The sequence below is a fragment of the Emticicia sp. TH156 genome, from assembly GCF_002855535.1.
GTDB lineage: Bacteria > Bacteroidota > Bacteroidia > Cytophagales > Spirosomataceae > Emticicia > Emticicia fluvialis.
The window spans coordinates 1-230,686 of sequence record NZ_PKRS01000008.1; the positions used below are offsets into that span (position 1 = coordinate 1).

At 42.2% G+C, this 230,686-nt stretch carries 196 protein-coding genes, 2 tRNA genes and 2 pseudogenes (1 of these 200 cut by a window edge); 118 read left to right on the forward strand and 82 right to left on the reverse strand.

Features of this window, described 5'->3' with window-relative positions; translation table 11 throughout:
- Positions 1-128: 128 nt before the first annotated feature.
- From C0V77_RS15225 to C0V77_RS15235, 3 genes are all read right to left on the reverse strand, one after another.
- Entirely contained in the window at positions 129-1,313 is a 1,185-nt protein-coding gene (locus tag C0V77_RS15225) for a glycosyltransferase family protein (RefSeq protein WP_101727212.1), read from the reverse strand.
- Positions 1,310-2,143, reverse strand: a complete 834-nt coding sequence (locus C0V77_RS15230) for a UDP-2,3-diacylglucosamine diphosphatase (RefSeq protein ID WP_101727213.1) — start codon at positions 2,141-2,143, stop codon at positions 1,310-1,312. Before C0V77_RS15230 ends, C0V77_RS15225 begins: the two co-directional genes overlap by 4 nt.
- Positions 2,144-2,301: 158 nt before the next feature.
- On the reverse strand, positions 2,302-2,490 hold the full coding sequence (locus tag C0V77_RS15235; protein ID WP_101727214.1) for a hypothetical protein: 189 nt from the start codon (positions 2,488-2,490) through the stop codon (positions 2,302-2,304).
- Positions 2,491-2,705: 215 nt separating this feature from the next.
- On the opposite strand from C0V77_RS15235, the gene C0V77_RS15240 reads away from it, so the two are divergent.
- From C0V77_RS15240 to C0V77_RS15255, 4 genes are all read left to right on the forward strand, one after another.
- The gene (locus C0V77_RS15240) at positions 2,706-3,104 is read left to right on the forward strand and encodes a hypothetical protein (protein WP_101727215.1); all 399 of its coding nucleotides are present in this window, start codon (positions 2,706-2,708) and stop codon (positions 3,102-3,104) included.
- 165 nt (positions 3,105-3,269) lie between these two features.
- On the forward strand, positions 3,270-3,965 hold the full coding sequence (locus tag C0V77_RS15245) for a response regulator transcription factor (protein ID WP_101727216.1): 696 nt from the start codon (positions 3,270-3,272) through the stop codon (positions 3,963-3,965).
- Positions 3,962-5,338: a HAMP domain-containing sensor histidine kinase gene (locus tag C0V77_RS15250; RefSeq protein ID WP_101727217.1), complete on the forward strand. Its 1,377-nt coding sequence runs from the start codon at positions 3,962-3,964 to the stop codon at positions 5,336-5,338. Before C0V77_RS15245 ends, C0V77_RS15250 begins: the two co-directional genes overlap by 4 nt.
- 110 nt (positions 5,339-5,448) lie before the next feature.
- Positions 5,449-5,931: a universal stress protein gene (locus C0V77_RS15255; protein ID WP_101727218.1), complete on the forward strand. Its 483-nt coding sequence runs from the start codon at positions 5,449-5,451 to the stop codon at positions 5,929-5,931.
- 79 nt (positions 5,932-6,010) lie between these two features.
- On the opposite strand, the gene C0V77_RS15260 is transcribed toward C0V77_RS15255, so the two are convergent.
- Positions 6,011-6,925 (reverse strand): AraC family transcriptional regulator, encoded by a 915-nt coding sequence (locus C0V77_RS15260; RefSeq protein ID WP_229236296.1) that lies wholly within the window; start codon positions 6,923-6,925, stop codon positions 6,011-6,013.
- A 178-nt stretch (positions 6,926-7,103) separates the two neighbouring features.
- Between C0V77_RS15260 and C0V77_RS15265 the strand changes: the two genes are divergently transcribed.
- Both C0V77_RS15265 and C0V77_RS15270 read left to right on the forward strand, forming a co-directional pair.
- Entirely contained in the window at positions 7,104-8,627 is a 1,524-nt protein-coding gene (locus tag C0V77_RS15265) for an aldehyde dehydrogenase family protein (RefSeq protein WP_101727220.1), read from the forward strand.
- Positions 8,628-8,682: 55 nt separating this feature from the next.
- Entirely contained in the window at positions 8,683-9,033 is a 351-nt protein-coding gene (locus C0V77_RS15270) for a DUF779 domain-containing protein (protein ID WP_101727221.1), read from the forward strand.
- 15 nt (positions 9,034-9,048) lie between these two features.
- Here the strand turns inward: C0V77_RS15270 and C0V77_RS15275 are convergent, their stop codons facing one another.
- The gene (locus C0V77_RS15275) at positions 9,049-9,558 is read right to left on the reverse strand and encodes a DinB family protein (protein ID WP_101727222.1); all 510 of its coding nucleotides are present in this window, start codon (positions 9,556-9,558) and stop codon (positions 9,049-9,051) included.
- A 601-nt stretch (positions 9,559-10,159) separates the two neighbouring features.
- On the opposite strand from C0V77_RS15275, the gene C0V77_RS15285 reads away from it, so the two are divergent.
- The 4 genes from C0V77_RS15285 (at position 10,160) to C0V77_RS23185 (ending at position 15,690) form a co-directional block, all read left to right on the forward strand.
- Positions 10,160-11,953 carry a hypothetical protein gene (locus tag C0V77_RS15285; protein ID WP_101727224.1) on the forward strand — a complete coding sequence of 598 codons (1,794 nt, stop codon included), beginning with the start codon at positions 10,160-10,162 and terminating at the stop codon, positions 11,951-11,953.
- Positions 11,954-12,001: 48 nt separating this feature from the next.
- Complete coding sequence (locus C0V77_RS15290; RefSeq protein WP_101727225.1) at positions 12,002-14,668, forward strand: hypothetical protein; 2,667 nt, start codon at positions 12,002-12,004, stop codon at positions 14,666-14,668.
- Between the two features lie 12 nt (positions 14,669-14,680).
- The gene (locus C0V77_RS15295) at positions 14,681-15,310 is read left to right on the forward strand and encodes a hypothetical protein (protein ID WP_101727226.1); all 630 of its coding nucleotides are present in this window, start codon (positions 14,681-14,683) and stop codon (positions 15,308-15,310) included.
- A 230-nt stretch (positions 15,311-15,540) separates the two neighbouring features.
- A complete protein-coding gene (locus C0V77_RS23185) occupies positions 15,541-15,690 on the forward strand; it encodes a hypothetical protein (protein WP_158237963.1) in 150 nt (49 codons plus the stop codon).
- Between the two features lie 53 nt (positions 15,691-15,743).
- Here the strand turns inward: C0V77_RS23185 and C0V77_RS15300 are convergent, their stop codons facing one another.
- Genes C0V77_RS15300 through C0V77_RS15310 form a run of 3 tightly spaced genes read right to left on the reverse strand, consistent with a single transcriptional unit; the run spans position 15,744 to position 18,667 of the window.
- On the reverse strand, positions 15,744-16,571 hold the full coding sequence (locus C0V77_RS15300) for a sulfotransferase domain-containing protein (RefSeq protein WP_101727227.1): 828 nt from the start codon (positions 16,569-16,571) through the stop codon (positions 15,744-15,746).
- A complete protein-coding gene (locus tag C0V77_RS15305) occupies positions 16,558-17,340 on the reverse strand; it encodes a sulfotransferase (RefSeq protein WP_101727228.1) in 783 nt (260 codons plus the stop codon). The genes C0V77_RS15300 and C0V77_RS15305 overlap by 14 nt, the downstream gene beginning before the upstream one ends.
- Complete coding sequence (locus C0V77_RS15310) at positions 17,324-18,667, reverse strand: glycosyltransferase (RefSeq protein ID WP_101727229.1); 1,344 nt, start codon at positions 18,665-18,667, stop codon at positions 17,324-17,326. Before C0V77_RS15310 ends, C0V77_RS15305 begins: the two co-directional genes overlap by 17 nt.
- 429 nt (positions 18,668-19,096) lie before the next feature.
- Here C0V77_RS15310 and cysC point away from each other — a divergent pair, with 429 nt between their 5' ends.
- On the forward strand, positions 19,097-19,612 hold the full coding sequence (gene cysC, locus C0V77_RS15315; RefSeq protein ID WP_101727230.1) for an adenylyl-sulfate kinase: 516 nt from the start codon (positions 19,097-19,099) through the stop codon (positions 19,610-19,612).
- A gap of 6 nt (positions 19,613-19,618) precedes the next feature.
- On the opposite strand, the gene C0V77_RS15320 is transcribed toward cysC, so the two are convergent.
- Together C0V77_RS15320 and C0V77_RS15325 are read right to left on the reverse strand one after the other, a co-directional pair.
- Complete coding sequence (locus C0V77_RS15320; protein WP_101727231.1) at positions 19,619-20,284, reverse strand: DUF4956 domain-containing protein; 666 nt, start codon at positions 20,282-20,284, stop codon at positions 19,619-19,621.
- A gap of 67 nt (positions 20,285-20,351) precedes the next feature.
- Entirely contained in the window at positions 20,352-21,086 is a 735-nt protein-coding gene (locus tag C0V77_RS15325; protein ID WP_101727232.1) for a polyphosphate polymerase domain-containing protein, read from the reverse strand.
- Between the two features lie 217 nt (positions 21,087-21,303).
- Between C0V77_RS15325 and C0V77_RS15330 the strand changes: the two genes are divergently transcribed.
- Complete coding sequence (locus C0V77_RS15330) at positions 21,304-21,978, forward strand: hypothetical protein (RefSeq protein WP_101727233.1); 675 nt, start codon at positions 21,304-21,306, stop codon at positions 21,976-21,978.
- A gap of 382 nt (positions 21,979-22,360) precedes the next feature.
- Positions 22,361-22,747 carry a hypothetical protein gene (locus tag C0V77_RS15335; RefSeq protein ID WP_101727234.1) on the forward strand — a complete coding sequence of 129 codons (387 nt, stop codon included), beginning with the start codon at positions 22,361-22,363 and terminating at the stop codon, positions 22,745-22,747.
- Between the two features lie 236 nt (positions 22,748-22,983).
- On the opposite strand, the gene C0V77_RS15340 is transcribed toward C0V77_RS15335, so the two are convergent.
- From C0V77_RS15340 to C0V77_RS15350, 3 genes are all read right to left on the reverse strand, one after another.
- Positions 22,984-23,424 (reverse strand): VOC family protein, encoded by a 441-nt coding sequence (locus tag C0V77_RS15340; RefSeq protein WP_101727235.1) that lies wholly within the window; start codon positions 23,422-23,424, stop codon positions 22,984-22,986.
- A gap of 76 nt (positions 23,425-23,500) precedes the next feature.
- Positions 23,501-23,992, reverse strand: a complete 492-nt coding sequence (locus C0V77_RS15345; RefSeq protein WP_101727236.1) for an SRPBCC domain-containing protein — start codon at positions 23,990-23,992, stop codon at positions 23,501-23,503.
- Entirely contained in the window at positions 23,989-24,309 is a 321-nt protein-coding gene (locus tag C0V77_RS15350; RefSeq protein ID WP_101727237.1) for a helix-turn-helix transcriptional regulator, read from the reverse strand. The genes C0V77_RS15345 and C0V77_RS15350 overlap by 4 nt, the downstream gene beginning before the upstream one ends.
- Before the next feature lie 603 nt (positions 24,310-24,912).
- Here C0V77_RS15350 and C0V77_RS15355 point away from each other — a divergent pair.
- The 3 genes from C0V77_RS15355 (at position 24,913) to C0V77_RS15365 (ending at position 28,967) form a co-directional block, all read left to right on the forward strand.
- Positions 24,913-25,299 (forward strand): hypothetical protein, encoded by a 387-nt coding sequence (locus C0V77_RS15355; protein ID WP_101727238.1) that lies wholly within the window; start codon positions 24,913-24,915, stop codon positions 25,297-25,299.
- Between the two features lie 613 nt (positions 25,300-25,912).
- Positions 25,913-27,250: a phosphatidylserine decarboxylase family protein gene (locus C0V77_RS15360; RefSeq protein WP_101727239.1), complete on the forward strand. Its 1,338-nt coding sequence runs from the start codon at positions 25,913-25,915 to the stop codon at positions 27,248-27,250.
- A gap of 52 nt (positions 27,251-27,302) precedes the next feature.
- The gene (locus C0V77_RS15365; protein WP_101727240.1) at positions 27,303-28,967 is read left to right on the forward strand and encodes a dipeptidase; all 1,665 of its coding nucleotides are present in this window, start codon (positions 27,303-27,305) and stop codon (positions 28,965-28,967) included.
- 310 nt (positions 28,968-29,277) lie between these two features.
- Here C0V77_RS15365 and C0V77_RS15370 read toward each other — a convergent pair.
- A tRNA-Arg gene (locus C0V77_RS15370) sits at positions 29,278-29,349 on the reverse strand.
- Positions 29,350-29,395: 46 nt separating this feature from the next.
- The gene (locus C0V77_RS15375; RefSeq protein WP_101727241.1) at positions 29,396-29,974 is read right to left on the reverse strand and encodes a thymidine kinase; all 579 of its coding nucleotides are present in this window, start codon (positions 29,972-29,974) and stop codon (positions 29,396-29,398) included.
- Between the two features lie 154 nt (positions 29,975-30,128).
- Between C0V77_RS15375 and C0V77_RS15380 the strand changes: the two genes are divergently transcribed.
- The 7 genes from C0V77_RS15380 to C0V77_RS15410 all read left to right on the forward strand — a co-directional run bounded on the left by C0V77_RS15380 (position 30,129) and on the right by C0V77_RS15410 (position 36,266).
- Positions 30,129-31,349 carry a hypothetical protein gene (locus tag C0V77_RS15380; protein ID WP_101727242.1) on the forward strand — a complete coding sequence of 407 codons (1,221 nt, stop codon included), beginning with the start codon at positions 30,129-30,131 and terminating at the stop codon, positions 31,347-31,349.
- 51 nt (positions 31,350-31,400) lie between these two features.
- A complete protein-coding gene (locus C0V77_RS15385; protein WP_143706105.1) occupies positions 31,401-32,273 on the forward strand; it encodes a hypothetical protein in 873 nt (290 codons plus the stop codon).
- A complete protein-coding gene (locus C0V77_RS15390) occupies positions 32,270-33,253 on the forward strand; it encodes a 2-hydroxyacid dehydrogenase (RefSeq protein ID WP_101727244.1) in 984 nt (327 codons plus the stop codon). Before C0V77_RS15385 ends, C0V77_RS15390 begins: the two co-directional genes overlap by 4 nt.
- A 58-nt stretch (positions 33,254-33,311) precedes the next feature.
- Positions 33,312-33,983 (forward strand): DUF2461 domain-containing protein, encoded by a 672-nt coding sequence (locus C0V77_RS15395; protein WP_101727245.1) that lies wholly within the window; start codon positions 33,312-33,314, stop codon positions 33,981-33,983.
- An 86-nt stretch (positions 33,984-34,069) separates the two neighbouring features.
- The gene (locus C0V77_RS15400) at positions 34,070-34,786 is read left to right on the forward strand and encodes a pirin family protein (RefSeq protein ID WP_101727246.1); all 717 of its coding nucleotides are present in this window, start codon (positions 34,070-34,072) and stop codon (positions 34,784-34,786) included.
- 26 nt (positions 34,787-34,812) lie between these two features.
- Entirely contained in the window at positions 34,813-35,379 is a 567-nt protein-coding gene (locus C0V77_RS15405) for an NADPH-dependent FMN reductase (protein ID WP_101727483.1), read from the forward strand.
- 32 nt (positions 35,380-35,411) lie between these two features.
- Positions 35,412-36,266 (forward strand): pirin family protein, encoded by an 855-nt coding sequence (locus C0V77_RS15410; protein WP_101727247.1) that lies wholly within the window; start codon positions 35,412-35,414, stop codon positions 36,264-36,266.
- Between the two features lie 114 nt (positions 36,267-36,380).
- Here the strand turns inward: C0V77_RS15410 and C0V77_RS15415 are convergent, their stop codons facing one another.
- Positions 36,381-36,911: a DinB family protein gene (locus C0V77_RS15415; RefSeq protein WP_229236297.1), complete on the reverse strand. Its 531-nt coding sequence runs from the start codon at positions 36,909-36,911 to the stop codon at positions 36,381-36,383.
- A gap of 41 nt (positions 36,912-36,952) precedes the next feature.
- Here C0V77_RS15415 and C0V77_RS15420 point away from each other — a divergent pair, with 41 nt between their 5' ends.
- The gene (locus C0V77_RS15420; RefSeq protein ID WP_101727248.1) at positions 36,953-37,537 is read left to right on the forward strand and encodes a methyltransferase; all 585 of its coding nucleotides are present in this window, start codon (positions 36,953-36,955) and stop codon (positions 37,535-37,537) included.
- A gap of 39 nt (positions 37,538-37,576) precedes the next feature.
- Entirely contained in the window at positions 37,577-38,098 is a 522-nt protein-coding gene (locus C0V77_RS15425) for an acyl-CoA thioesterase (RefSeq protein WP_101727249.1), read from the forward strand.
- Positions 38,099-38,117: 19 nt separating this feature from the next.
- Here C0V77_RS15425 and C0V77_RS15430 read toward each other — a convergent pair whose 3' ends face one another.
- The 4 genes from C0V77_RS15430 to C0V77_RS15445 form a co-directional block, all read right to left on the reverse strand.
- Entirely contained in the window at positions 38,118-38,918 is an 801-nt protein-coding gene (locus C0V77_RS15430) for a polysaccharide deacetylase family protein (protein WP_101727250.1), read from the reverse strand.
- Complete coding sequence (locus C0V77_RS15435) at positions 38,893-39,852, reverse strand: glycosyltransferase family 2 protein (RefSeq protein WP_101727251.1); 960 nt, start codon at positions 39,850-39,852, stop codon at positions 38,893-38,895. The genes C0V77_RS15430 and C0V77_RS15435 overlap by 26 nt, the downstream gene beginning before the upstream one ends.
- Positions 39,834-40,997, reverse strand: coding sequence for a glycosyltransferase family 87 protein (locus tag C0V77_RS15440; RefSeq protein ID WP_101727252.1), 1,164 nt, complete (start codon positions 40,995-40,997; stop codon positions 39,834-39,836). The genes C0V77_RS15435 and C0V77_RS15440 overlap by 19 nt, the downstream gene beginning before the upstream one ends.
- A 291-nt stretch (positions 40,998-41,288) precedes the next feature.
- Positions 41,289-41,651 carry an HPF/RaiA family ribosome-associated protein gene (locus C0V77_RS15445; protein ID WP_101727253.1) on the reverse strand — a complete coding sequence of 121 codons (363 nt, stop codon included), beginning with the start codon at positions 41,649-41,651 and terminating at the stop codon, positions 41,289-41,291.
- Positions 41,652-42,008: 357 nt separating this feature from the next.
- Between C0V77_RS15445 and C0V77_RS15450 the strand changes: the two genes are divergently transcribed.
- Positions 42,009-44,453, forward strand: coding sequence for a TonB-dependent receptor plug domain-containing protein (locus C0V77_RS15450; protein ID WP_101727254.1), 2,445 nt, complete (start codon positions 42,009-42,011; stop codon positions 44,451-44,453).
- A gap of 140 nt (positions 44,454-44,593) precedes the next feature.
- Positions 44,594-45,040 carry an Rrf2 family transcriptional regulator gene (locus tag C0V77_RS15455; protein WP_101727255.1) on the forward strand — a complete coding sequence of 149 codons (447 nt, stop codon included), beginning with the start codon at positions 44,594-44,596 and terminating at the stop codon, positions 45,038-45,040.
- A gap of 126 nt (positions 45,041-45,166) precedes the next feature.
- On the opposite strand, the gene C0V77_RS15460 is transcribed toward C0V77_RS15455, so the two are convergent.
- The 6 genes from C0V77_RS15460 to C0V77_RS15485 form a co-directional block, all read right to left on the reverse strand.
- Positions 45,167-46,051, reverse strand: coding sequence for a M23 family metallopeptidase (locus tag C0V77_RS15460; RefSeq protein WP_101727256.1), 885 nt, complete (start codon positions 46,049-46,051; stop codon positions 45,167-45,169).
- Between the two features lie 204 nt (positions 46,052-46,255).
- Entirely contained in the window at positions 46,256-49,366 is a 3,111-nt protein-coding gene (locus tag C0V77_RS15465; RefSeq protein WP_101727257.1) for an efflux RND transporter permease subunit, read from the reverse strand.
- Between the two features lie 66 nt (positions 49,367-49,432).
- On the reverse strand, positions 49,433-50,722 hold the full coding sequence (locus C0V77_RS15470; RefSeq protein ID WP_101727258.1) for a carbohydrate porin: 1,290 nt from the start codon (positions 50,720-50,722) through the stop codon (positions 49,433-49,435).
- 33 nt (positions 50,723-50,755) lie between these two features.
- On the reverse strand, positions 50,756-51,859 hold the full coding sequence (locus C0V77_RS15475; RefSeq protein WP_101727259.1) for an efflux RND transporter periplasmic adaptor subunit: 1,104 nt from the start codon (positions 51,857-51,859) through the stop codon (positions 50,756-50,758).
- A 34-nt stretch (positions 51,860-51,893) separates the two neighbouring features.
- Positions 51,894-53,186: a TolC family protein gene (locus C0V77_RS15480; protein WP_158237964.1), complete on the reverse strand. Its 1,293-nt coding sequence runs from the start codon at positions 53,184-53,186 to the stop codon at positions 51,894-51,896.
- A gap of 123 nt (positions 53,187-53,309) precedes the next feature.
- A complete protein-coding gene (locus tag C0V77_RS15485; protein ID WP_101727261.1) occupies positions 53,310-53,618 on the reverse strand; it encodes a hypothetical protein in 309 nt (102 codons plus the stop codon).
- Positions 53,619-53,999: 381 nt separating this feature from the next.
- Here C0V77_RS15485 and C0V77_RS15490 point away from each other — a divergent pair, with 381 nt between their 5' ends.
- The 4 genes from C0V77_RS15490 (at position 54,000) to C0V77_RS15505 (ending at position 59,379) form a co-directional block, all read left to right on the forward strand.
- Positions 54,000-55,460 (forward strand): TonB-dependent receptor, encoded by a 1,461-nt coding sequence (locus C0V77_RS15490; RefSeq protein WP_173830553.1) that lies wholly within the window; start codon positions 54,000-54,002, stop codon positions 55,458-55,460.
- Between the two features lie 69 nt (positions 55,461-55,529).
- Positions 55,530-57,095, forward strand: coding sequence for a hypothetical protein (locus tag C0V77_RS15495; protein ID WP_101727486.1), 1,566 nt, complete (start codon positions 55,530-55,532; stop codon positions 57,093-57,095).
- Positions 57,096-57,196: 101 nt separating this feature from the next.
- On the forward strand, positions 57,197-58,099 hold the full coding sequence (locus C0V77_RS15500; protein ID WP_101727262.1) for a DUF4349 domain-containing protein: 903 nt from the start codon (positions 57,197-57,199) through the stop codon (positions 58,097-58,099).
- 224 nt (positions 58,100-58,323) lie between these two features.
- Positions 58,324-59,379, forward strand: coding sequence for a 3-oxoacyl-ACP synthase III family protein (locus tag C0V77_RS15505; RefSeq protein ID WP_101727263.1), 1,056 nt, complete (start codon positions 58,324-58,326; stop codon positions 59,377-59,379).
- Positions 59,380-59,453: 74 nt separating this feature from the next.
- Here the strand turns inward: C0V77_RS15505 and C0V77_RS23520 are convergent, their stop codons facing one another.
- The gene (locus C0V77_RS23520; protein WP_101727487.1) at positions 59,454-61,457 is read right to left on the reverse strand and encodes an OmpA family protein; all 2,004 of its coding nucleotides are present in this window, start codon (positions 61,455-61,457) and stop codon (positions 59,454-59,456) included.
- Positions 61,458-61,648: 191 nt separating this feature from the next.
- Here C0V77_RS23520 and C0V77_RS15515 point away from each other — a divergent pair, with 191 nt between their 5' ends.
- Positions 61,649-62,455, forward strand: coding sequence for an MOSC domain-containing protein (locus C0V77_RS15515; RefSeq protein ID WP_101727264.1), 807 nt, complete (start codon positions 61,649-61,651; stop codon positions 62,453-62,455).
- A gap of 26 nt (positions 62,456-62,481) precedes the next feature.
- On the opposite strand, the gene C0V77_RS15520 is transcribed toward C0V77_RS15515, so the two are convergent.
- Complete coding sequence (locus C0V77_RS15520; protein WP_143706108.1) at positions 62,482-62,727, reverse strand: hypothetical protein; 246 nt, start codon at positions 62,725-62,727, stop codon at positions 62,482-62,484.
- Positions 62,728-62,827: 100 nt separating this feature from the next.
- Positions 62,828-63,058, reverse strand: coding sequence for a cytochrome b5 domain-containing protein (locus C0V77_RS15525; RefSeq protein ID WP_101727488.1), 231 nt, complete (start codon positions 63,056-63,058; stop codon positions 62,828-62,830).
- 230 nt (positions 63,059-63,288) lie between these two features.
- On the opposite strand from C0V77_RS15525, the gene C0V77_RS15530 reads away from it, so the two are divergent.
- The 5 genes from C0V77_RS15530 to C0V77_RS15550 all read left to right on the forward strand — a co-directional run bounded on the left by C0V77_RS15530 (position 63,289) and on the right by C0V77_RS15550 (position 69,461).
- Positions 63,289-63,726, forward strand: coding sequence for a hypothetical protein (locus C0V77_RS15530; protein ID WP_101727266.1), 438 nt, complete (start codon positions 63,289-63,291; stop codon positions 63,724-63,726).
- A gap of 96 nt (positions 63,727-63,822) precedes the next feature.
- On the forward strand, positions 63,823-64,845 hold the full coding sequence (thiL, locus tag C0V77_RS15535; protein ID WP_101727267.1) for a thiamine-phosphate kinase: 1,023 nt from the start codon (positions 63,823-63,825) through the stop codon (positions 64,843-64,845).
- A gap of 9 nt (positions 64,846-64,854) precedes the next feature.
- Positions 64,855-66,036, forward strand: a complete 1,182-nt coding sequence (locus C0V77_RS15540; RefSeq protein ID WP_101727268.1) for a C40 family peptidase — start codon at positions 64,855-64,857, stop codon at positions 66,034-66,036.
- Between the two features lie 87 nt (positions 66,037-66,123).
- Positions 66,124-69,132, forward strand: a complete 3,009-nt coding sequence (locus C0V77_RS15545) for a PVC-type heme-binding CxxCH protein (protein ID WP_101727269.1) — start codon at positions 66,124-66,126, stop codon at positions 69,130-69,132.
- Positions 69,133-69,182: 50 nt separating this feature from the next.
- On the forward strand, positions 69,183-69,461 hold the full coding sequence (locus C0V77_RS15550; RefSeq protein WP_101727270.1) for a SelT/SelW/SelH family protein: 279 nt from the start codon (positions 69,183-69,185) through the stop codon (positions 69,459-69,461).
- Positions 69,462-69,635: 174 nt separating this feature from the next.
- Here the strand turns inward: C0V77_RS15550 and C0V77_RS15555 are convergent, their stop codons facing one another.
- The 3 genes from C0V77_RS15555 to C0V77_RS15565 all read right to left on the reverse strand — a co-directional run bounded on the left by C0V77_RS15555 (position 69,636) and on the right by C0V77_RS15565 (position 72,622).
- A complete protein-coding gene (locus tag C0V77_RS15555; protein ID WP_101727271.1) occupies positions 69,636-70,706 on the reverse strand; it encodes an SO2930 family diheme c-type cytochrome in 1,071 nt (356 codons plus the stop codon).
- A 41-nt stretch (positions 70,707-70,747) separates the two neighbouring features.
- Positions 70,748-71,932: a parallel beta-helix domain-containing protein gene (locus tag C0V77_RS15560; protein WP_101727489.1), complete on the reverse strand. Its 1,185-nt coding sequence runs from the start codon at positions 71,930-71,932 to the stop codon at positions 70,748-70,750.
- A gap of 108 nt (positions 71,933-72,040) precedes the next feature.
- Positions 72,041-72,622: a Crp/Fnr family transcriptional regulator gene (locus tag C0V77_RS15565; protein ID WP_101727272.1), complete on the reverse strand. Its 582-nt coding sequence runs from the start codon at positions 72,620-72,622 to the stop codon at positions 72,041-72,043.
- 107 nt (positions 72,623-72,729) lie between these two features.
- Between C0V77_RS15565 and C0V77_RS15570 the strand changes: the two genes are divergently transcribed.
- Positions 72,730-73,644, forward strand: coding sequence for an alpha/beta hydrolase (locus C0V77_RS15570; protein WP_101727273.1), 915 nt, complete (start codon positions 72,730-72,732; stop codon positions 73,642-73,644).
- A gap of 37 nt (positions 73,645-73,681) precedes the next feature.
- Here the strand turns inward: C0V77_RS15570 and C0V77_RS15575 are convergent, their stop codons facing one another.
- Entirely contained in the window at positions 73,682-74,245 is a 564-nt protein-coding gene (locus C0V77_RS15575) for a hypothetical protein (RefSeq protein WP_101727274.1), read from the reverse strand.
- Between the two features lie 291 nt (positions 74,246-74,536).
- Here C0V77_RS15575 and C0V77_RS15580 point away from each other — a divergent pair, with 291 nt between their 5' ends.
- Positions 74,537-75,094 (forward strand): tetratricopeptide repeat protein, encoded by a 558-nt coding sequence (locus C0V77_RS15580; protein ID WP_101727275.1) that lies wholly within the window; start codon positions 74,537-74,539, stop codon positions 75,092-75,094.
- 66 nt (positions 75,095-75,160) lie between these two features.
- Here the strand turns inward: C0V77_RS15580 and C0V77_RS15585 are convergent, their stop codons facing one another.
- From C0V77_RS15585 to C0V77_RS15595, 3 genes are read right to left on the reverse strand one after another with little or no spacing between them, the layout of a single operon-like run.
- Complete coding sequence (locus tag C0V77_RS15585; protein ID WP_101727276.1) at positions 75,161-76,306, reverse strand: MalY/PatB family protein; 1,146 nt, start codon at positions 76,304-76,306, stop codon at positions 75,161-75,163.
- A 7-nt stretch (positions 76,307-76,313) separates the two neighbouring features.
- Entirely contained in the window at positions 76,314-77,126 is an 813-nt protein-coding gene (locus C0V77_RS15590) for a 5'-methylthioadenosine/adenosylhomocysteine nucleosidase (protein WP_101727277.1), read from the reverse strand.
- Positions 77,127-77,137: 11 nt separating this feature from the next.
- Entirely contained in the window at positions 77,138-78,445 is a 1,308-nt protein-coding gene (locus C0V77_RS15595) for an NCS2 family permease (RefSeq protein WP_101727278.1), read from the reverse strand.
- A gap of 85 nt (positions 78,446-78,530) precedes the next feature.
- On the opposite strand from C0V77_RS15595, the gene C0V77_RS15600 reads away from it, so the two are divergent.
- The 3 genes from C0V77_RS15600 to C0V77_RS15610 all read left to right on the forward strand — a co-directional run bounded on the left by C0V77_RS15600 (position 78,531) and on the right by C0V77_RS15610 (position 82,009).
- On the forward strand, positions 78,531-79,823 hold the full coding sequence (locus tag C0V77_RS15600; RefSeq protein WP_101727490.1) for a Gfo/Idh/MocA family protein: 1,293 nt from the start codon (positions 78,531-78,533) through the stop codon (positions 79,821-79,823).
- 189 nt (positions 79,824-80,012) lie between these two features.
- Positions 80,013-81,416 carry an AAA family ATPase gene (locus tag C0V77_RS15605; protein ID WP_101727279.1) on the forward strand — a complete coding sequence of 468 codons (1,404 nt, stop codon included), beginning with the start codon at positions 80,013-80,015 and terminating at the stop codon, positions 81,414-81,416.
- 107 nt (positions 81,417-81,523) lie between these two features.
- Positions 81,524-82,009, forward strand: coding sequence for a hypothetical protein (locus C0V77_RS15610; protein WP_101727280.1), 486 nt, complete (start codon positions 81,524-81,526; stop codon positions 82,007-82,009).
- 24 nt (positions 82,010-82,033) lie between these two features.
- Here the strand turns inward: C0V77_RS15610 and C0V77_RS15615 are convergent, their stop codons facing one another.
- The 4 genes from C0V77_RS15615 to C0V77_RS15630 form a co-directional block, all read right to left on the reverse strand.
- Complete coding sequence (locus tag C0V77_RS15615; protein ID WP_101727281.1) at positions 82,034-82,897, reverse strand: helix-turn-helix domain-containing protein; 864 nt, start codon at positions 82,895-82,897, stop codon at positions 82,034-82,036.
- 133 nt (positions 82,898-83,030) lie between these two features.
- Positions 83,031-83,939 (reverse strand): alpha/beta fold hydrolase, encoded by a 909-nt coding sequence (locus C0V77_RS15620; RefSeq protein ID WP_101727491.1) that lies wholly within the window; start codon positions 83,937-83,939, stop codon positions 83,031-83,033.
- 52 nt (positions 83,940-83,991) lie between these two features.
- Entirely contained in the window at positions 83,992-84,402 is a 411-nt protein-coding gene (locus tag C0V77_RS15625; RefSeq protein ID WP_101727282.1) for an OsmC family protein, read from the reverse strand.
- Positions 84,403-84,666: 264 nt separating this feature from the next.
- Complete coding sequence (locus tag C0V77_RS15630; protein ID WP_101727492.1) at positions 84,667-85,374, reverse strand: NrtR DNA-binding winged helix domain-containing protein; 708 nt, start codon at positions 85,372-85,374, stop codon at positions 84,667-84,669.
- Positions 85,375-85,495: 121 nt separating this feature from the next.
- On the opposite strand from C0V77_RS15630, the gene C0V77_RS15635 reads away from it, so the two are divergent.
- Both C0V77_RS15635 and hisB read left to right on the forward strand, forming a co-directional pair.
- Positions 85,496-86,443 carry an ABC transporter ATP-binding protein gene (locus C0V77_RS15635; RefSeq protein ID WP_101727283.1) on the forward strand — a complete coding sequence of 316 codons (948 nt, stop codon included), beginning with the start codon at positions 85,496-85,498 and terminating at the stop codon, positions 86,441-86,443.
- An 86-nt stretch (positions 86,444-86,529) separates the two neighbouring features.
- Positions 86,530-87,645 carry a bifunctional histidinol-phosphatase/imidazoleglycerol-phosphate dehydratase HisB gene (gene hisB / locus C0V77_RS15640; protein ID WP_101727284.1) on the forward strand — a complete coding sequence of 372 codons (1,116 nt, stop codon included), beginning with the start codon at positions 86,530-86,532 and terminating at the stop codon, positions 87,643-87,645.
- 146 nt (positions 87,646-87,791) lie between these two features.
- On the opposite strand, the gene ruvC is transcribed toward hisB, so the two are convergent.
- Entirely contained in the window at positions 87,792-88,352 is a 561-nt protein-coding gene (gene ruvC / locus C0V77_RS15645; RefSeq protein WP_101727285.1) for a crossover junction endodeoxyribonuclease RuvC, read from the reverse strand.
- Positions 88,353-88,354: 2 nt separating this feature from the next.
- Here ruvC and C0V77_RS15650 point away from each other — a divergent pair, with 2 nt between their 5' ends.
- The 9 genes from C0V77_RS15650 (at position 88,355) to C0V77_RS15690 (ending at position 109,815) form a co-directional block, all read left to right on the forward strand.
- Positions 88,355-89,356, forward strand: a complete 1,002-nt coding sequence (locus tag C0V77_RS15650; protein ID WP_101727286.1) for a lysylphosphatidylglycerol synthase domain-containing protein — start codon at positions 88,355-88,357, stop codon at positions 89,354-89,356.
- Positions 89,357-89,380: 24 nt separating this feature from the next.
- Positions 89,381-90,532 (forward strand): glycosyltransferase, encoded by a 1,152-nt coding sequence (locus tag C0V77_RS15655; RefSeq protein WP_229236298.1) that lies wholly within the window; start codon positions 89,381-89,383, stop codon positions 90,530-90,532.
- Positions 90,498-91,778 (forward strand): dipeptidase, encoded by a 1,281-nt coding sequence (locus tag C0V77_RS15660; RefSeq protein WP_310587036.1) that lies wholly within the window; start codon positions 90,498-90,500, stop codon positions 91,776-91,778. Before C0V77_RS15655 ends, C0V77_RS15660 begins: the two co-directional genes overlap by 35 nt.
- Before the next feature lie 781 nt (positions 91,779-92,559).
- On the forward strand, positions 92,560-95,817 hold the full coding sequence (locus C0V77_RS15665; protein WP_101727288.1) for a TonB-dependent receptor: 3,258 nt from the start codon (positions 92,560-92,562) through the stop codon (positions 95,815-95,817).
- Between the two features lie 24 nt (positions 95,818-95,841).
- Positions 95,842-97,563: a RagB/SusD family nutrient uptake outer membrane protein gene (locus tag C0V77_RS15670; protein ID WP_101727289.1), complete on the forward strand. Its 1,722-nt coding sequence runs from the start codon at positions 95,842-95,844 to the stop codon at positions 97,561-97,563.
- 1,128 nt (positions 97,564-98,691) lie between these two features.
- Positions 98,692-101,868: a TonB-dependent receptor gene (locus C0V77_RS15675; protein WP_101727290.1), complete on the forward strand. Its 3,177-nt coding sequence runs from the start codon at positions 98,692-98,694 to the stop codon at positions 101,866-101,868.
- Between the two features lie 64 nt (positions 101,869-101,932).
- Positions 101,933-103,729: a RagB/SusD family nutrient uptake outer membrane protein gene (locus C0V77_RS15680; protein WP_101727291.1), complete on the forward strand. Its 1,797-nt coding sequence runs from the start codon at positions 101,933-101,935 to the stop codon at positions 103,727-103,729.
- Between the two features lie 92 nt (positions 103,730-103,821).
- Entirely contained in the window at positions 103,822-108,147 is a 4,326-nt protein-coding gene (locus C0V77_RS15685) for an FG-GAP-like repeat-containing protein (protein WP_143706109.1), read from the forward strand.
- A 27-nt stretch (positions 108,148-108,174) separates the two neighbouring features.
- Positions 108,175-109,815, forward strand: a complete 1,641-nt coding sequence (locus C0V77_RS15690; protein ID WP_101727293.1) for a CotH kinase family protein — start codon at positions 108,175-108,177, stop codon at positions 109,813-109,815.
- A 3-nt stretch (positions 109,816-109,818) separates the two neighbouring features.
- Here the strand turns inward: C0V77_RS15690 and C0V77_RS15695 are convergent, their stop codons facing one another.
- Positions 109,819-110,292, reverse strand: coding sequence for a GNAT family N-acetyltransferase (locus C0V77_RS15695; protein WP_173830554.1), 474 nt, complete (start codon positions 110,290-110,292; stop codon positions 109,819-109,821).
- A 36-nt stretch (positions 110,293-110,328) separates the two neighbouring features.
- On the opposite strand from C0V77_RS15695, the gene C0V77_RS15700 reads away from it, so the two are divergent.
- From C0V77_RS15700 to C0V77_RS15725, 6 genes are all read left to right on the forward strand, one after another.
- Positions 110,329-111,006, forward strand: a complete 678-nt coding sequence (locus C0V77_RS15700) for a TatD family hydrolase (RefSeq protein WP_143706110.1) — start codon at positions 110,329-110,331, stop codon at positions 111,004-111,006.
- A gap of 233 nt (positions 111,007-111,239) precedes the next feature.
- The gene (locus tag C0V77_RS15705; RefSeq protein WP_101727295.1) at positions 111,240-112,037 is read left to right on the forward strand and encodes a HipA family kinase; all 798 of its coding nucleotides are present in this window, start codon (positions 111,240-111,242) and stop codon (positions 112,035-112,037) included.
- Entirely contained in the window at positions 112,015-112,398 is a 384-nt protein-coding gene (locus C0V77_RS15710) for a DUF3037 domain-containing protein (RefSeq protein ID WP_101727296.1), read from the forward strand. Before C0V77_RS15705 ends, C0V77_RS15710 begins: the two co-directional genes overlap by 23 nt.
- 139 nt (positions 112,399-112,537) lie before the next feature.
- Positions 112,538-113,911, forward strand: a complete 1,374-nt coding sequence (locus tag C0V77_RS15715) for a Gfo/Idh/MocA family protein (protein ID WP_101727297.1) — start codon at positions 112,538-112,540, stop codon at positions 113,909-113,911.
- Positions 113,912-114,064: 153 nt separating this feature from the next.
- Entirely contained in the window at positions 114,065-114,283 is a 219-nt protein-coding gene (locus C0V77_RS15720) for a DUF3820 family protein (protein ID WP_101727298.1), read from the forward strand.
- Positions 114,284-114,343: 60 nt separating this feature from the next.
- The gene (locus C0V77_RS15725; RefSeq protein WP_101727299.1) at positions 114,344-115,069 is read left to right on the forward strand and encodes an SDR family oxidoreductase; all 726 of its coding nucleotides are present in this window, start codon (positions 114,344-114,346) and stop codon (positions 115,067-115,069) included.
- 123 nt (positions 115,070-115,192) lie between these two features.
- On the opposite strand, the gene C0V77_RS15730 is transcribed toward C0V77_RS15725, so the two are convergent.
- The 3 genes from C0V77_RS15730 to C0V77_RS15740 all read right to left on the reverse strand — a co-directional run bounded on the left by C0V77_RS15730 (position 115,193) and on the right by C0V77_RS15740 (position 118,546).
- Positions 115,193-116,473 (reverse strand): amidohydrolase family protein, encoded by a 1,281-nt coding sequence (locus C0V77_RS15730; protein ID WP_101727300.1) that lies wholly within the window; start codon positions 116,471-116,473, stop codon positions 115,193-115,195.
- A 71-nt stretch (positions 116,474-116,544) separates the two neighbouring features.
- A complete protein-coding gene (locus tag C0V77_RS15735; RefSeq protein WP_101727301.1) occupies positions 116,545-117,000 on the reverse strand; it encodes a DUF4920 domain-containing protein in 456 nt (151 codons plus the stop codon).
- A gap of 169 nt (positions 117,001-117,169) precedes the next feature.
- A complete protein-coding gene (locus C0V77_RS15740) occupies positions 117,170-118,546 on the reverse strand; it encodes a HAMP domain-containing sensor histidine kinase (protein WP_101727302.1) in 1,377 nt (458 codons plus the stop codon).
- A gap of 90 nt (positions 118,547-118,636) precedes the next feature.
- On the opposite strand from C0V77_RS15740, the gene C0V77_RS15745 reads away from it, so the two are divergent.
- The 6 genes from C0V77_RS15745 (at position 118,637) to C0V77_RS15765 (ending at position 125,123) form a co-directional block, all read left to right on the forward strand.
- Positions 118,637-119,470 carry an MBL fold metallo-hydrolase gene (locus tag C0V77_RS15745; protein WP_101727303.1) on the forward strand — a complete coding sequence of 278 codons (834 nt, stop codon included), beginning with the start codon at positions 118,637-118,639 and terminating at the stop codon, positions 119,468-119,470.
- A gap of 71 nt (positions 119,471-119,541) precedes the next feature.
- A complete protein-coding gene (locus C0V77_RS15750) occupies positions 119,542-120,300 on the forward strand; it encodes a patatin-like phospholipase family protein (protein WP_101727304.1) in 759 nt (252 codons plus the stop codon).
- A gap of 101 nt (positions 120,301-120,401) precedes the next feature.
- On the forward strand, positions 120,402-122,582 hold the full coding sequence (locus tag C0V77_RS15755) for a tetratricopeptide repeat protein (protein WP_101727305.1): 2,181 nt from the start codon (positions 120,402-120,404) through the stop codon (positions 122,580-122,582).
- Positions 122,583-122,605: 23 nt separating this feature from the next.
- Complete coding sequence (locus C0V77_RS23190; RefSeq protein ID WP_158237965.1) at positions 122,606-122,755, forward strand: hypothetical protein; 150 nt, start codon at positions 122,606-122,608, stop codon at positions 122,753-122,755.
- The gene (locus C0V77_RS15760) at positions 122,752-124,473 is read left to right on the forward strand and encodes a sodium:solute symporter (RefSeq protein WP_101727306.1); all 1,722 of its coding nucleotides are present in this window, start codon (positions 122,752-122,754) and stop codon (positions 124,471-124,473) included. Before C0V77_RS23190 ends, C0V77_RS15760 begins: the two co-directional genes overlap by 4 nt.
- Entirely contained in the window at positions 124,428-125,123 is a 696-nt protein-coding gene (locus tag C0V77_RS15765; protein ID WP_101727307.1) for a response regulator transcription factor, read from the forward strand. Before C0V77_RS15760 ends, C0V77_RS15765 begins: the two co-directional genes overlap by 46 nt.
- Here C0V77_RS15765 and C0V77_RS15770 read toward each other — a convergent pair.
- Both C0V77_RS15770 and C0V77_RS15775 read right to left on the reverse strand, forming a co-directional pair.
- Positions 125,120-125,809, reverse strand: a complete 690-nt coding sequence (locus C0V77_RS15770) for a response regulator transcription factor (RefSeq protein ID WP_101727308.1) — start codon at positions 125,807-125,809, stop codon at positions 125,120-125,122. The two genes, C0V77_RS15765 and C0V77_RS15770, sit on opposite strands and share 4 nt — an antisense overlap.
- A gap of 12 nt (positions 125,810-125,821) precedes the next feature.
- Positions 125,822-127,231 carry a cell wall metabolism sensor histidine kinase WalK gene (locus tag C0V77_RS15775; protein ID WP_158237966.1) on the reverse strand — a complete coding sequence of 470 codons (1,410 nt, stop codon included), beginning with the start codon at positions 127,229-127,231 and terminating at the stop codon, positions 125,822-125,824.
- 459 nt (positions 127,232-127,690) lie between these two features.
- Between C0V77_RS15775 and C0V77_RS15780 the strand changes: the two genes are divergently transcribed.
- The 5 genes from C0V77_RS15780 to C0V77_RS15800 all read left to right on the forward strand — a co-directional run bounded on the left by C0V77_RS15780 (position 127,691) and on the right by C0V77_RS15800 (position 132,110).
- Positions 127,691-128,434, forward strand: a complete 744-nt coding sequence (locus C0V77_RS15780) for a GLPGLI family protein (RefSeq protein ID WP_101727310.1) — start codon at positions 127,691-127,693, stop codon at positions 128,432-128,434.
- A 349-nt stretch (positions 128,435-128,783) separates the two neighbouring features.
- The gene (locus tag C0V77_RS15785) at positions 128,784-130,163 is read left to right on the forward strand and encodes an HAD-IB family phosphatase (protein ID WP_101727311.1); all 1,380 of its coding nucleotides are present in this window, start codon (positions 128,784-128,786) and stop codon (positions 130,161-130,163) included.
- A gap of 128 nt (positions 130,164-130,291) precedes the next feature.
- Positions 130,292-130,642: an RNA-binding protein gene (locus C0V77_RS15790; protein ID WP_101727312.1), complete on the forward strand. Its 351-nt coding sequence runs from the start codon at positions 130,292-130,294 to the stop codon at positions 130,640-130,642.
- Positions 130,639-131,883, forward strand: a complete 1,245-nt coding sequence (locus C0V77_RS15795) for a DEAD/DEAH box helicase (protein WP_101727313.1) — start codon at positions 130,639-130,641, stop codon at positions 131,881-131,883. The genes C0V77_RS15790 and C0V77_RS15795 overlap by 4 nt, the downstream gene beginning before the upstream one ends.
- Positions 131,883-132,110 (forward strand): VF530 family DNA-binding protein, encoded by a 228-nt coding sequence (locus C0V77_RS15800; RefSeq protein WP_173830555.1) that lies wholly within the window; start codon positions 131,883-131,885, stop codon positions 132,108-132,110. Before C0V77_RS15795 ends, C0V77_RS15800 begins: the two co-directional genes overlap by 1 nt.
- A 55-nt stretch (positions 132,111-132,165) precedes the next feature.
- Here C0V77_RS15800 and C0V77_RS15805 read toward each other — a convergent pair whose 3' ends face one another.
- Complete coding sequence (locus C0V77_RS15805; RefSeq protein WP_101727315.1) at positions 132,166-134,949, reverse strand: outer membrane beta-barrel family protein; 2,784 nt, start codon at positions 134,947-134,949, stop codon at positions 132,166-132,168.
- A 225-nt stretch (positions 134,950-135,174) separates the two neighbouring features.
- On the opposite strand from C0V77_RS15805, the gene C0V77_RS15810 reads away from it, so the two are divergent.
- Entirely contained in the window at positions 135,175-135,366 is a 192-nt protein-coding gene (locus C0V77_RS15810; protein ID WP_101727316.1) for a cold-shock protein, read from the forward strand.
- A gap of 81 nt (positions 135,367-135,447) precedes the next feature.
- Here C0V77_RS15810 and C0V77_RS15815 read toward each other — a convergent pair whose 3' ends face one another.
- A complete protein-coding gene (locus C0V77_RS15815; RefSeq protein WP_101727317.1) occupies positions 135,448-137,208 on the reverse strand; it encodes an ABC transporter ATP-binding protein in 1,761 nt (586 codons plus the stop codon).
- Between the two features lie 66 nt (positions 137,209-137,274).
- Here C0V77_RS15815 and C0V77_RS15820 point away from each other — a divergent pair, with 66 nt between their 5' ends.
- The 5 genes from C0V77_RS15820 (at position 137,275) to C0V77_RS15840 (ending at position 141,479) form a co-directional block, all read left to right on the forward strand.
- Positions 137,275-137,781, forward strand: a complete 507-nt coding sequence (locus C0V77_RS15820) for a YdeI/OmpD-associated family protein (protein WP_101727318.1) — start codon at positions 137,275-137,277, stop codon at positions 137,779-137,781.
- A gap of 49 nt (positions 137,782-137,830) precedes the next feature.
- Complete coding sequence (locus tag C0V77_RS15825; protein ID WP_101727319.1) at positions 137,831-138,430, forward strand: TetR/AcrR family transcriptional regulator; 600 nt, start codon at positions 137,831-137,833, stop codon at positions 138,428-138,430.
- A 37-nt stretch (positions 138,431-138,467) separates the two neighbouring features.
- Positions 138,468-138,683: a hypothetical protein gene (locus C0V77_RS15830; RefSeq protein ID WP_101727320.1), complete on the forward strand. Its 216-nt coding sequence runs from the start codon at positions 138,468-138,470 to the stop codon at positions 138,681-138,683.
- A 7-nt stretch (positions 138,684-138,690) separates the two neighbouring features.
- A complete protein-coding gene (locus C0V77_RS15835; RefSeq protein ID WP_101727321.1) occupies positions 138,691-139,929 on the forward strand; it encodes an MFS transporter in 1,239 nt (412 codons plus the stop codon).
- 227 nt (positions 139,930-140,156) lie between these two features.
- Positions 140,157-141,479 carry an MFS transporter gene (locus tag C0V77_RS15840; RefSeq protein ID WP_101727322.1) on the forward strand — a complete coding sequence of 441 codons (1,323 nt, stop codon included), beginning with the start codon at positions 140,157-140,159 and terminating at the stop codon, positions 141,477-141,479.
- Here the strand turns inward: C0V77_RS15840 and C0V77_RS15845 are convergent.
- The 3 genes from C0V77_RS15845 to C0V77_RS15855 form a co-directional block, all read right to left on the reverse strand.
- On the reverse strand, positions 141,476-142,450 hold the full coding sequence (locus C0V77_RS15845; protein WP_101727323.1) for a glycosyltransferase family 2 protein: 975 nt from the start codon (positions 142,448-142,450) through the stop codon (positions 141,476-141,478). The two genes, C0V77_RS15840 and C0V77_RS15845, sit on opposite strands and share 4 nt — an antisense overlap.
- 132 nt (positions 142,451-142,582) lie before the next feature.
- Entirely contained in the window at positions 142,583-143,185 is a 603-nt protein-coding gene (locus tag C0V77_RS15850; protein WP_101727324.1) for a T9SS type A sorting domain-containing protein, read from the reverse strand.
- A gap of 172 nt (positions 143,186-143,357) precedes the next feature.
- Positions 143,358-144,989: an OstA-like protein gene (locus C0V77_RS15855; RefSeq protein WP_158237967.1), complete on the reverse strand. Its 1,632-nt coding sequence runs from the start codon at positions 144,987-144,989 to the stop codon at positions 143,358-143,360.
- Positions 144,990-145,062: 73 nt separating this feature from the next.
- Between C0V77_RS15855 and tilS the strand changes: the two genes are divergently transcribed.
- From tilS to C0V77_RS15895, 8 genes are all read left to right on the forward strand, one after another.
- A complete protein-coding gene (tilS, locus tag C0V77_RS15860; RefSeq protein ID WP_101727326.1) occupies positions 145,063-146,397 on the forward strand; it encodes a tRNA lysidine(34) synthetase TilS in 1,335 nt (444 codons plus the stop codon).
- Positions 146,398-146,502: 105 nt separating this feature from the next.
- Positions 146,503-147,048: an RNA polymerase sigma factor gene (locus C0V77_RS15865; protein WP_143706111.1), complete on the forward strand. Its 546-nt coding sequence runs from the start codon at positions 146,503-146,505 to the stop codon at positions 147,046-147,048.
- Positions 147,038-147,613 (forward strand): DUF1772 domain-containing protein, encoded by a 576-nt coding sequence (locus C0V77_RS15870; RefSeq protein WP_101727328.1) that lies wholly within the window; start codon positions 147,038-147,040, stop codon positions 147,611-147,613. The genes C0V77_RS15865 and C0V77_RS15870 overlap by 11 nt, the downstream gene beginning before the upstream one ends.
- Before the next feature lie 28 nt (positions 147,614-147,641).
- The gene (locus C0V77_RS15875) at positions 147,642-148,787 is read left to right on the forward strand and encodes a hypothetical protein (RefSeq protein ID WP_143706112.1); all 1,146 of its coding nucleotides are present in this window, start codon (positions 147,642-147,644) and stop codon (positions 148,785-148,787) included.
- A 21-nt stretch (positions 148,788-148,808) separates the two neighbouring features.
- Complete coding sequence (locus C0V77_RS15880; RefSeq protein WP_101727330.1) at positions 148,809-149,669, forward strand: alpha/beta hydrolase; 861 nt, start codon at positions 148,809-148,811, stop codon at positions 149,667-149,669.
- A gap of 113 nt (positions 149,670-149,782) precedes the next feature.
- Positions 149,783-150,853: a M42 family metallopeptidase gene (locus C0V77_RS15885; RefSeq protein WP_101727331.1), complete on the forward strand. Its 1,071-nt coding sequence runs from the start codon at positions 149,783-149,785 to the stop codon at positions 150,851-150,853.
- Between the two features lie 88 nt (positions 150,854-150,941).
- On the forward strand, positions 150,942-152,477 hold the full coding sequence (locus C0V77_RS15890; RefSeq protein ID WP_101727332.1) for a glycosyltransferase family 39 protein: 1,536 nt from the start codon (positions 150,942-150,944) through the stop codon (positions 152,475-152,477).
- A 76-nt stretch (positions 152,478-152,553) separates the two neighbouring features.
- On the forward strand, positions 152,554-152,880 hold the full coding sequence (locus C0V77_RS15895; RefSeq protein ID WP_101727333.1) for an iron-sulfur cluster assembly accessory protein: 327 nt from the start codon (positions 152,554-152,556) through the stop codon (positions 152,878-152,880).
- A gap of 81 nt (positions 152,881-152,961) precedes the next feature.
- Here C0V77_RS15895 and C0V77_RS15900 read toward each other — a convergent pair whose 3' ends face one another.
- From C0V77_RS15900 to C0V77_RS15910, 3 genes are all read right to left on the reverse strand, one after another.
- Positions 152,962-154,197, reverse strand: coding sequence for a pitrilysin family protein (locus tag C0V77_RS15900; RefSeq protein WP_101727334.1), 1,236 nt, complete (start codon positions 154,195-154,197; stop codon positions 152,962-152,964).
- 100 nt (positions 154,198-154,297) lie between these two features.
- Entirely contained in the window at positions 154,298-157,078 is a 2,781-nt protein-coding gene (locus C0V77_RS15905) for a CHAT domain-containing protein (protein ID WP_101727335.1), read from the reverse strand.
- A gap of 41 nt (positions 157,079-157,119) precedes the next feature.
- The gene (locus C0V77_RS15910) at positions 157,120-158,259 is read right to left on the reverse strand and encodes a hypothetical protein (RefSeq protein WP_101727336.1); all 1,140 of its coding nucleotides are present in this window, start codon (positions 158,257-158,259) and stop codon (positions 157,120-157,122) included.
- 601 nt (positions 158,260-158,860) lie between these two features.
- On the opposite strand from C0V77_RS15910, the gene C0V77_RS15920 reads away from it, so the two are divergent.
- The 3 genes from C0V77_RS15920 to ispF all read left to right on the forward strand — a co-directional run bounded on the left by C0V77_RS15920 (position 158,861) and on the right by ispF (position 160,772).
- Positions 158,861-159,466, forward strand: a complete 606-nt coding sequence (locus tag C0V77_RS15920; protein WP_101727338.1) for an RNA polymerase sigma factor — start codon at positions 158,861-158,863, stop codon at positions 159,464-159,466.
- A gap of 24 nt (positions 159,467-159,490) precedes the next feature.
- Positions 159,491-160,111 (forward strand): hypothetical protein, encoded by a 621-nt coding sequence (locus tag C0V77_RS15925; RefSeq protein ID WP_143706113.1) that lies wholly within the window; start codon positions 159,491-159,493, stop codon positions 160,109-160,111.
- A 178-nt stretch (positions 160,112-160,289) separates the two neighbouring features.
- A complete protein-coding gene (gene ispF / locus C0V77_RS15930) occupies positions 160,290-160,772 on the forward strand; it encodes a 2-C-methyl-D-erythritol 2,4-cyclodiphosphate synthase (protein ID WP_101727340.1) in 483 nt (160 codons plus the stop codon).
- Between the two features lie 94 nt (positions 160,773-160,866).
- On the opposite strand, the gene C0V77_RS15935 is transcribed toward ispF, so the two are convergent.
- On the reverse strand, positions 160,867-161,505 hold the full coding sequence (locus tag C0V77_RS15935) for a vancomycin high temperature exclusion protein (protein ID WP_101727495.1): 639 nt from the start codon (positions 161,503-161,505) through the stop codon (positions 160,867-160,869).
- A 198-nt stretch (positions 161,506-161,703) separates the two neighbouring features.
- Here C0V77_RS15935 and C0V77_RS15940 point away from each other — a divergent pair, with 198 nt between their 5' ends.
- Together C0V77_RS15940 and C0V77_RS15945 are read left to right on the forward strand one after the other, a co-directional pair.
- Positions 161,704-162,846: an amidohydrolase family protein gene (locus tag C0V77_RS15940; protein ID WP_101727341.1), complete on the forward strand. Its 1,143-nt coding sequence runs from the start codon at positions 161,704-161,706 to the stop codon at positions 162,844-162,846.
- A gap of 18 nt (positions 162,847-162,864) precedes the next feature.
- A complete protein-coding gene (locus tag C0V77_RS15945) occupies positions 162,865-164,487 on the forward strand; it encodes an amidohydrolase (protein ID WP_101727342.1) in 1,623 nt (540 codons plus the stop codon).
- 57 nt (positions 164,488-164,544) lie between these two features.
- Here C0V77_RS15945 and C0V77_RS15950 read toward each other — a convergent pair whose 3' ends face one another.
- Complete coding sequence (locus C0V77_RS15950) at positions 164,545-165,291, reverse strand: NIPSNAP family protein (protein WP_101727343.1); 747 nt, start codon at positions 165,289-165,291, stop codon at positions 164,545-164,547.
- Positions 165,292-165,422: 131 nt separating this feature from the next.
- Positions 165,423-166,013 carry a hypothetical protein gene (locus tag C0V77_RS15955; RefSeq protein ID WP_101727344.1) on the reverse strand — a complete coding sequence of 197 codons (591 nt, stop codon included), beginning with the start codon at positions 166,011-166,013 and terminating at the stop codon, positions 165,423-165,425.
- A gap of 220 nt (positions 166,014-166,233) precedes the next feature.
- Here C0V77_RS15955 and C0V77_RS15960 point away from each other — a divergent pair, with 220 nt between their 5' ends.
- The 3 genes and pseudogenes from C0V77_RS15960 to C0V77_RS23605 form a co-directional block, all read left to right on the forward strand.
- A complete protein-coding gene (locus C0V77_RS15960) occupies positions 166,234-167,418 on the forward strand; it encodes a hypothetical protein (protein WP_101727345.1) in 1,185 nt (394 codons plus the stop codon).
- Positions 167,419-167,552: 134 nt separating this feature from the next.
- Positions 167,553-168,470 (forward strand): PfkB family carbohydrate kinase, encoded by a 918-nt coding sequence (locus tag C0V77_RS15965; protein ID WP_101727346.1) that lies wholly within the window; start codon positions 167,553-167,555, stop codon positions 168,468-168,470.
- A gap of 372 nt (positions 168,471-168,842) precedes the next feature.
- Positions 168,843-168,983: pseudogene (locus tag C0V77_RS23605) on the forward strand (hypothetical protein); the annotation flags it as partial.
- Between the two features lie 54 nt (positions 168,984-169,037).
- Here the strand turns inward: C0V77_RS23605 and C0V77_RS23610 are convergent.
- Both C0V77_RS23610 and ald read right to left on the reverse strand, forming a co-directional pair.
- Positions 169,038-169,169 (reverse strand): annotated as a pseudogene (locus C0V77_RS23610) (viroplasmin family protein); the annotation flags it as partial.
- 81 nt (positions 169,170-169,250) lie between these two features.
- Entirely contained in the window at positions 169,251-170,363 is a 1,113-nt protein-coding gene (gene ald, locus C0V77_RS15975) for an alanine dehydrogenase (protein WP_101727348.1), read from the reverse strand.
- A gap of 292 nt (positions 170,364-170,655) precedes the next feature.
- Here ald and C0V77_RS15980 point away from each other — a divergent pair, with 292 nt between their 5' ends.
- From C0V77_RS15980 to C0V77_RS15995, 4 genes are all read left to right on the forward strand, one after another.
- Complete coding sequence (locus C0V77_RS15980; RefSeq protein ID WP_101727349.1) at positions 170,656-171,111, forward strand: Lrp/AsnC family transcriptional regulator; 456 nt, start codon at positions 170,656-170,658, stop codon at positions 171,109-171,111.
- A 174-nt stretch (positions 171,112-171,285) separates the two neighbouring features.
- Positions 171,286-172,578, forward strand: coding sequence for a glutamate-1-semialdehyde 2,1-aminomutase (hemL, locus tag C0V77_RS15985; protein ID WP_101727350.1), 1,293 nt, complete (start codon positions 171,286-171,288; stop codon positions 172,576-172,578).
- Between the two features lie 72 nt (positions 172,579-172,650).
- Positions 172,651-173,550, forward strand: a complete 900-nt coding sequence (locus C0V77_RS15990) for an outer membrane protein assembly factor BamD (protein WP_101727351.1) — start codon at positions 172,651-172,653, stop codon at positions 173,548-173,550.
- An 86-nt stretch (positions 173,551-173,636) separates the two neighbouring features.
- Positions 173,637-173,942, forward strand: coding sequence for a DNA-directed RNA polymerase subunit omega (locus tag C0V77_RS15995; protein ID WP_101727352.1), 306 nt, complete (start codon positions 173,637-173,639; stop codon positions 173,940-173,942).
- A 77-nt stretch (positions 173,943-174,019) separates the two neighbouring features.
- On the opposite strand, the gene C0V77_RS16000 is transcribed toward C0V77_RS15995, so the two are convergent.
- Together C0V77_RS16000 and C0V77_RS16005 are read right to left on the reverse strand one after the other, a co-directional pair.
- The gene (locus tag C0V77_RS16000; RefSeq protein ID WP_101727353.1) at positions 174,020-176,383 is read right to left on the reverse strand and encodes a BamA/TamA family outer membrane protein; all 2,364 of its coding nucleotides are present in this window, start codon (positions 176,381-176,383) and stop codon (positions 174,020-174,022) included.
- Entirely contained in the window at positions 176,380-181,317 is a 4,938-nt protein-coding gene (locus C0V77_RS16005) for a translocation/assembly module TamB domain-containing protein (RefSeq protein ID WP_101727354.1), read from the reverse strand. The genes C0V77_RS16000 and C0V77_RS16005 overlap by 4 nt, the downstream gene beginning before the upstream one ends.
- A 136-nt stretch (positions 181,318-181,453) precedes the next feature.
- On the opposite strand from C0V77_RS16005, the gene coaBC reads away from it, so the two are divergent.
- Positions 181,454-182,656, forward strand: a complete 1,203-nt coding sequence (coaBC, locus tag C0V77_RS16010) for a bifunctional phosphopantothenoylcysteine decarboxylase/phosphopantothenate--cysteine ligase CoaBC (RefSeq protein WP_101727496.1) — start codon at positions 181,454-181,456, stop codon at positions 182,654-182,656.
- Between the two features lie 15 nt (positions 182,657-182,671).
- A complete protein-coding gene (locus tag C0V77_RS16015; protein ID WP_229236299.1) occupies positions 182,672-183,577 on the forward strand; it encodes a DUF4835 family protein in 906 nt (301 codons plus the stop codon).
- 26 nt (positions 183,578-183,603) lie between these two features.
- Here C0V77_RS16015 and C0V77_RS16020 read toward each other — a convergent pair whose 3' ends face one another.
- Positions 183,604-183,894 (reverse strand): hypothetical protein, encoded by a 291-nt coding sequence (locus C0V77_RS16020; protein WP_101727355.1) that lies wholly within the window; start codon positions 183,892-183,894, stop codon positions 183,604-183,606.
- A 933-nt stretch (positions 183,895-184,827) separates the two neighbouring features.
- Positions 184,828-185,856, reverse strand: coding sequence for an exo-alpha-sialidase (locus tag C0V77_RS16025; RefSeq protein ID WP_101727356.1), 1,029 nt, complete (start codon positions 185,854-185,856; stop codon positions 184,828-184,830).
- A gap of 196 nt (positions 185,857-186,052) precedes the next feature.
- Here C0V77_RS16025 and C0V77_RS16030 point away from each other — a divergent pair, with 196 nt between their 5' ends.
- On the forward strand, positions 186,053-187,612 hold the full coding sequence (locus C0V77_RS16030) for an FMN-binding glutamate synthase family protein (RefSeq protein WP_101727357.1): 1,560 nt from the start codon (positions 186,053-186,055) through the stop codon (positions 187,610-187,612).
- Positions 187,613-187,688: 76 nt separating this feature from the next.
- Here C0V77_RS16030 and C0V77_RS16035 read toward each other — a convergent pair whose 3' ends face one another.
- Positions 187,689-188,102 (reverse strand): Dabb family protein, encoded by a 414-nt coding sequence (locus tag C0V77_RS16035; RefSeq protein WP_101727358.1) that lies wholly within the window; start codon positions 188,100-188,102, stop codon positions 187,689-187,691.
- A gap of 44 nt (positions 188,103-188,146) precedes the next feature.
- On the reverse strand, positions 188,147-189,019 hold the full coding sequence (locus C0V77_RS16040; protein WP_101727359.1) for a DUF1080 domain-containing protein: 873 nt from the start codon (positions 189,017-189,019) through the stop codon (positions 188,147-188,149).
- Between the two features lie 117 nt (positions 189,020-189,136).
- Between C0V77_RS16040 and C0V77_RS16045 the strand changes: the two genes are divergently transcribed.
- A complete protein-coding gene (locus C0V77_RS16045; RefSeq protein WP_101727360.1) occupies positions 189,137-189,976 on the forward strand; it encodes an AraC family transcriptional regulator in 840 nt (279 codons plus the stop codon).
- 88 nt (positions 189,977-190,064) lie between these two features.
- A complete protein-coding gene (locus tag C0V77_RS16050) occupies positions 190,065-191,819 on the forward strand; it encodes a DUF885 family protein (RefSeq protein WP_101727361.1) in 1,755 nt (584 codons plus the stop codon).
- A gap of 7 nt (positions 191,820-191,826) precedes the next feature.
- Here the strand turns inward: C0V77_RS16050 and C0V77_RS16055 are convergent, their stop codons facing one another.
- Together C0V77_RS16055 and hemF are read right to left on the reverse strand one after the other, a co-directional pair.
- A complete protein-coding gene (locus C0V77_RS16055; RefSeq protein WP_101727362.1) occupies positions 191,827-193,227 on the reverse strand; it encodes a chloride channel protein in 1,401 nt (466 codons plus the stop codon).
- Between the two features lie 62 nt (positions 193,228-193,289).
- Complete coding sequence (hemF, locus tag C0V77_RS16060; protein ID WP_101727363.1) at positions 193,290-194,186, reverse strand: oxygen-dependent coproporphyrinogen oxidase; 897 nt, start codon at positions 194,184-194,186, stop codon at positions 193,290-193,292.
- A gap of 78 nt (positions 194,187-194,264) precedes the next feature.
- On the opposite strand from hemF, the gene C0V77_RS16065 reads away from it, so the two are divergent.
- Together C0V77_RS16065 and hisC are read left to right on the forward strand one after the other, a co-directional pair.
- Positions 194,265-195,032 carry a 3-hydroxyacyl-CoA dehydrogenase gene (locus C0V77_RS16065; protein ID WP_101727364.1) on the forward strand — a complete coding sequence of 256 codons (768 nt, stop codon included), beginning with the start codon at positions 194,265-194,267 and terminating at the stop codon, positions 195,030-195,032.
- 44 nt (positions 195,033-195,076) lie between these two features.
- A complete protein-coding gene (gene hisC / locus C0V77_RS16070) occupies positions 195,077-196,123 on the forward strand; it encodes a histidinol-phosphate transaminase (protein ID WP_101727365.1) in 1,047 nt (348 codons plus the stop codon).
- An 84-nt stretch (positions 196,124-196,207) separates the two neighbouring features.
- Here hisC and C0V77_RS16075 read toward each other — a convergent pair whose 3' ends face one another.
- Entirely contained in the window at positions 196,208-198,088 is a 1,881-nt protein-coding gene (locus C0V77_RS16075; RefSeq protein ID WP_101727366.1) for a peptidase M61, read from the reverse strand.
- Positions 198,089-198,390: 302 nt separating this feature from the next.
- Between C0V77_RS16075 and C0V77_RS16085 the strand changes: the two genes are divergently transcribed.
- Together C0V77_RS16085 and mtgA are read left to right on the forward strand one after the other, a co-directional pair.
- The gene (locus C0V77_RS16085) at positions 198,391-199,275 is read left to right on the forward strand and encodes a PhzF family phenazine biosynthesis protein (protein ID WP_101727368.1); all 885 of its coding nucleotides are present in this window, start codon (positions 198,391-198,393) and stop codon (positions 199,273-199,275) included.
- Positions 199,276-199,338: 63 nt separating this feature from the next.
- Positions 199,339-200,118 carry a monofunctional biosynthetic peptidoglycan transglycosylase gene (mtgA, locus tag C0V77_RS16090; RefSeq protein WP_101727369.1) on the forward strand — a complete coding sequence of 260 codons (780 nt, stop codon included), beginning with the start codon at positions 199,339-199,341 and terminating at the stop codon, positions 200,116-200,118.
- 1,656 nt (positions 200,119-201,774) lie between these two features.
- Here the strand turns inward: mtgA and C0V77_RS16095 are convergent.
- Positions 201,775-202,302, reverse strand: a complete 528-nt coding sequence (locus C0V77_RS16095) for a DUF2911 domain-containing protein (protein WP_101727370.1) — start codon at positions 202,300-202,302, stop codon at positions 201,775-201,777.
- A 140-nt stretch (positions 202,303-202,442) separates the two neighbouring features.
- Here C0V77_RS16095 and C0V77_RS16100 point away from each other — a divergent pair, with 140 nt between their 5' ends.
- The 3 genes from C0V77_RS16100 to C0V77_RS16110 all read left to right on the forward strand — a co-directional run bounded on the left by C0V77_RS16100 (position 202,443) and on the right by C0V77_RS16110 (position 205,857).
- A complete protein-coding gene (locus tag C0V77_RS16100) occupies positions 202,443-203,753 on the forward strand; it encodes a hypothetical protein (RefSeq protein WP_101727371.1) in 1,311 nt (436 codons plus the stop codon).
- A gap of 26 nt (positions 203,754-203,779) precedes the next feature.
- A complete protein-coding gene (locus tag C0V77_RS16105) occupies positions 203,780-204,901 on the forward strand; it encodes a P1 family peptidase (protein ID WP_101727372.1) in 1,122 nt (373 codons plus the stop codon).
- A 248-nt stretch (positions 204,902-205,149) separates the two neighbouring features.
- Positions 205,150-205,857 (forward strand): hypothetical protein, encoded by a 708-nt coding sequence (locus C0V77_RS16110; protein WP_101727373.1) that lies wholly within the window; start codon positions 205,150-205,152, stop codon positions 205,855-205,857.
- A 39-nt stretch (positions 205,858-205,896) separates the two neighbouring features.
- Here C0V77_RS16110 and C0V77_RS16115 read toward each other — a convergent pair whose 3' ends face one another.
- The 8 genes from C0V77_RS16115 to C0V77_RS22960 all read right to left on the reverse strand — a co-directional run bounded on the left by C0V77_RS16115 (position 205,897) and on the right by C0V77_RS22960 (position 215,190).
- Positions 205,897-207,372: a VCBS repeat-containing protein gene (locus C0V77_RS16115; RefSeq protein ID WP_158237968.1), complete on the reverse strand. Its 1,476-nt coding sequence runs from the start codon at positions 207,370-207,372 to the stop codon at positions 205,897-205,899.
- A 134-nt stretch (positions 207,373-207,506) separates the two neighbouring features.
- Positions 207,507-209,225, reverse strand: a complete 1,719-nt coding sequence (locus C0V77_RS16120) for a GMC oxidoreductase (protein ID WP_101727375.1) — start codon at positions 209,223-209,225, stop codon at positions 207,507-207,509.
- Positions 209,226-209,264: 39 nt separating this feature from the next.
- Positions 209,265-209,795, reverse strand: a complete 531-nt coding sequence (locus tag C0V77_RS16125) for a gluconate 2-dehydrogenase subunit 3 family protein (RefSeq protein ID WP_101727376.1) — start codon at positions 209,793-209,795, stop codon at positions 209,265-209,267.
- 224 nt (positions 209,796-210,019) lie between these two features.
- Positions 210,020-210,898 carry an esterase family protein gene (locus C0V77_RS16130; protein WP_101727377.1) on the reverse strand — a complete coding sequence of 293 codons (879 nt, stop codon included), beginning with the start codon at positions 210,896-210,898 and terminating at the stop codon, positions 210,020-210,022.
- Positions 210,899-210,910: 12 nt separating this feature from the next.
- Positions 210,911-211,786: an esterase family protein gene (locus tag C0V77_RS16135; RefSeq protein WP_101727378.1), complete on the reverse strand. Its 876-nt coding sequence runs from the start codon at positions 211,784-211,786 to the stop codon at positions 210,911-210,913.
- A 179-nt stretch (positions 211,787-211,965) separates the two neighbouring features.
- Positions 211,966-212,895 (reverse strand): sugar phosphate isomerase/epimerase, encoded by a 930-nt coding sequence (locus tag C0V77_RS16140; RefSeq protein ID WP_101727379.1) that lies wholly within the window; start codon positions 212,893-212,895, stop codon positions 211,966-211,968.
- An 81-nt stretch (positions 212,896-212,976) separates the two neighbouring features.
- Positions 212,977-214,647, reverse strand: a complete 1,671-nt coding sequence (locus tag C0V77_RS16145) for a carboxylesterase/lipase family protein (RefSeq protein ID WP_101727498.1) — start codon at positions 214,645-214,647, stop codon at positions 212,977-212,979.
- A 294-nt stretch (positions 214,648-214,941) separates the two neighbouring features.
- Positions 214,942-215,190, reverse strand: coding sequence for a hypothetical protein (locus tag C0V77_RS22960; RefSeq protein ID WP_143706114.1), 249 nt, complete (start codon positions 215,188-215,190; stop codon positions 214,942-214,944).
- Positions 215,191-215,345: 155 nt separating this feature from the next.
- Here C0V77_RS22960 and C0V77_RS16150 point away from each other — a divergent pair, with 155 nt between their 5' ends.
- The 4 genes from C0V77_RS16150 to lptC are packed head-to-tail and all read left to right on the forward strand — an operon-like array spanning position 215,346 to position 218,814.
- Positions 215,346-216,155, forward strand: coding sequence for a ThiF family adenylyltransferase (locus C0V77_RS16150; protein ID WP_101727380.1), 810 nt, complete (start codon positions 215,346-215,348; stop codon positions 216,153-216,155).
- Positions 216,140-216,925, forward strand: a complete 786-nt coding sequence (locus C0V77_RS16155; protein ID WP_101727381.1) for a type III pantothenate kinase — start codon at positions 216,140-216,142, stop codon at positions 216,923-216,925. The genes C0V77_RS16150 and C0V77_RS16155 overlap by 16 nt, the downstream gene beginning before the upstream one ends.
- On the forward strand, positions 216,900-218,201 hold the full coding sequence (locus C0V77_RS16160; protein ID WP_101727382.1) for a hypothetical protein: 1,302 nt from the start codon (positions 216,900-216,902) through the stop codon (positions 218,199-218,201). Before C0V77_RS16155 ends, C0V77_RS16160 begins: the two co-directional genes overlap by 26 nt.
- A gap of 10 nt (positions 218,202-218,211) precedes the next feature.
- The gene (lptC, locus tag C0V77_RS16165; RefSeq protein WP_101727383.1) at positions 218,212-218,814 is read left to right on the forward strand and encodes an LPS export ABC transporter periplasmic protein LptC; all 603 of its coding nucleotides are present in this window, start codon (positions 218,212-218,214) and stop codon (positions 218,812-218,814) included.
- Here the strand turns inward: lptC and C0V77_RS16170 are convergent, their stop codons facing one another.
- From C0V77_RS16170 to recN, 4 genes are read right to left on the reverse strand one after another with little or no spacing between them, the layout of a single operon-like run.
- Positions 218,815-219,231, reverse strand: a complete 417-nt coding sequence (locus tag C0V77_RS16170; protein WP_101727384.1) for a cytochrome c — start codon at positions 219,229-219,231, stop codon at positions 218,815-218,817.
- Positions 219,232-219,235: 4 nt separating this feature from the next.
- Positions 219,236-219,841 (reverse strand): SCO family protein, encoded by a 606-nt coding sequence (locus tag C0V77_RS16175; RefSeq protein WP_101727385.1) that lies wholly within the window; start codon positions 219,839-219,841, stop codon positions 219,236-219,238.
- Between the two features lie 54 nt (positions 219,842-219,895).
- Complete coding sequence (locus C0V77_RS16180) at positions 219,896-220,288, reverse strand: hypothetical protein (protein WP_101727386.1); 393 nt, start codon at positions 220,286-220,288, stop codon at positions 219,896-219,898.
- A gap of 26 nt (positions 220,289-220,314) precedes the next feature.
- Positions 220,315-221,973: a DNA repair protein RecN gene (recN, locus tag C0V77_RS16185; RefSeq protein WP_101727387.1), complete on the reverse strand. Its 1,659-nt coding sequence runs from the start codon at positions 221,971-221,973 to the stop codon at positions 220,315-220,317.
- 433 nt (positions 221,974-222,406) lie between these two features.
- Here recN and C0V77_RS16195 point away from each other — a divergent pair, with 433 nt between their 5' ends.
- From C0V77_RS16195 to C0V77_RS16220, 6 genes are all read left to right on the forward strand, one after another.
- Positions 222,407-222,961, forward strand: a complete 555-nt coding sequence (locus C0V77_RS16195; protein ID WP_229236300.1) for a C40 family peptidase — start codon at positions 222,407-222,409, stop codon at positions 222,959-222,961.
- Positions 222,962-223,032: 71 nt separating this feature from the next.
- Positions 223,033-226,158, forward strand: a complete 3,126-nt coding sequence (locus C0V77_RS16200) for a PD40 domain-containing protein (protein WP_101727389.1) — start codon at positions 223,033-223,035, stop codon at positions 226,156-226,158.
- A 72-nt stretch (positions 226,159-226,230) separates the two neighbouring features.
- Positions 226,231-226,307 (forward strand) — tRNA-Ala (locus C0V77_RS16205).
- A 141-nt stretch (positions 226,308-226,448) separates the two neighbouring features.
- The gene (locus C0V77_RS16210) at positions 226,449-226,748 is read left to right on the forward strand and encodes a hypothetical protein (protein ID WP_101727390.1); all 300 of its coding nucleotides are present in this window, start codon (positions 226,449-226,451) and stop codon (positions 226,746-226,748) included.
- Positions 226,749-227,294: 546 nt separating this feature from the next.
- Positions 227,295-227,936 carry a DUF1080 domain-containing protein gene (locus tag C0V77_RS16215; RefSeq protein WP_101727391.1) on the forward strand — a complete coding sequence of 214 codons (642 nt, stop codon included), beginning with the start codon at positions 227,295-227,297 and terminating at the stop codon, positions 227,934-227,936.
- 112 nt (positions 227,937-228,048) lie between these two features.
- A protein-coding gene (locus tag C0V77_RS16220) for a PVC-type heme-binding CxxCH protein (protein WP_101727392.1) crosses the window boundary here: on the forward strand, positions 228,049-230,686 show its 5' portion. 269 nt of this gene lie beyond the right edge of the window; the window shows 2,638 of its 2,907 coding nt (coding positions 1-2,638); its start codon is at positions 228,049-228,051; its stop codon lies off the right edge, out of view.

Sequence of the window (230,686 nt, forward strand, 5' to 3'; positions counted from 1 at the left end):
CAAAGACTACGATACCTGAAAATAGAAAATCCAATCTTTTACAGACTGGATTTCCTAAGCATCTCATCTTTTTGATGCAATTATCAAGGATGGCCTACATAGTAGATACAAGTAAGGTAACCCACAATTTAATTTTTTGTCAAAGGAGCAAACACCGCCAGGGTCCAACGTCTGATTAGCTGTGGCAGCACATCACGGCGGCGGGTGTTACGCCATTGCATGGCTGGCTGGGGGTTCAGATTCTCTATTTCGCGTAGAAATTTGAAAGAGCCGCTGTTATACCAGAATTGAAAATCAAAGCGGATGTTCTGATGCGTGGGCAGGTAGTCAATAAAAGCTGATAAGTCGAAACTGGTGCCGGTAATGCCAGCACCTGCCCGGTGAGCATCAAGTGCATTACAGGCTTGTTCGTAGTGTTTGGGAACCGGAATCATAAGCGTAGGTTTGCCTAAGTACATGGCCTCGCAAACTGATTCAAAACCGGCAGTAGTAACTAATCCGCGGCAATTCTGCATCATTGCCAGAAATTTCCTGCCATTAATTTTATGAAAATGTAGGTTGGGTGAATAGTGGAAAGTATCTGTATAATTGGGGTTGTCCCAAAAACAGTGAATGGCTACGTCAGGGTTTTTGTCATGCCATTCCATTAATTGTTCTGCTAACGAAAATTGGGTTACGTATGCGAGCAGATAGCCCTGGTTGTCGGTGCTTAAACCTGTTATTTCTGAGCGCAGCAGAGGAGGGATAATTGTTATTTTCTGCGGCTCATGATTTGTAAACTCGGTAAACGAAAGCGCCAGTTTTTTGGTGGCTCCAAGTGCAGTAATACGGGTGTTGGTGTTTACGAGTAGCTTGTCAAGCCAGTGATTGGCGGGGTGTTTAAAATCAGGATGAAGCAGCAGATACTGGTGCGCAATACAAACCATAGGTATCTTCGGGCGAAACAAAAGTTGATGCAGGCCACCCAGCACATCATAAAAGTTGATGATTACATCAGGTGTAAGCGCATTTACCACCTTATTTATTTCTTTGAGACTTCTCAGAAAATCAGGCAGCTTAATAAAAGCATTGCTGATGGTTTTTGTAATATCAAGCGCCTTGCTTTTATTATTATAAACCAGATAAGGGCTTGAGAAAGGAAATATTTGCTTCCTGAAGTTATCGCTGAAGAAAGAGGGCACTTCTTTTCCTGTAGCTGTGCCTACTAATGCGCCGGCAACTGTATGGCCGTTACTTTCCAGTATTTCTGTGAGCGATATCGCCTGGGTTAAATGCCCGCGGCCTTCTCCCTGCACTATTAACAGAAACTTCATAATGCGGCGGCTATTCGTGGTAAAACAAATCTTTCGTCTTTAGTTGTTTCAGGCTCTTCGGCCGGGTCTTCTTCGGGTTGGCAATCGCTCACAGAGTAATATACCAGGCTCCAGTTGCCGTCAAAGTCTTCTACCAGGGCCGACATCGTTTCTACCCAGTCGCCCGAGTTAAGATACAATACGCCGCCAATATCTCTGATAGCTGGTTGATGGATATGCCCGCAAATGATACCGTCACAATTTTTAGCTTTGGCAAGCTCGGCCAGTTTCTCTTCAAAGTCAGTTACATAATTCACTGCCAGTTTCACCGCTTGTTTCACCTGCTGCGAAAGCGAATAATAAGGCAGGCCTCTCCATTCGCGATATTTATTATAGTTTTTGTTAAGCCACAGTAACAATGTGTAGCCCAGGTCGCCCAGATGCGCCAGCCATTTCATGTTAGTGGTTATGCTGTCAAAAACGTCGCCATGTGTTACGTAAAATCTTTTATCGCCCGATTTCAGGATGTAATCGCGGCGTATCTGAAACTGGCGGCCAACAACTAATGGAAGAATCTGGTCCAGGAAGTCGTCATGATTACCACGCAGATAAATAACTTTGGTATCATGTTTGTCCATTTTTTTTAGCACGACTCTAAAAAAAGCAGTGTGTTTTTTCTTCCAGTTGCCATATTTCTTCAACTGCCAGCCATCAATAATGTCGCCGTTAAGAATGAGGCGCTCACAGCGGTATTGTTTCAGAAACTCGGTTACCTCTTTAGCTTTACAACCACTTGTTCCTAAGTGGAGGTCAGAAAGCACAATTGTACGAAAATGTTTGCCCTTGTTCATATTAGCAAATTTCTGAAATGATTATAAAGTATTGATTAAGAGGATATTACCAAAATGTAAAGAAAAAAATAAAGCAGAAGAAAAATTCCTCTGCTAATCTTCAATCAATTAACCTAAACAAACTATATTACCTTATGTACAAGTATCTTTCTAAGCTATTAAGCAGCCCATTTCATTTCCTGAATTGAGTAATCATCTTCATACTCATCAAACTCATTACCTTCAAAAGCCTCTTCAAAGAACTCATCATCTGAGTCGTCATAAATGCGCTCTTCATTAAACCCACTGGTAATTTTGCTGCTATATCTCCAATGGTTCTGATTTAACAGATAGGGTATTTTCTTCATTTTTCTTTCATTTTGATACCACAAAGGTCATACAAAGATTTAAACTGAATATTGCCCTAATATTAAGAAACTGCTAACAACCCGGCCTTCCGGGTATTCCAAACGAGTTCAGATTAGACGGTAATCTTAAAAAATTCATTTTTTCTTAATAGTACGGTAAACTCCATTTAATGTAAAAGAGTGAATTTTGTTGCGTTAAGTACCCAAATACAATTATGGTTATCACTCGTCAGAATTACTTACAGAATTTTCTATCAGTGCTGGGCCTGATGCTTATTGTGCTTTACTATACCTTTAACGGTATACCAGAAGAAGGTTTTAAGGCTGAGAGTTACTCGTCTGCCAAGGTGGCCGAGTATGAAAACAGCGTAGAGCTTGAAAAAAGTGTCAGCCATCTGAGAGCAGCCATATTGATGGATGCCGATGTGGTGCAGGTAAACGGCCTGTTATATCAGCTGGAACTGGCCCTTGCCACCTTAACTACAGAGCAGGAGGCAAGCGCGCAGGCAAAATCTATCTATAACCTGTTGGCTGTAAACAATAAAAAGGGGGCTATAAGGAAAATAAACAGCCTCAGAACAATACTCGTTCAGAAAACCAAGACCCTCCGTTAAATATATCTACGTTACTCCAGGCCGGACTTTATTCTGAAAGCCCGGTTTTTTTAATGCCTTCCTTTCAGGTTTGCAGATATTAGCAAAATTCAATAATTTGTTATCTTTGCTTGATATCTACCTGCACAGTGCCGGCTGGCGGTTTTCTGTGCCTTACAACTATTTATGAAAAAAATACTTCTGATTGAAGATGAAATCAGTGTGGTCAGCTTTATCAAAAGTGGGTTGTCTGAAGACAACTATGAGGTATCGGTAGCGTTAGACGGCACTTCTGGCACTGCTATGGCACTCAATGGTACTTTTGACCTGATTATACTTGATATTATGCTGCCAGATAAAAACGGACTTGAAATTTGTAAGGAACTGCGCGCCGGTGGTTTACTGATGCCCATACTTTTTCTGACCGCGCTGGGTACTTCTGAAAACATTGCACTCGGTCTTAATACAGGCGCTGACGATTATCTGGTAAAACCCTTTAAGTTTATTGAGTTGAGCGCCAGAATAAAGGCCTTACTACGCCGGACGGCTCTTAAAAATGAGGCCTTAAACGAGCCCGTGCATAATATTTATGTAATGGCCGACCTGAAAATTAATGACGATGCCAAAACCGTAGAAAGAGGGGGCAATACCATTTCATTAACCGCTACCGAATACAGGCTGTTGCTAACGCTGGTGAAAAACCGCGGTAAGGTTTTGTCGAGATTAGATTTACTTGAAAGTGCCTGGGATATTAACTTCGACCTGGGCACAAACGTGGTTGATGTGTACATCAATTATCTGCGCAAAAAACTTGACTCAGACTATAAACAAAAGCTGATTCATACTGTCATTGGTATGGGTTATGTGTTGAAAGAAGCATGAAAACACAAACCAAAATAGCATTTTCGCTGGTATTGTTCAACAGCTTTATTTTGCTGTCGTTCAGTGTTGGTATTTACTTTTTTCTGAACGAGTATTCTTATATAGATTTTTATAAACGTTTAGAAACCCGCGCAAGCATAGGTGCCAAGTACAATCTGAAAATTGATATGGCCAATGCTGAAACCTTCAGGAAAATACGCGACCAGCACCTGGAAAAACTGGAAGCAGAAAAAGAGTATATCTTAAAAGTGAGTGCAAAAACCGACTTTGAACAACTGTCAGAAACACATCATATACCAGTTTCATTGTTAAAAAATATCATGAAAGAGGGCCGAGGGCGGCATCAGGAAGGGAACGTTTTTTACAGCGGCATAAAATTGCAGCATGAAAACGCCACTTATATTGTCATTGTATCGGCCAACAACAGGTTTGTGTCACATCATCTTCAATTCTTAAGAAATATACTACTATGGGGTATATTGTTTACAGTGGTGGTAACGGTTTACCTTTCGGTTTATTTTTCCAAGCACTTCTTTGACCCCATCAAGGAAATGATAGATAAGGTAAAACAGATTAGTACTGAAAATATACACTTGCGGCTGAAAGAGCCAGAGAATAATAATGAGATAAGCGAACTGGCCAGTACTTTCAATGACCTGCTGAACAGGATTGAAACAGCTTTTGAAACCCAGAAGAATTTTATCAGCAATGCTTCGCACGAACTGGCTACCCCACTTACCGCAATTATTGGTGAAGCCGACGTAGCGCTTATCAAAGAACGCAAACCTGAAGAATATCAGAAAGTATTGCAGAATGTGCTGCAACAGGCCGAGCGCCTGAACGAGATTACAAGGTCTTTGCTGTTTCTGGCGCAGACGGGTTATAAAGGGAAAAACGTAGCATTTGAAATTGTGCGGCTGGATGAAGTGGTGTGGGAAGTAAAGGCCCTCATAGACCGGCTGAACCCAGACAATAAGATAATGCTTGACCTGAGCCTGCTGCCCGAAGACCACAAAAAACTGAAAGTGAGCGGCAACAAGCAGTTGCTGCATCTGGCTCTGGCCAACCTGCTGAACAATGCCTGTAAATACTCACACAATAAGCCTGTTTCTGTACATATCGGCAGCAGCCAGGAGCAGGTGATGCTTTTTATTAAAGACCAGGGAATTGGCATACCGGAGTCTGACCTCCCCTTTATATATGACCCTTTCTTCCGGGCATCAAACACTCATCTTTTTGAGGGCTTTGGTATTGGTCTGCCTTTGGCACGTAACATTATTAAATTACATAACGGCACTTTGGTGCTTACTTCAAAAGCCGGCAGTGGTACCAGCGTTCAAATCAGTTTTCCGTTGGCAAGGCTGGTTAAATAATTTTCTAATCCGGCTCTAATGTCTCTAATAACATTCTAATGTGGTTCTTAAGCGGCACTAATGCTGTTTGCTGATTTTTGTATCTCAATCATCCATTAAATGACGGAGGTATGCAGAAAACTATTTTAATTCCGATTGACTTTCGCGTGGCATCGCTGAACACATTAAAATATGCACTGGAGAACAGCTCTGGCGGGCCACATCGTGTCATACTTATTTATGCCGAATATCTTCAGGACTCCATCACCGAACTTTTGTTTTACAGACCACAAACCAAGCTGGCCAGTAAAATAACACCTGAGTTTAAGGCAGCACTTGAGGTTTTAAAAAATCGTTTTGAGTTTCAGATTGTCAATCTTGAAATGAAGCTTTTTCATAACCGCAGCCGCAGAGGCCTACGCCGGTTTATTGAAAACCATGAGGTAGATGAGGTATTTATCCCGAAGTCTTATAAGTTGCAAATGCCCAAAAAGGCCTTTGACCTGGTAAGTATTATCAGACAGGGAAACTTTGAATATACCGAGATTGACTGGCCCTTAGGCGCCACTATTGCTTCGGAGCGCGACCACCTGGAGTACCTCTTTAATTACTGACTTTTAGGCGATGAAGAACTGATAATTGATTACATACAGCTTTTACCTGAGCCGGCGAAGCAATTCGTCGGCTAATTAACTAGCCTATGGCCGCCGCCTGATGCTTGTATTCGCTTGGCGAAACCTTGTATTTCTTCTTAAATATGCGATTAAAATAAGACAAACTATTGAAGCCGCTTTCAAAGTAAACATCTTTGATACGGAACTCGGGGTTTTTAAGCAGGCTTGATGCCAACTTGATTCGTTCTTCTATAATAAACTCGATGGGCGAAATACCCATTTCTTCTTTAAATACCCTGTAAAAGTTAGACTCGCTCATGCAGGCAAGTCTGCAAAGTTGCTCTACCTGAATCTGCTCGCGTATATTTTCTTTAATATAGTTTACCACATGAGCAATGCGGTTGTCTGATGCCAGCCGTGCCGCATTCTTTGAATACAACACCCTGGTTTCTGTCTGAACTATCCTGATTATTAACTCCTGAATCATCAGGTCGGCAAAAATATCTTTAGAGGGGTGCTGTTCAGTAAATATAAATACCAGACGCTGCAATATCTGTTGAATAGCAATATCGTTCGTAAAATGAAAGTTGTTGTTGGTAAACTTCCACTCCTGATTATCAATCTTGGGGCGAATTTCATTCAGATTGTTAATGATTTTGTCGAGCCTCTCCTGATCAAAAGCCATAGCCAGGCATTTAGTAGGATTCTTAAGGCTTGCTTCCGGAAAATCAATACACATGATTTCATCAGAAGGCAGAATTACCGATTCGCCCGGCAGAAAGTCAAAATCCATTTGCTGGTTCAGATGCATGATTTTTTTGCCTGAAATCATACTGGCCAGCACCGGGTCAGAAAACTTCAGGTAAACATTTTCAGCCATCTGGTGGGTCTCAAAAATGCTGAGTTCGGTATGATTCAGCGTAAAAGTAGACCTGTTTTCCACCAGTGTTTCGATCCGTCTTGTTTTCAAAAATGACTCTGAAAGTTCCATCATTTAATAGGTTGTTGAAATGTCACTATTCAAATATATAATATAATTTATCTAAATAAAACCGGCTTTGTAAGAATTAGAGAATTGTTCATCTTTTTGGTAGAAAAGGCGAATTAAATATGAATTTTGCAAGATAATTTTGCACAAGAATTATATCTTACACTATTAAACGACCAAAACTATGGCTGAATTGCTCGAAAAGGAAAGAACCCTTATCGCTATTCCTGAATTTAAAAATCAGTACGAAAATTTCATTGGCGGTAAATGGATACCACCGGTGAGAGGGGAGTATTTTGACAATGTGTCTCCGGTTGACGGAAAAGTTTTTACATCGGTTGCCAGGTCAACAGAAGAAGATATTGAAAAAGCGTTGGATGCCGCCTGGGCAGCAGCGCCATACTGGAATAACACTTCGGCTACAGTAAGAAGCAACATTCTTTTGAAAATAGCCGACATAATGGAGAAAAACATTGAAACCCTGGCCAAAGCCGAAACCTGGGACAACGGCAAGCCGATAAGAGAAACGATGGCTGCTGACTTACCACTGGCAATAGACCATTTCAGATATTTTGCCGGGGTTATCAGAGCAGAAGAAGGCTCGGTTAGTGAGCTCGATGCCAACACGGTATCAATGAATATTCTGGAGCCGCTGGGCGTAGTAGGCCAGATTATACCCTGGAATTTTCCATTACTGATGGCAGCCTGGAAACTGGCTCCGGCATTGGCAGCAGGAAACTGCGTGGTGCTGAAACCGGCAGAGCAAACGCCGGTGGGTATTCTGGTACTGATGGAGATGATTCAGGATGTGCTGCCGCCGGGTGTTATTAATGTAGTAAACGGTTTTGGTATAGAGGCCGGCAAGCCGTTGGCATCAAGCCCAAGAATCAATAAAATTGCTTTTACAGGCGAAACCACCACCGGGCAGTTGATTATGCAATACGCATCAAAGAATATCATACCGGTAACGCTCGAGCTGGGCGGTAAATCGCCGAACATATTCTTTAAAAGCATTATGGATGCCGATGATGAGTTCTTTGATAAATGCCTTGAAGGAGCCGTGATGTTTGCCTTGAATCAGGGCGAGGTATGTACCTGCCCGTCGAGAATCCTGGTAGAAGAAAGCATCTATGATGCCTTTATAGAAAGAGTGGTAGCGCGTACAAAGGCCATTAAACAAGGGCACCCTTTAGACCCAACAACCATGATGGGCGCGCAGGCATCTAACGACCAGTATGAGAAAATCCTGAACTACATTGCCATAGGCAAAGAAGAAGGGGCAGAGGTGCTAACAGGTGGCGGGTCGGCCTACAATGAAGGCCTGGAAGGGGGCTACTACATACAGCCGACAATCTTTAGAGGCAATAACAAAATGCGGGTATTTCAGGAAGAAATTTTTGGCCCGGTTGTTTGTGTAACCACCTTTAAAGACGAGGCGGAGGCACTGGCAATTGCTAATGATACTCTGTATGGTTTAGGTGCGGGTGTCTGGACACGCGACACACATCAGGCCTATAAGGTAGCGCGAACAATAAAAGCGGGCCGGGTTTGGGTTAACTGTTACCATGCGTATCCGGCTCATGCGCCTTTTGGGGGATATAAAAAATCAGGTATAGGCCGCGAAACACATAAGATGATGTTGAGCCATTATCGCCAGGTAAAAAATATGCTTATCTCTTACGACAAAAACAAACTGGGTTTCTTTTAATACAAACGGGCGGGAGGGGGGCTAAACCCCTCCTGCTTGTTTTTAAGTCAAAACTATGGAACGCTTGCAAAGAGTAGCGATAAGCCCAGAGGCTGCCGAGCTGATAGAAAAGCTAAAAGGAAACTACGGCAACCTGATTTTTCATCAAAGCGGCGGTTGCTGCGACGGCTCAGCCCCTATGTGTTTTCAAGGAGGTGAAATGTACATAGACGACAACGATGTGTTGCTGGGCTATGTGGCCGGATGCCCTTTTTATATGTCTCGCGACCAGTTTGAATACTGGAAGCACACCCACCTTACTTTAGATGTTGTGAAGGGTCGTGGAGCGAGTTTTTCGCTTGAAATTCCTCTTGGGGTCAGATTCGTAATCAAATCAAGGTTATTAACCCCTGACGAAAATCTGTAGTACCCCTGCGTTTAATTACCTGCCCAATACTTTAACTGTCACCAGTAATTGGCCAACGTGTCTGGTGGTGTGTTCAGCCGCATGTGTCAGCAAGCCTATCACGGTTGATGGCAATTTAGCGCGGCCTACTTCTCTTGTTTCAGTAAGTGTTTTTTCATCGGTTTGCTTCAATGCTGCCAGCGATTTTTCAATTTGAAGGTCAAATGCATTCAGCAGGTCTTTTACTTTGATGCGCTCATCTGCTTTCCCTTCTGCCGATAAGGCTTGTAATTGCGCAGCACTAAGCGCATTACCGCAGGCATAAGTAAAGAGCCGGTCCAGAACCCCCGTAAGATGTTGTAAATGAAACGCAGGCGCGGCTACATCCGCGGGTCTTTCCCACAAAAGATTTTCAGGGAAACCGGCCATCAGTTCCTGCACCTCTTCCTGTGCTTGTAACAGAGCATGGGCAATGGGTTGTAAAAGCGCAGGCACATCAGGTAAGGCGCCTCTGAGCCATACTTCTGGTTTCGTTAAATTATTCATTAATCTATGTATTTCTGGGTTTAAGATACTGTCTTTGCTTATTAACAATACACCAGCTCATTTAATTTAACCGTTTGCTAAGTTTTATTTTAACAGATTTGCGCTTTCTGAAAATTTACTTACTTTGCAATGGTTTAGAGTAATAAAAAGGCCACACCAAGTTTTATTGCTCTGATTCTAATGCTGTCTAATTAAAGTACCCCGAAGGTGTTTGCGCATAAATTTTAAATGTTTTGCTGACCTTTTTGTGTTCAAACCCTTTTTGTCCTCAGGCGTTTGCTCAACTGTTTTCTTAAAAAGACTTAAGTCATCTGCTTTTGAAAACCAGTAGTTTACTTTCTACGCCGAGTGCATAAATCAAATCAATTGCCTTTTTTGGCCCGGTAAAGTGGCATTCAGAAATGACGAATGTTGCTGCGCAGGCTTCTGTTTTCTGTTTGTCAATAACCTGCTGCTATCCTTGCCGTGACGGCCGTGTGTTAGTTGTGACTTATTATGTTTTTGAAACTCTTAAGCACATTATTCTTAGCATTGAGATAATTGAAAACAGCTTTTCAATCAGGCTTATTTACAGCTCAAAAAATAATTCACTTAATAAACTATGAAAAAAAACTTAGGATTATTCGATATGGCCCTGGCCTTATCTTTAGACAAGATAAACTCCCAGTTTGAGCAGTTAATGATGTTTAATGTTATTCCAACGCACTGGTGTTTTCTGACTGATAAAGAAGGAAAACAAATCATTAATGAAACAGATGCTTTCGGAACCAACATTAAACTCTGGAAAAGTGCTTTTGACTTAGAAACAGCAGCAAAGATTCAGCAGCTTAAAACGGATATTAAATTGGAGAAGGCAAAAGAAAGGCCTGATAAAGACAAGATGAACAAGTTGAGAGACAAGCTGGAAGACTTGGAAGAGGTGATGGAAAAAAGAGCCGATTACAAAATTTATGATTGTGCAATGGAGGCTAAAGTAAAATCTTTCGAGGTTGATATAGTAAATAATGATAGCACAAGGCTGTTTTTTATTGTAAACCTTGAGATGGGTACACTTTATTCGCGCGGGTATGATGAAAAATTAAAAGCGGAAACTATTGTAGAAAAAGACTTTAAACAAATGAGTTATGCCTTTAAGGTTGCTATTGGTAATAGGGTAGTAAAAGCAAAGGAAATGGCCATGAGTATTGAAGACAGGCAATTACTGGTAAAGGAAGGAATTACCGACGATGTGTTTACCATTGAGGCCCTGTTTATGGATTTTCAGAATGCCAACATAAGCGATTTTGACGAACAAAGAAGTAATGAGATAAATAAGGGTGGTTCGGCATGGTTGCAGCTAATTATGAATAATTACTTCAAGAGCCTGAAAACAGAAGAGAATCCTTATATATTGGGGTATAAACTAATTCCCAAACGAGTACTTACCGATTCGCTCTTCAAACCAACAGGTATTACCTATTCCACTACAAATAGCAGTATTGGTGGCTGCAAGTCTTTCAATTTTATGATGCAGATTGATAATCATGCTTTTCCGGCCGAGCTAACCAGGGGCAGCTTGCCGAAGAGTCTGATTGAAAACAGGGCAGATGCATCAAGGGAAACCGTCAATGGGGTATTTGCTATTGATTACAAAACCTTTGTTAAAAAATATGTTGAAGACAACCTGTGGCCGGCTATGGTTGCCAATTTTAAAAGTAATCTGAGCCGTAATCTGGAAGGGTATCATATAAACGACTGGGGCAACAGAAGAGGAGTAAAGTGCGTGGGTGGAGATACATGGTTTGATTTCAGGCTTGACCTGAGCAGTATTCAACAGGTTTCGGCTCAACAGCAGGAGGCCAGAGGTTTAGAGATAAATTTTGATGTGGTTATTGAAGGCAACAAGCATGTAGAAAAGGAAAACAAATTGATAGGCCTTATTAACCTTGGTACAACAATTGGTGTTGATATGCCTTTTTCTACCAGCGGAGCTTATGCAATTGAAGGAAAGGTTGGCAAAAAGGGAAAAGTTTCACTCATCCTTACTGCATCGGCCGACGGGAAAATCGATCTGAAATCAAAATATGAAGCCCCACAAATTGGCGCTGACGTTGAAAAACCCCAATACAAGGATGGTTGGGATAAGGCATTTGATATTTTTCTTGATTTCTTCAATCCCTTAGGTGTTCTGGGGGCGGTGATTATTGCTGCCTTAAGAGAAGGGTCTCTTAAAATAAAATTATCGAACACCATTTTCTCAAATATTGATATAAGCAATTTGTCAACATTCAATAGCCGTATTGTTTTGCCGGGCAGCAATACTTTTACCTATAAAACCATTCGGCTTCTTACCGGGAAAAAAGATGAAGATGATGCCGTTTTGTTTGACATTGCCTACACTCCAAAAGCACAATAACAACTATCGGTTAAACTCTGATTAACTACCACCTTAAGACGAAAGACAATGGAACATAAAGAAAGTTTACCACAAAAATCGGGTATCACTGTAAATTATCATTGTGAACTCATGCAGAATTATGTACCCGAAAGCATAATTGATTTCGGTAAAGGTTTACGTTGCGTTAAAGCAGACGAAGACGAAGCCTTTTTGTTTTTTATAGACAAGCGCGGCCAGCTGCAGGTTTTGGTACACTCAGATACAGCGGGCTCTGGCTGGCGAATGCATACCGTATCAGATGCGGGGTATGAGGTAACGGCTTTTGGCGTATTTGAGAACCAGTTAAAAGGTCAGTTCAGAATAGCCTATGCCCGCCGAAATGGTGGTATATCTGAGCTGCTGGTTTCTGAAAACATCAGAACTGAGACCATTAATAATGATTTATGGGAACCGGTCTATAACTGGCAGCAAAAAATAATTGAGCGCAAAGAGCGCATCATTGACCACATAACGATGGACGAGCAAGGCCTGCTCTTCAGTGCAAACTATACCAGCACCGATGCCAACTTTTATTATTTTAAGTATGCAAATCAACCGGTTGCTTATTCATTGCCCGAAAACGCCACCCTTGTGAAACAGATAACTCTGGGCAGGCTGGGTAACAGCTATGGCGTGTTTATTCTCTATTTTGTGCAGCAGAACCGCACACTGTTGTTCAGGGCTTTAGAGGCTGATAAATACGGAACGGCTGCCCAATACAGGTTTGATACCGGGGCGGAAATTGAATCGTTTGATTTGCTGCCGGACGACAACGGCAACAGTGTGCTGTATACATCTGGCAAAGGCATTTTCAGGTTCCAGAATCCGTATAGTGGAAAAGAAGAAATTGTTTCATCTGCCCATGAACTGAAGTTTCAAAAGATAGACGTTTCAAGATTTAAAAAAGACGTAGCCATCTGGGTTATTGGTAAAAAGAGTAACAAATCGGGCTTGTATTATATCAATAACCGTACTTATGACACGGCATCGGCCAATTCAATAGTGGGTAATGCCTGGACTCGCCCATTACAGATGCAGGGTGATATTGAAGAGTTTGAAAGTGTAAAAGGCCGGAACCTCATTAACCAGTTGTATTTGCTGGGGCAGTCAAAAGATAAAAAAGAAGATGGCCTGCTGCATTTCTGGCAGGATAAAGTAAGTACCCAATGGCATGAACAGTTTTTGCATATTGATAACCTGAACTTTAGCCGCGAAATAGAGTCATACACCATTGAACTAGGCTTTAAAGCCGAAAAAATGCAGCATTTGTTTGACCGGAAAGTGGCTATATCGTCTGACGAAAACATCGTTGTTTATATCAATAACCGCAGGTACTTTCTTATTGATGAAACACCTGTTACCCTGGACCTCGCCCAGAACCAGATGGTCAACATCATTTATCCGGTTAAATCCTTACAGGCAGGTAAAATAATTCTGTCGGGTGATTTTCTGGATGATACAATTGAAATTGAGCCATCGTCCGGAATCATGACTAAGATAAAAACGCAGCTTTCAACCACCGATGCGCTTCAAAAAGCCAGAACCCAAAGCGGTAAACAGCTTATTACTGGCGTAAGCGAGAAAGAGCTGGCATCAATGGCTAAAGCCATAGCCCAAATGGGCGATGCCAACGAACAAATTGCCTCCGGTGCTGCAGTGGCTTTTAGTACTCAGGCAGTCTCAAATACCCGAGGTAGCTCAGGTAACTGGTTCAGTAACGCCATTGGAGACCTGTATCATGCAGTAGAACGTGGTTTTGAAACCGTTACCAGATTTGTAGTAGAAGCCGCCGGGAAAATCTATAAGGTAATTATTGAAATAGCGGGTCAGGTTTTTGATTTTCTGGTAGATACTGCCAAAAAAGTAGTGGCATTTGTGGAGAAAGTATTTAACAGCGTGAAGTCGTTCTTTAAAGACCTGTTTGAGTATCTGGCGTTTTTGTTTAACTGGAGCGATATTATTGACACCAAGAACGCGCTTAAAGGATATACCCTCAATTTGTTTACGGGCTTTGAAGAAGGAATAGGTGCATTTGAAAAAGTAGTGGTTTCATTCATTGAAAATATCCAGAAAGACATACAGTTTGATTTGGGTATTGAAAGCATAGATGACCCCCGAAAAAAGGACAGTGATTCGGCAACAGACAGCAGAACAAACTGGGTGGGCTCTAAGAAAAGCTATCTTGAGCAGGGTAAGTCAGAAAGCATTCAGTCAATGCCCGGACAGATAAAAGATGCCTTCCTGAGTGCTTTTGACGAGATTCTGCCTACCCTGCTGAAATACAAAGACCTGCTGGTTAATTCGCTGAGCGGTGTGGCTGATAAGTTCTACGCTTTCTTTATGGGCGAGTTACCCATTCTTGACCTTCTGAAATACATCGCCCTTTCGCTGGCCAATATTGGGCTTGAACTGGCTAAAGATTTAGTGAAACTGCTATTCAAAACACTTAAGGCTACGGTAATGGCGGTAAGAGCCACATTAAGCACGGCATTGAATATTCCGTTTTTTTCTGCCTTGTATCAAACCATTGCTGGTGCAGAGTTAAGCATCCTGGACCTGATTTGTCTGTTAATTGCCATACCAACCACGGAGGCCTATAAAATTGGGGTGGGCGAGGCTCCCTTCAAAAAGCTAAACTCAAGCGAATTTATTGAGTCTGGTAAAACAGCACTTAAGTTTGATTTTTCCATCTAAAACAATACTACAATGAGCGATTTTAAAGTATTAAAAAATTATATAGCCAGCAGTGCAAGTTTAGTTAGCAGCGTGATTGAGATGCTAATTACTCCGAAAGAATTTGTGGATGAGGCAACGCAGGTAGCCGAGGAAATGGAATTTCTGGATAGTATTAAGATTCCTGAATATATCATATATGGTTGTTCGGCAGTAAGTTTGGGTGTTAACACTGCTTATTATTATGATGAATACTTTGAGCCTGTTACTACCGTAAAAAACAAAACCACCAAATGGCTCTTGTTTGGTATGATAGGGTTATGTTCGTTAGCTATGGGGATATACTTTTATAGATTGTTAAAGAAAAACTCCCAGCGTAAAAAAGCTGTAACCATTGTTTTTTCCAACTATATATCTCCTGTATTGGGTTTGGGAATGGGTATGATAAGTATTACTTTAGCCTATAAGTCTGACAAAACTAACTGGCGCCATAAAACACAAGCTATATTAGATATGGTTAATTACCTGTTGTCGTTCTGGAAGTTTTATCCCGTTAAAAAGGCTTTGATTGCCAGCCCGTATGGATTTTTTATCGTGTTGGGTATTAACGGTGGCAAAGTATTAACCAATACGGCTAAGTTTATTATTATGCCAAAGGAGTAAGGTTGTAAAGTGCAATGAAATTTAACGGCAGGTTTTAATTTTTGTTGTTTTGTATATATGTTGTGCATCTGATTTATAAGCAGTTTTTCTGAATACAAATTTCTGCTTTGCCTGAGTTTTAACAAAAATGCTGAGGACTTTTTATCTATGTCTGTAACTTTTAAAGTGTCTGTTCTCGCCAAAAACAGGGTTCAATTAATTAATCCAAATAACAACCAACTACTTTAAGAATGGAAGCTGTCAAACAAAAAAGTGATGAATTAGAAGTACAGGAAAAACCCAAAAAGGCTTGGGTTAAGCCCGAAATGAAAAAATTAGAAATTGATACTGGCTCTTATCCCTTTACCGAGGAAGTCAATGCGTATTCCCATCCCTCATGATATTTAATAAATGGCTTTATTTTTTTTGCGGTTCCGTAAGATAAAGCCCTTTTTTAAATAACATCGTATATCTCAGCTGCTTTATTGTTTATTGAGAAAATTTTCTCAATCTGATTTTCTGTTAAATTTATTTTGCCCTGATTTGGTTCTCCGGTATGAAAGAATGGAACGTGAGATAATAGTTTTTCTCTAAAACCTTGCTCATTCTCCATTTTTTTTAGGGAGTTGAAATCAGTTTTATTGATGGCCTGTCCAAATGCCTCATCAGAAAAATCGAGGCCTAAGAAATTAATCATTTCTTTAAATGCCTTATGCGGGTTCAGTTTCATTTCTTCGTACTTTACAAGATGTACAGGCAGCATTTTTTGGTTATACCAGCTGTAAAAGTGTTCATCCCAGGTTCCAATCACTCTAGGAAAGTAATTGTCCATATATATTGTTGAGCCTGATTTACAGATGTAACGGTCAATTATTTCATCAGGTCTGATGTCCAGATACCTTGAAAAAGACAGCGTTACATCTAAAGGGTTTCTCATGATATAAATAACGGCCGTTGGGTGTTGTGAATGAAAAACCGGCTGGTTGTCATGAACTGAATAAGAGAACTGGTCATGAATTTTCTGCAGATAAGGAGCTTCTCTGGTTTGAGCATAGAAATCTAAAAATTTTCTACGCAACGCTTCTAATTCAAAATCATTGAATGTCGATATGTCTCTTTGAACCAGTTTCTGCAGAAGGGTCTTATTGGCATAAATCTCATCAAAGTCAAGAGTATTGATATTGAAATCCTCTTTTTTCAAAAGGGCAGTAAAGAAACTCCTAACCCAGGTGTTGCCTGATTTGGGATAAGAAGCGAGCCACACTAATTTATATTTTGACATTTTTCCAATCGGTGCAATTCCAGTTTAAAAGTTTTTCTACTTTTTCAATTTCTTCTTTATATATGTCATTTAATAAATTAAGCGAAAAACCATCGATTTCTTCTTTATAATCAATATGGTGAACTTTTTTTTCTTCAAATTTATAGTTATCACCGTTTAAACCTAAAAAATCAAATATTCTAAGCAGGTGCTGATATTGATTATCTCTGAAATCTTCATATTTTAAGATAAGAACCTGCTGAGATGGGAAATAATCAAAAATATGCCTTATTTGTTTACTATAAAATCCACGTCTGATATAGTCATCCTCCGGCATTTGGTTAAATTTGTTTTCGAAGTTCATTCTCAAAATCTCTGCTTTTAGGTAGTTTGCGAACGTCCTATTACCCATTTCTGTATTATGGAGTCTCATGTTCCAGTGCGAATATGCCCGTTCTACAGGATTTCTCAATATCATAATGATTTTAATAGCCGGATTATACTGATGTATTAACGGAATACAGCGTTCCAGATAACAATAACGAGGAGTTATCTCTCCTCTTATGCCGGGGGTAGTCCAATCAAAGTTTTGATGGTAATTGCTATAATTTATTCTGCTTTCTTCCTCAAAGTCAATATTTAGATTGCTGAAATAATGTAACTCTTTGTATTTAGACATCAATATATCCGGATGCTTATTTAAATAATAATACAAAGCAGTGGTGCCTGCTTTCTGAACACCGATACCTATAAAATCTATTCTTTTGTTTAGGTTATATTCCGATTTCATTCAATTTATTGATTATATAATCATCAGTGTATTTTTCTTTTAATCTGTTTGCAAAAGCCGATACTGTGTTCTTGAAAGAAATATGTACCAGTAAATAGTTTATTTGTAGAGCAATACGTTCTGCAGATGCTTCCAAGTCAGATTTCAACCCTAACCTGTAAAAAACTACCCTGGCTGCATTTCCGTTCTGGTCCCATTCATTATTCAGCGGAAAAACAATCATAGGGGTTTTACTGTAGATGCTTTCAAAAATAGAGTTACTTCCACCGTGTGTTATAAATATATCAGCATATTTTAATATATGAAGCTGAGGCGCAAAGTTTAATGCCAATAAGTTTTTAACACCAATATTTGAATACTTCTGTTTTTGCAAATCCTCACCAAAACTGATAATAAAGAACAGATGGGCATTGGCTGTTGCTATTTGCATAATTTTATCAATAAAACTGGCTCTTGCGCTGTTTTCAGTCAAATGAATGTCTGTTACGGTGCCTAACGAGCAATAAACAATGCGGTTTTGTTCACTGGCTTTTGCCAATGTAAGAAACTGCAGCACTTCTTCAGTTACAAACTCTCTTCTTTCTGATGCAACGCCGGGTGATAAATGTGTTTGCCAGGGCAAAGGAGAAACATCCGGGAAGTCGAACTCAGTAGCATAGAAGAGTATTTCGGGTATATTTGTAAATGAAGTCGTAAATAATTTTTTATAGTTGATGGAGTACTTCGGAGGTATTTGTTCAGCTCTCATAATTTTTTCAAGCCGGCTTTCAAAATTTTTGCCCATATATAGACACTTTTTATAAGAGCGCTTCAGGCTTTGAGCGGTGAGTTCCCATTTCCACAAGCAGGCGCTCAAGCCATTTGGGAAGGCAAAGTAATTGCCCGGTGGAGTTTTCTTACTGTAGTACATCCCCATTTTACCTTGAAGCATAAATATTTTCAAAGATGGTTTAAGGCTGTAAAGCGCGATAAAATCTAAGGAGCAGAATTCGTCAAGAAAAACCACATCCGGGTTTAGTTCCTCTATTAGTTTCTTCAGATCTGCTTTTCTTCGGTGGTAGGCGTCTTCCAGATAATTGTTTCGCATGGTAGCCAACCATTTACTCAATCTACTTTTATTTTCAGGAGCCAAACTGTACCTGTTTACCGCAATAGTTTCCAGAAGGTATAACTTGAAATCATGCTTTATTGTAAACCTCACAAGCTGTTTGATTCCTGCATAATTTACCTTATACCCTTTATTTACTAAAGCATTGGCCATAGAGATAGTTGGGTTCAGATGGCCCCAAAGCATGGGCATAATAAAAACTGCTTTACGCTCAAACATGGTCGATATTATAGAATTACAAGGGTATTTATTGTTTTATTTCTATGCACAGTAGGGTCAGGTATGTGGGTCACATAGGCTTAATCCGATAATTTCAGGTATTACCCTGGCAATTTGCGATTAGCGCGCTTTGGCATTCAACACCGGAGCCGGCAACGAAAAAAAATATGTTACAGCAAGGAACGACGGCTGGAGTTGGTAAACATAATGGATTTACATAAATGAGTAGCTTTCAGTTTAGTAATTGTTGTTTTTCCAGGCAATACATGAAGGATTTTTGAAAGAATTCTTTAAGTAACCCTTTTGAAACAAAAATAAAGAAATCTGTTTAATAGAAAGGAATGCCTTTAGAAAATTATATAAATTTGCCAATCTTTATTATATTGTATGTAGTTAGTAATAGGGGTAAAAAACAAGTGTTTTAGAAATATGGTGTCTGAAAAAGCAGCTGTGATATGGTTAACAGGTTTAAGTGGTGCAGGAAAAACTACTATTGCCCGAGAACTGATTGAAATATTTCATAGGAATAATCTAAATCCGGTTTTACTGGATGGAGACGAGATACGTTCTGCCATTGAGCAGACGGGCTTTGATGAAGCTTCAAGAAAAGTTCATAACCTGCGCATAGGGCGGCTTGCCGCTTTATTTGAGCAGCAGGGGCACCCGGTGATAGTATCTATGATTTCTCCTTATGATGATATCAGGCAAAGTGTAAGAGCTTTATGCCAAAGGTTTGTAGAGGTATTTGTTAATACGCCATTAGAGACCTGCATTGAAAGAGACCCAAAAGGGCTATATAAAAAGGCAATCAGCAAGCAGATTGATAATTTTACCGGTATATCGGCTCCGTATGATATACCCCAGAAACCCGAGATAGAACTTGACACAACCCAAAGCAGCGTAACAGCATGTGCCTTAGCCATCTGGCAGCTTTACAAGTCTTAGGCAGGCTTAGTCATCGCTGCTGCTGCCATAAGCGGCACTTTTGTTTTCGTTCTCGTTTGAGTAGTAAAAGGCGTGCACGCGGGCCACGTCTCTCAGAAAATCAACATGGAGAATTTCAACTCTGTGTATAGGTAAACCTATTCTTTTTCTTAGGTCTTCTATCATTTCCTGGCGCCTCTCTGGCACCACCAGATCTATTTTCTCGTAGCGCACTTCTCTGAAATTCTCATGCTTGATATTCAGCCCGTGTTCAAGACCGAAAGTAACACCAACCAAAAGAATATCAGCAATGATTAATTCATAATTGCCTGCACCCAGCGGGGTCAGCGCATTGATAATGCCTACGGCCACACATACAAAGAAGTAGCCCATTTCGCGCACCGGCACGGTAACCGTTCGATAACGGATGATTGAAAAGATAGCGAATAAACCAAATGCAAAGCCCATCTTTAGCTTTGTGGCGCTTAGTAAAAAACATATCAGGAAGTTAACCACATTGAACAGGAAAAAAGTAAAGACAAAGTCTTTGTTTTTATAACGGTTGTAATAAATACCCCTAACAAGCAACAGAATCACGGTCATATTCAGCAGAAAGCGCATGCCAAATTCAAAAACAAAGCTATTGCCCAAAAACTGATTTATTGTTCGGCTGGTACCTTCAAATTCTTCCATTTATAGTTTTTTTAAAATAAGTGAACTGGTAATAGTGGGTGTTAAGGTTACTGAAACCTGCCAGGTATCAGGGCTTTAAGATTTTGTTCAGCTTTAATAACACGGGTTTAAACGAGTTACTTTTGACGTTTCCGAGTGTGGCAATTCCAACTGAGTATTTACTGAAATTAGATGAACTGATGTAACGGTATTTGAGACTCTGAACAATCGGGCTAATTACCGAGTTTTTGTCTTGCTTTACCTCCGCTACAACCAATTTCTGATACGCACTGCTGCTGCCGGCTTTACAGAAAGCCAGGTTCAGGTCGAACGTCAGTCTTTCCGTAAAATCTTTACTTACTAAAGTGATGCGGTCAAAGTATATCCAGAGTTGATGTTGTAATTGCTCAGGTGCAATGGCAAGCCTCTTACAAAGCATGTAGTCTGTGGCTTGAAGGGTCTCGTTCACACAACTGCGTTCTTCGCGGTATTTTATGGTGCGGCTATTGCCGATTTTATTTTTTACTTCAAAAAATGTAAGACCTGTGTCTGTATAGCGTCGAAACCGTACTTTCATTCGGTTGGGCTTCCCGTTATGGTGTTGGTAATAGAGTTGGTAATCGGGGGTGTCAAAATACAAAGATTCATAGCGGTGCTGCCTGTTCCGGTTAATCTCAAGTATGTTGTAATACGGCTCAATTTCTTTCAGAATTGCAGGCAGTTCACTTTCATGGAAAATGTACTTGCGGTCTATCCGGTTAAGTAGTTTTACTGCCTCCATGTCGGTTAACGAAATACCCTTAAATATTTGAAGCTCAGTCATTTTGGTGCAATTACTTAAAAAGCCTATTAAAGTACATATTTTTTTTGTAATCAAAAACAGTTATCGGCTTATGAGGTTGGATATTTGGCAGGTAGATGCAAAAATCTGGCAATAGGTTGCATTTCAAGGTCTGGTAAACTAACTTGGAGAAGATTCTTTACCTTGCCCGTGTTCCGGGCGAAACGGATAAGTTGGATACTTAACATTGCTAGCATAAATGGAACATCTGCCTTTATACATACCTTTGGTTATGGGTCTTAGTACCTTTTATTGTGTTTATTTTTTAGCAAAGGCTGCTCCGGCATATTCTGTTAGTATTTTACTTGTTGCGTTTTTATGGCTGCTTTTGCACTCTTTTCTGTCAGTAAATGGCTACTATACCCATACCCAGGTAATGCCTCCGCGTTTTTTACTGGCAGTTTTACCACCTTTATTGTTGATACTATTGGTTTTCGTTACTAAAAAGGGAAGAAGTGTGATAGACCAGCTGGACATGAAATCGTTGGTTTTGTTGCATGTGGCTCGTGTTCCGGTTGAAATGGTTTTATTCTGGTTGTTTCTTTATAAACAAGTACCTGAGATTATGACATTTGAAGGGCAGAATTTTGATGTTTTTTCGGGTATCACCGCTTTGGTTGTTTATTATTTAGCCTACGTTAAGCAGCGTATCGGCACAGGTATATTATTGATGTGGAATTTTATTTGCCTTATTTTACTGATAAACATTGTTTCTACCGCTGTTTTATCAGTGCCTTTTTCGTTCCAGCAGTTTGGGTTTGAGCAACCCAATGTGGCTGTCTTACATTTTCCGTTTGTGTGGTTGCCTGCCTGCGTTGTACCCATTGTGCTTTTTTCTCATCTGGCTATGATACGCAGGTTGATGAATGAATGATTGTTGCCCGGGCAAACGCCGTTATACACACACAAATAAATTTTTACACTAAGCCGTTATTCTCAGGTGCCTTCAGACGCTACAAATCATAGCCGCGCAGCTGTTTCTGGCAGCCAATGCCAACAATTCTTCAAAAAAACAGGGCTAAAAGGTATTTGGCGTATAGACTATTGTTTTGCGTGGCACCGAATCGCAAATCAGGTATTTTTACTTGTCGGAATCAGTATTTTTACGCTAAAAAGATTTTGAGAATTAAGTAAAATTTGCCGCGTAAAAAAAGTTCTTGTGAGCAAACTCATGTTTCTCTCAATTTCTGGTTTACAGGCGGTCTCTGAAAAGCCTTTCAAACAGAGTAAGAACAAACACCTAAATATTTAACACTATGGCACGCGTAACACTACAAGCTCTTGGAAACGAAAAGGGAAAATTTTTAAGCCACGCACACAATTCAGTATCTCTTACAGACGGAATTCATGGAGAAGGAGAAGTTTTTGTAATTCAAAAACTGCCAGGAGACCGTGTGGCCATTGCCTGCGTTGGCGCAGAGATTGGCAAATACCTTAGTCATGCCTCTGGCGAGGTTACTCTGAAAGAAGGTATAATGGGTGAGGGAGAAGAGTGGGTGATGGTAGAACACGAATTACCTAACGTTTCTTTCAACTGCGCAGGTAGCGAGAATAACAAAACGTTAAGCCATGCCAATGGTAAGGTGGGGCTTCAGGATGGTTATAAGGGAGAAGGAGAGCTGTGGTCAAAATCAAGCATTTAAAATTTTTAGTCAGGAATAAAATAGAAAGGCCTGGATGTTTCGGCATTCAGGCTTTTTCAATTTTTACATAAAGTGCGGGGCGTGGCAAATAAAAAACGCGTATGCCATTTTTAACGATTTGAAAAAACTAAACCGATTCTAATAGCGTAACCCAGCTTTATTGTATTTATAAGCGTTTAAACTTCTTTTGCAGGTTAATATTTAGTTTATATTGACCCCGGTTTTATGCAAGAAGGTTATGCCTGCGCCACATAATTTGGGTCAAATTCCACAATCCATTCAATACCATATTTGTCTCTGAACATACCCGCATAGGTTCCCCAGGGGCCTTGGTCAATAGGGCCTTCAACATCACCCCCAGCCGATAAACCGTTAAATAGCAGGTCGGCCTCTTCGCGGCTTTCAGCATTCACCACTATTTTCGACCTGTTTTCATTTTCGTTTACCCTACCCATAAACTCAGGAACATCATTGCCTATTAAAGCACTGTATTTACCTAAAGGCAAGGCAATTTGCATTATTTTTTTAGCTTCATTTTCGGCTACCTGAAATTCGTCGCTTGCTAAATCGCCGAAGCGGATTATTCTGGAAAATTCGCCGCCAAAAACTGATTTGTAAAAGGTAAAAGCTTCCTCAGCATTGCCGTTGAAGTTAATCCAGGTGTTAATTGTTCTCATAATTTTTATAGTTAAAATTTGTTTCTAATTGGTTAAATACCATCTCTTTTGCACTGCGTATATGAAAAGCAGGGGGCTACGATAAAGCCTCCAGGAGTTCTTCCAGGTTTCTGAGGGTCATGGTGAAACCAATTTTGAAGCCCTCTAGCAATTTCTCTAAACGCTCAAACGATTCATTATATATGGTTATATCAACTCTGGTAATACCGTTTTGCTCGCTAAAGTTGTAATCCCAATCAGAGCCCGGCAGTTCACGGTTTTCATCCTTATCGGCAAACGTGTTATACATCTTAAAATTGGTTATCGGGGTAATAGACGTAAATTCCTGCACAGCCCAGCGCTCCTGCCCGTCCGGGCTAACCATTGCATAAAACCGGCGTCCGCCTACCTTAAAATCCATATACTTGGTTTGCGCGCGCATGGGTGCCGGAGCCCCCCATTGGTCAAGTAGTTCAGCTTTTGTAAAGGCATCCCATACCAGTAATTGTCGTGCATTAAATTCCCGGCTGATGTAAACAGTTTTTGCAGTTTTGTCTACATTAAAATCAAATAGCAAGTCGTTGTTCATTCTTCTTTCGTTTTAATAGTTGATAATAGTTGGTCAAGCTGGTTAAATTGGGTTTCCCAGTTTTGTCTGAACTGGGCTAGCCAGTGGTCAAATTCCTGCATCTTTTTAGGATTGAAATGGTAGTAAATTTCCCGGCCGCTTTGCTCTGGTTTAACCAGGTCGCATTCGTGCAATACCTTAATGTGTTTCGAGACTGCCTGCCGGGTCATATCAAACTTTTTGGCTATAACATTAGGTGTTAGTGCCTGAATAGCCAGTAATGTCAAAATCGCTCTGCGTGTGGGGTCGGCAATGGCCTGAAATATATCTTGTTTCATTCTTGATTTTAATTGTGCAACTATCAGGTTGCAAATATATATGCAACTTTTAAGTTGCGCAAATTATTTGGCCTTTATTTGTCGGGTAAGGGTTTATAAACCTGCCAATGCAGCTATATAGGGTAGTGGGCAAACCTATGTTTTTTCATGCGTGGTTCGTATACTGATAAGCGTAGTTATATACAGGTGGTTTAATTACAGGCAGGAGCCGCTGATGCTGGCATTTGATGGGTAGAGATTTGATACCTGCGCAACCACGCTGCACTGCCTGGCCTGAATTACAGATATTTTAATATTCATTCAGGTTCATAACCCATGGTTTGGCAAAATTTAATGGGAATCTTGTTTTAGTAAGTAAATCTACTCAGAACCCACGCCAGCGCATATATCGTTTTGTACTGCGTAAATGTACCGTAATTGTAATCAGGTAGTTTTACTTTATGGAATCGGGGTTTTTACTCTATAAATAATCTAAGAAATAGTTGAACTTTGTTGTGTAATCTTAAATGTGCGATTCCAATTGGTCAATTGTCATTTTGGGTTGCAGGCGGGCACCGAAAAGCCTCAAAAAAGAGTAGGAATAACAATTAACAATTTAACACAATGGCAACAATTACGTTAGAGGCTCTTGGAGCAGAAACAGGTACATTTCTAAGCCATGCATTTGATAAAGTATGGCTTCAGAATGGTGTTCAGGGAGAAGGTGAAATGTTTATTCTACAACAATTGCCCAACCAACGCGTGGCACTTGCCTGCCTGGGCGCTGAAACCGGAAAATTTCTTAGCCATGCCTTTGGTAATGTAGGGTTACAGAATGGTATTCAGGGCGAAGGAGAAGAGTGGATCATGATAGACCATGGTTCAGGAAATGTTTCTTTCAACTGCGCTGGTGCTGAGGTAGGCAAAACATTAAGCCATGCATTTGGTAATGTTGGGCTTCAGAACGGCTACCAGGGATTGGGTGAACTATGGGCTATGGCCAACGTATAACCCTGTTAATTTGTCAGGAAACAGTAAAGAGGCTGTTTGAAAAAGTTCTATAATACCAATTTTATTTGGCCTTAGTTACTTTATTAGACAGCCTCCCTTTAACGATTAATGCAATGGTTTATCAAAGACCTGGTGTCTTTTTTTGATTTTTTGGGGTAAAGCACTTACTAAATGCCTCTGCTGCCGGGTAAAACCACAGTTGAGATAGATTGAGCTTACACCCAAGTAGGTTCCTGATTGTATATATCTATTTGCAGTTAATCAGATATATACAATCTACATTAGGTTCAAAAAGATTACAGTTGGCCATGTTAAAACAAAGTTCTTTTCTACAGGCATTATTGCATTTTAAAACGCTTCTGCTTTAGGTATGATGGTTGGTTTAGTATTCCAGATGGGGTAAAAAGTAATCAACAATCAACCATAAACTGCGGATACATAAATTAGAATTGTATCCTTTGCATTCAGTCTGTTTTTCTGTTCAGGTACTGCATTTTCCTGTTAAAAAAACGTAAAATATTACAATAGCTAGTGGAAACCAGCTACCACTTTAAAAAAGCGGGGCAAAACCGAAAAGCCAAATGAGTAGGATAACCTTTTAAACAATACTTCTATGTTACCGCAATCTTACGTTCCATTTAATATTCAAAGTGGTTGGATACCCAACCCGGACAGAGAATCATTCCGAATATTTTTTGAATCGGTTCTTAATACAAAACCAAAAAATCTGGCACCTAGTATTAAAGCGCTAAAAAAGCTGATTGAAGGCGATGAGGTGCTGACTTATCTGGCAAACAACGCTTTTCAACAAAATGATAACATTATTCAGGCGCACCAATCAACTAAGGAAGCGCCTATTCCTCGAATTCCTGATTTGGATACCCTGTTGAATGCCTTTAATACTATACTTAGCCTTGCGCCTCAATTCATTAATAATGATTTAGTTGGCCTTCCGTTTTCAGCTCTTGTAGTTGGAATTGACGCTACCCTTGGGGGCAGTACCATGTTCCGGATTCCAAAGTTCAATGAAAAAATGAAAGCTATTCTGGAAGAATGGGGAAAATTTCTTGTTACACCTGCCTCTGCTGTCGGCTTCAGTAAAGAAAATGAGCAATGGCTTTCACCTGCCGCTAAAAAGCAATATGATTTTCCGTTATGGAAAAAAGATTCTCAAACTTTGCCTTACTGGAAATCCTGGGATTCATTCTTTACGCGTGATTTCCTTGATCCTAAAAAATCCAGACCGATTGCAAGCCCAAATACCAATCAGGTAGTTATTTGTCCAAATGATGGTTCACTGTTTTGCTGGCAACCAAAAGTACAGAAAAGAGATGTGTTCTGGCTCAAAGGTATGCCGTATTCGCTGAACGACATTTTCAGTTCGCCTGATCGCCGCCAAAATGAAATTATCAGGTCTTATAAATTAGACGAGATGTTTGAAAATGGGTATGTGTTTCAGACTTACCTTAATCCATACAATTTCCACCGTTGGTGGGTGCCAGTAAATGGTAAGGTGCTTTTTGACCCCATAGTTATTCCCGGTTGCTTTTTTAGCAAATTGGTACTACCCGATTATGGAGGCGCAACAACAGCGTCTACTCCGTATCTGGCCGAAGTGAATGCGAAGGGTCTGATTGTATTTGAAACTGAAGACTATGGAAATGTTTGCTGTATACCATTGGGTATGAGTGAGGTGTCAAGTGTTGTTTTTGACAAACAACTAAAAAAGGGAGCTCATGTAACAAAGGGCCAGGAAATGGGTATGTTCCATTATGGTGGGTCGTCTTTTGTGGTCATTTATCAAAATCTACCCGACAAGCAATTGATATTTATGGACAGCGATGGGAATCCTTACCCTCAGCAGCCACCTCCGCCCGGCAGCAGCGCTGGCGCCAGCAATTATGGCACTAACATTGGCTCACAAATAGGGCAATGGTATTGTAAATGCTGAAAATATTGAAGATGGTGAGTTCTCTGATATCATAGATCAAACTGAAAAAATTATGTGTACAACAATGATTATTACCCCCGGAGCTACAGCCGACGGCTCGATGATTGTAACGCATTCTGACGACAATGAACTTTCAGATCAGCGTTTCATCTATGTTCCGGCTATGAATCATGCACCGGGTAGCTTGCGCGGTATAGTTGCCGGCATCAACGACGGGTACCCACGTCTTGTTAGTAAAGAGCGAGGCCCGGGGTATAATTTGAAAGACTGGCCGGAAACCCCGATTATAGGTCAAATACCTCAGATAGAGCATACCTACGCTTACTTTGATGGGAGTTACGGAATCATGAATGAATATAATCTGATGTTTGGCGAGTGTACAAATGGGGCCAAATTCATGCCGCCCAACCCCATAACGAAAGAACAAGCAGAAAAAAGTGGCGACCATTGTCGTTTGTTTTACAGTGCTGAGTTATCTCGTATTGCTTTGGAGCGCTGCAAATTAGCTAGAGAGGCAGTAGAATTAATGGGGGCTCTTATTGATGAGTATGGTTATTTCTCAACCGGAGAAACTTTGCTTGTAGCTGATGAAAAAGAAGCCTGGGTGTTTGAAATGTGCGCTTTACCAGATAATGAATACCATTCTGCCTGGATAGCCCAGCGTGTTCCCGATGGCACTATTTTCGTGGCTGCAAATGAATTCCGAATCAGGGAAATCAGACCAGATTCAGAAGATCAGCTATTCTCAAATCGTTTATTGCCCGGCCTCAGAAAGGTTGGTTGGGCTTCAGAAACCGGAACGGTAGATTGGTTGATTGCTATAAGTGACGGAGAATACAATCATCCTTATTATTCGCTGAGGAGGGTATGGCGCGTCTTTGACCGGGCCAATCCTGACCTTGGATTAAGCCCCTGGGTAAATGATGGTTATACTACAGACTATCCGTTTAGCATTCAGCCAAAAAAGCAATTGGAGGTAAGAGACGTATTTGCCTTATACCGTGATCATTATGAAGGTACCCAATTTGATATGACAAAAGGTATAGCAGCAGGGCCGTATGGAGACCCGACGCGTTTCTTCGGCTCGTATGACGGCACCAGTTATGATATAGGAAACCATAAACTATATGGCGCCTGGGAACGCCCCATCTCTGTATTCTATCAGGGTTATACCTATGTACTCCAAACCCGACCAGATGCCCCGCAACTTACAAAAGGTATATGCTGGTTTGGGCCAGATGTTTCTTATACTACCTGTTTTGTTCCGTTTCCGAGCAAAGTAGAACAACTACCTACTACATATCAAATCGGCGACCCTCAGCAATTTAGTCGAGATGCGGCCTGGTGGAGCTTTGATTTCGTTGCTAACTGGGCCAGGCTCAATTTTCAGAGAATGTGTCAGGTAGACATCCAGCCTTTGCAATTGAAATTGGAGAATCAGCAAGTAGAACTTCTTAAATATTGGGATGAAAAATTTCAATCAAGTGCTTCGGGTCAGGAATTAACCGAATTATGCAAAGCCAATGCAAATGAAATAGTTAAGGAATGGTGGGCGCTTGCAGATACTTTGATTGCCAAATACTCCGACGGGTATATCAACCCCAAACCAAGCCGCCCGCAAAATGAAGGTGCAATCGGGATTGGATATCCATCACCCTGGTTGGGGTTAACCAATTATCAGGCTGGCCCCACCACCTACAATATGGATATGCGGTAGTATTGCCAGGATAGATTGGAGTTGCACAAGTTGAGAACCAAAAGCCGAATTTTATACCGATAACAAGGTCACTTAGGCTGGGATTTAATTGAACCTGCACGAATGACTTGGAAGATAGGCCCAAGAAACGAGCCCTTGCAATAAGAAATGGTGGAGCGAGATTCCTTGAGTTTCTTTGAAATCAGCTACCAATCAGGCGATGTTTTATTTGTCGAAAAATGACAGATAGTTGAATAATTATAAAAATAGCCAGTAAATCTTTGATTTCGCGGGCTATTTTCGTTAAATCGGGTTTGATAGAAATAAAAAGTGTTCCCGAAGGGATTCGAACCCCCATCATCAGAACCGGAATCTGACATTCTATCCATTGAACTACGGGAACATTCAACCGGATTGCAAAAATACAAAAATCTTTCTTTATTTACTATTTAAGGATTTAAATGATAACAACGCCGGCAGCGTGCCTCATAACTGTCAGCCTCCCCCAACAGAACCTGCTGAGGTTCGGCTACTTTTCGGTATGAATAATGGGCAATATCGCCGCATACCACACAAATGGCATGTACCTTGGTTACATATTCTGCAATGGCCATCAGGTTTGGCATCGGGCCGAAGGGCACCCCTTTCGAATCCATATCTAAACCGGCTACAATCACTCTTTTGCCTTGTTCGGCCAGTAAATTCACAATATCTACAATGCCTTCATCAAAAAACTGAGCTTCGTCAAGCCCTACTACCTCACAATCGCTGGCTATTAATAGTATTTCTCCCGAAGTATTAACCGGTGTAGACCGAATGCTGGTCTGATTATGCGATACAATATCAGCATCATGATACCGGATATCAATGGCTGGTTTAAAAATTTCAACCCTTTGCCTGGCGATTTTAGCACGGTTCAACCTCCTGATCAGCTCTTCGGTTTTTCCTGAAAACATAGAGCCGCAGATTATCTCTACCCAGCCTGCTTTCTGCCCTTGTATCCTGCCTCTTTTTGGTTCAATAAACATTATTTAATTTATTTTTTCGTTCTTAGTAAAACTGGCAAAAAACTTGCAGTAATTTTACAGTTGGATAACAAAAAATAGTTTTCTGCAAAATTCCGGGCTGTTTTATACCTGGCAGCACCCTAACTATTTTAATACAAAACAAACAAATTTCAGAATGTCTAACAAATTGAATTTGTCCGCCGTCGAACGGTACAGTAAGGCTTATGCCGCACAATTGTGCAATGATTTTTTTGCTCAGAATAAAGTTATTACTGGCAAGCAGATTCTTTCATTAAGTAGTATTCAGCAGGTAAATCTGCTCACTATAAAAGCATTATATGAGAAATGGCAGGCAGACACCGAAAGAATGCGAAGCCCCTTCTTTGATTTCAATGCGCCGGAAGTAGAACAGGCATTAAAGAATTTTATGAATGTTGTTTCACAGTTTATATCTGTGAAAAGAGAACATTTTGAACCCATGCTGGCACAAGCAGTAGCCGAAACACTGGTGCTGATTCTTGAGCCGCAAACGTTTTTTAAAGAACTGATGCGCAATCTGCCCGATTTCAGATTTACTCATCAGAGTGTTTCAGGTGTGGTTAAGTATATTCAGATAAATAAAGAGATACTACCGCAATTGTTAGAAAAACTCAACGGCAGCGAGTTTGTGTTTGCTAATCAGGCCATGGCCTGGATAGATGAAATGCCTTTGCAGGTGGAAAGCCCTGAGCCTTATCTGGCGTTATTTGCCGGAAAAGTTCCTGTGCCTGCCGAACTCACTTCTTATAAAGATGAAAAAGCGCCAGACCATCAAAATACGGATGCTATCGCTTCATTTTTTGAAGCCGAATTGAACAAACCTGTTATTGAACAGAAGATTGAGACCCCGATACCTGAAGCAGCTCCTGTTTTTCAGGAGGTTGAATCTTATACTCCGCAGGCCGAGCCAGCAAGAGTTGTGGCCGCAGAAACCGCGCCCGCACCTATATTTGAGCAAAAATTGGGAGCCGTTATTTCAAAAATGAGTGATTCTTATGAAAAAACAGTAGTGAAAGATACGGAAGAGGTAAGGCTGAATGAAAAGCTGGGCACAGAAAGAAAAAGTCTTAACGACCAGGCCAAGGCTAACCGTACCATACTTGACCACCACCAGCATAACCGGATTGAGGGTATCAACGCTGCCATATCGCTCAATCAGCGGTTTTTGTTTACCAATAACCTTTTTGGTGGTAATATTCAGACATTCTCAAATGCACTTGATGAAATTGAATTATGTAAGGATTTCAGCGAAGCCAAAGAACTGATTCTTAAAAAGTATGTTCCGCGCTACCTGTGGGACATCAAAAGCGCAGAGGCCGAAGAATTTATTGATATAGTGAAGCGCAGGTTTAATTAATGCTTTGAATTGTGCTTGTAACCCTGTATTTTGCTCCAAAATTTTAACGCTTTGGCTAAAATTGGAGAAAAGTACAGGGTTTTTCTTTGTTCGCAGATAAGCCTTATTCTCATATTCCTAATCACGCTGTTCAGAACTTCTCAATGCAATGCTTCAGGCGAGCCTTTTCCTATAGGTGCCAGAAGCTGGGGCATGGCCAATGCTGTTACAGCCGTTGCCGACAAACAATCTGTTTTTAATAATCCGGCCGGGCTTGCTTTTCTTGATCACCATTTTATCAGTACAGCTTACCATAGCCGGTATAATATGACGGGGCTGCAAACATTTGCTTTAGGAGGCAATTTTTCGGCCAAATGGGCCAAAGCAGGACTTGACGTAGAGCGGTTTGGGGATAAACTTTATAACGAACAAAAATTGGGGTTGTCACTTGCCAAAAGCACCGGCAGGGTAGCGCTGGGCCTGAAAGTATCCTACCTGCAGGCAGCTATCGAAAATTTTGCTGTTAAACAAACACTTCTTACCCAGTTTGGCGTAATGGCTAAATTGAGCTCTACGGTTAATATGGGCTTTCATGCGTATAATTTAACAGGGGCAAGGCTTTTTCTTTCGCAACGAATTCCTACGGTTTTACGGTTTGGATTTTCTTACCAGCCGGGTAAACAATTGCTGTTGGTGAGCGAGGCAGAAAAAGATATTCTTTTGCCGTTGGTTTATAAAGCAGGTCTTGAATATCAACTGGTTAAAAACTTTTATATCCGTTCGGGTATTACTTCGCGTATCAATAATGTGCATTTTGGTTTTGGTTTTCAGTCAAAACAGTTTATTTTTGATTACGCCGCCAGTAATCATTCTTTATTAGGGTTTTCTCATCATTTATCGTTAGCCTATCAGCTTAAAAGTATCGAACAAAAATTATCAAAATGAAAATAGCTTTTTTTAGTACCAAGCCATACGACAAAGATTCTTTTGAGCGATACAATAGTGAGCATCAGATTGAATTTTATGAGGTGGCTTTGAACGAACATTCCGTGCGTCTGGCTGAAGGGTCAGAGGCCGTTTGTGTGTTTGTAAACGACCATCTGAATGCCACGGTTATCAGTAAACTTAAAAAACTGGGTATAAAACTGGTTGCCCTCAGATGCGCAGGCTTTAATAATGTAGATTTGCAGGCTGCTGCTCATGAGGGCGTCAGGATTGTGAGGGTGCCGGCCTATTCGCCCTATGCAGTGGCAGAACACGCATTGGCATTGGTAATGGCTCTGAACCGCAAAACCCATAAGGCATATAACCGGGTAAGAGAAGGAAACTTCTCTTTGGAAAAGCTGACCGGATTTGACTTATACCGTAAAACCGTTGGGGTAGTAGGTACGGGTAAAATTGGTGGGGTGTTTGCCCGTATTATGCTCGGGCTGGGTTGTAAAGTACTGGCCCACGACCAGCACAGGGATGCGGAGCTGATAACCGCCGGAGTAACTTATGTGCCTTTTGTTGAGCTGCTGGCAGAGGCGGATATCATTTCGTTACATTGCCCCCTGCTGGATACTACGCGCCATCTGATTAACGAGGGGTCGCTGGCAGAAATGAAAAGAGGTATGATGCTCATTAATACCAGCCGGGGCGGGTTGATAGACACCCATGCCGTGGTTGAAGCGCTGAAAAATAAAACTATTGGCTACCTGGGCATTGATGTGTATGAACAGGAAGAGAATATTTTCTTTAACGATTTGTCGGAACAGATACTGCAGGATGACACCCTGGCACGCCTCATGACCTTCCCGAATGTGATTATTACTTCGCACCAGGGGTTTCTTACAGAAGAGGCCCTTACCCAGATTGCCCTGGTTACGCTGCAAAATATAAGCGATTTTGAGCGCCAAAAGCCATTGGCAAACGAAGTGAAATAGCCGGGAACTTTTACTGGCCGGATATTGATTTTATAGCTAAACTCAATACTTAACAGATATGATTCAGTCTCAGACTATTCAGTTTTTAGCAGACTTAAAAGCGAATAACAACAAGCCCTGGTTTGATGCCAACCGTAAAACCTACGAAACAGCCAGGCAGAACTTTATTGAGGTTGTAGATTTACTCATTAAAGGTATAGGAAAGTTTGATAAAAGTATTGAGGAGACGGATTTGAAAGCTAAAGACTGCGTTTTCAGAATTAACCGTGATGTTCGGTTTTCAAAAGATAAGTCGCCCTATAAAACTAATTTCGGTGCATGGTTTACTGCAGGTGGCAAAAAGTCTGGCGGTGCAGGTTATTATCTGCATATTGATGCCAATGAGTGTTTTTTTGCCGGGGGTATCTGGATGCCCGAAAACAATGAGTTAAAAAAGATTCGTGACGAAATTGATTACAACTTTGAAGAAATTAAAGGCATTACCGAAGCCCCGGATTTTAAAAAGTATTTCCCTGCAGGCTTGGACAGAGAAGCTGCTACTGTCCGCCCGCCGAAAGGATACGATGAGTTTAACCCGGCCATTGAGTTGCTGAAACTGAAAAGCTTTACGGTTTCAGATACTTTTGAGGTATCTGAGGCGCTCAAAAAAGATTTTGTGCCGGCTATTCTGCAAGGTTTTGAGGCTATCTACCCCTTTATTGTTTTTCTGAACAGAGCCATTAAAGGATAATTTTGAGTGGTAATAAGTAATTATCATAAATTGAACTTTTTACAAATTATATATGTATATACATTAAATGTAAATGTATTAAATTTATGAAAACCATATATTATAAAGCTGATGAAAGAGGCCATGCGAACCATGGCTGGTTAGATGCCTGGCACTCATTTAGTTTTGCGGGTTTCCACGACCCGTCAAAGGTGCATTTTGGTGCGCTAAGGGTATTAAATGATGATAAAATAGCAGGCGGCCGTGGCTTTGGTATGCACCCGCACGACAACATGGAGATTGTAACCATTCCGCTTTCGGGTGAATTAGAACATGAAGACAGCATGGGTAACCTCGGTAGCATCAGCAAAGGCGAAGTGCAGGTGATGTCGGCTGGCACAGGAATTTACCATTCAGAAAGAAATAAAAATATAGATAAAGCGCTGACCCTCTTACAGATTTGGGTTTTTCCGAAGGTTAGAGACATAGAACCCAGATATGACCAGCGGGCGTTTCCGATTGAAGGCAGGGTTAATCAATTTCAGACGCTGGTTTCACCGCTTGGAAGCAATGACGGTGCGATGGGTATTAATCAGGATGCCTGGTTTTCACTTATTAATCTGGACGCCGATAAACAGGCAGATTATTCAGTTAAACTAAATAATAACGGTGTATACGCCTTCTTAATAGACGGAGAAGCCGAAATAAACGGCCAGGAGTTGGCACGCAGAGACGCCTTGGGTATAAGTGAAACCGCCGATATACGTGTCAAAGCCAAAACAAATGCTGAGATTCTTCTGATTGACGTTCCGATGTCTTTCTGATGGTCTTGCCCATAAACTTAAGAAAAATGAAAATTGAAATCATTTCAGGAAGCCCACGAAAAGAAAGTGTTACGTTTCGCGTAGCAAAGTATCTGCAGAAACATCTGAGTGGAATAACAGATGCTTCGGTGAACATTATAGACATGAAAGAACACGATTTGCCCTTTGTTCAGAAGGTATGGACATCAATGGATGCCGTTCCGGAAGAATGGAAAGAACTGGCACAACGTGTGTTTTCGGCAGATGCTTTTATTCTGGTAACACCCGAATACAACGGAGGGTATTCTCCTGCAATGAAAAATCTGTTAGACCATTTCCCGAAGCAATTACATAAACCCTTCGGCATTGTAACGGCATCACCCGGAGCAATGGGAGGCATGCGGGCCAGCCAGCAAATGATAAATCTGGTGGCAGCTTTATTCGGTGTGGCATCGCCACACATGCTGATTGTACCGGCAGTAGACAAAAAATTTGATGCAGAGGCCAATCTGACAGACCCAGCTTTCTTTAAAGCCATTGAGCTTTTTACCAACGAATACCTTTGGCTGGTAAACCGGATAGTCGCTCCAAAAGAGGTAGAACCCCATGCTTAGCCCCGGCAAAAGCCATCTAAATTATTACCAAAATGAAAGCGCGTAACGTTCAATACATCAGTTTGGGGCATGATGTTCAGGTAGGCCACATGCTGGTAAAACAACCTTTACCTGCCAGGGATATCAGGCAGGTGAGTCCATTTTTGTTATTACACCATGCTGTACCTACGTATCATAGCCCCGCTCATAGCACGCCCCGTTTGAGTCCGCATCCTCACCGTGGGTTTGAGCCAGTTACTTTTTTGGTTCAGGGAAAAATTCATCATAAAGATTCGCTGGGCAATGAAGGATTCCTGAATGCCGGTGATGTGCAGTGGATGACATCAGGCAAGGGAATTATTCATTCTGAAGGCCCATCGGCAGAGTTCTTGCAGACAGGAGGGAATTTTGAGTTAGTACAACTCTGGGTTAATCTGCCCCGCGCCCACAAAATGACACAGCCCAAGTACCAGCACCTGACCAAAGACACCATGCCGGTATTGACAGAAGTAGGCATAGAAATGCAATTGGTGGCAGGTAATTACAAAGGCAAAACCGGAGCTGCCTCTACTTTCTCGCCTATGCTGGCCATGATGGTTAATTTTGAGGCAGGTGCCAGAACTTTCTATGAAATTCCGGCTTCTTATAATGCAATTATATACGTGCTTGACGGAGAGATAAAAACCAACGAAACCACCGTTGAAAAGTTGAGTATGGTCACTTTTGACCACGAAGGAGAAGGCATAGACTTTGAGGCCATAACCAAAGGCAAGCTGTTGTTGCTGGCCGGAGAGCCCATTCAGGAGCCGCTTTCTACCTATGGCCCGTTTGTAATGAATTACCCAGCCGAACTGAAGCAGGCTATTGAAGATTATGAACTAGGGCGGATGGGTGTATTGGAAGAATAATTGGTTCTATGTATCCCCGGTATAGATTAAGTCTTACCGGGTATTTTTCTTTACAGGTCATTAAACCGCGTATTGCCGCCTAATAAACCGGAAAGGTGGCCAGAAGCCACCTTTTTATACATTATAAACATTCTCAAACTGGCTGCTTAAACCTGCATCAGGCAGAATTACTTTCAGGTGGTGTTTCAGGTGCTCCGCATAATCTTCCATTATAAAGGCCAGTGTAAAAGAATCGCTGCCCTCAATGCTGATGGTATGCTGCAAATAATCTGGGTTCACGGTTTCTATTATGTGCGCTATGTGCAGGTTATAGGCATACCAAAAGGCCACAATCTCTTGCCAGTTTCGGTTATTATATGCCTGTTGGGCTACCCATGAGTCCTGCGCGTAACTCACAAATTCCACGTGCGGTTGTGCCATTGCTCTCACAAACTTATGCTGGTTGTTGCTGGCCGAATCTATCAGATGCCCCAGAATCTCTTTTTTCGACCATTTATGCGGTTGGGGTTTTACTCCGGCTTCTTCTTCTGTAATCTCCTGAAGGGCAGGTAATACTTGTACAAGGGTTTGGCGCAGGTAATCGGCAACGGCTTTCATTTTATTGGTATATTTGTGGTAGATACTGATGTTATGATGGGCAAACATCTGCTTTGTGGATAGGGTTCCTTTTTTAAACGAACAGAACAATGCTTACTGACGAATATTGGAGCGAAAGATACAAAACCGGCCAGACAGGCTGGGATATTGGCTATGTTTCCACACCTTTGAAAACCTACTTTGACCAACTGACGGATAGATCAATAGCCGTTCTGATTCCCGGATGTGGTAACTCTTATGAGGCCGAATATTTGCTGCAACAGGGTTTTACCAATATCACACTCATTGATATTTCGGCGGTTTTAGTAGAACGTTTGCAGAGAAATTTACAATTTTACATTCAAAATGGCAGCTGTAGGGTAATCCATCAGGATTTCTTTACGCATCAGGGGCAGTATAATCTAATTATTGAGCAAACGTTTTTATCAGCATTAGACCCTTCATTACGTTCGAAATATGCTGAGCAGATGTATAATCTGCTTAAGCCGAAGGGCAGGCTGGCTGGCGTAATTTTTGATTTTCCGTTTGCTGGCGGGCCGCCGTTTGGTGGCTCAAAAGAAGAATACCTGGAGATGTTCAAGCCTTATTTTAAACCTGTAATTTTTGAGAGGTGTTACAATTCTATTGCGCCGAGGGCAGGGAACGAATTGTTCATCAAACTTGATAAACTATAAAAACCAAATCAACAAACCATATTTTTGAAAAAACAGTTTATGCAAAAAGTACGTAAAGCACAAGATTCGCTTACAGTAATGACCGAGATGGTTTTCCCGAACGACACCAATACTTTGGGAAACCTGATGGGGGGGAATTTAATGAGAATGCTGGATATTGCCGGAGCCATTGCGGCACAAAAGCACTGTAACCGGATAGTGGTAACGGCCTCGGTCGATAATGTTTCTTTTAAGGAAGCCATTCCTTTAGGCTCGGTAGTTACCCTTCAAGCCAAAGTAACCAGGGCTTTTAACTCATCATTAGAAGTAGGGATTGACGTGTGGGCTGAAAATATACCTGCCGGAACCCGGATTTATACCAATAAGGCTTTTATGACTTTTGTGGCAGTAGACCAGACCGGCCGGCCGATAGAAGTACCTGCGGTAGAACCTGAAACTGCCGAAGAAAAAGAATTATATGCAGGTGCGCTTCGCAGGCGACAGCTGAGGCTTGTGCTGGCTGGCAGAATGAAACCCGAAGAAGCACACGAACTGAAAGAGATATTTCAATTAAACGCATAGGCTGCTGCCTATGCGTTTTTTATATGGACTCGGCAAATATGCTGGTTTGTTCAAGCAACCACGACGTAGTTTTGAAAGCAAACCCTTCCTGCTTTAAAAAACTCAACAAACGGTTAAATCTTTTCTGCATTTTCAGCCCGTTGTTTCTACGCAGATAAAAAGGGTATTTCGCTCCATCAGGCATATTGGTATAATCGGTAAACTCCCACGGGTGAAAATACAAGTGTACGTACCCGTCTGCCTCGGCCACTTTTTTGCATAAATGAAAAAAATAAGACAAAGGGTAATTGTGAAACGCAATCCAGAAAAGCGGTAAACGCAAGCGCGGCGAAACCGAAGCAGGCACATGAATTAGTCCGTTTTGCTGATAAATGGTGCGCGGTATATGTCTGTAGTCATATCTGCCCGGCAGGTACGTCGGGTTATAAGATGCGTTATAACGATAACCCGCTTCAAGCAAATCTGCATCAGATACAGGCGCCATGCGAGGCATCCTGAACCCCTTAACTTCTTTTTGCGTAATGTTTTCTAACACCAGTTTAGAATTGCGCAGGTCGTCGGTTTTATGACTTGAATGATAATAATTATGTGATGCCACTTCGTGTGCCATACTTAAAGACCTGATGTTGTCTGGCTCTGCAAGGGCATAAATACCTGTGCAGTAAAATGTGGCACTTGCATTAAATCTATTCAGAATAGTAAGTAAACTTTGTAAACCCGCGCTTGAAGTAGCAATCTGCTCCTGCAGGCTCGCATTTCCGCCAAACTCAAAGGGCATATCAAACTCCTCAACATCAAAACTGAGAATAGCTGTTTTCATAAATATTGTGTTCCTGAATAATGTACAAAGGCCGTTCTTTATTCTGAATTAGTATTTTACCAATGTATAAGCCAATAATTCCTAAAATAAACAGGTTCAGGCCTCCAAAAAAGGCAATGGTCATCAGAACCGAACTCCAGCCGTCAACTGCATGGCCGCTGTAATAACTATATAATACATAGGGCAGATACAACATTGAACCAAAGGCAATAATAAAACCCAGATAAATAGCGCTGTGCAGTGGTTTTACGCTGAACGACGTAATACCAGCCAAAGCCAGTCTTATCATTTTTTTAAGGGTATATTTGCTTTCACCGGCAAAGCGTTTTTGAGGCTTATAAGGTATGTTGGTCTGGCGAAAGCCAATCCAGTGTATCATGCCTCTCAGAAAAACATCCTGCTCTTTTGATTCCCTGAGGGTTTTGGCTACCTGTCGGTCAATCAGCCGGAAGTCTGCCTGGCCTGGTTCCAAAGATAAATTGCTGATGTTATTCAAAACTTTATAAAACCACTGGCTGCTTTTCTTTTTGAACCACGATAAATCTCGGTCTTCTTCACGCAATGTATTTACTATGTTAACTCCCGTTTGTTCCCATGCGTTAATCAGCACAGGTATCATGGTGGGTGGGTGTTGCAGGTCGCTGTCCATCATAATAATGGCATCGGCGTCAATGGTATCAATTCCGGCTTTCAGAGCTACCTGCTGACCGAAATTTTTGGAGAACGACAAGTACTTAACAGAGTGGTCTTCTCTGGCCAGATTTCTGATTACACGCAGGGTGTTATCAGAGCTGCCGTCATTCACAAAGCAAAACTCAAACGTGTAGGGCAAAGTGTCTATCACGCTCTTCACGGCATCATAAAAGACAAGAATATTCTCGCCTTCGTTATATGCTGCCGTCAGAATGCAGATTTTTAGCCTTGAAATATCCATTTTTTTTCAATTGGGTAATGTTTTTCGGTTAGTAATTGGTATACGCAGGTAAACCATATCAGGCAACATGGGAATGCCTTTATTGAGTAAATTATAAACATTTGCCTGATATGATAAGGGAAAATATCTGTTGCTGATAAAGACGTGAACACCAGTGCCAGGCCGAATAGAATCCAAATTGGCCGTTTAATGGGGTGGTCCTGGGTAATAAACCAGATGGCTACACCAGATATGGCTACTATGTAAGTAGATGACTCGGAAGATGATGAAAATATCACCACGAATATCAGAATCGAGGCCAGATAGCGAAGCTGGAAAACAAGGTTGTCATACAGCTTTACACGTGCCAGCGGAGCCAGTTGTAATAAAAGACCCGGAACAATAAAGACCAGGTTTGACACCTGAAGGCCACCTACACGGCGAAACAATCCCAAGAGCGACACATCCTGCATGCTGCCTATGCCCTCTGAACCCGTCTGATTAGAAAGGTTTTTTTCTACCAGGCTGTGGTACCAGTCGACATAAGACTGCGCTACAAACCCTGGCGAACTAATGAGCATTGGCAGTACAAATAACACAGCCGCCCAGAATACAGCCGAGTAAATATATTTGAGTTTATGCTTAGAGAATAGCCAGAAAACCAGCCCTACAATACCGTAAAGTTTTACAAAGGCACCAATCATTACGAACAACACTGCCCAGAAATCCTTCTCTTCTTTAACAAAATACCAGGATAAAATAATAAGGCCTGCAATACTGGGGTTCACCTGCACATTGTGCGACGAAGTGTTCAGGTCAACCACACATATCATCAATATTATCCATAAGTCGCTTTTTCTGATGGGTAATTTAGTATAAGCAATATATAGAACCAAGGCGTGGAAGGTCGTCCAGAGGGTCAGTCCAACATAGTCAGGTAAAACAGCAAAAGGCGCAACAATCAGCCCAAAGAATGGCCCGTAGTGGTTGCTGTCATTGTATTCATTCGGATAAAGACTATAGAGGTTAGTCTGATGAATAAGATGAAAGAAAACACCCTTATAGATTGCGTAATTGTTGTACGATTCCCTAAAAAAATGAATGAGGCCATCAACCGCGGCCAAGATAAACCACAAGAGAAGTGGTATCTCTTTTTTTATTCTCATAAATAATAGAAATATGCAAAAACCAATGCAAGATAACGAAATGATTTTGAACTAATAATGTTTATTACAGAATTTGCTAGGTTTTAATTTATAATTAATTGCCGAAATCGGAATAAAACTCAAAGAAGAACAAAGAATGGCAAATTAAGGCTAACATAGCTTTGATAGCTTTTATAAGTAGCTGGTAGATTTGTTAAGCGGCTTGGCTATACGTTTTCTGGTATTAAATTATTTAGAGTAGCAAAAAAAAAGAGGGCAATTGCTTGCCCTCTTTCAGATATCACTAATTATTTAAAATTCGTCTTCGGTTACTTCTTCCTCTACCACAGCCAATTCAGGCTTTTTATGTTCAACAATGTTCTTTTTATCTTTGAATTTCTTGATTTTCGATTTCAGGGTTTCTACCACTATGTCGGTGGCTTCTTCAAAAGTATCACCTTTTTCTTCTACATAGATGGTCTGGCCGGGTACAATCAGTTTAACTTCAATTAATTTTTTATGCACTTTACTTTTTTCTCCTTTGTCGAGTTTTAAAAACACTTCGCCACTCACTACCCGGTCGTAGAAGGTATCTAATTTACTTAACTTGCTTTGAATGAAACTAACCAATCCCGGGTCAGCATCAAAATGAACTGCTTGCACATTAATCTTCATAACTCACAAATTTAAAGTTAACAATAGATAAATTGTTTAAAGTCACCCATTCGGTACCAGCGAAAAATTCGCTGAAACCTTCATGGCTTGCCTTAATCTTTCAAAGAACTTCCTTAGTACTAACGTAGGGAAAAAAACAATACAAGTCAAGAATTATCTCAATAAAATTACCTCGGCAAATTATATCTTCCTGCAATCTCAATAATGATGCGCAGGCAGCGTTTTAATGCCTAAAACATTTGGAACACACCCTAAACCTGTGTAGCTTTAAAAGCCTGAGCGTATGTTTTAAATCCGGATGGCTGTGTTTATGGCACACAGCCTGATTACCTGGTAAAGCCTCAACTTTTTTGTAAAATGAAGAGAACCATTCTGTTTTTTGCTGTTTCTACCATCTTATTTTCGTTTGTAGTTAACGACGAGCTGACTGATACCATTGTGAGTAAATTTAACCAATATGCCAGCCTTTACCCACAGGAAAAAGTATATCTGCACCTTGATAAACCTTACTACACAGCCGGTGAAACCGTCTGGCTTAAAGCCTACACCGTTGATGCCTCAACTAATCAGTTCAGCCAGAAAAGTGTACCATTGTATGTAGAGCTGATAGATAATCTGTTTGGAAAAGTGCTTGAAAGAAAAATACTGAAACTGGAAGATGGCACTGCCGCCGGAGATTTTGAACTGGCTGATTCGCTGCATAGTGGCTACTATCGTTTGCGGGCATATACCAACTGGATGCGCAATTTTGACGAAGACCTGATGTTTGTAAAAGACTTTAAGGTGCATAAAGTAGGGCAGGAGGTAACCCCCGTCAAGTATGATAGCCGTGAGATTGATTTCAGGTTTTTTCCGGAAGGCGGCCAGATTGTTGAGGGCATCAATAACCGGGTGGCATTTAAGGCAACTGATGTTACCGGAAATGGCGTAGATGTAAATGGCGTGGTATTTACGCAGGCCGGAGATACAGTAATGCGCTTTGAAAGCCAGCATCTGGGCATGGGAGAATTCGGCTTTAAAGCTGAGCCCGGAGAAACCTATCTGGCCAAAATAAGGTACCGCAATATTATGGAAAAAAAGGTGGCTTTTCCGCCAATAGAAAAAAATGGCTATGTATTGGGTGTAGAAGCTGTGGCCGATAACAACCTGATGCGTTTGTATGCCGGCCATAATTACAATAAACCTAGAGAAAGTGGCCAGATGGTGATTATCGGGCAGTCGCAGGGGGTTATTTGCTACATAGCCCGCACGCCTGTCAGTAATAAATCGGTGGCGCTTAAAGTACCAAAAGACAAGTTTCCTGAAGGAGTGGCGCAATTTACGGTTTTTGATGAAACGGGGCGGCCTCGCTGCGAGCGCCTCGTCTATGTTTTTCATGAAGACGACGTGAATGTGAGTATTATGCCCGATAAAAGTGCGTATAGCCCCAAAGAAGAAGTAAAGCTGAATATAAAGGCTACAAGTGCCGATGGCAGCCCCGTGAAAGGTAATTTTTCAGTGGTTGTTTCTGATAGCAGGCAGGTGCTTCTGCAACCCAATGAAGAGAACATCATGAATTATTTATTGTTGAGTTCTGAAGTAAGAGGAAAAGTTGAACAACCAGACTATTATTTTGAGCAAAACAAACCGGAGGTACGCAGGCACCTTGATGTGCTGCTGATGACACAGGGATGGCGCAGATTCAGGTGGGACGATATCCTGAAGCCATCTATTCCGGAACCCAGGTTTTTACATGAACAGGGTTTGAGTATTACCGGCGAAGTAACCCGGCCAAACGGAAAATTGTTTGAAAAACCCTTGACATTGACCTACATGATGTGGCTGGACAACGACAAACGCCATTTTGGAGTTGGTGAGGCCGCTACCAATGGCTCATTCCTGATTTCTGATCTGGACTACAGCGGGCAGGCCAAAATACTGGTGCAGGCAGTGGCTGGTAAATTAAACCGCAATACCAGGATTTTTATAAACAAGATGGTATCGCCCAAGGTGCAGGTGGTGGCTATTCCGTTTAATCCGATAACCTTTGATGAGTCTGACCTGGCCGATTATCTGAAAAGAACACGTGAAGCACTTGAAATTGCCCGCATACTGAAAAACCAGCGTGAGCGGCTTTTGCAGGAAGTGGTTGTGAAAGCCAAAAAACATATAGAGCGTGAAGATCGCGTGCTTTACAGCCACGCCAGCAATACACTGAAAATTACCCCCGACATGAATTCGTATGCTAACGTTCTGGATTTGCTGAGAGGAAGGGTACCGGGTGTGCAGGTATCAGGCAGCCCCATGAATCCGTCAGTTACTATCAGAGGGCTGAGCTCAATTACCGGTTCATCTGAGCCTGCGTTTTTGCTTGATGGCATGATGGTTGACAAGCAAATGATATTATCTATACCAGTTTTTGATGTTGACCGCGTAGATGTGCTGAAAGGTGCCGACGCAACAATTTATGGTTCTCGCGGTGGTAACGGTGTTATTTCTGTGTTGACCAAACGGGGTGGCTCCGACCCGGTGGGGCCTACAACCGGTATTGAGGTAGCCGAAGTAAACGGCTATGCAATACCCAAAGAGTTTTATGCGCCGCGCTATAATGAAGCCAGTCCGGAAGATTTTCAGTCAAATCCCAGGCCTGATTATCGGTCTACCATTTTCTGGGCGCCGGTTGTAAAAACAGATGAAAACGGGCAAGCCAAACTTTCATTTTTTAATACCGATGCATCTGCCCAAGTGAGCATCAGGCTTGAGGGGCTTTCTTATGATGGCGTACCCATCCGGGCAAAAGCTGGTTATTTAGTTAAAAAATAGCTAACTTGGCATAAATATGAGCCGTTACCTATTTGGGCAATATAGAATTGGCAGTTTTATTGCAAAACCAGGAAAAAATTTTACATTTGCCAGGCTCATAGCTTTAAAACCAACCAATAATACACATCAGCACTCTATAGATGATTTCAAAAAAAGCAAAATACGCATTAAAAGCCCTAAAGCTGCTTTCTGAAAGATTTGAATCAAAACAACCGGTTCTTATTGCCGAAATAGCTGAAAAAGAAAACATTCCGAAAAAATTTCTGGAAGCTATATTGCTTGAATTGCGTAATAACGGAATATTGCATAGCCAGAAGGGAAAAGGTGGGGGGTATCAGCTCCGGTTGCCTCCTGAGCAGGTAACCATAGCTAAAATAGTGCGTATAATAGATGGCCCTATTGCACCAATGCTTTGTGTGTCGTTACACTTTTATGGCAAGTGCGACGATTGCGACGATGAAGTAACGTGCCGTATCAGACCAATTATGGAGAAAGTAAGAGACGCCAATCTGGCTGTTTATGAACATACTACTTTAAAAGACCTGATGGAAGAAGCCCCGTTGCTGCCCGCGCATAATAATCCTTAAATTTTGATGCAGATGCAACCTTGCTTACCCAAAGCAGGTTCTTAAATATATGATGGGCACCCTGTTTGATAATTCTTCTTTGCTGGCAGAGAAGAATTGTTTTTTAATAGGGGTCTTTCTTGGCTCTTATCTTTTCTTCTTTTTTTTCTTACCCGAATAGCCACTTTTATGGGTCTTAATGGCAGGAGCTTTTAATTTCTTAGGATTTACTTTCAGGGCTTCAGGCTCGGCAAAGTACGCAAAAGGCTTTAAATCGGCTGCAATTCTCGCGTCAAGCAAGGTAGCCGCGTTTTTCAGCCAGCCGTAAGTATTTACAGGAAACGGATTGCCCTCTTCATCAACCCGTAAATAGGTTAAATGCAGATGTGTGTCTGAGCGTTTCATATAGGCATTGTACCCGGTACGGCCTATAATAGATATTCTTTGCCCGGCTTTTAAGGTATCGCCGGTTTTTACATAAATCTCTTTCTGATGCGCATAATACCATAAACCACCAGAAACTGTATCAAAAACCCAGATATAATTACCGCCTCTGTACTCGCTACCGGGCTGCCATTCGGTTTCAGTGCCTATCACAATACCGTCACAGACTGATAAAATACCCACGTAGTCGCCTGTGCGGTCATCTTTGCAGTCCTGATTTTTATCTTTAATAAAGATATCATGTGCGGGGTGGCTGCCTTTGGCGTTCTGGTCGAACAAATCATAGCCTTTGTCTTTATATCCATTACCAGCACGGCCGCCAACAGCGCGGTAGTCAAAGCCTTGTAAAGGAAAAATAATACTTACTGCTGACGAATCATAGGCAGCTGTCGGATACGCTTTTTTAAGGGTAAGCATGATAGACTGAAATCTTTCGCGGGCTTCTTCTGGTGTAACTTTGTATTCTCTTATATCTGCCAGCAGAGGTTTATAATCCTGAATGGCTTGTAAGTAGCTTTCATAGGTTACACCGGAGGTGTCTTTCTGTAGAATCAGAAAATTGAGACAGAAGGCAAAAATTTTAATCATACTTCTCAATGGGATGGGTGGTATTGAAATAGAATATTCTGGTAAAACCAATACCAACGCACAAATAAAGCTATTTTTTTATAACTTTTATAATGATTTTATTCTGAGACTGCCCCGGATTTGTTTTTAAATAGTCATTCGTGTTTTAATACAAAAAAAGCCGGATAGTTAGGGCTATCCGGCTTTCAGGCGGTACTGTTTCAATTAATCAAGGTCTTTGATGGTATGTAAATTATGCCTGTAAAAGAAACGGTAGATGATCGGAAAGATGAGCAACGTAAGTACCGTTGCCGATATAAGCCCGCCTATTACGACAATAGCCAGGGGTTTCTGTGTCTCTGAGCCGATTCCGGTTGAGATGGCAGCAGGCAGCAAACCTATGGCAGCCATGAGGGCTGTCATTACCACGGGCCTTACTCTGGATTTTACGCCTTCTTTGATGGCATCATCGAGCGACATTCTGGAAGCCAGGTTTTTGTTGAAAACAGAAATGAGAATAACCCCGTTTTGCACACAGATACCAAATAGCGCAATAAATCCAACCCCTGCCGATATACCAAAAATAGTACCGGTAGTATGTAGTGCCAGAATGCCGCCTATGAGTGCAAAAGGCACATTCACTAACACCAGACCTGCGTCTTTGGCATTGCCGAACATCACAAATAAAATCACAAAAATAGCCAGCAGGCATAATGGAACCACCTGCCCCAGCCGTTCGCTGGCCCGTACCTGATTTTCAAACTCACCTGTCCATTCTATACCAATATCTCTGCCGGGTTTTACTTTGGCTGCCACCAGTTGTTTGGCTTCAGCAATGGTGCTGCCCAGGTCTCGTTCCCGTACCGAAAACTTAACACCAATAAAGCGCTTATTTTTGTCGCGGTAAACTGATGCCGGCCCGGTTACGGTTTCAATAGTGGCAATCTCTTTCAGCGGTACTTTGGTGCCTCTGGTTGTTGGCACCAGCAAGCTGCTCAGGTCAGTTTCGTCTTTCCGGTATTCCTGCAGGTACCTTATCCTGATATCAAACTTCTTTTCGCCCTCATACATAATAGAGGCAGTTTTGCCGCCAATGGCCATTTCAATTACGGCCTGTGCGTCGCTGGTCTGTATTCCATAGAAGGCCATTCTTTTCATATTCAGGTTCACGCGCATTTCGGGCTGGCCTATATTCCTGATTACCCCTATGTCTTTAATTCCCGGCACATCTTTAATGGCATTCAGTACTTCATCTGCATACTTATTCAGTTCGTCAAGGTCGTTTCCAAAAATCTTTACGGCATTAGAGGCGTTCATTCCGGCTACGGCCTCTGCCACGTTATCTATTATGGGCTGTGAGTAGTTGTAATTGATACCCTGAAACTGCCGCAGGTCTTTGTCCATTTCTTCTATCAGTTCATCAGTGCTTATTTTCCGTGTCCACTCTTTTTTGGGTTTCAGGTTCACCTGCATTTGCACATAATAAAAACCAGATGGGTCGGTGCCGTCATTTGAGCGGCCTGTCTGTGAAAGAACGCCGTTTACCTCTGGGTACTGATTCAGTTTGTGGCGAAGGGTATGAACCATTTTTACGGTTTCATTGAGCGACATACTCATGGGCATTTTAGCGCCCACCCAAAGGGCACCTTCATTTAATTGTGGTAAAAACTCGGTACCCAGCAAAACTGTAGAGGCAAAGGTTACCACCATAAAAACAAAAGAAATAAATACACTCAGGCGTTTATGGGCGTAGGTCCAGTTAAACCACGAGGTAATGTATTTGTCGAAGAACCGTACCACCGGGTTGTTTTTTTCGCGTACATTCTTTCTCAATAAGATAGAACAAAGCACGGGTACCAAAGTAAGCGTAAAGATAAGCGCACCCAGCAGGGCAAAACCGAGTGTCCAGGCCAGGGGGCTGAACATCTTGCCTTCTACTTTCTGGAAACTGAAAATAGGTAAAAGAGCCGTAATGATGATTAGTTTTGAGAAGAAAACGGCTTTCCCCATTTCAGCACCGGTTTTTTTAATTAAACCCAACTTTGATAGTTTATTGAACTTTTCCATACCCACCTTATGAGACAGGTGGTCGAGCGCCACAAATATCCCCTCAACCATTACTACGGCGCCATCAATGATGATTCCGAAATCGACAGCCCCCATGGAGAGCAGGTTGGCCGACATGCCCTTTAGCCGAAGACAGAAGAAGGCAAACAGCAATGCCAGCGGAATAATAATTGAAACGATAACGGTTGTCCGCCAGTCGGCCATGAAAAGCAATACAATAACCGTAACCAGCACAATGCCTTCTGCAAGGTTGTGTAATACGGTTTCGGTACAGAACTTCATCAGGTTGTCGCGGTCATAGAACGTAACCATTTTTACATCAGGTGGCAGCACCTTCGTGTTCAGTTCTTCAATCTTGTCTTTTACACGCGCCAGTACCTCACTTGGGTTTTCACCTTTACGCATAACAATAATACCCTCAACGGCATCATCGTTATCATCAAGCCCTACCTGACCAACCCTCGGGAAATTTGATTCAGTTACCTGAGCCACATTTTTTACGTAGATAGGTGTACCATTAATGTTGTCGATAATGATGTTCTCAATGTCTTCAATCTTTGTGAGTAGCCCCAGACCCCTTACTACATAAGCCTGGCCGTTCTTTTCAATAATGTCACCACCTACGTTTATGTTACTTTTTTCAACGGCGTTGTAAACCTCAAGTGGCGTAATATCATACTTATGCAATAGCAATGGGTTTACCATTACTTCATAAATTTTTTCGCGGCCACCAAAAGCCACAATGTCTGCCACACCGGGAACAGCCCTTAGCTGGCGGTCGATTATCCAGTTCTGAATCGTTAATAAATCTCTTGAGTCCCGCGTGGGGCTCTGGAGTGTGTACCTGAAAATTTCTCCGGTAGGGCCGTACGGGGGCTGTACCTCAGGCTCTGCCCCTTCGGGCAGGCTAACAGTTCTCAGTTGGTTGTTTATCTGTTGCCGGGCAAAGAAATCGTCAACATCATCTTCAAAGATAATCTTCATTACTGAAAGCCCGAACATGGTGATACTCCGTACATTGGTTTTCCGCTGTACGGAGTTCATAGCTACCTCAATGGGTATCGTAACAAACCTTTCGATTTCTTCGGCGCTGCGGCCCTTCCATTCGGTTACGATAATTATTTGTGTGTTAGTTACATCGGGAAAGGCTTCAATGGGGGTATTGAGGTAGCTTACTACTCCGGCAATGGAGAGTACACCCACAAAGAAGAAGGTGAAAAAGCGATTCTTAAGAGAAAACGCCAGTATATTTTTAATGAATTTATTCATAAGAATGTTGCTTGTTGAGCCTGCTCAGTGTTTTATAAATCCGTTTCAGGATATATTCACCGGAAATCAGAATTCAACATGCACTCTTGCTCCTACAACATTGGCAGGGCCTCTGTCCCGGTTATAGGCAGGGTGCATAATAAACTGATAGTCGGGCGAAATCCAGAAATGGTCTTCGTGTAAATAATATCGGTAGTAAACCTCAATGATGTCTTCAGACCCATAGTTAAGTTTACCGTCACCTACCATAAAGCCAACGCCTCCGGCATTCAGATATGCCTGGTGGTCTTTAGATATTCCGTTAGATACTACAGCCAGGCCGAAAGTGTCTTCGGGGCGGTGCCATTTTGAACCCTGTAAGGCTATCCCCGCGCTTAATGAGCGGTCTATTTCAGTAAATGCCCAGGTTTCATTGTGGCCGTCGTTAAGGCTGTAGCGGGCAAAAAGACCCAGGTCGTCAGAGAATTTATGCTCAAAATTGACCCCGAATCCTGCTTTGGTCCGGCCATACATCCGTGTGGCGGTTATGTCTGGCATCTGCATCTGGGTTGCCAGAGTGTATTTACCCATATCGGCCTTGTTAATAAAGCCCAGCAGGCGTAGTCTTGAATTACCAAAGGGCTTTTCTATTTCTACCTGGTGAGACAGCGCCTGGCCGATATTTTTATCCAGCCTGGCTCCGTTTGCTTCTGCCGGTACCTGCGCCGCGGCGTAGCGAACCGAAAAAGCGGGGCTCACGTATTCAAGCATAATGCCTTGCGTATAGCCTCTTACATTAGCGGCGTAATCATAGGCTCCGTTGCTCATTAACGACCAGTTCAGAAACTGGGTGCGGGGGTCGTGGCTGTATGTGTTGCCGTCAAAGAAATCAGCCAGCGAGAATTTACCCGCCACCACCGAAAGATATTTTACCGGGCGTTGGCCACCCAGCTGATTGATACCGTTGATTACTGTTTCGGTTTCTTTACTCAATGAAATGTAGTGCCGTATGTATGCCCTGCCTATGTAGACTGTCGGTTTCGGATTTCCCACCCGGAAGGTTTCTCCGTTAGGAAAACCGGCAATACCGGTAGCTTTGCTTAATCCGCTTCCGCCTGCCAGCTCGGGGTTAAAGTATACTTCGGTATATTTGCCTAGTTTTACACCAATAAAAAATGTGGAGGTTACAGATGTCTGAGCCTCTTCTTTGGTAGAAAAACTATTGGTACCCGAGTATAACGCTTTTACACCAGGCTGATACTGCGTAACCACCGTTTGCTGAAAATGGAAATTAAAGCGTTGGTTGGCACCGGCAGGAGATTGTGAAAACGCCGGGATGCTTAAAAGCATGGCAAGGATAGATAAGTGCCGTTTCATTGTTGTCATTGAGTAAAATATTACGGTTAATTGCTAATTGTTAAGCGCATCATAAACCAGCAGTTGCTGATTTGAAATGATTTTTTCGCCAAGGGCAAGGCCTGATTCTATGTAGGCGTAGTCGCCAACGGTTTTGAATACTTTCACCTGGCGGGTTTCTATGTGCCGGCGGTCTTTAAATACCATCACCCATTGCCTGCTTTTATCAAATATTACAGCCTTGGCAGGGATGGCCGGCATGCTCTGAGTTTCTTCATGATACACCCGTACAATGGCAAACATCTGCGGTTTAAGGGTGTAGCCAGGATTCGGCAGACGTATGCGCACTTTCAGAACCCGGCTTTCGGGGTCAAGCACGTTAAAAATTTTGTCTATTTTACCTTTAATTTTCTTGTCAGGGTCTGCCAGCGTGGTTATGTCGCAGGTATATCCAATTTTAACTTTGTTAATATCAGTTTCATACACATCTGCTAACACCCACACATCAGAGAGGTCAGAGATAGTAAAGAAATTATCAATGTTTTCAATGTTGAAATCCATGCCTTCAACGGCATTTTTTTCAATCAGAAAACCAGATATCGGTGATTTTATCTGATAGGTAGCCTCTTTACCCAGGTCATAGATTTTCATGGTTTCGTGCACCCTTTTCAGCTCTGCCTCTGCTTTGTGTACTTCCTGCCGGGCATTTACCAGATTCCGTTCCGGTTCCAGGCCTGTTTTAAACAGTTCTTCTTCAACACCCAGGTTTTTTCTGGCAATTTGCAGATTAGACATGGCCATGCTGAATTGGTTATCCATTTCGGCTACCTGGCGGCTACGTATTATAGCCAGTATCTGCCCTTTCTGAACATAGTCGCCCAGCTGAACATTGAGTTTTTCAATATTGCCGTCTACGCGCGGAAACACCTTGGCTACTTTATCTTCATTGGCGGTTATCTTGCCGCTTAGCTTAACTTCAGACAGCAGTACTTTGGATGTTACTTCGTCGAAACCCAGTTTTGTCATCATGGTGTCTGTCAGCACGAAGCTCTCTCTGGCGGTTTCTTCTGGTTTTGTTTCGGTTTTGCAACTCTGTAAACCAAGAGCAGCTGTGATAAAAATGCCAGTTATGAATATTATATTTTTTGTTTTTTTCATTGTGTTAGTTTTTAACGGAAACAGAATAGCCTTTTTAGGGCATACCTATTACTTCTTTACCGACCATAAAATTGATTTCTTCTATTGCTCTTACGCGGTCGCTCTGCAGGCGGTTCATTAGCACGGCACTGCTTTTGTATGACTCGTAGAAATCAACAAATTCAAGCATTGAGATAATCTGCTTGTCAAAATTCAGTTTCACGTTGTCGAATAGTTTGTCGAAGTCAATCATAAAGGATTTGTCGTATCCTTTATAAAGCTCATCAGTTTCCAGCGCTCTGCGGTAAGCCAACTGAATGTCGCCGGTTATTTTGTCTTCCTGGCTGGTTACCATCTTTTGAACAGACTGAACCCTGTATGCTGCAGCTTTAATGTTGCCCTGATTTTTATTAAAAAAAGGCAGGTTTATCTGGAAAGTCGCGGCAAAGTAATTGGGTACACTACTACTGGCGCGGTCATACAGCAGCCCGGCTTGCAGGTCTGGTACTTTTAGAGCCTTCTGGTAAATGAGATTCTGTTCTTCGAGCCTCAGCGCCGATTGCTGCATTTTCAGGTCTGGTCTGTTCTCAAAAGCTGTTGCCAACAGATTATCAAGCGTAAGCGACCGTACATCAAGGGCATCAACCGCATTTCTGTTTGTTTGAGGCACAAAGTACACTTCGTTTCTGGTTCCGGTTATGGTACGCAGATTTACCTGTTTTTCAAGCATCTCAAGTCTGAGGTCCTTCTGCTCGGTTTCAAGTGTAAATAACAGGGCCCTTATACGTGTAATGTCCTTTATCGGAATAATACCTTTCTGCAAAAGGGTATTCATGCCGGCCAGCGTTTTTTCAAGCGAGCTGATTTCTTCCTCATATATTCTGACGATGTTCTGCAGATAATAAAGGTCGTAGAAATTACTTCTGAGTTCAAACTTCAAACCCCGCAGCACATCATAGTAGTTATCTTCGGCTATATGAGTGCTTGTTTCTGCCATGGCTGTGCGTTTGGTGCGTTTGCCTGCCAGATAAAAAAGCTGCTGTACCTGAATGGCCTGCTGCGTGGTAGGCTGGCCTTTTACGTCGTTCAGACCCAGTACAGGCAGAATGCGTCTGGTCTGATTATTATAGAGCATCTGCTCTACAGTTAAAGTCGGATTCTCCCACAAGCGGGCTTGTATGATGGCTGCACGGTTGGCTTCAATATCAAATTTATGAGCCATCAGCAATGCGTTTTTCTGCAAGAAAATTCCTTCTAAATCTTTCAGCGTGATTTTAAGGGAATCGGTGGAGGCAAAAGCCTTGATACAGAAAAGCCATAGAAAAACAATGTTTTTTATTCTTTTCACGGTAATTCGGGTATAATAATGACTAGTAAGCACAATAGACAACTGTGTCATTTGAAACTCAAATGACGGGTTGGCTGTAAAGTGCACTCAGGCGTGTGAACTCTTATAAGTGGGGGCAGGGAATCAGATGAGCCAGATACAGTTGAGCAGATAAATGTATCTGTTTTTTAAAAAATTGAGCGTTTTTTGAACGAATAGGTCTTTTAAAACATTCTCTTTTAAGAAACTATGCGCCTGAAACGTATGGTTGGTGTACCAATCCTGTTCGTCTACTACGGTACGTAAAAAACAGTAATTAGTTTGGGGGTCAACCTTAAAGAAATCGTCGGCACTCGAGGGTATCCCGTGGGTATGATGAACAGTTTTTTTGACAGGAAAATAAAGCGAAACTGTATGTCGCTGGTTGGCATAGAGTAGCCCACTCAGACTCATAAACAGTATTATGTATAAAACCCGCTTTAACATTTCTAATCAGAATTTTTATAATAGGAAGTACATTCCCGGAATCCGGAATGAAACAACTGCATGTTCATGTTTAACGAATCCTTAGATTGGTTTATTACCAAACACAAGGCGAGTTTTTTCAAATTCAAAATTAGAGTAATGAAGGCAAAGCCCTTGTCAAACTGGCGTTAAAAATTTATTAAAAAGTCTTTTTTGAGTAAATATGCTCTGTTTTAAGATCGTTTTGTGTTTAAGTGACAGCTACTTCAAATAAGATTTATACTTGGAAAAGTACAAGTTTAGGTCTACCTTTGTAGAGAAAAAATGATGGTGTGTGAGATGAATAACACGCGTAAAAAGACATCAAAAATGGAAACCATATACGAGAAAAACCTGGGTACCAAACAGAAGGCTTTGCGTATCAATCTGAATAAACAGATTTACGGTTGTTTTGCTGAAATTGGCGCCGGCCAGGATGTAGCCGCCAACTTTTTTAAGGCCGGGGGGGCATCAAAAACCATTGCCAAAACCATGTCGGCCTACGATATGACCTTCTCTGATGCCATTTATGGCGCAATGGAAAACGGCCGTTATGTATGTGAACCACGCCTGATGAGCATGCTTGACCATGAGTATGGTTTGCTTATTGAGCGGCTTAACGAAAAAAGGGGAGAAACCTCTACATTTTTTGCTTTTTCTGACACAGTTGCAGCGCTTAATTACCACAAGACCAACGAAGCCCACGGCTGGATGGGTCTCAGGTTTCAGCTTACCCCTGGTGGTGCGTATAATGATATTATTATACATGTAAAAATGCTGGACAACGACAACGTTTTACAGCATCAGGCACTGGGGGTTCTGGGGGTTAATCTGGTTTACGGGAGTTTTTATTATTACCAGGACCCTGAAACGCTTTTGTTGTCGTTAATGGATGATTTGTCTAAAGACCGCATTCAGATAGACATGATACGCTTTGAAGGGCCAGACTTTGAGCATGTCGATAACCGACTGATGAGCCTTCGTCTGGTAATGCATGGATTGTCTGATATTGCTCTTTTTGGCGCCGATGGTGAAAACCTGCAGCCTTCTGAGGTACTTTTCAGAAAACACGCGCTGGTTTTGAGAGGGCGTTTCAGGCCTTTGGTAAATGTGCATCTGGATATGCTCGACAACGGCACGAAACAGTTTATGCGTGAGCCTGACGTTGATAAAGACAAGGTTGTGGTGATGTGCGAAATTACCCTTCAGGGGCTGAAACAAAACGATGCTGAGATAGACGAGAAGGATTTTCTGGATCGCGTGGATATTCTGTGTTCGATGGGCCACATGGTAATGATATCAAACTATCAGGAATACTACAAGCTGGCTGCCTATGTATCAAAAATTACCAAACTTAAAATGGGGTTGATTATAGGTTATCCTAATCTGGAATACATTTTTGAAGAAAAGCATTATACTGATTTAGCAGGGGGTATTCTTGAATCGTTTGCCACGTTATTTAGCCGCAACCTGAAGGTTTTTGTGTATCCGACCTATCAGAACGGCAAAATTATGAGTGGCATGCGGTTTACACCACCCATGCACCTGATTGATTTGTACCGGTATCTGATAGCCAATAATAAAATTGAAGACATTCATCATTATAACGATAAGAACCTGGCCATCAATACAGACAGAACCCTGCAACTAATAAAGCAGGGAGAAGAAGGTTGGGAAGAAAACGTACCGGATGAAGTAATAAAAATGATAAAAGACCGTTGTCTGTTTGGTTTTCCTTGCGTAGTTATACCCGGCCAAAACAAACAGGATGTGGCACCAGAAGAAAAGTAATTGGTGCAGGCAGAGAAGCGATTCTCTTTCTGTATCCGGTTTTTAAAAATAACTTATCGTATGATTAAAATGAGAACTAACCTACTGATTTTTAGTTTTTTAGTACTTTTTCAGCACTTATTCGCACAAGACTCACCTAAAATTGTTTTACCTTCAGGTACCGACTGGAACCAGCTAAAAGAAGGCACTCAGGTTGCTTTTCAGCTAAAAATTGAAGGTAAAGATTGTGGAAACTTCAAGTTTTCAATTCCGCAGGGCAAGGTAGATGGGATGGAACTGGATTCGCTCGGCAGGTTTTCCTGGACACCCTCTTATGACCTGGTTGACCGCCTTACAGGCTTTAAATTTCAACAGGTTATTTTTGAGGCCAGATGTGACTCATCTAAAGATGTGGTGTCGGCCAAGGTAGAATTCAGGATACAACACACCAACCGCCCGCCGGTTGTAAAAGACCAGAACCCGTTTTATGTGCAATACAATACAACCAATATCTATAAGTTTGACCGCTACTTTGTTTACGACGAAGACAACGACCCCATAGTTATTATACCTTCGCTTGAAACCCTGCCCGAAGGCATGAAGATGTCGTCGCAGGGAGAAGTGTCCTGGACACCCTCGCTTACTCAGTTTAAACAATTGAAGAATCAACCGATTTACATTGAGTTTTATGCAGAAGACCAGCCCTCAAAGGTACAGGTGAAAGGCAGGCTGAAAGTTGAGGCAACCCAGATTGACCTGCCTCCGGAAATTGTAGTGGTGCCAAGAGAGAGTAACTTTTTCCTGAAAGAGAATCAGACTGTGAGCCTGCGCTTTTATTTGTCAGACCCGAACGGCGATGACGATATTCAGGAGTTTGATTTTCTGACTGATAACCAGAATATTACCAAAAATATGCTGGTAAAAAATACGGCTAATCAGTATGAGTTTATTTTTAAGCCCGGCTATGATTTTGTGAAAGACCCATACGACACGCTGTCGTTCACGGTTGATTTCTTTGTGATTGACAAAACCAGAAAGCGGGCTGTAAAAACCATTAAGTTTACCGTAAAAAACGCTGTTAACGAAGCTGAAGCCGATTTGAAGCTTTATAATCTGTACAGAGGAACCCTACTGAGAGGCTGGGAACTGATGGAGCAACTGAGAGAGAAAGAAGCCGAGTTGAAGAAACTATATGTAAGAGCAAAAAAAGGCAAGAAGAACAGGTCAATTGTAACGGCGTCGTTGGGTGCTACAACTAGCCTGTCGTCTTTTCTGATACCCAAAGAACAACCGGAACAGCAAAGGCTGGCGTCTACTTTAGGTGGTACTACCGTGTTAACTATTGGTACACTGGAGGCAACCGAGGTAATTGGTAAATCAATGAAAGACCTGATAGACAGGCTGAATTACGTAATTGAGAAGAAGAATGAGATTCAGACCAAGGGGGATATCTTTGCACGTGACTTCTCTTTGAAATCGTCTCGCAGAGGGCCCGATTTCATCAGAAAAGTTGATGATTTTATGAGTACCATGAACCTGAAAGGGTTGGTAGTGCTTGACCTTGATGCGTCATGGGAGCCTAAAAACAAGCCAACTGACGCCAATATCAAGAAAACATTTAAAGATTTTAATCCGGAAGAACAGACGAAACCTTGATTCTTAAATTTGTCTTAAATAATTCTTAAAAAAATCTTAAAATTTTGCAATTAGTTTAAATCGTGTACGTTTTTGAGTTATAATCAAAAACTTCAGAAATCATGCGATTTACCATTAACCATAAAGCAGCGCTATTGGGAGCAATAGGCTGCTTTTTTATGGCTTGCGCCAGCCAGGGAGACATCGATTCAAAAGCAGAAGAACCTGATTTATCAGGTGGCTCCGAAATCGCTCCAGAAAAACAAGATTCCCTGTTGCGGTCTCAATTCATCCTAAAGGTTGATTTAGATTTTAAGGTAAAAGATGTGCGGAAATCGTCAGAGCAAATTGAAGAGCTGGCTCTTAAGTATAATGGGTTCGTGAGTTACGCTCACATGCAATCAGAGGTAGAAGATAAGAAAACAATTATCATAAGTCCGGATTCTTTAATGGAAATTAGTTCGGTAAATATTACAAATAATATTACCCTCAGGATACCTAATAGGAATTTGCAGAGCCTTCTGAAAGACCTGAATGGTATGATACTTTATATAAACCACCGTACTATAGAGGCAGAAGAAGTAAGTTTAAGAATCTTATCGAGTGAGTTGGCAGCGATAAGACATGGAAAGTTTGTAGCGCGGAGCATAAAGGTTCATCAGAATCGGAAAGGTGACATAGAGACAGCAGTAGAGGCGGAAGAAACGCTGTTGGCTCATCAGATGAGTGCAGATGAGAGCAAACTAAAAAAGCTTGGAATACAAGAGCAGGTCAATTTAAGCACTATTACTATTCATCTTTACCAGCCTGCTTTTCTTGATAAAACAATGGTTGAAAACAACCAAAGAATGGATACCTACAGAACGGGTTTTTGGGTTCGTATCCAAAATTCACTAATGACAGGATGGGTTTTCCTGGAGGATGCAATAGTTCTTCTCATGAAACTCTGGGTATTTATTCTGGTAGCTGTAGGAATGATTTGGCTTCTGCGAACCAGAAAAACAGGCTATGCTGAACGCCCATAGGTAATGACTTTAAATTAGGCAGAAAATATAATTATCGGTGTAGGTTTCAGATACCTAGAAGCATATTGATGTTAGCAGCCGGGCAATGAAGCATTTGGGTAAGTGAGTATTAATATAAACAATAAAAAGCAAATCTAAAAACGGTCAAGTACTATTCTAAGAATATCTTGAACATTTGTGAGTTTTTCTTGTAATTTCGTGGCAGGATTCAAAAAGCAACAAATATGGTAAATTCGAAAATAGCAGGTATAGGATTTTATGTGCCTGAGCAGGTGGTAACAAATGCTGACCTGATGAAAGTAATGGATACTACGGATGAATGGATACAGGAGCGTTCGGGTATTAAAGAAAGAAGATACGGAAAAAAGCATGAAGAAACACCCACTACTATGGGTGCCAATGCAGCCAGAATAGCCTGCGAAAGAGCGGGCATAAAACCCGAAGAAATAGATTTTATTGTATTTGCCACGCTAAGCCCCGACTATTATTTCCCGGGTTGCGGTGTGTTGCTGCAAAGAGAGCTGGGCATTACGCATAAAGAGGTAGGGGCTATTGATATCCGCAACCAGTGTTCAGGGTTTATCTATTCGTTGTCAGTAGCCGACCAGTTCATTAAAACCGGAATGTATAAAAATGTATTGGTGGTTGGGTCTGAGATGCACTCAATGGGGTTGGATTTCACTACCCGGGGGCGAAACGTGGCCGTTCTTTTTGGTGATGGCGCCGGTGCTGTATTATTGCAACCAACTACAGAAGAAGGCAAAGGTATATTAACAACCCATTTGCATTCTGATGGCACTTATGCTGAAGAACTGGCTTTGATAAGCCCGGGTAGCCATGGTGGTTACCACCTAGGTAAAGAGAAGTTCGGTTTTCCTGACGCACTCTATGGCGAAATTTTCGTGTACGAAAACCTGATTGAGAACAAAACCTATTACCCCAATATGAATGGTCAGCTGGTGTTTAAAACAGCTGTTACCAAGTTTCCGGAGGTAATCATGGAGGCACTCAACAAAACAGGTCTAAAACCGACTGATATTGATATGCTGGTGCCGCATCAGGCCAATTTACGTATCGCACAGTTTGTTCAGAAAACCCTGCAACTGCCAGACGAAAAGGTATTTAATAATATTATGAAATACGGTAACACCACAGCGGCTTCTATTCCGATTGCCCTTTGTGAGGCCTGGGAAGCAGGCAAAGTAAAAGACGGAGACCTGGTGTGTCTGGCTGCCTTTGGCAGTGGATTTACATGGGGGTCTGCTCTGATTCGCTGGTAAAAGTTTCTGAAATGCTTATAAAACAAAAGACCCCGGACACATATTCGGGGTCTTTTGTTTTACAGGTATAAACCTTATTCAATTTCAATAATCTTAAACTCGGTTCGGCGGTTGGTCTGGTGCTCGTCTTCGGTTTTGGCGTTTCTGATAAGAAGTTCGCTTTCTCCATAACCTTTGGCTGTAATACGCGCCCTGTCTATACCTTTGGAAACGATATAATTAACCGCAGACTCGGCACGTCTTTGCGACAGGCGCAGGTTATAAATCTCGGTAGCCCGAGCATCGGTATGAGAACCTAGCTCTATCTTAATGGTAGGGTTGTCTACCAGTATCTGCACAAGTTTATTCAGTTCAAGTGCCGCATCAGGTCTTATATCCCATTTGTCCAGGTCGTAGTAAATATTCTCAACCCTGAACGTCTTGTCTAAAGTAATTTCTTCCAGATTGAGCGATGCAAAGAAAGTAGTATCCGTAATGGCTTTTGTTAATAATGACTGCGGTATGGTGCGGCCATACATTGAGAAGTCTTCTCTTTTGGCCAGGTAGTTTTTCTTGCTACCCAATATTACGTAGTCGTTGTCTTCCTGCACTGCTATGGGGCCAAACTTACCGTCTTTCTGCGTAATAATTTCTTTCAATGGCTCATCCTGTCCGGTAGTAAGAATCTTTACCGTTGCCGAGTCAAGCGGTACATTTTGGTTGTTGGCATTTTTGGTATAAATAGTACCTGCCAGGAAGTACCTCACGGTTTTTATTTCCAGAGGTTTCGAAAGGCTATCTGGTGTTGACCTCGGAATCAAAGGCGTTGCATCTGCCAGTTCGGTTTGTTTGGGGGCTTCATAGTAGTAAATATCGTCATCGCCTTTGCCTCCGGCCCGGTTTGAACTAAAGAACACATCACCGTTTTTACGCATTACCAGCCCGAAATCATCCATGTTTGAATTATACGGAAGCCCCATATTTTCAACGGTAATTTTGCCGCCTGAGCGAATAGCCACAAAAAGGTCTAATTTGCCTAGGCCGGGGTGCCCGTCAGATGCAAAGTAAAGTTTTCCATCTTCAGATACGTAAGGAAACATTTCGTCGCCTGCGGTATTAATTTCCTTGCCCATATTCACCGGATTCCCAAAACGGCCAGAGGCATCCATATTAACTCTGTAAAGATCAATACCCCCAAATCCACCGGGGCGGTTAGAGGCAAAGTAAATAGTTTTGCCGTCGCGCGAGAAAGCCGGAGAACCATCCCAACTGGCCGAGTCAGAAGCGCTCACATAACTGGGTTCTGTCCATCCGGTGCCATTTACATAGCGCGAAATGTATAAATCCATGTCCGGAGAAAAGTCTTTTCTTTTGCCGGTGTTGCCCCGGGCGTAAATCATGGTTTTACCGTCAGGCGAAAAGGCCGGGGTGCCTTCGTTGCGTTCCTCGTCAAAAATGGCATTGCTGAATTTCTCAGGTTTGCTCATTTCTTCCATGGTTCGGGCAAATCTTGATTTGTATAAACCTACATAAGGCAGGCCGTTTGAATACGTTTTGCTTTTGCGCGACGCAGTAAAAATCAGTTCATCGCCCAGCACAACCGGAGAAAACTCAGCCCCGGCAGTGTTGATTGCAGACAAATTGCTGAAAGTTATATCTGTCTGTTTTTGTTTCAGTTCGCCTATCAGCCTGAGCGAGTTTACCTCTCTGTAGGCTTTTTCGTTATAGGCTTTTATGGTGCTTTTGGCATCTATAAATTGTTGCAGCTCTTTTAGGGCCTGTTCATATTTTCCGGCTGCTTTCAGGGCAAATGCATAATGAAAGTGAGCTTCGGGTATCATCAGTTTGGCTTCAAAGGCCTTTTCGTAATACGGAATGGCCTCTACCCAGCGGTTCGACAAACGATAAGCCTCTGCAATTTTGTAGTTCAGGTTGGCTTTTTCACTTTCAGCAATATTGGTTACCTTTGACAGGTCTTTGATGGCTAGGTCGTACTGGCCTTTATCAAAACTTGCCAGGCCTCTTTTATAAGTCTGAAGTTGCGCAAAAACACTGTTCGAAAGGAGCAGAAAGGTAATGATATAGCGTATTTTTTTCATCATTTAAATGGTTGGGCTAACATACTTGCCCACAATTTTATAGATTGTAGCTCTAAGTTTGTTTTGTAGGTCAATCTTGTCAAAATTACGGAACTTTAATGCCGTAAATTTTTCTTCAATTTAGATGTTTGACCTAATAACACAAACGTTTTTGAGCCCGAAATGTTGTGTCAGTAAAAATATAAGTAAAGATGGCAAAAATATTAACCGAAATAAACATTTACCCTGTTAAATCACTGGGGGGTATTTCACTTCAGGAAGCTCAGGTGGAAGACCGCGGCCTGCAGTATGACCGCCGATGGGTGTTGGCTGATGGTGATAATGTGTTCAGAACTCAACGTGAAAACGAACAAATGGCATTGATTGATGTGGCCATTGAGGCCGACGGCCTGCGGGTAAGCCATCGGAGGTTAGCAATTGCTCCATTAAAAGTGCCTTTTACCCCGCAGACTGACGATACCCGTATGATAACCATCTGGGATGATACCGTAAAAGCCGTACGGGTAAGCAATGAAGCCGATGCCTGGTTTACAGAAGTGCTGGGTAAGGAAACATATCTGTATTATCAGCCTGATGATTCCATACGCCCTACAGACCCTAAATACTCAATTACGCATGAAGAACACACCAGCTTTGCCGACGCCTACCCGCTATTGTTAATAGGGCAGGCAAGTTTAGATTTACTGAACGGAAAGCTGAACGAGCCTATAGGAATGAATCGCTTTCGCCCTAATCTGGTTTTCAGTGGCGGAGAGCCGCACGAAGAAGATAACCTCAGGTTTTTCTCTTTAGGAAACGCCAGGCTGGCAGGTGTAAAACCATGCGCCCGCTGCGTGTTAACCACAATTAATCCTGAAACGGCAGAAAAAGGCAAGGAACCTTTAAAAACCCTGAACCAATACCGGCGCAATGGCAATAAGATTCTCTTCGGGCAGAATTTACTGGTAATTGAAAAAGGAAAGATTCGCGTTGGCGATGAAATATTACCAGAACTATAGCACAAAGGCAGGTGACCCCCACCTGCTTATTTTTTTCTTAAGCGTTTTTCAATACTCTTTGGCTTGTCGTCTTTCTTTTTAGCCTCTGCTTCCTGTTTTTCTTTTATTTTTCTAAGGCCTCTCTGGTAGGTGTAATACAAAAACCCGGCTACCGAAAACATCAGAAAAAAGTAACTGTCTTTAAGCGCTACTTTTTTATAAAGTGCCTGGTCTACAAACATGACCAAAAAAGCAAGACTCGCAAAAAGTATAATTGATTCTATGAGTTTCATATTAAACTAATGAGTGAATTAGTGAATGAGTGAATGAGCGAATGCGTGATTTTGAAAACTAATGAGTGAATGAGCGATTTTGAATGGAATAAACGCGTAATTACTGAATGAGCTTGCCTATGGCTTTAAACTTCATAAAAACGGCTTCGGTGTGCGGCGCGTCTTTTAGCTCGTCGGTCAAATCCTGGCCAGCCCAGTGTTCATAATGCTTCCCGTTCCGCCATAGTCTTGATTCCGTCACATCATAAATAACCGACTGGTAAGCTACCCATATTTCTTCTTTATCCTGCCCGTTGCGAAGCGCCAGCTGGCCTCTGGTGTATTCTTTCAAGATTAATACAATTTTTTTACAAAGTTCGTAAAGATTTATGAATGCAGACAACTTAAAACAGATTAATTCATATCCGTTAAAATTTATCTACAACCAATAGCTTAAAAATTACGTCTATTTTAATAACAAGATTTTTTTTTGGTTTATATTTAAGCCATATTTGCTGATGCTCTCAGGGCAAAATGATGTTGATTAAAAAAGGTTGAAAAACAAATTCAAAAATTTACTCTATGAAAAAAATTGCCATTCTTTTATTTGCTTGTAGTTTCTTTATTTTTTCTTGTGGTGGAGACAAAGTTGTACCTGTAAGCGAGAAAATCAAGAAAAACTGGTCTGCCAATACAGTAAAGGAAGGAAGCGCCATTGTGTATAGTAAGGGTGCTGCCAGTAACACAAGACCCGGCTACTCGGGCTTTCAGTTAAGGCTATTGTCTTCCCCAACGGTTACTTATATTGAGTTCGACGGAAACGCTTTTTCGGGGCAGTATGAAGTAGTGGGCGACACCAAGCTGGTTTTGAAAAACCTGAACCCTGCTCCGACAGGTACAAGCGGAACAATTGAGTTTACAATTGACTCAATTACCGATACCCAATTGATATTGACGCGCACGTCGGCCAGTGCAAAGACCGGTGGCACCATAAATACATATACCCTTGTAACGCAATAACAGAATTGATTTTTGAAGGAAGGTGGGCTGCGAAGTCCACCTTTTTTTATCTTTGTGAAAAAATAGTGAAAAGGTTTTGCCAAAACAGCAAATAGCATGGAAAGAACAGAGTTGAATACATTAGGAGAGTTTGGTTTGATTGACCGCATAAAAACAAAATTCAGCTTGCAAAACCCTGAGTCTGTATTAGGGATTGGTGATGACGCAGCGGTGATTGACACGGGCGATAGATACATGCTTGTTTCGACAGATATGTTGCTGGAAGGGGTGCATTTTGACCTGGCCTATGTTCCGCTTCGCCATTTAGGGTATAAATCAGTAGCAGTGAATGTGTCTGACATTGCCGCCATGAATGGCATTGCCAAACAAATAACCGTAAGTATTGGGTTGAGCAATCGTATGTCGGTAGAGGCAGTTGATGAAATTTATGAAGGTATTAAATTTGCCTGTGAGGACTATCAGGTTGATTTAGTAGGAGGCGATACCACTTCGTCACGCTCGGGCCTTGTTATTTCTGTAACCGTAACCGGTTTTGTAGATAAAGACAAGGTAGCTTACAGAAGCGGAGCAAGACCGAATGATATTTTGTGCGTAACCGGCGATTTAGGCGCTGCTTACTTTGGCTTGCAGATTCTGGAAAGAGAAAAACAGGTTTTTCTGGCTAACCCGGGTATGCAGCCAGACCTGGAAGAGAAATCGTATCTGGTTGGGAAACAACTGAAACCAGAAGCCAGAACAGACATTGTGCATGAGCTGGCCGAAGCAGGTGTAGTACCTACTTCTATGATTGATGTATCAGACGGGTTGGCCTCTGAAATTATCCACTTAAGTACACAGTCTGGCGTTGGGGCGCTTATTTTTGAAGAGAAACTACCCATTGAAGATATTACCATGCTAACAGCAACGGAGTTTAAGCTGAGCCCGGTTACGGCAGCCTTAAACGGAGGAGAAGACTACCAACTGCTGTTTACCATCAAACAGTCTGACTTTGATAAAATCAAGAATGTAACGGATATAACGCCTATTGGCTACATGACAGAAAACAAAGCCGTAGAGCTGGTACTGAACAGCGGCTCAAAAGTAGGTATCAAAGCCCAGGGATGGAATCACTTACAATAGTAATAGAATATGTATTGCAACCTGAACACACTTCGCAAACTTACATTAGTACTTATTTTTTTTGCGACGGGCTTCAATCTTATGGCGCAGGTGGCGCAAGCCCCCCTTGCGCATCCAACAGTACCGGCTATAATTGAGCAGGTAAAGAAAAAATATGCTCCTGATAAACGCGTAGCTGTTTTTCAGGTTGAGCCGGATAGTAACAAACTGAGAGGCAAGACCAATTTGCCCCTTGCCAAAAAAGAATTGCTGGGCCGGTTGAAAAATAATGGCTTCGAGCTGATTGACGAAGTAAAGCTTTTGCCTGATGTAAAAGAACTGGAAGATAAAATATATGCAATTGTAAATGTATCGGTGGCTAATATCCGCACGCAGCCTAAAGAAGCAGCCGAGCTGGCAACACAGGCCCTGCTGGGTACTACACTTAAAGTGCTTGATAAAGACCGCTACTGGTATCTGGTGCAAACGCCAGATAACTACATTGGCTGGGTAGAAGGTACTACCATTAAGCGATTCGTTAAAACAGATATAGAAGTATATGGCAGTAAACCAAAACTGATGTTTGCCAAGCCATTCGGCTTTGCGTTCACCGAGGCAGATGAAAACACCCAGACGGTTTCTGACCTTACCTGGGGCAACCTGCTAACCGTAAAAGACACCCTCGCCGATTATTATGAGGTGGCGTATCCGGATGCACGCAATGGATTTGTGCTGAAACACGAGGTAGTCTCTTATCAGGAATGGAAGAAAATAACTTCACCAAGCCCTGAGTCATTAACAAAAACTGCTTACCGCATGATGGGCCTGCCGTATCTGTGGGGTGGTACCTCATGGAAAGGTGTAGATTGCAGCGGTTATATGCGCATGGTTTTTCAGACCAATGGTATTTTGCTGCCCAGAGATGCTTCTCAGCAGGCCTTTGTAGGCGAAGAAGTAGCCTTTGAAAACCTACAGGTAGGCGACCTGCTGTTTTTTGGTGAAAAATCTACTGCCGATAAACCCGAAAGAGTAGTGCACGTAGGTATGTGGATAGGCAACAATGAGTTTATACATTCTTCGGGTATGGTGCGCATCAGTAGTTTTGATAAAGAAAGTACCCGCTATGATGCCGGTAATGCGGCGCGTTATCTGCGTGCCAGGCGTATACTGGGTCTGGGAACTGACAAAGGTATCGTTTCTCTCAAAAATTAGTCCTCGTACATTTTATTTGTCAGATTGACACCAATTCCGTACTTTTAAAGTATCTATTCAAAGCCTTTAACAATGTAATTATCTGCAATGAAAAAATCAATCATTTTTTCTATCACTGTTCTATTTTTATCAGGTGCCTTTAGGCAAGACTCAGGAAAACTTTCAGACGAAGAATATGCCAAACTGACAGAAGAAGATAAACGGAAAGTGCAATATGCACTGGATGGCGTAAAACTGGCCGACCCTGAACTGGAGGTAACACTTTTTGCCTCTGAGCCAATGATGATGAACCCCACCAACATGGATATTGACGCCAAAGGCAGGGTATGGATTTGCGAAGGCTACAATTACCGCAATCAGCTAAATCCAAAGAATCCATATAACAAAAAGGGCGACAGAATTTTGATTCTGGAAGATACAGATAAAGACGGCAAAGCCGATAAAACCACTGTGTTTTATCAGGGTGAAGAGATTAACTCTGCGTTAGGCGTATCTGTGCTGGGCAATAAAGTAATTGTGTCTTGCAGCCCTAACGTGTTTTTGTTTACCGATGAAAACGGAGACGACAAGGCAGATAAAAAGGAAGTGATTTTTACCAACCTGAAAGGGGTACAACACGACCACGCCATTCATGCCTTTACGTTCGGGCCTGATGGTAAGTTGTACTTTAATGGAGGTAATGAGATAGAAACCCTGAGTGATAAAAACGGAGTAGAGCTGAAAGACGACCTGGGCAGACCTTTTTCAAGCTACAAGCAGGGCAAGATTTTCAGATGTGATGTAGATGGCTCGAATGTGGAGATTCTTGCACACAATTTCAGAAATAATTATGAAGTTGCCATTGATTCTTACGGCAGAATGTGGCAATCTGATAACGATGATGACGGCAACAAGGGCGTGCGTATCAACTACGTAATAGACCATGGCAACTATGGCTATAAAGATGAAATGACCGGGGCAAGCTGGCAGGAACGGCGCACGAACTGGGAAAACGAAATACCTTTGCGCCACTGGCATCTGAATGACCCCGGTGTGGTGCCTAATCTGCTACAGACAGGGGCAGGTTCACCAACCGGCATGATTATCTACGAGGGCGATTTGCTACCGCAAAAGTACCGCAATCAGATGATTCATTGCGATGCCGGACCAAACATTGTTCGCTCTTACGCAGTAGAAAAAAGTGGCGCTGGATTCAAGGCCACCATCAACAATATTCTTGACGGCTCAACCCGAGACAAGTGGTTCCGCCCGTCTGATGTAACAACAGCGCCCGACGGCTCTATTTTTATTGCCGACTGGTACGACCCGGGCGTGGGCGGCCATGCCATGGGAGATAGCCTTCGCGGGCGAATTTATCGTGTAGCACCGAAAGGAAGCAAATTCTCGGTACCGGTCTTTGATTTTGAGACGCCTGAAGGCTGCGTAAAAGCTCTGCAGAATCCGAATCTGGCTGTGCGTTATCTGGCCTGGACAAAACTAAACCAATGGCAGAAAAAAGCCGAACCAGCATTGCAGACCATCTGGGCTTCTGAAAACCCACGTATGCGCGCCAGAGCTTTATGGTTGCTGGCTAACATAAAAGGCGAAGAGAAGAAATATATTAATGCAGCCCTGACAGACAAAAACGAAGATGTTCGCATGGTTGGTCTACGTTTGGCGCAGGAGCTTAAAATGACAGATTTTGCAGTACTAACCAAATTGGCGCAAGACCCTTCGCCGCAAATCAGAAGGGAAGTGGCATTGGCTATTCGTCATAGTAAAAATCCGGAGGCCGCCAATATCTGGGTATCACTGGCAAACCAATACGATGGCACCGACCGCTGGTATCTGGAGGCGCTGGGTATTGCTGCCGATAACCAATGGGATAGCTTTTTTGCCAAGTACATAGAAACCATAGGCGAACGCTGGAAATCTGATGCCAAAGCCAAAGACATAGTGTGGAGAAGCCGCTCTACCGATAATATTTACCGGCTAGCTGAATTAGCCAAAACTTCAGAAGGCGAGGCCAGACTAAGATATTTCCGTGCTTTTGATTTTCAGTCGAATCCGGAAAAAACTACAGTGCTGCTGGGTATGTTGGATGGTGGCAAGGCGCCTGCCGATGTAATGACCTTGGTTTTTAAGCATCTTGATGTTGAAAGTGCTAAAAAAGATGCGCGCTATGCTGCGCTTTTGCCTAAAGTGCTTGTTGGTATTCAATCGCCATCCGATTACCTGGATATTGTAAAACGTTACCAGTTGAAAGACCAGTCAACCCGCCTGGTGAATATGGTAATGAACGACAAGACATTGGGTGGTGAGGCAGCCAGACTACAGATTAGATTAAATGGGCTGGATGCATTTAAGAAACTGACCACCAGCAAGGATGAAAAAACAGTGCTGAAAGCGATAGATATGTTTGGCGGCGTAGATGAAAAGCCAGTTACCGATTATCTGATAACCTTATACAACAATAAAGCGAAGAGCATGGCAGTGCGAGAAAGAGCCATGTGGGCCATGACTGGCTGGAACAGTGAAGAGATTCTGTGGAATCTGGTGAAAGCCAATAAGGTGCCCGAAGATGTAATGCCGATTGCACAGAAAATACTATTGAAAACCTGGCATGGCGACATCCGCTCGGAGGCCATGAAAATGTTCGGAGCAAGTGTTGATAAGTCGGTTGGTAATATCAATGACCTCGTGAAACTGACCGGTAATGCATCAAAAGGACAGGAGGCTTTTAAAATGTATTGTACTACATGCCACCTGGGTAAGGGCGAAGGGGTTAATTTTGGCCCTGCCTTGACCGAGATTGGTAGTAAATTATCTAAAGATGCTTTGTATTCTGCAATTCTGAACCCAAGTCAGGGTATCAGTTTCGGTTTTGAGGGCTTTACGGTAAAACTGAAAAACGGCTCTGAAGTAGACGGAATGATACTGACCAGAACCGAAAACGAAGTTACAATGAAGACGCTTGGCAGCGCTAACCCTACCTCATACAAGCGTTCTGAGATTGTATCTATCAAAGAACATAAAGAGTCGCTGATGCCACAGTTTCCGTTGCAAAAACAAGAACTTGTTGACCTGGTGGAATACCTGTCGACTTTGAAAAAATAATCACTGCTCAGGTTTGCCTTCAAACCTATGCAAGGTTGAATTTAGTACTTATGAAGCCCAAAATTACACTGGAATATTGTCCGAAATGCCATTGGCTGATGCGTTCGGCATGGTTGGCACAAGAGTTACTCACTACCTTTGAAGAGGAGCTGGGCGAAGTAAGCCTACGCCCGAGCGAGGTGTCCGGTAGTTTCAAGGTTTTATTGAATGAAGAGGTAATCTTTGACCGTAAAAGAGAAGGACACTTTCCGGAAATAAAGGAGCTAAAGCAACTGGTAAGAGACCTGATTGCACCGGGGAAATCGCTGGGGCATAGCGACAGGAAGTAGCCTCAAGGTAGCCTAAATTCAAATGGCAGTAAAAATTTAAAAACAAACGGAGCAGGTTATATTACCAGGCTCCGTTTTTGTTTTCAACTTTATCAGGTACAGCAAACTAATTTCTTTCTAAAACAACTTTGCGAACAAATGTTTTTATAATGGATGAAAAGCCAGGCATAAGGCTCAGGACTTCTTCATTTGTTTAATCCATTCTTTTATCAGCTCAATGCCCTCTTTGTGGTTGGTTTTACGGCCTACCTCTGGCATCATTTCACCCGGGTCTGTTGATTCAATCCTATACAGCAGGATAGACTCTTCCGGTTTCCCCGGTACAATATCAAACTTTCTGTTTCCGGAACCTCTCCCGGCAGCTACCGGGGTTTTCATGATACCATAGGCAAGCTGGTCGGTCTCATGTATACTCAGATTAAGGCCTGAGGTTTGCGCAGGGCCCCCTAATCGGTGGCAGTGGGCACAATTGATGTCAAGCCATATTCTGGCTCTTTCGTCCAGGGCCCCGGTTTCAGGTTTATTCCAAACCGGCGCTTTGGGTACCTGTTCAAGAGCAGGCAAATGCTGCAGTACTCCTGTTTTTTGCCAGGCAATAAGCTGGTTTTCAGTTTCTTCCTTTGTTCCCCATGCTTTGTAGCTTCCATTAAGTTGCCGGGCAGAAGGCCCAATGGGCGACATCACCTCGTTTCGGTTATGGCAACCTTTGCACTGGTTCAGGTTGGGTACGCTATACTCGTGCTTTTTCTTTTTACCGTTCAGGTCAATGTAGCTTACTTCTTTGGTGTCACCCGCCACCTCCAGATAAGCCTCTGTCTGCTCGTCGTTCCATACATAAGCCAGGGCTTTCCAGCCATCGGGTTCATGTATCAGCAGGCGGGTTTCCATAATTCTTCTGCCTTTATCGGTATTTCTGAAATCGTTAGGGTAATAAAACGTTTTTATAAGGGTTGAACCAACCGGAAAATCTAACACTTCTGTGGCATTATAAGGAACTTTTGCACCTTCGGGCAGTTTTACGAATCTCAATTTCTCGGCGTAATCACTAAACAAGGGCGTATTTAAAGAGTAGGGTACAACACCTGCCACAGGTTTCTGAGCAGCCATGTTACCCTCAAAAAAATGATAATCTGATAGTTTCTCCCTGGGCATGCTTGCCTTTACCTCTTTTGTTGCAGTTTCCTGCTTCAAAGAAGTAAAAGCAAAAATGCCAAGTGCCAGGAGTAAAAAAACAATTTTGTGCATTAAAGAAAGAGAGGTCAAACGCTTAGGTCGGAAAAAAATAATTAATCAATTGAGGCCACTTTCAGACTTTCCAGCGAGCAGTTATGAACTGAGGCATCGCGTGAAACATTCTTGAAATTATGTTCCACATCAAGATTGGCAAAAGAGGTATTTTTATTGTTTTTAATACACAAAACTTTCTGATTATTTTTAGCGTCAACAATGCCATCCCACTGGATATGCGGCACATTTTTACCGAATCGTAGTTTAAAACGATACATCTGTCCGAAACGCCCTTTACTGGTAGCCTTTACATGCTGGCGCTCAAAAACATTGTCATGAATATTGATGGCCACCGGATAAGGATAATAAGTAGGGTCTTTTATGGGGTTTTCGGTAGTAAAATAACTGATAATGCCAGTACTTACCGATTTATTATCGATAATCTGATTATTGAATATTTCCACATTATTGGCAGCCAGAATCAGCACTCCTGTGCCATCAGGTACCTTACCCACAATATTTCCTTTCGGGGCAAAATTGCGCAGATTGTTATGGTGAATATTGTTGTTGAACACACGGGTATAACCACCTTTTTTAAGAATCAGGTCTGGCAGGTCAAATACCAGAATACCGCCTGTGTTTTCAGTGGCTTCGTTTTCATACACATCTGCATTGAGCGAGTTTTCAATTTCAATGCCTGCCACATTACGAAAAGCACGCGATTTACGGACAATAATATCTTTCGATTGCCCTACATAAATACCTGCATCAGAAGCGCCAATGGCTTCGCAGCCTTCAATGAGCACTTTTTCGCATTGTACCGGATATAGGCCATACGAACCATTTTCTTTTTTGGGGCCACCCGTCCATTCGGTTTTTACGTTTCTGAAAGTAATGCCTTTAACGTTCATCGTTTTTACGGCATCTCCTTTACTGTCCTGCACGGTCAGGTCCTGTATAATAATATTTTCTGCATTTGACACACGAATACCCTCTGCACCTTCTGTCTGCCCTTTAAAAGACAAAATGGTTTTATCTTTCCCTTTCCCCTTGATTATGATGTTTTTCTTACCTTCCATAGAAAGGCTGGTCGTGAAAGTGAAAGAACCCTCGTCCAGCTCAATAGTAGAGCCGTTTTCAGCCATAATAAACTGTGTCTGGTAGCGTTTCTGAATATCTTTTTGAGCATAGACAACAGCCGAACAAGCCATTAGGGTAGTTATAAAAAAGGCAGTCTTCTTCATTTTGTTTAGGATTGAATGAACAGATTCCAAATCTTGCATTTTTTCGGGATATAATTGTTTGATAAATGTCAAATAATTAATGGCTGCTCAAATAAAGAAGTTGTGCTGTTAATCTTTCTGCCCTCTTACCCGGCTGAGGGTTTCCAGCTTTATGCCTAAAAATGAAGCCAGATACTTAAGCGGTATGCGTTGCACAAATTCGGGTTTGTGTTGCAGCAGGTACTGGTAACGTTGCCTGGCTGTAAGTGTTTGCAGAATAATTTTCATCTCTTCTATTTGCACCAGATATTGCTCGGTTATTATACGGCCCAATCGCTCTATTTCATGAAACCTGCCATATAGTTGTTGAATATCGTCATACTTCAAAACAATTGTTCTGGTGTCTTCCAGCGCCTGAATGTGCGTGAGGCTGGGTTTTTGCGAGAAAAAACTATGGGTTGAAATAGCGATTGCGTTTTCGAAGCCAAACCAGGTGTTTATTTCATTGGCATTGGCGTCTTCAAAATACTCTCTTACAGAACCTGAAATGATAAAATGAAGCTCATCAGATACATTGCCCTGCAAAACAAGAAAGTCTTTCCGGCTGAAGGTTCTCTGATGTAAGAAAGGAACAAGCGCATTGATGCTTTCCTGCGATAAGGGAGATAGTTTTAGAATAAACTGAAGGTAGTTTTCGTATTCGGGAAGCATAGTGAAAGAAATAGCTCTACAATATTAGTAGAAAAGTATCAGAAACAATATTTTTTTCCAACTTTGTAAATTATCCGTCTGTTAAACAACCAATAAAAAATTGCTCAATGAAAAAATTGTTTTTAATGCTATTTACCTCGGCTGTTATGTCTAATCTTTATGCCCAGAACGAAACTATTTTACTGTATTCTGATGCAGTACCCGGCTTAAAAAAGCAAGTACCGGAGGACTCTAAAACCACCGACGGCATTACGCGTGTAAAAGATATTACCCAGCCCGCTCTGATTGTTTATCCTGCCAAAAAGAAAACGACCGATGCAACCGTTATTATATGCCCGGGTGGTGGTTATGGTATTCTTGCCATAGACCACGAAGGCTACGATATTGCCAAATGGTTTAATGCCAGAGGCATGACAGCCTTTGTGTTGAAATATAGATTGCCTCAGGAAGAGTTGTTTGATAACGACGAGATCAGACCTTTACAGGATGCCCAGCAGGCCATCAGGATTGTACGTAAAAATGCCGCTAAGTATGGAGTGGCCGCCGATAAAATAGGTATTATGGGCTTTTCGGCAGGAGGGCACCTGGCCTCTACGGCGTCTACTCATTTTACAAGCCAGGTAGGAGAGCTTACCGACCCATCGGTAAGTGTGCGTCCGGATTTTTCTCTGCTCATTTACCCTGTTATATCATTTGGCGACAGGTTTACGCACATGGGTTCAAGAGACAACCTGATTGGAAAGAACCCACCGGTAGATAAAATTGAACTATACTCAAACGATAAACAGGTAACCAAAGATACCCCTCCTACATTTTTAATAAGCACTACCGATGACGGCGTACAGCCTGAAAACAGTATTGCGTATTTTCTGGCCTGTAAAAAAAATAAAGTGCCTGTTGAAATGCACATTTATGAGAAAGGCGGCCATGGCTATGGACTAAAGAAAAAAGGAAGAGGCCCAGTAGAAACATGGGCCAACCGCATGGAAGACTGGCTGAAAGACAGAAAACTGATGAAGTAATCAACAAGGGGTGGAATAAAATTCTATCCTTTTTCTTTTACGCCAACCTCCGCATAATCAAACCCTTTATTAAATCATAAAACTGGTGGGGCTTTAGAGTCCGCCAGTTACCGATTTGTAGTGTTCCGCCGAAATTGATGTAAGAGTCCAGATGGTAACGTCTGAACTCGTCAAGAATAAAATCCCTGAAATTAACGGCGGCTATCCAGCCATCTTCTACGTCTTCAAACCATTCTTCGTAGTAGTCTTCATCTCCACCATGAAATTGTAACAGGTTTTCACCAATCAGTATATATTGATTAATGCCTTTCTTAGTAAGATGGTCTACCACGGTTCTTTTCAGAAACATCACATCATTATGAAGCGTGTCGTTCCATTCGCCGAATACTTCAATAATGGCATAATGATGTTCATAATCTGCCATCAGAATTTTACAATACAGTGTTTCTGAGCCAATAGAGTCCCATTTAGGGTCAATATAATAACCATATATGGTATCCTCGTATTCAATACCATACGTGCGGCCATAAAAGGGTGAATTTTCGTCGTCTTCCGACAGGTAATATCTCTGCCAGTTATAAAAGGGTTCAATTTCGTGCATGCGGACTTGGGATTGATTTAATCGGAATAAGATTACCGGTTTTATGATTAATTTCTCTGAGTTTTGTAGCCGACGATTGTCATCTCAAACTTCAGAATAAATAAAAATAATGAAATTAAAGGCCAAATTTAAAACAGGAAGTTAAGCTTCCAAACAACTTCAACTTGTTAAAGATATCATCACAAGATATTTTTCAAAAGAGTTTTTTAATTCTTTATCTTGGCGGGGCAGTTGCAAAACCTTTCAGTAAACAAAACTTACTCTTAATACAATTTTAAACTTTAATGTGAAATGAAAAGGAATCTGATTATTGTGTTTTTGACGTGCCTATGCGCATCAGTATTTGCTCAGACTAAAGAAGAACCTAAAGCTAAGGATGACCCTATGGATATATCAAGGCAATTGGAGATGATAGAAAAGTATGGTGTGCCTACAATTGCTAATGTAGATGAAATGAAAAAGAAAGCAGATGCTTTATATGAGGCAAAATCGTGGAAGGAAGCAGTCACTGCTTATGAGGCTTACTCTAAAAATGTAAATTGGCTTGCAAATTTGCTAGCACAATGTGTTGAGCCGTACTATTCTGCCAGTTATGATGAAAAAAATAAATTTTCGATTTTTAAAATAAAGTCTATCGTACAATTTGAAAGAAAAGCTAATGAGTGCAAGGCTAATAGAAACATAGCTTACGTGAAAATAGGGTTGTGTTATAAAAATTTAGGAGACACAAAAAATGCTGTGGTTTACCTGCACAAAGGGCTTGATTTGTTAGGTATAGATGAAACAGAGTATTGGGCATTGGCAAGAAATGCAATGGCTGAAATAATTCAGTTTACACCCGAAAAATAACCAATTATTTTGAGAGTGGGGAAAAAATAACCGGGCCTATGCTATTCAAAACTGAATAGCATAAGCCTATTTTCTTTCCAGAACACGCTTCATTCGTTCCACAGCCTCTACCAGCCGGCTCATTTGTGTGCCGAAATTAAGACGGATGAAACCTTTGCCGTCAAAAAAGAATTCACCTTCCGAAATTCCAACCCCGGCGTCTTCCAGTTTTTGAGCCAGATTTTCAATTCCGCTCTCGCGTACATCTATCCAGGCCAGATAAGTGGCCTCTAAAGGCAGCATTTTGAAACCCTTGAAGGCATTCATTTCTTTCAGAATATACGCATAGTTTTTGCGCAGATAAGCCAGCAATTGCTGGTGCCAGTCGGCGCTGTCGCGGTATGCTGCCAGTGCAGCTTCATAACCATAAGCAGACACCATGGGTTCAAGAATATATCTTAAATCAGCATATCTGGCTCGTAATTTATCGTCAGGAATAACAGCAAATGAGCAGCCTAATCCTGCAATATTGAAGGTTTTGCTGGGAGCCAGTAAGGTAATTGTGTTCTTTGCAATTTCCGGACTAAGCGTGGCAATTGAAATATGCCTTTTGGTTTCATCCAGTATCAGATCGCAATGAATTTCATCTGCGCAAATCACTATATTGTTCGCTAGGCAAATATCTGCCAGTGTTTGCAGTTCTTCTTTAGAAAAAACCGTACCGCCCGGGTTATAAGGATTACACAACATAAATATCCGGGTGCGCGGAGTAATGGCGGCCTTTATGGCTTCAAAATCAAACGTCCATCGGTTATTTTCTTCTTTCAAGGGTACTTTTACCAGTTTTTTACGGGCAGCAACGGGCGCTTTCATGAATGGCCCGTAAACGGGTATAGTGGTTATCACCTCAGCGTCGTCATTACCTACGCTCATACAGGTGAGTGTCAGGCCGGGTACCATTCCGGGCAGCCATACCAGCCATTCTTTAGGTACTTTCCAGTTGTGCCGTTCTTCCAGTCGTTTCAGCGTTACCTCCACCAGCTCGTCTGGTATCTGCCAATAGCCAATTACTCCTTCTCTGGTTACTTTATCAAGCGCTTGTAATATGGCCGGCGACGCCTTGAAGTCCATATCTGCCACCCATAGAGGTATAATGTCTTTTCCCGCATATTTTTTCCACTTGGCGCTGTCTGTTTGTGTGCGGTCAATTAATTCGTCGAAATCGTAGGTCATGTAATAATTATAATTTTTTTAATATCTCCTTTACCAGGGTTCCCGAGTTGTCGGAGGCAATTTTTTTAAAGGTCTGAAAGTCTACCGATGCTTTTTCATTGGCTTTATCACTGATGCTTCTGATAATCAGAAACGGAATATTCTGTTGGTAACAAACCTGTGCTACTGCAGCACCTTCCATTTCGGTGGCATCGGCCTGTAAGGTTTTCTTAAAAAGGCTTACGGCAGTGCTTGATGTTACAAAGGTGTCTCCTGTTACAATAGTTCCCACCGATACCTTTGGTTGCGGGCTATCTGATGAGATTTTAAGTAAGCGGATATCTCCTGATGCCTGTATGGCTTTAGAAACCAATAACGAGTCAGAGGAAAAATAGACCGGGTTCAACTGCTTGGTTATCGGGTTGCGAGTGGCATTGGTGCTTAAGCCTTCATTGGTTAACCGGCCGTAATCATGGTAAGTCAGACGATTGCCAATGACAATGTCGCCCTGATTAAGGTTTTCGCTAATCCCCCCGGCAATACCCGTAAAAATAATCGATTGCGGACGAAACTCTCTGATTATCAAAGTAGTAACAACGGCTGCGTTTACTTTTCCTATGCCTGTTTCGGTAAGAACTACCTTTTTCCCGTTTAGTTTTCCGGTTTTGAACTGAAAGCCGAGTATATTCTTTGTACGAACCCGCTTCAATTGCGATTCCAGCAATTGAATCTCCTCAGGCATGGCACCCAGAATGGCAATTTTCTGCGCTACCGCCAACGTAGGGGTACAAATGCTGAGAAACGCAGTAAGCAATAGTAAATAAACAGAACTCTTTTTCATTTTATGCGGTATTAATGGCCCAGATACAAGGCCCAAAGTGCGAAAACATCTATTATTATTAATGCAAACGAAACCTCCTTCGTCTTCCCGGTAATAAGTTTAATGATGGTCCATGACAGAAAACCCCAGATGATTCCCTGCGTAATAGAGTAAGTGAAAGGAATGAGCACCATAGCCAGAAAAGCCGGAATGGCATCATCGAGTTTATCCCAATTAATTTTGGTAATGGGTTTTATCATTAAAACACCAACTATTATCAGCGCAGGAGCGGTAGCAATGGCCGGAATGATGCTGAGCAGGGGAGACAGAAACATAAAAGGAAGAAACAATATCCCCGCCGTAATGGCGGTTATACCCGTGCGCCCTCCCTGGCTGATACCTACGGCAGATTCAATATAAGCCGTACCCGGGCTTGTGCCTAGTAGCCCACCCAGTGTGGTAGCCACTGCATCTGTTAATAATGATTGTTTAATATTGCGGGGTTCTCCATCTGCATCGTATAAATCAGCAGCTTCGGCTACTCCTACAAAGGTAGAGAGGCTATCGAACAAATCAGTAAAAACAAAGGCAAAGATGACAGGAATCAGACTTATTTTTAATGAGTTAACAATATCCAATTGAAATAGCAGGCTGAAATCAGGCGCGGAGAATAAACCCTGCCATGTTACCAGAGTTGACTGACCGAAATTAATGGCTGAGGCATCGCCCCACCAACGGCCTACAGGTATGGCCAGCAGGGTGGTAGCAAGAATACCCATAATTATGCCACCCTGCACACGCTTTACCAGTAAAACCATGGTAATGGCAAGGCCTGTCAGAAAAGTGATAATGATAGGGTCGTGCAGGCTGGTGATGCCCATAATAGTGGCCGGATTGGGCACTATAAATTTGGCATTAGCAAAGCCAATAAGGGTAATGAACAGCCCTATGCCTGCCGAAACAGCATAGCGCAAAGGTTTCGGGATAGCCTTTACAATTTGAGACCTGATATTGAAAACTGATAAAAGCAAAAACAGTACACCTGCCCAGAAAACCGCCCCCAGTGCCACCTGATACGAAATACCCATGCCTTTTACGGCTGTAAAGGTAAAAAAGGCATTCATGCCCATTCCGGGCGCTACCACAATGGGGTTTCTGGCATAGATACCCATCATCAGGCTACAGAAAAACGAGAGCAGAACCGTGGCAGTAAGCACACCGTTAAACGGCATACCAGCCTGGCTCAGTATAGCCGGGTTTACCACAATGATATACATAGTTGCCAGAAAAGTAGAAACACCGGCGAGGATTTCGGTTTTGAGCTGAGGTTTCGTAGGCATTGTGCAATCTTTTATAAATTGTTTTGCAAGATAAAGCGATAAAACTTAATTTTCTGAAATTCTATTCAAAACACTTAATTAAATGATGAATCGTAAAGACTTTATTCGCACTTCTGCATTGGCAACGGGGGCGCTTGTCTCTCGTCCGTTTATAACTTATGCCTCACAGGCCAGATATAAAACGGCTTTGATTGGCTCAGGATGGTGGGGAACCAACATTGTGAGAGAAGCCATTAAATCAGGCGAATGCCAGATTGTAGCCATTTGTGATGTAGACGATAAACAAATTAAGCAATGTCTGGGTGAAATAGGGAAACTGACCAACGATCAACCAAAAATTTACAAAAACTATCAGGAACTTTTGCAAAAAGAGAAACCTGAAATTGTGATAAACGCCACACCCGACCATTGGCATGCGCTGATAGCCATTGATGCCATGAAAGCCGGAGCGCACGTGTATCTGGAAAAACCTATCGGGCATACCATCAATGAGGGCAAGGCCATTGTAAAAACTGCCCGCGATACACAGAGAATCTGCATTACAGGGTTTCATCGCCGGTATTCACCACATAACTTAAGCGGGCAAGAGTTTCTGAAGTCGGGTAAGGTAGGTAAAATAAAAGAAGTGCGTGCTTTTGTAACCTATGGTTTCGGACAAGGCAAAATGGTACCTGATGAGCCTACTCCAGCCGGTATTGACTGGAACATGTGGTGTGGCCCGGCACCGCTGGTGCCGTATAATCCGTCAATACATCCGCGTAGCTGGCGAAACCACGTTGAGTTTGCCAACGGCACCGTAGGAGACTGGGGCCCACACTGGTTTGACCAGATATTGTGGTGGACAGACGAAATTGGCCCGAAGAAAGTGTTTTCAATAGCCACAGATAAGTTCAATACAAACAATAACAATGCCCCTGAAAGCCAGATAGTAGTGTATGATTTTGAGGACTTTACCTGCACCTGGGAGCACAGCACTTTAAACGGAAGACCGACCTCAAAAAGTGAAAATGTAGGTGTGTATTTTCATGGAACTGAAGGAACCTTTCACATGGGCTGGATGAGCGGCTGGACGTTTTATCCGCGTGATACCCGAAAAGAGGTGATTCATCAGAATCCGGTGCTGAATATGCCTGACCAACAGAACATAGACCTGGTTTTTGCCGATTTGTTAAAGTCAATTAAAAGTAAAGAACTGCCATTTGCTGATATTCTGAAAGGCCACAGAGCCACTAACATGAGTCTATTGGGAATGGCGGCTTTGAAGGCAGGTAAAAGCCTGGAATGGGATGCCCGCAAAGAGGTATTCACTAACGACACGGCTGCCAACAAGTATCTGAGCCGTCAGTATAGAAATGGCTGGGTGTATCCGAAAGCCTGATAACAGCAATTCTAAAAATATTATTAATCAGAGGCAAGTCTGTTACCAGGCATGCCTCTTGTGTTTTTACTTCTTTTTCTATCAGGTAAATTCAGTGCCTGTTCCTGCTATTCGTGCTGCTCATCATTTATTCTGTTGTTTTAAATTAAATTATAGGCGTAATTTAAACCAACAAATTATCTGAATGAAATGCCGACCTACGGACAAATCAAGCGACAAATAGATTTAAACCCTTTTGCTATTCTCATGCTCCGCAATGAATTAAAGGCGCTGCCTGAGATTATTAGGGAAGACGAATACATTGATGCCTCTGTACATGGCTACTGGAATAACCGCCATGCACTGTTACTGGCTACTACCCAAAGAATTTTGCTGGTTGACAGCGACGCACAAGGTGATGTGGAAGTAATAGAATTTCCTTACGATAATACTGTTACCGTGCGTTGCCCCACACCCGACTCGGTGGTGTTTGGAACCGAAACTAGAAAAATAAAGATAGATAACACCATTGAAGAATACATAGCCGGATTTTATAAAGTTGTGAAAGACAGGCTGGAGGGTAAAGTGCCGCAGATTTACCGTGAGCGTGATATTTACTCAGAGGGTAAAGAAGAACAGCAGGGTTTTTCGGAGCAGCCTCAGCAGGAGCAAGGCAGTAATCCTTTCCATGTGCTTCTGAAAGGGCTGGATGGTATCACTAAAATGATTAATCCGGATGTACGGGTGAGTCAATCTGATAAAACGGCTGAGAAGCCTACTGCCCACAGCCAGCCTGCCGAACCCGAAAAAACTCTGGACGAATTGCTGGCAGAACTGAATGCACTGATTGGCTTGCAGGATGTAAAAGACGAAGTTAGCAGCCTTGTAAATGTGCTGAAGGTTGAAAAAATAAGAAAAGAACAGGGTATAAAAGTGCCTGAGCGCTCGTTACACATGGTTTTTCATGGCAACCCTGGCACAGGTAAAACCACCATTGCCCGTTTACTGGCCAGAATTTTCAAGGCATTGGGCGTTCTGAGCAAAGGTCATTTATATGAAACTGACCGCAGCGGATTAGTGGCTGGATATACAGGGCAGACGTCGCTGAAAACTATGGAGGTGTGTCAGAAAGCGAAAGGTGGTATTTTGTTTATTGATGAGGCCTATGCCTTGAACACCGATGATACCTATGGCCCCGAGGCCGTAAACACCATTGTGAAGTTTATGGAAGATCATCGCCATGATTTTGTAGTAATTGTAGCCGGATATGAAGAGAAAATGACCGAATTTATTAATTCAAATCCGGGTCTGCATTCAAGATTCAATAAGTACATCGGCTTTAAAGATTACACACCTGAAGAAATACTGGAGATTTTTTTGATACAGGCGCAAAAAGTACAATTGAAGGTTGATGAGGCTGCCAGAAAAAAAGCTTACAAGCTTTTCAAGAAACTGTATGAAGGCCGCGATGCCTCGTTTGGGAATGGCCGCCTGGCCCGGAATGTCTTTGAAAAAACCTATGAAAAACAAGCCAATCGTCTGGTAAAAGAAGGTGTTGAGAAGGCTGACATAAGCATGATAAAAGAGGCAGATATACCTGTTATGGAAGATTAACCACATCCTTAAAAAAGACCTGTTATCCATAGGGGAGTCCGTCTCTATAAATTGAAGAGTATTTGTCAGTTTAAAGTATATTTTTACCTTATAAATACTTAAGTAAGATGAGAAACACGTTCAACTACATAAAAAAGGCACTGGATAATAAAATTGGAATTCTTGAAAGAGAAACAGAGGTAGGCTATGTACAATTTGGCAATTTTAAGACCGATGTGGCCGGGGTTTTTAAAGATAAAAAGTACCTCTTCAAAAAGAAGAGCTTCTGGAACTCTGATTATGAAATTTATCGTGATGATAACCAGCAATTGATTGGTGAAGTGGTATTTTCTAACTGGAAGCAAAAAGCAGAGATAACATTAATAAATGGTGAAAAATTTGTAATGCAGTCTAAAAATTTCTGGAGTACGAAGTGGAGCTTAGACGATACAAACAGAGATGTAGTGGATTTTGAACAAACCAAATATTTCTGGACTGATGAGGGAACCATTACAGCCAATGTGCATGATAATGAAAAAATGGGACTTTTGGTGCTATTAAGCACCTTTGTGAACTTCGTTTACCGCAGAAGGTCTGCTGCGGCTGCAAGTTGAGTTTGTATCCAGACGAGCATTCTACTATGCCTCTATACCCATCAGGTATTTTTTCTTAAAATTAGAAGGGCTTTCGCCTGTTTTTTGTAAGAACTGACGGCTGAAATAAGCGGGGTCTTCATACCCAAGCTGGTAGGCAATTTCTTTGGCGGTCATGGAGGTGTGAATCAGCAGCCTCTTAGCTTCCAGCACAATGCGGTCTTTGATAACCTCATTAGGTTGAGGCAGGTTAAGGCGCTTAAATTTATTGGTGATGGTCTTGGCAGCCATGCTCAGCAAATCGGCATAGTCGGCAACACTGTGTTTTTCTTTGTAATAGGCATCAACCAGCACACTAAAGCGGCGGAAAAAATCAAGCTCGTTGTTACTTTGCAATAGTTCCTGCCCCAGGTGTTGTTTCTTCCATATCCGGGTCGATTTAATGAGCAATTGTTTCAGATAGGTACGAATCATTTCTTCCTGCGATGTATCGTTCAGACCGAATTCTTCATCAATAGAATTAAAAAGAGGGTCAATAGCCATAATTTCTTCATCTGCCACCCGTACCATCGGCATTTTGTTGATGTTGTTGAACAGCAGCCCGTCGCAAGCTACTTCGGCATCATGAATTTGAATACAATAAAAATCTCGGTTATAAAAAATCATGTACCCTTCTTCCTGTCCTACAGTTTCAATATGTAAAAACTGATTAGGCGCTACAAAGAAAAGGCTATTTTGCGTGGTAGTGTAAACGTTAAAGTCTACCGTTAGCTGGTAACCTGCCGGAAGGTACAGAATCTTGATATAGGCTTTGTAAGCGCCATTATTGATAACTTTACTGCTCTCGTTGTTGACGTTTAAAAGCCCCAGTTTTTTAAGACTTGCTTCAAACAGACTTTGCTTTAACATACATATTCTGATTTAAAAAAGAAACCTGCTAAGTGGATGCCCCACTGCACACGAACTATTACTAAATGAAACTTTAAATGTAGTAATTAAATAAGCAGAGGCCATGTAAACCTCTGCTTATTTGATAGCAGCGTTATTGTCTGGCAAATTTTTCCAGTTCGGTGTTGAATTTGTCCAGCTCCTCAATGAAAAGGGCATGGCCGCTGTTTTCGAATCTGACAATGTAGGCGTTCTTTATTCCTTTATGAGTTTGTTCTGCCAGAGAGAAATCATTCAGTTTGTCTTTTACACCGTGAAAAATAGCTACGGGTATGGTTATTTTAGACAATTGTGGGCGAAGGTCGGTATCACGGAGGGCAATTATCGATTGGGTAGCGGCATACGGCAAAGCCTCCAGATTGATGCCGCCAAGCCAGTTGGCCAGACCTTTCGAGATGCCGTCTTCAGTGGCAGCAAACCCTTTACCGAAGTTTTCTAGTAATTGCGGGCGGTTAGTTCTGCTCAAATGTATCAACGCCGCTGCGGCTTCATCCGAAACGCCATAAGGATAATCGGCTCGTTGTTTCCATGAAGGAGATGCTGTTCCGAATAATGCCAGTTTAGAAACATGAGCCGCATTGTACTTAGCCACATAATGTGTTACTACGGTTCCGCCCAAAGAAAAGCCACCTAATACCGCATTTTTTATTTTCAGTTTTTCAAGCACCACCTTAATGTCATCAGAGAAAACATCGAAATCATATCTGCCATAAGGTTTGTCTGATTTTCCGAAGCCCCTTAGAGTGATACCAATAACTCTGAAACCTTTTTGAACCAGATATTGATACTGGTATTCATACATGGCGTCGCTTAAAGGCCAGCCGTGTATCAGCACAATGGGCTGACCGTCTCCGAGGTCTGTAACATGCAGTTTTACATTTTTTTCAACCTCAATGTATTCTTGTCTGCCGGCTGAGGCCGGTTTGCGGGTAACCTGAGCGTGTACAGAATTTCTAAATGCCAGACCGGCTAAAAGTGCAATGATTAAAGATGTGGTTTTCATTTTATTACTTGTGTTAATATAGTTTCTGATTGTCATAAAAGTTTAATACTGATTAATTGAGATAGGCTTCAAGCGTAATCTCCAGGTTATAAGCTTTGCTCACGGGGCAGGTTTCTTTTGATGCAAAGGCAATTTTATTAAATTGTTCCTGCGTTATATCCGGCACAATGGCATGAACCGTAAGGGCTGAACGAGTGATAACACCATTATTTAAAGAAACCACTGCTTCGGTGCTTAGCTCTTCAGGGGTAAAGCCTGCGGTTGTGAGGTCGGCGCTTAATTTCATGGTAAAACATCCGGCATGAGCTGCGGCCATTAGTTCTTCCGGATTAGTGCCTGGCTGGTTCTCGAACCTGGATACAAAAGAGTAAGGAGTTTTATTCAATGTCTGACTTTGTGAGGTTAGCGTACCTTTGCCTTCTTTGATTGTGCCATTCCAGATGGCTTTTGCTGAACGATTCATTTTGTTTGTATTTTAGATGATTTATTGTTTTAATTTGATAGCACAAAGTTCGGCTGAATTTACAGGCCAGCCAATGCACAGATTTCTATAGATATTGTACTTTTTTCCTTTTGAGGGAAAAATTTATAAATAATAGCTATATTTTATTGGTAATTGGTGATTGGAGGGAGAGAGGAGGGGATGGAAAGTATAAACATAGAGATGCCATTCCTCTAATTGGGGTAAGAGGATTCAAGGCCGTACAATTGTAAATATTAAGAAGTCTTACAACATCCCATCCGGATTAGGAACAAAATTAAGGAAGGAGTCAGAGTGGGAGAGATACTTTTCTGTATCGAGTTTGTAAAGAAATGCGCCTTTTTTAGAGAAACCTTTCTGTTTTTCTTTCAGTTTGATTAGTAAACCTGTTGAGAGTATTTTTCTGCTGAAATTACGTTTATCGAAATTACTGCCATAAATGGCTTCATAAAGATTCTGTATCTGCGGAATAGTGAAAGTCTCGGGCATTAACTCAAAACCAATGGGGTGAAACGCCGCCTTGTAACGCAGGCGTTCAATGGCCATTTTTATCATGGTCGAGTGGTCAAACAACAATTCGGGCAGGTCATGCATCGAAAACCACTGCGCTTGGTAGGTGTCTGAGATCTTCGTTTCATAATCCATCACATTCACTAAGGCATAATAAGCCACGGCCACTGTTCTTTCCACAGGGTCACGGTTTGGGTCACCGAAAGCACCCAGTTGCTCCAGAAATACACCAGTTAGTCCTGTCAGTTCAAACAAAATGCGGTTGGCGGCCTGGTCGAGGCTTTCAGAAGGATTAAGCCACCCACCCATCAGCGACCACGTGTCTTTATCGGTCTGCACGCCACGTTTTACCAATAATAATTTTAATTCTTCGCCATCAAAGCCAAAAATAATTGAATCGAGGGCTACCAGACATTTCGTTTGCTGCTTGTAAAGTTCTAACATCTCAACGGTTGAGCTTGCGGTATTTTTTAGGTGGTTCATAATTTATCAACAATATTAGGAAAGTGAATGCCGTTGCACAACAAAAAACAGAAAAAAGACATAGTTTTGTAATAAAAAACCCATGCTCCTGCTTAAAATACAGAATTTGTCCAGATCTTTTGACGACAAAAAGGCAATTAACAACATTTCCTTTACATTAAGGAAAGGAGAGATTCTGGCGATTCTGGGCGAGAGCGGCTCAGGCAAAACAACCCTGCTACACCTGATTGGCGCATTACAGGAACCCGATGAAGGTGAACTGCTTCTGGAGGGTAACCGTATCACGCCTCCATCGCGCAAATTAATTGCCGGGCACCCTGACATTAAACTGGTACGGCAGGACTACGGCCTTTTTCCTAATATTTCAATTAGAGAAAACATTGCGTATGAACTACGCTACTATGAAGAAAACTACAGAAATAAACGAGTAGATAAATTACTAAAACTTAGCGGGCTTGATAAAGTGCAGACTCATTTGCCGCGCGAAGTATCCGGCGGTGAGCAGCAAAGAGCCGTAATTGCCAAAGCCATTGCAGAGCAGCCAAAGCTGCTGCTGCTTGATGAACCTTTCAGCCACCTGGATGCCGTTAATAAACGCAGACTGAAAACCGAAATTCTGCGCCTGATAAAAGCTGAGGAAGTGAGCTGTATCTTTGTTACACATGATGTGAGCGATGCTTACGGTATGGCCGACCGACTGGCAATTATGCGCAAGGGAAAAATTCTGCAACTGGATAACCCCCAAACGGTATACCAGCACCCGGCAAACAGATATGTAGCTGAAATAACCGGAGAAGTAAACATAGTTAATGAAGATTGGGTGGCAAAGGCGGGTATCAAACATCAGTTTGTACGTCCTGAACAAATCAGATTAGCAACTTCGTCTCAGCTCAAAGCCATTGTTTTATCGGTTAAGTTCTTAGGCAATTATTATGAAATTTCGCTCCATTGCCTTGAGCAGGAATTAAAGATGTTCAGCTTTGAGCCTTTGGTTGTAGGGGCAGAGATTGGTATAGAGATAAAGAACTAAACACAATATGTAGTTTCCCGATTAAGACGCTATACAATTCGAAAAACCTGCCTAAATTGCGCAAAATTTTACGTTATCTTAAAAGCATGCAGAAAATTCTTTTCATAGACCGCGACGGTACCATTATTGATGAGCCCAAGACAGATTTTCAGATAGATTCTCTTGAAAAATTATTCTTCCTTCCCAAGACTCTTTCCAATCTCAGAAAAATAGCTGAAGAAACCGATTACAAATTAGTGATGGTTACCAATCAGGATGGATTGGGAACAGCCGCTTTTCCTGAGGATACGTTCTGGCCGGCGCATAATAAAATGATGCAGGCCCTTGAAAATGAAAACGTGTATTTTGAAGCTGTTCATATAGACCGTAGTTTCCCTGAAGACAACCTGCCTACGCGCAAACCGGGTACAGGCCTGCTTACCGAATATATGAACGGTGATTATGACCTGGCCAACTCTTATGTAATAGGCGACAGGCTGACAGATGTGCAACTGGCGGTTAACCTGGGCGCCAAAGCTATTTTTATAGGAGAAAATCCTACACTTACAGCAGAACAAGAAAGGGCTGCAGCACTTGTTACCACCGATTGGGATGTCATCTATGAGTTTCTGAAATTACCACCCCGTAAGGCATCCATTGAGCGCAATACCAAAGAGACAAAGATTAAAATTGATCTGAATCTGGATGGTAAAGGGAAATCTGATATACATACCGGGCTTGGTTTTTATGACCACATGCTTGACCAACTGGCCAAGCACTCAGGCGCCGACTTATCTGTTTTTGTTGAGGGTGATTTACACATAGACGAACACCATACCATTGAAGATACGGCATTGGCTTTGGGAGAGGCGTATCTGAAGGCGCTTGGCGATAAAAAGGGGATTTCTCGCTACGGATTCCTTTTACCAATGGATGATGCTTTGGCACAGGTAGCCATTGATTTTTCAGGCAGACCATGGATAGTATGGGAGGCAGAGTTTAAACGCGAAAAAGTAGGAGAGATGCCTACCGAAATGTTCTACCATTTCTTCAAGTCGTTTTCTGATACTTCCAAATGTAATCTGAATATAAAATGCGAGGGGCAAAACGAACACCATAAAATAGAGGCCATATTCAAGGCATTTGCCAAAGCTATTAAAATGGCCGTTAAACGAGACCTGAAAGACCTCGACAGCCTGCCTAGTACCAAAGGAGTACTATAAAAAGCGAAGGGTTTGCAGCATCTGCAAACCCTTCGCTTTTTATAGAAACTATCAATTAATAATTTACTGAGTTACTCAGGTGTGATAAAAAAAACATTCGCTAATTCACCATTCACTAATTCGCCATTAGCTAATTCACGATTAACTCATTTAACCCTGTCGGGGTTTTCACTGGCAAAGGCTGCCCAGCCTTTCTTTTTTGATGAGTTGCCCGTAAGTGCTTTGGTTTTGGCGTGCATGTAATGGCAAATGGCCACACCAATAGCATCGGTGGCATCATAAAATTCGGTTTCCAGTTTCATTTTCAGTGTTTGCTCAAGCATGTAAGCCACCTGCTCTTTACTGGCGTTACCATTGCCGGTAACAGATTGCTTTACTTTTTTAGGCAGGTACTCAACAATAGGTACATCGCGGTTCAGCGCTGCAGCTATGGCTACTCCCTGCGCCCTCCCCAATTTCAACATCGATTGCACATTTACTCCGTAGAAAGGAGCCTCTATAGCCATTTCATCGGGCAGAAATTCTTCAATCAGTTGCGTCATTCTTTCATAAATCTTCTTTAACTTCAGTTCATGTGTACTATATTTGTCGAGTTTTAAAACACCATATTGTAGCAGGGTAATGGCGCTACCTTGTACGGCAATAATTCCATAGCCCATAATTCTGGTTCCGGGGTCTACACCTAATATTATTTTCTCATTATTCATACATGCAAAATAACTCAAAAATCTTAGACTTTAAGCCTGGTTTCTGGTTATGGGTGTTAAAAAATGTCCTGTTTGCAGTAGTGTTGTGTTTGGTTTATCTGCTGTTAAAAGAGAAAGGAGGCAATATCAGCCAAATGGTTCAATACCTCAGCCAACTTCCGGTAAATGCGTCAATGGTAGCTATTGTAGCTTTGATACCTGTCAACTGGGCCTTTGAGGCCTGGAAATGGCAGCGGCTGGCCGGAAAGGTAGAAAAAATCAGCTTTTGGGAGGCGTACCGGGGTGTGCTGGCTGGTCTGGCATTAGGTAACTTTACCCCCTTAATGATTGGTGACTACGCCGGAAAAATAGCCATGTTGAAAACACAGAAGCGCAGCGCAGGTGTGGGCGCCGTATTACTCGGTAATGGTTTGCAGTTGTATGTCTCTCTGTTATTTGGGTTTATCAGTTATCTTTATTTTGTGTTGGTGGCCAATCCGGAGCCTTTTCCATTACATATAAGTGTGCTAGTCTTTTTGGGTATTTTGTTAATAACAGGTGTATGGACAGCATTCAATTTGAAGAGGCTTGATTTTTCAGAATCTAAAATGGTTTTCAGTAAGTATGTATCCAGATACCTGATAATAGTAAAGGAATATGGTTTGACCGAAGTAAGAGATGTTTTTCTGATAGCTACCGGGCGATACATCATTTTTGCCTTACAGTTTCTGCTACTATTTCAGTTGTTTCAAATCAAATTGGCGGTTCCGGTGTTGCTGGCAGGTATCGGGGTAGTCTTCCTGACAAAAACATTGGGCGCTGCTTTCAATTTTCTGGGCGATCTGAGCGTTCGGGCTGTTACCTCAATGTATTATTTCGGATACTTCGGTGTACAACTTTCTTTAATAACCACAGCCACCTTTACTATCTGGTTTATTAATGTTTTGGTGCCGGTTATTGTCGGTAGTCTGTTTATATTGTCATTGAGGTTATCAACCAATCCCACAGCGGAGTCTGTCAGATGAGTTTATCTTTAATTTCTTTAATCTGTGTTAGCCACTAGTCTCATTATAGTTACCTCTGTCTACTTCCTGATGAATATCGGGCTTATTTTTATATGGTTATCAGGCAAGCCTTACAAAATACAGGCTGGCGGTAAAGAGCCTTTAGCTATATCTATCATTATCCCGGTGCGTAATGAAGCCGCTAATATAATCCGTTTGTTGCAGGATCTGGAAATTCAGAGTTATCCATTTGATAAATTTGAAGTTATAGTGGCAGATGACGACTCAACAGATGGTACCCTTACGCTTGTTAAAGATTTTCAGAGACAAACCTCCATGAGGCTGTTGATAAATCAGTTACCTGCCAAAACCAACAATACATCGCCCAAGAAAAGAGCCATTGATGCATCTATCCAGTTGGCAAAAGGCGAATTAATAGTAACCACAGACGGCGATTGTCGTGTAGGTAAAAACTGGCTGGCGGTAATTGCCAGTTTTCAGGCCGAAACCGGGGCATATCTGGTAAGTTCGCCTGTTACATTTATTAATGATTCCAATAGCTTTTTGGCAAAACTATGGCAGCAGATACAAACCATTGAGTTCAGTAGTCTGATTGGTTCCGGAGCCTGCGCCATGCTGATTGGCAAGCCCAATATGTGCAATGGAGCAAATCTGGCGTATCTAAAATCGGTTTTTGGTGAAGTTGGCGGGTTTTCGGGGAATGAAAATCTGGCATCGGGTGATGACGAGTTTCTGATGCATAAGGTAGCAGCCGCGTATCCGGGCAAGGTCAGGTTTCTAAAACATCAGGAAGCCATTGTAGAGACACAGGCGCATCAGTCTCTGCAATCATTTTATTACCAGCGCAAGCGATGGTCAAGCAAATGGAGACATTACAACAATCCGGTAACTACTGCTTTGGCGGTTTTTATTTTCCTGTCCAACTTTTCTATAATACTTACTGCGGTGCTTTGCTTTTTACAGGTAATTCCGGCTGAGAAGGCCGTTATCATCCTTTTTGCTAAATTTTCGGCAGAGCTGCTATTTTTAATATTGATTCTTAGCTTTTTGAACAAAAAAAGACTAATTTGGCTCATCCCGGTTGTCCAGCTCATTTACCCGTTCTATGTAAGTTTTTTCGGATTGATTGCCCAGGGTAAAAATGAATATATCTGGAAAGGGAGAAAACTTCAATAAGCTAACCGCTCACCTAACGTATCAGATGAAACACCTGTTCCTGCTGCTATTACTGCCAATGGCTCTTTTTGCGCAAAGTAAAAAAGAACAACGACTGTTGAAAAAGGCCGATAAAATCCATGCCCGCGCTTATACAGTAGATACCCATGCCGATGTACCCATTAATATGTTGGAAATGGAGGGTTTTGATATTGGCATAAAGCATGAGTATGACAAAGACGGTACACAGATTGATTTTCCGCGTATGAAAGAGGGCGGCATGGATGCCATGTTTTTTGCTGTCTATATGGCGCAGGGCAAACGTACACCTGAAGGAAACGCAGAAGCCAAAGAAAAGGCTTTGAAGATATTTAAGGCCATTCATGAGGCCGTTAAAAAATACCCCGACATGGCTGAGCTGGTAACAACCGCCAGAGAAGGATACGCCGTGCATAAAAAAGGGAAACTGGGTGTTTTTATTGGTATGGAAAATGGTTGGCCTATAGGGCAGGAGTTATCAAACCTTCAGCTGTATTATGACTTAGGCCTTAGATACATCACCCTGGCGCACTCGTTTAATAATGATATCAGTGATTCATCAGGTGACCCCGAAGGGGCTGAGCATAACGGCATCAGTAAGTACGGAGAAGCCTGCATTACCGAAATGAACAGGCTGGGAATTATAGTTGATGTATCGCATCTTTCCGATTCTGCCTTTTATGATGTTATGCGTTTAAGTAAGGCACCAGTATTTGCTTCACACTCTTCTTGCCGGGCATTAAGTGATGTTAAAAGAAACATGACCGACGACATGATTAAACTGATGGCTTCTAAAGGAGGTGTTATTCAGATTAATTTTGTGGCCGATTTCCTGAAGAAGCCTTCGGAAGAAGTCGCGGTTTCTATCCGTACGCTCAGAATGCAGGCCATGAGAGCCGATGCAACGCCGGAAGACAAAAAAAGAATCAATAACGAACTCCGCCAGTTAAAATATAAGTATCCCGGCGATGTACCCAATGTAAAAACCGTCGTTGACCATATTGACCACGTAGTTAAGATTGCCGGTATTGACCATGTGGGTATTGGGATGGATATGGATGGCGGCAGCGATGTAATGGGCTGTGAAGACGTAAGCAAAATTAAAAACGTAACAATTGAGTTGTTAAAACGTGGATACACAGCCCGGCAGATACGTAAAATCTGGGGTGGTAATACCATGCGCGTAATGGCAGCTGTTGAGAAAACGGCAAACAAATTAAACAAATGAGTGTGAATAGCCATGCCTATTGACTGGGGGGTGGTTAATTGAAATGTTGCACTATAAATTGTAAGATTTTTTTTCTGCCGGTGCAATCTGATATTTTTATGCCAAAAAAAAATGATAAATTGACTTTTACCGGGTATTATTGTTATCTTTGTCGAATTATAACAATACTAATATTTTATATAACAAATGTGGCTCTGGATAGGGTATTATATAAAATTACTTAGAAAAATTTGGAAGCCTTATTCAAACTTTTTAATATTGTAACCAAATGATACAATAATACTTTAATAAAAAACGAAAATATTTACATGGATTACATTATACATTAATTATCTGTGATTAATCTGGTTCCCATTTATTTTCTATCAAAACTTCATCTTTTAAGGTTCAAAATGTTAAAATCCGCAATTGTAAACTAAAAAGTAAGCATTGATTTTATTGCGGTAGTGTTTTTTAAAAAATTAAGCAAAATTTAGATGAACGCCAGACCCCGGCATCTTTTTTTTGCTCCTCTAAATTCCACAGCTTCATAACTCAGTAGTAGATTTATCAAAAAAACAGTTTAAGACGTCTGCAAATTTATTTGTTCCGGATGTTTCACAGTATTTTTATGCTTTTTTTGATTTATAAAAAAAACATGAAAAATTTGGAAAATTTAAAGCATGCCTCTATAATTGTGCAAAATACACTTATCAGGATAGTTCAATAAATTCTGAAAAAGTGAAAATCAAAATCTTTAATTACAATTTATTTTTTACTTTTTTTTAACTAAAACAAAACTATGAAACAAAACTACTTTGTGCCCATAAGGGGTGCTCTGATTTGTGGACTACTCTGGATGATGTCCATAGTAGCATTTGCACAAAAATCTGTCAGTGGTAAAGTAAGTGATGCGAGAGGGGAAGCCATTCCTGGCGCCAGTATCTCTGTTAAAGGAACAACAACCGGTACAATTTCAGATGCAGAAGGTAACTTTAAAATTAATGTACCAACTGCAGGAGGTACTTTGGTAATCAGCTCAATTGGTTACAAAACTGTTCAGGTTGCTCTAACTAATCAGAGTACATTGAACATTACTCTTGAAGATGATGCCGCAGGTCTTGATGAAGTAGTTGTAACCGGTTACTCAGTAGATAAAAGACGCGAATCAACCGGCGCTATTTCAACTGTAAAAACAAAAGACCTTACTACCGTTCCAAGTTCAAGTGTTGAACAACAGTTACAAGGTAGGGTAGCGGGTTTAACAGTTGTAACGACCAGCCAGCCTGGTTCTGGCAGCCAGATTCGCGTACGTGGTTTTGGTGCATTCGGTGGTAACGAGCCTTTGACAATCGTAGATGGTTTGCCAAGTGACGCAAGTTTCCTGAATCCTGAAGATATCGAATCAACAACAGTTTTGAAAGACGCCTCAGCTGCTTCTATCTACGGTGCCAGAGCAGCTAATGGTGTAATTATTTACACTACTAAGAAAGGTAAGAAAAATGCGAAAAAACTAAACGTAACTTATGATGGTGTGTTTGGTTTTACAGACCCGGGCAAAGGTCAGAAAATGATGAACCCACAGGATCAGGCAACCTGGACCTGGACAGCCCTTAAAAACTCAGGTGCTCCATTGTCTCACCCTCAATATGGTACCGGTCCTACGCCTATCATTCCTGACTACCTGAAAGTTGGTGACAGAAGCGGTGTGGTGGGTACTATCGATTTAGCTGCTGAAAAATTGAAATACAATATTACAGGGCCAACCATCGGTGATTACTATCAGGTAATTAAAGCAAACAAAGAAGGTACCGACTGGTATAAAGAGCTAACCCAAACCGGAACAATCCAAAGACACTCACTTGGCTTTGAAGGTGGTGGAGATGCTTCTCGTTTTTATGTTGGGTTATCATTACAAGACCAACAAGGTATTCTGCCTAGCCAGAGAGCCAAACGTATTGCTATGCGTGTAAACTCTGAGTTTGATCTTTTCAAAAACGTAAGAATTGGTGAAAACATCCAGCTTACGTATCTTCAAATCCTTGGCCGTCAGGGTGCTAACAACGGTTTGCAATCATCTCAGGATGAAAACGACATCCTGGCTGCTTTCAGATCTCCAACAATCCTTCCCGTTCGCGATGAGTTCGGTGGTTGGGCTGGTACTACGGCACTAGGTTTTGGTCAGGGTTCTAACCCAGTTGCTAACCAACAGGCAGGTAAATTAAACAGAAACTTTAACGGTATAGTTTCTGGTAACTTCTACGTTGAAGTGGATGTTATCAAAGATTTGACTTTACGTTCTTCTATCGGCGGAACTTACAACAACTCTTACGGATGGGGGTATGGTCGTCCGATTTATGAAACCCTTGAAAACAAAAGCGTGGTTTGGTCTTATAACGAAAACGCTCGCTTTAGTTTAGGATGGACTTTCACCAATACTATTTCATACAAGAAGAAATTTGGTATCCATAACGTAGAGGTTCTGGCTGGTCAGGAAGCGCTTAATACAGGTTTCGGTAAGAATATTTCTGCTGACGGTCGTGCGCCTTTCTCTGGTGACCCTAACTATATTACCATTTCTACACTGGATATCAGAAACCCTGCCAACAGTGGTAAAGACAATGGTGTTAATTTTAACTCATACTTTGGCAGAGCAATCTATACCCTTAAAGATAAGTATATTGTTACAGGGGTTATCAGACGCGACGGTTCTTCACGCTTCGGTTCCAATAACAGATATGGTGTGTTCCCTGCAGTATCTGCTGCCTGGAGACTTTCAGACGAACCATTCATGAAGAGCTTGTCTTGGGTAAATGACCTGAAAATCAGAGGGGGTTATGGTACAATGGGTAACTCAAACAACGTTTCTCCGGTTAACCAGTTCAATCTTTACGAACAAAACGTTGGTACATCTGGTTATGACATTAACGGTACTAACGCTGGTATAGTAGGCGGTTTCAGACAGTCACGCATTGGTAACCCAAATGCTAAATGGGAAACCAGTATCACCAAAAACATTGGTTTCGATGGTTCATTCCTGAAAGGCAAATTGGATGTTATCTTAGATTTGTGGCAAAAAGATACCAAAGACCTGCTATATACCTTGCCAATTACACAAACAGTCGGTGGAGCTACTCCTCCTTCAGTTAACGTGGGAACAATGGTAAACAAAGGTATTGATATTCAGATTATTACACGTGGCAAATGGGGTACAGACTTAGGTTATTCATTTGACGTAACCGGTAGTTTCCTTAATAACGAAATCACAGAAATTGGTGGAGGCCTTAAATACCTTCAGGATGTGAACCCTGGTTTCAGAGGTGTAAACCCTATACGTAACCAATTGGGTTATTCGTTATCTTCTTTCTACGGTTACAAAGTTGTTGGCTTGTTCCAGACGCAAGAGCAGGTTAACCAGGCTTTATTAGAAAAAGCAACACCTGGTGCTGCAATTCCAACACAAACTGGCGCAGGCCTTGGTCGTTTCCGTTATGCTGACCTGAACGGTGATGGCAAAATTGATGCTGATGACCGTACCTATTTAGGTAGCCCGGTTCCGAAATTTACCGGTGGTTTGAACTTCAGCCTTTCTTATAAGAATTTTGAGATGCTTGCTTACTTCTATACTTCAATTGGTAACAAAATCTTTAATATCTCTAAAAGATTTACAGATTTCTATCCGTTGTTTGCTGGTGCCGCTATCTCTGAGCGTGTTAAAAACTCTTGGAGCCCTGAGAATCCAAATACAGATATCCCACGTTTTGAACAAAATGACGGTTTCAGTACTGGTTCTCAATCAAGCAGTTTCTATGTTGAAGATGGTTCTTATTTAAGATTCCAAAACCTTTCAATTGCTTACAATGTGCCAAGTGCAATTGCAAGCAAAATGAAATTAGGAAGAATTCGCGTGAATGCCGCAGTTAATAACTTATTCACGGTTACTAAATATAGCGGTCTTGACCCACAAGTGGCAGGTGCTGCTGATACTAACTTTGGGGTAGATTTGGGTAACTTCCCAATGACTCGTCAGGTAACGTTTGGTTTAAATGTTGGATTCTAACCTAAGTCAAATTAAATTAAAACAATGAAAAAAGTTAAAATATTAATTTCCAGCTTCGTCCTGTTTGCAGGGATGTACGCTTGTAAAGATAGCTTCCTGGATGTGCCTGCTACAGGTACACTCTCTAAGGACCAATTGACCGGTACTGCTGGTCTTGAGGGTTCATTAATTGCAGCTTATGCACAGCTGAGTGCGCTTAGCCAAACGCACTCTGGTCCGTCAAACTGGCTTATCGGTAGTATCAGAGGTGGAGACGCCAACAAAGGAACTGACCCGGGTGATGGTACCGAAATGATTCCGGTTCAAAGATATGAGTATGTATCTACTGACCAGGTGGCTGGTAACGTTTATCAAAGTTACTTTGATGGAGTAGCCAGAGCAAATGCAGTATTGAGTCTGTTGAAAGATGCATTGCCAAGTGTGAAAGAAGCCGATAAAGCAAGAATTACAGCAGAGGCGCGTTTTATCAGAGGCCATTTTTACTTTCAATTGAAGAGAAACTTCAATATGGTTCCTTATGTGGATGAAAATATTGGTGTCGGCAACGGAATTGAGAAAGTTAAAAATGATATAGACCTTTGGCCAAAAATCGAGGCTGATTTTAAAGCAGCTTATGATGCTTTGCCAGAGACATCTTCTTCGGTAGGTCGTGCTAATAAATGGGCTGCCGCAACTTACCTTGCAAAAACGTATTTGTATCAAAAGAAATATGCAGAAGCAAAAGCACTTTTTGATTTGATTATTGCTAACGGTAAAACAACCGGTGGTAAAAAATATGCGCTGTTACCTAAGTATTCTGACCTGTATAGAGTTGCTAACGATAATAACGCTGAGTCAGTTTTTGCGGTTCAGGCAACTGTTAAATCAGGTAGCGGTAATAATGCTAACGGCGACTTGCAGCTTAACTTCATCCAAGGGGTTGACCCTGGTACCTGTTGCGGTTTCTTCCAGCCGTCGTTTGAGTTTGTAAACTCGTTCCGTACTGATGCCAATGGTTTACCATTGTTGGATAACTCTTACAATCTTGAAGCCAATGCAGTTAAAAATGATATGGGTATTAAATCTGATCAGCCTTTCACATTAGATGCTGGTCCGTTAGACCCAAGATTAGACCATTCAGTAGGCCGTAGAGGTATTCCATTCCTTGATTGGGGTCCTCACACTGGTTTCAGCATGATTCGTAACCAACCTAACGGTGGCCCTTACTCTCCTAAAAAGTACATCTTTACCAAAGCAGAGAAAGCAGCAGGTTTGACAGAAACGGGTGGTTGGGGACACCAGACCTACAACGCCTACAACGTTACTATTATCAGATTTGCAGACGTTCTGTTAATGGCTGCAGAAGCTGAAATTGAAGTGGGTTCTTTGGCCAAAGCCTTGGAATATACTAATATGGTAAGAGGTCGCGCTACTAATGCATCTGATTTTGTTTCAATCAACGGCCAACCAGCTGCTAATTACAAAATTGGTTTATATAGTTCTTTCCCAACTAAAGAATATGCAAGAGCTGCTGTTCGTTTTGAAAGAAGACTAGAGTTGGGTATGGAAGGTTATCGTTTCTATGACCTTGTTCGTTGGGGCGAAGACGTTGAAGCTATCAACCGCTATCTGAAATATGACCAGAAGTTTTTACCGGGCGCATTAGGTGGAGCAGTTTACACAGCTAATAAAGCTTTGTTCCCGATTCCACAATCTCAGATTGACCTTGTAGGTTCTAGTGTATTAAAACAAAATCCTGGATATTAATAACTAAGATATAATAGGATTACCTCATATAGGAGATGGCTGACCGCCATCTCCTATTGTTTTTTTTACCACCTCAAAAATTGATAATGGAAAAGTTGTTGATTTTTTTGCCTTTTGATGTTGTTTTCTTGCAAAAAAGAGCAAAATGTATTGAGAGAGCTAACTGGTGATAAGTTGAAGAACGTTTACCTTAAAAACAATACTTAACGCTCGCGGAACCAGTGGCATTATAGTGATTAGGTTAATTAGATTGAAAGCAAACTAGTTTACAATTGTGAGGCGTTTGGGTAAAGTACAGGTTAAAGAGATATAATAATACAAATCAGGTAAGATAATCAGGCTGAGGGAAAAGTAAGTTTCTTCGTTTATTGTAACCGTTGAGAAGTTTACAGATTCCCTTTTGATTGAGCGCATAGAGACAAAAACAAAGGTAGCAGTAAGATAAGCCGTGTTCTGGTGCTTTTATGCCTGTTTTTTAGCTTTATTTTTAATATTTTTTAAAAAACATAAGCCTTAGATTAAAATTTATAAAATAAATGGAAAAATTTGGAAAAATTAAAGAATTGACATAATTTGCTCCCGTAATGGAAGAGGATGCGTTAAACGCATATTTTTTTAAACAAAAACATACTTAACCTATAAAATACTCTGCATTAAGGCATATTTATTTTGTCTGAAGCCTGATTTTGTAATAATAGATTTGACCTAATTTTAACTAATACTGATATAAGCCTATGATAAATTTCCCTTGCATCTACTCGTAAAGCATTTGGAATTCTCGGAGCTAACACTTTTGTATTTCAGGTATTAATACTGCCTGAGTTTAGATTATAATTTATAAGCGTATGAAAGATAATTTCTTTTCGTTCACTGCACGATAAATCCGGATTATCTTAATAAAAATAAAATTAATAAGCATGGTAATACAGGGGCTGAATGTCTATTTCTTCGCCTGTAGGTTGCTGTGTCTGATGATTTTCCACAACTAGTTTTAAAACCCTGTTTTTTGTCTGATTTTTTAAGCGTATGAAAGATTAAGTTCTTTCCCCGGTTATGTTCTGTCATTAACGGCAGGATATACTGTTTTTTACAATTAATTTTTAATTTTTAACCAAACAAAACAAGCGTATGAAAGAAAACTACTTTGTACCCATTAGGGGTGCTCTGATTTGTGGCGTACTTTGGCTAATGTCCATTGTAGCTTTTGCCCAAAAATCTGTTAGTGGTAAGATAAGTGATCCAAAAGGTGAGGCGATCCCTGGTGCCAGTATTTCATTAAAAGGAACTACTACCGGAACCATTTCGGATGCTTCAGGAAATTACAAAATTAATGTTCCAACCTCTGGTGGGGTGCTTGTGGTGAGTTCGATTGGCTACAGAAATCAGGAAATTGCAGTCGGCAATCAGACAACCCTGAACATCGTATTAGAATCAGACGAAGCGGCTCTTGATGAGGTGGTTGTAACCGGTTATGGTACTCAGTCAAAAAGAGATATTACAGGCGCTGTAACAACAGTAAATGCAAAAGACCTTCAGTCGGTTCCTGCTACAACCTTTGCACAACAATTACAAGGGCGTGCATCTGGTTTGAGTATCGTTAATGACGCAACACCCGGTGGTAATGCAACGGTACGTATACGTGGGTTTGGTACAATCGGTAATAACGACCCTCTGTTCATTATTGACGGTGTACCTACTGAAAATCAGGGTAACTTAAACCCCAATGACATCGAGACTATCCAGATTCTGAAAGATGCCTCTGCTTCTTCAATTTATGGTTCTCGTGCAGCTAACGGGGTAGTTATCATTACAACAAGAAAAGGTAAAATTGGTCCGGCTAAAATTAACTTCTCTGCTTATTATGGTTCGCAGAAAGTTTCAGAAAATGTTGAGTCTCTGAATGCCAAGGAACTAGGACAATACCTTTATCTGGCTGATAAATATGCAGGCAAAACGCCTTCACACGGCCAGTACACTTATGGCCCTAATGGTGAGGTTACCATTCCTGATTACGTGTTTCCAAGTGCAGGTAAAGAAGGCGCTGCCAACACCAACCCTGCCTTGTATTCATTAACACCAGACAACATCTACGCCATTACTAAATCGGCAGATACCTACTGGTGGGGAGAACTTACCCGCACTGCGCCTATTCAAAACTATCAGTTATCAGCAAGTGGTGGTTCAGAAAACAGCCGCTACGCTTTGTCGGTAGGTTATTTCTCTCAGGACGGTGTGGTTAAATTTATCGGCTATGACCGTTATACACTACGCTCAAATACTGAGTTCTCAGCCATTAACAAAAAACTGAGAGTAGGTGAAAACTTTACTGTAGCGCTTGATAACCGTAAAGGTGGTTTCAGCAACAACGAAGAGCAAAATGCGGTTTCTGGTTCATACAAACACCATCCGTTGCTTCCGATTTATGACATCAATGGTTTCTTTGCGGGTTCTCGTGGTGCCAACCTGGGTAACAACTCTAACCCTTATGCAACTTTGGCGCGTCAGGCTGATAACAGAAGATACAGACTGAGAGGGTTCGGTAATATTTACGGTGAGTACGATATCCTTCCGTTCCTTACTTTCAAAACCAGTTTAGGTATTGATGTTGTAGGTGAAAACGGTAAATATATCAGCCGTGCTAACCCTGAGTACATTGAAGGTAGCTTCAACAACGGTTCGGAATCTAACACCAGCTACGACTACCAATGGGTATGGCAAAATACGCTATCGTTCAGCAAAGTGTTTGATAACGTACACAAAGTGGATGCTTACATAGGTACTGAGGCTATCAAACAATTTGGCGAGTACTTTGGTGCAACCCGTAATGGCTATGCTTTTGAAACCTTACCGATTATCAGCTACCTTGATCTTGGAGATCCGACCAGAGTTGGTAACTATGGCCGTGTTGGTAACGACTACACCCTGTCATCGCAGTTCGGTAAATTCAACTATGCTTACAATGATAAATACCTTGTTCAGGCGATTATCAGAAATGACGCCTCTTCACGTTTCTTGTCAGCATCACGTAACGCGCTTTTCCCTGCGTTCAGTTTAGGATGGCGTTTGTCTGAAGAGAAATTCATTTCAGGTAACCTGCCTTTTGTTTCAGACTTGAAACTTCGTTTCGGTTGGGGTAAAACCGGTAACCAGAAAATCGGTAACTACAACGCCTATACAACTTATCGTTCTGATATTTACCATGCTGGGTATCCTATTGATGGTAGCCAAACTACTCCGACAATCGGTTACGATACACAAGCTTTTGGTAACCCTAAAGCAAAATGGGAAGCTACAACCTCAACTAACATTGGTTTAGATGCGTCGTTCTTCAAAGGTAAATTGAACTTTGAAATCGATTTGTGGAAACGTGTAACGTCTGATATGTTATTCACTACTCCATTGACTTTCACAGTGGGTGATGCGAACGCTCCGGCTTTCAACGTAGGGCAGATGACAAACAAAGGTCTTGATATTGGTATTAACTATAAAAACAGCATCAATAACTTCCGTTACAGCATTTCTGGTAACTTGTCAACTTACAGAAACAACGTAGACCAACTTGATGCCAGCCCTAACACTCGTTATTTCGGATATGGTTCTCGCGTACCAGCTGTTACTTTAACTCAGGCTGGCTTACCGATCTCGTCATTCTACGGTTACAAAATTCTGGGTATCTTCCAGACACAAGCAGAAGCAGATGCTTGGCCTAAATATGAAGACTACAACAAACCTGGTAAATTTAAAGTGGCTGACATTAACGGCGACGGAAAAATCACTGATGCTGACCGTACCATTATCGGTAACCCTCACCCTGATTTCGTTTACGGTTTGAACATCAACTTAGGATATAAAGCATTTGACCTGACCATTTTTGCCAACGGTACACAAGGTAACGATGTCTTTAACTATACCCGTTATTTCTCTGACTTCAATACTTTCCAGGGTAACCGTTCTAAACGCGCATTGTACGATGCATGGCAACCAAACCATACTTCAGGTACTGTACCTATTATGGATGCCAACGACCAGGTTAGTAGCCGTCCTTCAAGCTATTTCATTGAAGATGGATCGTATTTCCGTATCAAAAATGTACAGTTAACATATAATCTGCCTTCAAAAGTTGCTAAGAAAACAGCTTTAGACAATGCACAGATTTACCTTCAGGTTCAGAACTTAGCTACATTTACCAAGTATACCGGTCTTAACCCTGAGATTCAGACAGGAACCGATAATACGCTAGGTTTTGATGGTGGATACATGCCTGTATCAAGAACATTTATTGTAGGTGTTAACTTTGGTTTCTAATTAGAGTAGCAGTAAAAATTAAAAGCCAACACATTTATTACATTTAAACAAATACAATTCAAATATGAAAAGTAACAATATTGTTAAAATATTTCTGGCAACAGGACTAACGGTAGGACTCGCAGTTGGATGTAGCGATGAATTCCTTACCCGTGAGCCACAAGCCCAATACAGCCCTACCTCGCTGAAAACAGCTAAAGGTGTTGAAGGCGTATTATTGGGAGCCTATGCAATGATTGACGGAACAGGGCTTGACGGTCAGGATGCCTGGAATAATGATATCCATAACTGGGTTTTTGGTGGTATCCCATCAGATGACGCTTACAAAGGTACTGACGCCGGTGACCAACCTGAGCAATCGTTCCTTGAAAAATGGGACTTCCAACCTACCAATAACCACATCAAAAACAAATGGAGAGGTTTATTTAAAGGTGTGGCACGTGCCAATGACGTAATTAATACCCTTGCAGATGTGAAGGATATTACTGACGCCAGAAGAGCACAGATTCTGGCCGAAGCGAAGTTCCTCAGAGCTTTGTTCCATTTTGAGGCTAAGAAAATGTGGAAGAATATTCCGTACATTGACGAGAAAGTCTTCAACCTTAACGACCTTGAAAGTACCAAAGTACCTGTAGATGCTAACGCCTGGGCAAAAATTGAGAAAGATTTTGCTGACGCCGCATCGGTTCTTCCGGCAACACAGGCACAGGTTGGCCGCCCTACCAAATGGGCAGCCAAGGCTTTCCAGGCTAAGGCTTTGATGTTCCAGGGCTTTGATATCAGCAGTGGCGCGGCTAATACAGCTAAACTTACAGCGGCCAAAGCACTTTTGGAAGAAATTGTAAACAGCGGTAAATTCAGATTGGTTGATGTGTACAGAGATAACTTTGATGCAAGCACGCGTAACAACGCTGAGTCAATCTTCGAAGTACAGTTTGCTTCTTCAAGCGCTACCGGTGACGCCGCCAACCAAGGTGTAGGTCTGGCTCACCCTTATGCGTCTCCTTGGGGATGTTGCGGGTTCTACCAACCATCACAAAACCTGGTGAATGCATTCAAGACAAGTTCAGACGGATTACCATTAATTGATAATTTCAATGATTCTGACGTTAAAAACGACCAGGGCTTGAAATTGGAAGATCCATTCACTCCTTATGATGGTGCGCTTGACCCTCGCTTAGACCAGACAGTTGGTCGTCGTGGTATCTTGTTTATCGACTACAAAATTCATAATGTAGACTTTATCCGTGACCAAACTTATGCGGGTCCGTACTCACCTAAGAAACACATTCCTTCTAAGGCATTTACGGGCGTAAACGGTTGGGGTAACTTAACCAGCAACAACTACCGTATTATGCGTTATGATATGATTTTACTTTGGTTGGCAGAATGTGAAGTGGAAGTAGGAAGCCTTGAAAAAGCCAGAGAGTTGGTTAACATGATCAGAACCCGTGCAGCTAACCCTGCGGGATTTGTTCAGAAAGCTATTCAGGGTGCAACACGTGACGCCTACACGCTTGTATCTGACGCACAAGGCAATCCTGTACCTGCTGCTAATTATGTAATTAAAAACTATACCACCCCCTGGACCAGCAAAGATGTTGCCCGTAAAGCGGTTCGTTTTGAAACCCGTCTGGAGTTTGGTATGGAAGGACACCGTTTCTTTGACCTCGTAAGATGGGGTATTGCTGCCGATGTATTGAACAAATACAATGAGGTAGAAGCGAACAAACGTGTTTATAAGAAAGGTGCCAGATTTGTTAAAGGTAAAAACGAGTTTTATCCAATTCCGCAAGAGGCTATCGACCGTTCAGAAAAAGACGGTAAGCCAACTTTGGAGCAGGATCCGGCTTACAAATAATTTTAATGTGATTGTTTTAGAAAAAAAAGTTTATTTTTACAGAGATGGTAGCTTTGCCATCTCTGTTTTTTTTAATACTACCTGATTTTGTAATGAAACGACATTCTATTAGCCCACTTTTTGTAAAATCCTTGCTTTTGCTTTTAGTACCCTTTGCTTTTTCGTGCAGTAAGAAAACAGATACTGTTTTTAGTAAGCTACCAGCCGACGAAACGGGTATTCAGTTCTCAAACCGTATTACAGAAAATGATACGATGAACATTGTATCGTTTGAGTATATCTACAACGGTGGTGGAGTAGCCATTGGTGACTTCAACGCTGATGGTAAACCAGACGTTTATTTTACAGGTAATCAGGTTCCGAATAAATTGTACCTGAACGAAGGTCTGGATGCCAAAAATAAACTTAAGTTTAAAGATGTAACTGCCGAAGCCAGGGTAAGTGGTGAAGGCCGCTGGTGTAACGGGGTTTCGGTGGTTGATATTAATAATGATGGCCTGCCTGATATTTATGTTTCTGCCTCAGTAAAGAAAGTGGCCAGCCAACGTGCCAATATGTTATATGTGAATCAGGGCGTAGGGCGGAACGGTGTTCCGTCGTTCAAAGAAATGGCTGCTGATTACGGAATTGCAGATACTACTCACACAACCAATTCGGTATTTTTTGATTATGATAACGATGGGGACCTCGATTTGTACATTTTGGTAAATCAGATGGAAGACATCAATGTACCTAATATGTACCGCGAAGCACTGAAAGACGGAAGCTCTAAACGCACTCACCGGCTTTATAGAAACGATTGGGATGAAACCAGAAAGCATGCCTATTTTACCAATGTATCAAAAGAAGAGGGTATTCTTGTTGAAGGCTTTGGTCTGGGGGTTAATATTACAGACATCAATCAGGACGGCTGGAAAGATATTTATGTTACCAATGATTTCCTTACCAACGACCTGCTCTATATAAATCAGCACAAAGATGGCAGGCATACAGGTTTTACCGAGCAAGCCGCCAGTTACTTTAAGCATACCTCATACTCAGCTATGGGCAACGAAGTGGCCGACATCAATAATGACGGCCTGGTTGATATTATTGCGCTTGACATGATGCCCTTTACCAACAAGCGGAAGAAAATGATGACAATGGCCAATAACTACCAGACTTTTCAGAATAACGACCGCTTTCATTATGTTTATCAGTATCCGCGCAATACGCTTCAGGTAAATCAGGGTAAAGACCCGGTAACAGGCAAACCGATTTTCAGTGAAGTAGGCCTGTTATCAGGCGTAGCGCAAACCGACTGGAGCTGGACACCCATGGTAGTTGATTTTGATAACGATGGCCTCAGAGACATCATCATTACAAATGGTTTTCCGAAGGATATCACCGACCTCGATTTTATGGCTTACCGGCAATCAGTGTCTCATCTGGCTTCTGCTTCTTTTCTCAGTGACTATATCCCTTCTGTAAAAATTCAGAACTTTGCCTATCATAACAAAGGGAATTTTCAGTTTGAAGACGTAACCAAAAAATGGGGAATGGCCGAGCCTTCGTTTTCTAACGGAGCCGCCTATGCTGATTTGGATAATGACGGTGACCTGGATTATATTGTTAATAACATTGACGACTCCGCCTCAGTTTACCAGAATAACTCAATACAGCTAAAACCGCAGGAAAGCAATTACCTGAGGGTGAGCTTTAAAGGTAATACCCCGAATCTGATGGGTTTGGGTGCATGGGTTGAAATTGAATATGATAACGGCAAAAAGCAGGTATATGAGCATACGCCTTATCGTGGATACCTGTCGTCGGTTGAACCGGTGGCACATTTTGGACTGGGTAAGATTCAGAAAATTGACCAACTCAAAATTACCTGGCAGAGCGGCAAAACCCAGATTCTGAAAAATATTAAGACCAACCAGGTTTTAAACCTCAAAGAAAGTGATGCCTCGGTGCATCCGGCAGAGGCTAAAGCAAGTCAGCCGGTTTTATTTACTGACATCAGCACACAACTGCAGGTGCCTTATAAACATGAAGAAGAAGACTACATAGATTTTAACGTACAGAAACTCTTGCCACATAAACTCTCGCAGTATGGCCCTGCCATTGCCGTTGGCGATGTAAATGGAGACGGATTGGAAGATATGTTTGTGGGCGGCTCTAAATTTCATAAGGGTAGATTCCTGATTCAGAACAAGGATGGCAAGTTTAAAGTGCAGGACTGGCTACCTGGTGAAGAAGGCTTTAAAAAACCGCAGGAAGACGCAGGCGTTTTACTGTTTGATGCCGATAATGACAAAGACCTTGATCTGTACATTGTAAGTGGCAGTTATGAGTTTAAACCAGATGCACCCGAACTGCAAGACAGGCTCTATATAAATGATGGGAAAGGGCATTTTACATTAAACACAGAGGCCTTGCCGGCGTTTCTGAAAAGTGGCTCTTGTATAAAAGCGGCAGACTTTGACCATGACGGAGACCTTGACTTGTTTGTGGGGGGCAGAGTTGAGCCTAACGCTTATCCGAAACCTGTTTCAAGCTATGTTTTAAGAAACGACAGCCGTAACGGGCAAACTAAGTTTACGAACGTAACAGCCAGTTTAGCTGCAGGTTTACAGAACATAGGCCTGGTTTGTGACGCCGTATGGAGTGATTATGACAACGATGGCTGGCCGGATTTGGTGCTGGTAGGAGAGTGGATGCCTGTAACCATTTTTAAAAACAATAAGGGCAAACTTGAGCCACTGCCTAAAAATGAAGGGCTGGCTGCCAAAATTGGCTGGTGGACAAGCATAACGTCAGGGGATTTTGATAATGATGGAGATATTGACTATATAGCCGGAAATTTAGGTCTGAACACCCTGATGCAGGCCAGTGATACCCAACCGGTGGGTATTTATGCCAAAGATTTTAATAACGATGGTTTCTACGATGCCATTCCGACAGTGTATTTCCCTGATGATGAGGGAATACCGAAGGAATTTCCGTACAATACCCGCGATGACCTGGCCAAGCAGTTTATTCAGACACGCCAGCGTTTTCAGAACTACATGAAGTTTTCTGAGGCTACAATTGATAAAATTCTGAAACCGGAAGAAATGAAAGATGCTTTGGTGCTGAAAGCCAACTGGATGAAGAGCTCATACATTGAAAATAAAGGCAATGGAAAATTTGAAGTAAGGGAATTGCCGATTCAGGCACAGTTTGCACCTTTAAATGGAATGGTTACCGGCGACTTTGACCAGGATGGTAATCTGGATGTGTTGATAGCAGGTAATGACTACGGTACTGAGGTGCTGGTAGGAAAGCACGATGCCTTGAACGGATTAATGCTGAAAGGAGATGGTAAAGGTAATTTTACAGCCGTGCTACCCGAAAAAAGCGGCTATTGTGTAACAGGAGACGCCAAAGGCCTGGTACGCCTGAAGAATGCCAAAGGCGAATTGTTATTGGTTGCCTCTCAGAACCGCGACAATCTGAAGTTTTTTATTAAAAATATCACATTTCTTATGTCCAGTTTTACAAGAAACGCCTGGCTTGCTTCCTTCTTTTCTATGATTATCATTGCGTGCACGCCCAGTAAAATTGCCACAACTACAAATAAAAAGCCTGCTGATGCGGGTAATTCAACAACTGCTACCAAAGATAATAACCTTGCAATGGGAAACCCAAGCAATGCCAGTACAAGTAATGATAACAATTACCTTATCATAAAACCACAATATGTGGTATCATACAGCAGAGAACGGAGTTCGGCTAATTGGGTAAGCTGGCATCTGAGCAGTGCATGGCTTGGCAATGCAGAAAGAACAGATCATTTCAGGGCAGACGAATCACTACCTAAAGACTGGTACAGGGTGCAGAGCGCTGACTACCTCAATTCTGGTTTCGACAGGGGCCACCTGTGCCCATCGGGCGACAGAACCTCAACAGTAGCAGATAATGACGCCACTTTTCTGATGACCAATATTGTGCCGCAGGCTCCTAAACTTAACCGGGGCTTGTGGGCTGACCTTGAAACCTACTGCCGAAAAACAACGGCCGAAGGTAACGAATTGTACATCATTGCAGGTGTACACGGTACTGCAGGAACAGGAACAGCCGGAGGCAAGAGTTTTACGCTTGATAACGGAAAAATGGCAGTACCCCAGAGTTTCTGGAAGGTAATTGTAATGATGCCTGACGGGCAAAACGATTTAAGCCGTATTAATGAACAAACCCGCATCATTGCTGTGTATATTCCGAACCGACAAACAGTACCAGACACCAAATGGGAAGAATACCGCCTAAGCGTAGATGACCTGGAGAAAATTACAGGTTATGATTTCTTATCGAACGTACCTGCCAGGATTCAGGCCGTGATAGAAGCTGACGCCGATACCGGACCCTCGGAAAAAGTGTCGGTTATAAAACAATAAGGCAGTATTTAACCCAAAACCTGACCCATGAAAAAAATATACTTTAACCTTTTACTGGCTTTTTTGTATCCGGCAATTGCCTTGGGGCAAACTTTTGAGTCATCTAATCTACCTATTATTTTTATCAATACCATGGGCACACCCATTCTGGACGACCCCAAGGTAAAGGCCGAAATGAAAATTATTTATAACGGACCGGGTAAAACCAATAGTTTAAAAGATGCGCCCAATCATTACAATGGCTTTATTGGCATTGAATACCGGGGGTCTTCTTCGCAGATGTTTCCTAAAAAAAGCCTGGGCATTGAGTTATGGGACGACAAAGGGAAATCAAAAGATGCCAGCCTGTTTGGAATGCCGGAGGAGTCAGACTGGATTCTGTTTGCCTCTTACAACGAAAAAAGCCTGATGCACAATGTACTGACCATGAATCTGGCAAGGCAAATGGGTATTTATGCCAGCAGAACACAATATGTAGAAGTTTTTTTAAACGATAGCTACATGGGCGTTTATGTATTTATGGAGAAAATTAAACGTGCGGCGGGCAGAGTAGATATTGCTAAACTGAAAGAAACCGACCTGAAAGGAGACGATATTACGGGTGGCTACATTTTTAAGGTAGATAAAACAACCGGTACCAGCCTTGGAGGCTGGACATCGAGGTACGTAAATAACCCTCCGGTTAATACCCGTACGTATTACCAGTATGAAGCGCCCAAATCTATAACAACCGAGCAAAAGGCTTATCTGAGCGAATATGTAAATACTGCCGAAGCCTCACTGAAGGCAGATAATTTCAGAGATAAAACCAATGGCTATCGGAAATATTTTGACACCCCCTCTTTTATCAGGTTGTTTCTGGCAAACGAAATTTCAAAGAACGTAGATGGCTACCGTATCAGTACTTTTTTTTATAAAGATAAAGACAGCAAAGGCGGTAAAATAAAAGCAGGCCCGCCCTGGGACTATGATATTGCCTATGGTAACGGTAATTATTGCGGGGGAGACAGCTACCAGGGTTTTTCTTATCAGTTTAATAATGTATGCCCGAACGACGGATTGCAAGTGCCTTTCTGGTGGGAACGTATGATGGAAGACTCTGCCTTTGTACGAGAACTGGGCGAAGAGTATAATTTCCAGCGACAACATGGTGCTTTACGGCAAGACAAGATTTTTCAGTTCATTGATAGCCTGACAGTTGTTTTGCAGCAGCCTGCCAGGAGGAATTTTCAGAAGTGGCCCATATTGGGGGTCTATGTATGGCCACAACCCAATCCGATATCAAACAGTTGGAGTGGTGAGGTAGAAGAACTAAAGTCATTCATTATCAACAGGCTTCAATGGCTTGATACCAACATTAAGCAACCCGGCAGCCTCACAATTACAGCTAACGAGCCATCTATAACAAGCAGTGTATCCATGCGGGTATATCCTAATCCTTTTCTTGATAAAATACAAATTCATGTGCAGGCGCTCAGGGCTGAAAAAGCGCGTCTGTCTCTGATTGATATGCAGGGTAAAACACTTCTTAAAACAGAAGAAGCACTACAAGCTGGCGAAAACCGGATTACCGTACAGGTACCACAAAACTTGTATCTGATCAACATCGGTCTGTTGCAATTAGAAATAAATGGTAGCAAAATTGTGAAGAAAATAGCCCGTGAGTAGTTGTTAACTCAGGTGTTTGTCGAAAATCATATAAGTATGGGGGATTCCGTCCTCCATATAATCGTTACCGGTTAACCTGAAACCCAGAGACTGATAAAACTTTTCGAGGTATTTCTGAGCACCAATTTTAATTGGGGCTATTTCAAAACTACCAAGCACTTTGGCAATTGATTCCTCCATCAGCAATTTGCCTACCCCGGTACCTCTGGCTTTAGGAGAAGTAACAACCCTGCCTATAGAAGTATAACCATCATAATAAACACTCTTTTCAAAAAGCCGTGTGTAAGCCAGCAGACTGCCGGCCTCATCGGTTATCATCAGATGCAAGGCTAACTGGTCTTTACCGTCGGCATCTAAAAAAGGGCAGTTCTGTTCTACTATAAATACTTCCTGCCTCAATGCCAGTATAGTATAGAGTTCTTCAAGGGTCAACTCATAGAAAGGTACACATTTGATAGTAATTGATAAACCGGGCATATATATTTGCGCTTGGGTATAGAAAAAACAGTAAAAATGCTGCTCAATTTACATACACATCTTCTGAATAAACAAGCCGGAGAAGAGATAATTTTAAACCAGATTATCCCGGATTCGGAAGAGGCGCTGGCTAACTTCGCCTTACCTGATACCCCCAACTGGCTTTCGGCGGGTATACATCCCTGGTATATCCATGAAAAATTATATCCACAGCAACTAAAAAAACTGGCTTATTTAGCGGCAGACCCGGCAGTAAAACTGATAGGTGAATGCGGACTTGACAGACTTAAGGGTGCGCCTCTGCCACTACAGGAAGAGGTATTTATTAAACAAATCAGAATAGCCGAAGAACACCGCAAAGCATTAATCATTCATTGTGTAAGGTGCTTTAATGAACTTATTTCTATCAGAAAAATTGTGCGGCCGCGTGTCCCCATGATAGTGCACGGTTTTAATAATAAAATTGAAATAGCCCGGCAACTGATAGAAAAAGGATTTTACTTGTCATTGGGTGGTGCCGTGTTGTCTGAGGAATCTAATGCCGTAAAAATTTTGCAAGAAATGCCATTAGAAAACCTTTTTCTGGAGACTGATGATAAGGAAATCCATATTTCAGATATCTATCAGAAAGTATCAGAAATGAAGCGTATTTCTATAGATGAATTGGAGAAAATAATATTTGATAATTATCTCACTATTACTTCACTGCAGTAGTTCTGTGGCTAAACATTCAAACATTTTTTTGTTTTAAAACAGCCACCATAATCCGCCTTCCGGCCTGCATAATAACAAAAAATAATTGATTAAGTGGCCGGTGGATGGGTTCATAGTACTGGGTAAAAGGTTTAAAGTTTTATCAGCCAAAACGGTCATGGCCTTATTCAATTATAATTTTCATTACTTTTGCCACTTAAAAAAAGCATTAGATTAAGAACAATAAAAATATAATGAACAACGCGCAAACCTCATTAAGGACCGTCAACATAACCCGATATGTTACACCATTACGTGAGGGCGGTTCGTTGCCTGCCATTGTAGAAGCAGACGACGATTTTCTGTATGTGCTGAAGTTCAGGGGTGCAGGGCAGGGTGTAAAAGCCCTCATTGCCGAACTGATAGGTGGAGAAATAGCCCGTGCATTAGGTTTACGAATGCCCGAAATGGTGTTTGCCAATCTGGACGCTGCCTTTGGCAGAACCGAACCAGACGAAGAAATACAAGATCTGCTGCAAGCTAGTGTAGGCCTTAACTTAGGTGTACACTATTTATCAGGCGCTATTACCTTTGACCCCGTTCTGAATGTCATAAACCCTGAATTGGCATCAGAAATTGTATGGCTTGACTGCCTGCTGACCAATGTAGACCGCACGGCACGTAATACCAATATGCTGATGTGGCACAAAGACCTTTGGCTGATTGACCACGGAGCTTCTTTGTATTTTCATCATTCGTGGGATAACTGGAAAGAGCAATCAGAACGCCCTTTTGTTCAGGTAAAAGATCATGTGCTGCTACCTTTTGCCTCCGAACTGGAAACTATTGATGAAAAGTTCAGACAAATACTAACCCCTCAACGCATTAGAGCCATTGTAGCGCTGGTACCAGACGATTGGTTACAGGACCCTTCATTGACAGAATCGCCGGATGAACGACGCACTGTTTATGCCCAGTTTTTAGAATCGAGGGTTAATTACTCTCAAAACTTTGTAAAAGAAGCCCAGAATGCAAGAAAATCAATTATATGAATATGCCGTAATCCGGGTTGTGCCGCGGGTAGAAAGAGAAGAATTCCTCAACGTGGGAGTCATTCTGTACTGCCCGTCAAAAGGCTTTCTACAGGCCTTGTACAAACTTGACGAAGCACGTTTAAAGGCCTTTTCATGCAAACCCGAAGCAGCAGAACTACTGGAATACCTGCAAACCCTGGAACGAATCTGTAAAGGAGGCAAAAACAGCGGCCCCATCGGCGCCTTGCCTGTTGCGTCTCGTTTCAGATGGCTAACCGCCACCCGCAGCACGGTTATTCAGACATCCAGAATACACCCCGGCTTCTGTACAGACCCTCAGGAAACCCTACTGAAATTGTATAACCAACTGGTGCTGTAAGAGCCATAATCAGGCATATTTATGCGATTATCGACAAAAAATCATGTTGCAGTAGTATAAGTGCCTTGTTTTCTTGTATTGAATCTTAGTTAACACTAAATTTATACCTTCACGTATTTAACCCCAAGAATTATCTACTATGACACCTTCTCGCAGAAAGTTCATTAAGGGTATTGGTGCGGCTTCGGTACTGATGGCCACCGAATCAATCGCCAAGCCGTTTAATATCATCAAGAGTTTAAAAATAAGTCCGAACGACAAAATCCGCATTGCAACTATCGGTTTGGGTATTCAGGGGCATTCTGATACCAAAGCAGCATTAAGAAACCCGGAGGCCGAGCTGGTAGCCGCCGCCGATTTGTACGATGGTCGTTTGGTAAGAGGCAAAGAAGTTTACAATAAAGACCTTTTTACTACGCGCGATTACAGAGAAATTTTAGCCCGTAAAGATATTGACGCTGTTATTATTGCCACCCCTGACCACTGGCATGACCGGATTTCGATTGATGCCCTGAAAGCTGGAAAAGCTGTATACTGCGAAAAACCAATGGTACAGCACATTGACGAAGGCCGTGCCGTAATAGAAACCTGGCAGAAGACAGGCAAAACCATGCAGGTGGGCAGCCAGCCTATCAGTGGTGCAGCCTATGCAGAAGCACAAAGGCTGTTTCAGGCTGGTGAAATTGGCGAACTGAACTTCATTGAAGCTACTTATGACCGTTTCAGCGCCTTAGGAGCCTGGACTTATTCTATTCCGCCTGATGCTTCGGCGCAAACCATCGACTGGGACAGATTTCTGGGAGATGCCCCACGCAGGCCATTTGATGCTACACGGTTTTTCCGTTGGAGAAACTACCGTGACTATGGCACTGGTGTTGCAGGCGACTTGTTTGTGCACCTGATTACCGGTATGCACTACGCAACCGGAGCCATCGGGCCACACAGAATATTCTCGTCTGGCGAATTAAGCTACTGGAAAGACGGCCGCGATGTGCCGGACGTTATGGTAACTGTGCTGGACTACCCGGAAACAGAGAAGCATAAGAAATTCCAGGCAGTACTTCGTGTAAACTTTGCCAATGCAGGGGCTATTAAAAATGTAACCCGTGTGGTAGGTACCGAAGGCGAGATTCAGTGGAGTGCCAGCGGATTAACGCTTACTAAAAGAAAATTACCGAAAGCACCGGGCTATGGAAACGGTGAAAGTTTCCCGACCTTTGCAGAGGCTACACAAAAAGAGTTTCTGAAAGAATACAATGCTAAGTATTCAGAAGCCGACAGAGTAACTGAGCCGGTAAAAGAGATAAAATTTGATACGCCTGCCGGTGATGATGCCCATGCCAAACACTTCAAGAATTTCTTTGATAACATGCGCGCCAACAGTCAGAAAACCATAGAAGACCCGATTTTCGGTTTCCGTGCTGCGGCTCCGGCGTTGGCTTGTAACCTTAGCTATTTTGATAACAGAATCGTTTACTGGGACCCGGTTACAATGAAATTGAAGAAGAAATAAGTTAAAGTTTCTTCCGTGCGACAGTCGCCCCTTTTTAAAGGTGGGGTGGCAATTTTCTAACTTTGCCAGAAAATTATAGGGGGTGGTTGTTAAGCTTTAAAAAGGCGCTTATAACCACCTCCCTTAAAATCAATGAAAATCTGAATCCACCGTATGAACCCCGCAATCATAAAAGAACTGGTTACTTTCAAAATGCCATTTGGCAAATATAAAGACCGGCTTATCTGTGACCTGCCCGAACATTATCTGCTGTGGTTTCAGAGAGAAGGTTTTCCGCCCGGTAAACTGGGTACCCTGCTGGCTACCATGTATGAAATAAAACTTAACGGACTGGAGTATCTGCTGAAACCACTGAAAGAAAGAAAAATCTGAATCCAAAACTATTGGCCTGCCCTGGCTGTTATAGCCTAATAAAACTCATCTCATTTTTTTATGTCAGATAACACAACAATTATTCGCACTGCTTTAGTTACAGGCGGTTCGAAAGGCATTGGCTATGGTGTAGCAGAAGTACTTATTAGAGAAGGAATCAGGGTAGCTATTACCAGCAGAAGCAAAGAAGCGGCAGAGGCTGCGGCGGCAGAATTAAACAAAATTAAAGACGGATACGCACTTCCGCTCGAATCTGATGTACGCAGTTTTGCATCACAGCAAAATGCAGTAAATACTGTTTTACAAACCTGGGGATGGTTAGATTACGTTATTGCCAATGCAGGTGTAGGGCATCTGGTACCTTTTGAACAGTTAAGTACTGAACAATGGCAAGAAACCATAGACATAAACCTGACGGGCGTATTTTTTACAGCAAAGGCCACCCTTGAAGCGCTTAAATCTTCTAAAGGATACTTTATTACCATTGCCAGCCTGGCCGGAGCCAATTTCTTCGATAAAGGAACAGCCTACAACGCCAGCAAATTCGGGCTGGTAGGTTTTACTCAGGCGCTTATGCTTGACCTCCGCCAGGATGGCATCAAGGTTTCTACCATTATGCCCGGCTCGGTAGCTACGCATTTTAACAACCACACCCCGAGTGAAAAAGATGCCTGGAAGATTCAGCCTGAAGACATCGGGCAGATTGTTTCTGATTTAATAAAAATGCCTGCGCGCACATTGCCAAGCAAAATAGAGGTAAGACCTTCAATGCCGCCAAGCAAATAACCGGTTTCAGAAAGGCAGGGGCGCGTCTCTGCCTTTTTTTATGATGATGGCAAAACAAAAAAAGGTCTGGCACAAATGCACCAGACCAACGGTAAGTTATAGTTTGCGTTTGTTTTTGCCAGTTTATTTTTCTTTGTAAATCTTACCCTCTTTCATTACAAGGGCAACATTCATCATTACTTTGGCATCTTTCAATGGGTCGCCTTCAACGGCAACTATGTCAGCCAGTTTCCCCTTTTCTATTGAGCCCAGTTCTGATTTCATGCCCAGTATCTCTGCATTTACAATTGTGGCGGCTTTGATGGCTTCCATCATTGGCATGCCACCTTCTACCATGTACTGAAACTCCTTAGCGTTATAGCCGTGCAAAAACACCCCTGCATCAGTTCCGAACGCCACTTTTACCCCTGCCTTATAAGCCCGTGCAAAGGTTTCGGCAATCTGCTTTGATGTTTCAATGGCTTTAGGCACCACTAATGGATGATAGTATCCCGGTACTTTTGCCGAATCGCCTACAGTTTTGCCAGCAATGATGGTTGGTACATAATAAGCTCCATGTTTTTTAAATAGTTCTATGGCTTCGTCGTCCATAAAAGTAGCGTGTTCTATGGTTGTAACACCTGCTTTTATGGCACGCTTCATGCCTTCTGCTCCGTGGGCATGTGCAGCTACATGAAATCCATAATCTTTAGCCGTTGATACAATGGCCGAAATCTCATCTTCTGTAAACTGTGGGCCTTTACCATTTTTTGCAATACTTAAAACACCGCCGGTGGCCGTTATCTTAATAGCATCGGCTCCGTCTTTATATCGCTGGCGCACTGCCTGCCGCCCTTCTTCCGGGCTGTCTACTACTCCGTTGGTTACATAATCTGGTACCGAATAAGTATTGCTGATACCATTCGTAGGGTCTCCATGCCCACCGGTTGTTGCAATGGTTCTGCCAGATGTAAAAATTCTGGGGCCAACTACCAATCCTTTATTAATAGCATTACGGATAGAAATATTCACACCGCTTCCGCCTAAATCTCTTACCGTAGTAAAACCAGCCATCAGGGTTGTATTGGCGTGCTTCTGCGCTTCATAGGCAATATCAGCCATATTCTGGCTCATGCGTTTCAGGTACTGGTCTTTACTGGTTTCGCTCTCTATGTGTACGTGCATGTCTATCCAACCCGGCATTACCGTACGGTTTTTCATGTTAACCACCTTATCGGCAGCCTGAGCAGTGGCGTAGCCACTCTGGATATCAGTTATACGGTTTTTCTCTATCACAATTGTTATCTGCGACCTTGGCGTATTACCGACACCATCAATAAGGGTACCGCAGTGAATCAGTGTGCGTTGTGCCAGCACCGGCGACGAAATAACAAGCACCAGCGCCAACAGGTAAATTCTTTTCATAGATGTTTAGTTTGTTCAGGTCAATAGAATCAAAAAAGCCTCTCCTTTAATCCAGAGAGGCTTTGTGCATATCAGTTTTTCGGAACCAGCACGCCATTGGCTACAAAAGTCAGTTCTGTTTTAGGCTCAGTAATCTTAGCTACTTCTTCTTTACTTTTACCGGCGTCTTCGGCATAGTGACGAAGCTCATCAACCGATGTAGTTTTAGTTTTGGCATTCCCCTCAAATACTACTGTTTTACCGGCTATGTCTTTAGGCACAAAAAAACCGTAGTCTTTAAAAGTAACACGCATGGTCTGGCCGTCGTCCATTTTCACTTTCATCCAGCAGCCTTTAACCTGGCATACCGACTCTACCACGCCTGTAACCTTGCCTTCAAATGCCGGGGTTACTTTAGCTTTTTTCTCAAGGTCTGAGGCTGCAATAGCGCCATCAGGATTGATTTTCTCACCAAAACTTTCATATTTCTGACCAAAGGACACATTAACGGCCAGCAAAATCGCTAAAATTGAAATTAGTTTTTTCATTGTCTGAAGTTTTATTTGCTCTTAAAATTTAGAAATTGTGTTCAACTTTCTAAATAACTGTCTGTTTAACTGCTGAACCAAATACTGCTCAGCAAGTTTAAATTTTCAATATCACAAAGTTATTATATTTTATTACAATCCGGTACTATTTCACTAACCTTATTATGGCTTATAAATGTGGCAGGGTTACTACAAATATGCTGCCTTTACCAACCACGCTCTTTACTTCAATTTTACCCTGATGAATATCAATGATTCTGCGACACACCGACAACCCGATGCCATGCCCACGATACACCGCCGCATTTTGCGTTCGGTAAAAAGGCTCAAATATTTTGCTCAGCTCGCTTTCAGGTATTCCTATTCCATTGTCTTTTACATCTACTATACATAGTTTCTGATTAAACTTTATTTTTACCTCAGCCTGGTTGTCGGCAGAGTACTTACAGGCGTTGTCGAGCAAATTGGTAAACACCGTCAGCAAAAGTGTTTCGTTAGCATTCACGGTTACCCATTTGTCGTCATCCGGTATTTCGTCAAAATCAACTACAATTTTAAAATTGGTATTCAGCCCCAGCACCTCCTCCTGCGCCTTGAACAAAATTTCATCAATACGCGTGGGCCTCAGTGCCATATTGTCTTCACGGTTTTCAGACTTGGCCAGTTGAAGCAAACCGTTGGTTAGTTGTATAAGCCTCTGGGTATCGGTAAGCAAAGACCTCAGAATACTCTTGTACTCATCAGTAGTGCGGTCGTTCTCCAGCGCAATCTGAATTTCCGACTTCAGGGCCGCTAATGGTGTGCGGAGTTCATGCGACGCATTGGACACGAAGCTTTTCTGCAATTGGAACGATGTTTCAAGGCGCTCAAGCATCTGGTTAAAGTTGTTGGAAAGCTGAGCAATTTCATCCTTGTTGTTACCGGTATTCAGTTTTCTTTTCAGGTTGTAAGCCGTAATATTGGAAATCTCCTGATTGATTTCAGCAATGGGCTTCAGCGACTCGCCGGCAAAAATTATACCCAGTATAATGGTAAGCGTAATGCCTATAACAAAACTGATAATTAATGTATCGCGTACATTCTGCAGTTTTTCTTTACCATAAATATCATTGGCCTTAGCTATTACAACGTACGACTTGTTGTTTTCATCTGTGTACAATGAGCCGGTTAACTGATTATCCCAGTCGTTTTTCTCAATGTACTTTTTTTGTCTTACCTGTTTCAGAAACGCCGGGCTATATAAGATAGAATCGGCCTCATAGCTGGCATATACAAGTTCGTCTTTATCATTAAACATCAAAACTTTTTCTACATTCAGTTTACCTAAAATGGTTTTATTGGCGTCTCGTAGTTTCCTTTTATCTTTTTCGGTAATTTTCAGCTCTTTCAATAATTGGGCCGTTAGTATTCCTCTGTCGTGTAAGCGGTTGTAGAACTCTTGCTTACGGAAATTCTCAGAGGTATAGTACACAGCCAATGAGAATATAATAAGAATACAAGCGATTATTATGGTAAATTGTATTGCTATCTTGGTACGTATTTGCATATTTGGTCTTTAGTTTGGGTCATGGTGCAGAGCCTGACCAGCTATAAACGAAGTTTCTGAACAAAACTGAACCGAAATTTACTAAAGAATATGCAAATTCATGTAATAGACGCCGGACATTTCAAATTAGATGGGGGCGCAATGTTTGGCGTTGTACCCAAAACCTTATGGAGCAGACAGATACCGGCCGATGAACATAATTTGTGCAGCTGGATGATGCGTTGCCTGTTGGTAAACACAGGTACACAATTGATATTGATTGATAGTGGCATGGGTGATAAACAGGATGCCAAATGGCAGTCGTACTATTTCAGGCATGGCGATGGGGACTTGATACAATCAATTAAAAAAGCGGGGTACTCGCCTACAGAAGTGACCGACGTGCTGTGCACGCATTTGCATTTTGACCATTGTGGTGGTGCTGTAAAATGGAACAGCAGCAAAGACAGGCTGGTGCTGACGTTTCCGAACGCACGGTACTGGACACACTCTGCTCACTGGGATTGGGCCATTAAACCCAACCCACGAGAAAAGGCCACCTTCTTAACAGAAAATATACTACCCATGCAGCAAACCGGCGCTTTGTGTTTTACAGATAAAGTTGAAAATGCTTTTGGGCAATCAATAGAATTGCTTTATGCCAATGGCCATACCGAAAAGATGATAATGCCCAAAATAAAACAGGGCAGTAATACGTATTTATTTATTGCAGATACTATTCCGTCTCACGCACATGTGCATGTGCCGTATGTAATGGGGTATGATATTCGACCATTGGAAATCATGAGCGAAAAAGAACAGTTATTAAAGCAGGTGGTTGACAATAACTGGACGGTAATATTCGACCACGACCCGGTGCATGATGCGGCACATATTCAGTTGACAGAGAAAGGATACAGGGTTGCCGAATTATTTAATTTATAGTTATTTTTGAAAGAAAAACCGGAAGTAAAACAATTGAGCGAAGACATTCCGGTAAAAATTTGCATGATGAAATGAAAATAGGATTAGCATTATCAGGCGGTGGCAGCAGAGGATTTGCGCATTTAGGGGTTATTAAGGCATTAGACGAAATGGGCCTGAAACCATCCATGATTACCGGAACCAGCGCCGGCTCAATTGTAGGTGCACTTATTGCCGCAGGGCACACACCCGACTACATTTTTGACACCGTTACCTCTATAGGCATTTTCAGCCATTTAAAGTTTGCTTTTAACCGTTTTGGTCTGTTTAAATTAGAGAAAGCCGAAAATCTTTTTTTAAGGTTTCTGCCCGATAATTCTTTTGAAAGCCTCAAGATTCCACTCATTGTATGCGCAACAGATATAGAAAACGGCGAGCCGGTTTATTACAGTGAGGGAGAACTCATTAAGCCAATTCTGGCTTCATGCTGCCTGCCGGGCATTTTTGAGCCGATGAAATTTCAGGGCCGCCTGCTGATTGATGGCGGCATTACCGATAACCTGCCCGTTGGGCCGCTGAAAGAAGCCTGCGACTTTGTAATTGGTGTTAATGTTATGCCTGTTAGCAGCAGCATGCCTATAAATTCGGTAAAAGATATACTGATGAAAAGTATTTTTCTGGCTATCAGAAACAATTCTGGCGAGCAACTGAAACGCTGCGATATAGCCATTGAACCAGCTGAAATTTACAGATACGATGGCATGAATATGTCTAAGGCCAAAGAAATGTACACTTTAGGTTATGAATGCGCACTTCGCGAGCTGGAAGGTAAACTTTCGCAGGTACTCTGATTTATGTATTGCATTGGATAATTTTTTCGTCAGCAAATCGTTAAAAAAAGGGTATTATTGCATCAGGAATCAGACTACCTGCCTTTAAATTAATTCATAAAGTGCAAAAACTCTTTATTTTTATACTGTTACTAGCTATTACAACCGGGTGTTCGCAGTTTAGCCAGTCGCCTACCAGCAAAGCATGGCATAACCTGAATGCACGTTTTAACTCGTTGATTATTGCCCGCGAAAACATGAAAGAAGCCGAAAAGGCCTTGTTTACAACCCGGGAAGAAAACTACAGCGCCCTCATACCCATTCTGTTGCCTATTGACTCTGTCAAGAGTCAGGTAGTGGCAACAAATCTGAAAGAAGTAATAGAAAAAACCTCTATGATTGCCGAAAGGCACTCTAACTCAAAGTATCTGGCTGAGGCCTACGTCTTACTGGGCAGAGCCCGATTAATGAAAGGCGATTTCGTTAATGCCATTGAGGTTTTCAAGTATGTCAACTCCACTACCAAAGATGAAACAGGCCGCCAGTCTGCGCTAATCTGGTTGATGCGTGCTTACATTGAGCAGCGCGATTTTGTAACTGCCCTGAAAGTATCAGAGGTGGTACGTAACCTTGATTTAACCAATGCTAACACCCGTGATTATTACCTGACCAAAGCATATTTGCACCAGTATACCGGAGAACTGGCCACAGCTGCAGCCATTGCAGAAGAAGCACTAAAGCTGATGACCAAAAACGAACAAACGGCAAGAGTACACTACGCCGTGGGGCAAATGTATGATTTGATTGGCCAAAAAGCTAAAGCACTGCCCCATTACGCGGCCGTGGCAAAAAACCGCCCCAATTATGATATGGAGTTTTATGCTGGCATGAATGCCCTGCTTGATGAGGCCGTGGCACGCAGAGGCACAACAGCGGGCGTGCAGGAGAACTTTAAAAAAATGCTGGTTGACAGAAAAAATGCAGACCTGAAAGATAAAATTTATTTTACGATGGGTAATCTGGAAGTACAGAAAATGAATTACCCCAAAGCCATTGAGTATTACAACGCTTCTATTAAAAATTCTAAAGGCAACAGCGCACAAAATGCCTACACTTATCTGGAACTGGCCGAACTACACTACAATCAGCTACTTAAATATGAATTAGCCAGTTTGTATTATGACAGCACTCTGACGCTTTTACCTAAAAATACTCCTGATTATGAACGCATTACCAGGCGTGCAGCATCTTTGACCAGTTTTGTGACTTATCAGAAAGTGGTGGCTCTTGAAGACAGCCTGCAACGACTGGCCGCTATGAGCGCCGCCGATTTGGACAAGGCCTTAGAAAGGTCAATAGCACAGAAGGAAGAAGAAGCCAGAAAAGCCAAAGAACTCGCCGACCAGCAATCGCTAAAAAATGCCAATGCGGCAGTAGACAGGCTGTCTGACAGAGACCAAACCTTTAAGCGATGGATGCTCTATGACCCTGTTGCTATTAACCGGAACAAGTCTGACTTTCAGCAGCTATGGGGCCCGAGAGTTTTGGAAGACAACTGGCGAAGACGCGACAAAGAAGCCGGAGCTATCAGCTTTGGTATTGAGCGTAGCACGGTTGGTAATCAACCCACCGGTAGTGCTGCCACAGGTGCCAATCAGGTTTTGCAACAACAGACGTCAGACATAGCCGGTAAAGCATTGGCTGCCAAAAAACAGGAGCTATACGCAGGTTTACCTAATACGCCGGAAAAACTGGCTGCATCAAAACTGAAACAGGAAGAAGCCTATTATCAGTTGGGCAAAATATACAGGTTTCAGTTTAATGAACCTGATAACGCCATTACTACCTTTAAAACACTGCTTGAAAAGTTTCCTGCTACTGTGCATGAAGCAGAAGTATTATACCTGCTTAGCCTGAGTGCCGATAATCAGGAAACCAACCCATACCGCTCTGCTTTATTAAGCAAATACCCTGCCTCTACCTATGCCCGGCAACTGATAAGAGGTAATGTAAATATTACAGAAGACACCGAATCAAAAGCTAACCTGGTTTACTCGCAGGCATTTAATCTGTATAGTAACGAAAGCTATTTATCTGCCCTTAAAATGGCCGAAGACGGGCTAATTACCTATACAGGCACCAGTATAGAAGATAAATTTGCTATGTTAAGAATTTTGCTACTGGCCAAAACCGAGCAGAAAGAACTTTACCAACAGGCATTGAATGAGTTTATTCAGGGCTACCCGTCAAGCAACCTGATGCCCAAAGCCAAAGAACTGATGGCGGTGCTGAGCAAAAAGTAAAACATCTATAACCTATAAATAACATGATGAAACAAGAAACTGACATGCCTACCGGAGAGGATGATATGCAATCGCCCATTCTTGGTACCTGGCGAAATGTTTATATTTTGGTAGCCGGTATGCTTTTTTTGACTATTATCCTTTTCTACTTTTTTACCACCTATTTTGCATGACTAACCTGGACTGGATTTTTTTAACCGTAACGCTTCTATTTATTATAATATATGGTGTCTATAAAAGCCACCGCGATAAAGATATTGAAGGATACCTGCTGGGCAACCAGTCTTTACCCTGGTATCACGTTGGTCTCTCGGTTATGGCTACACAGGCCAGTGCCATTACGTTTCTTTCTACCACTGGGCAGGGCTTTGACGACGGCATGCGGTTTGTGCAGTTCTACTTCGGGCTGCCATTGGCAATGATTGTACTTTGTATAACGTTTATACCTATTTTTCATCGGCTGAAAGTCTACACAGCTTATGAGTATCTTGAACACCGTTTTGATGGGAAGGTTCGCATCTTTACGGCCTTTTTGTTTCTGATTCAGCGGAGTCTTTCAACCGGTATATCCATCTATGCTCCGGCAATTATTTTATCAACCATTTTCAGATGGGATATTGTCTGGACCAACATTATTATGGGTGGGCTGGTACTAACGTATTCCGTAATTGGTGGCACCAAGGCTATTTCATATACCCATGTGCAGCAAATGCTTGTAATTACTGTAGCCATGTTTCTGGCTGGAGTAATTGTTTTGCAGATGCTGCCTGAAAACATAGGCCTGGTAAAAGCGCTTAAAATTGCGGGTAAATCCGGCCACATGAACATGGTTTCTTTTGAGTTTAACCCGAAAGACCGATACAATTTATGGTCAGGTTTAATCGGTGGATTTTTTCTGCAGCTTTCTTACTTCGGCACCGACCAGTCGCAGGTAGGCCGATATTTAACCGGAGAGTCTATCACCCAAAGCCGCCTGGGTTTAGTAATGAACGGCCTGTTGAAAGTACCCATGCAGTTTTTCATTTTGCTGGTTGGGGTTCTGGTTTTTGTATTTTACCAATTTAATACGTCACCGGTTTTTTTTAACAAAGTAGAAGTTGATAAACTACGTGCCAGTCAATACGCCCCGCAGTTGCAGGCATTGGAAAAAGAACATGCCGTTATTTCTGAAAAAAAACAGCAATTACTGGCCAGAATGGGCGACGCCGACGATCAGCAACTAATGGTCTACAAGGCATCCTTGAAAGAATCTGACTCGCTTAGTAAAAACATAAAATCGAGGGTGGTGGGTTTAATAAAGAAAAACAATCCCAATGGTATTTCCAACGACCGCGACTTTGTTTTTCTGCGCTTTGTTTTAGATTACCTGCCGCATGGCCTTATAGGCCTGCTTATTGCCGTTATTTTTGCAGCATCTATGGGTTCTATTGCATCGGCTTATAACTCAATGGCAGCTACCACAGTGGTAGACGTGTACCGGAAATACGCCAAAATACCCCCCACTGAGAAAGCAGAATTGAGGGCATCAAAGGTTTCAACAGTATTATGGGGTATTTTTTGTATATTTGTTGCTCAGTATGCCAGCGAACTGGGCAATATGATTGAGGTTGTTAACGTGTTAGGCTCATTGTTCTATGGTATTATACTTGGTGTTTTTCTGGTAGCATTCTATTTCAAAAACATTGGTGGTACTGCTACCTTCTGGGGGGCGGTAATCAGCCAGACAATTATTCTCGGAATCGGTATTCCACAGGTAATATTGAAAAAAGAATGGATTGCCTACCTTTGGTTTAATCCCATTGGCTGTTTTCTGGTCATTGGTATAGCGTGGATGATTCAAAACATATGGAAAAAAAGCGAATACTCATTGTCGAAGACGACCAACGCCTAGCTGAAAATATAAGCAAGGGGCTGGCAGAGAAAGATTTTGACACCTCTGTGGCCTTTGACGGACAGATAGGGCTTCGGTTGGCATCAAGCGGTAAATTTGACCTCATTATTCTTGATGTCAATTTACCCGTTATGAACGGCTATGAGGTTTGTGCCAGAATACGCGAAAAAGACAGCCAGATACCAATTATTATGTTGACTGCCCTTGGCGAAACTGATGACAAGATACTGGGCTTTGAAAAGGGCGCAGATGATTACATCGTAAAACCCTTTGAATACCGTGAATTGCTGGCTCGGGTAAATGTGTTTCTGAAAAGAGCCCATGCTGAAAGTGAAGCCAATGCCTCTAACATGCTTAAAATTGCCGACCTGGAGATTAATCTGGAAAGCAAGACGGCTTCAAGGCAGAATACGAAAATTGAACTGACGCCCAAAGAGTTTTCTTTGTTAGAATACCTGATACGAAACAAGGGCAAGGTGGTTTCAAAAGCTGAAATTGCCGAGAAAATTTGGGATGGCAACAATGCCGAAAACAGCCTGAACGTAATTGAGGTTTACATTAATTTTCTGCGTAAAAAAATAGACAAAGACTTTGAGCCCAAGCTGATACATACCAAAACAGGCATGGGCTATGTGCTGAAAGAAGACTAAGCCACAGGTGTAGTAAAATGATACCCTACACCTTTTATTGTCATCAGTTCAATGGTTTCGTCTTCTTTCAGGTAGTCGCGTAGTTTGGTAATATACACATCAAGGTTGCGTGAATTAAAGAACGAATCATCTCCCCAGATCTTTAATAGTATTTCTTTTCTGCTCACCGTAAAATTTCTGTTTTCAGAGAAAATCTTCAGCAATTCGGTTTCCCGGTAAGAGAGCTTCCGGCATTGATCCTGAGTTCTTAATTCATACTTATGAGGAAAAAACTCAAACTTGCCCAGATGGATGCTTCCCTGTGGTGTAACAGCTTTAGAAAGAGACAAGGCAAGCAGATTATTGATTCTCACAATCAGCTCTTCCATGCTGAATGGCTTACGGATGTAGTCATTACCGCCCGACTGGAAACCCTTTAGCACATCATCTGTCTGTGTCTTGGCAGTCAGAAATATAATAGGTATAGTAGGTTTTATTGCCCTTATTTCTGCGCCCAGGGTGTACCCGTCTTTATTGGGCAGCATTACATCAAGTACGCATATATCCGGCTTAAACTGGTCAAATGCCTTTAGCACCAGACTACCGTCTGTTACCATCTTCACCTCAAAGTCACGGCTTTCAAGGCTTTCCTTCACTATCTTACCCAGAAAGGGTTCGTCTTCTACATATAATATTTTGGTTGCCATAGCTGAATCCGGTTAAGCCTTTAGTGGTAGTGCCAGTATAAAAGTACTGCCCTCATCTATTTTACTGTTTACTTTAATAGTGCCATTGTGGCGCTCTACTACATTTTTTACATAACTAAGCCCAAGGCCATAGCCTTTAATATTATGCACATTACCAGTGGGTACTCTGAAAAACTTGTCGAAAATCTTAGGTAGAAACTCCTCTGAAATACCAATGCCGTTGTCTTTTATACTTAGTTGCAGTTGCTGGTCGCTGGCCTGCAACAGTACATTTATCTGGGGGTCAGCGCTATACTTCAGGGCGTTCTCAAGCAGGTTATAAACCACGTTGGTAAGGTGAATTGAATCGCCCATTAATTCAAAGTGTTCCCCAACTAAATCAAAATTCACATGCGCCCGGCATTTTTCAAATTGTAGTTTCATGGTAGACAATACACTTTCAACCAGACTTCTGAAATTAACGGTATCAGTATTTAGGACCAGTTCTTTCTGCTCAAAAACACTCATTTTCAACACTTTGTCAACCAATATTGACAGCCGGTTCAGCTCGTTTTTTGAGATTTCGAGGTATTCCTTCGTCTGCGTTGGGTTCTGCAAAACATTAAAGTTACTCAGGGCCTCAATGGCTACACTTACGGTGGCAATAGGGGTTTTCAGTTCATGGGTTATGTTGCTTACAAAATCGTTTTTCAGGGCTGTCAGGCGGTTTTGTTTTTGCAGATTTCTGTAAATAAGCCAGAATGAGAGACCGGTGATAGTTATCAGAAACAAAGAGAAAAGTATCTGAGGAAAAATCTGTTGAGTCAGATACCAACGGGCATCGGCAAAGTTAGCCTGATACAGCAGGCCCCCAAAAGGAACGCCAGCTCTGATTTCAGCCGTTGTGTCAGCCTTTGACCTCTGAGCCACTTCCACATTAAAAGGCAGCGTAATTTGCTGCTTTAATAATCTCGTTTTGTATCTGGCGGTTATCTCCTTAGTTTTAAGTGTATCAGTCAGCAGATTGATTACTACATTGGGTGGTTGGCTGGCTTTCTTTTTCCGGGGGGTGTTGGGTTTTATATAGATGTGGCTCAAATTCACTTTTTCTTTTGTAATAACTGAATCATACTTCACACCCGAAACAAACATCACTCGTTTTGGTTGCGCGTTAAACGCATTACTCGGCAGATTCATTGTTAGGGTAGAATCTGACTTAAACTGTATTCTGATGTTCCTCCGGCTTGAATCCAGTTTTATTGAGTGTATCATCTTTATCAGCATATCCCGGCCAACAGAATCAAATGCATTCATTTCTCTGGTATAGATGCTCATCGTGTTTGGTCTTCTTGCCTCGCCGGGTATTATCCCTGAAGGGTTTAGCCTGCCACTCAGATAAATACTTTTTATTTCATCAAAGACCGAATCGGAGGCCCTTTTCATAGGCCTTTTATATTTTGTTTTTCTTTTAGCCGGCAATAATTCTTTACTAACATTCAATTTCAATGAAGAGTCAACCTGTCTCTTAATCAGAGAATCCTGCATGGCGGAGACAGTTTTCTCAAAATTATTGGTGATATCTTTCTGCAGATTCCGTTTCTGCTCGTTGTAGTTCTGTTTAAGCCAGAAAACATTAAACAGCGTGAGCACCAATAAGCTTACGCATATCAATACAAATTGTGTTCTGCTTTTTATTCCGGTGCCCAAAGTCTGTAATGGTTAGTTAATGCGTACTTTAATCTTTTTGTGTAGTGATTTGCTGTGTTTATAAAATCAAAATTAAGCCACAATTTTGGTTTCCTGTCTATTTTTTAACCTTAATTAACATTATTTCAATAATGATTAACCTCTGGTCAGGTGCATACAATCTACTTTTGCTGAAACCATTTCAAAATCAATCAGATGAAAAAGTTATTTTTATTTATTACACTACTTATCAGCCATTTAACTATGGCACAATTACAGGAAGGTATCATAGACTATGAATTCAAGGTAAATTTGCACAAAAGCATAGGTAAAGACCAGGAGTCTATAAAAAGCATGATACCCGAGTTCAGAACCAGTAAAAACCGGTTGTACTTTACACCTGTAAAATCGTTCTATACCAATATTGACGAAGACACTGACGAGGTTAACAGTTCGGTAGGTGGCAGCAATGTGACGATGCGCTTTACACGCCCGCAATTAGACTTGTACCGCGACTTTGAGGTGTCGCAGTTCATTACTGTTACCGATTTTGCAGGAAAGACATTCAGAATAGAAGACTCTCTAAAGACCAATCCGTGGAGGTTTCATGACGAAACCAAAAAAATACTGGATTACACCTGCAAAAAAGCATCTTTTTATAATGAAGAGGCCAGGCAGGATGTAGTAGCCTGGTATACCGAAAGCCTGATAAGCCCTGCTGGCCCTCAGAATTTCTACGGCCTGCCCGGTACCATTCTTGAAGTGAACCTGAACGAAGGCAGCACCATTATAACAGCCAAAAAAGTAGAGTTGAAAAAACTGACCAATGAAATAAAAACACCATCAGGAGGCAAAAAAGTTACTGCCAGGGAGTTTAAGAAAATTCGCGACGATTACATGAAAGAAATGGGCATGCAACCCGGCGCTAATGGTGCCAGGTTTATTATCAGAAACAACTAATAATTACACAAAGGAGGCACTTGTCTCTTTTGTGCTTTAAAGACGATTTTACCTTGTTGCTCTAAAAAAGCTGCAACAGCCATACTTGTATATCTGGGTGCGTGGTCATTCTTAAGGAAAAATTAATCGGGCTGCCTGTCATGTTAACTCCGGCAGCCCAAATACTTCATAAAAACCTCACAACCAACCTATTAAGCCAACCCCCTTTCTTATTTAGCATTAATTTTTTATTATTCTGATTTTCTTCATTCAAAGTAAGAAGCAAACTGAAAGGTAACAAGAGCGGCCTTTTGGGGGTTACTTTTTAATAGGCAGTATAGAATTGTTCAATCAAAAACCTTCAAAGATTATGATTTCAGTTATTATACCCACGTTGAATGAAGAAGAAACAATTGGAAGCGTTGTTGATTTTGCTGCAAGCCAGCCTCATGTAAGTGAAGTGCTGGTGATTGACGACAAGTCGCTGGATAAAACCGTACCCATAGCCCAGAAGCATGGCGCCAAAGTACTTACAAGCACAAAATTAGGCAAAGGGGCATCAATGAGAGAAGGCGCCCTGTTTGCACAAAATGACATCCTTGTTTTTTTGGACGGCGATATTAATCCTTACCCGCATCATACCATCCGGCTTTTAACAGAACCTATTCTGCAAGGAGAAGTAGACTTTGCCAAGTCGTCATTTAACCGCAATGCAGGCAGAGTAACCGAGCTGGTAGCTAAACCTTTGCTTAGCATATTTTTTCCGGACCTGCTCCGTTTCAGCCAACCCCTTAGCGGAATGATTGCCAGCCGCAAAAGTCTTTTGCAGCAAATTGATTTCAGAGACGATTACGGTGTTGATATTGGCATACTGATAGACATGCACCTGCTGAATGCCCGCATGAAAGAAGTGCAGATTGGTTACATAGAGAACAAAAGCAAGCCCTGGCAGGCATTAGGCAAAATGAGTAAGGAGGTAGCACAGACCATTATCTCAAAAGCGGCATCAAGCAATAACTCAAACTTTAATTTTGAAGAGTTGGGTACAATTACAGAAATCCGCTCGCAGATGGAAGTTTCGTTGGAAAGCCAGTTCAGAAAACTAAAGAAAATGGTTGTTTTTGATATGGACAACACATTGTTGCTGGGGCGTTTTATTGATTCATGCGCAGACAAATTCCGTTTTAAAGATGAGCTGATGCAAATAAGGTCTTCAGAAACAGACCCTGTCATTATTACCAAAAGAGTGGCCATGCTTTTAAAAGGGCGTAACTATGGTGAACTGATACAGGTATTAGATGAAATACCCATTGTACCAGGTACAAAAGAAGTAATTGAAGCGCTGAAAGAAAGGGGGTACTTTATAGGAATCATTTCTGACAGCTATGATTTTGTAACCAACCATATAAAAAACAAACTGGGCATGGACTTCTCAATTGGCAATGAACTGGAGTTCTCTAAGGGCATTGCAACCGGCGAAGTAAAAATACCATCTTACCTGTTCAATAATGCAAAAAGTGTAAATCGCCTGACCATCTGCAAAACCAATGCACTGATAACCATACTGGAGAAACACCACATACAAATGCAAAACTGCATTGCCATAGGCGACAGCATGAACGATTTGTGGATGATAAAGGAAGCAGGGTTGGGCATTGCCTTTTGCTCTAAAGATGACCTCGTAAACCATCATGCCGATATTATTATATCTGAGCCATCATTCAACAAACTACTTGAAGTAGCCCTTTAAATGCCGGCGGGGAGAATTCTTCCCGCTTTTTTTCGGCTCTTTTAAGTATTCTTCACTCCTTTTCTGTCCTGTTTCTGCTTTTCAGTTTTAAATTCGTAATTTTACACCTCAATCATAATTACCTGACAATGGATATTTTTGTGGGGAGTATTCCTTTCAAACTGAAAGAGAAAGAACTGAGAGCCTTATTTGAGAAATATGGAGAAGTAACCTCAGTAAAAATAGTTAAAGATAAAGCTACCAGGCAAAATAAAGGCTTTGGTTTTGTGGATATGCCTGACGAGGACGCCGTGAGAAATGCTATTCATGAACTGAATGGCACCGAACTGATGGGCCGGGTAATAGAAGTGGGCCTGTCGGCAAAGAAAGAGGTACCAAAGCCGGTAAAAAACTTCAAGATCAACCATTTGGGCAAGGCAACCACCGAGCGGTCGTTCAGAGGTATTGGCAAAGGGTATGATAAACGAAACAAAAAATGAAATTTGAAGAATACCGAATAGCTCCGGAAATAAAGCAGAATCTGGAAAAACTGGGCTTTAAAAAGCCTACGGATATCCAGTATAAATCTATAACGCCCATTTTACGCGGAGAAGATGTGCTTGCCATTGCACAAACGGGCACGGGCAAAACCGCAGCTTTTGCTATTCCGGTATTACACCTTGTAAACGAAACTAAGAAAAGCGCAAGGGCTGACGCCATCCGCTGTCTGGTGATGGTACCCACCCGTGAGCTGGCTATACAAATAACCGAGGTCTTTCAAAAAATTGGCCAGGGAACAAAAGTAAAAACATTCTCTCTTTTTGGTGGTGTTGAACAAGACCCTCAGATTTTAAAACTCGAAAAAGGAATTGATATTCTGGTAGCCACACCCGGCCGTATGTTTGACCTGGTAAGCCAGGGACACCTGAAACTGAACCATGTAGAGATTCTGATACTTGACGAAGCCGACCACATGCTTGACCTGGGCTTCATTAAAGACATTCAGGATGTAATCCGCTTTCTTCCACGCAAGCGGCAGACACTCTTCTTCTCGGCCACTATTAACGAAACCATTAAAAAGCTGGCTTATTCGCTGGTGCATAATGCCATCCGTATTCAAATATCGCCCAACGATAAAGTGGCCAAGAACATTCAGCATGCCGTGATTTTTGTAGAAATGGACGACAAACGTTTCTTTCTTGAACGCATGGTGAATGAACATCCCGAGAGCAAAATTCTGGTATTTGTACGTACCAAAGTAAGAGCAGAGCGTGTACTTGCAGCTATGGAGCGGGTTGGCATAAAAGCCGAAACCCTGCATGGCGATAAAGAACAACAAGACCGGCTGAAAGTGCTGGGGAATTTCAGAACCGGAGAAACCAAACTACTAATAGCCACAGATGTAAGTGCCAGAGGCATTGATATACCCAATGTTGATTATGTAATAAACTATGACCTGCCCGACGTACCCGAGAACTACGTACACAGGGTTGGACGCACAGGCCGGGGTACACAAAAAGGCAATGCGCTTTCTTTTTGCAGTGCAGAAGAAAAACCCATTCTGGCCGAAATTGAAGCCTTCTTAAACAAACCTGTGCAGATAATGGAATTAGATAAATTGGAATATGCAGCTACCAAAGATTTCTCGAAAGATGTAACTGCTGCTGATTTAAAAGCTTTACTGAAAGAAGCTGAGCAGTTTGAAGAAATGAAACGTAAAAAAAGTAAAGGTAAAAAGTGATGCTTGAACAGCCCAATAATCCGCTACATGGCAAAACCCTTGAGAGAATTCTGAACGAACTGGTTGATTATCATGGTTGGGACCAGATGGCCTATCATGTACGTGTCAACTGTTTTATAAACAACCCAAGCATTAAATCAAGCCTTACGTTTCTCCGAAAAACGCCCTGGGCCAGAAAAAAAGTAGAAGACCTGTATATCAGGATGCTTGACGACCTAAAAAGATAGGCAACCCAAAGCAGGGCTGCCTATTGCTAACAAACTAAAAAAAATTCAAACTATATTATCTTGAGATTATTCTCACCCCCCCGCTTTGTGCAGGGTTTAATCCTTTTAAAGTGTAAGTAAAACTTAGCAAGAAGTAACGGCCGAGAGTAGTGATGCGCTCGTCCTGCACAAAGTTCAACTGGGCCGTCCGGCTGATGCCCGTGTTACGATTCAGCAAGTCGTTAACTGATAACTTTAATTCTCCGCGTCTGTTTTTTAGAAAGTAGGTAGAAACAGACATGCCCCACAGCGGGATATTCTGATTAAACCCACCTGTTAGACCTTTATAAGTATTATAATCGAAATCTGTACTGAATATCAGGTTTTTGGTGATGGTCCAGTTCATGTCGGTTGAGAAAACATTATTGAAATAATCCTGGTTCATCTGGTTATTTACTGAATAATGAGTCTGATTATACCCCACCCTCGCTTCAGCCGACATATCAAATTTATCTTGTTGATAACTCAATCTTACGCTGGTGTTCAGCTGCAAACCTTTCGTGTGGTTCTCCTGCTGGTTAATGTAGTTAATACCCCTGTTCATCATTACCCTTTCATTTAAATCAACTCTAAGTTTAACGGGTCTGATACGGAAACCGTAATTAATGTTTCCTGTTAACAGGTAGTCATCATCCACATTAACCGGGCGAGAGGTCTGCACAAACGATGAGCTGATTTCCTGCGCATTATTTATTTTATTGGTAGTATAAATCAGGTTGGCGGCCACAAAGAAATTGGTAAAGCTCAATTGGTTGAACGACATATAATTGAGGCCCAATCTATGCGAGTACTCTGGTTTCAGATTCGGATTACCCACATAAATATTCAGGGGGTCCCGGTTATCAGTAATCGGTGCCAATTGTGTTATACCAGGCTCCTGCAGGTTGGTTTCGTAGTCAAATCGCAGGCGCTGGCTTTGTTGAAAATCATAGCTGAAATGCAAATTGGGTAGCACATTCCTGAAATTTCTTGAAATATCATCATCAAGCAACAACATTTTACCCCGCAAATTGGCGTGTTGAAAACTCAGCCCTGTTGAGAAATTGTATTTTTTCTCCACAAATCTGAAATTGGTTCCTACCCGGTTATAGATAAAATTACTTTCAAATTTGTTACTCAACTGTTTGTTGTAAACCGGTATACCATCTTTAATATCGTTCACAAGGGCATCAGATAAGTAATCATTTTTCTGAAATGCGTAGTTTATTTCCAGGTATTTCTTCCTGCCCAATGGCTCGGTATAAGCGGCAGTTAGGCCGTAATTTGTCCTGTCTGCCTTGCGTACACTGTTTTGCCTGATGTTCTCGGTTCGGGTAAGAATACCATCAGAATAGTATTTATTAAGGGCATCTAACTCACCGTCACCGTCTGAATTATTAACCTGAAAATTAAGATTGCCCGATAATGTCCGCCCTTTTTTATTAAACTTATGACGCATCAGCAAATTAGTGTTTACACTTAGCCCTTCGTTGCTTCCGCTGTTATTTCGGACACCTTCATTCTCTGTCACATTGCTACTGTTAAGCGACTGGCTTATACTGTAATTACTGGCATTTGTGCGGTTATAATTAATGTAAGAAGACCACTTCAGCGAGTTCATAGAATCCAACTTCTGGTCGAGAGTAAAGTTCAGACGGTGGTTATCGTTCAACGTATTCTGGGTACTGTTCTGCAACGACAGGTAGTTGTCGCCGTTTGGCAAAAAGTTTCGGCGGCTTATATTCCTGTCAATTAACTGATTAATGTTATTGAACATATAACTGCCGTTTACTTCTGTTTTCTTGCTTAGAGGGTTATTAAAATTGAGGCCTCCGGCCCAGTTTCTGACAAAACCATTCTGCCTGTTACCAAAATTAAGCGGTAGCCCGCCATCCTGGCCGCTGCTTAAATCCAGACGAAGCTGCCCGCCTCCTGCTCTTCCGCCCATCATTCGCATCAAATCGCCCGAGAAATTCATATAATCATTGATAGAAAAACCCTGCTGATTTACATTATTGCCCATTGCCAGTACAGACAACTGTTTATCTTTATTGAACCGGTTAATACTCAGGCGGCCTGTGTAGCGTTCGTCAAGCCCACCGCCAGCAGCAATACTACCAAAAGCGCCTTTTTTGCGGTCTTCTTTCAGTTTCAGATTAATGTTCTTTTCTCGTTGTCCATCGTCTATGCCTGTAAAATCAGACTGGTCCGAGCGTTTGTCATACAGCTGCACCTTATCTATGGCATCGGCAGGCAGGTTTTTGGTGGCCATTTTGGGGTCTCGTCCAAAAAACTCTTTCCCGTCTACGGTTATACGCCTTACGGTTTCTCCCTGGGCTTTCACGGTGCCGTCTTTTTCCACTTCAACACCTGGTAATTTCTTCAGCAGGTCTTCCACAACCGAGTTGGGCTTAACCTTAAACGAGTCGGCATTAAATTCAACAGTATCTCCTTTTATACTCACCGGCGCTTTTTCGCCTTTAATGGTTATTTCGGCCAGCTCACGGCTTATGGGTTCAAGTTTAATGGTTCCCATATCTATGGCGGTTGCCTCGCCGGGTACAACTGGCTTATAAAAGGTCTTATGCCCTACATAAGTAATTTTAAAAAGGTAATTAGCAGAGTTCAGATTTTTAAGTTCAAAAAGTCCCTTATCGTTGGTTCTTGCAAAATTAATAAGCGATGAGTCTTTAGGGCTTAGCAGCAATACCGTGGCATACTGCAAAGGCGCTGAGGCTGAGTCGGTAACCAGGCCCTTTAAGGTAATTTTTTGCGCCAGCGTTGGTGTTGCTAAAAGAAGAAAAATGAAGAGCTTTTTCATAAATGGTTTTTATTTTTATAGAAACAAAAGTAGAAACCACGGTGCTCAACATAGGTTAATGGAGATTGAAATAATGTTAATTAAAGTTAATGGCTGTTTTTGTTGCTATTTGTACCAACTATTAGCCTGGTGTATAACCATTCAGTAACAATAATGGTCATTGCTTGTTATTGTCAATAATTAATATAACCTTTGTACTTTAAGTACAAAATACAAATTTTTAAAATGTCTAACGGAACAGTTAAGTTTTTCAATGAAACCAAAGGTTATGGTTTTATTAAAGTAGATGGAACCAATCAAGAGGTTTTTGTTCATGTGTCTGAATTAAAAGACCAAATCCGCCAGGATGACGAAGTAACATTCGAAATCCAAGAAGGTAAAAGAGGTTTAAACGCCGTGAACGTGAAATTGGCATAATTATATCAAACTATATAATTATCAAAAAAGCTCTCAATTGCATTGGGAGCTTTTTCCTTTTATATCTTAACCTCAATTCGGTTACACAAGCATTTCTTTGTACTGCATACGATACAGGTTAGCATAAAAACCGTCTTTTTCAAGCAATTCTTCGTGGTTTCCTTCTTCCATTATACGGCCCTTATCTAAAACTATGATTTTATCAGCCTTCTGAATGGTACTTAAACGGTGGGCAATAACAATGGCTGTACGGCCTTTCATTAACTGCCCGATGGCGTTCTGTATCAGCTCTTCGGTTTCTGTGTCTACTGACGACGTAGCCTCATCTAAAACAATAATCTTCGGATTCTGCACCATAGCCCTCACGAATGAAATCAACTGCCGCTGCCCTACCGATAACGTAGCGCCGCGCTCCTGCACGTTGTACTCGTAGTTATCAGGTAATTGCATAATAAAATCATGCACCCCTACCAGCCTGGCCGCCTCCATGATGTTCTCTCTGGAAATACTGGTATCGCCCAGCGTAATATTTTTTTCAATGGTGTCAGAAAACAAGAAAACATCCTGCAACACCACGCCTATCTGTTCGCGCAGGCGCTTCAACTCAAATTCCTTAATATCAACGCCATCAATCAGAATCTCTCCTCTATTAATTTCATAAAATCTCGACAACAAATTAATGATAGATGATTTGCCTGCACCAGTTGCCCCCACAAAAGCTACTGTTTCGCCGGGATTAACCTGAAACGATATGTTTTTCAGCACGTGGTTTTCCTGATTATAGGCAAACCACACATCTTTGAACTGTACATCGCCTTTCAGATGTGTAGTATATGTACCTTCATTTGAGGTATATTCATCACTATCAAGTAGTTTAATGATGCGGTCGGTGCTGACAATACCCATCTGCAGGGTATTCATTCTGTCGGCAAGCATCCTGATAGGCCTGAAAAAAATATTGATAAACATAATGAACGCCGTTACCGTACCATAGCTGACCTCACTGCTGAGCATCTGCTTGGCGCCAAACCACACAACCAGGCCTGTTCCCAATGCCGCAATAACCTCAGCAACCGGGTAGTAAACCGAGTAGTACATAATAGATTTTATATTGGCGTCGCGGTGTTCTTTATTGATATCTACAAACTTTTTATACTCTATTTTTTCTGAGTTAAAAATCTGAACAATGCTCATGCCTGTTATATGCTCCTGTACAAAAGCATTGAGGCTGGCCACTGCATTACGCACTACATTAAACGATTTTTTTACTTTTTCCTTAAAAATATAAGTACTGATTAACATGAGCGGAATAGTACTGAGGCTAATTAATGACAGTTTCCAGTCGGTATAAAACATTACCGTTATAATAAGCACCAGTTGCAGAATGTCGCCGGCGATGGCCGCTATACCTTCGCTGAAAACATCAGCCAGGGTTTCAATATCAGAAATTGTACGGGTAACCAGACGGCCAATTGGCGTATCATCAAAGAATTTAAGGCGCAAATGAATGATTTTCTGATAGAGCTGTATCCGGATGTCGCGGATGATATTCTGACCAAGCCACCCAGCCAGATAAGTATTGACAAACTGTATAAGCGACTGCACCACCAATACGGCAATCATAATCAGCATCATTTTTGCAAGACCTGCATAGTTGCCTGCCGAAACCGGGCCGTCAATGGTATGCCTGATTAAAAGCGGAATAGCCGGCGCCAGGGCGGCTCCTGCCAGAATGACAAATACAAGCGTAAAAAAACGAAACTGATAAGGACGAATAAACTGAAACAATCTTTTCAGAACTGCCCAATCAAAAATTTCACCTGAAGGATTTTGTTCGCTCATTTAAATATATTTTCAAACAGTTTCTTAAATTTAAACTCATAAAAATACATAATCGTTCAGAAACCAATGCCTACTTTTAAAACAACCATACATAAATTTGATAAGCAGGGAGAGAAAACCGGATGGACTTATCTATTAATACCTGCCCATATAGCCCATGAGATTAAACCAGATACGCGTACGTCGTTCAGGGTAAAAGGCAAACTTGACAACCACCTGATAAAACAAGTGGCATTACTGCCTATGGGTGAAGGCGATTTTATTATTCCTATCAATGCGGGTATAAGAAAAGGTATCAGAAAAGGAGAAGGCGCCATGATTGACGTAGATATTGAACTAGACGAAAGTGAGTTTGTTTTATCGCCAGACCTGATGGACTGCCTGGAAGACGAACCGAAAGCATTGGAAAAATTTAATGCTCTACCCCCCAGCCATCAGAAATATTACTCAAAATGGATTGAAGAAGCCAAGACAGTAGAAACCAAGACCAAACGCATAACACAGGCGGTGGCCGGACTAGCCATGCAATTAGACTACGGCAGCATGATCAGGCACTTTAAAAACAAAAAATAATTTTTTTTGCCCTATAAGTGAACGAACATTCACTTACATTTGTATTGAAATGAGAACACGCAACGAACATAAAGAGCAACTAGTTAAAGAAAAGGCCATAGAGATGATTGTTAAACTTGGCTTCGACGGCTTCAGTATGCAAAAACTAGCCAAGTTAGCCGGGGTTTCTCCGGCCACACTTTACATCTATTATAAAGACAAAGAAGATTTGCTTGTACAGCTAGGCGCAGAAGAAACCCAACGGCTAACTACCATGTTGCTGAAAGATTTCAGTTCTGATATGCACTTTGAAGCCGGCATGAGAATACAATGGCGCAACAGAGCCGAATATTGGTTAAGTAACCCTCTGAAGGCTACATTTCTGGAGCAAATCAGGCACTCGCATTACCGCGACAAAGTTTATAATGCCGTAAGTACCGATTTTGTTGAAGCCATGAGCAATTTCTTACAGAATGCCAATGACCGGCAGGAGTTATGCCCTATGAAAAAAGAAGTGTTCTGGTCAATTGCTTATGCGCCACTTTATAACCTGATTCGGTTCCATACAGAAGGAATCAGTCTGGCAGGTGAACCTTTTCAGTTCTCTGAGGCACTCATGTGGCAGACATTTGATGTAGTTATGAAAGCCCTGAAACAAAACAAAACCTGAAGCCCCACTCGCAAATAAGAAAGAAAAAGCTATTTTAATGGAAATATTTATACTAAAAACAAATGTATTGAGCCTTGAAATGAAAGAGGCTATTACTCCTGCCCTTGACGGAATTCCGGAAATTAAAAAATGGTCTATTGATTATCAGGATTGTGACGGTGTGCTGCGTGCATCAGTAGCAGGCTTATGCCAGGAAGAGCTCATAGGAGTAATCAGGCAACTAGGGTACCAGTGTGAAGAGTTAAACAATTAAACCAATCATGGAAAAAACAACATTCACAGGGTATCAGAAGCTAGTCATTGCTCTTATTGCCATTACACAATTTACGGTTATACTCGATTTCATGGTCATGTCTCCGCTGGGCGACGTTCTGATGAAGTCATTAGATATTTCCCCTAGTCAATTTGGCATTGCTGTGTCAAGCTACGCATTCAGTGCAGGGGCTTCAGGCTTACTGGCTGCTGGTTTTGCCGACAAATATGACCGCATAAAACTGCTTCTTTTCTTTTATGCAGGTTTCATAATAGGCACGTTATTTTGTGGGCTGGCGCCTAATTACCATCTGTTGGTGGCAGCCCGTATCATAACCGGGCTGTTCGGTGGGGTAATAGGCTCTATTGGTCTGGCAATTATAACAGACATTTTTACGATTGAGCAAAGGGGCCGCGTAATGGGCGCCGTTCAGATGGGCTTTGCGGCCAGTCAGGTTCTGGGTATTCCAATTGGCCTGTATTTTGCCAATATATGGGGCTGGCATGCGCCTTTTCTGATGATAGTATTATTGAGTGTTATTATAGCCCTGGCCATACTGAAAGGCCTTAAGCCACTGACCAAACACCTGGCATTAAAAACCGACCGTAATGTATATGAGCACTTCCGCCATGTGCTGGCTACCAGTAACTATCAGGTAGCTTTTCTGGGTACTGCGCTGCTTTCAGTAGGTGGGTTTCTGATGATGCCTTTTGGCAGCGCCTTTGCCATTAATAATCTTCATTTTTCGCAAGACCAGCTGCCCATTCTGTTTATGGTAACCGGTATATCTTCATTATTCATAATGCCCATTGTTGGGCGATTGAGCGACAGGTTTGATAAATTCAAGGTATTTACCATCGGTTCATTATGGGCAATGGTTATGATAATCATTTATACGAATCTGACACCCGTTCCGCTTTGGGTGGTACTGATACTCAACATTTTGCTGTTTGCGGGCATTATGTCAAGAATGATTCCATCAACATCATTGATGACAGCCATACCAGAAATGCAAGACAGAGGCGCGTTTATGAGCATTACCTCTTCGCTACAGCAAATAGCCGGAGGCATTGCCTCTGTATTTGCGGGTTACATTATTGTGCAAAAAAACAAATACAGTCCGTTAGAAAACTACCCGGTGCTAGGCTATATATCAGCCGTTATAATTCTTTTATGTATTTGGCTGGTTTATAGAGTAAACCTAATAGTGAAAAACAAAACAGACCCTAAAAATAAAGCTATATAAACTTAAAAAATAACCTATACATTAAAGCCTGATGCTGATTTGTTCAGCATCAGGCTTTAATGTTTTATACTTTCATGTAATCCGTTCAGTTTTCTTCTCAACCAAAAATATTAATCTGCCCATAAAAAGCAAAATTACTTATTGGAATAATACCAATTTCACTAAATTATGTTTAACTTACATCCCATTCTATCACCTTAACCCTTTCTCTTTTCAATAGCCACTCTATGAAAGAGCCACCTTCACTCCGCTATGCCTGGTATGTATTGGGCATTCTTTTGCTTGCGTATATTTCATCGTTCATTGACCGCCAGATTCTGGCACTGCTGGTAAAACCCATAAAAGCATCTTTTGGTATTTCTGATACCCAGATGGGGCTGCTTATGGGGCTTAGCTTTGCCTTATTTTACACGCTTTTGGGTATCCCTATCGGAGTAATGGCCGATAGAATGAGCCGCAAAAAAATAATTGGCTGGGGTATTGCCATCTGGAGCCTGATGACAGCCTTATGTGGTGTGGCAGGAAGTTTCTCCATGCTGTTTCTGGCTCGTGTAGGCGTGGGTATTGGCGAAGCAGCCTTGTCTCCGGCTGCATACTCAATGATATCAGACTATTTTCCCAAGAAAAAACTGGGCACTGCATTGGGCATTTACAACATGGGTGTTTTTCTGGGGTCGGGGCTATCAATTCTGATAGGCTCGGCCATCCGCTCAATGGTTGGGCAGGAGAACATTCGCTTACCTTTTGTGGGCGAGATTTTCTCATGGCAGGTGGTTTTCTTTTACATAGGCCTGCCGGGTTTTCTGATAGTTTTATTATTGCAAACCATTAAAGAACCGAAACGGAAAGAACTGGATAGCGGCAAGGAGTCTGCTAATAAGGCTAGTTTTGGTGAAATTATGGCCTATTTTAAAGCCAATAAATCTACTTTTCTATCACTGAACTTCGGAATGGCCTTTATGTCATTTGCTTCTTTTGCCGGTACTTACTGGATTCCGACTTTCCTGAACCGGGTACATGGCTGGACAGACACCAAGGCCGGGGTAACTTTTGGGGTGCTGGTAAGTGTTTTCTCTACATTGGGGGTGGTGCTGGGCGGAAGGTACGCCGACCACCTGCTTAAAAAGGGCATTACAACCGCGCGCATGAGAACCAGTTTTATGGGTATGTCGGTGGCCGTGATTTCAACAGCCGGCTTACTATTTGCCAACCCTGATATAACCCTGGTATTTATTGCGCTTTTCTGTTTTGCATCATCCTTTTCATACGGCTCGGCTACCGCGGCCATACAAGAGATTGTACCCAATAACATGAGAGCCATCTTTTCGGCCTTTTTCTTATTTGTGGTTAATCTGATTGGCCTGGGTCTGGGGCCTTTATCGGTAGGGTTTTTCAACGATACGGTTTTTGCCGACCCTCAGAAAATCAATTATTCTATCTTTATTGCACAGTTTGGCGGTTGTATTATTTCATCACTTTTGTTGTATATCGGCCTCAGTCCTTTTGCAAAAAGCACGGGTTACCTGAAAAAGCATCTGGCCGATGCTTAGCTGTTCCGTTTCTCCTGCATAAAACCTATTCCATAGGCAAACAATTGAATAAAACAGGCAATAATACTCAGCAGGCCTACCTTCAGGCTTTTGTTTTTCAGGGCTGAATCAATAAATATGAGTAAGAAGTAAAGCAGCAGTACCCCCGCTGAAAGCCAAAAGGTATAACAAAAAAAAGGAATTATAAAGCTAAGAGCCAGTTGCACAGGTATTGATAGAAAACCCAGCGTAAATACTGCCGGGAAGAAATGAACCGCCTTTAATTCTGACGGAAACATACGTGCCAGATTGATACGCCCACGGCCAAAAAAGTGCAGTTGCTTATAAAACTGCCCAAAGTCGGTGCGTCTTTTATGGTAAATGAATGCTTCTTCTATCAGCCCTACTTTAAAGCCATTTTCGATGATTCTGATACTGAACTCAATATCTTCAGCCATGCGGGTCATGGTGTATCCACCGGTAGCCTCCCATACTTTACGAGAGATACCGAAATTAAAGCTACGCGGGTGAAACTGCCCACCGGCATTATTTTTTTTACCTCTAATACCCCCGGTAGTAAATATCGAGGTCATGGCATAATTTATTGCCTTTTGTACATCAGTAAAGCTCTCATGTGCTGCATCAGGCCCACCATAGGCATCCAGCCACTGGCTTTGCAGAGTAGTATCTACCACTTCAAAGTAACGATCAGGTATAATGGCATCAGAATCTAACTGCACGAAGTAATCGCCGGAGGCCCTTTCAAACCCATAATTACGAGAGAATCCCTGCCCTGAATTGAGCTTAAAAAAGTATTGGATATCCAGTCTGTTTTCAAAACTCCTGCATACCTCTTCGCATTTTAATGTCGAGCCGTCTTCAATTATTATTACTTCAAAGTTTTTGTAGGTCTGCCGGGTAAGGCTTTCCAGCAATTCTTTTACCTCATCAGGGCGGTTATAAACAGGCGTAATAACAGAATATCTTAACATGCAGGGGTATTTGAAATTTATGGAGTAACTGTTGCCGATAATACTTCTGCAAAAAAGCTACATTCTGTTTGCTTTTCCAAAAAAATAGGGAAGCGGCAAACGCTTCCCTATCAATATATCTTTCAATAATGCTTAATTGTGTCTTACCAGTAGTTTTTTGGTAACCACTTTTTTATTATCTACTACCAGTTGATAAAGGTAAACGCCCGAGTCCCAGTTGGTAGTGTTAACTTTCAATTTGCGGTCGCTTTTATCCAATTCAAAACTGGCTATTTCGTTACCTAACAAATTATAAAAAGCCATGCTGGCATTATTAAGGTTGCCGGTTATTGAGTAATCAAAAACGGCGAAATCATTAGCCGGATTAGGATAAATATTTGAAACCGAAATTTTTTCGTTGGCAAACAATTTATCACTATGCTCGGTGCCATTGGCGAGGGTTTTATCCGTATTAAAGGTAACTGCTTCTATTGTGGCTGCTTTAGCCCCCGGCTTCGACGAGCCGTTCAAAAGTGCATTCCTGAAGTATTGATTAACCGCAGCAGGTTTGTCCAGTCTAACTTCTTTTGGCATGGGTTTAGCCACAAAGCTCAGTTTCTGGGCATTCACTTTGGCGGCTGGTTTTTTACCGATATCCAAACGAGACTTCCCTTTCTCAACCTGAGCAAGGGCGGCGTTTGATAGCAGGGCTAAACCAATCAACACAAATATATATTTCCGTAAAACTTTTACCATACTTAAAATTAGAAACCTCTTATAAAATTAGCTATGTGATGGAGTGGTATTATACAAATGTAAACAAGGCCGAAAAAAAAACCAACAGATTTTTGATATAAGGACGCTTTTTATGATCAAATGGTTGCAATAAGTTTTAAATTTTAACGTTTAAGGCTTTTTTTAACATTTTTTAAGGATTCGGCACCTGTTTAGCCTTGGGTATTTCGCCCAAAACAGCCGCCTTGGTGGGCTTTTCGCTCTCTCGCCAATTGAACCCGTCCAGTCGGTTGGCACTGTTGGTCAGTTCTTTGGGCGGCACCAGTTTTGCATCGGGCTTACCTACAAAGGTGATTCGTTTTACCTGATTCTCTCTGAACCTGATGTTCATTTTACTACATTCGACATGATTGACACCAATTAGTTTATTCTTGTCGTCTAATGCATAATAAATACTTTGTCCGTTTCCCTCTACCATTACCTGTTCAATGCGGGTTTCGTTATTAAACAAGGCTGTAATTTTTCTACCCTTTACCTGATTAAAATTCTGAGACGTATCTTTGGCAATCACAAATCCCTGGTTAACCATAAACATCTTGCTTACTTTTCCGTTCTTCATGTGCACGTGAATAGTATCTGCTTCCGACTGATTCTGCGGGCTCCATAATATTGGTTTGGTAAAGAAATGAATTACCGAATCTTTAAGGTCATATAACAAAGAATCGCTCTTGCTCTGAATATCCGTTCTGTAAACCTGCACATTTCCGCTGGCAATCAGTTTTTCCATCTTTTTCTCGCGGCGGGCAGTATCTTTTCTGATTTTAGCCTTTTGGTCTACCGCTTCATAAGCATACAAAGTATCTGCTCTCAGGTAAAGTGTGTCTTTCTCAGAGCCATTGCGCATAATAGCATTGCCGGTTATTTTGGTAAAACCGGTTTGCCCGTTTCTATCGGCCTTATTGCCTGTTAAAACCACTTTGTCTTTTTTTGACACCAACTCTACATTGCCCCTGGCTACGCCAGACTCTGTCTTCTGGTCAAACATCAGTGTATCACCTACCAATGTATAATTTTCATTTACCACCTTAGACCTCCCCTTCAGGTTCGATTGCTGCGTTTGGGTATTGTAAGTACTGCCGCTGTTGGCCATAATATCGCCATCTTTACTCTTTATGAGTGTGGGGGCTTTAAAAAGCGCCATTTTTGTTCTGGCGTTATACTGCAGGCTGTCGGTAGTAATGGTATATTTGGGGTTGTCTATCCTTACGTTGTCTTTATAATTAAAAATTTTAGAACGGGTATTATAAAAGCCCTTTTGACTGGTAAGCGTACTGGAATCCTGCACGATTACCCCCCAAACCGGATAATACGCTCTGTTTCGTGCCATTTCGTACTCCATAATACGGGTAGTGAGTGTAACTTTAGAGTCTGTAAGCACTACTTTTCTACCTGTAACTCTGGCAAAACGTGTGTTGCCATCATAAAAAAGCGAATCGCCTGTTATCGTCAGGGTGTCTCCCTGCACTATTTTCACATTGCCAAAAGCCTCAATTGTGTTGGTAGCTTCATATTGAGTGGCCAGGTCGCAATACAAAACAGAGCCTTTATGCTGAAACGCCACATGCCCCATAAACTGGCGGGTATCTGAGGGTTCCTGTTTAAAAAGCATCACGGAGTCGGCATGTTGTAATGTAATACGAGCTTTCGGAGCAGTAGGCACAGGCGGGTTGAGTGGCTTCTGGGCATAAGAAACAATGGCGCCAAACAAACAGAAAAACGTTAACAGTAATACAACGCCCGATTTGTTCAACTTAATTAATCTCATATTTTTCCGACCAATATTCAACATCTTGTATGCAATATTCTAATTTTGTCTGCAAAAGTACTTAAATACGTTTATGCTTCATGCTTTCTTAACATATATTAACTCACAAAGTCTTTTCGAACCCACCGATAAAGTGCTGCTGGCTGTAAGCGGCGGCAAAGACTCTGTTGTGTTATTTGATTTGTTTCTTGAAGCAAAGTTTAATTTTGCCGTTGCCCATTGCAATTTCAGGTTGCGTGGCGAAGACTCAGACAAAGACGCCTCATTTGTGAAGCAATTATGTAAGCAAAAAAACGTGCCATATTATACTGTTGCATTTGATACCCGGGCTTTTGCCAAAACAAATAAATTATCTATTGAAATGGCTGCCCGACAGCTACGCTATGAGTGGTTTGAGCAGATAAGACTACAAACCGGAAGCCAATATATTGCTACGGCACATCATTTAAATGACAGCATTGAAACCATTCTGCTTAATCTTACCAAAGGTACAGGCATAGCTGGTTTAAGAGGTATACAGGCAAAAAAGCAATGCCTCATCAGACCTTTGCTTTTTGCTTCTCGGGCAGATATTGAACAGTATGTATCTGGCAAGGATTTAAAATGGCGGGAAGACAGCAGCAATGCCTCAAACGACTACCAACGTAATCTGTTGCGCAATGAGGTGGTACCGCTTCTCAAGCAAATCAACCCGAATCTCGAGCAAACCTTTGCCCGTAATATTGAACGCCTGCAAGCGCTTGAAGGTATTTTTCTTGGTAGCCTTAATGCCTTCAGAAAAGCCATTATAAGTATCCAGGGCGCTTCTACTCTATTGAACATCAGTGCAATTCAAACCCAACAATCAGCCGCCTATTTGCTGGAAGAACTACTCAAGGAGTTTGGCTTTAATTATTTCCAATCAAAAGAAATATATCTGGCTTTAGGTAAACCTTCAGGCAAAACCTTTTATTCAGACACCCACACACTGGTAAAAGACCGTAAGTATCTTATCATTAATCCTAAAGAAAATAAAGACTTTGAAGAGGTATTGATTGAGGAAGATACACCAATTATTAATTATCACGGTCGGCACTTGAAAATCAGCAAAGCAACTATTGAAGACTGGCGGGCTTATCTGGCCTCTGATAAAAGCCCTGATGAATTATGGGTTGATGCCGACAAACTGACATTCCCCTTAAGCATACGCCCGTGGCAGGAAGGCGACCGGTTTATCCCGCTAGGCATGAAAGGCCAAAAGAAAGTGAGCGATTTTCTGGTAGACAAAAAAGTATCCCTGCCTCAGAAGAAGACCACGCTTGTGCTGACTTCCGGCAGTCAGATAGTCTGGCTTGTGGGCCACAGACCCGACGACCGATTTAAAATTACCCCTGCCACACAATCATTTTTGAAAATCGAAATCGGTTAGTAAGCATCGGTGTTATACATTGTTTTCAAAAAAAATTCTACCCCGGGCAACTTCTGCATCTATATCTGCATATATACTATTGAAAGCATTACTTTATACTACCTGATGCAGGAAACCATATTAATACAGGAACTGAAAAAGCATAACCCCTTTGTACAGAAGCGTGTATATGACCGCTTCGTAAAGCGGATGTTCCGGCTATGTATGAGGTATGTACAGGTAGAGGCAGATGCGCAGGAATTACTGATGAATGGTTTTCTTAAATTCTTTAATGCGGTGGGCAAAATTGAGTATCGTGGCGAAAACACGCTGGAGCCATATCTGAAAAAACTCATGATTAACGAGTGCCTCATGTTTATCAGACAAAGGAAAATGAACTGGGTAGCAATGGAAGAAATAAACGATGAAGAACCGCTCACCGATTTTGCTGCCTTTGAAAACTTTGCTGAAGAGGAAATATATCAGTTGGTATTGAAGTTACCGGATGGCTACCGGACGGTTTTCAATCTATATGCGCTGGAGGGTTTCAGCCATAAAGAAATAGCTGAGAAACTGAACATCAGTGAGAATACATCAAAAACGCAGTTGCACAAGGCCCGTGCCATTTTACAGGCCGGACTCATAAAATTAGGCTACCATTATGGAACATAAACTAGATGAGTTCTTCCGTAAAAAAATAGCAGATACGGAAGATGAACTCCCTGAAAACTCAGGCTTTGATGAGGGAATGTTCTGGGGAGAATTACAGAAAAATATGCATAAGCCCCAACCCAATGGCTGGTGGAAGTGGGTTGCAGTAGCTGCCTGTCTGGCAGGTGTGATGGCATGGACATTACTCCTAAATAAACCAGCAACTCATGTTCCCGAATACAATGTTGCTATCCGCACACCAAAAGCAATTGCACAGCCGGAAACCTTTGCAAAGGCTATTGCACCAAAACTAAAAACGCCGCAACACAACACCATTAAAAAGAAAATTATAGCGCCCATAAAAGATATAAAGCCTGAGATTGAAGTGATGGCCGTCAGGATGCCGGAGCCTGTCATAGTTACTCAAACCATTAAGCAGGATTCAATTCATTTTCAGCCGCCTGTTGTGGCTGAGACAAAGCCGAAATTCAAGACCGTTCATGTGAACGAAATATCCAGTACCGAAAACGAAGCTATTCCTCAACCGAAATTCAAAATAAGATTCGCAGCCAGAAATCTGCCCTGATTAACGCATTTATCTAAAACAAACCATTATGTTACGAACACTCATTATTCTCTCAATGCTCTTAACGGGCATTGCTGCCGGAGGCATTTGCCAGACAAAAGCCCAGTACGATACTATGGCCGTGCTGGAAGGAATCCGCCCCCCTATTCTGCTGAAAGATTTCGGCAAGCGTTCAGATGTATTTCAGCAGGAAGATGTGATTAAAAATAGCAATAAAGTTGCCATTCATTTTGGCCATAAAAACAGGCTGCTGATTGATTTTCAGGGAAAGGAATTTAACCTAAAGTTTAATGCCGATTCACTTTTACGGAATTTCTGGGCTGATTATCAATTGGTGAAAGACAGTTTCAGAAAAGATGCTGTTAAGAAAATCACCTACTTCGGGCGGAATGAATATGTGAGCGGTCGGCCGTTAATTGATGTGGCCTACCATCCGCAGAAAGAGGTGTTTCAAATAGCGCAGGACAAAGAAGTGCATCAGGTACAGTTACTACAGGATACGCTCATACTGGTTAATTATCTCAACAAGGCAGCATCTGAACTCGTTAAATCACACAACAGGGTTTTCAAAACATATCCTCATCAGCAGTTTGTTTTTGTGCTGAACAGCCTGGATGATATAGCGGATATTCTGGAGATTAATCTGAATCAGGCCATTATTGAGGCCATTGAAAGAGCACAAAATGAAAGAAAAGGTGCTTACCCTTGGAAAATAGTGAAAGTAGAAAACGATGTGGTGAATCAGAAAATCAAGTCAGACGTAGTGGGGGTGGCACTTTTAGATTTTCTGGAATTTCATGGAGATGTAGGCGTAGGCACCTATCAGGATAAAATTGTTCCATCAGCTACTGTTGGTATAAGTCTGGTATCAAGCAGGTATCTTAAAAAAGGTTTTGTTCTTGGCGCTCAGGCCTATTTCCCACACGAACGCAAGGCCGATAATACGTTTCAGTTCAGCACCAAATATATGCCTTTTGTAGGTATGACATTCTTTAAGAATAAAGACAAAAAGAATGATGTAGACCTGAAAGCCGGAATATTTGCAGGCTATGCCGAAAAATCGCTCAAGCTATTTGCGTGGTATCAGGTTACGCCATTCCTTAAACTACAGCCCGAAATCAATCTTTTTAGTAATCAATCACCCGTTGGGCTACGTTTGGCTGTTGGATTTTAGTCGATATAAAACAAAAAGCTTATGAAATCCTACCCTTTAGTTTTAGTAGTCACAATCACTTTATATGCCTGTTCAGTTACAGACAAGGCTGATAACAACAATCCCCAACCTCTTAAACACGAACACCGCTTATATGCCGAAGCTGTAAAAGACACATTCAATATATCGGTTCAATTGCCGGAAAAATACTATGAAAAGCCGGATGAAAAGTATCCTACAGTTTATGTGCTGGATGCCAACTTCTATTTCCCGATGCTGGCAGAGGTAGTAAAACAATATGAGACCGCCGGATTATTGCCCCCTATGATACTGGTGGGCATTGGATACAAATCTTTCGCAGCCATGGATTCTCTGCGGGAAAGAGATTACTTATATCCGGCAGCTATACCATCCGACGAAATGAAGAGTCCGGGTGGCGGCAAAAATTTCAACACTTTCATCACAAAACAACTGATACCGCACATTGATACCCGTTTCCGAACTCAAACGCAGCAGCGGGCATTATTGGGGCATTCGTTCGGGGGGTATTTTACATTTTATGCCCTGTTGAATCAATTGAGCGCCAATACCACTGCTTTTGATAACATTGCATCAGCAAGCCCAAATTTATGGTATAATAACTATTACCTCAATCAACTGACAGAAGCGCTTAAAACCAGAAAGTCTGACAATCATCTGAACGTATTCATATCAGCAGGTGGCAAAGAAGATATGCAATGGAACATTGCCCCTGTGACGAAACTTTCTCAAAGCATTATTGAATCCAAAGTACCGAATGTAAATCTGCAATACAGTATTTACAATGACCTCGACCACATGGATACTTCCCTGATTACATTTATAAAAGCCTTACAAACCTTTTATAAACAGCCCGATAATTAGTCTATTGAGTGCCTAAACCTGCATTTTTAACACCGTAAAATGCATTTTCTCCTAAGGTAAATTCACAATAATCTATACCTTTGTGAAAATTTTACACCAAAGGGTTAAAAATTATGGCAGAACCAAATATTGAATTTCTTTACAAATATTTAAACAATGCTTCACCTACGGGTTTTGAAGCATCAGGACAACAAATCTGGCTTGATTACGTAAAGCCTTATATTGATACACAACTGGTTGATGTTTACGGCACGGCTGTAGGTGTTATTAACCCCGGCCAACCTTATAAAGTTGTTATTGAAGGACACTCGGACGAGATATCATGGTTTGTGAATTTCATATCAGAAGACGGTTACATTTATGTGCGCCGTAACGGCGGGTCTGACCACCAGATTGCCCCGTCTAAAAGAGTAAACATTCATACACGCAAGGGTATTGTAAAGGGTATTTTCGGCTGGCCGGCTATTCATGTGCGTGACTCAGCTACAGAAGAAAGACCATCGCTGAAAAACATCTTTATTGATGTGGGTGCAGCCAAGAAAGCAGAAGTAGAAGAAATGGGTATCCATGTAGGCTGTGTGATTACTTTTGAAGACACCCTGATGGAACTGAATAATAAATTTTATGTAGGCCGCGCCTTAGACAACCGCATGGGTGGTTATATCATAGCAGAGGTAGCACGCAGGCTGAAAGAAAATAACATTCAGTTACCTTATACATTATATATTGTTAACTCGGTGCAGGAAGAGATCGGCCTTAGAGGCGCTGAAATGATTTCGCGCAGACTGAAACCCGATGTAGCTATTTGTTGCGATGTAACGCATGATACGCAGTCGCCGATGTATAACAAGAAAATGGATGGTGACATTGCCTGCGGCCGTGGCCCCGTTTTAACCTATGGCCCGGCAGTACAGAACAATCTGCTGAACTTCATGATTGACGTAGCCACAGAAAAGTCTATATCTTTCCAGAGAGCTGCGGCAAGCCGCTCTACCGGCACTGATACCGATGCTTTCGCGTATTCGTCTGAAGGGGTAGCTTCGGCGCTTATTTCTCTGCCACAAAAGTACATGCACACAACGGTAGAAATGTGTCATAAAGATGATATTCAGGCTTGTATTGATTTATACTACGAAATTCTGCTGAAACTGGAAGCAGGACAGGATTTCAGCTATATCAAATAACTGCCGATACCGCAAGAAAGCCACTCTTCATAAAAGGGTGGCTTTTTTTATGTAATTTTTTTAACTTGCTACTGAAAAAGCTATACTTATGCAACCCAGATACATGAACTGGCTGATACCAGCCCTTGCCCTGCTTAAAATATGTTTTCATTTATGGTTTTATGATAGCCTTGAACCTCACCGGGACGAACTCCTGTACTTTTCTTTAGGTACGCATCCTGCGGCAGGTTATGCATCTGTGCCGCCCTTGGTTGGCCTGCTTGCATTTTTACTCATGAAAACCATTGGTTTCTCTGCACTGGCTATTAAAATTATACCGGCTATATTAGGTGGTGCAATACTCTGGCTGAGTGCCAGTATCTGTAAAGAGCTGGGCGGCAAAACTTTTGCGCAGTTGTTAACAGTATTGGGTGTTTTTCTTGCGCCAGTCTTTGTACGCCCTTTTTACCTCTATCAACCGGTTTGTTTTGATATTTTTTTCTGGACACTCCTGTTTTATTTTACCATTCTTTACCTGAAATCAAAACAGGATAAATTTCTGATACTGATTGGTATAACAGCCGGCCTGGGTATTCTGAATAAACACCTTATTGTACTTTTGCTTATCAGCCTGATTATTGCCTTTTTAGTAAGCAATGAAAGAAAGCTTTTAAGAAAAAAGACATTCCTGTTTGCCATGCTCTTATGTATCGCTATTGCCTCGCCCAATATTGTCTGGCAATTAAGTAACGGGCTTTCAGGCATAAAGCACCTGAGCGCACTTAACAAACACCAGTTGGTGTACTTAGATCGAGCCAACTTCTTAAAAGAACAGCTACTCTTGCCGGGTATCTTTTTTCTGATTACCTGTGCAGGCTTTGGAGCCTTGCTTTTCTATAAACAACTAAAAAACTATCGCCTGTTGGCTGTTGCCATATTGGTGGTAATTATTGTTTTGCTGCTAGCTAAAGGCAAAGGTTATTATACCGCGGGTGTTTTCCCGCTATGCCTGGCTGCCGGAGCCGTATGGTGGGAAAACCTCCTTAAACAATGGTATTTAAGAGCAGCATTTACCACTCTGCTTGCAGGCCTCAGTGTTTTTCTGATACCTATGGGAATACCCACTGATACGCCTGAGAATCTGGCCGTTTACTTTAAAAACTTTACTAGTAAGTATGGCATGGAAGGCCTGCTACGACACGAAGACGGTAAAATTCACTCCTTACCACAGGACTATTCAGACATGCTGGGTTGGGAAGAATTAGCAAAGATTACTGCCAATGGCTATTCACAAATTCCGGATAAAAGCCGCATACTCATTTATTGCGAAAACTACGGTCAGGCATCAGCTGTTAATATTTTAGGCAAAAAATATGGCTTACCTGAACCTGTAAGTTTTTCAGACAATTATTATTTCTGGGCTCCCCAAAGTATTCCTCCTACAACTGATGCCTTTATTTATATAAACGATGAACTGGGTGAAGACATCAGCCATCTATTTACTGATATAAAACTGGTGGGTAAAATAAGCAACCCCTTAGCGCGTGAATACGGTACGCAGGTGTATCTGTGCCGTAAGCCTAAGACCAGTTTCAGCCAGTTCTGGAATAAGCGTGTAAAAGAAATTGAAAGTCCGTTCCAATAATTCAGTTTTTACGAAACTTTTCGATGCCCTGTGTCGTTTTTATTTCAGCATTAAAATAATTAACCTTTAAAAGGGCATGGTAACTGTATCAGAAATAGCAAAGAATAAAATCATTGAGCTAAGAGAAAAAGATGGCTTAACAGATAATCATGGTGTGAGAGTAGCAGTAGAAGGTGGTGGCTGTTCGGGCTTGATGTATGACCTGAAGTTTGATTTTGAGATTAAGCCTAACGACCATATTTTCGAAAATAACGGAATCAAGGTATTTGTAGATAAAAAAAGCCTTTTGTATCTGGTAGGTACCGAACTGGATTATTCTGATGGCCTTAATGGTAAAGGGTTTCAGTTTAAAAACCCTAACGCTTCACGCACTTGCGGTTGCGGAGAAAGTTTCGCTGTCTGATAGTCTGATTACATATAAATAAAATGGCGCCATGCTCTACCTGAAAAGTAAAAGCATGGCGCAATTGTTTTATTTAGTATATCAATTAGCCTTGTAATACATGGTAGAGCTATTCTCTTTTCTCAGTATATGCTTAGCCATTGTTTGGAGTGACTCCGGTGTTACGGCAGCAATCTTATCTGCATCCTGATTACACCAATCGGCATTGCCTGCATTGGCTGCAAAAGCCAGGTTCATAGCTCTGTTAAGTAATTCAACCTCTGCAAATGCCAATGTTGACTCACTCTGGTTCTTTACTTTCTGCAACTCACCTGAATCAACCTTATTATCAATCAGCTCGCTGAGTATTTCTTCAATAGCAGCATCTGCTGCTTCCATAGCTACTCCTTCATTCAGATTCCCCTGAATAATCAGCAAACCAGGGTCAAGCGAAGCTGTTATGTATGCAGAAACACTATTAAACAACTGTTTTTCCTTTACAAGCGTTGTATAAAGCCTTGAAGACTTACCTCTGCCCAATATATCACTCAGCAAGTCGGCATTATAAAAGTCAGGGTCAAAGCGGCCCGGCATATGATATGCCTTGTAAATAGCATCTAAAGGCACCTTGGCCGAAGTTTCAATAAACTTATGCCGGGTCTGCAAATTCTCCTGTGGCAAATTTCTATTATACTTTTCTCCTGCCGGTATCGGCTCAAACCACTTTTCACATAAATACTTCACTTGTGCCACTGTTATGTCTCCTGCTACTACCAATATGGCGTTGTTTGGCAGGTAATATTTAAAGAAGAAAGCCTTTACGTCTTCCATGGTGGCTTCTTCAATATGGCTAATCTCTTTTCCGATGGTTGCCCATCTGTAGGGATGCTTTTCGTAAACCAGTGGGCGCAATTTCAACCAAACGTCTCCGTAAGGCTGATTAAGGTATCTCTGTTTAAACTCTTCAATAACCACTTTACGTTGTACCTCAAGCACTTTTTCATCAAACGAGAGACTCATCATCCGGTCTGACTCCAGCCAAAAGGCCGTCTCGATATTCTTGGCAGGTAGTGTTATATAATAATTGGTTATATCTGGCGACGTAAAAGCATTGTTTTCTCCACCTACCTTTTGAAGTGGCTCGTCGTATGACGGAATATTCTTAGACCCGCCAAACATCAGATGCTCAAAAAGATGAGCAAAGCCGGTTTTATTTTCATCTTCATCCCTCGACCCTACATTGTAAAGAATATTAACTGCCGCCATTGGGGTGGTGTGATCTTCATGCACATATACTTCCAGACCGTTCTTCAGGGTAAAATGCTCGTAGCTTATCATTCGGTTGCGTTTTATTTGAACATATCAATCAAGATATGGTATATAACATCAATCACAAATGTAAGGTTTCTGATGCAGGTTCAAAATGCAGAATGACTATTTATCTGGATAGATTTGAGAAAAAGGCCGCTATCGGGCGTCTTAGCCAATACATGGCTATCATAATAACACCAAACGAACCCAGCCAAAGGTAAAAGACGTAGTCTGATGAGATATGAATAACTGAAGATTTACCAATCAATATAAAATTAGACCAGTAAAAAGGATGGTCTGACTCGGTTTTTATTAAATCTATTTTTGATAATCTGACAGCCTCATCAGTAGGATACCCCTGTTTCAGATAATAATAAAATCTTTTAGACAATTGGGCTATGCTCTCATCATGGGCATTCCACAAGGTAGTTATTACAGATGGGCACCCCGCAAACTGAAATGCCCTTGCCAGACTGATTATCCCCTCTCCTTTCCTTATTTTTCCTTTGCCGGTTTCGCAGGCGCTTAGCACCACAAGTTGGGTATTGTCAAGCGAAAGGTTATACAGCTCTGGTGTATAAAGTTTGAAATCCTTGCCCTCAGGATACAAAGCGATAAACGATTTCAGGGGTTCGGCGTCGTCAACCTGTGCATGGGTTGCAAAGTGGATGATGCCCTTATTTCTGTAAGTTTCTTCAAAATTAAGCTTGGTTGCTTTGTTATCACGGTAAATCTGCCCGCTAATGCCACCAATTTCATCGGCAGAGGCCGACAAAGTCTTGAATCCTTTATCACGGTAGTCCCCGGCCTGTCCTCCATCGCTGAAAGGGGCATAGGCAATAATATCAGCTTTTGATTTTCTGATGGTGCCATCAAACTGAAGCGAGGCAGAGTTAGCATAAGATATGGTATAGTCAAACAACAGATAATCGCCCTTACCCTTTTTCTCAAGAATTTCAAATGGTAAAAAACCCAGAATATCATGCCTTGCTACAATAAGTTTCTTCGATTTTCTGAGCATTCCTTCCACCGGTGCAAGCAGGTCATTATAAACCTGTCTGGCAAGTGCATGGCCTTTGTAAGCATCAATATTTGGCGGTGTATTTACTTTTTTGTACAGGTCAAGTACATCATTGCTAATTTTGAAGGAGTTGCTGTTTTTAATGATAGCGTATGAATTTCTGTCTGCTATCAGATAATAAAGAGCGTTTTCGCCAAGAAAATAACTAATAAAAGCTGTGCTGTTTTCTATTTTCTGTTGGGTTTCTTTGAGCGAAATCAGGTAGTCGTCATACTTGAGCTTGTAGTAATTCTTTGATGTCTGCTCAATTTTCTTGGTCAGGTGATTCAGCTGAATTTTTGTATCCGACAAATCAGACAATGTTTTTTCATTACCTGACTCCAAAAGTCTGATTTGCAACTTTACAATTTTCTGCCTTAAGGTTGCCTCCTGGTTCAACAAATCTTCATCAATTTCCTTGGGTCGTATTTTCTGGCTCTTCAGGGCATCCCATAAAGCTGCCGACTTACTGGCTTCCATGGCAAAAAAGAATTTCTCGGCCCACTCATCTGACCTCGACAAACGCCATTGCTCATAAATTTTAGCCAGTGCTTTTTCATAGATTGGATACACCTTTTCGGTATAAAACAACTTAGACTCCGGCATGTCGAAGGTTTTTCTGAGATGTGCTGCAAACTTAATGGCCTCCAGATAAGTGTCGGCCGATAATGCTGGTTTCGACGCTGCCAGCAGGTCAGCACGTTGGTCAAGCGCAATAAAAAACTCTTGCGGGGCATTTACGGCATCAAATTCGGTGTACCTTTTTTTATTAGGTTGCGCATAAGAAGTATCGGCGGCCAGCAGGGCATTAGAGGTATGGTAAAGTGCAAGCTCTACATTTCCTTTTTTTTGGTATACCTCGCTTAACCCATTCTCAATGCGGGCAACCTGCATGCCTTGCTTATGATGAAAAATGCGCTCAAAATCTTTCAGTGCACTTTTGTAGGTTCTTTCTGTTTTGTCAAGTTCATTCAATTTAAAGTAAGACTCGGCACGGTTAATCTGGATATTTACCCAAAGCCGGGGTTGCTTTTCAGTAGAATTTCTGTAGAATTTTTCGGCATCGGCAAAAGCCTGAAGAGCCTCGGCTGGTTTATCCATCTGGTTGTAACAACGGCCGATAGACACGTAAACAATAGAGGTCCGGTCATTACTTTCAGCTAACGGAAGCGCCTCTTTTAAGAGGCTCAGTGCATTTTCGTATTGCTTTTTTTCTCTGTAATACTTAGCCATATTGCTAAGCACGGCATATTGGTTAAGTGTAATTTTCTCCTGAAGCGCAATTTGCCTGGCCTGCTGAAAATAGTAGAAGCTTTGTTCGGTATCGCCCAGGTCATCAATTAACCGGCCATAGTTACTAAGAAAGGTAATAATAAATGCCGGTATATCTTTCTGAAGATTTTTGTGCTGTAAAAAAAAATCGTACCCTTTTTTGAAATGCTTTTCGGCCAGACCAAGTTTGGTAGGTATTCTACGGTAATACTCCGACAACTCGGCATTTAACTCAAAAAAGAGTACGTTTCTCTTCTCTCCATTAATATATTTCAGATCATCTAAACCTTCAAGAATTACCTTTGCAGCTTCTTCGTAATCATCGTTAATTACGTAGATGTCTACGGCAGTGAACAAGTAAAGGTCTATATAATTTTCAAAGTCTTTATCGGCAAATAATTTTTTCTGAAGGTTTTTGTAAACTTGTCTGGCTTTAGCCGGGGTAATTTGTTGGTTATTCAGCTTAGAAGACACCTCATATCTTAGCTTCTGAATCTGCCCTGCGTTCCCTTGAGGCTGCGCCCAGGCGGTCAGTATAGATACAGCAAATACTGATATAAGAATATACTTTCTCATATTAAACTAAATTATTTCCGAATTTCCAACTATAATACACATCAATTAGTAGTATCAAAACCGTCTTCTGTACCTGCTGTTGGAGGCGGTACTTTTGGAGGCGGGTCAGATGCCCTTAACTTGGAAGTAGCAGCTGGTGTAGCCGAGAAATCTAAGGTTGAAGGAATATTGGCATTCAAAGCTTTCATGTAATATTCGCTCAGGTAAGAATTGCGGTTGCGCACTTTACCATTAGCATCGTAATATTTCTTTACATTGGCCTTGCTTGGGCGATGCGTAAAAATTCTGATACGGTAATTAGGAAGGTCTTTAGACTTGGCAATAAAATAAATGATTCCGTAATTACTTTCTGGACGTTTCCCTGAAGGGAATGTCAATATGCCATCGTTAACAGCAAACCACGGAGACGAACTAACCACAGTATATAACTTAGGGTTCAGGTTCATAGCCGTATATAAGTTAACCGACGATTTTGGTGTAACGAGGTCGTCAAGAAAATTGGCAAAGCCATTATATTTTTCAATAAAAACCTTGTTCTGGAACTTGTAGGCCTTCATGCCCAGGATAGTCCCTTCCTTGCGCTCAAAATCACCGGCTTCTCTAACGTTATAAGTCAGATCAGTTTCGTTAGATTCTGTTATGATATCTACCGGCTGAGTATAAGTTGTTGGTTTCTCCCACTGGCAACGGTTAATAAGGTTCAAAAGCTCGCTCTGAGGAAGCAACTGAAGTTTTAAGGGCAGGGGTGAATCAAAAACTACCACATCCTGATTATCCAGTATGAATCCGTTGGGTTGCTTACCCCCAATCTTGATAGTTCCGATTCCGTTATCAGCCGGTTTGAAAGTTCCGGGGCTCATTGCCGAAAACAAAGTACCTGAAACAGATTTAGAGGCTCCCAAAGTAAATGATTCCACAGTAGCTAATTGCGCACTTGTGTATCCTTCGTCTCCGCAACCCACACAACGCCAGGTTGTTCCGTCAAATACTCTCACAACGCCATAAGTAACATCAAAAACCATCATGCCCGACCGTGGAGACTCCATCAACATGATGTCGCTGTTTTTCAACACGGGCAACTGTACGTTAGCCATTGGGCCGGCAGTAATAACGGTGGCCTGAGAAAAACCATTAAAGTGAATAGAAAGCAGCAAAAACAAAAAAGGTATAGTATTTTTCATTACATCTTATTAATTAAAATGTTTACAAAGTTAAGGATTTGGCAATTATACAGGTATTGAACAAATATCTTCAATTTTTGTTGGAAGGAAAACTTTGCTGCCATTTTTTTTACGTATAACTTTGAACAAAGTCAATGTCCCCCCATTTCGAGACGAAATAAGGGGGATTCTTGAACTAATTAACCCTAACCCTAGTAAAATTTTGGGTGAGGGGATGGTTTTTATGGCTATAGAGTATTTGTATGTTTTAATATCAGCAGTGGGTGGATTTGTAACCATATTTTTAATTTTTTTTTTCAATTTCTTAGCCATTATGCAAAACTGGTAAAGTACTATGTGTAGATTTAGTACTTCGTAAACTTTGGTATTTAATACAAGCAGACTATGATTTTGTAACTTTATTTTTTATTTTTTTATTTCTTTAATAGATAGTGAATTGTTTTATATAATTTTAGCCTTAAATTTAGGTCGAAATCAATTTGTCAGAAGCTATCAAAGTAAACAATATCATTGAGTGGTCACTTTACTTAAACACAAGCCTTTAAAAAAACTCTCGGCTATGGTTACATTAAGGGGGGGGATTGATATTAATAACTGAAATATGATTCTTGGTTTACCTAAACACCCGTCAGATGAATCGATAGTTGAGGGGATTCTGGCAGGTGGACGCAAAGAACATGAGGCGTTAATAGCACTATATAAGAAATTTCATGTTTCGCTGGAGAGGTTTATTGTCCACCGAAGCACTGGAAGGGATTATGCTAAACAACCGGAAGACATAATTTGGGAAGCAATTGAAGCTTTTGTTGTGAACGTAAAAAAAGGGTCATTTACTCTAAAAGATGCTACTTTAGAGACTTATCTTAAAAGTATTTGCAAAAATTTGTGGTTCAGATACGTATCGCAGGAAACCTCCAGGGAAGAACGTCATAACCGTTATATGGCTGAATGGGACAAGCTGGAAGATGACGTAAACGATATGTTGATTGAAAAAGAAAATTGGGAATACTATATAAGCCTTGTTAATAAGCTCGGCAGGAATTGTCGTCAGATTCTTGAAATGCGTTTAGTAGACGGCTTGTCAATGCAGGAAGTATCAAAAAAATTAATAGAAAATGGTACTTTTGAAAATGACCAGACAGTACGTAACGCAAAAAGTAAGTGTCTGAAAAAAATTATGGAAATGATATCCTCAAATCATCAATAAATTTCTTTAAAAACTATGGATGGTATGCTGCAAAATCAGATTGAAGATTATGTGACGGGCACGATGGCGGAGAAAGAAAAACTAGCATTTGAAAACCAGCTGAAGAGTAATCAAACCCTTTACGAGCAGGTTCAGGAACTTAAACGTGTGAAAGAAAGCCTGCTGAGAGCCCGTGTTAGGGCCACGGTAAGCCAGGTTCGTCAAGATGTACACAAACCTAAAAAAGGTTTGGCCTATGTTTTTGGCTCTTTCAGTGCGGCCGCGGCTATTCTTTTCTTTTTGCTTTCTACTTCTGTAACTTTTTCTTCAAAAAAATTCGATTATCGCGGTGATGAAGAAATCGTAAATGTTGAAACCCAGTCCAGAGCCAATGATTATGAAAGAGCATCGGCAATGGTAGAAAACGGCAAGAACCTTTCTGAAGCAATCAAGATTCTTGAACGCCTGAGGATTGATGAAAACGTTAGCAAAAACTTCCAGAATGAATCTAAATGGATGCTTGTGGTGGCCTATCTTCAAACAGGCGAGGCAGAAAAAGCCGAAAAGATATTTGACGAGGTTAAATGGGAAGACACCGGAAGACCATTCTCTACCTGGGAAATAACCAAAATTCACTGGCAAATATTTTGGGGTAAAATAATCTGACATTCGTAGTTAAGACATATCAAACATATCAGGCATCTGACTTAGAGTTGCCTGATATGTTTTTTTTATACCCGCTTGCTAATCGAATAAAGCCAAATTTAATTCAGATTGGCCGGTTAACAGATAAATTTGTAGTTTTACGGCAAATAATAAGACAGGATTATTTAAACCATTGAATATGAATATAAGAGTAGGGCAAGGTTATGACGTGCATCAACTGGGGGAAGGCTACGATTTATGGCTCGGAGGGGTTAAAATACCACATAGTGTAGGTTCGGTTGGGCATTCAGATGCCGACGTGCTTTTGCATGCCATCTGTGATGCACTTTTAGGCGCCGCAGCTATGGGCGACATTGGCAAACACTTTAAAAACACAGACCCCCGCTGGAAAGGAATAGACAGCAAGATTTTACTTAAAATTGTAACAGAAATGCTCGACAAAGAGGGTTATCTGATTGGCAACATTGATTCAACAGTTTGCCTGCAGGAACCCAAAATCGGCAAGTATATTCCAGAAATGGTAAAGGCCATTGCTGATGTTACCAAACTATCAGAAGACCGCATATCAATAAAAGCCACAACTACCGAAGAAATGGGCTTTGTAGGCAGAAAAGAAGGGCTGGAAGCCCACGCTATTGCCTTAATCTATAAAAATGCTTAACATTTACAGCAGACCCTCTTCAAGAGAACTCAGGAATAGTTCCCCTTATTACTGAGTTCTTTTTTTAACCAACAATGCAACTGCATTTGATGCCTTAATCCGGCAAATTTATTTTTTCACCCAAAAACCTTGGTTCTTTGGCCATCAGGTAATCAACAAATACTTTTACTCTGGCCAGTTTCTCTCTTGCCATCACTCCTTCTACCACCGCATCTTCGGCATTAAAGCCATTGGCTATTATGCCTTCTTTTGATGCTATATAAATGGCCCGTTCATTATGAAACAACTGAGAAATAATAGTAACAGAATCCTGTCCGAATATTTTTTTCAGCCTTACCATAGAATCAAAGGTTCTGAATCCGGCATAATCAAGATAAATACGGGTAGAATCAACACCGGCCTTTACCAAATCTTCACGCATCATTTCTGGTTCGTTATAATCCTTTCTACTATTATCGCCACTGATAACCAGATATTTTATCTTGCCTGCTTCCATTAAACTGGTAGCCGCCTTTATTCTGCGTATATAATAAGCATTAAGCTCACCACTTCTTTTAGTGTATTTCCCCGTGCCCAGAAGCAAACCCACCCTGGTATACGGAATACTATTAATGTCTGAATATAGTCGTCCTCTGGCGGTTTCCTTAATTAAAGCATCACATACGTATATAACTAGTACGGATAACAACATCAAGCCTGACAAAGCCCAGAGAATAAGTTTTTTCTTTTTCATAATTTTAATCTTTAACTTCTGATAGCCAGGTTCTTGAACAGCACAAGGCATTTATTGACTATTCAATAACAATACCGCCTTTACTATTCTTCATCACCAATTTAAGTATTATCTTCTTGAAAGACTTATTCTTCTGCCATAATTTTATCTTTTTCATTATATTGCAGTATAAAAACATTAAACCTCCTGTAAGAATTAATGAAAAAATTTGCACTGGCCGTTACCACACTAATGGCCACAAGCCCCCTGTTTGCTCAGCAGATAAAAATCGGAGATAACGCAGGTGCCGTAACCTTTGAGGAATACGAGCCCAAATCTACACTGGTTGTACCCGGCAAGGTTATCACGCGCGCCAAATTCCCTTTTATTGATATCCATAATCACCAATGGGATATGGGCAGTAAAGATGACCTCCGGAAGCTCATTACTGAAATGGACAAAATGAATATGGGTATAATGGTTAATCTGAGTGGGCGTGGGTTTAATCAGGATGAAGCGAAAAGTACCGCAGGACTGGTAAAACAGATTGACGCCGTAAAAACCAACTACCCAACCCGTTTTGCCGTTTTTACCAATATTGATTTTTCGAAAATCAGTGAGCCCGGCTGGACAACCAAAGCGGTGAAAACACTTGAAGACGACGTAAAACTGCGTGGTGCCAAGGGTTTAAAAATTTATAAGAGCCTGGGCTTTAATGTAACCGACAACGGAAAAATTGTGGCTGTTGATGACCCCCGCATTGACCCAATCTGGAAAAAAGCCGGAGAATTGGGGATTCCGGTACTGATTCATACAGCAGACCCTTCGTCTTTCTGGGACCCAATCAATGCACAAAATGAACGCTGGCTTGAACTGAAAACTCACCCTGGCCGTAAGCGTGACGCCTCAGGCGGTAAAGACTTTACCTGGGAGCAGCTCATTGAACAGCAGCATAATGTATTCAGAAAAAACCCGAAGACCATTTTTATCAATGCGCACATGGGCTGGTTTCCGAACAACCTGGCCAAACTAGATAGCCTAATGGATGCGTTTCCGAATATGTATGTGGAAATCGGCGCGGTTATAGCAGAATTAGGCCGCCAGCCACGCAATGCGCAGAAATTCTTCATTAAACGACAAGACAGAATTTTGTTTGGAAAAGACTCCTGGGTACCTGACGAGTACCAGACGTATTTCCGTGTGCTGGAGTCTGAAGATGAGTATTTTCCATACCATAAAAAATACCACGCTTACTGGAAGATGTACGGATTAGGCCTGCCAGACGAGGTGTTAAAGAAAGTATATTATAAAAATGCCCTTAAAATTGTACCTGGTCTTGACAAAAGCCAGTTTCCTAAATAAACCCTAACTACTTTGTTTATGAAAAAACACTTCATGCTTGCGCTGGCATTGTTGCTGAGCAGTGGCTTGGCGTACGCTCAGAAAAAGAAAAAAGCAGTTACGCCGGCTCCTGACAAACTTGAATTACTGAAACAGGAGGTTATTAAAAAAATTGATGAACGCCAGAAATTTACGCAAGAGGTAAACGACCAGATTTTCAGCTTTGCAGAACTAGGCTTTCAGGAATTTGAGACCTCTAAGTACCTTACAAGCCTATTAGAGAAAAATGGTTTTACTGTTGAAAGAGGTGTAGCCGGCATGCCAACCGCGTGGATAGCCAGGTGGGGCACAGGCAAGCCTGTTATTGCCATAGGCTCTGACGTTGACTGTATCCCGAAAGCCTCTCAAAAACCAGGTGTGGCATATAAAGACCCTATTGTTGAGGGCGCTCCGGGGCATGGCGAAGGCCACAATTCAGGACAAGCCCTGAATATAACAGCTGTGCTGGCACTGAAAGAGATAATGGAACGCGAGAAGATTCCGGGAACATTAATGCTATGGCCGGGTATAGCCGAAGAACAGGTAGGAGCCAAAGCTGTGTATGTAAGAGAGGGGTATTTTAAAGATGTAGACGCCTGCATATTTACACACGTGGGCGACAACCTGTCTGTAGCATGGGGAGACGTAGGCAATGTAGGGTTGGTTTCGGTTAAATTTCATTTTGAAGGAGAAGCAGCTCATGCGGCGGGTGCCCCCTGGAGAGGCAGAAGTGCCCTTGATGCCGTAGAATTGATGAACATTGCGTGGAACTATAAACGTGAACACCTGGAAACAACCCAGCGTTCGCATTATGTGATATCTGACGGTGGAGACCAGCCAAACGTTGTACCTTCAAAAGCAACAGTGTGGTACTATTTCAGGGAGCGTACTTACCCCCGGATCAAGAATCTGTTTGATAACGGCCTTAAAATGGCACAGGGAGCGGCCATTATGACTGATACCAGGTTTACTTATGAGATTCTGGGTAGCGCCTGGCCGGGCCATTTTAATAAACCCATTGCCGAAACGATGTATCATAATATCAGGCGTGTTGGTTTGCCACAATGGTCGGAAGAAGACCAGCTATTGGCCAAAGCAGCACAAAAAGAGTTGAAGTCGCCCAAAACAGATGGATTAGCAATAAAACTGGATACCGTTGCCGAGCCGGTTTACACCCCGAATATTATCCGCCAGGGAGGGTCTGACGACATTGCCGACATTGCGTGGTCTTTGCCAACCGTAGTGCTTCGTTACCCTTCTAATATGCCAGGTATGCCGGGGCACCATTGGGCCAATGCCATTACTATGGCTACACCTATTGCGCATAAGGGCTGCACCGCCGGCGCCAAAGTTGAGGCATTAACGGTATTAGATATGCTTTTTAAGCCCGAAATTATTCGGAAAGCGTGGGACTATTACAACAAAGAACAAACAAAGGAAATAAAATATACTCCGCTGATATCAAAAGACGATAAACCAGCCATACACCTGAACGAAGAGATTATGGAGAAGTATCGTCCGGAACTAAGTAAATATTATTATGACCCCTCCAAATACAAAACATATCTGGAGCAACTGGGCATCAAGTATCCGACAGTGAGAGAAGATAAAGAGAAAAAGTAACATAAAAAAATGAGCTGAGTTTGCCCTCAGCTCATTTTTTATAGATTAACCCGGTATCTATCTGATTTCAGAAAAATCTGTGGGTGTCATATAAATCGATTCTACTTTGATAGCCAGTTTTCCGTTTTTCTCCGACTCGTCGCGGGCTTTAACCCATTTAGGGTCATTTCTGAACGCATCAAATGACGCCTTTCCGGCTGCCTCGCTCTTATGTGCTAACAAATAAACAAGTCTTGGTTGGGTACCTTCTTTTTCAATACTTTTCCAATACACCACATTTTCCATTCCATGTTTTTTAAACAGCTTTAAGGTATGATTTCTGAAACGCGCCAGCAGGTCGTCCAGTTTACCGTTATCAGCCGTATAGATTCTTAGTTCAAAAACTCGCTCAGGGTTTTTCTTCCGGGTTTTCACCGAAGGCGAAAAATCTGTTGTGTTCATGAAAATTGATTCAACTTTAGCAACAATTTTCCCGTTCTTTTCCGACTCCTCTCTTACTTTTTTCCATTCGGGGTCTGCACCAAAAGCTTTCCATGACGCATCTCTGGCTTCTTTATCAGGATACGACAGCACATAATATAGTGCATTTTTTTCATTTGTAATAGGAACCCAGTAGCCAACGTTGGTCATTCCATGCTTTTCAAAAAGTTTGGTGGTATGGTTCCGGAACCGGTTCAGCAAATCGGGCAGTTTGCCTGGTTCGCAATAATATATCCGCATTTCATAGTAACGCGTATCTTGTTTTCTGGCATAGGCGGCCATAGAAAAAAATGTGGCAATAAACAGGTAAATAATTATTTTCATAGATTGAGGTTGATTATAACACAAAGTTATTTTATTGCATGAACAAACCCGCTCAAGTGAATTATTTTTTTGCTGCCGCAAAACTATCTTTAATTACTGAGGCAGTTTTGAATAATGCCATTAAAATACACTTAAATAGCTTCTTTTACCAGGTCTACAATTTTACTCAGGGTCTTTTTGGCCGACGATGCCGCATTTTGTGCTACCCCATTTTTTTCGTCCAGCCGGGTTACATTTTCGGCTGCCGAGCTAATCAGGTTGTTTAATTTACTTTGCTGTTTGGTATCAAGTGTATACATACCTGCCTTCAACATGCCCAGACTTCTGGTAAGTATTTTGGCATTGCCCAGTAGCCCTTCTTTCCCTTCGCTCAACAGGTTATTAATATTATTGGCCGCCACTGTGAGTCTTATGGTAGCAATGGTGTGTTCAACCACATCTTTTTTCAGGGTTCCGCTGGTGGCCATCGGAATATAACTTTTAAGTGTCTTTGATTGCTCCAGCAGTTTTTCCTTCATTTCATTACCGCGTGTATTGGCTTCGCTTTGCACAGCAATACTGCTGGTTTTTAAAGACTCTGCCAATTCGGCTGTTTTACCGCTATCCAAAAGTTTTACTGTTTCATCAAGTACGTTTTCAAGTGTTATGCGCTGCGCAACTGCCACATTAATAAGCAGCAAACAAAAAGATAAAACTAAAGCAATGTGAATTAACTTTTTCATTTCAATTACCGGATTTACTTTTTAGAATAATTATGGTTATTGGGTAGTGCGAATTTAACAATTAAAAATATAAACCACTCTTTAACAAGCATAATATACGACGAATACCTTTGTTTCTTCTACAACTTCCCATTTCAATCCAATTCTGAATATCAGCATTACGTACTTGGGCAAACCTGTTTCTTGCTTTACATTTGTAAGGCAAAATGAAAACACTAGTATGAAAATAGTAGAAGTTGGTAACAATAAGCATTTCAGAAAAGAGTTTCTTGAGTTTCCGGTACGGCTGTATAACCGCAACCCTTATTGGATAAGACCGCTTGATAATGATATTGAACGCATCTTTGACCCCACAAAAAACCCGCTTCATGAAAACAATAATTGCATACGGTGGCTTGCCCTGAATGAAAACGGAGATACCATAGCCCGTGTGGCAGCGTTTGTGAACCCCAACACTGTGATTTACAGTAACGACCAGCCAACAGGCGGAATAGGTTTCTTTGAATGCATTAATGACAAACAAGTAGCATTTGCTTTATTTGATACTTGTAAGGCTTGGCTGAAAGCCAGAGGCATGGAGGCAATGGATGGGCCTGTTAACTTTGGTGAAAGAGACAACTGGTGGGGGCTGCTGGTAGACCCTTATGATGCCGAACCGACCTGGTCTATGTTTTATCATCATGATTATTACCGCACATTTTTTGAGGAATATGGTTTTCAGGACTACTTCCGGCAATATACTTTCCTTTTGCCCCTTGAAGAAAAAGAAGCCAGAAAAGTGGTACGCCCGGCACTGTTTGAAATTGCCACTAGAGTTTATAACTCGCCCGGATATGATTTCAGGCACATAAATAAAAAAGAGCTTTCAAAATTTGCCCAGGATTTCCGGACCATCTATAATTTGGCGTGGTCGAAAAATATGGCCGCCGGCGAAATGACCGCCGAACGTGCCGAAGCTATTATGCGCCAGATGAAGCCAATTCTGGTTGAAGAACTGATGTGGTTTGGATACCACAATAACAAGCCCATAGCCTTTTTTATCATGATTCCTGAACTGAATCAGATTATCAAGCACCTGAATGGCAAGCTCGATATAATCGGGAAACTGAAATGGGTTTATCATCGGCTAATGAAAACCAATCATAAAGCTCGTGGGGTTATATTTGGCGTTATACCCGAATACCAGGGCAGAGGCATTGAATCAGCCATTGCGCTGGCTTTCTCGCGGGCCTGCTGGAAACCCGGCTACCAGTATACCACGCTGGAACTAAACTGGATAGCCGACTTTAACCCTAAAATGCTGAAAGTAACCCAACTGCTGGGTGCCAGAAAATTTAAAACTTATATCACCTATCGTTACCTGTTCGACCACACCCGTGCCTTCAAAAGGCATCCGGTTATTTAATCGTAGACCTTTAATACAAAAAGTATCAGGTTTTTTACTAATTTTGTGGCGTTTTTTGCTTCAAAACACACATTTAATATTCTATTTTTCACTAAATAAACGTTTACCCAATATCTAAAGGGACACATCAATATATGTCTTTACTTACAGTTGGTTCGGTGGCATTCGATAAACTAGAAACACCGTTCGGAAAAACAGATAAAATCATTGGCGGTGCTGCTACTTTTATTACGCTTACTGCCTCTTATTTTGTAAAAGAGAATAACCTGGTTGCCGTTGTAGGCGAAGATTTCCCGCAAAGCATGATTAACGTGCTGGAAACGCACGGAGTAGATACCCGCGGACTTGAAATTGTAGAAGGCGGAAAAACGTTTTTCTGGCATGGCCGTTATCACAACGACATGAATTCTCGCGACAGCCTGGAAACGCAACTGAATGTAATGGGTGATTTTGACCCTAAAATTCCGGAAGCCTATCAGGATTGTAAGTACCTGATGCTGGGTAATACCTCGCCTGAAATTCAGATGCGGGTGTTGACCCGCCTGCATAACCGGCCTAAATTTGTAATGGTTGATACCATGAACCTCTGGATTGAAATTGCCAATGTTGATTTAAAGGCTTTGTTGAAACACGTTGATTGTTTAACCATAAATGACGAAGAAGCCCGCATGTTGTCTGGCGATTACTCGCTTCGCAGAGCAGCCAAAACCATTATGGCAATGGGGCCTAAAACGCTTATCATAAAAAAAGGAGAGCATGGCGCTTTGTTGTTTCAGGATGATAACATCTTCTTCTGCCCTGCACTACCATTGGAGGAAGTGTTTGACCCAACAGGGGCAGGCGATACTTTTGCCGGTGGTTTTATTTCGTATCTGGCACAAACCGATGACCTGAGTTTTGAAAACATGAAACGTGCCATAATCTATGGGTCGGCTATGGCTTCTTTCTGTGTTGAACAGTTTGGCTCTGAAAGAATCCAGAACCTTACGCAGGAAGAAATTAACGCGCGTCTCGGAGAATTTAAAAAGCTGGCAAGCTTTAATCTGAATTAAGCCTTAATCTAACCACTATACATGTATTCTGGCAGGCTGTTCGGTTTCGGGCAGCCTGTTTTTATTCCTTTATTTTCTACCAAAATCTGCCGGATTCTCACCCCAGTAATCCGTTTCCCATTTCAGAACTTTATTGGGGTAGGTATTACTTTGCAGCCATTTCTCGGCCCGGTCAAGCAGGTCAAAAACTTCTTCATTGCCGCCGGCTTCTTCCAGTTTAGTATTGGCTTTTTTATTGCGCACCCAACTGATGGCCGTTCGCGAATCAGAGTAAATGGGTAATGGCGAATTCATTTTTTTCAGGTACGCCAGCGCATGCACAATCGCCAGAAATTCGCCAATATTATTGGTTGCCTTCGGAAACGGGCCTTTATGAAAAATTCTTTCTTTTGTTTTCAGATAAAACCCCTGATACTCCATGTCTTTTTTTACCGAATTCCAGGCGGCATCAACTACGATAGACTCAAGAATAGGCGGAGGAAAAGCCGATGCTGGTATCTTGGTCTGCTTCTGGCCAACACTCTGGGTATATTTCCAATAGTTTTCTTTCAAAGCCTTTTCGGCCTCTGCACGGCTGTCGAAAGATTTATACTTGGCTCCCTGGAACCCCTCTACCTGTTTTTTGCATTCATCCCATGATGCATAAACGCCACTCTTCCGGCCCTCCCAAACGGTATAGTATTTCTGTTTCTTTTCCATGCTGCAAATTGCATTTTTTTAGACATAAAAAAAACCTCTTCCTAAAGGGAAGAGGCTTTATGGCACAAAACAATCGTTATCTTACAAAACTGCTGCAACCTCTTCAAATTCCAGTCCCCACGCATCGGCAACACCCTTGTAAACCACTTTTCCGTTTACAACGTTAAGTCCTTTCTTTAATTCATCATTTTCGGTACATGCTTTTTTCCAGCCTTTATTAGCCAGCTGAATGGCGTATGGTAAGGTTGCGTTTGTTAAAGCCAAAGTTGACGTATATGGCACCGCACCCGGCATATTGGCCACACAGTAATGTACAACATCATCAATAATGAACGTCGGGTTCTCATGCGTGGTAGGCGTACAGGTTTCTATACAACCGCCCTGGTCAACGGCTACGTCAACCACAACAGTACCTGCACGCATGGTTTTAAGCATATCTCTGGTAATGAGATGAGGCGCTTTAGCACCCGGTATCAAAACTGCTCCAACTATTAAATCTGCTTCGCGGATAGCCTCACGGATATTGTATTCGTTAGACATAATGGTTACCACGTTCTGCGGCATTATGTCTGACAGATATCTTAAACGCGGCAGGCTCACATCCATTATCACTACTCTTGCGCCAAGGCCTGCGGCCATTTTGGCTGCCTGTGTACCAACTATACCACCACCTAAAACCAAAACTTTGGCCGGTGGAACACCCGGTACACCCCCTAACAATATTCCTTTACCTTTTAATGGTTTCTCCAGATATTTGGCTCCTTCCTGAATAGCCATACGGCCCGCAACTTCAGACATCGGCACCAACAAAGGCAGGCTTCTGTCTGCTTTTTCTACTGTTTCATAAGCCAGACACACCGCCTGTTGTTTAATCATGGCATGAGTCAGTTCTTCTGAAGACGCAAAATGGAAATAAGTAAATAGCAGCTGATCTTTTTTGATAAGGTTATACTCTGAAGCAATAGGTTCTTTCACCTTCACAATCATTTCGGCAATGCCATACACCTCTTCAATAGTTGGAAGCAATGTGGCACCGGCTTTGGTGTATTCTTCGTCAGTAAAACCGCTGCCTTCGCCTGCCGACGACTGCACATATACTGTGTGTCCGTGTTTTTTAAATTCTGCTACTCCTGCTGGTGTAAGTGCAACTCTGTTCTCGTTGTTTTTAATTTCCTTTGGTACCCCGATTATCATTCTCTATGAAAAGTTTGTTGATGAAGTGTTCAATAAAGTTACGAGGTAAGTACCTGTAGCATTATTGATTGTTTTTTCTTTCTTGATGAAGTGTAATTGCACAACAAAGTTAGCAAACGAAGAAAATATTTTTTCTAATTAACAAAAAATAAGAAATAAATTCTTTAATTAACTACATTTACATGAATTTATTCTTTTACCGATAAGGAATTTCATAAGCTGAAAGAAAAATTTTCGGCAGCTTGTTTTTAAACCGGAAAAAAGAAATTGAAACAAACGCAATATAAACACCATGATAGACGAAACCGACAGAAAGATATTGAGGCTATTGCAAGGGAACGCCCACCTTACTTTTAAAGAGATAGCCCGACAGATAAACCTATCGCTTACGCCCGTGCATGACCGCATTAAGCGTATGGAACAGGAAGGCATCATTGAAAAATACGTATCAATACTCAATAAAAAGAAACTGGGCAAGCACCTGACAGTCTATTGCCAGGTAACGCTCATCAAACAAACGCATGACACCTCAGAAGATTTCAATCAGTCAATACTTGACCTGCCCGAAGTAACCAGTTGCGATTTCGTTTCCGGCAGTTTCGATTACCTGCTGAAAATTGTAGTACCAGACATGGAAAGCTATCACCAGTTTCACCAGCAGAAATTATCAGTTCTGCCCAGCGTGTCGTTGATACACAGCTTTTTTGTAATGTCAGAGGTGAAGAGTACTACTGTGCTGCCGATATAATTGTTATAAAAAATTGCAGAGTACTGATAAAAGAAAGCAGGCATATTTGTAGTGAAGTAAACCCTAGTCAGCCCAAGACGTGGCAGTTAAGATTACCTAAAATTGCAAAAAACTTTCTTCATATCCATTTCTTCACGACCTTTGTACCCAACTTGAATTAAAATAAATCGGCTAATGACAACCCATACAAGTGAGGCACTTTTTGCCAGAGCTAAAAATTTTATTCCCGGTGGAGTTAACTCTCCTGTAAGAGCCTTTAAATCGGTAGGTGGTAATCCTGTTTTTGTAAAAAAAGCCAAAGGTGCCTACATCTATGACGAAGACGACAATCAATATATTGAATTAATCAACTCGTGGGGGCCTATGATTCTAGGCCATGCCTATGAGCCTGTAGAAGAAGCCGTGCGCGAAGCCATCAAAAACTCATTTTCGTTTGGTGCGCCCACCCGCCGTGAGGTAGAAATGGCCGAACTGATTATAGACATGGTGCCTTCTATTGAAAAAGTACGCATGGTTAACTCGGGTACTGAAGCTACTATGGCGGCTATCCGTGTGGCAAGAGGATTTACCGGCCGAGATAAAATAATCAAGTTTGAAGGTTGCTACCACGGCCACGGCGACTCTTTTTTGATTGCCGCAGGCAGCGGAGCCGTAACCATGGGTGTACCAGACAGCCCCGGTGTAACCAAAGGTGTAGCTAATGATACCCTTACGGCTCCATTTAATAATCTGGAAGCCGTGCAGCAATTGGTAGATGCCAATAAGAATCAGGTGGCCGCGCTGATACTGGAACCGGTTGTTGGAAACATGGGTTGTGTGTTACCTAAAGAGGGCTTTTTGCAGGGCTTAAGAGACCTGTGTACCCAAGAAGGCATTGTATTGATTTTTGATGAGGTAATGACAGGCTTCCGTTTAGCCAAAGGAGGTGCGCAAGAGCGGTTCAATATCAAACCAGACTTGACTACACTGGGCAAAATAATCGGCGGGGGTATGCCGGTAGGGGCTTACGGTGGCCGCAAGGAAATCATGGACTGTGTATCTCCGCAAGGCCCTGTGTATCAGGCAGGCACTTTGTCGGGCAACCCCATAGCCATGGCTGCTGGTTACACCATGCTTACTTACCTGAACGAACACCCGGAAGTTTACACACAACTGGAAAACACCGGTAGTAAAATTGTTGGGGGTATTAAAGAAATACTGAAAAAACTTGGCTTAAACTACCAGATTAACCACATTGGCTCTATGTACAGCCTGTTTTTTACCGACCAGCCTGTGGTTGATTTTGAGTCGGCCAAGACCTCAGACATCCCTCGTTTCGGCAGGTATTTTCATGCCATGCTTAACAGAGGCATTTATCTGGCGCCGTCTCAGTATGAAGCGCTTTTCTTATCAACAGCCCTTACTGACGCCCATGTGAGCGCTATTCTTGAGGCCAACGAAGCCAGCCTGAAAGAAGTTATGGCTTAATTGGCTGCGATAAAAATAATTATGCTTGGTTTTTCGTTCTGAAAGCATACAATTTTTATTATCTTTGCACCCATGTTTTTGAAAAGACCATATACCGCCCTTTTATTTGTCGTAATTGTATTATCTTCAGCGTGCTCGGCCAAGTTTGCCCGGTTACAGAAAAAAGGTACAACCGAAGAAAAATACAAAGCGGCTAACCAATACTACAAAAAGGGAGACTATTATAAAGCCGGTTTACTTTTTGAAGAGATAATACCGTTGTTGAAGGGAGATTCACTGGCGGAACAGGCGCAATTTTTTAATGCTTATTCGCAGTATCAGCAGAAGCAGTATAGTATGAGCTCTTATTTGTTCAAGAGTTTTTACTCAACTTATGCCAATAGCCCGCTTGCAGAAGAAGCTTTTTATATGTACGCCTTTTCGATGTACAAAGATTCGCCGAACTTCAACTTAGACCAGACCAACACCCTTACGGCTATTGATGCCCTTCAAACGTTTATCAATAGTTTTCCGGGCAGTAAATATGCCGAAAGCGCCAATCAGAACCTGATTGACCTCAGACACCGGCTGGAAGAAAAAGCCTATGAGAAGGCAAAACTGTATTATAAAACCAGTGGGGTAACAATTGCCAATTTTAAAGCGGCGGTTGTAGCTATTGATAATTTTCAGAGAGATTTCCCTGACTCTGAGTATAACGAAGAACTGGCCTTTCTGAAAGTGCAGTCTCAGTATGAATTGGCTGTGGTAAGTTTTGAAAACAAACAAAAAGAACGTTTTCTGGATGTACTAAAATTCTATGAAGAGTTTATAGATGCGTATCCTAAAAGCAAGTATATGAAGCAGGCGCAAAAAGCGTATGACGGAGCTAATAAAGAACTGGAGCGCATTGCTAAGATTGAGCAGGAAATAAAAGAACTGAAAGCTAAACAGGCAGCAGAAGCCCAGAAGGCAGAAACTGCAAAAAAAGGATAAGGCATTGCCCGGGGCCTCAAAAGGCATTCTTATCTTATATCATTACACAAAATCAAGCACCCCTCAGAGGCAGGGGTTTTTATATTATGGCAGTAAATCCTTCAATAGTAACCAGAGACGTAGATAAACTTGCTGCAAAAACAGGCAATGTTTATGAGTCTGTATTCATTGTTTCGCAACGTGCGAAACAGGTGGCTGTAAAGACCAAAGAAGAATTGACACAGAAACTGGCGGAGTTTGCTTCGAATATCGATAACCTTGAAGAAATTTTCGAAAACCGTGAGCAAATAGAAATCTCAAGATTCTATGAGCGTCAGCCAAAGCCAACTTCAATAGCGCTTGACGAATTTACTGAAGACAGAGTAGAGTTTCGTGTAAAAGACGAAGAATAATAACTGTGTATTTCAGAAAACAAAAAGGGTGTACTTCTGTTTGAGGCACACCCTTTTATGCTTTGGTTTCTGCTCTGTCAGAAAGGGTAGTCGACAGCGATATTCAGAATAAGGTTCTCCTGCCGCCAGGCTTTCCTTGAAAAATCAATTTCTTTTAAGACCCATCGCTCGCCGTCAGGCAGCCAGGGTTTTCTGAACGGAGTAGCCAGGTCAAACCGCAGTTTTATGTAGCTGAAATCCAGACGAAGGCCTATCCCCCCTCCTACAGCCAGTTGTTTATAAAAATCCTTTGAAAACTCAGAAGAAACATCATATTCCGAAACCATCGGGTCAACCTTCTTCATCCACACGTTGCCAACATCTAAAAAAGCAGCCAGATTAATATAATTGGTAGCCTTGTAACGTAGTTCTGTGTTGCCTTCCATTTTTATATCTCCATAAGACGAATAACCAAAAATAGAAACCGTAACTGAGTCGGCACGATAAAGGCCCGGGCCAATCGAACGTGCCCTGAATGCCCTCATACTATTGCTGCCCCCCACAAAATATTGTTTAATCTGTGGCAGTTGTTTTGAGTTTCCGTAAGGAATACCATAACCCAGCACAATTCTGTTGGCAAGGCGCAGGCTCGGCGAAATATCATAGTAATACCTTACTTCTCCATCAAAGCGTGTATATTGTTCGTAAGCTACGCCAAACAATAAGGCAGGTGAGGTAGCGTCTGCTCCTTTTTTTGCAAACAGACTCCCGATATTACCTGCAATATCAATACCGCCCGATAAGTTCAGATAATGCCTGCTGTTTCGCCTCTGGGGTGTATAAGAAACGGTATACTGGCCACCAAGAATGAGGCGGGTATCAAGTACCCTTACGTACCTAAGTAAATCTGCCGGGTTATTACTTTCAAAGATTTTCTCAACAAATAGCTGGCTGATGTTACGTGGCTTAAGAAAATTGACCGAAAACGGCGTTAAGGTATGTATCACTCTCGGGTTTGGCCTCCATTCATAACCCCATGATGCGGTGGCCGAAGTAAGCACATATTGGGTATAAGGGAAAGTCGTACTGTCGTCATTCAGTGCCAACCCTCTTTGCTGCAGCCAGTTATAAGCCAGATTAAGATTGGTTTTTGGCAATGACTGATTCCTTGATGGGTTAACCCTGTAAAAAGGGAGAACAAACCTGGGGAAGGATAAATCGAGTGTTACATTATATTTATTATAGCTATTGATATTATCATTTTTACGGCCACTTAACTGTATATCTGTACCGGCATTTACGCCAATGTTAAGCAGCTCAGCGCCTCTGAACATATTTTTGTTAGACCAGTTCAAACCAAACTGAAACCCAACCAGACCATTAGATTTTGATGAACCGGTTACTTCAGACCGCAAAGCCTTTTTTCGCATGGGTGTCATTTCATAATGCACGTCAATCAGTGCAGAGTCAGACCTGGGTATCAACTCAAAACGGTTCTTTACAAATTTAAAGTTGCGGAGGTTTATTAGTCTTGACAATGAGGCGTCGTGTACAATGCTACTGTATATCATTCCGGAGCGAAAACCAATGGCATCGTTAAAGACCCTGGGTTTATAAGTTCTGCGAACGTCAGATATTTTAACCCCTCCTTTTTGTTGAAAATCAGCATTCAGCGAATCAGTGGCGTCTGTATTGACGTAAATATTGCCAATACGATACTGTTTGATTGACGTTTGGTTAACCGTGGGTTTCAAATCAACATACAGGTTCACCAGATGGTTACTCTGGTTGGTATCAACTTTTATGATGAGGTGGTCTGGTCTGAAAAAATAAAAACCACGGCGTTTCAGTAGTTGGTCAACCCGTTCGCGCTCCATCTTTACTACTTCAAAACGGTATGGGTCTCCTTTTCTCAGGAGGGTTCGCGTCGCGGCCAACTTAAAGTTTTTCTGAAAAACGCTACTGTCCTTTATAATAAAGCGGGTTTCGTTAATAAAGTATCGGGGTTTAAGAAATACCGTGTACACACCTTTGGCTTTTTTCCCTTTTACCACCAGCTCACCACTTGTAGACGACCTGAAGTACCCCTCATTGTTTGCCATACTGGTTATAATAGCCGCACTGGTGGTAACCGACCTTTTGTTGGCCAACACCGGGGCTTCACCAAACCGCTTTCTTACAAAATTTCTAAAACCCTTTGATTTTTTGGGCTCGCCGAATGCATAATAAAACCATACCTTGTATGGAAGCCCGAAAATAGTACCGTTAGGTTTTGGCCGTATCAGTTCTTCAGCCTGATTGCGCACTTCTTTAATCTGAGACCTGTTTACCAGGCTATCGGCCTGAATTTTAATTTCGGCACCGGTGTAAAGGCTTTCGCCTGGTGGTATATGCTTGGTAACCGAACAGCCGGATAAGCTAATTGCCACAAAAATTAGTATATATATTGCTGTTCTTTTCATTTCTTTTTACCCAATAATTCTTTTAATTGATCATAACTTAAGGTTATTAGAAAGCTTACACCGGTTTCCTGAACGTATCCATCCAGAATAAAAAATTCATTTTTACGAAACGCCCTGAACATATATTGCCCGTCTTTAGTAAGCGCATAGTTTAAGGCAATGTTATCGAAAATTTCTGTTGAGCTTTTCTGAATACCTGTGGTGTTCTCAAGCTGGAAATTTCTGCCGACAGATACCGTAAGCCTATCGTTAAGGAAGGCTTTGCTCAGGCCAACGTTCAGGTCTGTTCTGTTACCCACCACCGAACCTGTTTGCCCTGTGAGGATATCGGAGTTAAGGTTGAAATCAAGTTTTACGCCTTTTATGAGGTCTCCGGCCAGTACATTCAGCTGGTCTGTCAGGATTTTACTCACGCTCTGGCGAGCCATCGCCTCGGCGTTGATTCCAGAGAAGAAATCAGAAGATTGTTCGCCTGAAAAACGATTGAGAATCAGCAGCGAGAAAACCTGCTTGTTCATGGCCACAGGGTCATCTCTGAAAGCTGAAAAGACGGCATTGTTTTCAACAAAATTCTTCATGTCGCCGGTTGCTCTCCGGTCATCAAGTACAATATCAAAGCTGATATTAGGGCTTGACAAACTACCCTGCATTTTCAATAACACCTTAACCGGAACCTTACCATAGTTTTTGGCCTCGTCGCTCAATGAGGTAAGCTCTACGTCAATCGGGTAAGCAGCTGTTATATCAATCTGCGCTTTCATCGGGTCGCCGGTCCACAAAAGAGTACTACCTTTTTCTATGGTAAATTGTCTTTTCAACACCTGAAACGTAAGGTCATACTGCCCCGACGAAAGTTCGTACAAACCAAATATATAAAATTCGCCACCGGGGGTTATACCCGTATTTAGCTGGGCATTTCCTTTAATTTTCAGATTATCGCCGTTAACCTCATCTATGATGATATTAAGCTGAGACTTGTCGTCTACCTCAATATTCAGCGCCATTTCAGAGGCAAAATCATAGTTGGAGGCTGCCTTTGACGTATCTGCGGGAAGTTCAGCAACCGGATTTTTCATATTCACAAACTCAATCACACCATCAGTTTCGGTTTCACCAATTGAGTCATCAGGCAGAATAACGGTTATGTCGCTTCCTTCTTTCAGTTTTACCCCGCCTTCAATAGAGGGCTTGGCTCCTACTCCCCGCACATTCAGGTCTGCATCCACAAAACCTTTGCCATAGAAAAAGTCATTATCTTTACGGCTGCCATTCAATACCATAAAATTTTTGGCTTTCACATCCAGATTATAAGCAAAATCAGGGATGTTCTGAATGTTTACATTTCCATTTACCTGTAGTTTTTGCCCCAGGGTATCGGCTATTACCAGATTATTGAACTTAATATTGCTGTTATCGAACACAATTGTCTGGTTATTAAGCAGATACTTAGAACCCAGTTGGGTTAATGCCAGACCCACATTATCAAATTTAAGATTACCTGATATTGACGGCTTAACTGGCTCTCCTTTCACGCTCAGTTTACCACTCAGGTTACCACTGGCGTTTTTTAGCTGCCCAAAACTGAATGCCTGAACCGTTTGCGCACTTAATTTATTGATATCAATATTGAAATCAAGCGAATTCTTTTCATTCAACAGGTAATTACCACTTAGCTGAATGTCATTGTTATTGCTGATAACCGATGCCCTGGCAGAAATCACATCAGCAGATTCATTTCTGGCATTGAGAGTCAGGTTACCTATCGGATTTTGCGAGAAAGTAAAATTTCTGATAATTAAATCGCCCGAAAAAGCAGGCGTTCCGGTCATGAAATCCGCAATTCTAAAATCGCCGTTCATGGTGCCTCCGGCGGTAGTAGAGTCTTGTGTTACAAGAGTAACAAAAGGTTTGATATGAAGGCTGTCTATATTTACTTCAATGGGGGCATTAGGCTCATCGGTGGTGCTGTTTACCAGCAGCCGCTGGCCGTTTTGCTCAAGCAAAAACTTCTTTACCGTTAAGCCCTCGGCGCCGTATTGCACATAACCCAGCGAATCAGACCGCCACTCTTTATAGTCTATCAGTGTACCTGAGTTACTTAAATTTAGTCGATACTGGTTTTCAACAGACTGCAGGCGGGCAGGTATAACAAATCTGTCTTTATTTAATGAGTCTTTCAGAACAACTTGGGCTGTAAGCGTATTATCGGCTATTTCTCCTCCAAGGCTGGTGCGTCTGATAATCATGTCTGAAACATTGATAAGCCCTACGCCCCCGCTGTAGGTAGCTTTATCGGCCACGGCAAATAGTTTCAGGCCTGCGTTACGTACAACTGAAGAATCGTACTCAACCAGAGGCACCGACAACGATACCTGCATGGTTGTATCTTTCCGGCTGTCGAGCGTGGCCGAAAGCCGCAGGGTATCCATTTTGGTTAATGCAGGAACGAAACTCTGCACAAGCGGATGCTGATTCAATTTAGCATCAATCCTCAGGTTATAAGGCTCTGTAACGGGTGTATAGGCCAGATTGGGTATAACAAAATATTTACTTATTTCGGTAAGCAGGATATCCAACAGACGGATATAATCAAACTCACCACTTACATGGGCATTCAGAATCGGCGACTTAACGGCAATATCATGGCCATCAGGCAAATCCTTTATAACAAGGCTGGTGGTATCCAACGGAATCACCTTCCCGCCTGCTTCTACCACTGTTTCGTTGATAAAGATACTCCCAACCGGATTCTTAGGGTCGGTAGAGGCCATGTCTACTTTTATATCCCCTTTTAATTTCAGGTTTTCAGCATACAGGTTTAGCTTGTTCAAATCAATATTCCTGATGTCAACTTCTCCTTTTACTGCCGGATAAGGCTTTGACAAATCAATGGTTGAAATGAGTTTGAAATCAGCATTGGGGTCATCTAATGAAGTCTGAATGTTAGCAATCTGATTGTGAATATCGCCTTTCAGAACAATGTCATTGTACTCATAACCTTTCAGAACCGCACTTCTGGCCGCACCTGAAATGCTGGCGTTCATGGTTTTGGGGTCAATACCTGTGCCCCTGGCGTTTACTTCCAGCGTTAGTTTGCCTACATTCTGTGGCTGTTTAATCAGTTGGCCGGCGTCAAAATCCTGCAAAGTAAGCCGGGCATCATAGGCCTGATTACGGCCTTTTACAAAATTCTGCAGTTTGCCTGTAACAACGGCAACTCCAAAGTCTGAATTAAGGGTAGCATCAACCTGTAGGTCGTCTGCTTTCCCTTTCAGTTTACCTCTCAGGGTCAGTTTCTCCGGTATTTCAATCGATTCTGGCAGTGTGCCGGGGCCAGCCAGTTTAATAACATCCTTTTTAGTTGTGCTTACCTCATTGATGTCCAGATTGAAACCCAGTCTGTTGACATCAGGAAGCCCCGTAATGCTGCCTTTAGCTTTTACCTTGGTAGCGCCAAAGCCACTGATGTCTAACTTTGATATGGCCAGGTTGTTTAGCCTGCCTGTAATTTGTCCGTCGGCTTTTATTACATCGTTCTGGTTATTCTTAAAGGTAGCATTTTTTGCCAACTCAGGCATAAGTATCAGCAAGTCGCGCATGGCAAGCTGGCTTTGTTTAATACTGGCCTTTACACGCACACTACCTAAATTTTTTGAAAGATCGGCAATGTCATCATATCGCATTACCATATCGTCACGAATGACGGTTTGGGGAGTTTTGAGGAAAAAATTCCTCAGCCCAATCTCTTGATTTGTGTAATTAAAATTTGTGGTAAGATTTTGCAACACCAGCCCGCTTCGTTCGGCAAATGTTCCTTTTGAAAGCTGGCCTGCAATTTTATCGGAGCTGTAAATAAAGTTTTTCAGCAGCAAGCCCAGGTCTTTTACGTCAAGGTGGGCATAATCAAGCCCCCTTGTCAGGCGAGTAGAATTATTGTCGTCATACCGAAGACCCACTTTGCTTAGCTGAATATCACCAATAATGGCCTCCCAGCCGGGCGTGCCTCCTGATGCGTTATCTGCTTCCTTAGCTTTGGGTGCCTGCCTGGGTATTTTGGCCATTTCAACAAAGGCGGTAGTATTGGCCAGGGCTATTTTCCTGAACACCACTTTTTGGCTGTTCAGATAGATTTTATCGCCCTGCAGCTGCAAATGCCCCAGATTAACGCCATTTTTAAGGCCATCTTCCTGGCTGTCAAGCAACCATTTAAAATTAGCCAGGTCTACATTACCAACATTTATATCAAGTGTATCGGCAGCGTTGACTTTAGCCGCCGTTTCCGGAGCTGATGTACTGGTTTTCAATGGTTTATAGAGCCTTAAGCTGGCGCTTCCACCGTCTCCTTTCAGCTGGTCGACGTGGTATTGAGACTTGGCGATGTTAAATTCACCAAATTCGGTCGATAAATCTTTTATATCTACATCGGCATCGGTACCTATTACGGCATCTTTGTAGGTAATTTTAACATTTTTGAGTTTTACACGCTTCAGGCTAATATCGAAAGGATTGTTGGAAGAGGTGGTATCAGGCTCTTTCGACATAAATGCATTCAGAATATAATTAAAATTGAAGGTGGTATCAGGCAAAGTACGGTTTACTTTTACCCTTACGTTTTCAAGTTCAATCTGATTCAGCTTTACATCGTTCGACAGCAAGCCAAGCATATCGATGTCGATATACAACCTTTTACCGGCCAAAAGTGTATCTTTTTTTAGGTCTGGCACGTACACTCCCTCTAGCAATACCCAGTCAGGAATACGGAATCTGACCTTTTGAATGGTAACAGGTGTGCCCAGCTTTTTACGAAGAAACGAAGCTGCCTGTATGGTGATGTAATCCTGCCCGGTAGGCGACTGCACAAACAGAAAGACTAATCCCAACAGAACGAAGACTCCAACTATCAACCAGATAAAAATGCGTGAGAGTTTTTTCATTAAATTCTATTCAGGCTACTTAATTTTTAAATGTATATACTTTTGAAGAAATTATCAATGAGTTAATCTGATGTTTTCTATTTTTGTTGCGTTATACATATACAATATAAAAAAGTGTACCAAAGCACCAAAGACATTGATTTTAAAAGATAAAAAAATATTACTGGGGGTAAGCGGCAGCATAGCTGCTTATAAATCGGCATTACTTATACGGCTGCTTGTAAAAGCCGAAGCTGAGGTAAGAGTAATTATGACCGACGCCGCAAAAACCTTTATTACGCCGCTTACTTTAGCCACGTTGTCTAAAAACCCGGTTGTGTCTTCTTTTGTAAAAAATGAAACCGGCGAATGGAACAACCATGTTGAACTGGGTTTGTGGGCCGATGCTTTTATTATTGCACCCGCCACGGCTAATACACTAGCCAAATGCGCCAATGCAATGGCCGACAACCTGCTTGTGGCTACTTATCTATCGGCCAGATGCCCGGTTTTCTTTGCGCCTGCAATGGATCTGGACATGTACCGGCACCCAGGCACCCTTGGTAATCTGGAAAAACTAAAGGCATACGGAAACTATATTATCAATGCCGAACATGGCGAACTGGCCAGCGGCCTGACAGGTGAAGGCCGCCTTGCAGAGCCTGAAAATATTGTGCATGCACTAAGCAGCCATTTTTTGAAGAACCACACCCTTGCTGGTAAAAAAGTACTGATTACCGCCGGACCAACCCAGGAGTCCATAGACCCGGTACGTTTTATCAGCAATCACTCGTCAGGGAAAATGGGCTATGCCATTGCCGAGGCCTTTTGCATGGCCGGGGCAAACGTTACGTTAGTAAGTGGCCCGGTGTCTGTACCTGCACCTGCCGGTGTAAAAACAGAGCAGGTGTTTTCTGCGCGGCAAATGTATGAAACCGTTGAAAAACATTTCTTAAACAACGATGTTGTGATTCTGGCAGCAGCCGTGGCAGACTATACCCCTGTACATGTGGCCGACAAAAAAATAAAAAAGAAAGAGGATGTTTTTAATATTGAGCTAACCAGAACCATAGATATTGCGGCCACATTGGGTGCAAGGAAAAAAATCGGGCAATTGCTGATTGGCTTTGCGTTAGAAACAGATAACGAACTGGAAAACGCCAAAGGCAAGCTGGAGAAAAAGAACTTCGACCTCATTGTGCTGAACTCCCTACAAGATAAAGGCGCTGGTTTTCGTTATGATACCAACAAGATTAAAATTCTTGACAAAGAGGGGAATCTGTATGATTTTGATCTGAAACCGAAACAGGAAGTAGCAGTGGATATACTGAAAATTGTTCTGAACAAATTTACCGGATAACATAACGGTACAACTATGAAAAAAATAGCAATGACCTGCCTGCTGGCCTGCGCTTTTTTAAGCAGCTATGCCCAGGAAATAAACTGTAATGTAACCATTGTATCAGACCAGATTAACGCGCAACAGGCCTCTGAAAAACAGGTATTTACAGACATGAAACTGGCCATCAGCGAGTTTATGAACAATAAACGCTGGACCAATGACCTATTTGCTCAGAACGAACGTATCAAGTGCAATCTCATTATAACCTTTACGAAGTCGCCGCAACAGAATGTATTTCAGGGCAATGCTCTGTTTCAGGTTATCAGGCCGGTATTTAATACCACTTACGAAACCCTGCTGCTTACATACGTAGACCGTAACTTTAATATATCATTCTCGCCGGAAGACCGCCAGATGATTTTTAATGAACAGAATTTCTCTAATAACCTGACTTCTATTCTGGGGTTTTATTCATTAATAGCCCTGACGCTTGATTACGACAGTTTTTCTAAAAACGGCGGAGACCGCTTTCTTACGCGTGCATACAACGTGGCTAATCTGGCTGCCAGTGCAGGGCAAGCCGGCTGGGAGCAAACCGGTGATGTAAGAAACAGATACTGGCTGGTTGAGAATCTGCAGAATCAGCAATTGCTGCCTTTCAGAGAAGGCGTGTACAATTATCACAGATTGGCACTTGACAACCTGACCACTGACCCCGCAGGAAGCCGACGACTGATACTAGATTTTATAAGCACTATTAAAAACCTTCAGCAATCAAGAACCAACTCGGTGCTTATGAATAGCTTTCTGGACGCCAAAAGTGAAGAAATGATAAATGTATTTTCAGAAGCAACAAAAGAAGAAAAACAAAAGGCTTTTCAGGTGTTATCATCAATAGACCCATCAAAAACCGAGCAATACCGCAAGCTTACTAAATAATGCGGCGCTTCAGGCAGCCTGCAAGGTTATAAAGTAAACCGAGCCACCCAGTTTTTCTGTCTGCAAGACGTTGAACGTATATCCATAATTGTTAGATAGTCGCCTGACTGATAAGTAGTTGATATATTATGGCGCTTAATAAATATTCGTGCGTAATCTTCCTTTTCTTTTTGCGCCAGCAACTCGTTTAATTCTGCCAGTACCTCTTCAATAGTATTTAGTGTAGATTTCGAATGATTTTTCATGTCAGAAGAATTAGGCATAGATACTTTCAAAATCTTGAGGCAAAGCGGGCTTGCCAACAAAATCCATGCCATTTTTTAATTATTATTATTTTGTATCCGTTAAATAATTTTTCAATTTAAAGAAACAACCACTTTCAGCAGGATTTTCGTACTGCTATCCTATCCAAAAAATTATCAAGGGGTATCAAATAAAAAATATTATTATCGAACGGCTTAAATATGAAGCAAATATTTAACCTTCAGTTTGAAAATTAACCTAATGACCATACGCAGCAAAAAAACTCAAAACCAATCGTAATCATTTTTGGTATGATTATTTCTATTAAGATGATTGGGACATCGTAATGGTCACTCCAACCCTCCCCTGAATGAGCATCTCTAATAGATTACTTAATTATGAAAGATGCTCAACAATGGGAGGAGTTGGATGTGATTAAATACTTTTTGGGCTTCGATGTTACTCTTTATAGTTGTTTTGCCAATCGAGCAAAGTATCCGGAAATGACTATAGAAAGCCTTTTAATCTGGAAGAAATTACATGATGACTTAATAAAATCAACGTAATAAAAATATTCACTCAATAGCAATTGTCAGTAAACGTGGAGCAAACTTTAGCTCCACTTTTCTTTTTTTACAGATACCCCTAACTATTGGTTAGCTAAAGGTATTTTTTACTTTTTGAGATTACGCAAAAGCAGCAGTTTAACGCCGAGCAATTATTTCAATAGCAATTGTACTATCAACTCTTCATTTTCTTTAACCCAACGCTTTATCTGCTGCGTTTTGTTGAGTCAAATTTCAGGATTTAGATTAATAACTGACCCGCCTTTTCGATGAAATGCATAAAATGGAGTTTTTTTGGCGGTATTCATGGTAAGTGGCTCTTACATAAGGCCCAAAGCAGCCCGGTCAGTCACTCACAGACTTGTAAATCAATCATTTATACAAACAAAAAAGCAGATTAGGCGCGCCTAATCTGCTTTTTTATACCAGGTTTAAGAGAAACTATTTAACGTCAAGCACTACATATTTTACGTTTTTACGGTCGTTGGTGTAAGTAATATGAACCAGACCATCGCTCGATTGTATGATGGCCGGATAGCTGAACTCGCCTTTAGGTTCGTCTTCTAATATACAAATGTCTTTCCAGTTAACTCCGTCTCTTGAAGCTGCAACACTTAGTTTCTGACGCCCGTTCGACCACTCTCTTCCCTTTTTCAAAGGATTGTAAACAATTAGTTGCAATCCGTTTTTTAGCGTTACTGCATCTGTACCCGAGTTCGGGTTTGGCAGGCTTGTTACCTTCAATGGCCCCCAGGTTTTACCGTTATCGTTTGACCACGTCTCTACCACATAATTCTGCTTACTACGGCAAAGCAATTGCATTCGTCCATCGGCATACTGCAGAATACTTGGCTGAATTACGCCGAAGGTATCGTTCTCGATTTCTATTTTCTGCCAGTTTCTGCCATTTTTATCAGATTTTTCAAGGTGGATATGCCATTTATTGCCCTTTACGCTTTCAGTACTGGTAGGATACAGAATATCACCGTTAGCCAGTTGAACCGGTTTGTTTTTTATTGGCCCCAGCATTCCTTCCGGCAGTTTTTCTGCTGCAGACCACGTTGCACCATTATCAGCTGATGTTTTCACCTCGCCCCACCACTCTCTCGGGTTCTTGCCTACTTTGTAGAACAGAAAAAGTTTCCCTTCTTTGGTTTTAAACAATACGGGGTTCCAGGTTGGGTATCTGAGTTTATCATTGATTACGCCGTCAGCAACTTTTTCAGGCTTAGACCATTTGCTGCCGTCATATCTGGCTATCCATATACATACATCAGGATTCGACTCCCTTGTACCGCCAAACCAGGTAGCCATCATCTGGCCTTTTGATAGCTCAACTATGCTTGACGCATGGCATTCGGCAAAAGGTGGATTCTCAAAAATATTCTCTTTTTTTAAGATAGGGCTTTGCGAAAAACTATTTTTAAACGTTAATAAACAAATAAGAATAAACAGGTGTTGAAGTTTCATAGGATGCAATAGTTTTGAATGTACTTTTTTTTATTTGTTCAGATTAATGACATAGGCAGCATAAACGAAAATGCTGGTTAAATATCATAGATAAATACGAAATTACCACTATTTAATACTATTGGTCTTTAAAAAACTTATATCCGGTTGTTTTTTAACCAGCATTACTATCAATTTATACATCAAATTTCAGCTTATGGCAGTTATAGGTCAGTTTCTGAGCAGCATTCCCTGGTGGGCTTATCCTTTGGTTTTTTTAGCATTACTTGCCATCAGAGATATTTCACAAAAAAAGCATACAATCCAGCATAATTTTCCGGTAGTGGGGCATCTCCGCTATTTTATTGAGAGCATCGGGCCTGAGCTCCGCCAGTACATTGTAGCCAACAACCGAGAAGAACTGCCGTTTAACCGCAGGCAACGTTCCTGGATTTACGCTTCTTCAAAAAAAGAGAATAATTTTCAGGGTTTTGGCACCGACCAGGATATTTACAGCTCTGGCTACACGTTTATTAAACCAGCCTTATTGCCTTACAAGCTGCCATCCGGGCATCCGAATATCGCTAATCCTTATATTTGCCCGTCGGCCAAAGTAATAGGCGAATATCACAATCGACGGCAGCCATATCTGCCCAAATCAATTATCAACATTTCGGGTATGAGCTTCGGCTCGTTGTCTGCACCAGCCATTGAATCACTCAACATAGGCGCCGATAAATTCGGGTGTTATCATAATACAGGTGAGGGCGGGGTATCTGCCTACCACAAAAAAGGTGCCGATGTGGTGGTAAATATAGGTACCGCCTATTTTGGTGTGCGCGACGACAACGGCAACTTTGTAATGGAAAAACTGATTAAACTTTGCCAGGACAACCCTTGTATAAAAATGATTGAGCTGAAGCTATCGCAGGGAGCCAAACCCGGTAAAGGAGGTGTGCTGCCAGCTACCAAGCTGACTCAGGAATTAGCAGAAATCAGACACGTGCCTTTAGGCAAAGATGTCATTTCTCCTGCCAGCCACAGCGCTTTTTCTAACATACCGGAAATGGTTGATTTCATAGAAAAAATGGCCGAAGCCACAGGCTTGCCCGTTGGTATAAAATCGGCAGTTGGTAAGCTTGAAATGTGGGAAGAACTGGCCGACCTGATGAAGAAAACAGGAAAAGGCCCTGATTTTATTAATATTGACGGTGGCGAAGGCGGCACGGGTGCTGCACCGCCCAGCTTTGCCGACCACGTCTCGTTACCTTTTGTTTATGGGTTCTCGTCGGTTTATAAAATATTTCAGAAAAGAGACCTGAACGATAAAATCACGTTTATCGGAGCCGGTAAACTGGGGTTGCCAGACAAAGCCGTTATGGCATTTGCGATGGGGGTTGATGTGATTAACGTAGCACGCGAAGCCATGATGTCTATTGGCTGCATACAGGCGCAGGTTTGCCACAATAATACCTGCCCTACTGGTGTAGCCACACAAAACAAATGGCTGCAGTCTGGCATTGACCCTGCGCTGAAAAGCGAACGCCTCTATAATTACATGAAAACCATGACGAAGGAAATACTGGAACTAAGCCATGCCTGTGGCTATGAACACCCCTGCCAGTTTATGATGGACGACGTAGATGTGGCAATGGGAGATACCAACAAAACGCAATCGTTGCGTAGCACTTACCAGTATCAGAAAACACCTGTAAAGTTTGAAGGTTTCCAGAAACTGCTTGACAGCCCGTATCTGGGCGGAAAAAACGCACATTGACAGGCATAGTAAATCCCTCCGGCTGCAAAACCTGAGGGATTACCACCTATATTGCCAGCAAACCTGGCAACACAACTCAAGACCTTTTGGCGCCTATTGAATCATAGACGATTACCTTCTCCCATAGATGAGCGTAGTTCTCAACAAATTTCAGATGAACAGGGTGTTTCTGGTAGATTTCCTCTTCTTCCAGGCTATCAAAAAACAATAGCCATGATACCGCGTAGCCGCGCTCTATTACACTTCTGTTGGTACTGGCCGGCACACCAATATGCACCATTTTGATTTCCTTTATTTTGGTTAGTCCTTCAAGGCCCTCTATCAGTTTGGCTTTATCGGCCTCATTGCCCGGGTTTTTCAACCAGAAGTACACATGATGCACAAATAGCTCTTTGGCTGCTTTTGTTTCAGTGCCTGCAAAAGCAGACGAGGTAACAACCGATGCCAAAGCCGTGTTTTTCAGGAATTTCCTGCGTGTTGTGGTGTTCATTCTTATGCTGTTTTAATCTTGAATAATTTCAATCTTTATGTGGCTCATAAAAACAGTTTCTCATAAAGCTCAGGCATTGCATCAATGGGCTTTATGCGTATGTCTCGGTAAAATACCTCTGCTGCTTCGCTTTGTAATTGTAATTTTCCTTTGGTCATAGGCACCTCCTTACCGTCTGGCTGTATATAGCGGCTGTTTTGTAATACCATTACCACGTGTCCGTTTACAATGTGCAGACTTTTGCCTTCAAAACAGATAAGCTCCAGGGTTGTCCATTCACCAGCCGGACTCTCGTAGTCAGCCGACCGCATACAATAATAATCGCCCTGACTTTTAAAAGGTCTGAACGGCCTTCTGGCATCAGCCACGCAATTCATTATTCCTTCAGATTGCCAGGCACGGATATCAATGGCAGAATTTGCCTGACACCAGAAGTCGCCCATGTGTCCTTCCATAATCTGAAACTCCTGAGAGAGCATCCATGAACGAAAATATTCTGCCCCGGCCTCACCAGTTGAATGATAAAGTATACCAGAATCTTTCAGCTTTTCAAGCCTGGGTACATATTTGCGTTTGCCCCATTTTACCTGTAGTTTCAGATGATAGTTTTCATACTCCTGGCGTGTAAACAAGCATCCATATATTTCTCCGCTTACTTTCAGCACCGGGCCACCAGGTTCATTCAGAACCGTAAAAACCCCATACTTATCATTATTATAGCCAATAGGCTTAATATCCGTTCCAAGAGAATCCTTCGGTATTTTTCCATTATAATTATTAGTATGCCTATAGCTCAGGTAGTTTTCCCACCGGCTTAAATCCTTGTCGAGAAGAACAGTCCATTCATCTGCTTTCTGTAATGAAGACAAGCCCGAAACAAGCAAAAATAAAAACATAAGCAGATAAAGGTGTTTCATAGCCGTATAAATGTAAAGATAGGATGATGTATGCAGTTACAAAACTACACCATGCCGAAGGTTTCTGTATTGTAAAAATCCAACATATATTAGTGCTTTCTTTACTACTTTTGCTTCATGAAAAGATACGTACTACATACACCTTTCAGCATTTATCATTTTGAAGCGGCCACCTGGGTACACTCGGTGCATAAGCATACCTATTTTGAGATAATATTTATTCTGAAAGGCAACGGCATCCACAATATCAACGGCAATGAGTTCAGGTACATGGACGGAGATGTATTTCTTCTCGGGCCTGAAGATTATCATCATTTTGAAATCAATGAAATAACCGAGTTTTGTTTTATCCGTTTCAATGAGTCAATCTACAATACACCACATACCGAAGATAAAGACAGCACCTGGCAGCAGATACTGAAAACGCTGCTTTATACGTCGTCGCAGAGCCGGGGTACCATTGTACACGACAAACACGAAAGAGAGAAACTGCATAGCTTACTTAAACTGCTTGAAGAAGAAAACGAGCATGAGCAATCGCAGTACTTTGAGTTAATCAGAAACAACATTATGCGCAGTATGATGATCATCCTTGCCCGTAATCTGTTTGGACAGGCTTCGGCCAGCCCTGTGCTGAAAGACTCTGTAGAGGCAATTCTTACCTATATAAAAAAACATATCCATCAGCCGGCAGAACTAACCATTGAGCATCTGGCAGATGTATTTAATTATGCCCCTGATTACATCAGTATTTTTTTTAAAAAACATACCGGAGAATCGTTGAAACAATACATTACCAAATACAAAATGAAACTGATTGAAACCCGGTTGTTATTCAGTAGGCTGACCATCTCTGAAATTGCTGATGAGTTTGGCTATACCGACGAAAGCCACTTCTGCAAACAGTTTAAAAAGTTTACCGGCAGCACGCCAACGGCTTTCAGGAAGCGTGATTAAAGCCAAAGTATCTAAAAACTGCTGCACGTTTCTGAATTTTCCTTATCTTCGGATTCTTATTCCGTAACCGTAACGCACCAGTTCTTCCATGAGAAAATACTTTTTACTGCTATTGATATGCCTGTATAGTTCTTTTGCTTTTTCACAAAAACCCCAACCAAGTGCCGTTATTACTGATGTATTAGAAGAAATAAAAGCATTTCATAGACTTGAATCGGCCTCAGACTCGGTCAATTCACCTTTCCCGTTTGGCAGAAACCGCGAGGAAGACTTCCTTCGCCGTTATCTGTTTTTTAAAAAGGAAGCTGACAAGCTGAATGCCGTAAATGAACAAACACTTACTTTTGACGACCAGATAAACATAGCGTTGCTGAAATATCAGCTGAATGACGAACTGATTTCTTATCAATACAAAGAATACCTGAACCCCATACTGGCTGACGAGGGTTTTCATACCGGCATGGCAAGAATTGCGCCTGCTGCCTTTTCAACCAAAAAACAGGTTGAACATTATCTGACCAAACTGAAAGGGATACCGGGTTTTGTAGATGACAACCTGGCTTTAATAAGAAAAGGGCTTACATTGGGTATATCTCAACCCAGCATTGCGCTAAAGGGCTACGAAGCCACCTACAATGCCCATATTGTTGACAGCTACGAACAATCTGTTTTCTGGAAGCCGTTTTTAAAAAAACCGCAGTCTATCTCTGAGGCAGACTGGTTGCTACTACAAGCTGAGGCCAGAAAACAGATAGAACAAAGCGTAATACCGTCTTACATAAAAATCAGGACATTCTTTGAGAAAGAGTACCATCCTAAAACCAGAATCACGCTTGGTGCTTCGCATTTCCCGAACGGCCGGAAATACTATGCCGAAAAAGTAAAACACTATACCACCACCAATAAAACGCCTGATGAGATTTATGCCATTGGCATGCAGGAAGTAGAGCGCATCAGGAAAGAAATGCAGTTGGTATTGGACGAGGTAAACTTCAAAGGCTCAATTAAAGCATTTATTGATTACCTGCGCACCGAACCCAGGTTTTACCCTACTACGGGTGAGCAACTGCTTAAAGAAGCCTCTTATATTGCTAAAAAGATAGACGGAAAACTACCATTGCTTTTTGGTAAGCTGCCACGCCAGCCCTATGGAGTAGTACCCGTGCCCGACTACCTGGCACCTACCTACACAGCCGGGCGGTATAGTGGTGCCTCTATCCAATCAAAACAGGCAGGCAATTATTGGGTAAATACCTACAACCTGCCCAGCCGTACTTTATATACCCTTGAGGCCCTGACACTGCATGAGGCCGTACCGGGGCATCATTTGCAGATATCGCTGACACAGGAGCTGGACTACCTGCCGGATTTCAGACGAAACCTGTATGTGAATGCGTATGGCGAAGGATGGGGCTTGTACAGCGAATACCTGGGCTATGAACTGGGCCTTTACAAAGACCCGTACAGCAGGTTTGGCCGATTGACTTACGAAATGTGGCGTGCCTGCCGCCTGGTAATTGATGTGGGTATCCATGATAAAGACTGGACGCGTGACCAGGCGGTTAGTTTTCTGGCTGAAAACACGGCTCTTTCTTTACATGAAGTAAATACCGAAATCAACCGGTATATCTCCTGGCCGGGGCAGGCTCTGGCTTATAAAATCGGAGAAATAACCATTAAGAATCAGCGTAGCAAAGCAGAAGAGGCTCTGAAAGATAAATTTGATGTTCGGGTGTTTCATGACCTCATATTATCGCAGGGAACTGTAACCATGGCCATACTTGAAAAAATGGTTGATAAATACATTGCCGAAGAATTAGCCCGGCCGAACGGCTCAAAGTAACGTTGGGTCAGTTCTTTTCTTCGGTATCAATTTCAGCCAGATACTGTTCTTTCATCTGGTCATAGAACGAATGCTTGCTGACGAATGATGATACCAGATTGGCAGCCAGGCCGGCTATCATGAGATAAAATATGATACTCTCGGCGGTTGTCATTTCCAGTACCAGTATGGAAGATGTAAACGGGCTGCGTGTAACGCCGGTAAGAAAACTGACCATACCACACAGCACAATAAGATTGGCATTAGAACTAACCAGATGAAACCATTCGGCCACCCATGAACCCACACTGGCGCCTGCGCTCAGCGACGGGGCAAATACACCACCTGCACCGCCGTTGGTAAATGAAACCACCGGGCCGAAGAACCTCAATAAAGGCACGTACCACTCAAGATACTTGTTGTTGGTCAGCAACAGGGTTTGCATCAGTTCTTTGCCTGTGCCGAAGGTTTCAAAACTAATAAAAATACCCGCCGAGGCTATTACCAGACCTGCAACAATGCAATATAAAAATTTTGCCCGGTTGGTCTTCAAAGCCTTTTTCTTCTTCAGTATATACAAAATAATGCGGGTCATGGTGCAGCCAAGGTACCCCGAAAGCACCGCTGTAACAATAACCGGGAAGATAACCCACCATGCCAGATTATTTACCTTTGGATACCCCAGATACAAATACGGCCCCAGTATATTCAGGGCTGTTAGCCCGGCAATAATTACCCCTGTGAGCAAAGCCGACTTGAAATAACTGAAATGTGTTTTGGTAAGCTCTTCAATGGCAAATACAATGCCCCCAAGCGGCGTATTAAAAGCAGCCGCCAGGCCAGAGGCAGCTCCGGTAATGAGCATGTTTTTTTTAGAAACCTTGGGGTACCACTCCGGAAGCCAGTCATTGATTTTCTTAAATATAGAACCGGCTATCTGAATAGTAGGGCCTTCCCGACCCACAGCACCGCCGCCAAACACCATAATAAGGCTTGATACTATTTTTATCAGCAGTACACGGATACTCAATAAATTATTTACCAGCCCGTATTTTTTAGGGTTTGCCAGTTCAATGGCCGCACTCACCTGCGGAATACCACTACCTCGGGCAAAAGGGGCATATTTCTGAACCAGCCACCACGACACTATAAAGCACAGCGGCGTAACACCCATAAACACCCATTTATTGAGGTGAAAAAGATAGATCGTGCCTCGCTCGGCTATCATAAAAAGTTTGGCATAGATAACGGCCACCACACCTGTAATAAAGGCCCCTACCCAGAAAGGTATGGCATTGAGCAGATTCTGCTTTAACTTTTTATTGGCAATAGCATCTACCCTCGCCTTTAACAAGGCCTTTATTGCTTCTTTGGCTTTCTTTATCCTTCTGATAGTACTCAGATGTTTCCTGACAAATGTATATTTCATAACATCAAAGACTGTTGTAACTTGGCAATTCTAAAAGCCACCGGCTGGTGCAAAGTGCGGCCTTACACCCAATTAATGTCTTTCTTTAGCAGGCCAAGCGTTTGCGCCTCTGCGCTGTCCGGCTCGGGCTGGTAATCATACACCCAATTAGCTACAGGCGGCAGGCTCATTAAGATAGACTCCGTCCGGCCGTTGGTTTCCAGCCCGAATTTCGTACCTCTGTCCCAAACCAGATTAAACTCAACATATCGCCCCCGGCGTAGCATCTGCCAGTTGGTTTCACGTTCGCCATACGGCAGCAGATGGTTTTTTGCCATCAGGTGCGTATAAACAGGTGCAAAGCTCTCGCCTACCGACTGCACAAAGGCAAACAAATCTGCTTTGGCAGATTCATTGGCTGGCTTCAGGTAGTCAAAGAATATCCCACCCACACCGCGGGTTTCGTTTCTGTGAGGCAGATAAAAGTAGTTATCAGCCCATTCTTTATACTTAGGGTAGTACGCCGGGTTATGTTTATCGCAGGCGGCTTTCATTTGGGCATGAAACCAGCGTGCATCATCCTCAACCACATAATGGGGTGTCAGGTCAATACCACCACCAAACCAGCAGGTACCGTTGCTCAGTTCAAAATACCGCACGTTCATGTGTATAATAGGCACCATAGGGCTGACCGGATGCTGCACTACTGATACCCCTGTGGCAAAATAGTCTGACTTCTCCGATAACTTCAATTGCTTCTGTAATGCATCAGATACTTCACCGGATACAGCCGAGAAGTTCACCCCACCTTTGGCAATGATATAGCCGTTGGTTATTACCCTTGTGCGCCCGCCGCCGCCACTGTGGTGTTGCCATTGGTCTTCATGAAATCTGCCTTTGCCATCGGTATTTTCTATGGCAGTACATATCTGGTCTTGAAGGGTTCTGAAGTATTCGGCAATATTTTCTTTGGATAACATAAGATTCTTTTCAAATTTTGTGGCAATTTAGCGACACCGGTAGAGGTATCCATAATAATTTTTCTTTTTTATCAATTTATGCAGCTAAAAGGACTCACAGCCGTAGTAACCGGCGGAGCATCAGGTTTAGGCGAAGCCGTTGTCAGGCGGTTCGTAAAAGCAGGCGCTAATGCCGTAATAGCAGACCTGAACGAAGAGAAAGGCAAAGCGCTGGCAACCGACCTGGGCCGCAAGGCAAAGTTTGTAAAATGTGATGTTTCGTCAGAGAAAGATGCACAAAAAGTAATCACCCAGGCCATAGCCCGTTTCAAAGCCATCCATATTCTGGTAAATTGCGCGGGTATTGCTCCGCCTGCACGTACAGTTGGTAAAGAAGGGCCTCATTCGCTGGCGCATTTCCAGAAAATCATCAATATTAATCTGATAGGTTCATTCAATATGATACGTCTGGCTGCTTTTGAAATGACCCAAAACGAAGCCAATGACGGAGGCGAACGAGGTGTAATTATTAATACGGCTTCGGTAGCTGCTTATGACGGGCAAATCGGGCAGGCAGCCTATGCGGCCTCAAAGGGTGGCATCGTGTCTATGACCTTACCCATTGCCCGAGACTTATCCAGAAACGGTATCAGGGTAATGACCATTGCCCCGGGTATTTTTAAAACCCCGCTGATGGCCTCATTGCCCGAAGACGCGCAGCTGTCATTAGGCCAGCAGGTTCCGTTCCCGTCTCGGTTGGGCCAGCCGGATGAATACGCGCAGCTTGCCCAGCATATTGTAGAAAACACCATGCTGAACGGAGAAGTGATTCGCCTGGATGGCGCCATCAGAATGGCTCCCAGATAATTAGTACAACCAACCACCATTCAAAATAAAGCAGATACGCCCTTATGTTTTCTCTGAACAATATTATACGCCGGCATATTCTTACACTTGCCCCTTATTCATCAGCCCGTGACGAATACACCGGCAAAGAAGGTATCTTTCTTGATGCCAACGAAAACCCTTTCGGCTCGGTAATAGACGGAAATTATAACCGCTACCCGGACCCTCACCAGACAGACATAAAAGACAAACTGGCTGTGATTAAAGGCGTGCGACCAGGACAGATTTTTCTGGGCAACGGCTCTGACGAAGCCATTGATTTGCTGATTCGTGCTACCTGCGAGCCAAAGGAAGATAATATGCTGATAATGCCCCCAACCTATGGTATGTATAAGGTATGTGCCGATGTACAGAATACCCCGGTAATACAGGTGCCATTAACCACAGACTTCCAGATAAATACCGAAGCCGTACTGGCGGCGGTTACACCCCATACCAAACTGATATGGATTTGCTCGCCTAATAACCCATCGGGGAATCTGGTGAGCAGAGAGGCAGTTTTGGAGATTCTTGAAAAATTTACAACCGGGCTGGTAATAGTTGATGAAGCCTATATTGATTTTGCAGAGGCTGATTCTTTCACGAAATTGTTAGACAGCTACCCGAACCTGGTAGTATTGCAGACATTCTCTAAAGCATGGGGATTGGCCGCCTTACGCTTCGGGATGGCCTTTGCATCAGAAGACCTGATTAAGATTCTGAACAAAATCAAGTATCCGTATAACCTCAATGCCGTAACGCAATTGCTGATACTGGATGCCCTGAACAACGAAGATAAAAAGAACGCTTACGTACAGGATATCCTGAAAGCACGCCAGACACTGGCAGATATGCTGGGCACGCTGGCAATTGTAAAACACATTTACCCCTCAGACTCCAACCAGTTGCTGGTTAAGTTTGCAGATGCCAAAGCGGTTTTCGGATACCTGATTGACCGGAAGATTATCACCCGCGACCGCTCTAATGTACAGCTTTGTGAGGGATGTATCCGTATCTCGATAGGCACTGATGCCGAGAACGCCTCTTTGGTAGAAGCCCTGAAAGTCTACTGAAAATTATAAACAGCAAGCGCGGCCTTGTTAGCTTACAAAGGCCGCGCTTCTTTTTTATTCAAGCTGAATGTTCAAGCGGTAAAATCAGTTTTTATCCGGGCTTAGCCAGTCTTTTCTTAGCTTCAACTGGGCAGGCGTTGGGTTGTCGGCTGGTTTCAATACATTCTTTTCTACTACCTCTACCAGCATGGCCGGTGCCGACAGCTTCACTATTTCTTCTTTACCTTCGCTGTTTTTACGGGCTACTTCCATCACTACCGGGTCTCCTTCTTTGGTGTTGTTGCTGTAATCATCCAACAGGTGCTGCACTTTGGTTAATTCAAATGGCTGGCCGTTCAGCGAGATAATCTCATCATTCTGCTGATACCCCATTTTCTTGCCAAAATCGTTCATGTTGCTGGCATTGGCTATTTTTATGCGCTTGGTTGCCGCGCTATAGCCCAGGTTAATGCCACCAAGGCTGATTTTCTTCACGGTGGCCTCTGGCAAATAATCAATACCTACGCTCTTGAAAACATCAACCAATGGCAGTGGCTCGGGGCCTTCAACGTATTTGGTAAAAAACTCGCGGATTTCAGGATACGTCAATGCCGTTATTTTATCAAACAACTCATCATCTTTAAACGACTTGGTTTTACCGTAGGTCTTGGCCAGGTCACGCATCAGGTTTTGTGTGCCATACTTACCGTCTGATAACTGACGGAGTCTGATATCCAGACACAGCGCAATCAAGGCGCCTTTATTATATACGTTCTGATACTGGTTTTTGTATTTATCCAACACCTGCTTGCTCATTTCAGTAAACGGCAGTTTGTCGTTCATGCGCTTCATGAAATTGATTTTATCCTGCAGCATATCCAGATACTGCGGCATTTCAATCAATCCATACTTCATCTGCATGTGTCCGGCGGCATATTCGGTCGCTCCTTCATACATCCAGAGGTGTTTACTCATCTTCGGCTGGTTAAAATCAAAATCGCCGATTTCTTCTGAATGGATGCTCAAAGGCGTTATGATATGAAAAAACTCATGCGAAGCCACATCTTTTACTGTCTGCGAAAGCTCCTTCGAGGTACCTTCGGGCAGATAATAGAAAGACGAATACGAGTGTTCTAAGGCACCGTAGCTCATCAGATTCGGGTTATCTGACAGCACAATCAGGAACGCATATTTCTGAATCGGCAATTTGCCACCCAGGTAATCTTTCTGGGCATTCAGCAACGAGTTGATATTGGCCGCAATCTCTTTAGAATTAGCTTTTTTATTAGGCGAAAAAACCGACACCAGAATATCAGCGCCACCTACTTTCAGCACGGTGGTGTCCGGGCGGGTGTATAGTATCGGGGCATCAGACAAATCCATGTAGTTATCGGCCTCAAACACATCACGGTTGGCTGTGGTTGAAACAAAATTCATAGAAGTAGCGCCATAAAAGCCTTCAGGCTTGGTGAATGACACCCGGTAAGGCACTTTTGTTAAACCATTAAAATAACCAAAAAAGCAGAAAGTATTAATGGCAAATTTTTTGTTGGCATCAATATCGCTACCGGCAGGCTCAAATATTTTTTCACCTTTAATTTCGGGCGAATCCCAGGTATCATCAATTTTATAGCTGATTCTATGCAGGTCTTTGGCATTTTTGATGGTCCAGCTGTTTACATCTGCCTTAGTAACCGGCAGCGTATCGCCCTTGGCATTATACGCCTTAAAACCAGACACATAACGGCCAAAATCATAATTGGCATAAGTACCCGGCACAATTTTAGGCAGAAAATACGTAATCTGGTCGGCATTGATTTTAGGCGCCACCAGCGAAACCTCCAGTTTATCGTTCTGCACTTTGGTTAAATCAACCGAAAACTGATACAGATTATTTTTTTGTGTTGATGAGGTACTCACCGTGGCGCTTCTGGTACAGGCGGCCATAACGGCCATTGCCAGAAGCATACAAGCAATTCTTTTCATAAATAATTGATTATAATTTGTCTAATAAACTCAGATGGATTGTAAACGTACAAAGTTATTAATTCGTATGACACCAAAAAACATACCGAAGAGGAATTTTACCGCCTGTATCTAGTGGTGTCAGACACCATACCTGTGCTGCAAACCATTGATGCACGGCAAATAAGTAAAAAAAAACGAGTGCATCATCACCCATTATGGGGGATATTTCGTTTTTTAGCAAAACGTTGGAACATGATTTCAGGAATTGCCATACCTGGCCATAAAAGGGTATCATTCCTCAACCTTAAACCGGAAAAAAGATGGAACTGGAGTTTTCAATTGTTGATGTGTTTGCCGAGCAAAAATATCAGGGTAATCAGTTGGCTGTATTCCGCAATGCCGGAGAACTGACAGACGAGCAAATGCTGAAAATTGCCAGGGAAATCAATTTTCAGGAAACCACCTTTATTCTTTCTGATGAACCCTCAGACGGTGGCTATAACGTTCGGATTTTTACGCCCGAATATGAAGTACCCTTTGCAGGCCACCCTACCCTGGGTACGGCATTTGTGTTGATGGGCGATACCGAGTCTGCAATAACCTTACACCTGAAAATAGGTAAAGTGCCTGTAAAACCAGCCGATGGAATACTCTGGCTTGAATTGAACAACCCTGTTTTTGGTGAAACCCTCTACACAGACCTGCCGCCTCTGCTGGGCATTGAACCCACCGATGTTGACGATACCCTGCCTGTTCAGCTGGTTTCAACCGGTTTGCCTTATCTGATTGTTCCGCTAAAAACCCTGAAAGCCGTGCAGCAGGTAAAACCAGAGGCCGCCGCCATTACCCAATGGCTTATTGACAACCAGCTGCATAAAAGTAATTCGGCCGATGGCCTTACCACTGCTTTCTTTGTGTTCTCGCCAGAAACACACGCAGAGGTAAATCATGTGCATGCCCGGATGCTCTGCCTCGAAAACCAGAAAATAATAGAAGATGCCGCCACCGGCAGCGCCAACAGTTGCCTGCTGGCCTATTTGCTTAAGCATGAGCTGCCGGTTATTCATAAACTGGTAGAACAGGGGTACGAGATAAACCGCCCCTCGTTAATCAGTATTAAAGGCGAGCGAACCGGCAACGAAAAGTATAAATTGCAGGTAGGGGGCAAAGCGCAGCTGGTTGCACAGGGCAAATGGTTTGTGTAACCGCATAATTTTACGATTTTTGCATAAAAAAGCGCAATACCCTTACAAAACTTAACCTGACACATGGCTAAGAATACATTCAGAACTAAAACTCCGGCCCCTAAAAAATCAAAAGCTGCGGCCAGGCCCCGGCTCGCCTCCGTATGGGTAAGGCTGAAACGTACGCTGGTCAGGTTTGTTATCTTTTTCTTTGTTTCAAGCATCAGTGCCGTAGTGTTTTTCAAGTTTGTACCTGTGCCTTTTACGGCTACCATGCTGACAAGAAAAATAGAAGCCATTGCCGAAGGAAAAGACAGCGAGATACATTACCAGTGGGTTTCGTATGACAAAATATCAAAAGAAATGCCCCTGGCGGTGGTGGCTGCCGAAGACCAGCTTTTCCCTGACCATTACGGGTTTGATTTCGGGTCGATGAAAACCGCCTTTAACCGTAACCTGAAAGGCCGGAAGATACGCGGCGCCAGCACGATTTCGCAACAGGTGGCCAAAAACGTTTTTCTTTGGCAAACCCGCAGCTACATCCGCAAAGCCATTGAGGTATATTTTACGGTACTGATAGAGCTTATCTGGGGCAAACAGCGTATTCTGGAGGTGTATCTGAATGTAGCAGAAATGGGCGACAGGACATTTGGCGTTGAAGCGGCCTCTAACCGGTATTTTAATAAATCTGCCAAAAATATCAGCCGAGAACAGGCCGCACGGATAGCAGCCGTATTGCCCAGCCCCAGGAAATGGTCAATTCAGAATCCGGGGCCTTATGTGGCTCGCCGAACAAGTCAAATTACCCGGCAAATGCGGGCTTTGGGTGGGCCATCTTATCTGAAAGACCTACGCCAGTTTTGATATAAGTCTGCATCAGCGGCCACAGCAGCTCGCACTATTCGCACGCTTGTGCGAGGTGTGCGAGGTGTGCGATTTGTGCGATTTGTGCGATTTGTGCGATTTGTGCGATTTGTGCGATTTGTGCGATTCCGCACTTTCCGCACCAGAGTACAGAAAGTGCGGAAAGTGTGGTAATGGTTTTCTGAACAAAGGCTACTCACTCTAATCTTTAATAATTATATTATTTATTTTGATTATTAATTATTGATAATCAAATAGTTACAAAAAAAGCACCCAATTCAGTTTAATTCATTTTATTTATCTAATTAAGAAATTATAATCGTACCAATCGCACTTTCCGCACTTTAGTGCGATTAGTGCGATTGGTGCGGTTGGTGCGAATCCGTACCAACCGTACTTTCCGTACCAACCGTACTTTCCGTACCAGAGTACGGTTGGTACGGTTATCGGCTTTCAATACAGAATCTATCTTCAATAATATTATAGATAAATTAATTAATATATTGATTATCAATTAATTACAAATATTAATATTGATTTATGATGTAGTGCCTCGTACTACTCGTACCAGAGTACGAATGGTACGAATGGTACGAATCGCACTTTCCGCACTTTAGTGCGATTAGTGCGATTGGTGCGATTAGTGCGGTTGGTACGGTTATCGGCTTTCAATACAGAATCTATCTTCAATAATATCATAGATATAATATTTAATATATAGATATAATATTTAATATATTGATTATCAATTAATTATAAATACCTATATTGATTGATGATGTAGTGCCTCGTACTACTCGTACCAGAGTACGAATGGTACGAATCGCACTTTCCGCACTTTAGTGCGATTAGTGCGATTGGTGCGAATCCGTACCAACCGTACTTTCCGTACTTTCCGTACCAGAGTACGGTTGGTACGGTTATTGGCTTCCAATACAGAATCTATCTTCAATAATATTATAGATAAATTAATTAATATATTGATTATCAATTAATTATAAAAATATCAATCTATTTGATGAAGAAATAAGGGTCGTACCAACTCGCACTACTCGCACTCTTGTGCGAGGTGTGCGAATCCGTACCAACCGTACTTTCCGTACTTTCCGTACCAGAGTACGGTTGGTACGGTTATTGGCTTTCAATACAGAATCTATCTTCAATAATATCATAGATATAATATTTAATATATTGATTATCAATTAATTATAAATATCTATATTGATTGATGATGTAGTGCCTCGTACTACTCGTACCAGAGTACGAATGGTACGAATCGCACTTTCCGCACTTTAGTGCGATTTGTGCGATTAGTGCGATTGGTGCGAATCCGTACCAACCGTACTTTCCGTACCAGAGTACGGTTGGTACGGTTATTGGCTTCCAATACAGAATCTATCTTCAATAATATTATAGATAAATTAATTAATATATTGATTATCAATTAATTATAAATATTTATATTGATTAATGATGTAGTGCCTCGTACTACTCGCACTACTCGTACTCTTGTGCGAGTAGTGCGAGGTGTGCGAATCCACACTTTCCGCACTTTCCACACTTTCCACACTTTAGTACAGAAAGTGCGGAAAGTACAGGTCTAAGTAAATTACGCTGGTGGCTAATACTGGTTTCAATCGCTTTAGTGGCTCACCCCTACTTCACCCCAAAAGCTACCTCGGTGTTTGCCCATGTCAGGGTTACTGAGTGCTTGTTCACTGCATACCACAGCTTTTCGCTGAATGCCTTTGCTTGCTTAGGCTTTACAGTTACACGCAGGGCATCCTGTGCGGCATCATACTTAAAGGCCCCCCATTGGTTAGGCACTTTGTTAAATATGATGGTCCATTCGTTGGCACCGGGTATGGCAAAGAAACCATATTTGCCAGCCGGAAGCGTCTTGCCCTCAATGGTTACATCTTTAGCAAACGCAATGGTTGTGGCCTCATTGGCACCTGCACGCCATACTTCACCATAAGGCACCAGCTTACCCCAAATCTCGCGGCCTTTTACTGAGGGCTGGCCATAATTAATAGTTATGCTATTACCGTTGATAATGCCTGATGCCATAACCGGCGGCGACGGACGTTTGGCTTTGTCGTCCTGCGCAGAGGCAGCAAATGTAAGAAATAAGAAGGCGAAAAAAACTGCTGCCAGCACCCCTGTTTTTGTGTTCTTTTGCATAGCTTTGTTAGTGTTTTAGAATTTAATTACTGATTCACCGAATCGACCTGACAATTTATGAAGCCTCTGCCACCGGTTCTATTCATAGCCTTTTCAAGTCTGTTCAAGATTATTCAAACCACCCCACAGCCCATCAACGCTTGAAAACCGATACAGACGACATACTGCTAACCCGATGCAAAACCCTGATTGAAGAGAAACTGGGCTGGGGAAACAGCACCCAATGGAGCAACCGCGATTTTGAAGAGTTATCTCAACAGATATTTGATGTTACCTCTGTAACCCTCAGCCCCACCACGTTGAAGCGCATCTGGGGCAAGGTAAAGTATGACTCTGCACCTACTGCCACTACCCTGAACACGCTGGCACAGTACACAGGTTTTGAAAACTGGCGGGTTTTCCGTCAGCACCATGCAGCCGAAATGCCACAGCAGGCGTCTGCCTTTACGGCGGCTCAAATACCTGCCAACAAACCCGAGGTACGCAAACGCCCGTATCTTTTCTCGTTTATTCTGCCCATTTTACTGGCAACAGGCATTATCGGCTGGTTGTTGCTTGCAAAAAAAGACGTAAACACATCAGCGCAGCTGAACCCTGCCGATTACCAGTTCAGCAGCAAAAAAGTGGTGGCATCGGGCGTACCTAATTCAGTTATTTTTGATTACGATGCCTCCAAAGCACCTGAAGATTCGGTGTATATTCAACAAAGCTGGGATTCCTCCAAAAGAACCCGTGTTGCGCGCAATCAGCATCAGCATACCTCTATCTATTATTACCCGGGCTTTTTTCAGGCCAAGCTGGTAGTAGGCCGTCAGGTTATCAAAGAACATCAGCTTTTTATAAAAACCAACGGCTGGCTGCCGCTGATAAATCAGGAGCCTGTTCCGGTATATTTCAAACAGCAGGAGGCAATTCAAGACGGAAAACTGGGATTGACCGTTGAAAAAATAGAGGCACGGCATATCAACCTGCAACCCACCGCGCCATCGGTGAAATACATGAACCTGAAGGATTTCGGCGACATCAGCACTGATAGTTTCATTTATGAAACCACCATACAAAACATCTATAAAGAGGGTGCAGCCGTTTGCCAGTATTCAGAAATAGGCCTGCTGACCGAAGGTTCGGCTATCCTCATCCGGCTGTCGGCCAAAGGTTGTATTTCAGAAAACACCCTGTTCTATATCGACAAAGAAATACCTGGTAAAACCAACGACTTATCAGGCTTTGGGGTTGACTTCAACCACTTTGTAGCAGTTCGGTGTGAGGCAGTCAATAACCATGTAAAAATATATGTAGACAATAAACTGGCGTTCGATTTCCCCCATAAAGGCGCAGGCAGCAAAATTATTGGCCTTACGTACCAGTTTCAGGGTGCAGGGCTGGTAGATGCCGTTAAACTTTCAAGAGGCAACGGCCAGGTTATTTATGAAGACACTTTTGGCCGTTAGGCCTTTCAAATCAATAGACTAAACGCATGAAACTACTTCTCTTTTTTCTGCCTTTGTTAAGCATAGCGGTTGAAGCCCAACAAAAACGCCCGCGAGAACTGGGTATCAAAACAGGGGTTATGAAACCCGGCATCAACAATGCCATAACAGACGTGGCAGGCGTAAAAATAGGGCATACCACCTTGGCAGACGGAGAGAAGATTCATACAGGCGTTACGGCCGTTGTTCCGCACGAGGGCAATCTATTTCAGGATAAAGTACCGGCCGCCATTTTTGTAGCCAACGGTTTTGGCAAGCTAACGGGCATTAGCCAGGTGCAGGAACTAGGCAATATTGAAACGCCCATTGTGCTTACCAATACGCTTTCGGTACCCACCGCTGCCGACGCCGTGATTGACTACACCCTGGCACAAAAAGGCAACGAAAAGGTGCGGTCGGTGAATCCGGTTATCGGCGAAACCAACGACAGCTACCTGAACGACATAACCGGCAGGCACATTACAAAAACACACGTACTGAAAGCCATAGAAACCGCCACCACCGGCAAAGTGCAGGAAGGCAACGTGGGTGCAGGCACGGGCACTGTCTGTTTCGGCTGGAAAGGCGGCATCGGTACGGCATCAAGGGTTTTGCCTGCCAAATCTGGCGGCTATACGGTGGGCGTAATTGTGCAAACCAATTTTGGTGGTGTATTACAAATAAACGGTGTGCCTGTGGGTGAAGAACTGAACCAGTTTTTTCTGAACGACCAACTGAACGACCCTGCCGACGGGTCTTGTATGATAGTAGTGGCTACCGATGCACCCATTACGGCGCGTAATCTGGAAAGGCTGGCCAAAAGGGCCATCTTCGGGCTGGCCAAAACCGGGGGCATTGCCTCTAACGGTAGTGGCGACTACGTAATTGCTTTCTCAACGGCCAAACCATTACGGGTGGCTCATAACGCTTCTACCCGATTCTATGAAGCTACCGAACTGCGGAATGATGACGTATCTCCGCTCTTTCTGGCTGCCATTGAGGCCACCGAAGAGGCCATCATTAACGCCATGTTTGCCGCACAAACCACCAAAGGCGCTAACGGCACCATCAAAGCCTTACCTACCGACAAGGTATTAGAATTAAGCCGTAAATACAACAAGCTGAAATAACCGCTCGCTACGGCCATACTGCCGTTAAAAAAGGTTTGATTTACCAGCATACCTCTGCCAGGCTATCTTGCACAGCCTGACGGGAAAGCCGTGGTGTTCGGCCATGTGCAGGCATTAGCTTTCTGTATCTTAAAAAATTTCATAACACCACATAGGGGTAGTGGGCATCAGGGTTGTCTTGCTTAAACACCGCAGCAGGCAGTGATGAAACAAAACCTTTTATTTATTAACAACCATTATAAACAATTATGAAAAAGATAGCATTGCTTTTAAGTTTATTAAGCTGCACCACCGCATTTGGCCAGTTGTTTACACCGGCCTATGAGCAGTTTTCTACCCGGGAAACCGCCTACATTTATCTGGCAGACGGCAACACGCTGGAAGGGACCGTCAGTTCGGTCAATCAAAAAAACGGACTTATCCAGAGCCTTGTGCTAAAGCCGAGCGGAGAAAGCAAAAAGACCAAAGTAAAAGCAGAAAGCATTACAGCGATGTATTTGCCCATCAGCCAATTCAACAAGATAAATAATGCCATAAACCTGACTTTCGACCCACGCAAATGGAGGGGAAAAGGCGTAAACCATGAGGTGATACAACAGGGATATGCTTATTTTGAAAAAACCAGTGTTGCCAATCATGCAAAAATAGACCAACTACTGCTGCAATTGGTAAACCCGACATTCAGCGAGAAAATCAAGGTATTTCATAATCCGCTGGGGGTTTCAACCAGAACCATGGAATTTAAAAATGGTTTTGCCATTGAAGATGAAGTTAACAAATCTTACTATGTAAAGATAGGTGATGCCGCAGCCGTAAAACTGAAAAAGAAAGATTATGAAGAGGCTTATGCCGTGCTATACAAAGACTGCCCCCAACTGGTTGATAAACTAAAAGGCAACCATAGCTGGATAAAATTTGACGAACACCTGCACGCCTACACCAAAGGCTGCAATTAATAAATTATTAGGGCAGGGTACAAAAACCTGCCCTAATGGTTATTTTTTTATCAGCTTGTTTGTTAATAACAGAAACGAGGTATCTCTCCGAGACCCATTCCGGCTTTGTTTGTTCAAATCAAGGCTGCCAATTACCAGGTCTTTATCGCCATCGCCATCCAGGTCTCCGGCATCCAACAGCAACCAGTTGCCAGATTTCACCTCTTTAATCGTGTAAGGTTTAAAATTGAAGTTCCCCTGATTTTCAAGATACACAAAGCCTTCGGTGGGTTGATTTTTTCTATCCGGAAAATACGATATCGCTGCCAGGTCTACGTCGCCATCCTTATCAAAATCAGCCGGAATAGCCTTAAAACAACCATTTACAGGAAAGAAAAAAGCCTGTTTAAATTCATATCTGCCGTTGTTCAGGTAGCCGTATATGCCGTGATAATTCTTCAATACGTTTCTGGAGAAATCGGCGTTATCGCCACTTACATACACAATATCTTTATGGCCGTCTTTATTTAAATCGGTTAACTCAAAGTAGGCAGAGCCATAAACGGGCGGAAACCGCAGTATTTCTTTGGTTTCAAAGTTTCCATTACCTTTATTCAACAATAAAAATATACCTTCCTGTGCCTGTGCAAACAAAACCCAAATATCCGGCAGGCCGTCTTTGTTTTCGTCAGCAATATAGGCCTTAATGGCCCCGGGCAGCTCTCTTATTACCCGTTTTTCGTAGCCCTTGCCGTTCAGGTTTTTATACCAGGCCAGCACCCCGTTTGTGTTACCAAAGCTACAAATCAGTTGGTCTTTCCAGCCGTCGTTATCCATATCAACAGCAAGGCTTTGTACGGGTCTTTGCAGGTTGTCAATCAACGGCGGGGTTTGGGCTGTGGCGTTAAGATCAAGTAATTTGCCTGTCCGTAAATCGTTAGGATGCAAGATGCCGATACTGCTCATAAAACCACTGCGTTTACCGGGGTTTTTCAGGTCTCCCTCAAAGTCGATGTCTACAATTGTGGCATCAATTTTTCTGGCCGAAACTTCTTTCAGATTTTTGTCCAATACATTCAGCGAACTATCAGCCAGGCTGGCTTCATAAATCTGCTGGTTGCCCTCGTCAATTCTGATATAGGTTGTTGAGGGGAAACTGCCTTTTCTGGCATAATGCGCGCGTACCTCAAATAACCCGGTAATATCTTTAATAGGCGGACGGTTCTGTGGCTTTAATTTTTCGGGTGCGTTATCAACATAATACTTTACCAGCAACTCCCAATCTTCAATACTCATGGCCGATTTGCTGACAAAATAGCTTGAATCTCCGTTGGTTTCCAGCTGTACATCGGGGTAAATCTTACCTCCGTTCATCTGAAAGCCCAGTTGCAGCGCCATCTCGGGCAGCACACCTTGCTGCCAGGCCGACTTATCCAGTAGTTCAGGTTCAGGAAACAAATGGCATGATGCACAATGTTTTCTGGCCAGTTGCTCACCGGTATTCTGGCTGGCATCCTGCTGGTTGTTGCAGCTCATGGCAAATAATAAACTAAAAAAAGACAGAAAGCTTATTATCCTGAATAGGTTCATTGTGTCAATCTTATTTATTAATAAATTAACCTCTCCTGCATCATGCCGGAGAGGTTAAAAAACACCTGTTATCAAGGGAATTATAGGTTTTTCTTCTTCAGCTCCTTCACAGCAAAATCTGCTGCACGGGCAGTGAGCGCCATGTAGGTTAACGACGGGTTAACGCATGAGGCCGAGGTCATACAGGCTCCGTCGGTTACAAATACGTTTTTCACATCATGAATCTGGTTATTGGCATTTAATACTGAAGTTTTAGGATCTCTACCCATACGGGCGGTACCCATTTCATGAATGGCCATGCCCAGATAAGAGCCGTTGTCGTAGCCTCTTACGTTTTTAACGCCCGCGCTTTCCAACATTTCTTTGGCATCGTTCAGCATATCAATGCGCATTTTTTTCTCGTTTTCTTTCAGCTCTGCATCAAACACCACTATTGGCATACCCCATTTGTCTTTTTCGGTAGGGTGCAGATACATTCTGTTTTCATAATAGGGCAGGGTTTCACCAAAACCACTCAAGCCCATTGTCCATGCGCCCGGTTGGGTAACTTCGTTTTTGTATTCTGCACCGAAGCTCAATTCGGCTACGTTGCGCTGCCATCCCTGACGACCAGACCCGGCACCACCCTGATAACCAAAACCACGCAGGTACTCACGTTTGTCGGTACCAATATTGCGATAACGAGGCACATAAATACCGTTGGCACGGCGGCCATAAGAGTATTTATCTAGGCCACCCTCATAGATACCCGATGCACCTGTGCGGAAGTGGTGGTCCATGAGGTTATGACCCAACTGGCCCGAGTCATTACCCAAGCCGTTAGGGAAACGGTTAGATTTTGAGTTGAGCATAATAGATGTTGAACCCAAAGCGCTACCACAAACAAATACTATTTTAGCATAATATTCGGTTGGCTGAAGCGTAACGGCATCGGTTACTCTTACGCCTGTTGCACGTTTTTTGTTCTCATCATAGATGATTTCGGTAACTACCGAATCAGGACGCAAAGTAAGGCGACCGGTTTTAGCTGCCGGAGGCAATGTACAAGACTGCGTGCTGAAATAGGCGCCATACGGACAACCCAAAGAACATTTGTTACGGTACTGACATGAGGTACGGCCGATACCCAATTGTGCTTTGGCTGCCTCAGAAAGGTTAGCCACACGGCCAATGGTCATGTGCCTGCCCGGGAAATTCTTCTCAATGCGTTTACGCACTTCTTTTTCTACCCAGTACATTTCCATCGGAGGCAGAAACTCGCTATCAGGCAATTGAGGCAGATTCAGTTTTTCGCCAGATATACCCACAAATTTTTCTACATAAGAGTACCAAGGTGCCACATCTTTATAACGGATGGGCCAGTCAACGGCAATTCCGTCTTTCAGGTTGGCTTCAAAATCAAGGTCACTCCAACGATACGACTGGCGCCCCCACATAATAGATTTACCACCTACTATACCCGGACGAAACCAGTCAAATCTTTTATCTTCTTTATACATAGAGTCTGAATCGTTCATCCAGTACTTTTCTGTCATTTCATTGTAAGGGTAATCGCGTGACAATTTCGGATGAGATTCCTTCTGCGCAATAGTCAGGCGGCCGTTATATTGCATTTGCCATGGGTCTTTCATGGCGTTTTCATAACCGGTTACGTGTTCAAGCTGTTTACCTTTTTCAAGCATAATTACACGCAGGCCTTTTTCTGTCAGTTCTTTTGCTGCCCAACCACCGGTAACACCCGAGCCAATCACGATGGCATCGTAGGTCTGGGCTTTAATAGCATCTATATTTAAGTTCATTTGATTTGTCGGTACGTTTAACTGTGAATAGGTTAAGAATTAAATGGCCCAGGTTTTCTGGCCGGGTTTATAAGGCGCACTTCCATCGAATCGACCCGGTATCGGCAAATAGGCTAATGCCTGCGTAGCGCCAATTTCAGAGGTAAAATAACCTACGGTGGTTAGTTCTTTCATTCTTAAGAAGAAAGCCTTGTCGGTTGTCATGGTTTGTTTCACCATTTCATTCTTTTCGGCAACGCTCAGGCTCATAAAGTTTTTACCATATTTGGTTTTGCTGTCGGCATCCAATCTGGCAAGACCTGCGTAAAACTTATCCTGGTCTTCTTTCACATAGCAATCGCGCATTACTCTGACAATAAATTTCTCTGCTCCGGCTGCTTTTGCGCCCGGCGTATCTGTTGTCGGGATGATGACATCGGCCACTTCTGCTACCAATGCTTCCTGGTCGGCGGTAATAGCAACGCTTTCGCCGGTATTAAGTACTTGTCCCATTACGCCAGCTATTACCGGCGGAGATAATACCCCACCTACTAAGAGGGTAAGTCTCTGAACAGCTTCTCTACGATTCATTATAGATTAAGATTAAATAATATGGATAATGTAAAAAAAACGCGTCTGGAAATTTATTGAGTGATTGGGTGAATGAGTGATTGAGTGATTGTTTTAATTGTGAAGGGTTGTAACTCAGTTTACATTGTGGCAAGCTACCCATTGTATTTATTGCTCATTTATCAATCCGCTGATTCACCATTCACTCATTCACTAATTCACTCATTCACTAAATGCTTAAATGCTTACCGATGAAAACTGTCTCCTACAAATTTCAGCACCTCGGGCAAAGCGGTGCGCCAGTAAGACCAGGTATGCCCGCCATCTCTCACCCTGAACTCATGCGGTATCTTTTTGTCTATCATTATGGCATGCAAGGCCATGTTACCTTTAATCAGGAAGTCGTCATCGCCGCAATCAATATAAAACTTTACTTTTTTAAGCTCTTCGGCATTAGCCGTTTCTACAATCTTTATCGGAGCGTTTTTGTAATAATGCTCGGTAAGGCGTTCTTTGCCTTTCAGGTTCTTACCGTATAAATCGCCGAAAACATAATTCCATTGGTCCTGATTCTGATTGCCCGACACCACCTCTTCGTCTGTCCAGACAGCTGCACTTAATGGCGCCGCAGCCGTAAACAGATCAGGGTGCTTGGTTGCATAGAGCAGCGTTCCCAGGCCACCCATCGAAAGACCTGCTACCGCTCTGAACTCCCTTTTAGAACGTATCCGGTAGCTGGTTTCAATATAAGGTATAAACTCTTTTATGAAAAAATCTTCAAATTTCGTTTTTCCGTCGAACGAATTCATGTACCAGCTTACTCCGGCATCTGGCATTACAATAATCATAGGTGGGGCATCGCCACTATTAATGGTTTTATCGGCAATTTCGGGTGTCTGGCCAAATTGTGTCCAGCCGGTTTCGTCATCGGTGTAGCCGTGCAACAGATAAAGAACCGGATACATACGATTATTCTTTTCGTAGTCGGCAGGCAGGTAGATATTATACTTTACTTCTTTACCTAAGATACTACTCTTTAGTTTCAGACTTTCTTTAACTATACCCTGCTGGGCAAAAGAAAGGCTTGAAATGAATAACAGCAGAAGCAGATTTAGTTTTTTCATGATACTGAACAATTATTTTTGATGGAAACTTTCACTCACAAATTTCAGAACCTCCGGCAATGCGGTGCGCCAGTAGGTCCAGGTATGACCACCCTGACGAACCCGGAACTCATGTGGTATTTTTTTATCAATCATCAGTGCATGCAGGGCCATATTACCTTTAATAAGGAAATCGTCGTCGCCGCAATCAATATAATAACGCACTTTTTTGATTTCGTCAGGATTAGCCGTCTCAACAATTTTAAGGATTGAATTCTTCTGATAATGCGCGTTCAAACGGGCTGCCCCAACCAGATTGCTGCCATAACGCTGAGCATAAGAACTGGCCCATTGAGCATCTGGCATGGCAAGTACTTCGTCGTCGGTGCGTACTCCGGCACTAAGAGGGGCCGCAGCCGCAAATAAATCAGGATGTTTGGTTGACATAATCAGGGTACCATAGCCCCCCATTGAGAGCCCGGCAATGGCACGATACCGTTTTTGATTACGTACTCTGTAGTGAGACTCTATGTATGGAATAAACTCATTGATGAAAAAGTCTTCGTAGCGCACTTTACCATCAAAACTGTTCACATATCCGGTTACTCCGCCATCAGGCATGGCAATTATCATAGGTGCTGCTTCGCCGTTTTCAATCATCCGGTCGGCAATACTGTTGGCCTCACCAAATTGAACCCAGCCGGTTTCATCATCACCAAAACCATGTAACAGATAGAGTATAGGATAAGAACGATTAGACGCCTGGTAGTCTGCCGGCAGATAAATGTTATACTTTACATCTTTGCCTAAAATGGTACTCGGGATGGTAAGGCTTTCTTTTACGGTACCTTTCTGTGCCAATGCAGTTAGGGACAAAAATACAAACAACACAATACAAGTGTGCTTCATTGCATAGGTAAAGGTTATAGGGTGAATACGTAGTAAATATAGTAAGAGAATGTGCTTCAATCCAAATTTAAAACAATTTCAAACCAGTTTAATACAAAAAACGAATGCAGCCGTTTTACTTTTGCAAGCAAAGACGGCTGTTCGTTCGTTCAGGGTCGGGAGTAATTAGTGTTTTGAAATTATGCCCCTACTACCTTTTTCAGGGTATTGTAGCTGGTAGTGAGGTTATCAACCGGCGACGGAGCGCCATCCTGCTCAACAAAATAGTATTTCATTCCGGCTGTTTTGGCTGCAGCAAACACAGGTGTATAATCAATGTATCCTTTGCCAATTTCAACAGGCATCTGTTTGTCTTTGCTAAGGTCTTTTACATGCCAGAGCGGGAACCGCCCCTTATGTTTGGCAAACAAAGCCACAGGGTCTACACCTGCCTTGATAGCCCAGGCGATGTCAAGCTCAAACTTCAATATATCAGCACTGGTTTGAGAGGCAAAAACATCAAACGGCAACTGGCCTTCAACCGGCTCAAACTCAGCGCTGTGATTATGAAAGGCAAAGGTAATACCGGCTTTTTTACAGGCTTCACCTGTTTTTTGCAGTACTTCAAGCGACTGTTTTACTTCATCGAGCGTTTTAACCGGGGTTGTGGCACATACCAGGTATTTCACTCCGCCTTCGGCTGCATCGTCTACTACTTCCTGCATATTGTTCATCAGGTCTTTTATTGGCGGTAGTTTGGGCATTGGTCTTGCAGGGGCTTTGGGGTCGGTTTGTGCAGGCATAAGCATTCTGAACGGAGCACCCATTACATGGTGCGACTGCCAGGTCATGCCCAGGTCTTTTACCAGTGTGGCAAATTCTTTGGGTTTCATGCCGTAGTAGCCGCCTTTCATGCTAAATGCCGACTCAATATTTTTATAGCCGATAGCTGCTATCTGCTTAAGCGTACCGCTTACGTCTTTATCAATGACCGACAAAGTGGTAAACAACTGAACGCCCGGTTCAAATTTTGGCCTGAAGTTTAACAGGTCTTTTGCCTGCCCCTGCCATGCAAGGCCTCCGAGCGCTAATACCCCTGAATTCCTAAGGAAATCTCTTCTGTTTAACATTACACAAAAAGTTTATTTTATATTCATTACCAATGTTTTACAGATAAAAACCGCTCAATAAGCTGTATCCGCTTTCTATATCTAAACTATTGCCTTTCGGGCGTCACGATCCGGATCGTTTTTAAGCATACATACGTCATCCAGAATCATGGTCTCGCCTTTGGCAGAAGTGTAAGGTGCCCATGCAGGCAGGCCGCCACCGTTCGGGTTACCTGTGCGAACAAAATTCAGAAAAGACTTCGCCATTTTTTCTGACAACCGCCGTGGCCTTGCCCCACCGCCGGTGTGGGTAAGCATCAGGTCTGTATTATAGAACCAGAAACAGATGTCGTCACAATGGAACGCCCTCATGCGGCCATCAAACAGCGGAGGCTGCCAGCCAAACCAGGCAACATATACCGGTGCCTTCTGAGACGCCTTGGCATCGGCTGCTGCGATGGCGTTTTTCCGGTTGCTGATAATCATTGACCAGATTTCAATTGGTTTTTTATCTTTAAATGCGTTTGAATAGGCCTCTACAATATCAGCCGATTTATCACCAAATCTGGGTTTTAGCTTTTCTTTTACATCTGCCAGCGTTACTTTTTCCAGAGAAGCGTCTGTTCTGCTTGGGGCAAACTCGTTAAAAGTAGTACTAATGATAAGAGGTACATCGGCCGAAAAATGCCCGGCATCAGAGAAGAAGGGTTTATCGCTCAGGAACTGCCCGTCTGCCACAGGAGCGTAGCCGCCTCTTTGCAGGTTAAGTCTTTTGGCTTCGTCAGCCAAAGAGGCCACTGCACGGTTGGCTATATCAATGTATTGTCTCCACGGAATCTGCTGTAGTTTGTCAACCTCGTTTGGCCCCAGACCCGCCTCCTTTAACACAGCTGCGCCCAGTTTTTCGGCATATTCTTTATTAACACCGCTCAGGGTGGTACCGCTTAGTGCCACAGCCTTGTGGAACAAGCCTTTCGCTGAAGGCATGGCCATCAGGGTGCAAACCTTAGCACCACCTCCCGACTGCCCAATGATAGTTACGTTGCCGGGGTCTCCGCCAAAATTGGCAATGTTTTCTTTAACCCACTCTAATGCCGCTACGATATCAAGCATACCAACATTGCCAGATGCAGCAAACCTGCTACCGGCCACACCAGCCAGATTGGTAAAACCCAGAGACCCAAGGCGATGGTTGAGCGAACAAAAAACCACGTCTCCCAGGCGGCTGATGTTTTCGCCATTGTATCCATCCTGCTCAATACCATTTCCGTTTACAAAGCCGCCACCATGTAACCATACAATTACAGGTCTTTTTTTGGTGTCCAGAGCCGGTGTCCAGACATTTATGCGCAAGCAGTCTTCGCTCACATCATCATAATTCCAGTGGTCAACAAAAGAGGCATACTGGTCGGCATAGCGTTTTTCCATTATCTGCGGAGCCGTATTACCCCACCATACGGTTGGCTTGATGCCGGCCCAGGGTTTTGGTTTTTGCGGAGGCATAAAACGGTTTTCGCCGCCTGTATCGGCGCCATAAGGAATACCCAGAAAAGTATGAACACCTCTTAAAATATAGCCTCTTATTTTGCCATAGCTTGTGTTGGCTACCGCTATGTTATCACCTACAAACAATATCTGCTCATCGTCTTTTTCTTTAATTCCAAACGCTTGCGTATGAGCAGTTAAGGGCAAAGCACTGCCCATACCCATAGTACCGACCCCGGCTGCACCTAAACCGAGTTTCTGGATAAAATTTCTTCTGTTAGATTTCATATAGTTTTGTTTCAGTTGAATGATGGATGGTATTTCAGGTTTGGCTGAAATACTTTTCAATTTACAACCCAGTTAATTGAATACAGTTGAAGAATCGACTTATGCCAAGAATCAGCATATAAACCACGATTTTATGACGATTATGTAACCCCAAAAAGTGCAATATATGATTTTTCTAATATGCAATTATAACAATCACAGCCATTGATTCAGAATGTAACAATAACACATGTACGCATATAAACAAAAAAAGCCGGTAATGCTGCATTACCGGCCCTTAGTTAATAATTTATTTTACGGTTTTATTACCCGTTTTTTCCCTGAGTTATCAAGAATTTCTACCTGTGAAACATCAGAAGGGATGATGACACTGCGCGACGACTGCGACAGAAAAGATGAGCCATAGGCGGCTTCTTCTTTTCTTACTTTACCGTTTTTCAGGGTAAGTAGAGCTGCCGTTTCTGATGGCAATAAATCTATGGTTCTTACCAGATTTTTTGAACTAAAAATAGTAAAAAATAAGCAGAGATAACCGCTAAGCAAAGAAGTTGTATGGTGTTTTATTGGAAGCCCTTCTGTATAAAATAATTATTGCAAACCGCAGAAACAGCGGCCTTAAAACAAGAAATATAGCATGAGAAGCATATTGTGTGTACCTTTGAGGTTTATTAAACCTAAAATTACTACTCTTTAAGAAAATGCCTGCCTGGTTGTCTCGTTCCGAACTGTTGGTCGGAAAAGAAGGAATCGAAAAATTACAAAATGCCCACGTGCTGGTTGTTGGTTTAGGTGGTGTAGGCTCATTTGCAGCCGAGTTTATTTGCCGCGCCGGGGTAGGGGAAATGACCATTGTTGATGGTGACGTGGTAGACCCCAGCAACCGGAATCGCCAATTGCCGGCTTTGTCTACCAATCATGGGGTGTCAAAAGCTGATATTATGGCAGAACGCCTGCTTGCTATTAATCCGGAACTTAAGTTGAATGTGGTGAGAGAGTTTCTGTCACCAGCCAAATGTCGCGAGATCCTGGAAGTAAAGTATGATTACGTAATGGACTGCATTGACAGCATTACACCTAAACTCACGCTGCTTTCTACGGCTTATGCACAAAAGCAAAAAATTGTGAGTTCTATGGGAGCTGGCGGAAAGGTAGACCCTACCAAACTTTTTGTTGCCGATTTATATGATACCTACGAGTGCCTGTTTGCACAGTATGTGCGAAAACGTATTAAAAAATTAGGAGTTTACTCGGGTATAAAAGCGGTTTTTTCTGTTGAAACAGTAAAACGCGACTCGCTCATATTAACCGACGGCAGCAATTTTAAAAGGTCTGCCTATGGCACTATCTCTTACCTTCCGGCTGCTTTTGGGGGTGTTTGTGCATCAGTAGTAATCAGAGAGTTATTGGGGTATGAGGTAGAATTAGTTAAAAGACCAAAGGCTATAAGAAAGAAATCAAAGAAGATAGCAGCAGCGAAACCGGAAGACCAGATATGTTCGGAGCAGTAGACATAGGAAATACCTTTGCCAAAGTGGGCCTTTTTGAAGAGGACGAACTGCTTGAGGTAGTTTCAGGGCTTGAATTGGAGGCCCTGAGGGATTTTCTTACGTTAAAAAAAGTTAAAAGCATTATCATTTCTTCTGTTACCCGTAATCAACAGGAATTAGATGCTATCTTTGAACACGCACCATTTGGTAAACTGATACTGACACCCCAGACACGGGTGCCGGTTGAGAAAGATTATGATACCCCGGAAACACTCGGAGCCGACAGACTGGCTGCAGCGGTGGGGGCTAATTTTCTGTACCCGGCCAGCCATTGTCTGATAATTGACATGGGAACGGCCATAAAGTATGATTATGTTTCAGCAGATGCCGGCAAAGGAACATTCAGAGGCGGGATAATTTCTCCGGGTATGAGAATACGATTTGAGTCGCTTCATACGTTTACAAAAAGATTACCCCTTGTGCATGCAGACGAGATTCCGGCGCTGATAGGCAAAAGTACGATAACGAGTATTCAGAGTGGAGTAGTGAACGGAATCATTGCTGAAGTAAACGGGATGATTGAAAATTACGCTAAACTGGGCGATTGTAACGTAATCTTATGTGGTGGTGATGCCGCTTTCTTTGAAAGTCAAATAAAAAAGCCGAACTTTGCGGGCTCAACAGATAAAAAACTGATTGAAAATACAAAAATTGAATTGATACCAAATTTAGTCCTGATAGGGCTAAACCGAATTTTACGATACAATGTTGAAAAACCTCCTACTCATTAATTGTTTTTTTGTTTGCACACTGGTAATTACTGATACATTTGCTCAAAGAAAAGAAGCAAGACTAACCGGTAACTCTCCTTACTCTGCCCTGGGAATCGGCGACATTGCTCCAAGCGGCTCTATTGCCAGTGATGCCATGGGTGGAACAGGCTTAACATTTGGTAATGGTATCTATCTGAATACTGCTAACCCTGCCATGTTAGCAAAAAACCGCTTTGTTACCTTCAGCACGGGTATGCGTGGTCAGTACCGTACACTATCTGACGGAACAAATTCACAGTCTGACTTCGGTGTAAACCTAAGCCAAGTAATGATGGCGTTTCCTTTAAAACCAAAATGGAGTATGTCTTTGGGGCTAAGACCAAATTCAAGTGTTGAGTATGAAGCAAGATATGTTAAGCCTGTAACAGGTACAACCAATAATGTGCAGTATATCTACAAAGGTAGTGGCGGATTCTCCAAAGCAACGCTGGGTACTGGTCATTTAATAGGCAAGTCATTATACATTGGTGTGGAGGGCGCTTATTATTTTGGTAATATCAGCCGCGATACCACCTCAAGATTACTCCTGAATGATGGCGAAGATTATTATCTTCGTTACACAGACCGGGTTAATGCCAAAGGCTTTGGCGCTAAAGGTGGTTTTGTATGGCAACAAAAACTGGCCGAAAAATGGTATTTAAATGTAGGGGGTACTTATGAGGTTCAAAGCAAACTGAACGCCAACCAGCTAAGAAGTTTAACTACACTTATTGAAGGCCAGAATGGACCGCAGATTCTTAAAAAACCGGATACATTAGGTATTGCCAACGGAAATATGATTTTGCCCTCGCAGTATAGTTTAGGTATCAGCCTTGAAAGCCCTCTGAAATGGATTTTTGCATTGGAATATAGTAAACAAGACTGGAAACAGTACCGTAATTTTCAGGGTGTTGCAGAACCCAGCCTTACAGCCAGCGAAAGATTTGCCGCAGGTATTGAGTTTTTGCCAAAGGTTACTTCAACTGCCTATTTCGACCAGGTGTTTTACCGCGTTGGTTTCCAGCAGGTTAAGACTCCTTATATTATCAATAATACACAGGTTATTGACAGAAGCATCTCTTTCGGCCTTTCTACCCCACTTGGTTTCAGAAACTTAAGCTATATAGATTTCGGCGTGGCCTTAGGAAACCGGGGTGTGGCGGGCAATGGATTAGTTAAAGAGAACTACGTGAAACTATCATTAGGGTTTTCGTTGATTGATACCCGGTGGTTCCTAAAATCGAAAATAGATTAATTTTCAGGCTATGAAAAATATGCCTATCTCTGGTTTCAGATGCCTGTTGCCGGTAATTTTTGTTGTGGTGGGTTTGATTCTTTTTTCATGCGAAGATAAGAAAAAAAACGGCCCTGTGCAGGTTTACAATGGCCCTCTGATGGTAACTGATAACCTGGCTATTATGATGAGCGATTCGGGCAAAACTACGGTTAAAGTTACAACAGCCAGACAGATAAAGTTACAGACCGAAGATGAGGTTTACCCTAAAGCTGTATATGTAACCTTTTATGACAAAAACGGAGTGGAGTATTCTTCGTTGAGAGGAGATTCGGGTCGTTATTTTAAAAGTGAAGGATTGTACCGGGTAATGGGAAACGTTTTTTTCTTCAACCGTCTTCAACAGCAAAGCCTTTCAACCGATTTGCTCAACTGGTCCACAACCAAGCGAAAAATATTTACAGACCATCCGTTTATCATCAAAACCCGCTTTGATGAAATACATGGTATAGGTATGGAAGGTGATCAGGATTTTACTCACTTTACCATGAGGCGAACTACCGGCGTATTGGCCATTGATTCGGTTGCAACAGGTGGTGGCGCAGAGGCCGAACAAGATACCACCAGTAATTAATCAGGGTTGTTTCAAGGCTTTTTCTACTTCTTCTACGGTGGTTATTTCTTTTTCATTAGCCCATTCGTTATAAATGTAAGTAACTACCTCTGCAATATCCAGATTCTGGAGTTGACTGTTAGCGGGCATTGGCTGGTTATAAATTTTTCCGTTAACTTTAATTGCACCTGTAAGGCCGTTTTTGATAACTCTGATAACCTGTGCCTTGTTTTGCAGGTAATCGCTACCGGCAAGAGGTGGATACAGGTTTTGTAATCCTTTTCCATCTTTCTGATGGCAATTGGCACAATTCTGTTCATAAATTACTTTGCCACCTATGTAGTATTGTTCCAGCTTTATCTGCTCAGCCGATTGGCAGCTGCTGAGCAAAAATAAAGCAGATAAAACCAAAACCGGCACTTTAAGATATTTATTCATAATCTTACTCTTCTTTCAATAGTGTACCCATATCTTTTATCAATCTGCTCACATCTTTTTCTTTAGTGCCATCGTACATGCCTCTTACCCTGCGGTTTTTGTCGACCAGTATAAAGGCGCCACTGTGTATAATACCACCGGCGGCAGTAGAGTCTTCACCGGCTGTTACGTAATATTCTTTTTGCCCCATTTCATAAATTTTGTCACGCTCGCCTGTTACAAAATGCCAGAATTTGCCATCAACGCCCAAACGTTTGGCATAAGCCTTTAAAACGGCTACAGAGTCATGTCTTGGGTCTATGGTATGCGATAGAATACCTACTTCCGGATTATCCTTGAATTTCTCGTAAACCCTGAGCAACTGCGTTTTCATGATTGGGCAGATAGTAGGGCAGGTAGTAAAGAAGAAATCAGCCACATAAATTTTATTCTTGTAGGTCTGATTAGTTACCACGGTACTATCCTGGTCAATAAACTTAAAATCGGGGATAGTATGATAAACCGAGTCGCCATTAATAAACTGGCGTTCGCCCAGAATAGGCAGTTTTTTTGGTTGGCAGGCTCCGAGTACACAGCTAAGCGCTACCATGAGTAGAATCAGGTGCTTCATAAAGTAGAAGGCCCCACCGGTTGAGGCAGGGGCCGGATTTAAAATTTTGAATTCTTATTTCAGAAAATCTTCTGCTTTTTTTCTGGCATCAATTGTTTTTTGCTTTAGCTTGTTGCCCTCTGCTTTTAACTCTGTGAGCGCAGTTACTTTTTCCTGGCCGTCTTTCATATCGGCTGCGTCTCCCAGCTTTGGCATCCAGGCTTCCATGTCTGTATAAGCCTGGTCAAGCTGTTTAGAAATTTCAAGTGCCTGATTTTTTGCAGTAGAATCCATCGTCTCTGCCTTCTTCATTACCTTATTACGATAGGTCTCCAGCTCCATGCTTACAGGCATTATCTCATCGTGTAACTTAAAGGTTTCAGTTTTCAGCTTTGCTGCTTCTTCGGCATATTTATTGGCACAAGAGAACGTAATCACAGCAAGTAATATATAAAGTAGCGCTTTCATTGGAAAAAATTTATGTTTACAAAAATTTATACACTTATACCTAGTATTTCTATTGCGCTATGGATAGCGCTTTCAGATGGGTTTTCGCCACCAATCATTTTAGCTATTTCAATAATCCGCTCGTCGGTGTTCAACTGTCGTATACGGCTCATGGTTTTTGATGAGCTGTTGTCTTTATAAACATAGAAATGACTGGTACCTCTGCCTGCTATCTGGTGCAGGTGGGTAATAGCAATAACTTGCAGATTTTGTGCCATTTCAAGCATCATTTTACCTACTTTAATAGCTACCTCGCCAGATATCCCGGTGTCAATTTCATCAAAGATGATGGTCGGTAAAGAACGTTTATCGCCCAGAACATATTTGATAGCCAGCATCAGACGAGAAAACTCTCCACCAGAAGCAACATCTTTTAACTGACGCGGAGTAATACCCTTGTTAGCGCTGAACAGGAAGTGTATCTGGTCAATGCCGTCGGTAGTCAGTTTGCCTGTTTGGTGTTGTATTTTCAGGGTTGAGTTAGGCATGCCCAATTCCATCAGTAAGCCCACCACGCGTTTTTCAATTTCAGGCAAAATTTTCTGCCGCGCTGCCGACAGCCCCTCAGCCATGTTGAATGCGGTTTCATAAGCCTTGTCTACGCGCTCTTTGGCTGCGGCCAGATTCTCACTCAGGTTCAGTACTTTGCTTACTTTTTCTTCTAAAACAGCCTGAATCTCCAGCAATTCAGCATTTGATTTTACCCCATGCTTTTGCTGTAGTTTAAACAACAAATCCAGACGGCTTTGGGTAGTTTCAATTTGCTCGCTGTCTAGTTCTATGCCTTCTTCTTCTGTTTCTATGTCACGCGCCACGTCTTTCAGTTCAACCAGACAAGATTGAATGCGGTCTTTAAACTGCTGGTACTCTGGCGAAAAACCTGCAATAGAATTAAGATTGCCCACCACACTTTGCAATGCTGAGAGCACGGCGTTATCGGTATCGGTCAGAAAAGCATGAGCCGTTTTTAGTTTCAGTTTTACTTCTTCGGCATGTTCCAGAATGTTCAGTTCCTGTTCCAGTTGCTCCTGCTCACTTGCTTCCAGCTTAGCTTTTACGAGTTCGTCTAACTGAAAACTGTTGAACTCAAATTCTTTTTTATTCTGGTCAGCATCTGTTTGCAATTGCTCGTAGGCATCCTGCAACTTACGGTAAGTACGGTACTTTTCCTGGTACTCAACCAGCCTGTCGTGGCATTGAGCATAGGTATCAACAATGGTTAACTGATATTCGTTAGACCCCAGCTGAATGGTATCGTGCTGGGAGTGGATATCCATCAGTTGCGAGGTTATTTTCCTGAGTGTTTCAAGTGTTACGGGCGTATCATTAATAAAAGCCCTTGATTTTCCACTCGGGGCTATTTCGCGGCGGATAATGCAGGGATTCTCGAAATCTAGTTCTTCTTCGTCAAAAATATTTTTTATATAAAAGCCATCCATCGAAAAAGTGCCTTCAATTACGCACTTTTCGGTTTCGTTATAGAGGGTTTTTACATCAGCGCGGTTTCCGAGCAGCAAACCTATGGCACCCAGCATGATAGATTTTCCTGCACCTGTTTCACCTGTAACAATATTAAGATGAGCATCCGGAGAAATTTCAAGTTGCTCTATCAATGCATAATTCTTAATCAGAAGGTTTGAAAGCATGTATTAAAGCTTTATTTGAGTAATTAAGCTATATAGAACCTTATCAAAATGCATGTGGCGGGCAAATGAAAATTGTTTTATTTGCACTATGTATGCTAAGTTAGATAAAAAAACATATACAACGCCTTAAATATTTCAACCACAATTTTATGTAAAAAATTCGGTTGATTTAAAAGACAAATTTAGAGTTAAAAAAAAGAAGGCATCAATGTTTTGATTATTTTTTTTGTCTGGCAGCCGCATTCTGTTTTTTACATAACCATAACCCAAAATGGCTTGTTTGCAAAACAGTTTAGAAGGCTTTGATATGGCAGCTTTGGGTGGAGTTACCGGTAATATTGTAGATTGCATTTAAAAAATCATCAGAAAAAAGTTCTTAGATTTTATAATTTGACCTAATTTTCTCGTTAGAATTATAAAATGCTTTCCTGACGTGCTTAAATTTAAAAAAGATCTGAAATTACTTTGTTTGTTGTTTCTGGTGTTAGGCTTATCTGCCTGCCATGTATTTAGAACCAGAACCAACACCAGAACGGTGCCTTCCAGGGTGCCTTATGAGCAGCCGGAAGTAAAAGCAAAAGCTGAAGCCTCAACGCTGATGTCTACAGCGAATCTCATAAAAGTAGCCCGTTCATATACCGGTGTGCCTTACAGAAGTGGTGGAAACGACCAGCGCGGCATTGATTGTTCAGGCCTTATTTGCAACAGTTTTAAAGAGTTTGGTATGAAATTGCCCCGGGTGTCGCGCCAGCAATCAGAGTTTTTTCCGGCTATCGATATACCGAATATTCAGAAGGGCGATCTGGTATTTTTTGCCACCACCAGCAATGAAATAAATCATTCGGGCATTGTAACCGAGGTTAGAAGTGAAGACGAAATAATATTTATTCATGCGTCATCAAGCAAGGGCGTACGTGAAGACAACATGATGAACAGCTACTGGAAGGCCAGATTTGCGCGCGCCTGCCGCCCACAATTTGTTAAATAATTTTAGATGCAGTTTTAAGCTATTTTCTTTTTATTTACGTTATAATGAGAAAATAACACTACAAAGAAGGTATGAAAAACGTTTATTTGGTAGCCATTGGATTGATAATCAGCAATATAGCCTTTTCGCAATCACAATACTTCGGCCAAAATAAACCTCGCTACAAGTCCTTTGGTTTTAAAGTTTTACAAAGCCCTCATTTCGAACTCTACCACTATTTTAAAGATAATACCGTACCGAACGAACTGATGATAAACAGTGAGCATTGGTACAAAATTCATCAGGAAGTTTTCAAACTGGCGTTTATTAAACCTAATCCTATAATTATTTATCAGAATCACCCGGATTTTCAGGAGACAACGGCTATAAGCGGACAAATTGGAGAAGGAACAGGCGGAGTAACTGAGGGGCTACGCAACAGGGTAGTTATGCCCATGATGTATTCTAAACGGCAAACTGACCATGTATTGGGGCATGAATTAGTACACGCATTTCAGTATCAGTTGATGACATCGGGCGACTCTACCACCCTGGCTAATATTCAGAATCTACCCCTGTTTATGGTTGAAGGATTGGCAGAGTATATGTCGCTGGGAAGGGTTGATGCCCATACAGCCATGTGGATGCGCGATGCAGTAATGAATGACGACATACCTACTATTAAAGATCTGGTTACCAAAGAATATAAGTATTTTCCTTACAGATGGGGGCAGGCCTTCTGGGCTTACGTAGCCGCTACCTATGGCGACGACATGATTCGCCCATTGTTTAAAGAAACCGCCCGCTATGGCATTGAGGCGGCTTTCAGACGAAATCTGAAAGTGGATATTGACCGGTTTTCTGCCCGCTGGAAAAAAGTAATGACAGATACTTATGCTCCTTTACGGGTAGGCACTACTTCTACACCCACTGGCAGAGAAATTGCCTCAGTTAAAAATGCAGGAGAAATGAATCTGTCACCCACCATTAGCCCTGATGGCAATTTTGTGGCTTACATCTCTTCAAAAAATGTTATTTCTCTAGATATTTTTATTGCCGAAGCCCATACCGGTAAGGTAGTACGTAAAATAGAAAGTACTTCGTTTGGCTCACACGTAGACTCTTACAGTTTTCTGGAAACTGCCGGGGCGTGGTCGCCGGATAGTAGAAATCTGGCATTGGTTATTCAGAGTAAGGGGCGTAATAAGCTGTCGATAGTAGATGTGGCCAACGGGAACAAGCGCACTTTTGAACTGAAAGGGGTAGATTCTTTTTCAAATCCTGCGTGGTCGCCAGATGGAAGCACCATTGTAGTATCCGGGCTGATGAACGGCGTCAGCGATTTGTATGCCTTCAATATCAAAGAAGAGTCGGTACAAAACCTGACGAACGACGAGTATGCTGATATTCAACCCACTTGGTCGCCCGATGGCCGTTCGGTTTACTTCGTGTCTGACAGGGCCAGTAATGCCACCCGGTTAGAGAAAGCCAGTTATGGAATATCAAAACTGGATTTAAACACGCTACAAATTGAAAATTTCTCTTTTTTGCAGGGTGCTGATAATCTTAATCCGCTGATTGACCCAAATGGAAACTTTTTGTATTTTTTATCAGATGCAGATGGATTCAGGAATCTTTACCGATATTCTTTAGGAAATGGGGGAACTGAAAAACTGAGTAATTATTTTACGGGAATCAGCGGTATTACCATGTATTCGCCTGCCGTGAGCATTGCTGCTAAAACCGGTGCTTTGGTGTATTCGTATTTTCAGGCAGGTAAGTACAATTTGTATGTGGCCCGGCCAGAGGAGTTTACCGCCAAACCCGCGGATAATATTATTGATAAAAGGGCGGACACCCTTGCCCCCTATGAATGGAAGGAAGGTAGAAATATTGTAGATAATAACCTGAATAAACATAAATTGCTAGGCAGGGTACAAGAGAAAGGACTGAAAACATTAAAATATACTCCCAGATTTAAACTGGATTACCTGGGTAGTTCGGGTGTAGGAGTATCTACCAGCCGTTGGGGTACAGGGCTTGGCGGAGGTGTGGTTGGGCTTGCCAGCGACATGCTGAACAATAATCAGGTATCGGGTGTGTTGGCGCTCAATGGCGAAATACAGGATTTCGGCGGGCAGATTGCCTATCTGAATCAGAAAAACCCGTTGCAATGGGGTGCCAGTTTTTCTCGTATACCTTATCGTTTTTCTGATTATCAGCAGACTAATAAATACATTACAGACCCTGCCATTAAAGCAAGCCTGGGTATTCCGGCAGGCGATTCCCTCATTCAGTCGAGCTATAATCTGTATCGTTTGTTTATCAATGAAATAGGCCTGTTCGCTTTTTATCCGCTTAGCACCTCAAAAAGAATTGAAGTAGGCGGCAGCGCCAATTGGTATAGCTATAGTGGCAGAGTTTACAGCGATTATTATGGCGTAAGTTCTTCGGCAGGCAGTTATTATCGTGGTAGTTTAACACCTCAGCGTATATCACAGGCCGAGCTTGAAGGCAAAGGGTTTTCTCCGTTTAGCTTGCAAAAACTATACATAGCCTATGTTGGAGACAACAGTACCTTTGGTACCACTGCACCGTTGAATGGTTATCGTTACCGTTTTGAGTTTTCAAGATATTTTGGTGACATAGCGCATAACGCTATTACGGCCGATTACAGAAAATATAAGTATCTGAAGCCCATTACTCTTGCCGCCAGACTATATTATTATGGCCGATTAGGAACCAAAAACATAGAAGACTATAATAGATTATACCCGATGTTTCTCGGATACCCCTGGTATATGCATGGTTTTTGGGGCAAGGCGTTGAGCAACCAGACCTCTACCCTGGCCTTGAGTGAAGAGCAATTGAAGGGGTCTCAGATGGGTTTAACCAACTTTGAAATCCGTTTGCCTTTTACAGGGCCGAAAAAACTGGCTCTGATTGATTTTATGTATGTGCCAACTGACCTGAACTTCTTTTTTGATATGGGTATGGTGTGGGACGACGCACGTTCGCCCGGTAAGAAGTACGAATATGTTTTCAGCGATGGTGAAAAACAAAATCTTAAATTAAAACCTATCATGAGCACAGGTGTAAGTTTACGAATTAATGCACTCGGATACCTCATTCTGGAACCCTACCTGGCGTTTCCTATTTATAACGGGAAAATTCAAAGTGGAGTAACCGGAATTAATTTTATGATTCCCGGCTGGTAATGTTTGTATTTTTAGAAAAATTTCGCATTTTTGTGCACTCAAAAAATAACAGAGTATTTTTTTGAAAAATAAGGGGATGTAGCTCAGTTGGCTAGAGCGTTTGACTGGCAGTCAAAAGGTCGTGGGTTCGAGTCCCATCTTCTCCACCAGATTTACCTTCTGCTTGCATTTGTTTGGCAGAAACTCCCATCCAAAACTTCTTGCGCTGTAGTTTATTTCACTGTACTACATTATGTGTTGTTAATCAAAAAAACGGACAATTTTTATTTGTCAAGAACTTTTTTATTATCATGACCCCAGAAGAAAAGGCCAAGAAAAGTCGCGAGTATCAAAGAGAATACCACAAAAAGTATCGCGAGAAACATCGTGAATTGCTTAATCAAAGATCAAGGGAATATGCAATTGAGCATCGCGAAGAATTAAGAGAAAAATCCAAAGAGTATCGCCAATTAAATAAAGAAAAACTGGCTGCTTATGAAGCTGCCCGTTGGCCCAAAAGAAAAGAACAGCGCAGATTGAAAAGAGAAATGCTGAAACAGCAAAAAGCAGAAGCAGCAACTCAACAAGCGGGTGGTGAATCAACTAACTAGACCGGAATCCAGCCTTTGAATGTGATAACCGTATCTTACAGCTTATACTCTTAAAGTATAAGGGTGGCAGATCTTTGAATATTCCCTGTCACCCTTTTTTCTTTCCTGTATCTATTACTTCTTTTTTCTGCTTTTGCATCTTTTGTCTCTTACCTGTGTAAACCGGAACCACTAAATGGTCGGCCATCTTTATCTTACTTAGCCGTTTAGCTCCCTTCTTTCCAGCAATATACATTACAGCATCATCACTGTTGATGCAGCAAACCGGGATTAAACCCATGCAGTGGCCTGGCCTGGTTCCCAATTATTGTGCTTGTGCAAACGCTGGTTCAATTATTGGTTTCATAACATGCTGATAGCGAACATTTAAGGCAAGTGATGAGATAAATTCTGTTATTCTGAAAAAATAAAAATTTTGCGCTGAAAATTAATCCCAGAATCATAACTTTGAGAAACGGAGTATCTTAAAAAATTTCAAAGCGTATTTATTCTGCACAAAGCTGCCAAATTTTAGGCATTGCTCCGCCATTTTAACCAGACCTTTAAATGAAATCCTTTCTTGTTTTTCTGGCACTCGTCGGCTTTTGTCTGATGGGCTTCATACCTCAATCTAAAAAAAAACCTGTCAGGCTTTTTGATGGCAAAACCTTCAAAGGTTGGGAGGGCGACACAATTTATACCTGGCGCATTGAAAACGGGATGCTGATTGGCGGCGCTACAGATAAAGAAGTGCCCCATAACAATTTCCTCTGTACTACTCGCCCTTATAGCAATTTTATCATGAAACTGAAGGTAAAACTAACCGGCAGCAAAGGTTTTATCAATTCAGGCATACAGTTCAGAAGTAAACGCCTCGTGAATCCACCCTACGAAATGGAAGGCTATCAGGCTGATTGGGGAGAAGGATTCTGGGGCGGTTTGTATGATGAATCAAGAAGGAATAAAACATTGATAAGTCCCGATTCTATAAAGGTTCTGAAATGGATAAAGAAAAACGATTGGAATGATTATGAAATAAGAGCCGAAAAACGCCACATAAGATTATATGTAAATGGCAAGCAGACGGTAGATTACTATGAGCCTAATGCCGGTATTCCGCAGTCAGGCCTTATAGGTTTTCAGATTCATGGTGGTGGTGCCGCACGGGTGGCTTTTAAAGATGTAACACTTGAAGAGCTACCAGACTAATTGAGAATTAGCGAATGCTGAATTAATGAATATATTTTTTTAACCCACCCAATAACGATTCAACATAAAAAACTCAACCTGATTTTAATAATTATATTCAACCTTGTTAACTATGAAAAAATCCCATCTGCTCTTCTTACCCTTGCTGGTATTTATGCTGAGAGGACCCGGCGCTAATGCCAGAGAATTGCCTACAAAAGCCAGAATTGTGCAGGACACCGTAAAAGTTGATTTTGATTATACCCTTGAAGCCAGCATGCTGGGCTATTTTGCTAAAAATGGCACCAGAAATCCGACATTGAAAGCCACTAAAGGTAAAACTGTACGCATTACTATAGTGAATACCGAGCTGATGACCCATGACGTAGCACTTGAAAAAGCTGGCGTGAAAAGTAAAACTGTATCTGAAAAAGGTATGAAAGCCAGCATCATTTTTAAGGCTGAAAAAAGCGACATCTATTATTGCACAGTACCAGGGCACCGTGCAGCAGGTATGATGGGCAAATTGGAAGTGGTGGATGGACCCATTACTGAAGCTGTTGCCGTAGGTAAGTTGCCTATGAAAGACGGCCAACCGCTAAACCTTGATTTTGAGACGGGCACATTAAAAGACTGGACAGCCACCGGAAATGCATTTGCCAATGCAGTTTTTAGTCAGGAGCCATCGCCGGTGCATGAAAAAGACATGGTGATTGGCTTTGAAGGCAAACACTTTTTAAGCAGTGGCGGAACCAGAAATTATCAGTTGACCGGAACACTTACTTCGGTACCTTTTAAAGTTACGCAGCCTTATGCTGCTTTCAGGGTATCTGGAGGGGCCTTGCAGGATACACGCGTAGAACTTGTATTGGCCGACACTAAAAAAGTGATTTTTCATTCAACAGGGCAGGGCAGAGCCACGCTGCAACCGGTTGTTGTTGATTTAAGACCGTATCTGAACAAAAACATTTTTATCAGAATTGTAGACAATGAAACCGGCATATCGCAGATACCCTATATCTCTAACGATATCTGGGCACACATAAACTTCGACAACTTTTTGTTTTATCCCAGCCGCCCCAGTTTCGCTAATGAGCTGAAACAGAAAGATATTATTATCCTGCCCCCACTAGACCCCGTTCTGAATGCCGGTCTTTCAGGAACAGAAGCCGCCAAAGCCATGACAGCCCCAAAAGGGTTTAAGGTAAGCCTTGCAGCAGCCGAACCAGACATTATACGCCCGATTTGTTTTACAATAGACTGGAAAGGCAGGCTTTGGGTAGTAGAGGGTCATACTTATCCGGTTCCGGCTCCGGAAGGGCAGGGTAGAGACCGCATCCTGATTTTTGAAGATACCAATGGCGACGGCACGTTAGACAAAAGAAAGATATTTATGGAGGGCCTTAACCTGGTAAGTGGTATTGAACTGGGCATGGGAGGGGTCTGGTTGGGTGCTGCTCCTTATCTGTTGTATGTGCCTTTAGATGCTGAAAACGATAAGCCCGCAGGCTCGCCACAAATATTATTGGATGGCTGGGGAACACAAGACACACATGAAGTACTGAATAGTTTCAGGTGGGGGCCGGACGGCTGGTTATATGGTACGCATGGGGTATTTACTCACTCAAAAGTTGGTAAACCCGGTACGCCTGACGACCAGCGGGTAAAACTCAATGCAGGTGTTTGGCGGTTTCATCCCACAACGCAGAAATTTGAAGTATTTGCCGAGGGGTCAAGCAACCCTTGGGGGCTTGACTTCAACGACTACGGGCATCCATTTATAACAGCGTGTGTTATTCCGCACATGTATCATATCATTCAGGGGGCAAGGTACTTCCGCCAGGCGGGTAAGCATTTTAACCCTTATATTTATGATGACATCACTACCATTGCTGACCATCGCCACTGGCTGGGCGACAGGGGGCCGCATGCGGGTAATTTCAGGTCTGCTGCTGCAGGTGGGGGCCATGCGCATGCTGGTGCCATGTTGTATTTGGGTAACAGCTGGCCAGCCGAATACAGAAACAAGATATTTATGAATAATATCAACGGAGCAAGGCTGAATGTTGACCAGCTAACCCGCTCTGGTTCGGGGTATGTGGCGTCACACAACAAGGACTTCCTGGTTATGAACGATAGTTGGTCGCAGTGGCTTAATTTTAAGTATGATGCAAGCGGGTCTGTTTTTGCTATTGACTGGTATGACAAAAACCAGTGCCATAGTTCAAATCCTGATGTGCACGATAAAACAATGGGAAGGATTTTTAAGATTACCCATGAAAACGACAAATGGGTACAGGTAGATTTATCTAAGGCTACAGATTTGGAGCTGGTGAGCTATCAGTTGAACCCGAATGAATGGTATGTAAGGCAGGCCAGAGCTATTTTGCAGCAGCGCGGGCCAAATCCCAAGGTTCATGAGGCATTGAAGGAAATTCTGGCCAGAAATCCTGATGTAACCCGTAAACTAAGAGCACTTTGGGCATTACATGTAACCAAAGGCCTTTCAGAAAAAGATATAGTTGCTTTGTTGTCAAACCCGAATGAATACATCAGGAGCTGGGCAATTCAGTTACTGGCTGAAGACAACCATATTTCGCCGGAAACCCTGAAGCAATTGGTGCGAATGGCAAAAACCGATAACTCGGCTTTGGTAAGGTTGTATCTGGCCTCTGCCATGCAGAGAATTGAACCAGCCCTAAGATGGGAAGTGGTGGACGCACTGGTTCAAAAGGTTGCCGATAAAGCAGACCATAACCTGCCGTTGATGG

Bases quoted from the DNA above. Each gene is read 5' to 3' on its own strand.
- C0V77_RS15600 (WP_101727490.1), top strand. From the start codon at position 78,531: ATGAATCGTAAAGACTTTATTCGCACTTCTGCATTGGCAACGGGGGCG.
- C0V77_RS15945 (WP_101727342.1), top strand. From the start codon at position 162,865: ATGAAAAAACACTTCATGCTTGCGCTGGCATTGTTGCTGAGCAGTGGC.
- C0V77_RS15995 (WP_101727352.1), top strand. From the start codon at position 173,637: ATGGCAGTAAATCCTTCAATAGTAACCAGAGACGTAGATAAACTTGCT.
- C0V77_RS15445 (WP_101727253.1), bottom strand. From the start codon at position 41,651: ATGAAGATTAATGTGCAAGCAGTTCATTTTGATGCTGACCCGGGATTG.
- C0V77_RS15590 (WP_101727277.1), bottom strand. From the start codon at position 77,126: ATGAAAAAGAGTTCTGTTTATTTACTATTGCTTACTGCGTTTCTCAGC.
- C0V77_RS15920 (WP_101727338.1), top strand. From the start codon at position 158,861: ATGATTCTTGGTTTACCTAAACACCCGTCAGATGAATCGATAGTTGAG.
- C0V77_RS16180 (WP_101727386.1), bottom strand. From the start codon at position 220,288: ATGAAAGCGCTACTTTATATATTACTTGCTGTGATTACGTTCTCTTGT.
- C0V77_RS16140 (WP_101727379.1), bottom strand. From the start codon at position 212,895: ATGTTAAACAGAAGAGATTTCCTTAGGAATTCAGGGGTATTAGCGCTC.
- C0V77_RS16125 (WP_101727376.1), bottom strand. From the start codon at position 209,795: ATGAATCGTAGAGAAGCTGTTCAGAGACTTACCCTCTTAGTAGGTGGG.
- C0V77_RS15265 (WP_101727220.1), top strand. From the start codon at position 7,104: ATGGCTGAATTGCTCGAAAAGGAAAGAACCCTTATCGCTATTCCTGAA.
- C0V77_RS15285 (WP_101727224.1), top strand. From the start codon at position 10,160: ATGAAAAAAAACTTAGGATTATTCGATATGGCCCTGGCCTTATCTTTA.
- C0V77_RS15595 (WP_101727278.1), bottom strand. From the start codon at position 78,445: ATGCCTACGAAACCTCAGCTCAAAACCGAAATCCTCGCCGGTGTTTCT.
- C0V77_RS15365 (WP_101727240.1), top strand. From the start codon at position 27,303: ATGTGTACAACAATGATTATTACCCCCGGAGCTACAGCCGACGGCTCG.
- C0V77_RS15295 (WP_101727226.1), top strand. From the start codon at position 14,681: ATGAGCGATTTTAAAGTATTAAAAAATTATATAGCCAGCAGTGCAAGT.
- C0V77_RS15960 (WP_101727345.1), top strand. From the start codon at position 166,234: ATGAAAATAGTAGAAGTTGGTAACAATAAGCATTTCAGAAAAGAGTTT.
- cysC (WP_101727230.1), top strand. From the start codon at position 19,097: ATGGTGTCTGAAAAAGCAGCTGTGATATGGTTAACAGGTTTAAGTGGT.
- C0V77_RS15440 (WP_101727252.1), bottom strand. From the start codon at position 40,997: ATGAGAATAAAAAAAGAGATACCACTTCTCTTGTGGTTTATCTTGGCC.
- C0V77_RS15875 (WP_143706112.1), top strand. From the start codon at position 147,642: ATGTTACGAACACTCATTATTCTCTCAATGCTCTTAACGGGCATTGCT.
- C0V77_RS16075 (WP_101727366.1), bottom strand. From the start codon at position 198,088: ATGAAAAGAATTGCTTGTATGCTTCTGGCAATGGCCGTTATGGCCGCC.
- C0V77_RS15870 (WP_101727328.1), top strand. From the start codon at position 147,038: ATGGAACATAAACTAGATGAGTTCTTCCGTAAAAAAATAGCAGATACG.
- C0V77_RS15695 (WP_173830554.1), bottom strand. From the start codon at position 110,292: ATGCCCGGTTTATCAATTACTATCAAATGTGTACCTTTCTATGAGTTG.
- C0V77_RS15775 (WP_158237966.1), bottom strand. From the start codon at position 127,231: ATGAAAAGGGCCTCCGATTCGGTCTTTGATGAAATAAAAAGTATTTAT.
- C0V77_RS15545 (WP_101727269.1), top strand. From the start codon at position 66,124: ATGAAAAAATCAATCATTTTTTCTATCACTGTTCTATTTTTATCAGGT.
- C0V77_RS15830 (WP_101727320.1), top strand. From the start codon at position 138,468: ATGGAAATATTTATACTAAAAACAAATGTATTGAGCCTTGAAATGAAA.
- C0V77_RS16210 (WP_101727390.1), top strand. From the start codon at position 226,449: ATGACCCCAGAAGAAAAGGCCAAGAAAAGTCGCGAGTATCAAAGAGAA.
- C0V77_RS15400 (WP_101727246.1), top strand. From the start codon at position 34,070: ATGAAAACCATATATTATAAAGCTGATGAAAGAGGCCATGCGAACCAT.
- C0V77_RS15485 (WP_101727261.1), bottom strand. From the start codon at position 53,618: ATGAGTCTGAGTGGGCTACTCTATGCCAACCAGCGACATACAGTTTCG.
- C0V77_RS15610 (WP_101727280.1), top strand. From the start codon at position 81,524: ATGAGAAACACGTTCAACTACATAAAAAAGGCACTGGATAATAAAATT.
- C0V77_RS15450 (WP_101727254.1), top strand. From the start codon at position 42,009: ATGAAGAGAACCATTCTGTTTTTTGCTGTTTCTACCATCTTATTTTCG.
- C0V77_RS15395 (WP_101727245.1), top strand. From the start codon at position 33,312: ATGATTCAGTCTCAGACTATTCAGTTTTTAGCAGACTTAAAAGCGAAT.
- C0V77_RS15250 (WP_101727217.1), top strand. From the start codon at position 3,962: ATGAAAACACAAACCAAAATAGCATTTTCGCTGGTATTGTTCAACAGC.
- C0V77_RS15540 (WP_101727268.1), top strand. From the start codon at position 64,855: ATGTATTGCAACCTGAACACACTTCGCAAACTTACATTAGTACTTATT.
- C0V77_RS15240 (WP_101727215.1), top strand. From the start codon at position 2,706: ATGGTTATCACTCGTCAGAATTACTTACAGAATTTTCTATCAGTGCTG.
- C0V77_RS15625 (WP_101727282.1), bottom strand. From the start codon at position 84,402: ATGAATCGTTCAGCAAAAGCCATCTGGAATGGCACAATCAAAGAAGGC.
- C0V77_RS16170 (WP_101727384.1), bottom strand. From the start codon at position 219,231: ATGAATAAATATCTTAAAGTGCCGGTTTTGGTTTTATCTGCTTTATTT.
- C0V77_RS15615 (WP_101727281.1), bottom strand. From the start codon at position 82,897: ATGTTAAAGCAAAGTCTGTTTGAAGCAAGTCTTAAAAAACTGGGGCTT.
- tilS (WP_101727326.1), top strand. From the start codon at position 145,063: ATGCTTCATGCTTTCTTAACATATATTAACTCACAAAGTCTTTTCGAA.
- C0V77_RS15905 (WP_101727335.1), bottom strand. From the start codon at position 157,078: ATGAGAAAGTATATTCTTATATCAGTATTTGCTGTATCTATACTGACC.
- C0V77_RS15670 (WP_101727289.1), top strand. From the start codon at position 95,842: ATGAAAAAAGTTAAAATATTAATTTCCAGCTTCGTCCTGTTTGCAGGG.
- C0V77_RS15900 (WP_101727334.1), bottom strand. From the start codon at position 154,197: ATGATAAGCTACGAGCATTTTACCCTGAAGAACGGTCTGGAAGTATAT.
- hemF (WP_101727363.1), bottom strand. From the start codon at position 194,186: ATGTTATCCAAAGAAAATATTGCCGAATACTTCAGAACCCTTCAAGAC.
- lptC (WP_101727383.1), top strand. From the start codon at position 218,212: ATGAAAAATATGCCTATCTCTGGTTTCAGATGCCTGTTGCCGGTAATT.
- C0V77_RS15660 (WP_310587036.1), top strand. From the start codon at position 90,498: ATGAATATATCTGGAAAGGGAGAAAACTTCAATAAGCTAACCGCTCAC.
- C0V77_RS16040 (WP_101727359.1), bottom strand. From the start codon at position 189,019: ATGAAACACCTTTATCTGCTTATGTTTTTATTTTTGCTTGTTTCGGGC.
- C0V77_RS15605 (WP_101727279.1), top strand. From the start codon at position 80,013: ATGCCGACCTACGGACAAATCAAGCGACAAATAGATTTAAACCCTTTT.
- C0V77_RS16055 (WP_101727362.1), bottom strand. From the start codon at position 193,227: ATGAAATATACATTTGTCAGGAAACATCTGAGTACTATCAGAAGGATA.
- C0V77_RS16085 (WP_101727368.1), top strand. From the start codon at position 198,391: ATGGAACTGGAGTTTTCAATTGTTGATGTGTTTGCCGAGCAAAAATAT.
- C0V77_RS15410 (WP_101727247.1), top strand. From the start codon at position 35,412: ATGAAAGCGCGTAACGTTCAATACATCAGTTTGGGGCATGATGTTCAG.
- C0V77_RS15630 (WP_101727492.1), bottom strand. From the start codon at position 85,374: ATGTTAGAACTTTACAAGCAGCAAACGAAATGTCTGGTAGCCCTCGAT.
- C0V77_RS15770 (WP_101727308.1), bottom strand. From the start codon at position 125,809: ATGGCAACCAAAATATTATATGTAGAAGACGAACCCTTTCTGGGTAAG.
- C0V77_RS15685 (WP_143706109.1), top strand. From the start codon at position 103,822: ATGAAACGACATTCTATTAGCCCACTTTTTGTAAAATCCTTGCTTTTG.
- C0V77_RS16025 (WP_101727356.1), bottom strand. From the start codon at position 185,856: ATGAAACTTCAACACCTGTTTATTCTTATTTGTTTATTAACGTTTAAA.
- C0V77_RS16175 (WP_101727385.1), bottom strand. From the start codon at position 219,841: ATGAAGCACCTGATTCTACTCATGGTAGCGCTTAGCTGTGTACTCGGA.
- C0V77_RS15820 (WP_101727318.1), top strand. From the start codon at position 137,275: ATGCCTACTTTTAAAACAACCATACATAAATTTGATAAGCAGGGAGAG.
- C0V77_RS15230 (WP_101727213.1), bottom strand. From the start codon at position 2,143: ATGAACAAGGGCAAACATTTTCGTACAATTGTGCTTTCTGACCTCCAC.
- C0V77_RS16155 (WP_101727381.1), top strand. From the start codon at position 216,140: ATGTTCGGAGCAGTAGACATAGGAAATACCTTTGCCAAAGTGGGCCTT.
- C0V77_RS15245 (WP_101727216.1), top strand. From the start codon at position 3,270: ATGAAAAAAATACTTCTGATTGAAGATGAAATCAGTGTGGTCAGCTTT.
- C0V77_RS15270 (WP_101727221.1), top strand. From the start codon at position 8,683: ATGGAACGCTTGCAAAGAGTAGCGATAAGCCCAGAGGCTGCCGAGCTG.
- C0V77_RS15780 (WP_101727310.1), top strand. From the start codon at position 127,691: ATGAAAAAGTTATTTTTATTTATTACACTACTTATCAGCCATTTAACT.
- C0V77_RS15330 (WP_101727233.1), top strand. From the start codon at position 21,304: ATGGAACATCTGCCTTTATACATACCTTTGGTTATGGGTCTTAGTACC.
- C0V77_RS15880 (WP_101727330.1), top strand. From the start codon at position 148,809: ATGAAATCCTACCCTTTAGTTTTAGTAGTCACAATCACTTTATATGCC.
- C0V77_RS15825 (WP_101727319.1), top strand. From the start codon at position 137,831: ATGAGAACACGCAACGAACATAAAGAGCAACTAGTTAAAGAAAAGGCC.
- C0V77_RS16150 (WP_101727380.1), top strand. From the start codon at position 215,346: ATGCCTGCCTGGTTGTCTCGTTCCGAACTGTTGGTCGGAAAAGAAGGA.
- C0V77_RS15530 (WP_101727266.1), top strand. From the start codon at position 63,289: ATGAAAAAAATTGCCATTCTTTTATTTGCTTGTAGTTTCTTTATTTTT.
- C0V77_RS16120 (WP_101727375.1), bottom strand. From the start codon at position 209,225: ATGAACTTAAATATAGATGCTATTAAAGCCCAGACCTACGATGCCATC.
- ispF (WP_101727340.1), top strand. From the start codon at position 160,290: ATGAATATAAGAGTAGGGCAAGGTTATGACGTGCATCAACTGGGGGAA.
- C0V77_RS15305 (WP_101727228.1), bottom strand. From the start codon at position 17,340: ATGAAATCGGAATATAACCTAAACAAAAGAATAGATTTTATAGGTATC.
- ruvC (WP_101727285.1), bottom strand. From the start codon at position 88,352: ATGAATAATGAGAAAATAATATTAGGTGTAGACCCCGGAACCAGAATT.
- C0V77_RS16145 (WP_101727498.1), bottom strand. From the start codon at position 214,647: ATGAAATCTAACAGAAGAAATTTTATCCAGAAACTCGGTTTAGGTGCA.
- C0V77_RS16000 (WP_101727353.1), bottom strand. From the start codon at position 176,383: ATGAAAAGAACAGCAATATATATACTAATTTTTGTGGCAATTAGCTTA.
- C0V77_RS15785 (WP_101727311.1), top strand. From the start codon at position 128,784: ATGATTTCAGTTATTATACCCACGTTGAATGAAGAAGAAACAATTGGA.
- C0V77_RS15890 (WP_101727332.1), top strand. From the start codon at position 150,942: ATGCAACCCAGATACATGAACTGGCTGATACCAGCCCTTGCCCTGCTT.
- C0V77_RS15885 (WP_101727331.1), top strand. From the start codon at position 149,783: ATGGCAGAACCAAATATTGAATTTCTTTACAAATATTTAAACAATGCT.
- C0V77_RS15260 (WP_229236296.1), bottom strand. From the start codon at position 6,925: ATGATGGAACTTTCAGAGTCATTTTTGAAAACAAGACGGATCGAAACA.
- C0V77_RS15865 (WP_143706111.1), top strand. From the start codon at position 146,503: ATGCAGGAAACCATATTAATACAGGAACTGAAAAAGCATAACCCCTTT.
- C0V77_RS15715 (WP_101727297.1), top strand. From the start codon at position 112,538: ATGACACCTTCTCGCAGAAAGTTCATTAAGGGTATTGGTGCGGCTTCG.
- C0V77_RS15850 (WP_101727324.1), bottom strand. From the start codon at position 143,185: ATGGTAAAAGTTTTACGGAAATATATATTTGTGTTGATTGGTTTAGCC.
- C0V77_RS15380 (WP_101727242.1), top strand. From the start codon at position 30,129: ATGTCTAACAAATTGAATTTGTCCGCCGTCGAACGGTACAGTAAGGCT.
- C0V77_RS15750 (WP_101727304.1), top strand. From the start codon at position 119,542: ATGAAAATAGGATTAGCATTATCAGGCGGTGGCAGCAGAGGATTTGCG.
- C0V77_RS15720 (WP_101727298.1), top strand. From the start codon at position 114,065: ATGAACCCCGCAATCATAAAAGAACTGGTTACTTTCAAAATGCCATTT.
- C0V77_RS16030 (WP_101727357.1), top strand. From the start codon at position 186,053: ATGGCAGTTATAGGTCAGTTTCTGAGCAGCATTCCCTGGTGGGCTTAT.
- C0V77_RS15275 (WP_101727222.1), bottom strand. From the start codon at position 9,558: ATGAATAATTTAACGAAACCAGAAGTATGGCTCAGAGGCGCCTTACCT.
- C0V77_RS15255 (WP_101727218.1), top strand. From the start codon at position 5,449: ATGCAGAAAACTATTTTAATTCCGATTGACTTTCGCGTGGCATCGCTG.
- C0V77_RS15425 (WP_101727249.1), top strand. From the start codon at position 37,577: ATGCAAAAAGTACGTAAAGCACAAGATTCGCTTACAGTAATGACCGAG.
- C0V77_RS15895 (WP_101727333.1), top strand. From the start codon at position 152,554: ATGGTAACTGTATCAGAAATAGCAAAGAATAAAATCATTGAGCTAAGA.
- C0V77_RS15225 (WP_101727212.1), bottom strand. From the start codon at position 1,313: ATGAAGTTTCTGTTAATAGTGCAGGGAGAAGGCCGCGGGCATTTAACC.
- C0V77_RS15430 (WP_101727250.1), bottom strand. From the start codon at position 38,918: ATGAAAACAGCTATTCTCAGTTTTGATGTTGAGGAGTTTGATATGCCC.
- C0V77_RS15405 (WP_101727483.1), top strand. From the start codon at position 34,813: ATGAAAATTGAAATCATTTCAGGAAGCCCACGAAAAGAAAGTGTTACG.
- C0V77_RS15565 (WP_101727272.1), bottom strand. From the start codon at position 72,622: ATGCTTCCCGAATACGAAAACTACCTTCAGTTTATTCTAAAACTATCT.
- C0V77_RS15675 (WP_101727290.1), top strand. From the start codon at position 98,692: ATGAAAGAAAACTACTTTGTACCCATTAGGGGTGCTCTGATTTGTGGC.
- C0V77_RS15505 (WP_101727263.1), top strand. From the start codon at position 58,324: ATGGTAAATTCGAAAATAGCAGGTATAGGATTTTATGTGCCTGAGCAG.
- thiL (WP_101727267.1), top strand. From the start codon at position 63,823: ATGGAAAGAACAGAGTTGAATACATTAGGAGAGTTTGGTTTGATTGAC.
- C0V77_RS16105 (WP_101727372.1), top strand. From the start codon at position 203,780: ATGAAACTACTTCTCTTTTTTCTGCCTTTGTTAAGCATAGCGGTTGAA.
- ald (WP_101727348.1), bottom strand. From the start codon at position 170,363: ATGATAATCGGGGTACCAAAGGAAATTAAAAACAACGAGAACAGAGTT.
- C0V77_RS15965 (WP_101727346.1), top strand. From the start codon at position 167,553: ATGTCTTTACTTACAGTTGGTTCGGTGGCATTCGATAAACTAGAAACA.
- C0V77_RS16035 (WP_101727358.1), bottom strand. From the start codon at position 188,102: ATGAACACCACAACACGCAGGAAATTCCTGAAAAACACGGCTTTGGCA.
- recN (WP_101727387.1), bottom strand. From the start codon at position 221,973: ATGCTTTCAAACCTTCTGATTAAGAATTATGCATTGATAGAGCAACTT.
- C0V77_RS16215 (WP_101727391.1), top strand. From the start codon at position 227,295: ATGAAATCCTTTCTTGTTTTTCTGGCACTCGTCGGCTTTTGTCTGATG.
- C0V77_RS15555 (WP_101727271.1), bottom strand. From the start codon at position 70,706: ATGCACAAAATTGTTTTTTTACTCCTGGCACTTGGCATTTTTGCTTTT.
- hemL (WP_101727350.1), top strand. From the start codon at position 171,286: ATGACAACCCATACAAGTGAGGCACTTTTTGCCAGAGCTAAAAATTTT.
- C0V77_RS16110 (WP_101727373.1), top strand. From the start codon at position 205,150: ATGAAAAAGATAGCATTGCTTTTAAGTTTATTAAGCTGCACCACCGCA.
- C0V77_RS15310 (WP_101727229.1), bottom strand. From the start codon at position 18,667: ATGTTTGAGCGTAAAGCAGTTTTTATTATGCCCATGCTTTGGGGCCAT.
- C0V77_RS15990 (WP_101727351.1), top strand. From the start codon at position 172,651: ATGTTTTTGAAAAGACCATATACCGCCCTTTTATTTGTCGTAATTGTA.
- C0V77_RS15760 (WP_101727306.1), top strand. From the start codon at position 122,752: ATGACTAACCTGGACTGGATTTTTTTAACCGTAACGCTTCTATTTATT.
- C0V77_RS15575 (WP_101727274.1), bottom strand. From the start codon at position 74,245: ATGCACGAAATTGAACCCTTTTATAACTGGCAGAGATATTACCTGTCG.
- C0V77_RS15465 (WP_101727257.1), bottom strand. From the start codon at position 49,366: ATGAATAAATTCATTAAAAATATACTGGCGTTTTCTCTTAAGAATCGC.
- C0V77_RS15835 (WP_101727321.1), top strand. From the start codon at position 138,691: ATGGAAAAAACAACATTCACAGGGTATCAGAAGCTAGTCATTGCTCTT.
- C0V77_RS15290 (WP_101727225.1), top strand. From the start codon at position 12,002: ATGGAACATAAAGAAAGTTTACCACAAAAATCGGGTATCACTGTAAAT.
- C0V77_RS15790 (WP_101727312.1), top strand. From the start codon at position 130,292: ATGGATATTTTTGTGGGGAGTATTCCTTTCAAACTGAAAGAGAAAGAA.
- C0V77_RS23190 (WP_158237965.1), top strand. From the start codon at position 122,606: ATGATGAAACAAGAAACTGACATGCCTACCGGAGAGGATGATATGCAA.
- C0V77_RS15955 (WP_101727344.1), bottom strand. From the start codon at position 166,013: ATGAAAAAGTTAATTCACATTGCTTTAGTTTTATCTTTTTGTTTGCTG.
- C0V77_RS15765 (WP_101727307.1), top strand. From the start codon at position 124,428: ATGGAAAAAAAGCGAATACTCATTGTCGAAGACGACCAACGCCTAGCT.
- C0V77_RS15980 (WP_101727349.1), top strand. From the start codon at position 170,656: ATGATAGACGAAACCGACAGAAAGATATTGAGGCTATTGCAAGGGAAC.
- C0V77_RS16135 (WP_101727378.1), bottom strand. From the start codon at position 211,786: ATGAAGCACACTTGTATTGTGTTGTTTGTATTTTTGTCCCTAACTGCA.
- C0V77_RS15335 (WP_101727234.1), top strand. From the start codon at position 22,361: ATGGCACGCGTAACACTACAAGCTCTTGGAAACGAAAAGGGAAAATTT.
- C0V77_RS15910 (WP_101727336.1), bottom strand. From the start codon at position 158,259: ATGAAAAATACTATACCTTTTTTGTTTTTGCTGCTTTCTATTCACTTT.
- C0V77_RS15745 (WP_101727303.1), top strand. From the start codon at position 118,637: ATGCAAATTCATGTAATAGACGCCGGACATTTCAAATTAGATGGGGGC.
- C0V77_RS15735 (WP_101727301.1), bottom strand. From the start codon at position 117,000: ATGAAAAAACTAATTTCAATTTTAGCGATTTTGCTGGCCGTTAATGTG.
- C0V77_RS15470 (WP_101727258.1), bottom strand. From the start codon at position 50,722: ATGAAACGGCACTTATCTATCCTTGCCATGCTTTTAAGCATCCCGGCG.
- C0V77_RS15840 (WP_101727322.1), top strand. From the start codon at position 140,157: ATGAAAGAGCCACCTTCACTCCGCTATGCCTGGTATGTATTGGGCATT.
- C0V77_RS16200 (WP_101727389.1), top strand. From the start codon at position 223,033: ATGAAAAACGTTTATTTGGTAGCCATTGGATTGATAATCAGCAATATA.
- C0V77_RS16115 (WP_158237968.1), bottom strand. From the start codon at position 207,372: ATGAGCTGCAACAACCAGCAGGATGCCAGCCAGAATACCGGTGAGCAA.
- C0V77_RS15325 (WP_101727232.1), bottom strand. From the start codon at position 21,086: ATGACTGAGCTTCAAATATTTAAGGGTATTTCGTTAACCGACATGGAG.
- C0V77_RS15560 (WP_101727489.1), bottom strand. From the start codon at position 71,932: ATGAAGAAGACTGCCTTTTTTATAACTACCCTAATGGCTTGTTCGGCT.
- C0V77_RS15585 (WP_101727276.1), bottom strand. From the start codon at position 76,306: ATGACCTACGATTTCGACGAATTAATTGACCGCACACAAACAGACAGC.
- C0V77_RS15810 (WP_101727316.1), top strand. From the start codon at position 135,175: ATGTCTAACGGAACAGTTAAGTTTTTCAATGAAACCAAAGGTTATGGT.
- C0V77_RS15725 (WP_101727299.1), top strand. From the start codon at position 114,344: ATGTCAGATAACACAACAATTATTCGCACTGCTTTAGTTACAGGCGGT.
- C0V77_RS15475 (WP_101727259.1), bottom strand. From the start codon at position 51,859: ATGAAAAAAACAAAAAATATAATATTCATAACTGGCATTTTTATCACA.
- C0V77_RS16050 (WP_101727361.1), top strand. From the start codon at position 190,065: ATGAGAAAATACTTTTTACTGCTATTGATATGCCTGTATAGTTCTTTT.
- C0V77_RS15740 (WP_101727302.1), bottom strand. From the start codon at position 118,546: ATGCAAATACGTACCAAGATAGCAATACAATTTACCATAATAATCGCT.
- C0V77_RS15345 (WP_101727236.1), bottom strand. From the start codon at position 23,992: ATGAACAACGACTTGCTATTTGATTTTAATGTAGACAAAACTGCAAAA.
- C0V77_RS16005 (WP_101727354.1), bottom strand. From the start codon at position 181,317: ATGAAAAAACTCTCACGCATTTTTATCTGGTTGATAGTTGGAGTCTTC.
- C0V77_RS15500 (WP_101727262.1), top strand. From the start codon at position 57,197: ATGCGATTTACCATTAACCATAAAGCAGCGCTATTGGGAGCAATAGGC.
- C0V77_RS15700 (WP_143706110.1), top strand. From the start codon at position 110,329: ATGCTGCTCAATTTACATACACATCTTCTGAATAAACAAGCCGGAGAA.
- C0V77_RS15925 (WP_143706113.1), top strand. From the start codon at position 159,491: ATGCTGCAAAATCAGATTGAAGATTATGTGACGGGCACGATGGCGGAG.
- C0V77_RS15235 (WP_101727214.1), bottom strand. From the start codon at position 2,490: ATGAAGAAAATACCCTATCTGTTAAATCAGAACCATTGGAGATATAGC.
- C0V77_RS15710 (WP_101727296.1), top strand. From the start codon at position 112,015: ATGCAAGAAAATCAATTATATGAATATGCCGTAATCCGGGTTGTGCCG.
- C0V77_RS15550 (WP_101727270.1), top strand. From the start codon at position 69,183: ATGAAGCCCAAAATTACACTGGAATATTGTCCGAAATGCCATTGGCTG.
- C0V77_RS15300 (WP_101727227.1), bottom strand. From the start codon at position 16,571: ATGTCAAAATATAAATTAGTGTGGCTCGCTTCTTATCCCAAATCAGGC.
- C0V77_RS16020 (WP_101727355.1), bottom strand. From the start codon at position 183,894: ATGGCATGGATTTTGTTGGCAAGCCCGCTTTGCCTCAAGATTTTGAAA.
- C0V77_RS15375 (WP_101727241.1), bottom strand. From the start codon at position 29,974: ATGTTTATTGAACCAAAAAGAGGCAGGATACAAGGGCAGAAAGCAGGC.
- C0V77_RS15490 (WP_173830553.1), top strand. From the start codon at position 54,000: ATGGAAACCATATACGAGAAAAACCTGGGTACCAAACAGAAGGCTTTG.
- C0V77_RS15705 (WP_101727295.1), top strand. From the start codon at position 111,240: ATGAACAACGCGCAAACCTCATTAAGGACCGTCAACATAACCCGATAT.
- C0V77_RS16045 (WP_101727360.1), top strand. From the start codon at position 189,137: ATGAAAAGATACGTACTACATACACCTTTCAGCATTTATCATTTTGAA.
- C0V77_RS15420 (WP_101727248.1), top strand. From the start codon at position 36,953: ATGCTTACTGACGAATATTGGAGCGAAAGATACAAAACCGGCCAGACA.
- C0V77_RS15415 (WP_229236297.1), bottom strand. From the start codon at position 36,911: ATGTTTGCCCATCATAACATCAGTATCTACCACAAATATACCAATAAA.
- C0V77_RS15320 (WP_101727231.1), bottom strand. From the start codon at position 20,284: ATGGAAGAATTTGAAGGTACCAGCCGAACAATAAATCAGTTTTTGGGC.
- C0V77_RS15650 (WP_101727286.1), top strand. From the start codon at position 88,355: ATGCAAAATAACTCAAAAATCTTAGACTTTAAGCCTGGTTTCTGGTTA.
- C0V77_RS15390 (WP_101727244.1), top strand. From the start codon at position 32,270: ATGAAAATAGCTTTTTTTAGTACCAAGCCATACGACAAAGATTCTTTT.
- C0V77_RS16130 (WP_101727377.1), bottom strand. From the start codon at position 210,898: ATGAAAAAACTAAATCTGCTTCTGCTGTTATTCATTTCAAGCCTTTCT.
- C0V77_RS16065 (WP_101727364.1), top strand. From the start codon at position 194,265: ATGCAGCTAAAAGGACTCACAGCCGTAGTAACCGGCGGAGCATCAGGT.
- C0V77_RS15620 (WP_101727491.1), bottom strand. From the start codon at position 83,939: ATGAAAACCACATCTTTAATCATTGCACTTTTAGCCGGTCTGGCATTT.
- C0V77_RS15950 (WP_101727343.1), bottom strand. From the start codon at position 165,291: ATGAAAATAATTATTTACCTGTTTATTGCCACATTTTTTTCTATGGCC.
- C0V77_RS15845 (WP_101727323.1), bottom strand. From the start codon at position 142,450: ATGTTAAGATATTCTGTTATTACGCCTGTTTATAACCGCCCTGATGAG.
- C0V77_RS15855 (WP_158237967.1), bottom strand. From the start codon at position 144,989: ATGAGATTAATTAAGTTGAACAAATCGGGCGTTGTATTACTGTTAACG.
- C0V77_RS15435 (WP_101727251.1), bottom strand. From the start codon at position 39,852: ATGGATATTTCAAGGCTAAAAATCTGCATTCTGACGGCAGCATATAAC.
- hisC (WP_101727365.1), top strand. From the start codon at position 195,077: ATGTTTTCTCTGAACAATATTATACGCCGGCATATTCTTACACTTGCC.
- C0V77_RS15520 (WP_143706108.1), bottom strand. From the start codon at position 62,727: ATGAAACTCATAGAATCAATTATACTTTTTGCGAGTCTTGCTTTTTTG.
- C0V77_RS15495 (WP_101727486.1), top strand. From the start codon at position 55,530: ATGAGAACTAACCTACTGATTTTTAGTTTTTTAGTACTTTTTCAGCAC.
- C0V77_RS15570 (WP_101727273.1), top strand. From the start codon at position 72,730: ATGAAAAAATTGTTTTTAATGCTATTTACCTCGGCTGTTATGTCTAAT.
- C0V77_RS15350 (WP_101727237.1), bottom strand. From the start codon at position 24,309: ATGAAACAAGATATATTTCAGGCCATTGCCGACCCCACACGCAGAGCG.
- C0V77_RS15795 (WP_101727313.1), top strand. From the start codon at position 130,639: ATGAAATTTGAAGAATACCGAATAGCTCCGGAAATAAAGCAGAATCTG.
- C0V77_RS15340 (WP_101727235.1), bottom strand. From the start codon at position 23,424: ATGAGAACAATTAACACCTGGATTAACTTCAACGGCAATGCTGAGGAA.
- C0V77_RS15800 (WP_173830555.1), top strand. From the start codon at position 131,883: ATGCTTGAACAGCCCAATAATCCGCTACATGGCAAAACCCTTGAGAGA.
- C0V77_RS15580 (WP_101727275.1), top strand. From the start codon at position 74,537: ATGAAAAGGAATCTGATTATTGTGTTTTTGACGTGCCTATGCGCATCA.
- C0V77_RS15680 (WP_101727291.1), top strand. From the start codon at position 101,933: ATGAAAAGTAACAATATTGTTAAAATATTTCTGGCAACAGGACTAACG.
- C0V77_RS15455 (WP_101727255.1), top strand. From the start codon at position 44,594: ATGATTTCAAAAAAAGCAAAATACGCATTAAAAGCCCTAAAGCTGCTT.
- C0V77_RS16095 (WP_101727370.1), bottom strand. From the start codon at position 202,302: ATGCAAAAGAACACAAAAACAGGGGTGCTGGCAGCAGTTTTTTTCGCC.
- C0V77_RS15635 (WP_101727283.1), top strand. From the start codon at position 85,496: ATGCTCCTGCTTAAAATACAGAATTTGTCCAGATCTTTTGACGACAAA.
- C0V77_RS16015 (WP_229236299.1), top strand. From the start codon at position 182,672: ATGAAAAAAATAGCAATGACCTGCCTGCTGGCCTGCGCTTTTTTAAGC.
- C0V77_RS15360 (WP_101727239.1), top strand. From the start codon at position 25,913: ATGTTACCGCAATCTTACGTTCCATTTAATATTCAAAGTGGTTGGATA.
- C0V77_RS15690 (WP_101727293.1), top strand. From the start codon at position 108,175: ATGAAAAAAATATACTTTAACCTTTTACTGGCTTTTTTGTATCCGGCA.
- mtgA (WP_101727369.1), top strand. From the start codon at position 199,339: ATGGCTAAGAATACATTCAGAACTAAAACTCCGGCCCCTAAAAAATCA.
- C0V77_RS15730 (WP_101727300.1), bottom strand. From the start codon at position 116,473: ATGAAAAGAATTTACCTGTTGGCGCTGGTGCTTGTTATTTCGTCGCCG.
- C0V77_RS15940 (WP_101727341.1), top strand. From the start codon at position 161,704: ATGAAAAAATTTGCACTGGCCGTTACCACACTAATGGCCACAAGCCCC.
- C0V77_RS15355 (WP_101727238.1), top strand. From the start codon at position 24,913: ATGGCAACAATTACGTTAGAGGCTCTTGGAGCAGAAACAGGTACATTT.
- C0V77_RS15460 (WP_101727256.1), bottom strand. From the start codon at position 46,051: ATGATTAAAATTTTTGCCTTCTGTCTCAATTTTCTGATTCTACAGAAA.
- C0V77_RS15935 (WP_101727495.1), bottom strand. From the start codon at position 161,505: ATGAAAAAGAAAAAACTTATTCTCTGGGCTTTGTCAGGCTTGATGTTG.
- C0V77_RS15805 (WP_101727315.1), bottom strand. From the start codon at position 134,949: ATGAAAAAGCTCTTCATTTTTCTTCTTTTAGCAACACCAACGCTGGCG.
- C0V77_RS16160 (WP_101727382.1), top strand. From the start codon at position 216,900: ATGTTGAAAAACCTCCTACTCATTAATTGTTTTTTTGTTTGCACACTG.
- C0V77_RS15665 (WP_101727288.1), top strand. From the start codon at position 92,560: ATGAAACAAAACTACTTTGTGCCCATAAGGGGTGCTCTGATTTGTGGA.
- C0V77_RS15515 (WP_101727264.1), top strand. From the start codon at position 61,649: ATGGCAAAAATATTAACCGAAATAAACATTTACCCTGTTAAATCACTG.
- C0V77_RS15815 (WP_101727317.1), bottom strand. From the start codon at position 137,208: ATGAGCGAACAAAATCCTTCAGGTGAAATTTTTGATTGGGCAGTTCTG.
- hisB (WP_101727284.1), top strand. From the start codon at position 86,530: ATGCAGAAAATTCTTTTCATAGACCGCGACGGTACCATTATTGATGAG.
- C0V77_RS23185 (WP_158237963.1), top strand. From the start codon at position 15,541: ATGGAAGCTGTCAAACAAAAAAGTGATGAATTAGAAGTACAGGAAAAA.
- C0V77_RS23520 (WP_101727487.1), bottom strand. From the start codon at position 61,457: ATGAAAAAAATACGCTATATCATTACCTTTCTGCTCCTTTCGAACAGT.